The organism is Micromonospora marina (assembly GCF_900091565.1).
GTDB classification, from domain to species: Bacteria; Actinomycetota; Actinomycetes; order Mycobacteriales; family Micromonosporaceae; genus Micromonospora; species Micromonospora marina.
Genome location: NZ_FMCV01000006.1, coordinates 57672 through 230577, shown reverse-complemented (window position 1 = coordinate 230577; position 172906 = coordinate 57672). Strand labels below are relative to the sequence as shown.

Here is a 172906-nt window from a genome sequence, read left to right as displayed (position 1 = left end):
GACCAGGCGGCGGATACCGGCCACGTCGAGCTGGTCCTCGCGGCCGAACGAGTACAACACCCGGGTCTTGGACGCCTTCGCGGCCGGGTCCCACTCGTTGTGGGCCAACTGCAGGTAGCGGATCGTCTGCCCGTCACGGGTCTTGCGTGTCGACGCCTTCACGTACACGAGGCACGACCGTACACCGACTATGAAACCACGCATAGATCAGCAGCTCATGGAAGTTATCCACAGGCAGGCGTGTCACTAGGCGTTTTCGCCGTTCCCGCCAGGCTGCAACGCCCTGACCTGCACCTTCACACCGCGACGCCGACTATATCGACGCTGAGCTGCGGAACGCAGGGATGGCATGCCCGCCAGGACGGGCGGCGAGCCCGCGCGGCACGCCGGCACGGAGCGCTCTCGACCCGTCCGCGCCCGACTCGGCGCCCACCGCGTCGGGAGACCTCGTTCCGCTGTGCCTCCGTCGCGCGCTCGACAGCTGCGGCGGCCCGACCGTTCACCGCGATCCGCGAGCCCATGCGGGCGAGTCCTGGCGTGCTGGCCGCGCCGATGCCTCTGCGCCGGGCCGGTGACCAGCACAGTCCCACCGCAGCCAGCAGTAACGCGTCCCCGCGGAAAACCGTAATCTGACCTGCCACCGATCGTCTCCGATCAGGAGGCGGTCAGCGCCCACGGGCGCTGTTCGAGTCGATCGAACAAGGAGTAGAACCCATGTCGTCAGCCGTTCGGGCGGTACCCGATCCCGGATTGGTCGTCGCGGCCCGACAGGGCGACCGGCGCGCTCTCGACGAGGTCGTGGCGGCGTCGCTTCCGCTGGTCTACAACATCGTCGGGCGCGCGCTCCGCGGCCACGCCGACGTCGACGACGTGGTCCAGGAGACCCTGGTACGGGTGATCCGGCACCTGCCCACCCTCAACGACCCGACGGCATACCGGTCCTGGCTGGTGGCGATCAGCATCCGGCAGGTGCGCGACTGGGAGCAGCGCCGACGGGCCGCCCACAACCGGGACGCCGGTCTGGACGCGGTCGACAACGTGCCCGACCCCGCCTCCGACTTCGCCGGACTGACGATCCTCCGGCTCGGCCTCACCGACCAGCGACGTGAGGTCGCCGAAGCGACCCGCTGGCTCGATCCGGACGACCAGGAACTGCTCTCGCTGTGGTGGTTGGAGGAGACCGGCGAGCTGACGCGTACCGAGGTCGCCGAGGCGGCGAGTCTGTCACCAGGGCACGCCGCCGTACGCATCCATCGGATAAAGGAGCAGATCCAGGGCGCCCGAGGAGTCGTCCGCGCGCTGCACGCCCGGCCCGGGTGCCCGGACCTGCACACCCTGACGGCCGAGTGGGACGGCAGGCCCAGCCCGCTGTGGCGCAAACGGCTGGCCCGGCACGTCCGCGACTGCGCGTTCTGTGGGCGCCTAGGTGCCGCTTTCCTCCCGATCGACCGGCTGCTCGCGGGGATGTCGCTGCTGCCTCTTCCGCCTGGCCTCAGCGCCCACATCCCGCACCCGGCCGTGCCTCCGGCGGCCCCGCCGGCCGTCGGGCCACCGTCGACGGCCGTCGACCTGGCGGTGCACACGCGCCGGGGCCTGATGCTGTCCCTCGCCGCGACGGTGGTGGCGGCCGCCGTGATCACCGCGGTGGTGGTGCTCCGGCCGGCCGATCCGGGTGCCGCGCCCCAGGCCGCGCCCTCCTGGGCCGGTGCGCCACCGGCCGCGCCCACAGTCGTCGCCTCCCCGACCAGGGCGCCGTCGCCGAGCGTGCGGCCATCGCTTCCGAAGGCGCCGGTAGTGCCGGCGGTGAGTTCCGCCCGCAAGGGCGTCGGAGTGTGGAACTTCGCCGGCGTGAGCCAGGCGTTGGCCAACTCGAAGGCCGGTTGGTACTACACCTGGGGCACCCAGCACCCGGGTGTCAGCACTCCGCGGGGCGCGACCTTCGTGCCCATGATCCGTAGCGCGGAGAACGTAAACGCCGCGGACCTGGCCCGGGCCCGGGCGGCCGGGCCCTACCTGCTCGGCTTCAACGAGCCGGACCTGCCCGAGCAGGCGAACATGACCGTCGACCAGGCACTTGACCTGTGGCCGCAACTGATGGCGACCGGCAACAAACTGAGTAGCCCGGCGGTTGCCTGGGGTGGCGCGGACCCCGAGGGTTGGCTGGACAGGTTCATGGCCGGCGCCGAGGCCCGGGGCCACCGGGTCGACTTCATCGCCCTGCACTGGTACGGCGCCGACTTCACGACGGCCGCGGCGGTCAACCAGCTACGGCAGTACCTGCAAGCCGTCTACCAGCGCTACAAGAAACCGATCTGGCTGACCGAGTTCGCGCTGATCCGCTACGACGGCGGGCGTCAGATCTTCCCCGGTCAGGAGCAACAGGCGGCCTTCCTCACCGCGGCCACCACCATGCTCGGCCAGCTCCCCTACGTGCAGCGGTACGCCTGGTTCGGTCTGTCCGCCAGCGACAAGGACAAGTCGGGGTTGTTCAGCGACGGCACCAGCGCGACGGCGATCGGTCGAGCGTTCCAGGCCGCGCGCTGATGGTCGGTCCCGCGCGCAGGGCGTCTGCCTGGCGGATCACCGGCGTCGTCGTGACACTTGCCGCGACGACGCTGGCCGTCGCCCTGACCCGGCAGACGGACCGTGCCGACCAGCCCGCCGCGCCCGGGTCGGTCGCTGCCGCGCCCACTGCACCGGTGGTGCTCAACGGCACCGACGACGCCTTCATCCAACTGCTGCTGCCGATGGACGACGGGGCCCTCGCGCTGATCGACCACCTCGACACCCGTCCGTCGACCACCGATCCCGCGCTGCGCGCCGTCCTCGGCGAGATCCGGACGACGCACCGGGCCGAGGTGGTGGAGCTGCGGGGTCTGCTGGCCGCAGGCAACGTTCCGGAGCACAACATCCACGAGGGGCATCAGATGCCTGGCATGGTCACGGACGAGCGCCTCGCCGACCTGCGCGCCACCCCCGATGCCGAGGTGCCGTCCCGGGCCGTCGGTCTGCTGCGGGCGCACCTCGAGCAGTCCGTCGTGCTGAGTCGGGGGGAGCAGACCGCCGGGGGCAGCCCGGAGGTCAGGGCGCTCGCCGGACGAATCGAGGCGACACGAGCTGCCGAGCTGAGCGCTCTGGCGGGTCGGCCCGGCGCGACCGGCGATGCGGACAACTGACCTCTACGGCACCGTGCCGGGCCCGCGCCGGGTGTCACCCGCCACCCGTCGCGCCGCGACGGGTGCTCACGGAACGAGCGCCAGGCGATCGGCGCGACATGCCGGGACGCCGGTGCCGACGGGCGGAGACGCCGCGACCGGGCCGGCGGCGGGTTGGCGCGGTGGTCATCGCCGCGCCGCACGTCAGTCTCTCCCCTGGTGGGCGGATGCTCGCCCTCTTCTGCCACCTCACGTGCCTGGTGATGGGCTTCGGCGCGGTGTTGACGGTGGACTGGTTCAGCCTGCGCTGGCTGCTGCGCCGCGAACCACTCGACGCTGTGCTCAACGCGGCACGCGGAGCGCACCCGCTCATCTGGCTGCCTGGCCGGTCTCGTCGTCAGCGGCGCCGCGCTGGGACCGGACACCTCATCCGCGCTGGTACGGGTCAAGCTGCTCGCGGTGCTCGTGGTCGGCGTCAACGGGGTGCTCCTCGGCCGGCCCTCACCTCCCAGCTCGGCTGGTGGACCGCGACGCTGATCGGCTTCCTCAACGCGCACAGCTGATGCACCAGGCCGAGAGCTTGCCAGTCCTTCCCGGCCTCAACCTGACCGCGGCTCTGCCGCTCGCGGTGTGGCCGCAGCGCGATGACGCACCGCTGGGGAGGGGCGAGCATCGGTCGCGACTTCTCCGTCTTGGTGTCGTCGCTGTCCCGAACGGAGTGCCACCCTGCATCGAAGACGGTATCGGCGGTTGTTCGTGACGCGGTGATCGTCACTCGGAAACCGCACGAGGGGGCAGGTCGCTGCGCGGGACGGCCGGTGGCGGGGGAGAGCGGCCGTCCCCGACCTCCCCGTGCTACCAGGGCGAGCGCGGGTTACCGTGACGCGGCATGTCACGCTCGGGAAGGCAGCGGAGTCTGGCCGGCAGTGTGACGACCCATGTCCGGAAGGCGTCCTGTGCTGCTCCTGTGCTTCGCCGCTGTCCTCCTGGCCGCCGTCCTCGTGTCTGCGCTGGCCAAACGCACCATCCTGTCGACCGCTGCGCTGTTCCTGGCTGCCGGGTTCGTGCTCGGTGAGGACACCACCGGGGTGCTGCACCTACGGGCCGACTCCCCGATCGTCGCGCAACTGGCGGAGCTGGCGCTGTTCGCGGTGCTGTTCACCGATGGGATGCGGGTCGGCTGGGCCGACCTGCGCTCGGCGTGGCGGCTGCCCGGGCGCGCCCTGGGATGGGGACTGCCGCTCACCCTGCTCGTCACTGCGGCGCTCGCCCACTGGGTCGCCGGACTGGACTGGCCGGAGGCGCTGCTGGTCGGGGCGGTCCTCGCCCCGACCGACCCGGTCTTCGCCGCCGCGCTGGTCGGCAACGACAAGGTTCCCGCCCGGCTGCGGCATCTCCTCAACGTCGAGTCGGGTGTCAACGACGGCCTGGCGCTGCCGTTCGTCGTGGTCCTGCTCGCGATCGCGTCCGGCTCGGAGGATCTGCACCTCGGCGAGTTGGGCACCGAGCTGGCGGTCGGGCTGCTGATCGGTGTGCTGGTGCCGTTGGCCGCGATCGCGCTGGAGCGGACCCGCTGGTTCGCCGCCTCGGCGGCGTACGAGCCGCTCAACGGGGTGGCGATCGGGCTGCTGGTGCTGGCGCTGGGTAAGGCGACCCACGGCAACCTGTTCCTCGCCGCGTTCGCCGCCGGGATCACCGTGGCGACCTTCGGGCCGCGGCAGCGGGTGGCGTTCGAGCACTTCGGGGAGAACGTCGCCGAGCTGTTGAAACTGGCCGCGCTGCTGGTGTTCGGGGCGCTGATCTCGGTGGAGTTCCTCGGGGAGATCTCCTGGGCCGGCTGGGTCTTCGCCGTCCTGGCGATCGTGGTGGCCCGGCCGGTGGCACTGTGGGTCTCCTTCTTGCGCTCGGGTCTGGGCCTGCGGGAGCAGGCCGCCGCGATGTGGTTCGGACCGAAGGGCTTCGCCTCGGTGGTCTACGGGCTGCTGGTGCTCGAGTCCGGCATCGCCGCCGGCGACGAGGTGTTCCACCTGGTGGCGCTGACCATCGTCATCTCGATCCTGGCGCACTCCTCGACCGATGTCGTGGTCGCGCGGGCCTTCGACGAGGACCGCGAGACGCCCGCCTGGCACGGGGTGGTGCGCCGGATCCGGCGGCGGGTCGGGCGGTCTGCGGGGACGCCGCCGGAGACGGCCGAGCCCGGCTCCGGCGACCGTGCCGCCCGCCGCGACGGTCCCGGCGACGGTCAGGCCGGCCCGGAGTAGCGCAGCGACCGGTACGGCCGGCCGGCGCTCCCGTAGGACACGCCGACGCACCCCGCGCACCACCTCACCGGGCCCTACCGATGGAGGCGTTCCCGGGATCCCCCGCCGACGGTTGCCTAGGCTGGGACCAGCGCCGAGAACGGTGGGTAGGCGGCATGGAGCGGTTCCTGGAGGCTGTCTGGGACAGCAGCAGCGTGAGCGGTCGTTTCGTGACAAGCGCTGTGCTGGTCGTGCTGGCTGTTCTCATCGCCGTACTCGCCGGCCGGGTGGCCACGATGCGGGTGGAGGACACCAGTAATCGTTACTACCTGCGCAAGGCGGTGCACTACCTGACCGTCGTGGCGTTGCTGATCACGCTGGCGGTGTTGTGGCGGCCGTTCGCCGGGCGGATCGGCGTGGTCCTGGGCTTGGCCGCCGCCGGTCTCGCGTTGGCCATGCAGGAGGTCATCGGGGCGTTCGCGGGGTGGATCAGCATCCTCACCGGGCGGCAGTTCCGCGTCGGTGACCGGATCCAGATGTGCGGGGTACGCGGAGACGTCCTGGACATCACCCCGCTGCGGACCCGGATCCTGGAGAGCGGCTCCTCCTCCGACCCGGACTCGTGGATCCGCGGCCGTCAGTACACCGGACGGGTGGTGTCGCTGTCGAACCGCTTCGTGTTCACCGCGCCGGTGTTCAACAGCAGCACCGTACTGGATCACCTGTGGGAGGAGTTGACGCTGCCCATCCCCTACGAGGCGGACTGGCACCTGGCGGAGCGCATCCTGTGCGAGGAGGCACGGGACATCTCCTCGACCGCCGAGGCGCGACGCGCCATCGAGCAGATGCGCCACCGCTACCCGGTCGCCGAGGCGGAGGTCGACGTCCGCGTCTTCGTCCGCGCCACCCCGAACTGGGTCGAGTTGTCCGCCCGGTTCGTGGTGCCGGTACGCGCCGCCCGGCAGGTCAAGGACCAGGTCACCCGCCGGGTGCTCGACCGTCTCGCAGACAACGGCATACGCGTGGCGTCGGTGACGCAGGACATCACCGTCCACTCGTCGCTGCCGCCCAGAACGGCCACCGCCCCGGCCGACCGAGAATGATGCCGGCGGCGGGCGCACCGAGCGCCCTCAGTCGGCGGACTCCGGCGACCGCTTGGCATACCAGCGGCGACCGGGCGTGGCGGTGACGCCGTGCACCACCGTGCTCGCCGCCATCACCAGGCTCCCGGCCGCCCACAACCGGGGATCCCGGGCCCGCAAGGCGCTCGCCTCGCAGACGAGGATGGCCGGAAAGTGGTGGGGGACGGTGGGGTGAGGCGGGCCGGAGCAGCACCGCAACCGTACCGACGAGCAGGTGCGGTGTGCCCGAGCCGAGCCGGGGCGGTGATCGGAGAGCTGGTCGTACCGGAGAGAACCTGATCTTGGGGGTTGGGCGTCTGTATGGGCGTGAGGGAAGACGAAGGGGAGTTGCTGCGGCGGATCGCGCGTGGCGACGGCGCGGCGTTCGACGAGCTGTATCGTCGCACGTCCCCGTGGTTGCTCGTTCGTCTCCGCCGTCGCTGCGCCGACGACGACCTGATCGCTGACGTCCTCCAGGAGACTTACCTCGCGGTGTGGCGGGCCGCCGGCTCCTACGCGGGCGTGAGCGCCGGTAGCGCGGTCGGCTGGCTGTGGTCGATCGCCGCGCGGCGGCTCGTCGACGGATTCCGGCGGCGAGCGAGGGATTCCCAGGCGGTGCCGCTGCCGCTGGCCTCGGAGAATCCACCGGCGGCGGAGGATGTGGTGCTCGCCGGCGCGATCGGCGACGACATCGGTGACGCGCTGCGCCGGCTGGCACCGGAACTGCGCCAGGTGCTGCACGCCCTGGTGCTGGACGGACTCTCGGTCCGGGAGACCGCGATCATGCTCGGTCTTCCGGAGGGAACCGTGAAGACTCGCGCCCGTCGTGCGCGACTGGCACTCCGGGAGGCGTTGTCGTGAACGCACACATCTCCGCCAGGGCGTTGGGTCGCTACGCCGCTGGTGATCCGGCTGTCGCGCCGGACGTCCTGTGGGCGATGGAGACACATCTGGAGCGGTGTGCCGCCTGCCGGAGCCGGCTGACGCACGTCATCGACGGTGACGCGGTGGCGTTGTTGGCTTCCGTCCGGGTGCGGGTGGACGCGGCGATCTCCGCCGCCGCGCCGGCAACGGTCCGGCGTCGGTGGATGCCTGCGCCGTCCGGCCGGTGGGTGACGCCGGTGTTCGTTCCGTGGCTCGCGACGACGGTGCTGATGGTGCTGGTCGCGCTCGGGTTCGACCTGGCCGTCGCCGGCCGTGGTACGGCGCTGCCGTCGCTGGTGGTGCTCCTGGCGCCGGTCGCGCCGCTCCTCGGGGTCGCCACCGCCTGGACCCGGCGGCTCGACGCGGCCCACGAACTGGTCGTGGCGACCGCGCGGGCCGGCCTCGGGATGGTGCTGCGACGAACCCTCGTCGTGCTCGTCGTGGTGATTCCGGTGCTGACGGTGGCCGGTTGGTCGGTCGGCGCATCCCCGGCCCGCTGGTTGATGCCCTGCCTGGCCTTCACGGCGTGTGCGCTGGCGCTCGGCAAGGTGGTCGGCCTACCCAGAGCGGCGGGGGGCCTGGCGCTGCTGTGGGCCATGGTGGTCGTCGGCCCGAGCATCGTCACCGCCCGGCTACCGGTGCTGCTGACCGAGGCCGCCCTGCCCGGCTGGGCGGCGCTGACCGCGGTGGTGGCTGTCGTCCTCGCGTCTCGACGCAGTGGTTACGCGGAGCTTCGATGAGCAGGAGATACGGAATGAGGAAGGTGATCGGTGCCGCCCTCCTGGCACCGACGACGTACGCATGGGCGATCCGGGCGGCGGGGCTTCGGGTGCGAGCGGGCAGACACTTTGCCGTCGATGGTCTCGACCTGTCATTGGGCAGCGGTGTGCACGGGCTGCTCGGTCCCAACGGTGCCGGCAAGACGACACTGATGCGGGCGCTCGCGACCATGGCACGCCCGGCCGGCGGTGAGCTCGAACTACTCGGTCATGCCGTGCACGCACGACCCGACCTGCGGGCGCTGCGTCGGTCGATCGGCTACCTGCCGCAGGAATTCGGGTTCTACGGCCGGTTCACCGTGCGGGAGTTCGTCGAATACCTCGCCTGGCTGAAGGAGGTGCCGGGGCACGACATCCCGGATGCGGTCCAGCGTGCGCTGGAACGGGTGGGCCTGGCCGAGCGTGCCGGCTCTCGCATGAAGGCACTGTCCGGTGGGATGGTGCGGCGAGCCGGCATCGCGCAGGCGATCGTCAACGACCCGGAGATCCTGCTGCTGGACGAGCCGACGGTCGGTCTCGACCCCGAGCAGCGGATGGCTCTCCGCTCGCTGCTGCGCGAGCTGGGCGGGCAGAGCTGCGTCGTCGTCTCCACCCACCTGGTGGAGGACGTGGTTGCCGCCTGCACGAACGTGGTGCTGATGGATGCCGGCCGGCTGGTGTTCCAGGGTGTGCCGACGGATCTCGTGGAGCTGGGCCGTGCGGGGGTCGGTGACAGTTCGGCCGAGCGCGGGTACACGGAACTGTTGCGCCGGCACCGCGCCGCGGCAGGGGGCACCGCATGATCGGCCGGATCCTCCGTATCGAGATCCGTCGCTCGTCGGCGCTCTGGTTGGCCCTGGGCGCCGCACTGCTCGGTACGCCCCTGCTGTATCTCGCCGTGGACGGTTGGGGCGGACGGTGGATGTTGCTGGCGCTCTGGCAGCGGGAGTACCTGTTCATCCTCTGGCCGATGGCGCTCGGCCTGGGCGCGTGGCAGGCAGGGCGCGACCGTCGTAGCCGCACCGGGGAACTGGTCGCGGCGACCGCCCGTCCGCGGTGGCAGCGGGTGCTGCCGGCGGCCGTGGCCATGGCGCTCTGCGGGGCCGCCGGCTACTGCCTGATGTACGTCGGCGGTGCGGTCCAGGTCGCGGCGTACGCGAGCTACCTGCCGGGCCAGTCCATCGTGATAGCCGGTGTCGGTGTCCTCTGGATGGTGTCCGGCGTCTGGCTCGGCATGACCGTCGGGGCGCTCGCGCCGGCACGGCTGACTCCGCCGGTCACCGCCGTCGTCGGCGCCACAGTGGCGCTCGTCGCCATCACCGATCGGGGGTACGCCCACGTGCCGAAGGCCGTCCACCTGCTGACCCCGTCACCGTTCGGCTTCTGGGGCGACTTCGTGACGGTGCTGGGCAGAGTCAGCGTCGCACACACCGTGTGGCTGGTCGGCCTGGCGGTGAGTGCGCTCGCCGGCTTCCTGTGCTCCACCCGGACCACCCGGACGGCGGCGGTCCTGCCGGCCGTGGCCGCGGCAGTGGTGGCCCTGGCCATACTCCCCGCCGGCCGGCAGCGGCTGCCGGTGCCCGACACGGCGGCCGCCGCGCTTGTCTGCGACTCCGAGCCGGAGCCCGCCGTGTGTGTCACCAGGGTCCATGCCGGCGCACTGACCGATCTGCGGGAGCCGGCGCGGCAGGCGCTCGCGACGCTGTCGGCGAAGCTCCCGCAGGCACCGACCGCGGTGCACGAGACACCCGAATCCTGGTACGAGGTTCCGCCCGCCCCACAACCGCAGGACGTGCTGCTCGTGGAACTCGAGCTCGCTCCATGGGGTGGCGCCAAGGCAGGTCCGGACGAGCTGCGGTGGCGTCTCCTGGACGGGGCGGGCACCCGGCCGTGTGCGTACACCCTCGGGAACCCCGACGCGGCGCGGGCGAACCGCGTCGCGCGGCTGGCCGCGGCCGCCTGGCTGACCGACGGCGCACCACCGGCGGGCCCGGACCGCGACGCGGCACTCCAGACGTGGCAGGCGCTCGGCGCGCTCCCGGCGGCCGAACAGCGGGACCGGGTCGCCGCGCTGCGCAAGGCGGCGTTGGCCTGCACCGAGGTGAACCTGCTCGACATCCTGGCCGGTGACGACAGATGAGATGGCTCACGCTGTACCTGCGGTGCCGGGGGGTCGTTGCCGCCGCCGGGGCGGCAGCGGCCGGCGTACTCGTGTCGTGGTGGCTGGGACAGGCGACCGATGAGCCGCGGCTCAGGCTCGCGGTCGCGTCGTTGTCCGCGCTCGTCGCCACCGTCGCGTTCGGGCCCGGGCTCACCGGCGCCGATCCCGAGCTGGAGCGGACGGCTTCCCTCGCCTGGCGGCCCCGTCGTGCCGCGCACCTCCTGGCGGTGATGGCCACCGCGGCCCTCATCTCCGCGGCGCCGGTGCTGACCGGCGAACCGCTGGCGAAGACGGCGCTGATGATCCGGGACACCGCCGGGCTCGCTGGGCTCCTCGCCATCGGAGCCGCCTGGGGTGCGCAGTGGGCCTGGCTCCTCCCGGTCGGGTGGACGCTGGTGGTGGTGCTGTCCGGACCGGCGAGCGGGCACACGTACCAGGAGGTCCTGACCTGGATGCTGCAACCGGCGGGCACCACCTCAGCCGCCGTCTCCGCCGCCACCATCGCCGTCGCCGGCGTCGTCACCCACGCCTTTCTCGGTGGCCGTCGTTAGCCTCCGCCCCGCGCATCACCGGCCTGCAAGTTGCGCCGGCCGCCGCTGTGCCTGAGGTTGATCCGGTACGGAGCGTTCTGCGAGCCGAGACGCCGGGCGAAATGGGGTGAAGCGATGAGTGTGCTGTTGGTTTCGGCCGGTCTGCTGGTGGTGGGGGCGATCCTGCTGGACGCGGCGTTGACGACACTGTCCCTGGCGGGCGGGGCCGGTTGGCTCACCCGGCGCGTGTCGCAGGGCGTCTGGCGTCTGATTCGCAGGCTCGCCGGCCGTGGCCCTCGCCGGCACCGACTGCTGCGCTGGTCCGGCACCAGCGTGCTGGTGGTCACATTCGCGGCCTGGGTGACCGGGCTGTGGCTCGGCTGGCTCCTGGTCTTCAGTGCCACCCCGGATGCGGTGCTCGACCAGTTCGGCCGTCCCGCCGACGGTTGGTCCAGGTTCTACTACACCGGATTCTCGATCTTCACCCTCGGTGTCGGTGACTACACGCCGGGAAACGCGGCTGCTCAGCTCGCGACGAACGTCGCCGTGCTCACCGGTCTGTTCCTGGTCACCCTGGGCATCACGTACCTGATGCAGGTGGTGCCCGCCGTGGTCGACAAGCGTACGATCGCCGGTCACATCACCGCCCTGGGCGCCGATCCGGCCGACATCGTCCGCCGCGGCTGGGCGGACGGGCAGTTCGCCCCCATGTTCACTCAGCACCTCACCAGCCTGACCCCGGAACTCGTCCGGCTTGGTGAACGACATCTGGCGTTTCCGGTGCTGCACTACTTCCACGCCGGCACATGCGGCAGATCCGCCTCCGCCGCGGTGACCGTGCTCGACGGGGCACTGCTGTTGGTGCGCTGCGGTGTCGATCCCCACCACCGGCCGGACGTCGGCGCGGTGGAGCCGTTGTCCCGTGCCCTCGCGCAACTGGTACGCACCCTGGACGGCTCCTTCATCGTGGCCGCCGATCAACCGGTGAGCGCACCGCCCCTGCAGGACCTGACCCGGGCCGGGATCCCGGCGATCCCCGAGCAGGCGTACGCGGAGGCCGTCGAGGGCACCCGGACGCACCGCTGCCGGTTGCGAGGCTGGTGCGCCTCGGACGGCTGGGACGATGCCGACCTGCGGCTCACGCTCGACTGACGACCTCGACGAAGACGTTCGGCCACGCGAACAGTGACGGCATCAGCAGCAGGCGATTGTCAGCTCTCACGTGCCGGGTGCAAGCTCTCGCCGGCCGACGATGCCTGGTCTCGCGACCCGCTTAGGGGCCTGCGGATACTGGTCGGGTGACCATCGAGTTTCCTTCGCCAACCGTTCCGGCCGCCGGACGTACGGAAGTGTTCCTGCGCTACCTCGACTACTTCCGGGAAACGGTGGTGGCGAAGGTGTTCGCGTTGTCCGAGGACGACGTACGCCGCAGCGCGCTGCCGTCCGGGTGGACGCCGCTGGAACTGGTCAAGCACCTGCGGTACGTGGAGCTGCGCTGGATCGAGTGGGGGTTCCAGGGGCGCGACGTCGGCGACCCGTGGGGTGACCGGCGCGACGACCGGTGGTGCGTCGGGCCGGAGGAGACCCGGACCGACCTGCTGGCCGCGCTGCGCGCCCAGGGCCGGCACACGCGGGCGGTGGTGGAGGGCAGTGACCTCGACGCGGTCGGCGCGCCCGGTGGGCGTTGGGACGGCGCCGACCCGGCGTCGCTGGAGCGGGTGCTGTTCCACCTCGTGCAGGAGTACGCCCGCCACCTCGGGCACCTGGACATCGTGGCGGAACTGGCAGGCGGCCCGACCGGCGAGTAGCTCAGGCGGGTCGCCCGGGCACCGCGGGCTGTGCCGTCGGCCCGGCTTCGTGCAGGATCCGGGCCAGCTCGGCCGGTCGGCTGAGCATCGGCCAGTGCCACGTCGGCAGTTCCTCGTACCGCCACGAGTCACCGGCCATGTGCCGGCACAGCGGCACGGTGGCGGCCATCTCGCGTGTCTGCTCGGCGGTGAAGCTCGACAGGACGCCGAGGCGGGGCAGCTTCTCCCACGCCCCGGTGAGCCGCACCGGGGTGGTGGCGGTCGCCCACGGTTGGGCCACCGACCGCTCATCGAGCAGCGCGACGACCGACTCGTCCACATCCGGTGCTGTCGCCGCCAGGTCGGCCCACTGCGGGGGTGGCAGCCGCCAGCCGTCGCCGTGTTCGGCGACCACCGCCGCGTTTCGTGCCCGCTCCTGCGGCGGGCTGAAGTCGTCGTTCGCCGCCCCGTCGGGCAGTGGGCCGGTGTCGACGAAGACCAGCTGGGCGATGCGGTCGGTCATCCGGTCGGCAACGGCTGTCGTCACGACCGCGCCGGCGTAGCTGTGCCCGACGAGGACCACGTCGTGCAGGTCCTCGTAGCGCAGCAGGTTGACCACGTCGGTGACGTGGACGTCGAGGTCGGTGTCCGGGCGGGCCAGGTGGGCGCGCTCGCCCAGGCCGGTCAGGCTCAACGGGTACACCTCGTGGCCGTGCTCACGCAGGGCAGCGGTGACCGGGCGCCAGGCCCACGCGCCGAGCCAGAACCCGGGAACCAGTACGAATGTCGTCATGCATCACACGCTACGATCAATACCGGACAGATTCCGCCCGGATTAGGAGTCGGATTTTTGGTACGGCCCACCGCGCGCGTCCTGGCGCTGCTGGAGATCCTCCAGGCCGGTGGCGGCTTCACCGTCGCTGACCTGGCCGGTCGGCTGGACGTCGACGAACGCACGGTCCGCCGCTACGCCGCACACCTCGCCGACCTCGGCATCCCCGTCGAGGCCCGGCGCGGTCGCTACGGCGGGTACCGGCTCGCGCCCGGATACAAGCTGCCGCCACTCATGCTCACCGACGAGGAGGCGGTCGCCGTCATGCTCGGGCTCGTCGCCGCCACCCGGGCGGGGCTCGTCACCGCCGAAGGGGCAGCCGCCGAGAGCGCCACCGCGAAGATCCGCCGGGTGCTGCCGGCCGTCCTCGCCCGGCGCATCGATTCGCTGCTGGGCACCGTGGACTTCACCGCACCGGTCCGCAGGCCCGCCCCGCCCGGCACCGAGGTGTTGCTGGTGCTCGCCGAAGCGGCCCGGCATCAACAACCGGTGATCATCACCTACACCAGTTGGCGCGGCCGGTCCGGCGAGCGCCGGCTCGACCCGTACGGGCTGGTCTTCCACGCCGGCCGGTGGTACGTCACCGGTCACGACCACCACCGCCGGGCCGTACGGACGTTCCGGCTCGACCGCATCGGGACAGCCCGCCCCACCCCGGGCAGGTTCGACATCCCGGCCGGCTTCGACCCGACCACGCAGGTACTCGCCGGTCTGGCAGCCGTGCCGTACGCGCACGACATCTCCGTCGTCCTGCACACCAGCCTGGAGCAGGCGCAGCGGCGGCTCCCGCAGTCGGTCGGCACGCTCACCGAGGTGCCCGGCGGGGTGCGCCTCACCGCCCGGGCCGAACGGCTCGACGGCGCGGCACAGATGCTCGCCGGGCTCGGTTGGCGATTCACGATCGACCGGCCGGACGAACTCAAGGACGAGGTACGGGCCCTGGCCAACCGGCTGCTCGCCGACGCCTGATGGTCGGTAGTGGTGGTCAGGCGCGGCTGGGTCAGGCTGGCGGATCGTCTCGGAAGAGAGCGGATCCATCCCACCAGCGACCAGCAGCCCGTGCGGACACGGTCATGGACGAACCGCGTCCCGCGTACGTCGCCGGGGGAGAGGACGAAGGTGCCGGTGACCTGATCACGGCCGTAGGCGGTCTCGTCGATCGCGTACGCGCCGGGGTCCAGGAGTGGCGGGTTCACGTGGTGGCAGTCCAGGACCGACCAGTGCGGCGCCGCCGGCAGTTCGACCAACCGGACCGGGATGCTCAGCGTGTTTCCGCAGCTCGCACACCGAAAGCGCTCCACTGCCGCAGTGTGACATCGCAGCCGATACAGTACGGCGGTGAGCTTTGCGGGGCAGCTTCGCCGAGTCCAGGTCGGCCCTGAACCATCTCCTGCCCAACCGCGGGGGACGTGGCGATGACTGTTGACTGGAGCCGGCTCAGGCACGCGTGGGGCCGGGCGACCGACACCCCAGGGCACCTGGCCGCGCTGGAATCCGGTGACGCCGACGCCCGGGAGGCTGCGCTGTATCACCTCGACATCAAGGTGCTGCACCAGGGTTTCCCGGAGACGGCGACCGCGCCTGCGGTTCGGGCCGTTACCGCGCTGCTCGCCGAGGGACGAGCCCACCCGGACACCGTCGAGCCGCTTCTGGAGTTCCTCGGCGATGCGGCGGTGAGCGTGATCGACCTCGCCGACGACCGCTACTTCACCGAGATCCTGCCGGACCTCGCCGAAGCCGTGGCCGAGGCGTACCCGGTGGTGCTTCCGCTGCTCGCGGCGTCACCGCCGGGCCGGGCGCTGTTCCGCGCGGAGAATCTTGTGGCGATCGCGCGGATGCGGTCCCTCGCGGGCCGGCGGGAGGAACTGGCGGTGCTCGTCCTGCAGTGGTCGGAGCGAGGCATCGAACCGCAGGCGGAGTGGCTGCACTGCCTCGGCCGACTCGGCGTCGACCTCCGCGACCGGCTCACCGATCCGGACCCGGCGGTCCGCCTGCAAGCCGCGCTGGCTCACGAGGACGACCCGCGCGCCCGTGAGCTGATCCTGGCCGCGCTGGCCTTGCCGCCACCTCCGGGGGTGCACCAGTTCGCGCTCGTCGCCGCGGCGATCCGCGTCGCCGCTGACTTCGACGAGATCGCGGCGGCTGCCTGCCAGGTGGCCGGCCGGGACAGTTGGGCCGGCTTCGACGACGGCTGGGGCGCGCTGGTGCGGTTCGCGTTCCCCGAGCCGTACGCGACGCACCGGCCGCTCACCGAACCGCAACGCGCGCTGGTCCGGGCGCTGGTGACCAACGACCAACTCTGGGATCCGACGAACGGGAGCTGCCGCCTCGTCTTCCAGCAGGCCGGACTACCGAGCACCCGGACCGCGTGCGGCCGGCTCGCCGGGTGAGCGCATGTGGACCTTCCGCAGTCCCCAGGTGATCCTCTTCAGCGACGATCTCCTTCGGGCGGCCGCCTTCTACACCCGGCTGGGATTCCGGGAGACCTTCCGGGTACCGACCGACGGCGAACCGGTTCACATCGATCTCGTCCTCGACGGGTACAAGATCGGGATCGCCTCGGTGGCCTCCACCCGCGAGGACCACGGCCTGGACCCGGTCGCCGAAGGCCAGCGCGTCGCGGTCGTCCTCTGGACCGATGACACCACAGCGGCCTACGAGGGCCTGGTCGCAGGCGGAGCACCCGCTCTCGCGCCTCCACACGTGTGGCTCGGCCGGTTACTGATCGCGTGGACCGCCGACCCCGACGGCAACCCGATCCAGATCGTTCAATTCCGGTGAGGCTGCCGGCCGCTTGCCAGATCCGGCATCGCAGGTGGCTTACGCAGGGTCAGTGCTGAGCAGGCGTCCACCACGTGCGGTTGGCGGCCACCTGGGCCACCGGCTCGATGATCTCCCACGCCTCGGCGATCAGCCCGTCGTCGATCCGCCAGATGTCGACGACCGCGATCTCCGGCCCTGCGCCGGGAAGCCGGCGTCGCGAGTACATCACGACGTGATCGCCGTCGGCCAGCACCTGATGGATCTCGACCTGCATGTCGGCGAGCGGTACCAGCGCGTCGCGGACGGCGGCGAGCCACTCCACCTTCGTCGACGTGGTGGAACCCGGCCTGTGGTGGACGAAGTCGTCACTCAGGAACCGGGCGAGCGCATCGACGTCGCCCGTCTCGATCAGTCCCGCCAGCGCCCGTTGGACGATGCTCTTGTTCGCCGTGGTCATGGATGCAGTGTTCGCGTGGCCGCCCCGGCTGTCGATGAACTCGGATTTCATGGCGTCCGGCGCAACGATGAGTACGCTCCATCAGCGTGCACACGGTCGGGGAACTCCTGCGGCAGTGGCGGCAGCACCGGGGACTCAGCCAACTGGACCTCGCGATAGCTGCGGACGTCTCGGCTCGTCACGTCAGCCTGGTCGAGACCGGCAGGTCCAAGCCGAGCCCCGACATGATCCTTCGACTCGCGGATCAGCTCCAGGTGCCGCTGCGTGATCGCAACCGGCTGCTGCTCGCCGGGGGCTTCGCACCCCGGTACGCCGAGCGGTCGCTCGACCACAACGCGCTGTCAGCCGTCCACGACGCCGTCCGGAGGGTCCTCCGCGCCCACGAGCCCTACCCGGCGGTGGTCTTCGATCGCCGGTGGAACATCGTGATGACCAACCGCGCCGTCGACCCGTTCTTCGCACAGGTGGCTCCGGACCTGCTGCGGCCGCCGGTCAACCTGGTGCGGCTGGGACTGGACCCGCGCGGTCTCGCGCGCATGGTCGTCAATCTGGCCGACGTGCGCACGGTGTTCCGCGCCCGGATCTCCCGCCAGCTCGCCACTGCTCCCGACCCTGAACTCACCGCGCTCTACGAAGAGCTGCTGGCGCCCGAGCCGGACGATACGCCGGGTAACCGGATCGAGACGGACGTCGTGCTACCGATGATCCTTCGCGTCGGCGGACGGGAGCTGCGGCTGTTCTCGACCATCACCACGTTCGGCACCCCGATGGACATCACGGTCGACGAGATCGCGATCGAGTCCTACTACCCGGCCGACGCGGAGAGCGCCGCCTACTTCACGACGTAGCGTCCTGTCAGCCGCTGGCAAGTCGGCTCCGGCGGCCGACGGGTGTCACGCCCGGCTCAGGCCGAGCGCCTCGTCCACCCGGTCCAGCACCGTCACGTCGTCGTGGCCGACGCCGCGCAGCAGGTCGATCGCGGTCGCCCGGATCTGCCCGACGATCATGGTGACCGGCAGCGGCGGGTCGGTCCGCAGCAGGCCCGCGGCGAGCCGCACCGCCTCCAGGGCCGCGGCGTCGGCCCGCTGCGCGTGCCGGTCGGCGTCGGCGCCGGTGAGGTCGTGGGCCATGGCCTCACCAGCCGACCGTACGGCGGAGGTCAGCGCGCCGATCGCGGCGGCCAGCTCCGGCGGTGTGGCGGTGTGCCGGCGGGTCAGGGTAACGCCGGCCCGGGCCAGCACCCGGATGTTGCGGGCGGCGTAGTCGAGCTGCCGCAACGTGGCCTCCACCTCGGCGAGCTTGCCCAGGTGCCGGCGGCGCAGTCCGAGCCGCAGCGTCTCGCCGGTGGCGAGCACCGCGGCCTGCATCTCGGCGACGCAGTCGTCCACCTGCCGCGCCCGGTCCAGCGCGGCGCGGGCGGCGTCCTCGTCGCAGCCCCGCAGCGCCGCGTTGACCCGGTCGAGCAGGTCGGCCAGGTCGGTGTAGCTGCGCCGGGCCTGCGCCACCAGTGGCGCCAGCGGGTCGCGGGCGGCCATCAGCTGGCTGGCGGCGAGCGCCACCACGCCGCCGATGAGCGCGTCGACGAAGCGGAACGGCATCAGCGTCCCGTTCGGCGCGGAGACCACCACCAGGTACATCGCCGAGACGGTGGCCTGCACGACCAGCGCACGACGGGCCCCGATCGCCACGAGCGTGGTGGTGGTCAGCAGCAGCACCAGCAGGACCGTCCCGGTGCCCGGGCCCAGCGCGTACACCAGCAGCTCCGCGACGAGCACCGCGGCTGCCACGGCGAGCAGGATCTCGACTGTCTGCCGCAGCCGCCGGCCGCGGGACTCGCCGAGCACCACGAGCGCGGCGGTCGGTGCGAAGAACGGGTCCGGGTGACGGATCACCACCGCCGCCACGATCCACGCGACCACAGCGGCGGCGGTCAGCTCGACCACCGTCATCGCCTCGCCGCGCAACCGCGCGGCGGCGTCGCGTACCCAGGTCCGCACCGGTGGTACCCCTCTCGCCGGGCGGACCGGGACGGGCCGCCGATTGATCTTCCGCGAGGAGGGCCACTACCCCGGCCGTGACCTGCTCAATCGCCCGGGTGACGGACGCCGGCCGGGGCGACGATTCCGCCAGTTCGATCGGAAGGGCTGCCACGACCCTCTCCGACGGCGGCGGACGTGAGAACGCCGACTCCGACCACCCGTCACGGCGCGTGTCCGGCTCCTGGCGCATTGACATCGGAGCAGCGGCCACATAAGACTGTCGCGACAACTGAACCAACGCGCGTACGTGCGGGGGAAGACCGGTCGAAATCCGGCGCTGGCCCGCAACGGTAGGCCGTCCAGTGGACTCTGGGCGGCGAGCCCGAATACCCGTCGTACGCGTGCATCCGCTCCCCACCCGTCGTGGCCCACGGGTCGGAGTCCCTACCGACCCGGCGTTGCCGCGTCGGTAGGGCTTTCGACGACCGCCGGGCCGGAAAGGCGCTTCCGATGGTCGTCCGCCGAAGCCGGCACCGCCTGCTCGCGCTCCTCTGCGGCGTGCTCGCCGCCCTCACCCTCACCACACCAGCCGTCGCCGCACCCGAGCGCGCCGGAGTCACCCGCCCGGAGGCCGCCGCCGGCTGGCTCGCCCGGCAACTCGTCGACGGCGAACGCTTCGAGGTGGTCTTCGACGGTGTCGCCTACCCCGACCAGGGGCTGACCCTCGACGCCGTGTTCGCCTTCGCCGCGGCGGGCGCCGCCGACGACTACGGCGCCGACGCGCTGGCCTGGGTCACCCGGCCGGACGTCCGCGACGGCTACCTCGGTGACGGTGTCTCCGAGGCGTACGCGGGTGCGACAGCCAAGCTCGCGCTCGCCGTGCAGGTGCGCGGCGGCGACCCGGCCGACGTCGGCGGGGTGGACCTGATCGCCCGGCTGCGTTCGCTCCAGACGCCGGACGGCCGGTTCAGCGACCGGTCCGCTTACGGCGACTACAGCAACGCGTTCAGCCAGTCCTTCGCGATCCTCGCCTTGGACCGCACCGCGCTGGGTGCGCCTCCTGCGGCGGCTGCCTGGCTGGCCGGCACCCGGTGCCCGGACGGCGGCTACCCGCTGCTGCCCGCGCAGCCGGTCTGCTCGTCCGACGTGGACGCCACGGCGCTCGCGACGCAGGCGCTGCGCGCCGCGGGGCGTCCGGCCGACGCCGCCGCAGGGGTGCGCTGGCTGGTGTCCGTCCAGGGCGCCGACGGCGGCTTCACCAACGTCGCCGGCACGCCCAACGCCAACAGCACCGGCCTCGCCGCGCAGGCCCTGCGCGACGGCCACCGGCCGCTGGCCTGGGCGCGCGCCCGGGGTTTCCTCGCCGGTCTCCAGCTCGGCTGCGCCGCCGCACCGGCGGACCGGGGCGCGGTCGACTTCGACGGCGGCGGCTTCGACCCGGCCACCGCACCCCGGGCCACCGCGCAGGCCGTCCTCGGCCTCACCGGGACCGGGTACGCCCGCTTGTCGGCCACCGGCGCCGATTCCGGCGCACCGGCGCCTACCTGCCCGTGAACCCTCTCGCCGCTCACCCGATCACAGGAGGATCCGTGTTCCGTCCCCGTTCCACAGTCCGCAACTGGCTGGCCGGTCTGCTGGCCGCCGTCGTGGCGGGCGTCGCGCTGACCGCCGTCGAACCCACGCCCCGGGCGGCGCACGCCGCCGCCTGCGTCGGCACCTCGGGAGTCACAGTGGTCGTCGACTTCGCCGCGCTCGGCGGCGGTGTCCAGGTCGGCTGTGCCCCCGGTGACCCGGCCACGGGCCTGGCCGCGCTGCAGGCCGCCGGCTTCACCGTCACCGGTACCGCCCGCTGGGGTCTGGCCTTCGTCTGCCGGATCAACGGCAAGCCCACCGCCGCGACCGAGCCGTGCGTCAACACCCCGCCGGTCACCGCGTACTGGTCGTACTGGCACGCACCCAGCGGCGGCTCCTGGTCCTACAGCACCTCGGGAGCGACCAGCTACAACCCCGCGCCGGGCAGTGTCGAGGGTTGGTCCTTCGGGGCGGGCGCCCCGCCGGGTATCGCCGCACCCTGAGCCGCGGCAGCGGTGTGCAAGCGGCGCACCGGGTGCCGGTCTGCGCTCTGGCGTCGTCGCGCGCCCGAGCGGTACGGTGTCGGCACCCGGTGCACGCCGGGCACACAACTGCATACGTCCCGTGCGGGGGGAAGCCGGTGCGAAGCCGGCGCTGACCCGCAACCGTGAGCGAGAGTCCCCTTTTCGCGAGCCGGAATGCCCCGCCCGGGACGAGCGGCTTCCACTGTCGAGGTCTACAGGGTGAAGTCCGGGCCGCCGAGGTCCGGCCCACCCCGCCCACCGCAGCACGCGGAGCGGGGTGTCCGTTTCTCGGGGTGCTCCCGGAGCTTTCACCGACCGCTCTGCGAAAGGCACCCCTGATGCCCCTGTCCCGGCGTCTCACCACCGGTCTCGGTGCAGCCACGGTGGCGACCCTTGCCATGATCACCGGCGCTCCGCTGACCGTGGTCGCGGCACCCACCCCGGCCCACGTCACGGCCGCCCGCGACGCCGCGTCCTGGCTGGCCGGCGAGTTCACCGACGGCTCGCTGCCCGGCCCGTTCACCCCCGAGGACTGGGGGCTGACCGTCGACGGCCTGGTCGCACTGTCCGCCACCGGCGTCGACGCGCCCACCCGGAAGGCGGCGACCGCGCAGGTCGCCAAGCACGTGCGCTCCTACAACAGCTACGACGACTGGGGATTCGAGGGCTTCACCGACGGCGGTGCCACCGCCAAGCTGCTCTACGCCGCCTCCGCCGCCGGCGCCGACCCCACCGACTTCGGCGGCTACGACCTGCGGAAGGAGACGCTGTCGCTGATCGCCGGAGCGGACGCCGGTCACCAGCGGGGACGGATCACCAGCCGTACCACCGCCGACAGCGGCCCGGACGCCAGTAACACCTTCGACCAGTCGTTCGCCGTGCTGGGCCTGGCCCGCAGCGGTGACCTGCCGCAGGACACGGTGGACTTCCTCGTCCGGCAGCAGTGCGCGGCCGGTGGCTTCCGGCTCTACCCGGACACCGCCGACGGGCCGTCTCCCTCCTGCGACGAGCAGCCCGGCGCCACCCTCGACGTCGACTCGACCGCGATGGCCGTGCAGGCGCTGCTGGCCGCCGCCGAGGACGGCGCCATCGGCGCCGGTGACGCCGCGCGCAAGGGCGCCGGCTGGCTGGTGACCCAGCAGCATGCCGACGGCTCCTTCGGCGGCTCGGGACCGACCACCGGCGCGAACTCCAACAGCACCGGCCTGGCCGGGCAGGCCCTCGCCGCCGCCGGGCGCGACGACGACGCCGCCCGCGCCGCGAAGGCCCTCGCCGCGCTGCAGCTCACCGCGGACAACGGCGGGACAGCCTCCGCCGACGCCGGTGCGATCGCCTACAACACCGACGGACTCACGGCGGCGAAGGCGAAGGGGATCACCGAAACCGACCGGGACCAGTGGCGCCGGGCCACCGCGCAGGCCCTGCTCGGGCTGGCCCAGGTCCCGCTGGGCCGGATCGGCCTCGACCCACCGCCCACGTCCCCGGAGCCCACCCCCACCCCCTCCGGCACGGCCTCACCCACCGCATCCCCCACCACCACCGGATCGCCGACGCCGAGCGCCACCGTGACAAGCCCGTCGCAGCCGCCCTCGCCCCCCACCGCGGCACCGACCACCACCGCGGCACCGACCACCACTGCAGTGCCGACCACCGCCGCGGTGCCGACCGCCGCCGCTCCGCCGAGCACGACGCCGGCCGCGCCAGGACTGGGTGGGCTGCCGACCACCGGCGCGGCGATCACCAGCTACCTGCTGGTCGCCCTACTGCTGGTCGGTGGCGGAGTGACGCTGCTCGTGCTCGGCCGGCGGCGGGCGGGATGAGCCTCCGGGTCGCCCGGAGCGGGCTGGTCGCCGCCCTGGTCACCGCCGCCACGGTGATCGGGCCGGGTAGCCCGGCGGTGGCCGCCGGGTCGGCCGGCTACTGCCCGGACTCCTCCGGGGTCACCGTCGTGGTGGACTTCAACGAACTCGGCGGCGGGACTGTCGTGCGCTGCGCTCGGGGCACCCAGGCCACCGGCCTGGCGGCGCTGAAGGACGCGGGCTTCCAGATCACCGGCACCCTGCGCTGGGGCGAGGGGTTCATCTGCCGGATCGAGGGCAAGCCGTCGGCTGCGGCGGAGAAGTGCGTCGACACGCCGCCGGCCAGCGCCTACTGGTCGTACTGGTACGCCCCGAACGGCGGCAATTGGACGTACAGCGACAAGGGCGTGCTCAACCGCAAGCCACCGGCCGGCAGCTTCGAGGGCTGGTCGTTCTCCCTCAACCGTGACGCCAACGACGCGCCGCGCCCGGGGGTGGCGCCGAAACGACCCGCCCCACCACCACCTCCGCCCCCTCCGCCCCCGCCACCGCCACCGGCAGGCGGCGGACCGGCGGTGCCACCACCGGCGGGAGGACCCGTCGTACCGCCGCCGGCCGGCGGCGGCCGACCTGGTGAACCCGGCCGGCCGGCCGGCACGTCCGGCCCGTCGACTCCCGCCGGCGCGTCACCGTCGGCCGGCACGCCGGGCGGCCCGGCCTCGGCTGCGACACCGCGCGCTGCCACCAGCGCGACACCGGGCGCCGGCCCCAGCGCGACACCGGGCGCTGCCACCACCGGGGCACCGGAGGGCTCCTCCGACGAGCCCGTGGTGACCGACGTCGCCGCGTCCCGCGCGGACGACAATCTGCCGCTGGGCACGATCGCCGGGGTGCTGCTGCTGGTCGTGCTCGCCGCCGGCGCGCTGGTCGCCGCGCGACGGCGCCGTGCCGCCGACCCGGATGACTGACGCGGGCACGACCGCTGACGCCGGTCGCCGGCCGGCTCGCTGGTCCGCATGGTGGCTGCCCCGGGGGCTGCACCCGGGCGCGTGGTGGCTGTGGGCGCTCGGCCTGGCCACCGCGGCCAGCCACACCACGAACCCGCTGCCGCTCGCACTGCTTGTCGCCGTCGCCGCGCTGGTGGTGGTACGCCGGCGCGGCGACGCGCCGTGGGCGCTGGCGTTCCGCATGTACGTCTGGCTCGGCGTGGTGATCGTCGCGATGCGGGTGGTGTTCCGGATCGTGTTCGGCGGCGGTCAGGGCGAGCACGTGCTGGTCCGGTTGCCGGAGATCCCGCTGCCGGAGTGGGCGGCGGGTATCCGCCTGTTCGGGCCGGTCGCCGTCGAGCAGATCCTCGGCGGCTTCTACGACGGGCTGCGGCTGGCGACGATGCTGATCTGCCTCGGCGCGGCGAACGCCCTGGCCAATCCGAAGCGGCTGCTCAAGGCCGTACCCGGTGCCCTGTACGCGGTCGGCACCGCCGTCGTGGTCGCGCTGTCGGTCGCCCCGCAGCTGGTGGAGAGCGTGCTCCGGGTCCGCCGGGCCCGGCGGCTGCGGGGCGCGACCGGGCGGGGGGTACGGGCGTTGCGCGGGATCGCACTGCCGGTGCTGGCTGACGCGCTGGACCGGTCCCTGGCGCTCGCGGCGGCGATGGACTCCCGCGGTTACGGCCGCACCGGCGCGGTGCCCGCCGGGCAGCGGACCATCACCGGAGGGCTCGTCCTCGGCGGGCTGGTCGGCGTGTGCGCCGGCACCTACGGGCTGCTCGACAGCGCCGCGCCCGGCTATCTAGGGTTGCCGATGCTTCTGGCTGGACTGGCAGCCGCCGTGACCGGCATGCTGCTGGCCGGTCGCCGGGTCCGCCGCAGCCGTTACCGACCGGACCGCTGGCTCCCGGCCGAACTGCTCGTGGCGGGCTGCGGGGTGGCCGCCGCGGCACTGACCATGCTCGCCGGGACGGTGGACCCGCAGCTGCTCTACCCTCCGGTCAGCCCGCTCACCTGGCCCCAGCTGACCCCGCTGATGCTTCTCGCCGTCGGCGTCGCCGCGGCGCCGGCCTGGCTGGCACCACCACCGCCCGTGGTGCGGGTCCACCGCCCGCCGGTGGCGGACCCGCCCGTCCCCGTGCCGACGACAACCTCACCGGGGGACCGCTCATGATCACTTTCGACCGGGTCACGGTCCAGTACGCCGAGGGCGGCCCGCCGCCGCTGCGGGACGTGACGCTGCACATCGACGAGGGTGAACTCTGCCTGGTCGCGGGCCGTACCGGCGCCGGAAAGTCGACGCTGCTGCGGGCGATCAACGGCCTCGTCCCGCACTTCACCGGCGGCACCCTGCACGGTGCCGTCACCGTCGACGGCAGGGACACCCGAACGCACCCGCCGCGCGACCTCGCCGACGTCGTCGGCGTCGTCGGCCAGGACCCGCTGGCCGGCTTCGTCACCGACACCGTCGAGGAGGAACTGGCGTACGGGATGGAACAGCTCGCCCTGCCGCCGGCCGTGATGCGCAAGCGGGTGGAGGAGACCCTGGACCTGCTCGGCATCGCCGATCTGCGGGACCGGCCTCTGCGGACGCTGTCCGGCGGACAGCAGCAGCGCGTCGCCATCGGCGCGGTGCTCACCGCGCACCCCCGGGTGCTGGTGCTCGACGAACCCACCTCCGCGCTGGACCCCACCGCAGCGGAGGACGTGCTCGCCACAGTCACCCGGCTGGTGCACGACCTCGGCGTGACAGTGGTTCTGGCCGAGCACCGGCTGGAGCGCGTGCTCCAGTACGCCGACCGGCTGCTGTACCTGCCCGGCGACGGCCACGTGCACGACGGCACGCCCGCGACGGCGCTGACCCACATCGACATCGCACCGCCCCTGATCGAGCTGGGTCGCCTCGCCGGCTGGACACCGCTGCCGTTGTCGGTCCGCGACGCCCGCCGACGGGCCTCCGACCTGCGGCACCGGCTCGCCGGCGCGGAGCCGCCACCGGCTCCGGTGGCCCCGGACACCTGCCCCACGCTGACCGCCCGGAAGATCGTCGTACGGTATCCGGGAACCGTCGCGGTGGCCGGCGTCGACCTCGATCTGCGACCGGGCGAGATCGTCGCGTTGATGGGCCGCAACGGATCCGGCAAGTCCAGCCTGCTGTGGGCGGTACAGGGCAGCGGCCCCCGCCACGGCGGCACCGTCGCCGTGACCGGGCCCCGGGGCACCGCCGACCCCGAGGCCCTGCGGGCCGGGCAGGCCCGCCGGTACGTCGGCCTCGTCCCGCAGAACTCCGGCGACCTGCTCTACCTGGAAACCGTCGACGCGGAGTGCGCCCAGGCCGACCGGGAGACCGGCGCGGCGGACGGCGCCTGCCGGGCCCTGCTGGACCGGATCACCCCCGGCCTGCCCGGCGACCGGCACCCCCGGGACCTGTCCGAGGGACAGCGGCTCGCCCTCGCGCTCGCCGTACAGCTCACGGCCGCGCCGCCGGTGGTCCTGCTCGACGAGCCGACCCGCGGACTGGACTACCACGCGAAGCGGCAGTTCAGCGCCATCGTCCGGATGCTGGCCGGCGACGGCCGCGCCGTGGTGGTCGCCACCCACGACGTCGAACTCGTCGCGACCCTCGCCGACCGGGTGATCGTGATGGCCGAGGGGGAGACGGTCGCCGACGGCACCACCGCGGAGGTCATGCTCGCCTCCCCGGCGTTCGCGCCGCAGGTGGCCAAGGTCCTCGCCCCCGCACCGTGGTTGACAGTGGAACAGGTCGCCGCCGCGATCAGCGCGACCAGGGCGCCGGCGTGAGCGTGCTGCGGGTCGCCCCGCGCACCGCAGTGGTGCTGACCCTCGCCTCGGCCGCCGCGCTGGCCACCTTCACCTGGCCCTTCTTCGTCCCGGCGCACCCGGAGAGCACCGCCCGAACCGCCGAGGCGCCGCTGGTCTTCCTCGTCATGCTGCCGGTACTCGTGGCGCTCACCCTCGCCGAACTCACCTCCGGCGGTATCGACAGCAAAGCCCTCGCGATGCTCGGCGTGCTCGCTGCCGTCAACGCCGCCCTGCGCCCCCTGGGCGCGGGAACCGCGGGCATCGAAACGGTGTTCTTCCTGCTCGTCCTCGCCGGCCGGGTCTTCGGACCCGGCTTCGGGTTCCTGCTCGGCTCCACGTCGCTGTTCGCGTCCGCCCTGCTCACCGCGGGCGTCGGACCGTGGCTGCCGTTCCAGATGCTCTGCGCCTCCTGGATCGGCCTCGGCGCCGGCCTGCTACCGGCCCGGCTGCGCGGCCGGGCCGAGACCGCCGTCCTGGCCGGCTACGGCGCGCTCGCCGCCTACGGCTACGGCCTGCTGATGAACCTGTGGTTCTGGCCGTTCAGCGTCGGCGCGGACACCCAGTTGTCGTACGTCGCCGGTGCGCCCGTACTGGAGAACCTGCACCGCCTCGCCCTGTTCACCGCCGTCACCTCCACCTTCGGCTGGGACACCGGCCGGGCGATCACCACCGCCGTGGCGATCGTCCTCGCCGGTCCGGCCGTCCTCGCCGCCCTGCGCCGCGCCGCCCGGCGGGCCGCGTTCGGTGCGCCGGTCGCCTTCGCGGCGGCGTCCGACCGGCCGACAGAGCTGACGGCCGGCGTACGACGAGATGGTGCCGCCGGCGCCGGAGCGCACCGCGTGCAGTGACACGTATTCCACCTCGACCCGGCCGGCCCACCGCGGGTGCCGCCGGTCGAGGTCCGCGTGCAGTTCGGCGAGTACGTCGAGGAGCTTCTCGTCCGGCTCGTCGGTGAGCACCGCGAGCAGGTCGAGGTCACAGCGGGCCGGACCGCCACCGAGTAAGCCGACTGGCTGCACGCGTACGGGAAGTTCGGCGGGCCTCCCGGTCGTGCCTACGTGCTCGGCGGGTTGCGGTGCCGCTCCGCGATCCCCGACGCGGCCTGCCGCTGCGCGTCGTGCCGGTGCTGGTCGGCGGCGGCCCGGCGGACGACAGCCGAGTCCTCGTCCGGCGGGCGTCTCGTCCGGTCCCGCCGGGCGACGAAGGCGACGAGCGCGACAAACAGCACCGCGGCCACCGCGAGCGACACCACAATCGTCCTCATGCCGTCGATGCTACGGCGTACGCGCCAGCTTCGGCGTGGTGAGGCTCAGGGGCTGCTCCGTCCGCCGCCGGATGGCAAGCTCACGTGTCGTGATCGATGAGATTCCGGGTCTCGTGGAGGCCGGCCGATGAGGGCGGTCATCGTCGCGGCCGCTGTCGCGTTCGTCGTCTCCCTGTTCGGCACGCCGGTGGCGGTCCGCGTCTTCAGCGCGCTGAAGGCCGGTCAGCCGATCCGGTCCATCGGGCTGGCCAGCAACGAGCACAAGGTGGGCACGCCCACGATGGGCGGCGTCGTCTTCATCGTGGCGACGGTCCTCGCGTACGTCGCCGGGCACCTCGCCCTGACCACCCTGCCGGAGCGGCAGATCGCGCAGGAGGGGCCCACGATGACGGCCCTGGTGCTGCTCGGGCTGTTCGTCTTCTGCGGCGCGGTCGGCTTCTTCGACGACTTCCTCAAGGTGCGCAAGCGCAACTCCGACGGGCTGTCCGCCAAGGGCAAGCTGCTCGGCCAGGCCCTCGTCGGCGGCGGGTTCGGCGTGGCCGCGCTGTATGTGCCCAGCACCAACGGTCAGACCGTGGCCAGCGAGCACATCTCGCTCATCCGCGACATCAGCTGGCTGGACGTCGGCAAGGTCGGCGCGGTCCTGGTCTTCATCTTCGTGATCACGGCGATGTCGAACGGGGTGAACCTCACCGACGGCCTCGACGGCCTGGCCACCGGCGCGTCGATCCTGGTGCTCGGCGCGTACTCGCTGATCGGCTTCTGGCAGTACCGGCACTGGTGCGCCGACGACGGGTACGCCCGCGTGGACGAGTACTGCTACCAGGTCCGCGATCCGCTGGAGATCGCGATGATCGCGGCAGCGGCGGCCGGCGCCTGCGTGGGCTTCCTGTGGTGGAACACCTCACCGGCGCGGATCTTCATGGGTGACGTGGGCGCGCTCGGGCTGGGCGGCCTGATCGGCGGGCTCGCGGTGGTGACCCGTACGACGCTGCTCTCGATCCTGATCGGCGGGCTGTTCGTCATCATCACCACCACCTGGGTGATCCAGATCGTCTCGTACCGGACCACCGGCCGCCGGGTCTTCCGGATGGTGCCGTTGCACCACCACTTCGAACTGGCCGGCTGGAGCGAGTCGACAATCGTGGTCCGGTTCTGGATCGTGGCCGGCGTCTGCGTCGCGGCCGGCCTGGGCCTGTTCTACTCGGATTTCCTCGCGGCCGTCGGATGACGGCCATGTCGAAGGTGGTGCGGTCAGGCGCTCAGCTCATGGTGGCCTTCGGGGCGCCCCGGCCCGGGTCGATCCGGGTCGGACCGGACGCCGAGGGGCGGATGTCGAAGTCGAAGATCTCGGTGGGCAGGTAGACGGTCGCGCAGGAGTTGGGGATGTCCACCACGCCGGAGAGCCGGCCCTCGATCGGTGCGGCACCGAGCAGCAGGTACGCCTGCTCCGGCTGGTAGCCGAAGCGGGTCAGGTAGTCGATGGCGTGCAGGCAGGCGCGCTGGTAGGCCAGCTGCGAGTCGAGGTACCGCTGTTCGCCGTCGAGGGTGACGGAGAGCCCGGAGAAGGCCAGCCACCGGGAGTACTGCGGCGGGGTGTCGCCCGGGACGAAGATGGTGTTCTCGGCGACGCCGTACGTCTGCATGCCGTTCTTGATCAGGTCCACGTGGAGGTCGACGAAGCCGCCCATCTCGATGGCGCCGCAGAAGGTGATCTCCCCGTCGCCCTGGGAGAAGTGCAGGTCGCCGAGGGACAGGTTGGCTCCCGGCACGTACACCGGGTAGAAGACCCGGCTGCCGACTGTGAAGTTCTTGATGTCCTGGTTCCCGCCGTTCTCCCGGGGCGGAGCGGTCCGCGCCGCCTCCGCGGCCACCCGGTCGAAGTCGGGGCCGGTGAGGCCGCCGAGGATCGCGTCCTGCGGCTCCGGCGGCAGGGCCAGGGGCGGCACCCGGTCGGGCGCGGTGGCGATCAGCGCGCCCTCCCGCTGGTTCCAGGTGGCCAGCAGCGACGCGGACGGGGCGGTGCCCATCAGCCCCGGGTGGGCGATCCCGGTGAACGAGACCCCGGGGATGTGCCGGGAGGTGGCCTTGCGGCCGGTGAAGTCCCAGACCGCCTTGTACGCGTCGGGGAACTGCTCGGTGAGGAAACCGCCGCCGTTGCCGGTGGGGAAGATGCCCGTGTAACCCCAGCCCTGGCCGGCCAGCGGACCGGACTCCTGCGGGATGGGGCCCAGGTCGAGGATGTCGACCATGAGCAGGTCGCCCGGCTCGGCGCCCTCGATCGCGAACGGCCCGCTGAGGGCGTGGACCCGGGTCAGCGGGGCGTCCCGGATGTCCTCGGCGGAGTCGTCGTTGTGGATCGCGCCGTCGAACCACTCGCGGCAGTGGACGCGGAACGACTGTCCGGGCCGGACCGTCGCCACGGGCGGGATGTCGGGGTGCCAGCGGTTGTGCCCGACCTTCTCCTGGTCGGTGAACCTCTTGGCGGAGTCGAGGGAGAACAGCAGTTCAGGCACGGCGTGGAGCCCTTCTCGTGGTCACCATCGGGGCAGGCGGGCGTGGGCCGGGTTCGTCGAGCGGCGTACCGGGCGACGGCCGGGCACCCGCCCGACCACCTCCGGCTGTTCCGCGCTGCGTTCGGTCCGGTCCATGGCCTCGCGCAGCGCCGCCGGCATGCGGCCCAGCCGGGGCGCGGAGTACACCCGAGTCGCCGGGCCCGCGCATCGGGGGCAGGCCGTCGACGGGCCGGCGGCGCCGACCGGCAGCGTGACGTCGAAGCTGCCGTCCTGCCGGCAGCGGTACTCGAAAGTGGCCATCGCCGTTTCCCGTCCCGGCCTCTCGTGCGTGCTCACGCGCGTCCTCTCGATTGTGCGTGATAAGCGGCAAGAGCGGCATGAAACGGGCGAATAAGGCGAAGCTCGCATCTTCGTGGTGACCGCGGCCATCGGGCAGGCCCTGAGCGTCCGGTTCGGGTTGTGGTACCTGTACGCCGCGGTGGTGCACGGATCACCCGTGGCGCGTCGTTCCATGATCTCCTACCGAAAGGGCGGCGAACGATGATCACCATGTCCGACACCGCCGACGGCGACCGGAACCTGTGGCTGGGCGGCCAGAACGGCGTCCTGCAGTGCAACCGCGCCTCCGACGACGCGATGCTGCCCGAGCAGAGCCCCGCGGGGCGTGCCGCTGCCCACCAACCGCTGGGCGTGCCTGGAGTTCATGGTGGACGGCTCCGCCGGTCAGCTACGTACCTGGCTGGACGGCGTCGCCGTGACCGGGCTGACCGCCGACGGCGTACCGACGCACGACGTCGACGGCCAGTGGCACAACCGCGCCAGGCGACCGCAGCTCACCGAGTCGCTCAGCCGGTATCGCCGGCCATCGACTCACCGGTGGCCGTACGCTGCTCCGGAATCCGGGACACCCGGCCGGGGGTGTCGACGATGTGCTCGGTCTCCTGCACCAGATAATGCGGACGGCGCTTGGTCTCGTAGTAGATCCGGCCGATGTACTCACCGATCACCCCGAGGATCATCATCTGGATGCCGCCGAGTCCGATCACGCTGACGATGATGGTGGTGTAGCCGGGCACGTCGATGCCCTTCTCCACGGCGTCCGCGACCACCCAGGCCATGTAGCCCACCGCGATGAGCGTCAGGAACAGGCCGCCGTAGATGGCCAGGCGCAGCGGCCGGTTGTTGAACGACAGCAGGCCGTCGAACGCGTAGTTGAACAGCTTGCCGAACGTCCAGCGGCTCCGCCCGGCCTGCCGGGTCTCATTGCGGTGCGCCACCACCGCGGTGCGGAAACCGATCCACGAGAACAGGCCCTTGGAGAAGCGGTTGTATTCCGGCATCGCCAGGATCGCGTTCACCGCGAGCCGGGACAGCAGCCGGAAGTCACCGGCGCCGTCGAGCAGGCGTACGTCTATCCACCAGTTGACCAGGCGGTAGAAGGAGCGCGAGGCGACCATCCGGATGAACCGGTCGCCACGGCGGTCCCGGCGGGCGATCACCTGGTCGAACCCCTGGCGATAGAGCATCACCATCTCGGGCAGCAGGCGCGGCGGGTGCTGCAGGTCGGCGTCCATAAGGACGACCGCGTCGCCGGTGGCCCGGCGCAGGCCGGCGAGCATGGCCGCCTCCTTGCCGAAGTTGCGGCTCAGCGACGTGTAACAGACGGCCGGATCGGCAGCGGCGAGCCGACGCAGGGCCGCCAGCGTGCCGTCCTCGCTGCCGTCGTCGACGTACACCACCTCGACGTCCACGTCGGACAGCTCGGCGAGCGCGGTGCTGAGCATCTCGTGCAGCCGCTCCACCGAGGCTTCCTCGTTGAAGCAGGGCACCACCACCGACAACCGCACGGCGCTCACCCCGCCCGGCCCGGGCACACGCATCGTGCGCCCGCACTGTCAGAGGCGGTAGACAAGCGTGCCATCGACATCCTCCCGGGTGATGCCCAGCCCGTCGACCGGCCGGGTCTCGATGCCCTCCCACGGCGTCCCCGCCGCGCGGCTCGGCACCGCGACGACCGACCGCACGCCGATCCCGCGGAGGTAGGCCACGCTGCCCGCGTCGGGGAACGTCGCCACGGCGACCCGCGTCTGGGCCTGGGTGACCGGCTCGAAACCGCCGAGCCCGTTGGTGATCCGGGGGAATCCGTCGGTCGACCACAGCATGTAGTTCAGGTCGCCCACCCCACCGGCGGGCAGCACCAGCATCGGCTCCGGCGCGGTCCGCATCGCGGCCGGTGGCGTCGGCACTGCCGGATGCGGCGTGCGGTTGACGCCCTCCAACGTGACCAGGGCGAGCGACACCAGCAAGACCAGCGTCGCCACGGCCCGGGACGCGCGCGCGGCCGTGGGCCGGCGCCACGACTCCGCCAGCGCGGTCACCAGCCCGGCCGCCAGCACCGCCAGCAGCAGGCTGGTCCAGTGCATCATCCGGCCCGGGGTGCGCAACGCGTCCCAGCCGGGCAGGAGCGTGGACAACGTCAGGTAGCCCGGATCGCCGTCCCCGCCGAGCGTGGCGCCTAGGCCCAGCAGCACGGTCCCGGCCACGCCGAGGCCCAGCGCCACGCGGTGCCGCACCGGGTACGCCGAGACGAACAACCCCGCCGCGGCCAGCCCGATCAGCGTCATGCCGGGTAGCAGCGCCATCTCCGGCGGCCAGGTCAGCTGCTCGCGGGCGGCGGCGTGCCGTTCCCCCCACAGCCACGAGTCGCCCGGCGCGGTGACGAACCCGATCAGCGGCGGGGAGAACATCTTGGTCCAGTCCAGCGACCGGACCGCCTGCGGGTTGAGGTCGACCACGCGCAGGTAGACCAGCCCGAGCAGCAGCGTCACGGTGCCGAACACGGCGCCGCCGGCCAGGTCGGCGACGAGCAGCCGCCGGCCGAACGGGGGCCGCTCCCGTCCGCGCCACCAGGACCAGCCGTAGCAGCCGGCTGCCACCAGCACGGCGGCCAGCAGGAAGTAGACGAGCGGCAGCCCGATGCCGAAGCCGAGCGTGACCTGCCAGGCCGCGACGAGCCATCCGGCCACCGCCCAGCCGGGCTTGCGGCGTTCCGGCCGGTAGCCGTGGCGCAGCGACCAGCCGTGGCCGCGCGCCAGCATCGCCAGCGCCAGCGCGATCCCGCCGCTGGACAGGATGTTCAGGTGGCCGGAGTGCGCCAGCCGCCAGGGCGCGTACGCCCACGCCACCCCGGCGACCGCCCCGCCCCAGCGGTTCGCGCCGAGCTGCCGGGCCAGCGCGTACGCCCCGAGGAACGCCAGCGCGTGCAGCAGCACGTAGAGCACGTTGTAGCGGATCACCGCGGCCTCGAAGCCGGAGCCGATCATCCCGAACGGCGCGTACCCGAGCAGCGTGTCGCTGTAGGCGTAGGTGTAGCGCTCCGGATAGAACGTGTTCGAGTTCCAGAGGTTGGCCGGATCGTTGAGCAGGGTGTGCCCCGACCAGGCGACCTGCCACGCCTGCAACGTCGGGTCGCCGAGGTCGCCGGGGATCGTGGTCGCCGGGTGCCGCATCGTCGGCCAGGTCAGCACCACCGCCAGCAGCAGGCTGCCCAGGATCGCCAGCGTCCACTCCGGGTTCGGCCGCCGCCGGGGCCCGCCGTCCGAGGGACGCTCGTCGGAGGGGCGGTCGTCCGAGGGCCGGTCGGCGAGGGCCTGTGCGGGACCGGTGTCCTCAGCGGTCGGCGGGGCGACGGCGGGCCGGATCTTCATGGGATAGATGCTTCACGATGCTGCTGGTCCTGTCGATCCGCTGTCCGAAATGTGGTTGGAACTTTCCGGCCGGAGTACCGGAAAGCCGGCTACGCGAACCGGTCCGCGAGCGCCGACAGCTTACTGACGTACGCCGGCCAGTCGTAGCCGCCGGGGATGTTCGTGTTGTCCCGGCGCAGCCCGATCGCCGCGTCGTGCTGCTCGCGCATGATGTCCGCGTGCCCGGCGTGCCGGGCCAGGTCGACGCAGACGTGCACGATGACCTGGTGCAGCGTCACGTCCTGCCGGCCGGGCTGCCACCACGGCACCCGCCCCGGCGCGTCCAGCGGCAGCGCCTCGATCGTCTGGTCCGCGAACGCCCCCACCCGGCGGTACAGGTCGATCAGACCGTCCTTGCTCTCGTCCTCCCGGGCGTACCAGTCCGACTGCGGGTCCGCGTCGACCGCCTCGGACGGGACCAGTTCCTCCGGAGTGGGGAACTCGCGGCCGAACGTGGACCCGAAGTAGCCGGCCTCGGCGTTCAGGCAGTGCTTGAGCAGGCCCAGGAAGTTGTTGCCGCTCGCGGTGCGCGGAAGCCGGGCGTCGCGTTCGCTCAGCCCGTCGAGCTTCCAGATCAGGTCCTCCCGTAGCCCGCGCAGGTAGCGGTGCAGCGCGGCCTTCGGGTCCTCCGGTTCGGTCATGCCCGACACTCTGCCGTACGGGTCGGACATCGTGGGGGCGGTGGTCAGCCGGTCAGGGAGACCCGGGGATCGCTGCGCAGGTGCGCCGGCCGGCGGCGGCCCTAGACCATGTTCACCGGGACGCGGTCGTCCTCCCGGCGGTACCAGGTGGCGGCAGACACCGGCTGGCCGTAGCCCGTCCTCATACCGTCCGGGCGAGGACGTCGTGGGCGGCTCGGGCCACCGCGGCGTCGATCATCCGGCCGTCCGCCGTGACGGCGACACCGTGCCCGTGCTCGGTGACCGCGGCGAGACGTGCCACCACGTCCCGCGCGTCGGCCACCTCCTCGGCCGACGGGGTGAACACGTCGTTGATCACCGGTCCCTGTGCGGGATGGATCGCGGTGCGGGCCCGGAACCCCTGCCGCAGCAGAATCCGGGTGCTCCGGTCGAGGCGCTCGATGTCGCGCACCGCCGTCTCGACCGGACCCACCGGCGGCACCAGACCGGCCGCCGCCGAGTGGAGCACCACGGCCGTGCGCAGCGGCCACAGCTCCTCCTTGTCGGGTCCCGGCCGCAGGCCCAGCTCGGCGGCGAGGTCCGCCTCGCCGAGACCCAGCCGCAGGACCCGCGGCGCGGCGGCCACCCGGTCCAGGGTGAGCACGCCGCGCGGGGTCTCCAGCAGCGGCAGCACCAGCAGCGTGCCGGGCGGCAGTCCGCACGCCGACTCGGCCCGGGCCAGCGCCTCGGCTACCTCGTCGAGCAACTCCGGCTCGGCCTTGGGCACCACGACGCCGCGCAGCGCCGGGCACGCCACCGCCGCCACGTCGTCCGTGGCCGAGCCGGCGTTGATCCGCACCCACCACTCACCACCCGGCTTCGGCGGGTCGGCCAGGAAAGCGGCGACGTTGCGCCTGGCCTCGGACTTGGCCGCCGGTGGGACCGCGTCCTCCAGGTCGCAGATCACGGCGTCGGCGTCGGCCGAGGCGGCCCGGGCCAGCTTTCGCGGCTCGTTGCCCGGCGCGTACAGGTAGCTGCGCGGTGTACTGGTCACGCCGGCCGGGCCAGGTAGCGCCCGCGGGGGGTGCCGACCACGGCACCCGCCTCCAGGATCCGCTCGCCGCGCAGGAACGTGTCGGTGACCCGGGCGCTCAGCTCGAAGCCCTCGAACGGGGTGTACTCCTGCACCGATTCCGAGTCGGCAGCCCGCACAGTCCAGGTGTGGTCGTCATCGACCAGGCAGAAGTCGGCGTCGAAGCCCTCGGCGATGTCGCCCTTGGTGCGCAGCCCGAAGCGCCGGGCCGGGTTCCACGCGGTCATCTCGGCGATCCGGTGGTACGGCAGGCCCCGGCGGTTGCCCTCGGAGATCAGGCCGGGCAGCAGGTACTCGGCGCCGCCGAAGCCCGACTTCGCCACGAACACGTCGTCCCGGGGCGCACCGAACTTGACCTCGTCGCGGCAGCAGGCGTGGTCGCTCACCACCCAGTCGATCTTGCCGGCCAGGACGTACTCCCACAGTGCCTCGACGTCCTCGCGCGGCCGGATCGGCGGGTTCACCTTGGCGCCCAGGTTCGCGGTGTCGATGTCGGCGAGCAGGTGCCCGACCGTGACCTCGCGGCGGAAGTCGATGTGCGGGAACGCCTGCGACATCCGCAGGGCGGCGTCGACCGCCTTGCGGGACGTCAGGTGCAGCAGGTTGATCGTCGGCAGGCCGGTCTCGTGGGCCAGGTACGAGGCGATACTGACGGCCAGGCCCTCGGAGTGCGGCGGCCGGGAGGCGTGGTACGCGGCCAGCCCGGACAGCGTCCCCTCCTCCTCCACCATCCGGGTGTACGCGTTCATGATCTCGGCGGTCTCGCAGTGCAGCGACAGCGAGATCTCGTCGGCCAGCTCGGGGAACCGCTCCCGGGCCGCCTGGACGCCGCGCATGACGAACTCGAAGTGCGCGTAGTCGTACCGCTCGTCCTTCGGGATCATCAGGAAGCTGCTCTGGTCGGTCGACCGGCCGTGCAGGCCGTGGCTTCCGTAGAACATGAACACCTTGAACGAGGTCACCCCGTGCCGCTCGACCAGGTCGGGGATCTCACCGATGTGCTGCTTCGACATCGGCGCGAGGTGGAACGCGTAGTCCACGTGCGACCGGTCGGCGGTGGCGGCGAGCACCTCGGGGAAGAAGTCGGCGTACGCGCCACCCCGGTTCAGGTAGTACTGCCCGGTGCGCATGTAGGTGATGGCGGAGGTCACCCCGCCCTGGGCACAGGCCCGGCTCTCCGAGGCGGCGTCCTGGTCCAGCGGGTTGTAGATCCCCCAGTGCTGGTGCGCGTCGACCACGCCGGGGAAGGCGAGCTTGCCGCCACCGTCGACCACGGTCCGGGCCGACGCCGGGTCGATGCCGGCGGCGACCTGCACGACGCGGCCGTCGCGGACGGCGATGTCCACCTGCTGCGGCTTCGTCCACTCGTGCCGTACGACGCGGACGTTCGTCACAAGTGTGTCAAAGGACGTCATGGGTTCCTCCTTGAGGTGGGTGAGCCGGCCTCCAGGCGAGCCAGGGTCCGGGGGATCTCGTCGATGGCGTCGAGGTCGTCGAGGCGCAGTACCAGGTCCTCGACCCGGCGCGCGGCCTCGTCGGTGAGCCGGCCGGCGACGTTCTCCCGGAACTTCACCGCGAGTTCCTCGTCGCTGAGCGGACGCTGCGGGCCGCCGCGGTTGGCCAGCACCTCCTCGGTGCACTCCCGGCCGTCGTCGGTGTGGACCGTCACGATCGCCGGGAACTGGTTGGGGAAGATCGAGTCGCAGCGGCCGTCGGGGAGCACGTCCACGGTGGCCATCAGCGCGCGGCGGCGGGGATCGCGGGCCAGTTCGTCGGTGTAGTCGGTCAGCCCGACGCCGAGCCCGGATCCGCCGAGCAGGCCCGCGACGACCGCGTACGGGCCGGAGAACTGCGCCTGGTAGCCGGTCTCCGGAGCCCGCTTGACCTCGATCGGCTGGCCGATCGTGCGGATCACCGCGGCCGGCACCCGCAGCTCGATTCGGGTGATCCGGTCCAGCGGCACGCCGCGCTCGCGCAGCCGCAGCCCGGCGTCGATCGCGGCGTGGGTGAAGTGGTTGGCCGGGTACGGCTTGAAGAAGATCCCCGGCACCGACCAGTCCTCGCCCAGCCCGCCGGTGACCTGGTCCAGGTCGACCTCGTCCCGCAGAAAGGCGCGGAAGAAGCCGAACCTGCCCTCCAGGACGGTCGGCGGGCCGGTGAAACCGCGCTTGACGAGCTGTGCGGCGGTGACCGCCGAGTGCGCCGCCCACCCGCAGTGCAGTCGCTTCACGGTGCCGCCGGTGCGATTGGCCTCGATGATGCCGGCGGAGAAGGAGGCGGTGACGCCGAGGGCGTTGGCGACCCCTTCGGCGCCGAGGCCGAACAGCAGCGCCGCCGAGGCGGCACCGCCCATCGCCCCGCAGATCGACGTGGCGTGCTGTCCGTGCTCGAAGAAGACCGAGTTGCCCAGCTTGCGGTCGTACCCGGCCATGCCGAGACGGACGGCGACCTCCAGGCCGACCGCGACGGCCGCCGTCAACTGCCCGCCGCCGGCCCCCGCAGCCTGGGCGGCGGCCAGTGCGGCCGGCACGACGCCGGCGCTGGGGTGCAGCACCGAGGGCAGGTGTGTGTCGTCGTAGTCGAGGGAGTGGGCGAGCACCCCGTTGGCGAAGGCGGCCTGCGCGGCCGGCACCGCCTCGGGCAGGCCGACGGCGTGCGCCTCGGGCCGGCCGCCCTGGTCGGCCACGAACCCGGCCGCCGCGGTGCTCGTCGGCAGCCGGTACGCGGCGACGCAGAGGCCCAGCACGTCGAGCACCCGCTGACGGACGCTGTGCCGTACGTCGTCGGGCAGGCCGGTGTGCGTGGTCGCCGCGGCGAACGCGGCGAGCCGCTCGGCCAGCGTGAGCTCAGCCATGCCCGACCACCGCCAGCGGGCGCACCGGCGATCCGGTCGCGCCGAACAGCGGCAGCGGTGCCAGGATCAGGGTGAACTCGTGCACTCCGGCGGCGGCCAGTTCCTCCAGCGCCATCGCCTCGATGATGTAGATCCCGCGTTCCACCAGGAGCACCCGGTGCGCCGGCAGCACGCTGTGCGCCGCGCCCGGGCGCAGGCGCTCGAAGGCGATGGTGTCCGCCCCGACCGCGTGCACCGCGCGGTCGGCGAGCCACACCGCCCCGGCCTCGCCGACGCCCGGTACCCCGGACTCCAGGCCCATGTAGACGTTGCGGTCCTCGTGCTCGAAGAACCGGCCCCAGCCGCTGCGCACCAGGACCACGTCGTGCGCGCCGACGGGCGTGGCCTGTGCTGCCTCGGTGGCCGCAAGGTCGTCCGGCGTGATCTCGTAACCGGCCGGGCAGCCGTCCCCGGCGCGGATCGCGCGAGGTACGTCGAGCAGCACGCCACGGCGCACCATCGGGGCGATCGTGTGCGCACCCAGTTCCACGTACCGGCCGCCCCGGCCCGCCTCGACCGCGTCCGCGCCGCCGTGGAGCAGGCCGTGGTGCGAGACGTGCGCGAGCGCGTCGATGTGCGTGCCCACGTGCGTACCCATGGTGATCATGTCGTTCGCCGCGGAGCCGCCGTCGGAGCGGACCATGTCCCCGTGCCGGCGGGGCAGGGAGTGCCAGTAGGCGGGGTGGTTGGGGGACTGGGGCATGCCGACGGAGAGCCGGCGGCCGAGGTCGTAGACGGTCACTCCGCCACGGACGGCCGCGAGCAGCGGATCGGCGACGGTGGCTTGGCTTGGGGGTGTCACGGGTTGTTCCTCATCTTTCGGAATCGGTCGACCGACCGCGGGGGTGGTCAGGCGACGACCTTGCGCGCGCGCAGCTCGGCCAGGACCTCGGGCGTGCAGCCCAGCTCGTTGCCGAGCAGATCGTCGGTGTCGGCGCCCAGGGCGCGTCCGGTGAACCGGATCCGGCCCGGCGTGTCCGACATCCGCCACATCACGTTGTGCATGCGCATCGGGCCGAGGTCGTCGTCCTCCACCGTCGTGATCATCTCGGTGTTCCGGACGTGTTCGTCCTCCACCAGATCCCGCGCGTCGTAGACGGGGCCGACGGCCGCGCCGGCCGCGCTGAACTCGCGCAGCACCTCGTCACGGGTACGTTCGGCGATCCAGCCGCCCACGTACGCGTCGAGGAGGTCGGCGTGCGCGGCCCGCTCCCGGCCGGAGCGGAACCACGGCTCGTCGACGACCTCGGGGTGACCGACCAGGCGCAGGACCCGCTCGGCGATCGCCTGCGCGCTGGTGGACACGGCGACCCAGCGCCCGTCCCGGGTGCGGTAGGTGTTGCGCGGGGCGTTGTTGGTCGAGCGGTTGCCGTGCCGCTGCCCGACGACGCCGAGCTGGTCGTACGCGATCGGGCCGGGGCCGACGGCGGCCATGATGGGTTCCAGCAGACTCAGGTCGACGACCTGGCCCCGGCCGCCCCGGGCGTCGCGGGCGTAGAGGGCCATCACCGCGGCCGAGGACGCGGCGATGCCGCAGATGCTGTCGGCCAGGCCGAACGCGGGCAGCGTCGGCGGGCCGTCCGCCTCGCCGGTCAGGTGGGCGAACCCGCTCATCGCCTCGGCCAGCGTGCCGAAGCCGGGGCGGGCGGCGTAGGGGCCGGTCTGACCGAAGCCGGTGATCCGGACGATCACCAGCCCGGGGTTGACCTCGTGCAGGCGGTCCGGGCCGACGCCCCACCGCTCGAGCGTGCCGGGGCGGAAGTTCTCCACCACGACGTCGGCGGTGGCGGCGAGCCGGAGGAAGATGTCGGCGCCGTCGGGGTCGGAGAGGCTCAGCCCGACGGTCCGCTTGTTGCGCGAGATCTCCTTCCACCACAGCGGCACGCCGTCCTTGGCCTCGCCGTGGCCGCGCATGCTGTCCCCGGCGACGGGGTGCTCGATCTTGACGACGTCGGCGCCGTAGTCGCCGAGCAGTTGACAGCAGAGCGGCCCGGCCAGAATGGTCGAGACGTCCAGCACCCGGATGCCGCGCAGCGGGCCGTGCCCGTCCGTCCGGTTCTCCCGTTCGGTCACCGCTGGTACCTCCTTACTCGTACGGTCCCGGTCATCCCGTCCACATCCCGCCGTTGACGTCGACGGTGGCGCCGTTGACGTAGCTCGCGCGTTCCCCGAGCAGGAAGGCGATCGTCTCCGCGACCTCCGCCGGCTCGGCGGGCCGGCGCAGCGGCACCTGACTGACGAGGTCCGACAGCTCCCGGGTGGACAGGCGCTCGGTCATCACCGACCGCACCGGTCCGGGTGCCACCGCGTTGGCCCGTACGCCCCGGCCGCCGAACTCCTTGGCGATGTTGCGGGTCAGTGCCAGCACCCCGGCCTTCGCCGCCGCGTAGGCCGGCCCGGACAGCGCGTTCCCGCCGTGCCGGCCGTTCACCGAACTCATCAGCACGATGGCGCCGGCACCGGCCGCGAGCATGGCCGGCAGCACCGCCCGGACCACGACATAGGCGCTGGTCAGGCTGTCGTCCAGCACTTGCCGCCATTGTTCGGGCGAGACGTCGAGCAGTCCGCCGTGCCCGACCGATCCGGCCAGGTGCGCCACCCGGGTCGGGGCCTCGGGGAGCGCGTCCAGGAACTGGCGTACCTGGCGCGGGTCGGCGGCGTCCACGCCGTCGGTCCGGTCCAGTACGTGGACCGTCTCCCCGTCGCGGCGCAGGGCGTCGACCACGGCGGAGCCGATCGCCCCACGTCCGCCGACCACCAGCGAGGTCATGAGCGGCGGGTCCGGGTGTTGACGCCGGCCAGCTCGCCGGTGGGGGTGACGCGGCCGGACTCCACGGCGCTCAGCCACTGGTCGGTGGCCCAGAGCAGCGCGTTGGCGCCGCGCGGCAGCAGCAGGTAGCTGATCGCCTCGGCGACGTCCCGCTCCCGCACCCCGGCGGCGTACAGCCGGTCGAGGTGGTGCAGGAACGCCTCCTCCTGCTGGTGCACCGCGTGCACCACGACGGCGATCAGGTCGGTCTCGCGGTCGGACAGGTCCGGCGCGGCGGCGGCGAGCAGGGCGTGGTAGCGGGTGAAGCCGTCCATCGGCAGCGTGGCCGCCCAGGCCCGCGCGGCGAAGAAGATCGGCCGCCACGCGGCCGCCGCCCCGGCCACCGCTGTCGCCTGCGCCATCTCGTCGGTGGTCAGCCCCGCGGCGTACCCGCGCTCGACGTGCAGCGAGCCCACCGCCTCCTCGTCGGCGACGAGCAGACCGACCCAGACCAGCTCCCGCTCGCGGGCCGGCAGGTGCCGCTCGTCGAGGGTGAACCGGCGGTAGAGCCGGGTGTACGCGTCCAGGAAGCCGGGCTCCGTGCGGGCGTACACCTCGTGGTACGACAGCAGGTAGCCGCGCTCGGCCCGGATCGCGGCGAGCTGGCCGGGCTCACTCATCGCTGCGACGGCCCGAGGCTCGGCGTCAACGAGGCGTCGCGGTCGTAGAAGGCGGGGACGAGGCTGCCCAGGTCGTGTCCCGGCAGCGGGTCGCGGTAGTCGGTGCTGCCGAAGTCGTTCTTGCGGATCAGGGAGAGGTTGCCGGTGCGGCTGTAGAGCGGGCCGTGCCAGGTCTGCGGGCTGCGGAAGAAGTAGCCACCGGGCTTGACCACACCGCGGCGTCCCAGCATCAGATCCCCGGCGATCTTGAAGGACTCCTCGTAGACCGGGTGCTTCTCCTCGTTGACCGCCGTGTATCCGGGGAGCATGCCGACGAGGAAGACGATGCCGGCCTCGTCGCGGCGCAGCCAGCGGATCCGCACGTCGGCCGGTTGCGGCTCGTCGCCCCGCCAGCCCATCGACACCCACTCGTCGCGGGTCTCGTGCAGCACGGTGAGTGCTCCCGCCCCCGGTCCGGCGGCGAAGTCCGGCGTGCTGTGCGGGCCGAAGTACAGCACCGTCTCACCGACGCCGGGCACCCAGTCGAGCTCGGTCATCGCCTGGGCGTGCAGGTACGTGCCCGGGGCGTACGGCTCGTCGTTGACGGTGCCGCGGCCGGCGATGACGAAGATGTCGGCCTGGGCGCTCAGCACCCCCTGCTGCCGGTTGGTGAAGGCGAGCAGCTCGGTGCGGGCGCCGTCCTCCTCGTCGACGGAGAGTGTCTTGCGCAGGCCGCCGCCGTGGCCGGAGCCGAACTGACCGCCCGGGACCGGGGCCCAGGGCAGGTCTTGGGTCGAGACGAAGTCGACGTCAGGGCGATTCCACATGTCAGTCTGCACACCTTTGCCTCGGGGTTCCTGGGGCGCCCATCCGAGATAAGAGTTGTTCCTGTCAAACGAACGATGGTTTCCCAGGCGGAACAAGGTGGATACTGTCGTGCCACGGCCCGGCCTGTCAACGGTTCGGGCCGAGACTCGGAACGATCAGCGAACTGGAAGGCGGTGGCTGTCATGGGTGAGGAGCCGAACCGGATCGACGCGTCGACCGGCGGGAGCGGCGGTGATGGGGTCGCGGCACTGGTGCCGCCGGAGAACCCGACGGTGGCGACCGAGCTGCGCGCCCTGCTGCCCGCTGCGGTCGACGTCCGGATCGCGCCGCTGCCGCAGCTGCCGGGCACCCTGAAGGAGCGGCTGCTCGGCTACAACGACGCGCTCACCTCCACCACGGGCACGTTGCTCCCGGCCCGGCCCGGGGTCACCTACTTCGCCTGCACCGGTTCGTCCTACCTGGTGGGAACGGACGGCGACGCGCGGCTGCACGAGGCGATCGAGGCGGCGGGCGCCGGACGGGGGCTGACCGCGGCCCGGGCGATCCTGGAGACGCTCGCCGAACTCGGCCGCACGCGGGTGCTGGTCGTCTCGCCGTACCCGGACTGGCTCACCGACCTGGCGGTCGGGTACTGGACCTCCGCCGGGCTCACGGTGGCCGGCGTGGCGAAGGCGCCGGCGCCGAACGGCATCTACGCGATCACGCCCGCCGAGGTCACCACCCTGCTGCGTGGGCTGCGGCCCGACCCGGGCACGGTGGTGCTGCTCAGCGGCACCGGCATGCCGACGGTCGAGGCCGTCGCCGCGGTCGGCGACGAACTCGGCGTGCCGGTGCTCTCCTCGTCGGTGGCCGCGGCGTATCGCGCCCTGCGTCGCCTCGGTCGGTCGGAGGTTTCGTCGTCGTGCCTGGTCAACGATCTGGTCGGCCGCTGGCGGTGAGCCGGCCGGACGTTTTGTTCCGGCTGCTTTTCCACCCTTGACGGGGCTCGGGACGAGCCATTAGCGTCCCGGCATACATAGCGGACCGGCGTTCCACTCAGGCGAACGAGTCCGCTTCACCACTAAACCTACGCCCCGGCACCGGGCCGCCAGGAGGTGACGACGATGCACGGCTGGCGAGCCCGAATCGGCTTGATCGTCCCGCACGTCAACATGACTATGGAGCCGGAGATCTACTCCGTACTGCCCCGCGGCGCATCCGCACACGCGGCCCGGATGGTGATTCCCCGGCTCGACCCCGCCGGTCTGGTCACCATGGCCGACGACGCCCTGCGCGCCGCTGAGCAGTTGTCCGAGCTCGACGCCGACGTCGTGGTCTTCGGCTGCACATCCGGCAGCTTCGTCGGTGGTCACGAGTACGAGACCGACCTGGTAGGGCGGATCGCCGAGCGCGTCGGCTGCCCGACGTTGTCCACGTCGGGGGCCGGCGTGCAGGCGCTCCGCGCGCTGGGCGTCACCCGGGTCGCCGTCGCCACCCCCTACGACGACACCCTCAACCAGCGGCTGCGCGAATTCTTCACCGCGCACGGTCTCGACGTGGTCAACCTGGTCGGTCTCGGCCTGCGGGAGCGCGTCGCGCACTTCCCGCTCGCCCGCACACCGGTCTCGGCCATCGCGCAGCAGTCCGAGGAGGTCGTCTACCGCCTCGCTCGGGCCGCCGCCCACCCGGACGCCGAGGCGCTGTTCATCAGCTGCACGAACCTCTCCACCCTCGGCGTGGTCGCCGAGCTGGAGAACGACATTTCCATCCCCGTCGTCACGGCCAACCAGGCAAGTATCTGGGCCGCCTTCCGGGCGGCCGGTCTCGGCGACTCGCCGGCGGCATTCGGCACCCTCGGCCGGCACTGAGCGCGCCACCTCGTCTTTCTTACTCGTTCCCCCGGGAGTAACAATGTCTGCTTTGTCCCGTCGTAACCTGCTCCGACTCGGCGCCCTGGCCGGTGCCGGTGGCCTGCTGGCCGCGTGTTCCCGCCCGGACGGCGCCCCCGCCGCCTCCGGCGGCGGCAACGCCGGCGGCCCGTACACCACCATCCGGTCGACCGCGACCTCCTTCATCTGGGCGCCGTTCCTCGTCGCCGAGAAGAAGGGCTACTTCGCCGAGGAAGGGCTGCAGCAGAACGGCAAGGTCGCCGGGCAGGGAGTGGTGGCCAACATCGTTCTCGCCGGTGACGCCGATTTCGTCGTCGGCTCGCCGATGGACACCATGAAGTCCACGGCGGTGGGCCAGCCGCTGATCAGCTTCTGCGGCATGGTGACCACCCTGGCCACGAACATCGTGATCAGCGCCGAGGCGTTCGAGAAGGCCGGCCTGAGCGACTCCAGCACCCCCGAGCAGCGGGGCGCGGCCATGCGCGGCATGCAGCTCGCCTCCACCGGCGTCGCCAGCACCCCGGACCTGCTGATCCGGTACGCCGCCAGCAACCTGGGCAAGCTCGACCCGAACAAGGACCTGAAGATCGTGCCGATCCAGGGCGGCGGGTCGGCGATGCTCGCGGCGGTGAAGAACAAGCAGATCGACGGCATGGCGATCTCGTCGCCGATCTCCGACCAGGCGATCTCCGACCTCGGCATGAAGTACCTCTTCGACATGTCCAAGGACCCGGTCCAGCCGCTCGTCGGCTTCCCCTACATCGTGGCCTCCTGCAAGGAGGACTTCCTGGAGAAGAACCCCGAGGCCATCGCCTCGTACTGCCGGGCGATCCAGCGGTCGCTCAACTTCATCCAGGCGGAGAAGGACGAGTTTCACGACCTGCTCGCCGGCATCTTCACCGACATCAAGCCCGAGGTCTTCAAGACGGCGTTCGAGTCGAACTACCCGATCTACGGCAAGAGCATCGTCCTGACCCCGGAACAGTTCAAGCAGGCCAACGAGTTCGTGGTCACCGCCTTCGAGATCAACGGCAGCGTCAGCGAGGCGGCCGCGGCCGAGAAGATCGGCTTCGACGACACCTGGAACGCCACCATCGCCCAGCAGGCCTTCGACAAGGTCGGCACGTCCTACTGAGCTGCGCTGCCCATCGCCGGCGGGGCCGGCTCCTAGACGTTGGGAAGACGATCGTGACTTCGGTACCAGGGGTGAGCTCCACCCACATCAAGAACTTCGGAGACCTCAAGGCCGCTGCCCGCAGCGGGGCGCGGCAGGCCGTATGGGACTTCCTGGAGGGCGGCGCGGGCGCCGAGCGCAGCGTCGCCGCCAACCTCGACGAGTTCGACCGCTGGACGTTCCGGCCCCGGATCCTCACCGGCAGCAAGCCGCCGTCGCTGGAGACGACCTACCTGGGCTGGCCGCTGAGGATGCCGGTGGCCACCGCGCCGTTCGGCGCGGACGGACTGTTCCACCCGGACGGCCAGCTCGCCGTGGCCGGCGCGGCGCAGGACGTCGGTGCGCTGGCCCTGGCACCGCACGTCTCCACCCACCCGCTGGAGAGGATCCGCGAGGTGGCACCCGAGTCGGCGCTGATGTTCCAGCTCCACCCGGTCGGCAACCTGGCCAACTTCCGGCGGCTGGTCCGCCGGGCCGAGTCGGCCGGATACCGCGGCCTCGTGATCACCGCCGACTGCCCGACCGCCGGTTACCGCGACCGCAACCTCGCCAACCAGTTCGTCTACGAGGACGTCATGCGCGGCAACTACCGGGGCGAGACGGACCACGCCGAGGAGATGTTCGGCGAGTTCCGCGCCATGAGCCAGCCGGTGTGGACGTTCGACTACCTGGCCGAGGCGCTCGGCGAGACCTCGCTGCCGGTGGTGATCAAGGGTGTGATGACCGGCGAGGACGCGGTGCTCTCCGCCGACATCGGCGCGGCCGGGGTGATCGTCAGCAACCACGGCGGACGGCAGCTCGACTGCACCCCGGCCACGCTCCGGCAACTGCCCGAGGTGGTGGAGGCGGTCGGCGGCCGGATCAGCGTCGCCGTCGACGGCGGCATCCGGCGCGGCACCGACGTGCTGAAGGCGCTCGCCCTCGGCGCCGACCTGGTGGTGGTGGGCCGGCTCGCGGCGATGGGGCTGTGCGCCGGCGGCCGCGACGGCGTACGGCGGGCCCTCGAGATGGTCGCGGCGGAGATGGTCAAGTCGCTCGCCCTGCTCGGGCGATCGAGTCTGGCCGAGGTCGACCGCTCCATGCTCCAGCCGGCCTGACAGCGACACGGGAGAAGTCGGATGCCTTCTGAGAATTCGGGAACCGCCCGCAACGCCGTCGTCTCGGCGCAGGCCGTGTCCATGACCTACCACGGACGCCGTGGTCCCGTGAACGCCCTTTCCCGTGTGGACTTCAACCTGTGGGAGGGGGAGTTCGTCGCGCTGCTGGGCCCGTCCGGCTGCGGCAAGTCGACGCTGCTCAACATGGTCTCCGGGCTGATCATGCCGACCAGCGGGTCGCTGACCTACCGCGGGACGCCGATCGACGGCCCGAACACCAGCATCGGCTACATGACCCAGCGGGACTCGATCCTGCCCTGGCGTACGGTCTCCGAGAACATCGAGCTGCCGCTCCAGATCCGCCGAGTCCCGGCACGGGAGCGCCGCGAGAAGGTCGCCACCTACATCCAGATGGTGGGCCTCAGGGGATTCGAGAACACGTACCCGGCCGGCCTGTCCGGAGGCATGCGCAAGCGGGTGGGCCTGGCCCAGGCGCTGGTGTACGAGCCGGAGACGCTCCTGCTCGACGAGCCGTTCGGCGCACTCGACGCGATCCTGCGCCTGCGCATGCAGGCCGAGTTGCTCTCGCTGACGGAGAAGCTCGGCGCGGCGGTGCTGTTCGTGACCCACGACATGGACGAGGCGATCACGCTGGCCGACCGGGTCGTGGTGATGAGCGCCCGCCCGGCCCGCATCGTCGACGTGATCGAGGTCGACCTGCCCCGCCCGCGGGACCTGGAACAGCTTCAGTTCACCGCGGAGTACCAGGAGGTACGCCGCCGCGTCTGGCACAACCTCGGGCGGGAGATCCACGCAGGCGAGAAGGAGATGGCGAAGCCATGAGTGACACCGAGACGGTCAGCCGCAGCGCGGTCACCGCGCCGGACGCCGGGCCGGACACCGCCAGGCCGCCCCGCAAGCTCAATCCGAAGATCAAGATCGCGCTCGGGCAGATCGCCGTGGTGGTCGTCTGGCTCGGTTCGTGGCAGTGGATGTCCGGCCGGGTGGTCGACCCGTTCTTCACCAGCTCGCCCAGCGCGATCGGGCAGCAGTTGCTGGAGTGGTTCCGCACCGGTTCGATCTGGCCGCACCTGCTCATCACGTTGCAGGAGTTCGGCGCCGGCCTGGCGATCGGCAGTGTGGCCGGCGTGCTCGTCGGTTTCACCCTGGGGCGGTTGCCGACCACCGCGGCGGTGCTCAACCCGTTCGTCACGGTCGTCTACAGCATGCCGAAGCTCGCCCTGGCCCCGCTGTTCGTGCTCTGGTTCGGCATCGGGTTCGGCTCGAAGATCGTGCTGGTCGGACTGATCTCCTTCTTCCTGGTCTTCTACAACACGTTCACCGGCGCGCGTGACGTCGACCCGCTGTTCATCGACTCGCTGCGGATCATGGGGGCCAACCGGCTGACCATCTACCGCCGGGTCGTCATGCCGTCAGCCGCGGTGTGGGTGATGACCGGTCTGCGCATCGCCGTGCCGCAGGCCGTGATCGGCGCGGTCGTCGGTGAGCTGATCTCGTCCAACCAGGGCGTGGGCTACATCATCGCCAACGCCGCCGCCTTCTTCAACACCACCGGCGTGCTGGCCGGCGTCGCGCTCGTGGCATGCGTGTCGGTCGTCCTCTCCCAACTGATCATCACGTTGGAGCGCTGGGCGACCCGCTGGAAGCAGGGCTGAGATGAATCCGACCGCCGCGCTGGCGCGCTGGGCCGCCGACCTGCGGTACGACGACCTCTCCGCCGACTTGGTCGGGCGGGTACGCGGACTGCTGCTCGACCACCTCGGGGTGGCGGTGCTCGGCAGCACCCGCGACCACCACCGGCGCTGGGTCTCCACCGAACTGCGCATGGGCGGCGGTGAGCCCGGCCTGAGCACCGTCGTCGGGACCGCCCTGCGCGTGGCACCCGACCGGGCGGCGTTCCTCAACGGCGTCGCGGGCTCGTCCGGCCCCAACCTCGACGACGTCTGGCACGGCTCGCTCGGGCATCCGGGTGTCGGCACGTTCCCGGCGCTGCTGGCGCGCGGCGAGGAGGTACGTGCCTCCGGCCGGGCACTCGTCGAGGCAGCGGTGGTCGGATACGAGGTCACCATGCGGATCGGCACCGCTCTCGGCCGGTCGGCGTTCGACCGGGGCTGGCACCCGCGGGGCGGGTGCAACGCGGCGGCTGCCGCTGTGGCGAGCCTGAAGGTGGGCGGCGAGCAGCGGGCCGAGGTCTACCAGGCGGCGATCGGCCTGGCCGTCAACGCGGCGGCGGGCGTGGTCGGCGCGGCGTACTTCTCCGACGCCTGGTACGCCCTGTCCGGGCAGGCGTCCCGGGAGGGACTGCTCGCCGGTCTCGCCGCGCACGCCGGCCTGCGCGCCACCGACGAGCCGCTGGCGGCCGACCGGGGCTACCTGGCCGCCGCCTCCGATGAGGTCGACCTCGACAGCCTCACCGAAGGGCTGGGCGGCGAACCGATGCTGATGCTGGCGGGCCAGAAGCTGTACCCCTCCTCGGGCGCGACGCATGCCGCGTTGGAGGCGGCGATGACCGCCCGTGCCGAACTGGGTCGCGATGCCGCCGAGATCGTGGAGATCAACGGCTGGGGCTTCCGCGAGATGGTCGACGTGCTCGGCCGGGCCCATCCGTCGACGGCGCTGGCCGCGAGCATGAGCACCCCGTACGTGGTCGCCTGCGGAGTCCGCGACGGCGGGTTCGAGCTGTCCCATCTGGATCCGGGCCGGATCGCGGACCCGGAACTCGCGCGCCTCCAGTCGGTGACCCGGCTGGCCGTCGACGACCGGCTCGACCGGATGCCGCCCCGGCACCTCGGCGCCCGGATCCAGTTGGTGGCCCGGGACGGCCGGCAGGCGACCGCCGAGGTGCTCGCCGCGAGCGGGCACGCGGGCAACCCCCTCGAATTCGACCGGGTCGCGGGCAAGGTGCGGCGGCTGCTGGCCGGCAGGTGGCCGGAGGCCTCCGTGGAACGGCTGGTCGACGGCGCGGCCGCGCTGCCCGCGACAGACGTCGAGGCTTTGATGCGGGTGGTCCGGCTCGGCGGATAATGAGTCCGCGGCATTCTCCGGCACCATAGACGCCAACTGTTCTTTAAGGAGCCTTCGGCATGGCCCCAGTGGATACCGGTCCGGCCGGCGCGGAGATCATCGTTCAGTCCCGGCCCGTTCGGCGACCGGAGCCGGGCGGCACGGAGCAGCCGGACGGGGACGACGGCCGGGCCCGCTCCGGACTGGCCCGGACCTTCGCGATCATCAATCTGCTGGCATCCCGGGCGCCCGAGGCGCTGGGCGTGTCGGCGATCGCACGCGACCTCCGCATTCCCAAGGCGGTCGCGCACCGGATCCTCAAGGAACTGGTGACCGACGCGTTCCTCGCGTTCGACGAGGGGACCAAGCAGTACCAGCTCGGTCCGGGCGCGCTGACTGTCGGGCTGGCCGCGCTGCGGACCCTGGACGTGCCGAAGACCGCCCGTCCCTATCTCGAGCGGCTCGTGGAGCTCAGCGGGGAGACCGCCACGCTGTCCATCCGGCAGGGCTGGCAGCGGGTGTACGTCGACCAGGTGCTCTCCCCGCACGAGGTGCGGATGTCGGTGGCCCTGGGCCGGATGTACCCGCTGCACGCCGGGTCGTCCTCCAAGGCGATCCTCGCCGCGCTGCCGGACGAGATGATCGAGGAGTTCCTCACCCAGCACCGGCACGCCAGCCTCACCCCGCGGACGCTCACCTCGGCCGACGCGCTGCGGGACGACATCACCGGTGTCCGGGAGCGGGGATACGCGGTGAGCTTCGGCGAGCGGCAGGCCGGCTCGGCCAGCGTCGCGGCGGCCATCCGCAGTGCCTCCGGAGACGTGGTGGGCGCGGTGTCGCTGTGCGGTCCGCGGGAGCGGCTCGCCGAACAGACACTGCGGCACGGCGCGGCGGTGGTCGAGGCGGCCCGCGCCGTGTCCCGCGACATCGGCTACCGCGGGCCGTTCTGACCGACGAGGCCGGCTCCGGCCCGCACGGCGGGTCCGAGGAGACCGGCCGCCCCTGACCGCGCCAACGACGACCCCGGGTGTACCTCCCGGGGTTCTCGGCGTTTCCGGACCCGGCCGAGGTCGTCTCAGGCCATTCCAGTGAACTTTCGTGAACGCATGCTCCCGGGACATCCCGCACTTCGGGAGGCTGCAGTTTCGTGATGCGTTCGTGTTCGGTGAACGGCGTTCACCCCCTTGTTCACCTGTGCCTAATCCGGTAGAACACCAGGTAGGTCCGCAGCTAGGGCCATCTGCCTCGTGCTTCTAGGAGGACTTCTCATGGCTCGTTCACCCCGTCCGGGCGCCTCCTCGCCCGCGCTCTCCCGCCGCGGCGTCCTGCAGTTGGGCGGTAGCGTCGCGCTCCTGTTCGCGACCGGAGCCTGCGCCGCGGACAGCGGCAGCAAGTCCACCGACGGAAAGTCGGGTGGCGCCTCCGCCAAGACGCTGCGCATCGCCGTCTCCAGCTACCTGTCGAGCTGGGACCAGGACTTCGTCGGCTTCGACCTGACCGCGTTGATGCTCTACAAGAACGTCTTCCCGTACCTGATCGACTACGGGGTCACCAACGCCGACGGCAGCCAGATCCTCGACACCGGGAACATCACCCCGACGTTCGCCGAGTCGTTCGAGCCGGACGCCGAGCAGAAGGTGTGGACGCTCAAGCTGCGTCGCGGCGTGAAGTTCGCCAGCGGCAACGAGATGAAGGCCGCCGACGTGAAGTGGTCGAAGGACCGCGCGTTCGCCGCCCAGGCCAACGTGGCCGGGATCTACCGCACCATCGGCCTGACCAGCGCCGACCAGGTCAAGGTCGTCGACGACTACACGGTGGAGTTCCACCAGGCGTTCCCGAGCGCGCTGACCCGGCAGATCCAGGCGATCTCGCTCTACGTCTTCGACTCCGTCGAGGCCAAGAAGCACGCCAGCGGCAGCGACCCCTGGGCCAAGGAGTGGTTCGCGAAGAACCCGCCGACCGGCGGCTACTTCAACGTCGCCAAGGCCACCCAGGGCCAGGAGATCGAGCTGAGCGCGAACACCGGTTACCCGGGCCCGGACCCGGCCAGGACGCCGACCATCCGGATCTCCGTGGTGCCGGCCGCCTCCAACCAGCGGCTCCAGCTCCAGGCCGGTGACATCGACATCGCCCTGGGCATCAGCCAGCGTGACATCCAGGACCTGAAGAAGGCGCCGGGCATCAAGGTCATCTCGGCGGCCAGCAACCGCCAGGTCGCCATCCAGATGTCGGTGACGGCAGCGCCGTTCAACGACGTGAACGTGCGCAGGGCGCTCGCCTACGCGGTGCCCTACGAGCAGATCATCACCAACGTGTACGGCGGTGACGCCCGCGCGGCCAAGAGCCCGGTCCCGCTGGACATGCCCGGGTACGACGAAAGCGGCTACCCGTTCACCCACGACCTGGACAAGGCGAAGGCCGCCATGGCCGCCGCCGGCCGGGCGTCGCTCGACTCCGAGCTGGTCTTCGAGGCCGACAACGAGGAGCAGCAGAAGATCGCCGTCCAGGTGCAGGGCGAGGCGGCAAAGGCCGGCATCCGGCTCAAGCTGACCCCGCTGGACCCGGCGACCCTCGGCGAGCGGCGGACCAAGAAGAACATCCCGCTCCAGATCACCTCCGGGCAGCTCTGGGTGGACGACGTCGAATACATGCTGGCGACCAGCTTCGTCAAGGGCGCCAATCTCAACTACTCGAACTACAGCAACCCGGAGATCGAGCAGATCTACGAGAAGTCGCACACCACCGTCGAGGCCGGCGCCCGCAACGCGCTGTGGAAGCGGGTCCAGGAGATCCTCGCCGCCGACGTGCCGTGGGTGGTCATCTGCCAGCCCAACTTCAACCTGCCCGTCCGGGAATCTGTCGCCGGCTGGGTGCAGCCGATGGACGGTCTCGCCCGCCTGCGCTACCTGAGCGCTTCGGCCTAGGGATCAACCCACCCATGCGTATCCTCCGGTTCGTCGTCAGGCGACTACTCCAGCTGGTCCCCGTCCTGCTCGGAGTGGTCGTCCTGGCCTTCCTCCTGGTCCGGGTGCTGCCGGGCGACCCGGTCCGCAGCATCCTCGGGCAGAACGCCACCGAGGAGGACGCCGCCGCGGCCCGGGCCCGCTTCGGGCTGGACCAGTCCCTGTGGCACCAGTTCCTCGACTACCTCGGCGGGCTGCTGACCGGTGACTTCGGGACGTCGATCCAGAGCGGCGGCTCCGTGGGCTCGGAGATGGCGCTGCGGGTGGGGCCGACCCTGGAACTCGTGGTCATCTCGGTGACCTTCGCGCTGGTGGTGGCGACGGTGCTGGGCATCTGGTCGGCCAAGCGGGCCAACCGGGCCGGTGACCACAGCATCCGGATCTTCGCGCTGGTCGGCAACTCCGTACCGGAGTTCTGGCTCGGCCTGGTGCTGGTGCTCGTCGGCTACAGCATCCTCGGCTGGTTCCCGGCGCCGAACGGCCGCGTCGACCCGGACACCGGCCTGACCCCGCTCACCGGTGCCGACCTCGTCGATGCCGTCCTCACCGCAAACGGGCCGGCGACCGCCTCGGCCGCTGCCTACCTGGTGCTGCCGGTGCTGACCCTCGTGGTCGGCGTGGTCGCCCCGCTGCTGCGCAGCGTCCGGGCCTCCGCACTGGAGGTGCTGCACTCGGAGTCGTACGCCGCGGCGAAGGCACACGGGCTGCGGGACCGGACGCTGCACCACGGCTACCTGCTGCGGGCGACGCTGGTCCGGCTGCCGTCGCTGGCCGCGCTGGTCTTCGGTACGGCGATCGGCTCCACCGTGCTCGTCGAGTACGTGTTCTCGTGGCAGGGCTTCGGCCAGTGGGCCCTGCGCGGCCTGCTCTACCGGGACTACCCGGTGGTTCAGGCGTCGGTGCTGGTCATCGCGCTGTGCTACGTGCTGGTGTTCCTCATCGCCGACGTGGTCCACGCGATCCTCGACCCGAGAGTGAGGCTCTGATGGCCGAGCTGCGCACCGTCCCCGGCGGTCCCGCCGCCGCGCCGGTGGTCGTGCCCGGCGGTGACCGGGACGGCCGGTTCGCCAGCCGCATGATCATCGCCGGGGCGAGCATCCTGTCGGTGGTCGCGCTGGCGGCGGTGTTCGCGCCGCTGCTGAGCCAGTGGGGTGAGACCGAGATCGACGCGGCCAACACACTCGTCGCGCCGGGCGGCAGCCACCTGCTCGGCACGGACGGCAACGGCATGGACATCTGGAGCCGGGTGCTCTACGCCGCCCGGCTCGACCTGGGCATCGCCCTGGCCGCGGTCGCGCTCGCGGTGGTCGTCGGCACGCTGCTCGGTCTGGTCGCCGGCTACTTCGGCGGCTGGCTGGACGACGTGCTGATGCGGGTGGTCGACATCTTCCAGTCGTTCCCCACCTTCATCCTGGCGCTGGCCGTGGCCGCGCTGCTCGGCAACGGCACGATCAACCTGATCGTCACCATCGCGGCGGTGAACGCGCCGGCGTACGCCCGGCTGGTCCGCGCCGAGGTGCGGTCGCTGCGGGAACTGCCGTTCGTGGACGCCGCGATCACCTCCGGGGCGTCGCCGGCCGGCGTGCTCTGGCGGCACCTGCTGCCCAACAGCCTCACCCCGGTCCGGGTGATCGCGCCGCTGAACTGCGGCTGGGCCATGCTCACCCTGGCCGGGCTCTCCTTCCTCGGCCTGGGCGTGAGCATCCCCGAGGCGGAGTGGGGCGCCATGATCAGCCTGGGCGCCGCGGACGTGGTCGGCGGCCGGTGGTGGACCTCGGTCCCGCCCGGCCTGGCCCTGTTCGTCTGCGTCCTGGGTTTCAGCCTGCTCGGCGAAGGCCTGCAGGACCGCGCCAACGCGAAGCGGCGGTGACCGTGCTGTCGATCGAGAACCTCTCCGTGACGATCCGCCGGCCCGGCCGGCAGGTGGCAGCGCTCAGCGGCGTCAGCTTCGCCGTACGACCCGGCGAGGTCGTCGGCCTGGTCGGTGAGAGCGGCGGCGGCAAGAGCATGGTGGCCCGCGCCGTCGTCGGGCTGCTGCCCGGCGGCTCGCACGCCACCGGCCGGGTGCGCCTCGGCGACTCGGACGTGCTGCGTATGGACGACGCCGCGCTCGCCGCCCACCGCGGGCGGGGGGTGGCGATCTGCTTCCAGAACCCGCGCGGCGCGCTCAGCCCCACCCGCACCATCGGCAAGCAGCTCGTCGACCGGCTCGCCACCCACCAGGACATGTCCGGCGACCGGGCCCGGGAGGCGGCGCGCGAGCTGTTCGAGACGGTCGGCATCCGCAGCGCGCAGCGGCGGCTCGACGCGTACGCCCACGAGCTGTCCGGCGGCATGGCCCAGCGCGTGATGATCTCGCTGGCCACCGGCTGCGCCCCGGAACTGCTGATCGCCGACGAGCCGACCACCGGCCTGGACGTGACGCTGACCCGGGAGATCCTGCGCCAGTTCCGGCACGCCGCCGACACCGACGGCCGGGGCGTCCTGCTGATCTCGCACGACCTGGCGTCCATCGCGGAGGTCTGCGACCGGGTCGTCGTGCTCTACGCCGGCACCGTGGTGGAGAGCGGACCGGCCGCGCAGGTGCTGCGGGAGCCTGCGCACCCGTACACCCGGGCGCTGCTGCGCTCGGTGCCGGACGTCGGCGGCCGGCCGGTCGTGGCCACCCCCGGCGCCATGCCGCTGCTGACGCAGGAGCCGGACAACTGCCCGTTCGTCGCCCGGTGCGCGCACGCCGACCGCACCTGCTCGACCCGGCGCCCGCCCACCGCGCCGGTGCCCGGTGGCGGCGAATGGTCGCTCGCCTGCTTCCACCCGCAGACCCGGCCGCTGGACGCCGGTACGCCGCCGCCACCGGCCGCCGAGGAGAAGGGCGCGGAAACCGGTGCGAACCCGAAGCCGGCCGTGCTGGAGGTCGAGGACGCGCACGTCGTCTACCGGAGCCGGTTCGGATCCGGCGGGCACCACGCGCTGCGCGGCGTCACGCTGCGGCTCGCCCCGGGTGAGACGCTGGGTGTGGTGGGGGAGAGCGGCTGCGGCAAGAGCACGCTCGCGAAACTCGTGATGGGCCTGGTCGCGCCCACGTCCGGGACGGTAACCGTCGCCGGGCGGGCGCTGGTCGGGCAGCCGGGCCGCCCCCGCCCGCGGGGCCGGGCGCTGCGCCGGGCCCGGACCCGCGCCCAGCTCGTGTTCCAGGACCCGATCGGCTCGCTGAGCCCACGCCGCACCGTCGGTGACTCCATCGCCGAGCCGCTGCGCGCCGCGGGCCTGTCCCCGGCGCAACGGGAGGAGCGCGTCACCGCCGTGCTCGACCGGATGGAGCTGGACCGGTCGATCCTCAAGCGCTACCCGCACGAGCTGTCCGGCGGGCAGGCGCAACGCGTCGGCATCGCCCGCGCGCTGGTGGGCGAGCCGGACCTGATCGTCTTCGACGAGCCGACCTCTGCGCTGGACGTCACCGTCCAGGCACAGATCCTCGACGTGATCGCCGACGTGGCGGCCGACGCCGACCGCGCCTCGGTGTTCATCTCCCACGACCTGGCTACGGTGCGCGGGTTCGCCGACCGGGTCGTGGTGCTCTACCTCGGCCGGGTCGTCGAGGAGGGGCCGGTGGACGTCGTCTTCGACACGCCCCGGCACCCGTACACCCGGGCGTTGCTGGGCAGCGCCCCCCGCCTCGGCCCGACGACCGGGTCCGACGGCGAGGCCGTCGAGCTGGTCAAGGACCTGGAGGAAGCCGACGCCGCGACCGGGTGCCCGCTGGCCGCCCGGTGCCCGTTCGCCACCGGCCGGTGCCGCACGGAACAGCAGGAGCTTCAGTCGTACGGCGAGAGCCGGGCCGCCTGCTGGCGCGTTCCCGAGCTTCCCGCCCTCATCGGAAGGCAGGCTGTCACGCCATGACCCGTCGCCCCATCCGGCTCGCCGTCGACATCGGCGGGACCTTCGTGGACGCCATGGAGCTGGACACGCGCACCAACCGGGTCCGTTTCCGCAAGGCGGCGACGACCCCGGCCCGGCCCGCGGACGGTGTCCTCGCCGCGATCACCGCGCTCGGCACCGACCTGTCCGAGGTGGAGCTGTTCATCCACGGCACCACCCTCGGCCTCAACGCGGTGCTGGAACGCCGGGGCGGCCGTACCGGCATCATCACCAACGAGGGCTTCCGGGACATCTTCCTGATCGGTCGCGGCAACGTGCCGTCCGACCACATGTACGACTTCCAGTACCAGCGGCCGGAGAGCCTGGTGCAGCGACGCTTCACCGCCGGCGTGCGGGGCCGGCTCGACTACCGGGGCCGCGTGGTGGAGCCGCTGGACCCGGACAGCGTACGGGCGGCCGCCCGCGCGCTCGTGGTGGACCAGCAGGTCACCTCCATCGCCATCTGCTTCCTGCACTCGTTCCTCGACCCGAGCCACGAGCGAGCGGCCGCGCGCCTGATCCACGAGGAGTTCCCCGAGGTCAGCCTGTCGCTGTCGACCGACATCGTGCGCGAGTACCGGGAGTACGAGCGGACCAGCACCACGGTGCTGGAGGCGTACATCCGGCCGATCTTCGAGCGGTACGTGGACGAGCTGGAGGCGGGCCTCGCCGAGCGCGGCTTCGACGGGCGCTTCCTGATCATGCGGTCCGGTGGCGGCTCGATGACAAGCGCGGTCGCCAAGACCGCGCCCACGCACACAGTGCTGTCCGGCCCGGCCGGCGGCATCGTCGGCGCCGCCTACGTCGCCTCCGAGCTGGGCCGGGACAACGTGCTCACGTTCGACATCGGCGGCACCTCGCTGGACGCCTGCGTGATCGAGCGCGGCAACCCGGTCGCCGCGTACGAGGCCCAGCTGGAGCACTTCCCGCTGCTCATCCCGACATACGACATCCGTACCATCGGCGCCGGTGGCGGCTCGATCGCCTGGCTGGACCACGGCCTGCTCAAGGTCGGCCCGCAGAGCGCCGGCGCCGACCCCGGCCCGGTCTGCTACGGCCGGGGCGGCACGAAGCCCACGGTCACCGACGCGGCGGTGGTGCTCGGCTACATGGACCCGGACCGGTTCCTCGCCGGCACCATGGGGCTGCGCGACGCCGAGGCGCGCGCGGCCGTCCAGGAGCAGCTCGCCGAGCCGCTGGGCCTGACCGTGGAGAACGCGGCGGCGGGCGTGTTCGACGTGCTGCTGGCCCGCACCGTCGGCGCGGTCCGGCAGATCACCGTCGAGCGGGGGCACGACCCACGGCAGTTCGCGCTGCTCGCGTTCGGCGGGGCCGGCCCGCTGCTGGCGCCGCTGCTGGCCCGGGAGATGGGCATCGGCGAGGTGATCGTGCCGTTCGCGCCGTCCGGCTTCTCCGCCTGGGGCATGCTCTCGGCCGACATCGTGAACGATCTCAGCCGTACCGTGATGGCCACCCTCGACGACGCCGACCTGGCGGAGCTGGAGCAGCTGTTCGAGACGGTCGAGGCCGAGGCGGTCGCGTCGCTGGTGGCGCAGGGTGTGCCGGCCGGCGAGGCGGTGCTGGAGCGGCAGTTCGAGCTGCGCTACCTCGGCCAAGAGCACAGCCTGATGGTCACCGTCGGGCGTGAGCTGGACCGCGACGCCGTCCGCGCCGCGTTCGACGAGACGCACCGCACCCGGTACGGCCACACCATGGGCAACCCGCTGCAGATCCTCAACCTGCGGGTGCGCGGCATCGGCCGCACCGACCGGCCCGACCTGGAGACCCGGCCGCGCGGGGACGGCGACCCGTCGCAGGCGTTGCTGACCCACCGTGACGCCTACGACTTCGGGCGGCACGCGGTGGTGCCGTTCGCGGTCTACGACCGGGCCCGCCTGGAGCCGGGCGACACATTCGACGGACCGGCACTGATCGACGAGGGTACCTCCACCACAGTGGTGCCCAGCGGTCAGCGGGTCACCGTCGACGACCACGGGTACCTGCTCGTCACCCTGGAGGAAGCCGCATGAGCACGCTGGACGGAGCCCAGGTCGAGGTCGTCCGCAGCTATCTGTTGTCCGCCGCGGAGGAGATGCGGGCCACCCTCATCCGTACCTCCTTCAACCCGGTCATCTACGAGGTGCACGACTTCGGCCTGTCGATGTACGACGCCGACCTGCGGCTGGTCGCCGAGGCCACCGGCCTGACGTTCTTCCTCGGCGCGAACGACTTCTCGCTGCGCAAGGGCGTGGAGTACGTGGGCCGGGAGAACCTGCACCGCGGCGACGTGGTGCTGCTCAACTACCCGTACTGGAACGCCGCGCACGCGTACGACGCGACGCTGTTCGCGCCGGTGTTCCGGCCGGACGAGGCCGACCCCGACGCGGACGGAGACCTGGTCGGGTTCCTCTGCGTCCGCGCGCACTGGATGGACCTGGGCGCCAAGGACCCCGGCTACGTGCTGGACTCGACCGACATGCACCAGGAGGGACTGATCTTCCCGGGCACCAAGGTCGTCTCCCGGGGCGAGCCGGTACGCGAGATCCACGAGCTGATCCGCTTCAACTCGCGGATGCCGGACGCGGTGCTGGGTGATCTGCACGCGCAGATCGCCGCGCTGCGCACCGGCGAGCGCCGGATGCTGGAGATCATCGAGAAGTTCGGCCGGGACATCGTGGACGAGGCGGTCGACCACATCATCGCCGACGGCGAGGCCCGCGCCCGCGCGGCGCTGGCGACGCTGCCGCAGGGCAGCTGGACCGCCGAGGACTGGGTGGACGACGACGGCATCACCGACGACCCGGTGAAGATGCGTGTCACGGTGACCATCGCCGACGGGCGCTTCGTCGTCGACTTCGCCGGTTCGGCCCCGGCCACCCGCGGCCCGATCAACATGCCGTTCGGCGCGACCGAGGCGATCTGCAAGGTCGTGCTGAAGGCGCTCACCTCCCGCGACGAGCCGTCAAACGCAGGCACCGTGGCGCCGCTGGAGGTGTGGGCCGAGCCGGGTACGCTGTTCCACGCCGTCTACCCGCAGCCCACCTTCACGCTCTGGACCGGCATCGTCGCGGTGGAGCTGATCCTCAAGGCGCTGGCCCAGGGCATGCCGGACCGGCTGCCCGCGTCCTCCGGCGGCGACGTGCCCGGCTTCATGATGGTCGGCCTGCACCCGGACACCGGGAAGATGTTCGCGGTCAGCAACAACGACCTGGTGGGCTGGGGCGGCACCGCACGGCACGACGGGATGGACGCCGCCACCCACGTCTCCGGCAGCACCGGCCGGGGCACCCCGATCGAGGTCATGGAGGCCAAGACCGGGATGTTCTTCGAGCGCTGGGAGATCCGCGCCGACTCCGGCGGCGCGGGCCGCTTCCGCGGTGGCTGCGGCCTGCGACGGGACATCCGGTTCCGGACCCCGGGGGAGTTCCTGACCGTCATCAAGAAGACGAAGAGCGCGCCGTGGGCGCTCGACGGCGGCGAGCAGCCGGAGCCGAACCAGGTGGTGGTGTTCCCGGGCACCGACCGCGAGCACCGGGTGAGCACCAAGCGTACTGTCGTGGCGACGGGCGACCGGGTCACGCTGCTCACCGCCGGTGGCGGCGGGCACGGCGACCCGCGCCGCCGCGATCCGGAGGCGGTCCGGCGGGACGTGGCCGAGGGCTACGTCTCCCGGGAGGCCGCCCGGGACGTCTACGGAGTGGACGTCGATGGGTGAGCCGGCGGTCGACGGGGCGACGGTCGAGGTCGTCCGCAGCCACCTCGTCTCGGCCGCCGAGGAGATGCGGGCCGCGTTGGTGCGCACCGCGTTCAACCCGGTGATCTACGAGGTGTACGACTTCGGCATCTCCGTCTACGACCGGCGGTTGCGGCTGGTCGCCGAGTCCACGGGGTTGTCCCGCTTCCTCGGTGCCAACGACTACTCGCTGCGCAAGGGCGTGGAGTACGTCGGCCGGGAGAACCTGCACCGCGGCGACGTGGTGCTGCTCAACTACCCGTACTGGAACGCCGCGCACACGTACGACGCGACGATGTTCGCGCCGGTCGTGCTGCCCGACAGCGAGGAGCTGATCGGGTTCCTGTGCATCCGGGCGCACTGGATGGACCTGGGCGCCAAGGATCCCGGTTACGTGCTCGACTCCACGGACATGCACCAGGAGGGAATCATCTTCCCCGGCACGAAGGTGTACTCCCGCGGCGAGCCGGTGCCCGAGATCCACGAGTTGATCCGCTTCAACTCCCGGATGCCGGAACTCGTCCTCGGCGACCTCAACGCGCAGATCGCCGCGCTGCGTACCGGCGAGCGGCGGGTGACCGAGCTGTACCGCGACTACGGCCCGGCGGTGGTCGACGCGGTCGTCGACCGGGTGATCGACGTCGCCGCGCAACGCGCCCGGGATGCGGTGGCCGCGCTGCCGCAGGGCAGCTGGACCGCGGAGGACTGGCTCGACGACGACGGCGTCAGCGACGACCCGATCCGGATGCGGGTCACCGTCACCGTCGCCGACGGCGAGTTCACCGTGGACTTCGCTGGCTCGTCAGCGGCGGTGCCCGGGCCGGTGAACCTGCCGTTGGGCGCCACCATCGCCACCTGCCGGGTCGCGTTCAAGGGCGTCACCACGCCCGGCGAGCAGACGAACGCCGGGCACTTCGCGCCCCTGCGGGTACGCGCCGAGCCCGGCACGCTGTTCCATGCCCGGTACCCGGCTGCCACGTTCACCCAGTGGACCGGCACCGTCGCGCTGGAGCTGATCCTCAAGGCGCTGGCGCAGGGCATGCCGGACCGGCTGGCCGCCTCCTCCGGGGGCGACGTGCCCGGGTTCATGATGGTGGGCCGGCACCCGGACACCGGCGACCTGTTCGCGGTCAGCAACAACGACCCGGTCGGGTGGGGTGGCACGCCCCGGCACGACGGCATCGGACCGGCGAACCACCTGTGCCAGACCCAGGCGCGCAACACGCCGGTCGAGGTGCTGGAGTCGAGGACCGGGATGTTCTTCGAGCGCCTGGAGATCCGTACCGACTCCGGTGGTGCCGGCCGGTTCCGGGGCGGCTGCGGCCTGCGGCGGGACATCCGGTTCGTGACGCCGGGCGAGTTCCTGACGGTGATCAAGAAGACCAGGAGCGCGCCGTGGGCGCTGGCCGGCGGCGAGCAGCCCGAGCCGAACCAGGTGGTGGTGTTCCCGGGTACGGACCGGGAGCACCGGGTGAGCACACGGCGGACCGCGGTGGTGGTGGGGGATCGGGTGACCTTGCTGACCGCCGGCGGCGGCGGGCACGGCGACCCGGGGAGTCGGGATCCGGAGGCGGTACGACGGGACGTGGCCGAGGGCTACGTCTCCGCCCGGGCCGCCCGAGACATTTATGGAGTGATCGCGTGAGTGCCGCCTATTCGCCCGAGCAGCCGAGCCTGCTGCTCGGCAACTGCACAGTGCTCGATGCCCGAGTGGTGGACGGCATGGCGCCCGTGACCGGCGCCGGGGTGTGGATCCGGGGTGACCGGATCGCCGCCGTCGGGCTGTACGCCGAGGTGGCCGCGCAGGCACGCGACGCCGGCCCGCTGACCGAGCTGGACCTCGACGGCGCGTACCTGACGCCCGGGCTGGTCAACATGCACACCCATTTCTCCCTGTCGCTGCCCGGTTCCGGGGGCGACGGCGTCAAGGGGATGGGCTCGTACGACCTGGCCCACTACATGGCCGACGGGGCGCGGCGCACGCTGCACTCCGGGGTGACCACCGTGCGCTGCGTGGCGGAGAAGGACCACGCCGACTTCGCGTTGCGGCGGGCGATCAACGCCGGGCGGGTGCCGGGTCCGCGCATCTACACCGCCGGTCGGGCGCTGGTCTGCACCGGCGGGCACGGCCACGAGAGCAACGACACGCTGGAGTGCGACGGCCCGGTGGGCTTCCGCCAGGGCGTGCGCAGCCAGATCAAGGCCGGCGCGGACCTGATCAAGGTGATGATCTCGGGCGGCATCGCCGGTGAGCACGAGAGCATCCACACCCCCCAGTTGTTCGCCGACGAGATGAGCGCGGTGATCGAGACCGCGCACGCGTGGGGCCGCAAGGTGACCGCGCACGCCGGACCGGCCGAGGTGATCGGCGCGGCGGTGGAGCTGGGACTGGACTGCGTGGAGCACGGCTACCAGCTCACCCCGCAGGTCGCGGTGCGGATGGCCGAGCGCGGCACCGCGCTCGTGCCGACGCTGCTGGTGACCCGCTGCAAGGAGTTCTTCGACGAGCTCGGCGTGCCGGAGTGGATGCAGTGCCGGTCGCTCGGCGCCGGCCCCCGGCACCTGGAGAGCTTCGACATGGCGATCGCCGCCGGGGTGGAGGTGCTGCTCGGCAGCGACATGCCCCCGTTCTGGCGGTTCGAGGGCACCAGCGCCTCGGTCCGGGAGCTGGAGTACATGTCCGAGCGGATCGGCACCGCGCGGGCCATCCACGCCGGCACTCTCGGGCCGATCCGGTGGCTCGGCGCGGAGTCCGACCTCGGCACCGTCGAGGCCGGCAAGCTGGCCGACCTGATCGCTACCGACGCCGACCCGCTCGCCGACACCTCGGCCTTCCGGGCCGTGCGGTGGGTCATGAAGGGCGGGCGGGTCGCCCGCGACGACCGGAACCAGGAGGCGACGCGATGACGTTCGCGCAGGCGGGCGCGGCGGAGATAGCCGCCGGCATCGACGACATGTACGCCGCGTTCCTCGCCGGGGACCGGCAGCGGTTCGACACGCATCTGGACCCCGACGTGACCACCTGGGAGACGCACCTGCCCGGGCCGCTGCGGACACGCGCCGAGCTGGACGAGTACCGCGCCCGGCGCGACGCCGCGGGGCAGCGGCCCCGGCTGGCGGTGCTCGCCGCGCGGGACAAGCGCATCGACGTCTGGGACGACTTCGGCGTCGCCCGGTACGAGCTGGTGGCGCGGCTCGGCCCGGACGACGAGCCGGAGATCACCCGGGTCACCGACGTGGTGCGCCGGATCGACGGCCGCTGGGTGATCGTGCACCACCACGCCGAGTTGGTCCGGCAACCGGTGGGTGCGGCGTGATCCGGCGGTTGACCGCCGGGCGGACCGGTGAACCGGCGGACGTGCTGTCGGTCGCCGAGTTGCCCGACGACCCGCCGCCCGGCCCCGGTGAGGTGCGGCTCGCCGTCCGTACGGTGGGGCTGAACTTCCTGGACGTCATGCTCTGCCGGGGCGAGTACCCGGTGCAGCCGGATCCGCCGATGACGCCGGGCGTGGAGGCGGCCGGCCGGGTCGTCGCCGCCGGTGCCGGAGCCGGGCACCTGCTGGATCAGGAGGTGCTCGCCTGCCCGGTGCTGCCGCGCGGCGCGCTCGGCAGCACCGTGACGGTGGACGCCGCAGTTGTCGTGCCGCTACCGTCCGCAATGGACCCGGTGATCGTGGCGGCGCTGCCGGTCACCTACCAGACCGCCTGGTTCGCGTTGGAACGAGCCGGTCTCACGGCCGGGCAGACGGTGCTGGTGCACGCGGGCGCCGGCGGGGTCGGCATCGCCGCGATCCAGCTCGCGGTGGCCCGCGGCGTGCGGGTTCTCGCCACCGCCGGTGGCCCGGCCAAGACCGCGATCTGCCGCGACCAGGGCGCCGAGGTGGCGATCGACTACACGACGGACGACTTCGTCCCCGCCGTGCTGGCTGCCACCGGCGGGCGGGGCGTGGACGCCGTCGTGGACCCGGTCGGCGGCGACGTGTTCGCCCGCACCTGGGAGTGCCTGGCGTTCGAGGGCCGCCTGGTGGCGGTGGGAGCCGCGGGTGGCGCGCCGCCGCCTGTCGACCCGCTGCGGCTGATGGCGGCGAACGCGACGCTCGTCGGGCTGTCCTGGGGCTCGCAGTACCCGTGGCGCCGGGCGAGCGCCGTCGGGGCCGCGTACCGGGAGTTGTTCGACATGTGCGCCTCGGGCGCGGTCCGGCCGCCGATCAGCCGCGTCGTGTCGCTGGACGAGGCGCCCGCGGCGCTCACCGAACTGGCCGAACGCCGGACCACCGGCAAGATCATCGTGCGGATCGACGAGGGGGAGGGACCGTGAGCGACAGCGCCGACGGCGACATGGAGATCTACGACCTCAAGGTGACAGTCGACCGGATCGAGGGCCGGTCGGTGTGCGGCATGGCAGTGGGCGACCACTTCGAACTCACCGACAGCGCGCACCTGCGGCTGCCCGAGGGACAGCACTTCTGCGTGTACGCGCTCGCCTCGGTGCTGCCCTTCCTCGCCGCCAAGCAGCGCGATCTGGCGCCGGGGGACTGGCTGGCCCAGGACTCCCACTTCATCTGCCCCGACCCGGAGGAGCGGCTCGTCATGAGGGTGGAACGGACCTGCCGCCGCACGATGAACTCGGCGGACCTGACGTGACCGTCGAGATCGGACTCGGCCTGCAGAGCGACAAGCCGGCCGGCACGTACGCCCGGCTGGCCCGCGCCGCCGAGGAGCACGGCTTCGACGTGCTCACCGTCTTCGGCGACCTGATGTACCAGCCGCCGATCTTCCCGCTGCTGGAGATGGCACAGGCGACCGGACGGGTACGCCTCGGCGCGGCCTGCCTGAACCCCTACTCGATGGCGCCGTACGAGATCGCCGGTCAGCTCGCCGCCCTGGACCTGGCCTCACACGGGCGGGCCTACCTGGGACTGGCCCGCGGGACCTGGCTGGGCGCTGTCGGCCTGCCGCAGCCGCGCCCGCTGACCACGATCGAGGAGGCGGTGCAGGTCGTCTACCGCCTCTTGCGCGGCGACCGCGGCGGCTTCACCGGGAAGGTCTTCTCGCTTGCTCCCGGCACCGCCCTGCGCTACGACGTGCAGCGCCCCGACCCGCCGCTGCTGCTCGGCGCGTGGGGCCCGCAGGGCGCGGCGCTGGCCGGGCGGATCGCCGACGAGATCAAGGTGGGCGGCAGCGCCAACCCGGACATGGTCCCGGTGATCCGCGAGCGGCTGCGGGCCGGCGCGGAGAAGGCCGGGCGCGACGTCGCGGACGTCGGCATCGTGCTCGGCGCGGTCACAGTGGTCGACACCGACGGCGAGGCGGCCCGCGCCAAGGCCCGCACCGAGGTCGCCATGTACCTGGCCGTCGTGGCCGAGCTGGACCCGACCGTCGAGATGCCCGACGACCTGGTCAAGCGTGTCGGCGAGCTGGTCGACGCGGGCGAGGACGAGGCGGCGGGCCGGCTGATCCCGGACGACGTGCTGGACCGGTTCGCCTTCTCCGGCACCCCGGAGCAGGTCGCCGCGCAGGCCCAGGCGCTCATCGACGTGGGCGTCCGCCGGGTCGAGTTCGGCACGCCGCACGGCCTCACCGACGAGCGCGGCGTGGACCTGCTCGGCTCGGCCGTCCTACCGCTGCTGCGCAGGTGAGTGCGGTGCGGCTCACCGTCGTGACCGGCCCCGGACTGGTGGCCGACGCCGGGCTGCTGTCGTCCCTCGTCGCCACCACCTGCGCCGAACTGGACGTCACCGGCGAGGCGGTCGCCGCCGCCTCCGCCGACGAGATCCGCTCGTTGCTCGCCACGACGGACCAACCGGTGGTGGTGCTGCCCGGACCCACCGCCCCGGCCCGTGCCCTCATCGGCGCGCGGCCGTCCGGCGTGGTCTGGTACGACCTCACCGTCGAGTCGCCGGTGCCCGGCGCGGTCCACCTGGCCGGGCGGGGACTCTCGGGCCTGGCCTGGGCGATCCGGCACGCCGTGCACCGCCGCCGGGCACCCGCCACCCGGATCGCCTACGGCCCGGACCCGGACCAGTGGGGCGACCTGCGGCTGCCGTCCGCCTCGCCCACCGGGCCCGCGCCGGTCGCGGTGCTGCTGCACGGCGGGTTCTGGCGGTCCGTCTGGGGCGCCGACCTGATGGACGCGCTCGCCGCCGACCTGGCCCGGCGCGGGTACGCGTCCTGGAACCTGGAGTACCGGCGCCCGGACCGGCACGGCTGGGACGCGACCACACAGGACGTCGAGGCGGGCATCAACGCGCTGCGGGACCTCGCCGCCGATTGGTCGCTGGACCTGGACCGGATCGTCGTCTTCGGCCACTCGGCCGGCGGGCAGCTCGCGCTGCGCGCCGCGGCGGACCTGGCCCGCCGCGCGAGCGGGCCGCGAGTGGCGCTCGCGGTGTCGCTGGCCGGGGTGCTCGACCTCACCGAGGGCGAGCGGCGCTACCTCGGCGACGGCGCGGTCGCCGCGGCGCTGGGCGGCTCACCGGCGACGGCTCCGCGCCGGTACGCCGAAAGCGACCCGATGCGCCGCCTGCCGGCCGGGGTGCCCACACTGCTGGTGCAGGGGACGGAGGACAGCCTCGACCTCGTCGATGCCAACCGGCGCTACGCGGTGGCGGCGGCCGACGCGGGCGACGAGGTCCGCCATCTCGAACAGCCCGGGGACCACTTCGCCGTCATCGACCCGGCCTCGACCATCTGGCAGGACACGATGGCCGCCGTGGACGACCGCCTCGGTCGCTGACGCCGGGTGCGGAATCGCCCTCCGGGTTCACCTGTGTGAACACGGAGGGCTATTCGTGGTGCCCGGCGCGCGGGTCAGAACAGGCGGGGCGTGACCACCGAGACGACAGTCGTCACCGCGTCGGTGTCGTTGTAGAGCCGGTGCGGCACCGACGATCGCAGGTGCACGCTGTCGCCCGGGAACAGCCGGTGCTCGACGCCCTCGACCTCGTAGAGCAGCTCGCCGGAGATCACGTAGGCGAACTCCTCGCCCCGGTGGCCGTACGCGTTCTCCCGGCGCCCGCCCGGCGCGATGTGCACGAGCATCGGTTCGAGCACCAGGTCCGGCCCGCGGTCGGAGAGCATGCAGTAGGTCTGCTGCCCGGACACGTACTGCGTGGCCGCCGTCTCCGCCCTGGTCAGCGTGAAGTGATGGGGGAGCGAGGAGACAGTGCTGTCCGACGCGGCGGTGCCGGCGTCGAAGAAGTCGGCCACCGACCGGTCGAGCGCCTTGGCGACGCTGCCGAGCGCGGTCAGCCCGATGGAGGAGATGCCCCGCTCGACCTGGGACAGGAAGCCGATGGACAGCCCGGAGCGGGAGGCGAGGCCGCGCAGCGTCAGCCCGCGCTCCTTGCGGAAGCGCCGGATCCGCCCGCCGACGACGCCCGCGGGCGTGTGCTCGTCCGCGGCGCCACCGGAGCCGGCCTGCTCCGACGGCGGCTGACTGTTCATGGGCCGCACGAGGACCTCCTGTCGAGGTGGCGGGACGTCCGCCGGGATGTTCGATCGTATCGAACATCCCGGCAGGTTCGCGAGGGGAAGTCCACCGCGATTCCCGCCGTCGCCCGCGAGTGCTGCCGTATCTAGGTAGTTGCGCTATCTAGATAGCGGCGCTACCGTCATCGCCGGATGTCGTCCGGTCGAGACAGTGCGGAGCGGGATGAACCAGGAACGGCGGGCGCAGTGGCTGCGCGGGGTGCTCGACCTCTGCGTGCTCGCGCTGCTGAGCCGCGGCGAGTCCTACGGCTACGAGCTGTCCCAGGCGCTACGCGCCCACGGGCTGGGCGCGGTGCAGGGCGGGACCCTCTACCCGGTGCTGCTGCGGTTGCAACGCTCCGGCCTGCTCACCGCGCACTGGCGGGAGGGCGGGACCGGGCCCGCGAGGAAGTACTACCGGATCAGCCCGGCCGGCAGCGCGGCGTTGCGGGCGGCCGCGGTCGACTGGAGCGCCTTCGCGTCGAGCGTGGGCACGATACTGCGCGAGGAGCCGAAGCGGTGAACCACGAACCCTGGCTCGCCGCCCTGACCGGCGAGCTGCGCCGGCACGGGGTGGGGCCCGACCTGACCGGTCACGTCGTCGCCGAGGCGGCCACCCACCTGCTCGACAGCGGGGAGTCGCCGCTGCGGGTCTTCGGCGCGCCGGAGACGTACGCCCGGGCGGTGGTCGACAGCCTCGGCGGTCCCGACGTGCGGCCGCCGCGCCGCCAGCCCGGCCCGGTGCGGCTCGCCGCACGGGGCATCACCAAGCGCTACCGGGGGCGGACCGTCCTGGACCGGGTCGACCTCACCGTCCGGGCGGGTCAGATCGCGGCGGTGGTCGGTGCCAACGGCGCCGGCAAGAGCACGTTCCTGCGGATCTGCGCCGGCCTGCTGAGCCCGGACGCGGGCACCGTCGAGGTGCACGGCACGCTCGGCTACTGCCCCCAGGACGGCGGCACCGCCGAGTTCCTCAGCGCCGACGAACACTTCGTGCTGATCGGCGCCGGCCGGGGGCTGGGCCGCGCGGAGGCGCGCCGGACCGGGCGCGCGGAGGCGTCCGGGCTGGCGTGGACGCCGCCGCGACGCACCCAGGCCCGGCACCTCTCCGGCGGCACGCGGCAGAAGCTCAACCTGGTGCTGGCCCGGCTCGGCGAGCCGGACGTGCTGCTCCTCGACGAGCCCTACCAGGGGTTCGACAGGGGCACCTACCTCGACTTCTGGCACGAGGTGTGGCGCTGGCGCGACGCCGGCAAGGCCGTCGTGGTCGTCACCCACCTGCTCAACCAGCTCGACCGCGTCGACGTCGTGCTCGACCTTTCCGGGGAGCGTGCGGCATGAGCCGGACCCTCGTGGTGGCCGAGGCCGCCCTGCGCGAGCTGCTGCGCCGCCGTACCGTGCTGGTCATCCTGCTGCTGATGCCGCTGGCGTTCTACCTGAGCCGCCGCGGCGACCACCTCGGGCAGTCGATCCGCTTCGTCTGCCTCGGCCTGGCCTGGGCACTCAGCACCGCCGCGCTGTTCGCGGGCAGCGCGGCGCGCGGCATCGAGCCGCGCCTGCGGCTGTCCGGCTACGGCAGCCGGCACCTGGTGCTCGGCCGGCTGCTCGCGCTGTGGACCGTCGGCGTGCTGCTCTCCACCCCGTACTTCCTGCTCGTCCTGGCCGACCAGCGCGACGTCCGGTACGGCGCGATCGCTCTGATCATGGCGCTGACCGTGTTCGTGTCGGTGCCGTTCGGCCTGCTGCTGAGCGCCGTGCTGCCGCGCGAGCTGGAGGGCACGCTGGTGCTGCTGACGGTGGTCGGTCTCCAGATGGTGATGAACCCCGCGGGCAGCGCCACCCGGGCGTTGCCGTTCTGGTTCAGCCGCGAGCTCGCCACGTACGCCGTCGACCACACCGACGGCGGCTACCTCACCCGCGGCCTCATCCACGGGCTGGTCTTCGGTGTCGCGCTCACGGTGCTGGTCGTGGCGGCCGCCGCGGTGCGGCTGCGGCAGCGCCGGCACCTGCGTCTGGCCATCTGACCGGCGGGGGCGGCGGACCGGACCGGGGCGCCGGGCGTGGCAGGATCGGCGCGTGCAGATCGGGTTGCTCGGGCCGTTCCAGGTCATCACGGACGGTGGCGTACCGGCCGACGTGCCGGGCGCGCGGCTGCGCGGACTGCTGGCCGCCCTCGCCCTCGCGCCCGGCCGCGTGGTCCCCAAGGCGACGCTCGTCGACTGGATCTGGGGTGAACAGCCGCCCGCCGACGCCGCGAACGCGCTGCAACGGCTGGTGTCGCGGCTGCGCAAGGCGCTGCCGGCAGGCGCCGTCGACGGGCTGCCGGACGGCTACCGCCTCGCCGCCGAGCCCGACGCCGTCGACGCCGTACGGTTCGAACGTCTCGTCCGCCGGGCCCGCGACGGCGACGGGCCGCAGCGGGTACGGCTGCTGCGCGAGGCGCTGGGCCTGTGGCGCGGCGACGCGCTGCGCGACATCGGCCTGCCGGACAGTCCGGCGCTCGACGCGGCGGCCACCCGGCTGGAACGGCTGCGCCTGACCGCGACGGAGGACCGGTTCGACGCCGAGATCGGGCTCGGCCGGGAAGCGGACCTGATCCCGGAGCTGACCGACCTGGTGGCCGCCCATCCGGTGCGCGAGCGGCTGGCCATGACGCTGATGCGCGCGCTCGTCGCGGCCGGCCGGGACACCGAGGCGCTGCTGGTCTACCAGCGCACGGCCGACGCGCTCGCCGACGCGCTGGGCGCCGATCCGTCGCCGGAGCTGTCGGCGCTGCACGTCGCCCTGCTGCGCGGCGAGACGGTACGCCGGGAGGACACCCGCCGGACCAACCTGCGCGCCGAGCTGACCAGCTTCGTCGGCCGCGACACCGACCTCGCCGCGGTCGGCGCGCTGGTGGCCGAGCACCGGCTCACCACGCTCACCGGTCCGGGCGGCTCCGGGAAGACCAGACTGGCCACGGAGGCCGGACGCCGGCTGACCGGCGACCTGCCGGACGGCGTGTGGCTGGTGGAGTTCGCCGCCGTCAGCGCCGACGGCGACGTGGTGCAGGCGACGGCCTCCGGGCTCGGTCTGCGCGACGCGCTGCTCGGCGACGCGGGCAGCGCGGAACCGGCCGACCGGCTCGTCGCGGCGATCCGGGACCGGGAGATGCTGCTGATCCTGGACAACTGCGAGCACGTCGTCGAACCGGCGGCGGCGCTGGCGCACCGGCTGCTCGGCGAGTGCCGGCGGCTGCGGATCCTGGCCACGAGCCGGGAACCGCTCGGCATCACCGGGGAGGCGTTGTGGCCGGTCGCGCCGCTGGGCCTGCCGGACGGCGACGCCGCTGTCGCCGACGTCGAGTCGTCGCCCGCCGTACGCCTGCTGCGGGACCGGGCCGCCGCGGTCCGCCGGGACCTCGCGCCGGACGCCCGCACGGCGGCGACGATGGCGCGGATCTGCCGCGCGCTCGACGGCATGCCGCTGGCGATCGAGCTGGCCGCGGCGCGGCTGCGCACCATGTCCGCCGACCAGCTCGCCACCCGCCTCGACGACCGGTTCCGGCTGCTCACCGGCGGCAGCCGGACCGCCCTGCCCCGGCATCGGACGCTGCGCGCGATGGTCGACTGGAGCTGGGAACTGCTCACCGACGCCGAACGCGCGACCCTGCGCCGGCTGTCGGTGTTCTCCGGCGGGGCGAGCCTGGACGCGGCCGAGCGGGTCTGTGCCGGCGGTGCCGTCGAGCCGGGCGACGTGCTCGACCTGCTCACCGCGCTGACCGAGAAGTCGCTGCTGGTCGCCGCCGGCGACGTCGTGCCGCGTTACCGGATGCTCGGCACGATCAAGGAGTACGCCGCGCAGCGGCTCGCCGAGGCGGGGGAGGCGGACCGCGCGCGCCACGCGCACCTGGCGTACTTCACCGGGCTCGCCGAGGCGGCGGCTCCGCGGCTGCGCCGCGCCGATCAGCTCACCTGGCTCGCCCGGCTGGAAGCCGAGCACGACAACGTCACCGCTGCGATGCGCGGCGCGCTCGCCGCGGGTGAGGGGCGCGAGGCGATGCGGCTGGCGGCCGGCGCCGGCTGGTACTGGTGGCTCGGCGGCCACCGGGCCGAGGGGATGGAACTGATCACCGCGGCCGCCGAGGCGCCGGGTGAGGTACCCGACGACATCCGCGCCGTGGTGTACGGGCTCGTGGTGCTGTTCCTCAGTTCCGGGCCGGGCGACGCGCAGCACGCGGCGGAGTGGATCCACAAGGCGTACCGGTTGGGCGGGGACGGCCGGGGCCGTCACCCGGAGCTGGCGCTGGTCGTGCCGTTGGAGCGGATGCTCCGGGAACCGGACCGGCTGCTGCCCGCCTGGGAGTCGCTGCTCGACCACACGGACCCGTGGGTACGCGCGCTGGCCCGGCTGCACCTGGGCAAGCTGCGGGTCATCCTCGGCATCGAGGCGGCGCAGGCGGAAGCGTGTCTGCGGCAGGCGCTCGCCGAGTTCCGCGCGGTGGGCGAACGGTTCGGGATCTCGTTCGCGCTCAGCGAGCTGGCCGAGCTGATCGCCGTACGCGGTGACGTCGGCGCCGCCTGCGACTACTACGAGCAGGCCGTCACGGCGGTCACCGAGGTCGGCGCGGTCGAGGACGTGATCCGGATCCGGGCGCGGCTGGCCTGGCTGTACCGGCTGGCCGGCGACGAGGCGGCGAGTGCCGCCGCCGTGGCCGAGGCGCAGCGGCTCGCCGCAGGGGTCGCGTGGCCCGGTGCGCTGGCCGAGCTGGCGCTGACGAAGGCGTACCTGGCCCGCCACGACGGCGACGCGGGCGAGGCGTACGCGCAACTGCGGTCCGTGTCGGCGTTGCTCGGGGACGAGGCGGACCTGGCCGGCGTCCGGGCCGGGATCCAGGACCTGCTGGGTCACCTGGCCGAGGACGTCGAGCAGTCGCGTGCCCATCGGGCGGCGGCGTGCCGGGCGGCGCGCGAGGGCGGCTACGCGCCGCTGATCGCGCAGGTGCTCGTCGGCGTCGCGGACCTGGCGGTGCGGCTGGACCGGCCCGACCAGGCGGCGCGGCTGCTCGGCGCCGCCACCGCGGTACGCGGGCTGCCCGACCGCTCCCATCCGGACGTGCCCCGGATCGAGGCGGCGGCGCGCGACCGCCTCGGCGACGCGGGGTTCGCCGAGGCGGTCGCAGCGGGCCGGGAGACCGGCTGGGAGCGGCTGGTGGAGATCACGCTCGCTTCGTGAACGTGGACCGCGCCCACAGGTAGCCGACCACCGCGATGCCGGCGCACCAGGCGATCGCGGGAATGACGTCGCCGGCCGACGGCGCGCCGCCCAGCAGGCCGCGCAGGGTCTCGATGATCGGCGTGAACGGCTGGTACTCGGCGAACTGCCGCAGTCCCGGCCCCATCTTGTCAGCGGGCACGATCGCGCTGCTGAAGAACGGCAGCAGGACCAGCGGCACGGCGGCCATGCCCGCCGATTCCGGTGACTTGGCGAACAGGCCCAGCGCGACTGTGAACCAGCTGACGGCGACGCTGAGCAGCACCACGATGCCGGCCGTGCCGAGCCAGTGCAGGGGCTCGGCGGCCGGCCGGAAGCCGAGCAGGAACGCCACCCCGACCAGGGCCGCGACCGCGAGGACGTTCGTCAGTACGGTGGCGACGACGTGGCCGGTCAGCACCGCGCCCCGGGAGACGTGCATGACCTTGAACCGGTTGATGATGCCCTTCGTCATGTCGGAGCTCACCGACGTCGCGGTGCCGCCGAGGCCGTAGCAGACGGCCAGCAGCATCAGGCCCGGCGTCGCGTAGTCGACGTAGTCGACGCCGACGGAGAACGCGTCGCCGAACATGTACACGAACATCAGCATGACGATGATCGGCATCAGTACCGCGTTGAACACCGAGGTCGGGTTGCGGCGCAGGTGCGTCAGGTTGCGTCGCAGCATGACGACCGAGTGGTTCCTGCTCATTTGGCGGTCACCTCCGGGGCGCGGCCCGTCAGGGCCAGGAAGACGTCGTCGAGGTCGGGGGTCTGGACGGACAGGTCGTCGGCGCTGATCGCGTGGGCGTCGAGCCGGTCGAGCAGGGCGCGCAGCGCCTCGGTTCCGCCGCCCGAGGGCACGCGCAGCGCCATCGCCTCCTCGTCGCGTACGGCGTCGGGCAGCACCAGCGCCGCCGCGTCGAGTTCGGCGGCGGTGCCGAACCGCAACCGCACGTGCGTGCCGGGGATCCGGCGCTTGAGTTCCTCCGGCGTGCCCTGGGCGACCAGCCGGCCCTGGTCGAGCACCGCGATCCGGTCGGCGAGGCGGTCGGCCTCGTCGAGGTACTGGGTGGTGAGGAAGACGGTCACGCCGCCGGCCACCAGTTCCCTGATGATCGACCACATGGTGCGGCGGCTGCGCGGGTCCAGCCCGGTCGTCGGCTCGTCCAGGAAGATGATCCGCGGCTCGCCGACCAGCGTCATCGCCAGGTCCAGTTTGCGTCGCATACCCCCGGAGTAGGTCGCCACCAGCTTGTCGGCGGCCTCGACCAGGTCGAACCGCTCCAGCAGTTCGGCGACGACCCGCTTGCCGGTCACGCGGTTGCGCGGGCCGAGGTCGACCATCAGTTGCAGGTTCTCCCGCCCGGTGAGCAGTTCGTCCACCGCCGCGAACTGCCCGGTCACGCCGATCGCCGCGCGGACCGCCTCGGCCTCGGTGACGGCGTCGTGCCCGGCCACCTGCACCGACCCGGCGTCCGCACGGATCAGGGTGGTCAGGATGTTGACGGTGGTGGTCTTGCCGGCCCCGTTCGGGCCGAGCAGCGAGAAGATCGTCCCGGCGGGGACGTCCAGGTCGATGCCGTCGAGCACCACCCGGTCCTTGTACGCCTTGCGCAGTCCGGAGACCGCTATCGCTGAACTCGTCATGCGACCACCATGGGCGGCCGCACCGCCACGGTCCTGACACGGCGCTGACACGGCCGCTGACAGCTTGTCGGTGGGTGGGCGTACGGTCCCGCCGTGGATCGGGAGACGTTCTGGGCGATCGTGGAGCGGGCGCGTCGCGCCGCGGGACGCGAGACGGTCACCGCCGCCCGATCCGGCTTAACCGCTGGTCCGCCGCGGGCCGGGTGGGCGAGCATGGTCGGCATGGCCGGGTCGACGGGTGCGAGGCTGCCGCTCCAGGGCGGGCTGCCACCCGGCGAGGTGACGACCGGCACGGTGGTGGAGATCGCCTGCGACGAGTCGGGTTTCTCCGGCACCAACCTGCTCGACCCGGCCACCCCGGTGATCGTCCACGCCAGCGTCGACCTGAGCCGCGACGAGGCGGCCGAACTGATCCGTACGCTGCGGTCCGGGTTCCGGTTCTCGCCCGACGAGGTCAAGTCCCGGCAGTTCCTGCGCCGCCGCGAGGCCGCCGAGGCGGTGGAGTGGTTCCTGTCGGCGCTGCGCGGCCGGGCGCACGTGCACCTGGTCGACAAGGAGTTCTTCCTCGCCACCCGGGTCGTCGACCTGCTGCTGGCCGAGCCGTCGTACGCGGCGGGCACCCGCCTCGCCGGTGACCGGCGTCCGGCCGCGGCGGCGCTGCACCGGGCCGGGCGGGCGGCCGGGCCCGGCTGGGCGGTCTTCCTCGCCGCCGTGGTCGAGATGCTGCGCACCAAGCGGCGGGACCGGGCGGACGACCGGAGCGTGGCACGGTTCTTCGCCGCCCGGGACGAGTTGCGCCGCCACGTCGGCGACGCGCAGGCCGGCGCGGTACTCGACGCGCTCGACCCGGCCCGGGTGGCAGCCGTGCAGGCCCGGTTGTACGCGGGCGACCGGACGATCCCGCCGCCGCTGGAGCCGCTGCTGCCGGCGCTGGCCGAGACCGTCCTGCACTGGAGCGGCGACGGGCGACGGGTGCTGGTCATCCACGACGAGCAGAGTGCGCTCACCGAGGACCGGCTGCGCCGCCTCCAGGTGGCGCTGGCCCCGGGCGACCCGGCCGGCCCGTCACCGCTGGCCGGGCTGGTGATGACCGATTCGCGCGACGACCCGCGCGTCCAGGCCGCCGACCTGCTCGCCGGGGTGGCCCGCCGGATGCCCGGCGACGGACCGCTGCGCCCACTGCTGTCCTCGGCCCTCGCCCACGACCCGAACGCCGTGACAGCGGAACAGGAGCCGACGTGATCCTCGACGACGTGACGCCGACCGGCGGGGTGCACTGCGAGACCACCACGCTCGGCGTGCTGACGCGGCACGCCGGCCTGGACCTGTCCGAGTCGATGTTGTTCGGCCTCGGCGAGGGGCTCGGCTTCGTCTACTGGGACGCCAAGAGCATGGACATGCCGTTCCTCGGCGGGCGTACCAAGCCGTTGTGCGTCACCCGGGCCGCCGCCGGCCGCCTGGGCCTGGATCTGCGTGTCCGGGAGACGACGTCGGCGGCCAAGGCGTGGCGCGACGTCACCGAGGCGCTGGACGCCGGGCAGCCGGTCGGCCTGCAACTGGACTCGTACCACCTGGACTACTTCACCACGAAGGTCCACTTCGGCGGGCACACCGTCGCGATGTACGGCTATGACGACACATGCGCCCACCTGGTCGACACCGCCCAGCAGGGCGGCGCGGTGACCACCACACTGGAGAGCCTGGCGCGGGCGCGCGCCGCGCGTGGGCCGATGACCGCACGCCACCTGTCTTACACGCTCACCGCGCCCGGCGGCCCGCCGGACCTGGCCGCCGCCGTCCGCGCGGCGGTACGCGCCAACGCCGCGGCGTTCCTCGATCCGCCGATCGCCAACCTCGGCCACCGGGGGATCGCCACCGCCGCCACCCGGGTGACCCGCTGGCTGGACCGCGCCGCCGACCCGGCACGTGACCTTCCGCTCGCCGCGACGCTGATGGAACGCGGCGGCACCGGCGGCGCGCTGTTCCGTGCCATGTACCGCGATTTCCTCGCCGAGGCCGCCACCGTCACCGGCGACGCGCGGCTGCGGCGGGCGCAGTTGATGTACGCCGACATCGCGCCGATGTGGACCGCCGTCGCCGGCCACATCGACACCGCCGGGCGGACCGGCGACGCCACCCACCTGACCCGCGCGTCGGCGCTCCTGGCCGACCTGGCCGTCCGGGAGCGAGAGGCGATGGCCGTGCTGGCGGCAGTCGACGCCGGGTAGGCGTCAGCTCATGTCGAGCGTGTACGCGGCCTCCCGCACGTCGGCGTCGGGGTGACGGCGCAAGCCGACGAGCAGGTCCCGCCACGGCGTCTTCCAGCCGAACTCCGACCCGTGCGCGACGAGCGCCACCGCGAACAGCCCACCGGCCAGGTCGCCGCGCCCGGCGAGGTGGGCCACCGTGCCGGCGAGGGCCGCCGGCTCGGGCCGCCGCCGCATGGTGAGCAGGCGGTCGCCGACGCGTTGCGCGGTGCGCACCGCGACCACGGGCCGACCGGTGCAGAGCGCGGCGACCTCGTCCAGGTCGTCGAGGCGGCCGAGGTCGACGAGCAGTCCGGTGGCCGTACCCAGGAAGCCGTCCCGGCCGGCGAGCCACCGCGCGGCCTCGACCAGCCCGGCCCGGTCGGCGCCGGCCGGGCGGCTGTCGGACCACAGGGCCGCGCCCTCCGCGAGCGACTCGACGCGCCGCCGGGCCCGCCGGTCGGTCACCGGGCCGCCGGGGTCGCCGTCGGCGGCGTCCCGCTCCACCAGCCGGGTCAGCGCGGCCCGGAACGCCGCGTCGCCACCGGCCCGCAGCAGGTTCGCCACGCCGATCCCCGGCGTCGTCTCGTCCGGGTCGGTGAGCCGGTCCACGACCAGATCGGTGACGCCCGTCAGCCACTGCGACCACTCGCCGAGCGCGTCGAACGCCGCGCGGCGGACCTCCCGGTCGTCGGCGCGGCACGCCTGCACCATGAGCGCGGCGTAGGTGCGGCGGTGGCGCTGTGAGATCCCGGACGGGTACGCGCCGAGCACCGCCCGCCGCTCCTCCCGGCCGGCGTGCACCGCCGCGTGCAGGACCGTCCACCCCGCCTCGGTCCCCAGCCGCTGCCGGGCGGCGGAGACGATCGCCGCGCGCACGTCGCGGTGCGTGTCCGGATCGGCGTACGCCTCGGCGAGCACCGCCGTCACGTCCACGTGCGCGTGGCGGGCCAGGAGCCGGGCGGCCTCCTTGCGGCTGGTGATCTTCGCGGCGCCGGTCAGCACCGTGCTCAGCAGTTCGGCCAGGCGGGCCGGCGGGACGTACCGGGCGGCGCGCCCGGCCGCGTACAGCGCGACGCGTGCCCGGTCGCCGTCGGCGTACCGGAGCAACAGCGGGAACGCCTCGTCCGGCCGGTCGGTCCAGACCAGCGCGCCCAGCGCCGCCTCGGCCACCGGCACCTCGGACGCGTCGATGTGGCGCAGCACCAGTTCGCGTCCGGCCGGGCCGGCCCCGGCAGCGGCCCGGATCGCCGCCGCCCGCTGCCACACCTGGTGACCGGAGTCGGCGACGACGCGCGCCTGAAGCGCCACGAAGCGTTCCTGGTGGCGGGGGAGCCACCGCTGCGCGTGCGGCGCCGGGCCGGGCACCCACCGCTTCCCGTTCTCCACGAACCGGCCGCGCGGGGGCCGGTCCAGCACCCGGTCGAGCAGGTCGGTACGGGACTCGCAGACGGTCGTCCACACCTCGTGGATCGCGATCGCCGACGCGTCGATGTCGAGCACCTCGGCGACGCGCCGCGAGCGGGTACGTGGGTCGGCGAGCCAGAGCCGGGCCGCCGTCCGGGCCACAGCGGGCAGGGTGTCCGGACCGATCGCCCGGCGCAGCAGGTCCTGCAGCTCCGGCAGCCGCCGGGCCCGCCGGCCGAGCGCGTGGGTGAGCGCGAACAGCAGGCCGTACCGGCCGCGCGCCATGCCGGCCTCGATCCGGCCGCGCAGCCGGTCGAACACCACCGTCTCCTGGCCGTGCCGCAGCACCGTGTCGAAGCGGCGCAGCACCGGAACGTCCGCGTCGCTGCTCACCGCGTCGATCGTGCGCAGGGCCCACTCGACCAGCTCCGGCTCGTCCACGTGAAGGGTGAGGACGTCGACCGCGAGCCGGCTCAACGCGGTGGTGGTGGCCGCCGAGGTGTCCCGCGCGTCGACCGCGTCGGTGGTGAGCCCGGTCAGCGCGCCTGCGCTCGTGGCGGTGAGCAGCGGCGCCGCAGGCACCAGCGCGGTGAGCGCGGCGGCGCGTACCGGGTCCTGCTCGTTGCGCAGCCGGCCGAGCCGGACCACCACCTGGGCCACCGTGCGCGGGTCGCGGGAGCGTCGCGCGGCCGCCACCAGCAGCCGCCAGCCGTCCGCCCGTTCGTCCGCGTCACCCGAGCGCAGCGCCGCGCTCGCCGACGCGGACGCCTCCGGCCACGGCAGGTACGCGCTCCAGAACCGCACCTGCTCCGCCCGCTCGCGGACCGACGGCAGGGCCAGCACCCGGGCCGCCTCGCGCGCCCGTACCGCCGCCGGCAGCACCTCCATCACCGCGGCGCCGGGTAGCAGCGCCGTGGTGTCGGTGTCGGCCAGCGCCCCGTCGTACAGCTCGGCGCGGCGGCTCGGCGCGACGGCGCGCAGCAACGCGGCCAGCGCGTGGTCGTGCTCCCGCAGCCGGGCGGCCAGCGGGACCAGTTCGCCGGTGGGCAGCGCGGCGAGGCGGCGCAGCAGCGCCCGGGGCAGCGTGGTCCGGGCCAGCCAGGCCGCGCGGTCGGGCGACGTGAGCAGGCGGACGACTCGGCGCGCGTCGTGTGCGGCGAGCCGCCCGTACGCGACGAGCGGGCCGGGCAGCGACTCCTCGGGCGCGTACGCGTCGAGCAGGTCCAGCGCCCGCGCCGGATCGCCGTGCAGCACCGCACCGGCGACCTCCGCCCAGATCCGCCCGCGGGACTCCGGCGGGGCCGCGGCCATCCGCTCACCGGTGCGCGCCAGCACGATGTCGGAGTGCGACCGCATCAGCCGCTCGGGGTTCAGCGCGTGTTCCAGGTCGGGCAGCCACGCCCGTACCGTCTCGGGGCCGCAGGCCGGCAGCAACGCGGCGGCCTCGTGGTCACCGAACCGCTCGCGTACGCCGATGATCAGTGCGTCGGCGACGGCCGGCGCCGGGTTGCGGCGCAGTGCCCGGTAGACGCGCCGCCGCGCGTCCGCCGGCCGCTCGGTCAGGTCGGCGGGCGTCACGCCGGCCCGCACGGCGGCGGTCAGTGCGGTGGCGGCGATCGAGGGCTCCGGGTCGAACGTCGCGGCCAGGACGGCCGCGGTGTCCCGGGTGGCCAGCGCGGCGAGCAGCGCGAGACGCCGCTCGTAGGGGCCGTGCCGGCGCAGGTCGGCGCAGACCGGCGCCCGGTCGGGTGCGGTGCGTGCCCACGCCACGAGGCGCCGCGTCCGGTCGCGGTGGGACAGCGGGTCGAGGGCGGTCAGCAGATCGGTGGTGGCGGTGAGCACGGCGCTCATTGTGCCGGTGCGCGGCGGGCGCTGCCGCCCCCAGCAGTCATCTGCAAATCCTATGGAGATTGTAGATTTTCAGCCGACTCCCAGGTGATCGGGATTGACATTAATCGGACCGTCGGGGATATTCCTAGCGGCGCGTCGGGGCGCGGGGCGGAGCAGGCGAGGTTTGCGGACTTCACCTGCGTGACGTGCGGAAAGGTGTTCGTACTGCCCCTGCTCCGCGGGGTCCGGATGAGGTTGGGAAATGATTAATCGGGCCGTCGAATTCGCCAAGCACAATTCGCCGAATTCTCTGCGCGTCAAGGCCCGGCGGGCGCAGATGGAAGCGCGCAACGCCCGCATGCGGCTCACCGTCCCGGTGGTGGCCCACAGCGAGTTCGCCAACATCTTCCACTGCACCGTCCGTAAGACCGGCAGCCAGTGGATCAAAGCGCTGTTCAGCGACCCGGCCGTCTACCGCCACTGCGGGCTGCTGCCCTACGACCCGCGCTTCTACTCCGGCGGCGCGACCGCCCCGGTGCCGGCCGGCCGCATCGGCCTGGCGATCTTCCTTTCCCACAAGCGGTTCGAGGCGGTGCCCAAGGCCGGCAGCTACCGCGCGTTCTTCGTGATCCGCGATCCGCGCGACGTGGTCGTGTCCAGCTACTTCTCGCTGCGCAACTCGCACGCCCCGATGGGCGACATCCCGCAGGCGCGTAAGGCCCTCCAGGAACTGCCGAAGAAGGAGGGCATGCTCTACGTCATCGACCGCCTGCGCGACAAGAAGCAGTTCGGGCAGATGCGGTCCTGGGCGGCCGCGCCGAGCGACGAGACGTTCCGGCTGTTCCGCTACGAGGACCTGACCGGCGAGCGGCAGGCCGACGAGGTCGACCAGCTCATGCGCCACTGCGGCATCACGCTGCCGCCGGCCGAGCTGGAGGCCCTGCTGAACCGCTACAGCTTCACCAAGATGAAGAAGTCGAAGGAGACCCCCGGGCGGATCTCCCACTACCGCAAGGGCGCGTCCGGCGACTGGCGCAACCACTTCGACGACGACATCTACGCCGCGTACACGAAGGCGGCCGGTGACCTCGCCGAGATCCTCGGCTACCCTGACCGGGACGAGGCCCCCGCCCACTGACGGCCCCCGTATGCTCCTGCCGTGGAGCTGCGGTTCACGACGCGGGCGTCCGACTCGGCCTGGATCGACACCGTGTGGACGTGCACCAACGACCGGGTCGACGAGATGACCTCGGTGGCGACGCCGTGCTGGGGACTCGTGTTCTGGCAGCGCGACGGGCACTCGTACGCGGCCGTCTCCGGGCCGGAGACCGCCACCGGCACCGCGCCGGTGCCCGAGGGCGCGACATTCGTCGGCATCGAGTTCGCGGTGGGCACCTCGCTGCGGCTCGTACCCACGCCCGCGCTGGTGGACAGCGGCGCCGAGCTGCCCGACGTGAGCCGCCGGACGTTCCGCCTCGACGGCGGCCGGTGGGCGACGCCTGGCCCGGACGACGCCGAGGCCCTGGTGGACCGGCTGGTCCGGGCCGGTGTGGTGGTCCGCGACCCGCTCGTCACCGAGACGTTGCGCGGCGGCCGTCCATCGGCGTCACCGCGTACCCTCGAACGCCGGTTCCGGGCGGCGACCGGGCTGACCCGGGGCGCGGTGCGGCAGATCGACCGTGCGCGCCGCGCCGCCGTGCTGCTGGCCGCGGGCGGCCCGCCCGCCGACGCGGTCACCACCTTCGGGTACGTGGACGAACCGCACCTGGCCCGCGCGCTGCGCCGGTACGTCGGGCGGACGGCCGGTGAGCTGCGCGCGGGCGCCGGTGGTGCGATAGCGCTGGACCCGGCTCAGCGGGTCACGTCGTAGATCATCTTGACGACGCCGTTGGGATAGGCGGCGCAGTCGCGCAGCCGCAGCGTCTGCCGGTCCCGGTCCGCCTGGCTGAACAGGCCCTTGCCGGCGCCGAGCAGCACCGGGAAGACGAGCAGGTGGTACCTGTCGATCAGGTCCGCCTCGGCGAGACGACGGGCGAGTTCCGCGCTGCCGTGGACGAAGATGTCACCGCCCTCGCCCTGCTTGAGCGCGGCGACATCGGCGGTGCTCCGCAGGACGGTCAGCGGCCCCCAGCCGTCGATCAGCGCGTCCTCGGACAGGCTGGACGACACCACGTACTTCGGCAGGTCCCGGTAGGCGGCGTGGTCCTCGGAGTCGCGCCAGGTCGGCGCGAACGCCTCGTAGCTGCGCCGCCCGAACATCAGCGCCGTGGTCTGCGCCAGCTCCTCGCCCTTGAGCGAGAACGCCTCCGGCAGGAACTCGACGTCCTTGACGACCCAGCCGCCGCTGCGGTGCTCCTCGCCCGGGCCGCCGCCGGGGGAGTCCACCACGCCGTCGAGCGACATGAATCCGGTGTAGACAAGATCACGCATGCGGCCATGCTAGGAACGGCCGCGGCCTGCTGTCTTGTACGGAACCGACACGCCTCAGCAGCCGCACGACGCGCCCGCCGGAGCGGTGAGGTCGTCGGCGGGCCGCCGGACCAGCCCTGCCCGGGTCCGGACCGGGAAGCCCTCCCGCACCCAGTACTCGTACCCGCCGATCATCTCCTTGACCGGCCGGCCGAGCCGGGCGAACTCCAGCGCCGCGCGGGTGGCGCCGTTGCAGCCCGGGCCCCAGCAGTAGGTGACCACAGTGGCGTCCGCCGGGATCAGCTCGCTCGCCCGGCCGGCGATCTGGGCGGTGGGCAGGTGCACGGCGCCGGGGATGTGCCCCTGCCGCCACGCCGGAAGGGACCGCGAGTCGACCACGACCAGGCCCGGGACGCCCTTCTCCAGATCGGCGTGCACATCGCTGGCGTCGGCCTCGAAGGCGAGCCGGGCAGCGAAGTGGGCGAGGGCGTCGGCGGGGCGGGCGGCGGGGATGCGCAGGACGTTCGACATGGCACTCATCGTGTCGGCCGCCGTCCGGCCGCTCCAGTGGCGTGAGCGACACCGTTCGCTAAGATCTCGCCATGAACCGTGCCACCGTGTCGGTGCTCGCGTACGAGGGCATGTCGGTGTTCGAGACCGGGATCGTCACGGAGGTCTTCGGCCTGCCCCGCCCCGAGTTCGACGTGCAGTGGTACGAGCTGACCGTCTGCGCGGAGACCCCCGGCGCGGTGCGGCTGGTCGGCGGCGCGACGCTGCACACCGGCCACGGCCTCGACGCGTTCGCCGCCGCCGGCACGCTGATCGTGCCGGGCGTCGCCGACGTGCACGCCGACCCGTCACCGGCGCTCACCGGCGCGCTCCGCGCGGCCCACCGACGCGGCGCCCGGATCGTGTCGATCTGCTCGGGCGCGTTCGCGCTGGCCAGCGCGGGACTGCTCGACGGCCGTCGCGCCACCACCCACTGGCGGTACGCCGACCTGCTCGCCCGGCGCCACCCGGCGGTACGCGTCGACCCGGGCGTGCTCTACGTCGACGACGGGGACATCCTCACCAGCGCCGGCAGCGCGGCCGGTCTCGACCTCTGCGTCCACCTGGTCCGCCGCGACCACGGCCCGACGATCGCCAACGCGGTCGCCCGCCGGCTGGTCGTGCCGCCGCACCGCGCGGGCGGCCAGGCGCAGTTCGTCGAGGCGCCGGTGCCCGGCGACCCCGAGGACGACCGGCTCGCCGCCAGCATGTCCTGGGCGCTGGCGAACCTCGACGCCCCGATCACCGTCGACCGGCTGGCACGGCGGGCGCACATGTCGGCCCGCACCTACCTGCGGCACTTCGCGCGGGCCACCGGCACCACCCCGATCCGCTGGCTGATCGACCGGCGCGTCCAGGCCAGCCTGCCGCTGCTGGAGACCACCACCGCGCCGATCGGGGAGGTCGCCGCGACTGTGGGGTTCGAGACGGCGGTGACGTTCCGGCACCACTTCGCCGCCGCGATGCGGACCTCGCCGTCGGCGTACCGCCGGGCCTTCACCGGGGCGTCAGGCGGTGCTCACGCCCCAGGCAGAGGTACGACGTAGGAGTCCACGCGGGCGATCAGCCCGTCCCGGAACGTGAACAGGTCGTCGAAGGCGAAGCGGAACGGCCCATCGTCGATCCACGTGCGCAGCCGGGTGAGCCGGTCGACGCGCAGCCGGCACGGCCGCCTAGTGCCCTCCCGTCGCTGCTCGACCAGGCCGCAGCGGCGCAGCACGTCGACGTGGTGCGAGATGGCCTGCTGATTAACGGGGGAGCCTCCGCCCCGGAACGCGGCAGGGGGTGCGGGCGTTGGGAAGGCAGGCGCCGTTTCGCGGGACGTGGCATCGGGAACGTCCTCGGGACGGGCACCGGACGGAGGTCGACGTGAGCACACCGAGCCGCGGTAGGCGGATGCTTGGCGTACCCCTGCTCGTTACCGCGCTGCTGGCCGGCGCGTGTGGCGGCGGCGGTGAGAACGACGGGGGCGCCGCGGGCACCACCTCGCCGCCGGCCGCCGGCTCGACGGCCGCGACGCCGTCGGCGTCGGCCTCGTCCGGCGGGCGCGTGACGATTCCGACGTCGGCCTTCGCCGACCTGCCGCCGGAGTTGCGCAAGATCGAGGCGCAGCCGATGGAGGTCACCGACGCGCTGCCCGGGTTGTGCGACCAGGAGTTCCGCAGCGGCGGGCGGTCGGTCACCGCGAGCGCCGCGATGACGAGCGCCTACAAGCAGCCCAAGGACCCGCCGGAGAACGTCCCCTACGGCACGCTGCACCAGACCGTCTTCGCCTTCGAGGGCACCGGCGCCGCCGACTACCTGCGCCGGGTGAGCGGTGCGGTGGCGGACTGCCGGTCGTTCCAGGCCTCGGGCGGCACCGTCACCGTCCGGTCCGAGCCGATGGCCGGGACCGGTGACGAGGCCCTGCTGGTGACGGTGAGCCGACCGGCGGCCAACCTGGACGGCAGCCCGGCCGAGGGGCGGGCCACCAGCCAGATCCTCGTGATCCGGGTCGCGGACGCCGTCACGGTCGTGCACGACCAGGGCTGGGAGGGCAGCAGCAACGACCCCGGCCTGGCCGACGACGTCGCGCGGGCCGCGGTCCGCGGCCTCGAATCCTGGCAGCGCTAGGGCAGACGAAAGCGGAACCACCGGGCAAAATGGGCGGACCACAGCCGGCCCATGACGGGAGCCCGCCATGACCGCACGCCCGGACGTCGTCGTCCCGCGCCCGCGACGCCGCGGCGCCCGCCCTCCGAGCGCCTGACGACGCCGCCGCCTGACGGCACGAGGTCAGGACACGGCGGCGCGCACCAGCTCGGTGATCCTCTTCTCCACCTCCGGGCTCCACTTCACCAGCGCGAACGACGCCGGCCACATGTCGCCGTCGTCGAGGTTGGCCGCGTCCTGGAAGCCCAGCGTCGAGTAGCGGTACTTGAACTTCCCCGCGTCCTGGAAGAAGACGACGATCTTGCCGGCCGCGTTGGCGTACGCGGGCATGCCGTACCAGGTCTTCGCCGACAGGTCCGGCGCGGCGGTGGTGATCGTGGCGTGCACGCGCTCGGCCAGATTCCGGTCCTCCGGCGCCATCTGCGCGATCCGGTCGAGGACCGCCTGGAGGTCGTCGGCCTTCTTCGCGCCCTTCCTGCCCTCGGAGCGCAGCTCGGCCGCACGCTCCTTCATCGCGGCGCGTTCCTCGGCGCTGAAACCGTCGGACATCTCGATCCCCCCTCGTGGCTCGCGGTCCGCGTGGTGCCGACCGCCTGACGACAACGCTATGGCGCGGCGGTGACGGTGCGCTTCTTGATTCCTGATCACCTGCCGGGACCACGGCGATCCGGCGCGGCACCTACCATCGCCGCCATGGCGACCCGGCTCGTACAGATCAACATGAAGGCCCACGACGAGGTGGCGCTCGGCGGCTTCTGGGCGAAGGTGCTCGGCTGGGAGATCTCCAGCGAGGAACCCGGTGTGACGAACCTCGAACCCGAGGGCTTCACGTACCCGGACCCCCGCGCCGTCTGCATCGACCTCGTCGTCTCCTCCGAGCCGAAGACGGCGAAGAACCGCGTCCACATCGACCTCGCGACCACCTCGGCCGCGCACCACGCGGAGGTGGTCGCGCGCCTGACCGCGCTCGGCGCCACCCCCGCCGACGTGGGTCAGGGCGACGTGCAGTGGACGGTCCTCGCCGACCCGGAGGGCAACGAGTTCTGCGTACGGGATCCGAACCCGCGGCACGCGGACGCCGGACCGATCGCCGAGGTGGTGGTCGACTGCGCCGACCCGCGTGCCATGGCCGCGTTCTGGGGCCGGGCCACCGACTGGACCGTGCACGAGGTGACCGACCAGAAGGCGGTGCTGCGCTCCGCTCAGGGCGTCGGGCCGTACCTGCGATTCGCCCGCACGGCCGACGCGAAGACCGGATGGAACCGCGTCCACCTCGACGTCCGCCCGTACCCGTCGGACGACCTGGACGCCGAGACCGCCCGCCTGCGGGCCCTCGGCGCCGTCGACGCCGACCTGGGCGCAGCCGAGCCCCCGTGGCGGGTGCTGGTCGACCCGGAGGGCAACGAGTTCTGCGTCCTCACCCCGGGCTGACGCCGGCCGCCGCGCCCCCACGGATCTCGCCGGCTGCCTATGCTTCGGCGATGGGTGACGCGAGCCGCCGAGACCGAGGCCGGGGCGCTGCTGGCCGTTCTCGAACGGAACCGGCGGACCTTCGCCTGGAAGACCGACGGGCTCGACGACGGGCCTGCGCACGGTGACCGCCGCGAGCACCATGAACCCGGCGACCTGATCGCGAACATGGCCCTGGTCGAGGCGGACTGGCTGGCCGTGACGACGGCCGGTGAGGGTTACGGGCCGCCCTGGGAGAGCGTCGACGTCGACGCCGAGCCCAACTGAAAGCCGGTGACGTCGTAGCGGGCCGATGAGTTCGACCCGGTACGGCGGTCAACCCGTCGAACCTCACCTGAGAAGGAGCACCGCGATGGCCACTGTCATCTCCACACTGTTCATCTCGGCCGACGGTGTCGCCGAGATCGACCCCGACTGGCACTTCCCGTACTTCGACGACAACATGGGCCGCGCCGTCGGCGAGGACTACGACACCTCGGACGTGCTGCTGATCGGGCGCGAGACGTACGACAGCTTCGCCGGTGCCTGGCCGGACCGGGAGGCCGCCGGCGGTGAGGACGCGCCGTTCGCCAAGCAGCTCGGCGACACGCGCAAGGTCGTCGTCTCGCGCCAGCCGCTGGAGTTCTCCTGGCGCAACTCCGAGCTGATCCAGGGCGACCTGGTGGACGCCGTGCGCGCGCTCAAGGCCGACAGCGGCGTCAAGGGCATCCTCATCCCCGGCTCGATCTCGGTGGTGCAGCAGCTGCTCGCCGCGGGTCTGGTGGACGAGCTGCGGCTGCTGGTGCACCCGGTGGCCGCCCGCAAGGGCCGCCGGCTGTTCGACGAGGGCGACGCGCCCTACCACCTGCGGGTGGCCGCGACGGAGGCGTACCCGAGCGGCGTGCTCCGGGTGATCTACACCCCGGCGCCGGCGCCGGGTGCGGTCGGCTACGACGACGTCAAGGACCAGGTGCCGGCCGGCAGCTGACGATCACGGGGCGGCGGCGGACCGGTGTGTCGTGAAAGAATCCGCCGGTGCGTCGGGCTCCGCTGCTGCTGATCCTCGCGGCGGTGTCCGCCGTCGCCCACGTCGTCGGCGTCCTGGTGGCCGCCCCGCTCTGGCGCGGTGCCGAGGTGCTGAGCCTGGCGCTGCTGCTCGCGTACGCCGTCGCCGCCGGACTGCCGGCTCCGCGCTGGGCGGTGCCGGTGGGGTTCGTACCGCTGATCGTGGACGCGGTCCGCACCATGCCGGCCGAGCCGGGCGCCGGGGATTTCGGCTGGATGATGGACGCCAGCGGCGACAGCGCCTTCGACCGTACGGCCGGCTTCGACGCGGCGCTCGACGGGAGCTGGGCGACGCTGGCCGCGGTGGCGGTGCTGCTGGTCGCGTTCCGTGGCCGCGGACGGCGCCGGCACCTGATCGCCGCGGCGGTCGCCGCCGCCCCCGTCGTCGGGTACGCGGCAGTCCGGGTCACCGACATCGGCACCGCCGTCGCCGCGAGCACCCGGGTCGTGGAGGTCCGCACCGGGACCACGCTGACCCGGGTGGGCGGCCCGGGGTACGACCAGGCCGATGTCGTGCCCGCGCTCGTCCTCGCGGTGCTGCCGCCGCTGGCGCTCGCACTCGCCGCACTGGCACTCGCCGTGCTGCTCGCCGGGCGGGGCCGGCGGCTCGCCGCGACCGGCGCGGCACTGCTGGCGGTGCTCGCCCTGCCGCTGCTGGACGCCGGCATCGGGGCGGTGCCGCTGCCCTATTCGGTCGACAGCACCGCCCTGTTCGCCTGGTACGCAGTCACACCCACCCGGATGCTGCCGCAGCCCGTACCTGCCCTCACGGCGGTGGTGGAGCTGGCCGCGTACCTGCTGCTCGTCGCGGGCCTGACCGGCGCGGACCGCGCCGCACCGGCGGTGCCCGCGTCGGTGGCCGAATGACGCGTCCGCCTCGGCGGGAGTACCTCCTGCAACTGTTCCGCAACTGCGACATGTCCGCGACCTGCGGGGCAGGGTCGGTCCGCAGCCCGCCGATCGCCGCGTTGACGGCGGTGACGATGTGCGCGATCAGCTCCTCGGAGCCGAGCCGCATCAGCCGTGGCTAGCCCGTGTGCTGCCCCGTCTTGGACAACGGCTACGCCGGGCGGCGACGATCGGCGGGACGACGACGGTACGGGCGACGGGAGCGGATCATGACGAAGGCGGACGTGGTGGTGGTCGGCGGCGGCGTGGTCGGCCTGACGACGGCGCTCACGCTCCAGCGGCGGGGCGCACACGTCACAGTGCTGACCGCCCACGACCCGGCGGACACGGTGTCGACGGTGGCCGCCGCAGTCTGGTACCCGAGCCACACCGAGGCGGATCCCCGGGTGCTGCGCTGGGCCCGGGACACCCACGCCGAGCTGCGCCGCCAGGCCGCCGACGGCGTGCCGGGGGTGGTCGACCGGCCCACCCGGATGTGGTTGCGCCACCGCTACGCCGGGCCGCCCTGGTGGGCCGACGCCTGCGGCGACCTGACGGTCGAGCCGGCCCAGCCGCCGTACACCGCGCTGCTGCGGTTCACCGCCCCGTCGGTGGAGATGACCAGCTACCTCGCCTGGCTGCGGCAGCGCCTGGAGGCGGGCGGGGGCCGGATCGTGCGCCGTGCGCTGGCCGCGCTCGCCGAGGCGTACGAGGTCGCGCCGGTCGTGGTGAACGCGACCGGACTGGCCGCCGGCCGCCTCGCCGCCGACCCGGCCGTGTTCCCGGCGCGCGGGCACGTCCTGCTGGTGGCGAACCCGGGCCTGACCGTGTCGGTGCGCGACGAGGACGACCCGGCCGGCGTCACGTATGTGCACCCGCGCCGGCACGACGTCGTGCTCGGCGGCACCTACCAGGCGGGAGTCGGGCACACCCGCCCCGACCCGGAGGAGGCGGCGGCGATCCGGCGCCGGTGCGTGGCGCTGGTGCCGCAGCTCGCGGACGCGCCGCTGCTGGGGGAGCGGATCGGGCTGCGGCCCGCCCGGCACGGCGGCCCCCGGGTCGAGGTGGACCCGGCGGACCGGCGGCTCGTGCACGCGTACGGACACGGCGGGGCCGGGGTGACGCTGTCCTGGGGTTGCGCCGCCGAGGTGGCCGATCTGGCCCTGAGCGTCTGACCGTCCCGGCGCTGTCGGCCCACCGCCGGAGCGCGCGGGCGGTAACCTCGGGCCGGTGTCCGCCCGCCGTGCCGCACTGTCCGCTCTGGTCGCCCTGATCTTCGTCCACATCGGCTGCACGGTGGTCGCGCTCGCGGCCTACAGCCACCGGATCGGCCTGGTGACCCACGACGGCTCCGGTTTCCTGGTGGAGTTGCTCGACGCCGTGGTGCCCCTGCGTGACCTGCTGCCCGCCGTGCTCTGGCTGCTGCCGGTCACGCTGCTCGTCACGTTCGCGACCCTCGGCCGGTGGGCCGCCCGGCGGATCGTGCGCCCCGGCGACGAGCGGCTACCGGCGGCGGCGTGGACCGCCGGCATCGCCGCGGTGCTGCTCAACCCGCTCGCGGCCGTCCGCTACGCGTCCGCCACGGCCGGGGGCGGCGAACACATGCGTACGGTGCAGGTGGAGACCACCCTGCTGGTGCTCGCCGCGGCGGCGGCCACCACGATCGGCGCGCTCGCCGTCGCCGGGTTCGTCCGGCGCTCCGACACGGTGAGCCCGGCGTCCCGGCGGGTGCGCGTGGACGACTGGTCCGCGGACGCGGCGGGACGCGACTGACCTGCTCGCTCAGAGGTGTCTCGTCCACGCGACGAACCGGTGGAACAGTTCGTCGGGGCGAGGGCCCGGATCGAGGTTGAGTCTCAGCAGGTCGGCGGTGGCGTCGAACAGGCAGCCAGCCATGTAGATCGACAGCGCCACCCGGTCGCGGCGGTACTCCAGCAGTAACAGCAGGCGCGCGGGCTGACACGGCCACGGGCCGGCGCAGACCCGGCACAGCCACAGCGGCCGGATCGCCACGTGCGGCCGGATCGCTCTGGGTGGGCGGCCCTGGGTCGGCGAGGAAGTCGGCATACCCATACGGTGACCGAGGCGTTGACCTGAGTCAAGGAGCCAGGGCAACTGTCTAGCGTCCGACCTATGGAGCTGGTGGGCGCAGCCGAGATCCGCGTGATGCTGGGTGGCATCAGCAAGCAGCGCGTCTACGTGATCACCAGTCACCGCAACTTCCCGGAGCCAGTGGCTGACCTGGTGCAGGGCAAGGTCTGGCTGAAGTCGGACGTGCAGAAATGGATCAAGGAGCACCGGCCCGAGCTGGCGGCTGACTGATCAGGTTCGCATGCGCGGGCACTCCGCCTGTGCGCCGCGGTCACCGCTCCAGCACGGTGAGCCATTCGGCGGGGCGTGCCGTACACGACAGCCACGTCGATGCGTTCCGCCGACCGGGAACGGATCAGCTCGGACAACGCGGCGAGCAGCCGCTCGTCGCGTTCGCCGCCGAGCGCGCGCTCGGTGTGCTCGGTGAACTCGTGGTCGGCGTACCGCTCGTCGGTGGCCGACGGCAGGTCGTTCACCTCGACCTCGGGTGAGAGCAGGCGCTGGGTGCCGCCGAAGAACTGCATCACCGTCACGAACGGGATTACCAGCCACATCTGGAGGCGGTACCGCAGCGGCATCGCCCGCCAGCCCTGGGCGAACTCCTGCGCCGACACGTCCGGGTTGAGCGCCTCGACGCCGAGAGACGCGTACGGAATGGGGTCTGTCACCAGGCCGGAGCGCCGGTTGGCCGGCATGATCCGGTAGGTGAGTGTCAACGCCGAGCCGACCGCCGACCGGCCGCTGACGCCCTCGACGACGAGCAGGTCGCATTCGCGGAGCCGTTTCGTGACCGCCGCGTAGAACCCCGGGCTCGCCACGTGGAGCATCGGGAACACCAGGAACTCCAACCGGTTGCCGGGCCGGCGTAGGCGGAGCACGGCGGAGCGGGTGCCGACGATGCTGTGTTCGATGATCTGCATGCCTGCCCCCGTGGCATCGGCTGCTGTTGTCGGCAGGGTAGGGCTGCCCGGCAAACCGTCCCGCGGACCGGTCAGGAATCGAGAAGCCTCGGGCGGGCGCCCGGACCTGGCGTTTCCGGCACGGGCCTCCCCGCCGGGGAGGCCACCGGGGAAAGGTCGTCGACCCATGGACACGCGCATCCGCCAGCTGCACCGCTGGTTCTCCGTCGCCTTCACCGTGACCGTCGTGATCACCTTCGTCGCGCTGGCCCGGAAGGACCCGATCGTGTGGGTCTCCTACGTGCCGCTGCTTCCGCTCGCCCTGCTCCTGATCAGCGGCCTCTACCTGTTCGCGCTGCCGTACCTGCGGCGCCGCCGTACCGCCGCGTGGCCGCGCTGAGCTGGGGATTACCGGGGCCGGTCAGCGGGCATCACCGACGAATGGACCACAAGGTGATGGTGTTCGCCCCGGCCCCGCTGCTGACGGTGACCATCGAGCAGCAGGGCGAGGCGACCGAGTTGCATCTGCACCCGGGCGGGCAGGGGGTGTGGCAGACCCGGATGATCGCCGCGCTCGGCGTACCGGTGACCATGTGCGTGGGCCTCGGGGGCGAGGTGGGCGACGCGGTCCGCAAGCTGCTCGACGACGAGGACGTCACGGTCCGGGTGGTGCGTCGGGAATCCGGCACCGGCTGGTACGTGCACGACCGGCGCGACGGCGAGCGGACCGAGATCGCCGAGCACCCGGGCGCGCCGATGGTGCGGCACGACATCGACGAGCTGTACACGGTCGCGCTCACCGAAGGGCTGCGCGCCCCGGTCAGCGTGCTCAGCGGACCGGCCGACCCGTGCGTGGTGGACCCGGACATCTACCGCCGCCTCGCCGCCGACCTGAGCGCCAACGACGGGACGGTGGTGGCCGACCTGTCCGGGCCGTACCTGGAGGCGGTACTCGACGGCGGTGTGGCAGTGCTGAAGGTCAGCCACGAGGAGCTGCTCGACGACGGCCTGGCCAAGGACGACAGCGTGGCGGCGCTGCGCGACGCCGGCCGCCGATGCCAGGAACGCGGCGCGCGCACGGTGCTGATCAGCCGCGCCGGGGAGCCCGCGCTGGCGCTGCCGGAGGACGGCGAGCCGCTGCTCGTGCACGCCCCGCCGCTGGAGCTGGCCGACCATCGGGGCGCCGGTGACTCGATGACCGCCGGGGTGGCAGCGGTGCTGGCCCGAGGCGGTGACCTGCGGGAGGCGTTACACATCGGCGCTGCCGCCGGCGCGCTGAACGTGACCCGGCACGGGCTGGGCACCGGCCGGGCCGAGGCGGTGCGGGAACTGGCCGCCCGGGTCCGGCTGACCCCACTGGACGGTGGCGACGATGACAGCTGACCGGCCGCCCCGGATCCTGGTGACGAACGACGACGGCGTGCACGCTCCCGGCATCCGCGCGCTGGCCCGGGCCGCGTACGAGCGTGGAATGGACGTGGTGGTCGCGGCGCCGGAGGCCGAGGCGAGCGGGATGAGCGCGGCGCTGTCCGCGGTGACCGAGGACGGCCGGCTGGTGTTCCGCGGGACCGAGCTGGACGGGCTGCCCGGCGTGCCCGCGTACGCGGTGGCCGCCTCCCCGGCGTACATCGCGATCCTGGCCGGGCTCGGGGTGTTCGGGCCGGTACCGGACCTGCTGCTGTCCGGCATCAACCGGGGTGCCAACGCGGGCCACGCGGTCCTGCACTCCGGCACCGTCGGCGCGGCGCTGACCGCCGGCAACAACGGCATCCGCGCGCTCGCCGTGTCGCTCGACGTGCTCACCCCGGCGCAGGCGAGCGTCGGTAGCGGTGGCGCGGCGATCGCGGTGCTCGACAGCGTGGACGACGAGTCCCGCCACTGGTCGACGGCCGCCGAGCTGGCCGGGACGCTGCTGCCCTGGCTGGCCGGCGCGGACCCGGGAACGGTGCTCAACCTCAACGTGCCCAACCTGCCGGCCGATCAGGTGGCCGGGCTGCGCCAGGCGACCCTGGCGCCGTTCGGTCAGGTACAGGTGTCGGTCGCCGAGCGCGGTGAGGGCTTCGTGCGTACGGCGGTGGAGGAGAACGCGGTCCGCGCGGTCCCCGGCACCGACATCGCCTGGCTGGCCGACGGGTACGCGGCGGTGACCGCGGTCCGGGCGCTCGGGCACCTGCCCGAGGTGGAGTTGCCGGTCGACGGCTGAGGACGGGTCCGCCCCGCCACCGTCGCAGCGGTGGCGGGGCGGAGAGTGTCACTCGCCGGCGGCGCGCTTGCGGTCGGCCTCGGCGTCGGCGGCGCCGACCGGGGTGCCGTCGCTGTCCCGGTCGGCCCGGGACAGGTCCACGTCGGCGCCGGCCCGGGCGGCGTCCGCAGCCGCGTCGTCAGCGCCGACGACCTCGCCGCCGCCGGTTTCCTCGTCGTCGGGGACCAGCCGCCCGGCGGCGGCCAGCCCGATCGGTGCGTACCTGGGGTCGGTCATCTCGTCCTCCTCACCGGTGCTCCTGCTCTCGCGGTACCCCGGGACGGGGCGCGGCACACGCCGGCCGGCCGACAGCAGCAGCCCGGCGGCGGCCAGGATCACCCCGGCGCCGGCCGCGTATCCGCGTACCCGGGCACCCCGGTCGGGATGCCCAGATGAACGGTGATGCCGAGGATCCGGGACAACCCCCCACGGCAGCAGCGCCATCTGGTCGTTCCACACGGTCAGCGCGCGTTCCGCGCCGGCCCACGCGACCAGCCCGCCGAGCACCGCGAGTGGCATCCCGTCGGCGGCGAGTCCGCCGACGGTCCGCTCCAGGTACCTCTCCAGCGGCGGCGAGACCGCGAGCATGTCGGTGAGCAGGAAGACCCGCAGGCCCATCTCGTCGGCGTACCGGAAGACCGGGCCGAACGCCGCGACCATCGCTCGCGCCCGGTCGACGTGCGGGTCCCCGGCCGGGTAGACCGCGTTCCCGTCGCCCACCCCGGCGAACGTGACGTACTCCAGGAAGCCGGGCACCACGACGCCGTTGTAGCCCCGCGCGACCGCGTGGTCGACGAACTGCCGGAACTGCGTGTCGATGCGGGCCACCGCGGCGGTGTCCACCCACGGCGCCCGGGGCAGCAGCGCCGGGGTGACCACGTCGGCGTTCAGGCTGTAGTCGTCGCCGGCCGCGAACGCCGCCGGGTCCGCCTCACGGCCGACCGAGCCGGCGTCGGTCAACCGCAGCCCCAGCCTGGGCGTGACCGGCTGGCCCGCCTCCGCCGCCGGTAGCACCTCAGCGCCCGAACGGATCCGGTCGGCCAGCCGGTAGAGCCCGGCCGTGACGCCCGCGAGGTCGCCGGTGACGGTCAGCGCGGCCGGGCCGGCGTCGATCCGGTACGACTCGGCGGCGCCGCCGGGGCGCAGGTCCGCCCGCAACGTGGTCACCGTCGACAGGTCCGGTCCGTACCGCCGGTCCGCGGCCGGGCTGTTTCCGTCCGGGCCGGTTGGGGGCGGGGCGGGGCCGGGCCGGGCTGTGGTGGCGGGCGGCGTCCGAGGTGGCGTGACAGTGGGGCGGGGACGGCCCCGGGCGACGAGCGCATCGGCCACGGCCCTTGGACTTGTGGCGCCTGGAGTGTCCACCATGCCGCTCTGGCCTGGCGCCACAACTGCCTGATCGACGGAGGCGTGGTCCGGTCAGCGGTCCCGGTCGAGGAAGCCCAGTGTGACCGCGGCGAACAGCGGCGACCGGTCGATGTCGTAGTGGGTCAGGCCGGGCAGGACAGCCAGCGCGTGCCCACCCGCCGGCCGGCCCTCGCCCGCCCAGCCGCCGTCGCGCCGCCCGCCGTCGAGCAGCCCGAAAACCTCGACGAAGTGGCTCGGCGGGGCCATGTCCGCGTCCGCGGCCACGATGAGCGTCGGCACCCGCAGGGCACGGACCTGCTCGGTGAGGTCGAAGTCCTTCCGCATCGCCGCGCCGATCTTGTCGAGCAGCCGGGGGAAGTCCTCCGGACGCGGCGCGACCCGCTGGTACAGCTCGTACATCGGGGTGTCCTTCATGTACTCGGCCGCCGCGGCGCCGACCTGGCCCTGCTGCGCCAGCATCTCCGGGTACACCGCGTCGCGGCGGATGTGCGCGGACGCGGCGACCAGCCGGCCGACCTTGCCCGGGTGCCGGAAAGCGGTGTGCAGGGCGACGCCGCCGCCGAGGGAGTAACCGACCACGTCCGGCCGGTCCAGCCCGAGGTAGTCGATCAGCGCGGCGACGTCGTCGGCCATCAGCGCCATGTCGAGCGGCCGGTCCACGTCGGCGGTGCGGCCGTGCCCCTGCAGGTCCACCAGGATCACCTGGTGCTTCGCGGTGAGCGCGGGCAGGATCGGCGCGAACATCTCACCCGAGGTGAGACCGCCGTGCAGCAGGACCATCGGCCGGCCTTCGCCGTGCGTCTCGTAGTAGAGGTGGACGCCGTTGACGTCGGCGTACCGCCCCGGGGCGCGGGTCTCGTCGCGTTGTGCAGTGGTCATCGGTGCTCCTCGGACGTGGTGACCTGACCACTGTCGGACCGGGTGGGCGGGGCGGATTCATCGGTGCGGGCCCGGCGTACTCGCGTTCACGCAGCATGTGGGCTAGTTTCAGCCAGGTGAGCGAGGTGGCGAGCGTCCCCGTCGAGGCGCAACTCGAGGCGTACCGGTCGGAGCTGACCGGCTACTGCTACCGGATGCTGGGTTCGGCCTTCGAGGCCGAGGACGCGGTGCAGGACACGTTCGTCCGGGCCTGGCGCAACTTCGACAAGTTCGAGGGGCGGTCCGCGCTGCGCACCTGGCTCTACCGGATCGCGACGAACGTCTGCCTCACCATGTCCACCAGCGCCCAGCGGCGGATCCGGCCGATGGACCTCGGCCCGGCGGGCAGCGGCACCGCCACCCACCCCGGTGAGCCGCGACCGGAGCAGATCTGGCTCGGCCCGGCGCCCGACGACCGGGTGCTGCCCGAGGTCGCCGACCCGGCCGAGGTGGTCGCCGGCCGGGAGTCGGTCCGGCTGGCGTTCGTCGCGGCGTTGCAGCACCTGCCGCCGAAGCAGCGGGCTGTGCTGATCCTGCGCGAGGTGCTGGCCTGGTCGGCCCAGGAGGTCGCCGACCTGCTCGACACGTCGGTGGCGAGCGTCAACAGCGCGCTGCAACGGGCGCGCGCCACCCTCGCCTCGGCCGACACCGAGGCCGAGGTCCGCCGGCCGCTCGACAGCGAGCAGCAGGCACTGCTCGCCCGTTACGTGCGTGCCTTCGAGGCGTACGACCTGACGGCGCTCACCGCGCTGCTGCACGAGGACGCGACGCTGTCGATGCCGCCGCTGCCGCTGTGGCTGCGCGGCCCCGAGCACATCGCGGCGTGGATGTCCGGCACCGGTAGCGGCTGCCGCGGCTCCCGCCTGGTGCCGACCGCCGCCAACGGCATGCCCGCGTTCGGTCACTACCGGCGCGACCCGGACGGCTCAGGCCACGTGCCCTGGGCGCTGATCGTGGTCGGCGTCTCCGGCGGCCGGATCACCTCGCTCAACAACTTCCTCGACGTCGACCGCCTGTTCCCGCTGTTCGGGCTGCCGGACCGGCTCGAGGAGGGCTCCGGCCAGCCCGAGTAGGCCCGCGAGTTCGCGTAGGTCTTCGCCCGCGCCGCGTACCTCCAGCCGCCAGCCGAACCTCCGCGCGGTGAGGCGCATCCGCGCCAGCACCTCGACCGTGACCAGGTCGGGCGCGGTCACCGCGGACACGTCGCACACCACCACGCCCCGGTCGTGGCCGCGCAACGCCTCGGCCAGTTCGGCGCAGCGGGCCGCGATGTCCGCGCGGGTCGGCGTCCCGTCGGCCAGGCAGAGCATGTGGGTGATCACACGCATTGGACCGCCGTACGCCCCGGCTCTCATCGGTCCGCGCGCATCGGCGCATCGGCGCATCTCGCCTCGAACAACCGTGTTGCAACCAGTTACATCGACGTTAACTGCTATACCAATCATCGGTGCTCGGCTATATGATTCCGGTAGTTCACCCCGAAGCCTCACGAAACCGCAGCTCCCGCACCCCTCGGGTCGAACTCCGCAAGCCAGGTGCCTCCGCAACGTCGTGCCTGGCGACCGCCCGGCGTTGTGGTTCGGCCTGCCGGAAAGGTGGGAACGGATGACAGGGCTCCCGTCCTTGGTCATCGGCATCGCGTCCTCGTCGGCCGAGCGCCGGCAGCTCGCCCAACTGCTCGGCGGCACCGAGTCGTTCCTGATCGTCTCCAGTGCCCATCAGGCCCGCCGCTTCCTCGACCTGGTACGCCGGCCCGCGCTCGCCCCGGCGCCGCACCGGCCCTCCGCCGACGAGGTGCCGGCCGAGCCGTCCGCACGGGAACTGGCCGTCGACTCCGACCGGCGGGTGCTGCGCTGGCGGGAGCGGGAGATCGGGTTGACGCCGCTTGAGCACGACCTGCTCGTCTGCCTCACCGGTACGCCCGGCCAGGTGTGGACGTACGCCCGGCTGCACCGCGCCGTCTGGGGCAACGACCACCTCGGGCGGGGCTCGGACATGCATTCCGTGGTCCGTCGCCTCCGCCGCAAGCTGGGCCGTCTCGACGCCCCCGCCACCATCCACGCCGTAAGAGGCGTAGGCTTCCGCCTCACCCCGTAACCCCGCCCCGCCGCCCGCCCCGCCCCGCCCCGGCGATCTTGCAGTTCCGGCCCCCGGGACGCCCCTGTAGGAAAGGGCCCCGATGGGGGCCGTCTGATACCAAGATCTCGCCGGGAGCCGATCGACAAGAGTGGGACGGCCCGCCCGGTGCGTTCGCGCCGGGCGGGCCGCTCCTTGCCGCATGCTGCGTCAGCAGCGGGTGGGGGAGAGGGTGAAGTTCTCAACGGTGGGCGTGCTGCTGTTGATCCTCGTCTGGCGCGTCTGGGGCTTCCAGCCGTCCTTGGCGACGATCAACGTCAGTGGGTTGTTGCGCCGGTCCATCCAGTAGGCGTACCGGCCCTCGGCATCGGTGGTGAAGGTGTACGAGTTCGCCCAGGAGTCGACCTGCACCGTCACGCCCGCCAGTGGCGCGGTGACGCCCTGGCAGCTCCTGCCGGAGACCGTGCCGGACAGCTTGCCCCAGGTGGTCGGCGGCTGCGCGGTCATCGTCACCGCCACCGGCTCCACCGCGTACGGGGTGTTCTCCTTGATCACCACGGACGCGGAGTACGTACCGGGCTGGTCGACGTTCGCGGTCATGCCGACCGTGACTGTGACCTTCTCACCCGGCGCCAGCGTGACAGCCGACGTGTCGATTGTCAGCCAGCTCACGTCGGCCGAGCCCTCGGCGCACTCGCCGAAGCCGGGCAGGACCTCGCTGTCCTTGGTGGCCGTGAAGCCGCCCGACGAACCGCCGATCTTGTAGAACCCGCAGGCCGCGCCACCGCGGTAGCGGGGGGTGTTGGCGTTGGGCAGGTTGGCCCACGAGCCGGTCGCCGGGTCGAACGCGAAGCCGGCGTTGGTGATGGCGCCGCCCTGCGACCCGCCGACGACCAGGAGCTTGCCGTTCGCGACCGCGTACGACGCGGCCCAGCTGTCGGCCGGCGCGTCCGGGATGGCGGTCCAGGTGCCGGCGCCCGGGTCGAAGGCGTAACCGGCCTTCTGCGAGACCGTCCCGTCGTTGCCGCCGGTGCAGTAGACGGTGCCGTCGATCCCGCCGCAGGACAGGAACGCCACCGACCTCGGGTATGCCGGCAGCGTCTCCCAGGCGTCGGCGCCCGGGTCGTACCGGACCACCGAGTTGGCCATCGGCGTGCAGCTCGCGGTCGTGCAGCCGCCGATCGCGTACAGGTTGCCGCCCGCTACCGCCTGGCCGGCCGCCGCGCGCGGCGCCGGGTTGTCGGCCTTGCGGGTCCAGGTGTTCGCCGCCGGGTCGTACGAGAAGGTGGCGGCGTCCGGACCGGCGGCGCCCCAGCCACCGGTGGCGATGATCTTGCCGTCGATCACGCCGACGGTCATGGCGTTGCGCGCGCCGGGCAGGTCGGCGATGCCGGTCCACGCCTGGGTGATCGGGTCGTACCTGTAGTTCTTGGCGCTCGACGTGGTGCCGTCGCCACCGGCGATGGAGTAGACGGTGCCGTCGACGGTGACGACCCGGTTGTCCATCACGTTCGCCGGGTAGCCCGGGATGGTGGTCCAGGGGTCCGCCTGCGGTGCGGCGGCGGCGATCGCGTTCGACGACCTGCCCGACGAGCTGGCCGCGAACGACGTGGCGGCGGTCAGCCGCTGCACCGGTGCGCCGGTGGAGCCGAGCAGCGCCTGCTCGGACAGCTGGGAGCCGTCGGCCCGGTGCAGCACGAACCCGCCGTCGCGCTCACCGAACTCGGCGGTGACCGGGGCCCCGCCCGTGTTGGTCACCGTGAAGGTCTTGCTGACCTTGCCGCTCGGCATCCGGACCGTGCCGGTGATCGAGGTCGGCTTCACCGACAGCCGGCCGGCGGCGAGCTGGAAGTTGGCCGCGGTGGCCCAGTCCTCCTCGACCGTCACCTGCTTGGTCTGACCCACGTAGTTGCCGGCGCCGGCGGTGAACGGGTGCTTCCCGGTCAGCGACGAGAACATCCAGTAGAAGCCGTCGGGCAGCTCGGTGTCATCGGGCGTGGCGACGGTGGTTGCCTTCTCCGCCGGGCGGTCCTTGCTGGTCACCGTGGCGCCGTTGACGTAGCCCTTGTCGTTGGCGTCCCGGACGTGGCCGAGGACCAGGCCGCCCTGGACCGGCTGGCAGACGAGCCTGCTGCCGATGAGGACGTTGTCTACCTGCCACCACCATTCCCAGCTCGCCTCGTAGTAGTGGAACCGCACCCGCACCTGCGACTGGCCCGCCGCCTGCGGGATCGGCACCTCGGTCACCCGCGGGCCGCGGACGTCGGCCGCCTGCCGGAGCACGTTGCTCCACGTGGTGCCGCCGTCCAGGCTCAGGTCGACGTCCGCGCGGTCGCTGTTGAGCCAGTTGTAGTCCTGGTTGAACCGGATCACCGGCGCGGTCACGCCGGTCAGGTCGACCACCGGGCTGACCAGCGAGGTGTCCTGCCGCCCGCCGCTGCCGTAGTTGTCGCTGTCGATGATGGCGAAGTTGCCGCTGCCGCCGGTCAGGTTGCCGCGCTCACCGGCGTCGGTGAACTCCCAGTCCTGACCGGTACCGGCGTTGTCCTCGACGGTCCAGCCGTCCGGCACGCCGGTGCCGTCGAACGTCTCGTACTCGCCGTCGGAGCTGACGGTGTAGCCGGGGGCGGTCGTGCACGCCTCCGGGTTCGCCTCCACCGCGATGTCGGCGGTCACGTTGCCCGCGCCGACAGTGATCTCCTTGGTGGTGGTCAGGTAGCCCGCGTACCGCGGCTCGACGGTGAGCCGGTACGTGGTCCCGGACGGCAGCGACAGGCTGTAGCGGCCGGTCGACGGCGTGGTGTAGTCGGAGATCGGCGTTCCCTCGACGCTCACCTTCGCGTACAGCGGCCAGCCGTGCCCGGACCCGTCGGTGACCTGACCGCTGACCGTGACGCTCGGTACCGCGGTGAGCGCGACGTCCAGCGTGGTGGTCGTGTCCGCGGTGATCGTCGCCGACAGCGTGCGGGTCGCGTACCCGAACGCCGAGACGACCGCCTGGTAGTCACCGGCCGGCAGGAGCGAGGAGTACGTCCCGCCCGCGCCGGTGGTCAGCGTGCGGTCCGCCGCGCCGGTGAGGGTGACAGTCGCGCCGGCGATCCCGGCCCCGGTGGCGGCGTCGGTGACCTTGCCGGCGAGCGTGCCGTTGTCCCCGATCGGGGCGGCGGCGAGCAGCGCGAGCGCGTCCAGCCGGCCCTCGCCGTAGACGTTGTTGTCGTCGGTGGTGCCGCCGCACTGCGCGTCGGCCTTGTCGATCGCCGTGTCGTTGAGCAGCGCGCGGGTGGCCGTGACGTCGCCGACCAGGGTGGGCGCCGCCGACCAGAGCAGCGCGATCGCGCCGGCCAGGTGCGGTGCCGCCATCGAGGTGCCGCTGGCGCTGGCGTACGCGTTGTCCGGCACGCTGGAGCGCACGTTCACGCCCGGCGCCGAGATGTTCGGCTTGATCTCGCCGTTCTGCCCGGTGCCCCGGGACGAGAAGCTGGCGATGTTGTTGTTGACGTCGTACGCGCCGGCCGAGTAGTTGCTCGCCAGGCTGCCCGGTGAGCCGCTGGTCTGGCAGGACGGGCCGTTGTTGCCGTTGGACCAGACGCCGAAGATGCCGGACGCGGTCCACGCGTTCGTGACGTCCTCCATGAACGGCTCGTTGGACGGCGTCGTGGTGCCCCACGAGTTGTTGATGATGTTCGGCCGCTTGCTCGCGTCCGGGTTCTCCCCGTCGAGGTCGGTGGGCTCCAGCATCCACTGCCCGGAGGAGACCAGCGCGGCGTCGGACGGGCAGCACCCGTTCGCGGCGATCCACTTGACCTCGGGGGCGACACCGATCTGGTTGGCCCCGTCGGCGCCGGCCATGGTGCCCATGGTGTGCGTGCCGTGGCCGTCGGAGTCGCACGGCGCGGTGGCACAGTCGCCGGCCGCGTCGAACCAGTTGTAGTCGTGGTCGAAGGTGCCGTCACCGTTGTTGCCCCGGTAGGCGTCTACCAGCGCCGGGTGGTCGAACTGGACGCCGCTGTCGATGCTCGCCACCGTGATCCCGGCGCCCTTGACGCCGTACTGGGACCAGACGTCGTCGGCGTTGATGTTGGCGATGCCCCACTCCAGGGCGTTCGCCGACTTCTCGTCGGTGCCCGGGGTGGTCTCCGGCAGCTTGTACTCCACCGGTGCGTACAGGCCGTCCACCTCGGAGTGGGCGGCGAAGTCCTGTGCCAGGGCCAGTGAGCCGTCGGTGACCTTGATGGCGTTCGTCGCCCAGAAGGTCTGGTACTTCGTGCCCGAGCGGTCCAGCTCGGCGCGGATCTTCGACTGGCTGTCGGCGGCGGTCTTCTTCAGCGCCGCCGCGACGGCGGCGCCGCGCTCGTTCCAGTCCTTGATGGCGGCGGCCTTGCTCAGGTCCGCCCTGGCGCCGAAGTGGATCCAGAAGTCGCCCTCGCTCTTGCCCTGGAGCTGGCGGGTGAGTTCGGGGCGGATCTTGTCGCCGGCCGAAGCGCCCGTCTCGGCCTGCGCCGCCGTGCCGGTCGCGGCCAGTGCGGTGGCGGCGAGCACCAGGGCGGCACCCGCGCTCACCAGCCGCCGGGCCGGGCCCCATCTGTGTGGACGTCTCAGCATCGGTGCTGCCTCCTGTTTAGATGACCCGCGGATGATCGAGCCATGGCAGAAGGGCCAGGAGACGAACTCTCCCGACTGCTAGACCGGTGTGACAAGAACCCCCCAGGCCCCCTGGGCGCCGTGCGGGTCTGCGCCGGACGCCTGAGTGGACACTATGATCGACAGCAGGGAACGATCAATGACCGTACGTGAGCAACATGTCACCAACAGGTCCCCCGGATCGGGCGGCCTGTTGACAGTTTCTGTCACGGTGGGGCGCGGTGACGACTGACGGCACGAACGCGGCGGACTCCGGCACCGACCCGTCGGAGCGCCCCTTCTCGCTGGTCATCGGGGTGACGCCGTCCCCGGCCGAACGGCTGCGGCTGACCGAGCTGCTGGACGGCGTCGCGCCCCTCCTGATGGTTGCCGATCTGGACGAGCTGCGCGAGTTGATCACGGACGCGTCCGGCCCGGCCGGCGCGCCGGTTCCGCCCGTACCCCCGGCGAAGCCCGCGCCGGACGGCGCGCTGGTGATCGACGCGGCCCGGTCGACCGCCCGGTGGGGCAACCGGGAGACCGCCCTGACCCGCCTGGAGCGCGACCTGCTGACCTGCCTGACCGCCGAGCCGGTCCGGGTGTGGAGCTACGCCGAGCTGCACCACGCGGTCTGGCACGACGCACCGACGCACGGCCGGGCCGACGTGCAGTCACTGGTGAAGCGGTTGCGCCGTAAACTCGACGAGCTGGGCACCGGCGTCACCATCGCGGCGGTACGCGGCGTCGGCCTGCGGCTCACCGACCACCGCCACCCCAGGGTGCGCGGCGGCTGACCGCACGTCCACTGTGAAGGGATGGCATTGGCACCCTGGCGCTGGCTCCTGGCGGATCAGGTCGGACCGCACTTCCTCGACGACGACACGCAGCCCGTCCTGCTGGTGGAGGCCCGGTCGCTGTTCGCCGCCCGCCCGATGCACCGGCAGAAGGCACACCTGGTCCTGTCCGCGCTGCGGCACCGCGCCGCCGAACTCGGCGACCGGGCGCGGCTGGTGCGGGCCGGCACGTTCCGCGCCGCGCTCACCGGGCTGGGCGAGCCGGTCGAGGTGGTGCACCCGGCGTCCCGGGCAGCGCTGGCGTTCGCCCGCACCGTGGACGGGCTGACCGTGCTGCCGCCGCGCGGATTCGTCACCGACCGCGCCGAGTTCGCCGCCTGGGCCCACCGGCGGCGCGGCCGGCTGCGGATGGACGACTTCTACCGGTACGCCCGCGAGCGTCACGACGTGCTGCGGGACCTGCCCGCGCCCGCCCGCCGTCCCCGCGCCCGGACACCTGTCGACGTGCCGCCGCCCCCGCCGATCGTCGAGGACGACATCGACGCGCAGGTCCGGCGGGACCTGGACCGCTGGGCGGACGAGGGGACCCGGTTCACCGGCCGGGACGGGCCGCGCCGTCACCCGGCCACGCACGCCGAGGCGCAGGCCCGCCTCACGCACTTCCTGACCCACCGGCTGCCCGCGTACGCCGACACCCACGACCTGCTCCGCGACGGCGACCGGCAGCTCGCGTACAGCGCGCTGTCGTCGGCGTTCAACAGCGGCCTGCTCGACCCGGAACCGGCGATCCGGGCCGCCGAGCGTGCCGCCCGGGACGGCGCCGCGCCACCCGCGGCGGTGCACCGGTTCGTGCGTGGCCTGTTCGGCTGGCGCGAGTTCCTGTGGCAGCTCTACTGGTACTTCGCGCCGCAGTTCCGGGGCGCCGGCTGGCTCGCCGCCACCCAGCCGCTGCCGGAGTGGTTCGACCGGCTCGACGCCGACGCGGTGGAGGCCCGCTGCCTGGCCGACGTGCTCGCGGGCGTCCGGGACACCGGCTGGGCGCACCACACCGCGCGGTTGACCGTGCTCGGCAACTACGGCCTGCAACGCGGCTGGCGTCCCGCCGACCTGGCCGACTGGTTCCGGCGCAGCTTCGTCGACGGCGCGGACTGGGTCATGAACGCGACAGTCATCGGCATGAGCCAGTACGCCGACCTGGCCCGCGTCGACACCCGGCCGTGGGCGTTCGACGGAACGCACGTGGACCGGATCAGCGACCACTGCGCCGGCTGCCGGTACGAGCCCGGCGTGGCGCTCGGCGACACGGCGTGCCCGTACACCGGTGGTTTCGAGGCGTTCTGGCACCGCAACCGGGAGCGGCTCGCGGCCGACCCGAGGCTGTCGGCGGCGCTCGCCGGGCGCGACGACCCGAAGCGGCGCGACGCGGTGCTGGCGCAGGAGGACAAGCGCGGCAGCGAGGCGCCCTGACACCCGCCGGGACGGCGGTGTCCCGGACCGGCCGGCACGCACGGGCCGGACGGTGACAGCCGGTGATCCGATCGGCGGAGCCGCACCGCCGGTGTGGCCGAAATTGATGGCGACCGGTCGATTACCGGTGCGGCGCGTATCGCGAGAAGTCTTTGCCTCCTACGGTGGCGTCCGGCACGCGGACGGAGGGGACTCGGGAATCACCCGAGGGGGCCGTCCCGGCGGACAGGGAGAGTTGTCTCGATGCGAGTTTGGCTTCGCGCGGTGGCGGCCGTCGCCGCCGGCGCGACAGTGGTGGCGGGAGTGCCGGCGGTGGCCGCCACCGTCACCGTGCGGGAGGCCGGTGTGGCCGGCCTCACCGGCGCACAGGCGACGGGAAGCAGCGCCGCGCTCGGCGCCGCGCGTACCACCGCGACCCGTGCGCTGGTGACCCCCGGGGACACCCGGCTGATGCCGACCACGCCCCGCACCGACACGCCGCGGATCACCAACGGCGAGATCACCGACATCGAGGTGATCGGCAACCGGGTCTTCATCGCCGGCACGTTCACCTCGATCGCCAACGTCGGCGGATCCGCGATCGCGCAGCGGTCCCTGGCGTCGTACAACCTGGACACCGGCAAGGTGGACACCGGGTTCAAGCCGGTCATCGACGGCGCGGTCGCCGCGGTGGAGGCGTCGCCGGACGGCTCGTCGCTCTACATCGCCGGCTCGTTCAACACGATCAACGGCGTCACCAAGCGCAAGATCGCCCGGCTGAGCCCGGCCACCGGCGCGCCGGTCGCCGCGTTCACCGCCACCGCCAACGCGCGGGCCACCGCGCTCGCCGTGAGCGGCAACGCCGTCTACGTCGGCGGCCAGTTCGCCACCGTCAACGGGGTCGGCCGCAGTGGCCTGGCCGCGCTCAATCCCACCACCGGCGCCGTCGACACCGGATTCAACCTGCCGGTCACCGGCGGCATCGGCGTCGGCGGCATGCTCACCGTGCAGCAGCTCAAGCTCACCCACGACCGCAGCAAGCTGCTCGTCGTGCACACCGGCCGCCAGATCGGCGGCCAGGACCGCTACGGCGTGGCGCTCATCGGTACGGCGAGCAAGGCGCTGCTGCCGTGGCGTACCCGGCTGTGGGAGGACAACCTCTCCTTCGTCGGCGGCATCCAGCGCGTCTTCGCCGGTGACATCGCGCCGGACGACTCGTACTTCGTGGTCACCAGCGGCTCCGGCGGCGACCGCCCGCCGATCAACGACACCGCCATCGCGTACCCGCTGACCGGAAACGACCACGTCGAGCCGCTCTGGATCTCCCGGCACTTCGACAGCATCTACTCGGTCGCGATCACCGACACCGCCGTCTACGTCGGCGGGCACTTCAGCTGGCAGGAGTCGCCCACCTCGAACGTGCCGTGGCCCGGCCTGGACAACGTCGGCTACGGCACCGGCCAGGGGCTCAGCGGCTACGGCCTGGGCGACCAGGTGGTTCGCCGCGACCACCTCGGCGCGCTGGACCCGCTCACCGGCACCGCGCTGGAGTGGAACCCCGGCTCCAACTCGTACGAGGGCGAGAAGGCGATGCTCGCCACCTCGCGCGGCCTGCTCGTCGGCGGTGACGGCAACGTCAAGGGCGGCAAGACCACCGGCCGGGTCGCCTTCTTCGACCTCTCCAAGCAGCCCGCGCCCGCGGCGCTGGACACCACCGTCACCACGCCGATCGAAGGCGCTGTGAAACCGGCCGGCGAGTCGTTCACGATCAGCGGCCAGGCGCTCGCCCCGGCCGGCGTGGCCCGCGTCCAGCTGGAGATCCAGGACCGCAACAGCGGCAGGTACCTCCAGGCCGACCTGACCACCTGGGGCGCGTTCAAGGCGATCAACACGACGGTGGCCGCGCCGAACGCCACCTCCACCACGTGGAGCCTGCCGGTGACGCTGCCGGCCGGCGTCTACCAGTTGCAGGCGAAGACGTTCGACAGCAAGGGAGCCGGCGACACCACCAAGGCGGTCAAGAAGATCGAGGCGTTCCGCTTCGACGACCTGCCGCCGTCGACCCGGATCAGCGCGCCGTCGGCCGGCCTGCTCGCCACCCAGACGTTCGTGGCCTCCGGCACCGCCACCGACGACAAGGGCGTCAACTCGCTGATCTACTCGTTCCGCACGCCCGACAACCGGTACCTCCAGGACGACGGCACCGTCGCCGCCGTCTACAACACCTTCCGCGGCGAGCCGGACGTGATCGGCGCGACGTCCGCCACCTGGCAGTACGAGGTCACGCTGCCGGTCGAGGGACAGTGGAGGATGACCGCCACCGCCGTCGACACGACCGGGCAGAGCGACCTGCGCGGCGACACCCGCGACTGGACCGTCTCGGCCAACGGCGTACCGCCGACCGTGGCGATCACCTCGCCGGCGGCGATGACCCCGCCGGGCAACGCCGTGCCGTTCACCGTCGCGCCCGGCGGCGCGGTCACGTTCGCCGGGACGGCTAACGACGACGACGCCCTGAAGTCGGTCGAGATCTACCTGCGCAACAACACCACCCGCGAGGCGCTCGCCAGCGACGGCACGTGGGGCGCCGACTCGGTCGCCGGCTACCACCGGATCTCCCCGATCAACCTCGACGCCGCGACGTTCGACTGGTCGTTCACCACGGTGCCGCTCACCCCCGGCGTCTACGACTTCCGGGTACGGGCCACCGACAAGCTCGGCCTGACCACGTCCAGCACCAACATGGGCCGGCTCACCGTCACCGCCCAGGTACCGGGTGACGCCTTCCCGAACGGGCTGCTCAGCTTCACCGGCACCAACCAGGACATCGACCAGCTGCACCTGGACCTGGCCGGCACCGCCACCGACGACAAGGGAGTCCAGGCGGTCCGGATCGCGCTGCGCGACCTGGACACCGGCCGGTACGTGCAGCCCGACGGCACCATGGCCGCCGCGTTCGCCACGGTCGACGCGACGCTCGCCGCGCCCGGCGCGACCAGCACCGCGTTCACGCTCCCGATCGACCTGCCCACCCGGGGCACGTACAACGTCGAGGCGTGGGCCGTGGACACCGCGGGTCAGCAGGACAACTCGACCAGCGGCGCCACCGCCCGCTACCTGGTCTACCCCGGCGACACCGACCCGACGCTGGAGCCGAGCATCACGCCGGTCGAGGGTCAGGCGTACACCGGCGGCCGGATCGTGATCACCGGCCGGGCCGTCGACGACGGCGGGATGCAGAAGGTCGAGGTGCAGATCGGCAACAGCGCCGGGCAGGGCATGAACTCGGCCGGCACCTTCGGCCGCGCGGGCGCGCCGACCAGCTGGCCGTGGATCGGCACGTTCCTCACCAGCCCGGGCTCGCCGGGGTCGAACTTCGCGTACACGTCACCGGTGGTCCCGGCCGGTACGTACACGGTGACGATCCGCGGCATGGACAACCGGGGGCAGTACCAGCAGCCGCCCCGTACCGTCACGGTGACCGTCACCGACTGACCGAACGGCCGCGCGGGCCGGTCCGCGCCGGGGCTCCCGGCGCCGGGCCGGCCCGTGCCCGTCTCAGGGACGGACCGTGGACGTCCCCGCCGGCCGCCACGACGACACCGGCGAACTCGTGCCCCGGTACGTGCGGCGGGCGGATGTCCGGGTCGTGGCCCTACCAGCCGTGCCAGTCACTGCGGCACAGACCGGTCGCGCCGACGCGGACGACCACGCCGTCCGGCGCCGGCACACACCCCCGCCCGCCCCGCCCCTGCCCCGCCCTCGCCCGCTCTCCGCGATCTTGCACTGCGGCCCGGCAAGTGCCGGGAATATCCCGTCTGCCCGGGCCGAAAGTGCAATATCGCCGCTGTCCGGGTCGTCCGCTCGCCCCCGGATGGGTCGCGTCTGCGGGTGCGCCGGGGGACATGGCCGACGGCGGTCGCTGTCGGACACGTCGTTGACCAGGAAGTCGGAGGTCAGGTGACCGTCCGGCGCGTCGCCCGGCGACCAGTCCGACCGTCACACGCGGTCGAACCCGCACTGGGCTCAGAACAGCGTGGCCGGGCCGACCGGCTCCGGCTCGGGTAGTGGCGCGAGCCCGGGAACCCGCTCGCGGACCTGGTCGTGGAAGCGGCGGGCCAGCTCGGGCGCGTCCGCGTTGTCCGGCGTGTGCACGAACACGATCGGCGAGCGGCCCTCCCGCAGCCAGCCGGTGACCACGTCCAGCCACGGCTGCCAGCCCTCGACGGTGCGGCCGGGGTCGTCCCGGCCGAGGTAGCGCACGATCGGCCGGTCGGTCAGCGCCCGGGTACGCAGCGGCAGGCGCGGTTTGCGCGTCCACGCCTCCCGCTCCGCGTCGCTGGTCGGCGGCGTCCGGAAGAACGCGGTGGTGTCGAACGGGATCCACTCCGCGCCGGCCCGGTGCAGCGTCGCCTCCAGCTCGCGGACCGCACCGGCCTCGGTGAAGAAGGCGGGGTGGCGGACCTCGACGGCGTACCTGTGACCGGCGGGCAGCGTGCGCAGGAACCGGTCGAGGCCGGGCACGTCACCGGGGCCGAACGAGCCGGGCAACTGGATCCAGAGCGTGTCCGCCCGCGGACCGAGCGGCTCCATGGCGTGCAGGAACGCCCGCAGTTCCGGCTCGCCGCCGGCGAGCCGGCGTTCGTGGGTGACCACCTTCGGCAGTTTCGGCAGGAAACGGAAGCCGGGATCGGTCTGCTCGGCCCAGGACGCCACCGTCTCCCGGGCCGGGGTCGCGTAGAACGTCGTGTTGCCCTCCACGGCGTCGCACCACGCGGCGTACGCGCGTAGCCGCTCGTGGGCGGGCAGCGGATGCGGCAGGAATCGGCCGGACCAGGACTTGTGCGTCCACATGGCGCAGCCGACGTGCAGGCGCACCCCGGTCACCGGTAGGGCCGGAACGTCGACCCGCCGACCACGGCGCGGAAGCGCTGGCTCCGTCGCATCCGTCCTCCTCACGCGTCGCACCTCGGCGGTCCCGGGCGCCGCGCCCACGGTAGCCGGGCCGGTCACCGGCGGCGGATTGGGGCGGGACCGCCGGGGCAAGAGCAGGCCGGAGGTGGTGACGATGGCCGACGCGCCGGGCCTGCGGCGGTGCCAGGTGGTGCTGCGGGTGTACGCCGACCCGACCGTCCACCCGTACTGCGTCTTCGTCGGGTGAGGGCCGGTCGGGCCCGATCTACGGCCGCTCCACCCGTACCGGGTCGCCGCGGACCAGCTCGTCGTGGATCCGCCGGCGGGCGTCGACACCCGCGCGCCGGGCCGCCTCGTCGTCGGCGGCGATCCGCTGCCGCAGCAGCTCGACGGCGATACGGCGATTGAGGTGCAGGTACCGTTCGGTGTCGACCACGACGGTCCGGCCCGACGGGCGGTGCATGGCCCGGACGGCGGTGCTGGCCTTGTTGCGGTGCTGGCCGCCCGGCCCGCCGGTGCGGCACGGCACGAAATCGACGTCGGCCTCGTGGAACGGCGTGATCATCACGTCGGTCCGGCACGTCCGCGCGGTGACGTACCAGTTCTTCCGTCCGTGCCCCGTCCGGTACGGGCTGGGTGCCTGCCAGCAGAGCGTGCCGGTCCACCCGGCCGCGAACGGCTCCGCCCCCGCACCGGTGATCCGGACCAGCACCGACCGGTAGGTGCCGGCCCGGTCGCCGGGCACCGTCTCGACCCGTTCGGTACGCAGGCCCCGCCGGGCCGCCGCACTCTCCAGGCGGGCCAGCAGCCGGGCCAGCGCCCACGCGCACTCGGCCGGTCCGCGCCCGGCGGACAGCAGCAGCTCGGTCACCGGCGGTCCTTCCGGCGCTCGTCGCGGCGGCCCACGTCCGGCGTCTTGTAGGTGACCAGCGGAACCGTGGTGGCGATCGGCGTAGCGAGGTCGTGCGCCACCAGATCGCCGATCACCTGCTCGATGCGCTTGTACGCGGTGGGCGCCTCCTCGAACAGCAACTGCCGGTCGCCGCACACCACGACCGAGCCCACAGGCGTCCGGCGCAGCTCCTCGACCGTGTGCTTGGCCCGGCCGCGGCGCAGCGCGTCGGCGCGGGACATCTTGCGCCCGGCGCCGTGCGCCACCGAGTAGCCGGCATCCGGCCCGGCGTGCGCCGTCACCAGGTAGGAGGGTGTGCCACGGGTGCCGGCGATCAGCACGTCCCGGCCGTCGCCCGGTGCCGCGCCCTTGCGGTGCAGGTAGCGCCCGTCGCGGATCTCGACCAGGTTGTGGCACTGGTCGACGACCGGCTCGGTGGGTTCGGCACCGAGCGCGTACGCGACGCGTGCGGCCAGCAGCCGCCGGTTGAGCGAACCCCACCGCACGGCCGCGTCGTGCCGGGCCAGGTAGGCGTCCGGGTCGGGCGCGGGACCGGCGCCGTGCGTCCCGGTGTGCTCGCGCAGGATCCGCTCGCCCAGGCCGCGTGACCCGGAGTGCACCACGAGCACCAGGTCACCGACGTCCAGCCCGAGCCGTGCGGCGTGCTCCGGCGCGAGGACCGGCCCGACGCGGGCCAGCTCGACGAAGTGGTTGCCGCGCCCGACCGTGCCGAGCCCGTCGAGGTGACCGGCCGGGATCTCGCCGTCCAGCACCGACCAGGCCGGGTCGTCGGCGTCCGGGTCGAGCGCCCGGTCCAGGTCGGGGAACCGGGCGGCGAGCCGTTCCGGTACGACCCGGCGCAGCGCGATCGGGAACACCGCGATGCCGCACCCGATGTCGGAGCCGACCAGGAACGGGTAGAGCACGGTGGAGGACATCGCGGCGCCGATCGGCGCGCCCTTGCCGGGGTGCAGGTCCGGCATCGCGGCGACGTGCGCCATGCCGTCCAGGGCGGCGACCTGGTGGCACTGGTCGAGCGCGGCGGACTCGATCCAGCTGCCGGGGGAGGAGAAGACGGAGACGGTGGCGGGCACGACGGCCCGCCCGGAGGGGTACGCGGACACAGACGCTCGTTTCTGCGGAAGAGAGGCGGGAGACGGCAGGCGGCAAGGGGCCTGCGGGCGGGGATGCGATCCGTCAGAACGTCATGCCGGTCACCCTCTCCCACACCACCCGGCGCGGCAACCTACTTTCCCGGCCGGACCGCGCGAATGGCCGGCCGGTCGAAAGACCGGCCGGCCGTCCGGGCCGTGACGCCTACCGGCGGCGGCTCCGCAGGTAGACGACGAGAACGAGCAGCAGCGCCACCAGGACGAAGAATCCGGCGAGCACCGGCGCGGGCAGAGGTGAGCGGGCAGCGATCGTGGCGGCGAGCAGGTCCATGTCAGTCCTCACGTCGTGGGTCAGAAGGCGTAGGTTCCCTGGAAGCCCGTCGAGCAACCCGTTCCGCCGCTGCCGACGCCGCCGTTGTAGTCCGACTCGCCCTGCCAGTCGACCTCCGCTCCGGCGCTGAAACCGCCGAGGGAGCACTGGCCGTACACGCCGCCGCCGTCCTCCACCTGTCCACTGCCCTGCTGGTAGGAGGCCGAGGCGCCGGCGCCGGTGCCGATGGTTCCGGTGACGCCCTGGTTGCCCTCGTCGTCCCACTCGTAGGCCAGGCCGGCGCAGAGCACGTAGCAGATCTCGAAGCCGATGCTCTCGCTGTCCTGCCCGGTCGGGTCGATGTTGCCGATCGGGTTGTCGCCGGCGTATGCGTACCGGTTGCCGTTCGCCGGGTTGCCGATGAAGCTCAGGCTGTCCTGCTGGGTGAACCGGCCGTGGGCGGCGTTGTACCAGCGCTGGCCGAACTTCGTGTAGCGGGTGCTGGCGTCGTAGACGCCACCGGCGAAGCGCAGGATGTTCGTCTGCCCGAGGTAGTACTCGTCCGAGCCGGTGATAGCGCCGTAGGGGTCGTACCGGTACGTGGCGACAGTGGTGCCGTCCGACCCGATCACGGCGATCGGGGAGCCCTGTCCGTCGAGGACGTAGGCGTAGTCGCGGTTGTTGATGCGCAGCCCGAGCAGCGAACCGATCCCGTCGCGCTCGACGAAGACGGTTCCGGTGCCGTTGCGGTAGGACTGGAGCGCGGGCACGCCGTACTGATCCTCCTGGCCGTACACCATCGTGGTGCCGTTTCCGGTGGTCAGCTCGACCTGGTCGGCGCCGGCATAGGCGTAGCTGCCGGCTCCGGCGGTGGTCATCTGCTTCAGGCCGTTGTAACCCATCGTGGTGACGGCCGGAGCGCTGCTCTTGGTCTGGCTGCCCCGGCCGTCGTAGGTGTTGTTGGCCGAGGTGATCTGGTTCGCGGAGTTGAAGGTCAGCGACTGGGTGGTGCTGCCGTCGACCTTCACCGTGGTACGGCTGCCGTTCGTGTCGTAGGCGTACTCGTAGGTCTTGCCGCCGATGTTCGTGGCCTTGGTCAGCCGGTTGCCCTTGTCGTAGCTGAACTGGCTGACGGTGCCGGTCGCCTCGTCCTTCTGCCATTGGCGCAGGCCGGTGTCGTCGGTCTTGGCGGTCGAGCATCCCTGGCCGGAGACGTACCGGGCGTAGCAGTAGGTGATGTCCGAGACGGTGGCCGGACTGCTGGAGAAGCGTTTCGTGGTGATCCGCAGCGGACGGTCCGACTTGTCGTAGGTGGTGGTCGTCTTCATCGCCCAGGCGCTGTTCGTCTCGTCCGTGGCGAAGTAGGTGGTCGTCCGGTTGCCGTTCTTGTCGTACAGGAAGTTGTAGCGGGTGCCCCCGGCGGTGTCCATGCGCACGAGCAGGTTGCGCGCGTTGTAGTAGTACTGCGTGGTGCCCCGGCCGTCGGTGAGCTTGACCAGGTTGCCGACGGCGTCGGGCACGTAGGACAGCGTCTCGGTCGGTGTGGTCCGCTGCCGCAGCCGGTTGAGGGTGTCGTACAGGAAGGTGGTGACGCCGGTGGCATCGATGCGCTTGATCAGGTTGCCCGAGCCCCCGTGCTCGAACGACACCTCGCCCGCGGTGCCGCAACCGGAGTGCGACACCTTGGTGATCCGGTCGTCGAGGCTGTACTCGTACGTGGTGACGCACCCGTCGTTCACCGTCTTCAGCCGGCCGAAGTTGTCGTAGGTGAACGTCTTCGCGACGAGCCCATTGCCGGTGGGCGGGGTGAGCTTGGTGACCTGCTTGTGCGTGTCGTAGGTGTAGGTGGTGGCGTTGGTGCCGTTACCGGGGTCGGTCGACGACTTGACGGTGCCGTCCGAGTTGTAGTCCACCTTCGCCTCGGCGGCCAGAGCGTCCTTGGCCGACGTACGGTTCCCGGCGCCGTTGTAGGTGTACGTGGAGCCGTTGTTCTGGGTGTCGATCGACGAGCTGGGCTGAAAGTTCGCGGTGGGGTTCGTCGAGGAGGCCACCCCGGCGTACGCGGCGGACGCGCTCGCCCCGGTGGGCGAGACCGACTTGGTCAGCGACTCCCCGCTGTTGGCGCCGTACGTGTTGGCGACGGTGCCGCCCTCCGGCGAGACGGTGCCGGCCACGTCCCCGAAGGGGGTGTAGGAGGTCTCCCGTTCGTTGTTGGCGGTGTCGGTGACCTTCGTGACCTTCTTGTCGCTGTTGAGGTCATAGGTGAGGTGCGGCACCGACGCCACTGACTGGCCGAGATCCTGGCGCGCGTCCGCGACGAGCGTCTGGGAGGACGTCGGGTACGCGAACCGGGTGGTGGAACCGCTCATGGTCGGGACGTTCGTGACCTGGGTGACCGAGGTGACGCGGTGCTGGCCGTCGTAGGTGAAGGTGGTGAACGAGTTGTCCATCGCGGTGATCTTCACCAGGTCGCCGGCGCTGTTGTAGTCGAACAGCACCTTGCGCCAGGTGGCCGACTGGATGGTGGTGAGCCGGCTCGCCGAGTCGTACTGGTAGGACACTTCACGCCAGGCGCCGTCGTCGCCGGTCTGCCGATACTTGGTGATCTGGTTTCCGGTGTAGGTCGGCACCGCCGAACGGACCGTGCCGTTGCCCCGGTCCGAGGTGACCTTGCTCAGCTTGCCGCTGGCATAGGTGTAGGTGGTGGCGTTGTCGTTGCGGTCGAGCGTCTTGGTCAGCAGGCCGGCCGAGTCGAAGTAGAGCCGCTTCCCGCCGTGCTCGGTGAGCTTCCAGCCGGTGCCGTCCTTGGCGAGGACCCCCTTGAACTCCACCGGCGTCTTGTAGCCCGACCCGAGCACCGTGAACTTGCCGACCACGCCGTCGGCGGCGGCGTACGTGACCGAACCGTCGTCGGCCTTGACCAGCCGGACGTCCACTCCGGCGCGCGTACGCCAGCCGGGGCCGTGGGCGCCCTGGGGGAGGTCCGTGCCGACCAGGAGGCTGTTGAATGCCGCGCCGATGGTCACGTTGCCCGCGACGCCCGGCAGGGTCAGCTCGGTGCTGGTGAGGAGCAGGTTCCCCGAACCGACGTTGACCTTCGCTTGGAGCCGGTCGCTAATCGAGAACGGAACCTGGGTGGCGTTGCGGACCGGCCCGGTGCCCTTGGGCACTGTCGGTGCCGCTCCCTGGGCGAGGAACGTCCGGTTCGCCCGGCGTGGCGTGTCGAACAGCTGCACCGTGTCGCCGGAGCGTGGTGACACCACCGGGGTGAGGCTCGTGGTGCCGTCCGGCGCGGCGGCCTGTGCGGGGGCGGCGGGCGGTGCCAGCCAGGCCGACGCGACGGTGGCGAGAACAGCCGCCACCGTTATGGAACGACGTTTCTGCATCTAATCTCCTCGGCGTTCCCGGCTATTTCCGGGCAGGGTGAACTACCGTTGGCGCACGGCTGCGAAAACGGCATGGGTAGGCGACCGAAATTGCGCACGACCAAACGGGGCGTGCATTTTCGGCAATGCGGTGAGGGTGGCGTCGGACTGCGCTAGGGCAGTGATGACGGCCTCCTCGCCAGGTACTTCTACGTGGCGGGGGAGGGCGTGACGCGGTCGAGGCGGCCACGGTGCCGCGCGGCGGCGCGGACGGCTGTGGTCGCCGAAGCCAATGCCTTCGTCCGGCTGGCGATTATCCCCGTTCTTTTCGCGCCGGCGCTTGTTGGATGGCAATTAACCTATCGACGCATTCGCAGAGATGTCAACGACGATCACGAATGGTTGTCATCTAAGCGGCCTAACGGGCGCATCGGACGGCATTCTCACTGAGCGTGATGATGTCGTGCCGGGAATCGCTCTCGCGGTGTGGGCGGCGTCGACATCAGGTGACCCGATACATAGACTCCGGTCGTTCTGATGCCACGAGTCCCGGGAGGACCACCGTGTCGAGCGAAACCCGAACGCACGCCGCATTACCCCTGCTGGCCCGCCTCGCCGGGGTGAGCGTGGCCGCCGCGACGATCGTCGCCGCCGCAGGTGTCGCCGCGACCGCGGCGCCCGCCGCCGACCCCGCGCCGACCAAGGGGCCCTGCGCGTACACGCCCACGCCGGACGAGCCGGCCGCCCGTCCGGTGCCGCTGCCGCCGGACCCGCAGCGGACGCCGGACCGGGGCACGGTGCGGGTCACGCTGCGCACCAACCAGGGGCCGATCGGGCTGACGCTGGACCGCGAGCAGGCGCCCTGCACGGTGCAGAGCTTCCTGCACCTGGTCCGCGAGCGCTTCTACGACCGGACGCCCTGCCACCGGCTCACCGCGTACCCGACGCTCACGGTCCTCCAGTGCGGCGACCCGTCCGGCACCGGCTCGGGCGGTCCGGGCTACCGGTACCGCGACGAGCTGCCCACCGACCTGCCGCCCGCGCCGACCGACCCGACCGGCGTGCGCCGCCTGTACGCGCGTGGCACACTCGCCATGGCCAACGCCGGTCCGGACACCAACGGCAGCCAGTTCTTCCTGGTGCAGGCCGACTCGGCGCTGCGCCCCAACTACACAGTGTTCGGTCAGGTCGACGCGGCCGGGCTGGCCACGCTGGACCGGATCTCGGCGGCCGGCATCGCGCCCACCGCTGAGGACCCGGCTCCGGTCGACGGCGCCCCGGCGGTGCCGGTGGAGATCTGCCGCGCCAAGCGGGGCCGCTGACGCGACGGTCGATCCAGCTCGGCGGCACGTGGACCGACGGCACCGGCGCGACCGAGAACGCGGTGTTCGTCGACGGACGGCTGCACCAGGTCGGCGCTGACCTGACCTGGGAGTACGACCGCACCGACTGGCTGCGGCCGGGCGTACGCACAGCGTGGGGCGGCCCCGTCCGGGACCGCCCCACGTACGACTCGCAGATCAGGCGACCGAGGCCGGGAACCTCTCCCAGACCCGGTGCGCCGCCATCAGCCGCTGCACCTCGGTGAGCACCTCGGCCCCGGCGGCACCGGTCACCACGCCCGGCGTGCCCGTCACACCGGCCTGGTGCAGCACCTCGGCGCCCGCGCCCCAGGCGCCGATCACCTTGGCGTGCCGCCACGCCTCCTCGACCAGCAGCAGCACCCGCGGGTCGACGGTGGCCGAGCCCGGCGCGCCCGCCTTGGCGTCGCGGGCCGGCACCGCGTCCGGTGCCGGGGCCGGCGCGCCGGCCAGCAGCACCGCGTCGAACTCGACCGAGCGGCCGGTGGCGAACGTGCGCTGCACCGGCAGCCCGTCGACGGTGCCGCCGTGCGCGGCGATCAGCAGCGGCACCATGCCGGCGTCGAACACCGCCCGGCGCACCTCGTGCACGTCGCCCAGGTCGCCCTGGGCGTCGACCACGATGCCGACCATCCGGCCGTCGGCCGGCCACTCCCGGCCGACCTGGGACAGCGCCGGGCTGGGCTGCACCTCCGCGAGCGGCACGGTGGGCTGCGGCACGGGCAGGCCCAGGCCGGTCGCGACCTGCTCGCACAGCACCGGGTCGACGTTGGCCAGGCACTGGAGCTGCCGCTCCTTGATCACCTGGTGGTAGCACTTGCCCAGCTCGAACGTGTACGCCCGGATGATGTGCTCCTTCTCCACCGGCGACATGCTCTGCCAGAACAGGCGTACCTGGCTGTAGTGGTCGTCGAAGGAGGCCGGTGAGGCCCGGACCTTCGGCGCCTCGGCCACCGTCACCGGCGTGTCCACGAACGCGTGCTCCCGGTCACCGGCCGGGAACGGGTTGCCGCCGTCGAGCGAGTTCGGCCGGTACGGCGCCACGCCCGCGTGCACCGCGTGCTGGTGGAAGCCGTCACGCAGCATGTCGTTGACGTCGGCGTGCGGCCGGTTGATCGGGATCTGGGTGAAGTTCGGTCCGCCCAGACGGGTGAGCTGCGTGTCCACGTACGAGAACAGCCGGCCCTGCATCAGCGGGTCGTTCGTGACGTCGATGCCCGGCGGCAGGTGCCCGACGTGGAACGCCACCTGCTCGACCTCGGCGAAGTAGTTGGTCGGCGTCTTGTTCAGGGTGAGCTTGCCGATCGGCTGCACCGGCGCCAGCTCCTCCGGCACGATCTTCGTCGGGTCGAGCAGGTCGATCCCGGCGAACGTCTCCTCCGGAGTGTCCGGGAAGACCTGGATGCCCAGCTCCCACTCCGGGTACGCGCCGGCCTCGATCGCGTCGTACAGGTCGCGGCGGTGGTAGTCCGGGTCCATGCCGCCGATCATCTGGGCCTCTTCCCAGGTCAGGGAGTGCACGCCCAGCTTCGGCTTCCAGTGGAACTTGACCAGTACCGTCGCACCGGCCTCGTCGACCAGGCGGAACGTGTGCACGCCGAAGCCCTCCATGGTCCGGTAGGACCGCGGGATGCCCCGGTCGGACATGTTCCAGATGGTGTGGTGCTGCGCCTCGGTGTGCAGCGAGACGAAGTCCCAGAACGTGTCGTGCGCGCTCTGCGCCTGCGGGATCTCCCGGTCCGGGTGCGGCTTGCCGGCGTGGATGACGTCCGGGAACTTGATCGCGTCCTGGATGAAGAACACCGGGATGTTGTTGGCGACCAGGTCGAACGTGCCCTCGTCGGTGTAGAACTTGGTGGCGAAGCCGCGGGTGTCGCGGACCGTGTCGGCCGACCCGCGCGAGCCCAGCACGGTGGAGAAGCGGACGAAGACCGGCGTCTCGCGGCCCTTCTTCAGGAACCCGGCCCGGGTCACCTCCTCGGCGGTGCCGTACGCGACGAACGTGCCGTGCGCGCCCGCGCCCCGGGCGTGCACCACCCGCTCCGGGATCCGCTCGTGGTCGAAGTGGGTGATCTTCTCGCGCAGGTGGTGGTCCTGGAGCAGGACCGGGCCGCGCGGACCGGCCTTCAGCGAGTGGTCGGTGTCCCGCAGCCGCGCCCCGTTGGCGGTGGTGAGGTAGGCGCCCTGCTGCCCCTTGGCGATCTTGGGTACGCCGGTTTCGGCGCCGGTCGGGGTCCGGGTGTCCGGCGCGCCCTGCTCGTCCTTGGGCGGCAGCGGCCCGTGCGGCGTGGTCGGCTCCTCCAGCGACGGCGGTGCGCTGCCGGGAGCGCCCGGCACGTCCGGAGTCAGCGCGTCGCCGACCTTCTCGACGGCGGCTTCGACGACACCCTTGACGATCTGGCTGGGCTTGCTGGATTCCATCAGGACCTGTCCTCCTACAGCGAAAATGTCCAGGCACACCCGCCCTACCCTGGCTCGGGGCGGGCAAACCGGAACAATCGCGGTATCGCCGGTCACTGCCGGTGCGGCACGACCACGGCGGTGAGCAGCAGCCCGCGGGCGACCAGCCAGCGGCCGTCCAGAGAGCCCAGCGCCGGGCCGCCGTCGGTGCGGGTGCCGTCGACCAGGATCCGGGCGGTGAACCGGCCGGCCCGGTCGAACGTCAGCTCCGCCTCCTCGAACCCGAGCCAGCGCCCGGTCAGCGGATACCACGCCTTGTAGACCGACTCCTTGGCGCTGAACAGCAGCCGGTCCCAGCAAGTCGCCGGGTCGGCGGCCCGCAGCGCGGCCAGCCGGTCCGGCTCGCCCGCGGTGAGGACCACGCCCGCCACCCCGTCGGGAAGCGGCTCGTGCGGCTCCGCGTCGATGCCCAGCCCGGCCAGTGCCCCGGCCGGTGCCACCGCCGCGGCCCGGTAGCCGGTGCAGTGCGTGATGCTGCCCACCACGCCGTCCGGCCAGACCGGCTCCCGCCGGGGGCCGGGCCGGATCGGCGCCGGGGCGTACCCGAGGCGGGCCACTGCCTCCCGCGCGCAGCGGCGGGCCGTGACGAACTCCTGGCGGCGGGCGGGCACCGCGCGCGCCACCAGGTCCTCCTCGCCCGGGAACGGCGCCTCGTCCGGCACGTCGGTGAACGCCTCGACGGCCGCCGCCCCGGCCGGCAGCAGCGCCTCGATCATCCGAGGATCCGCTTCATCGGCGCCGGTAAGCCGCCACGGCGCCGCCACTCGCGCGGGTAACCCAGCGACACCTCCTCGAACCGCACCCCGTCGTAGTGCGTGGTGCGCGGGATGTGCAGGTGGCCGTAGACCGCGACGGCGGCGCGGTGACGCACGTGCCAGTCGGCGGTGCGGTCGGTGCCGCACCACTGCGCGAACTCCGGGAACCAGAGCACGTCGGTGGGCTGCCGCACCAGCGGCCAGTGGGTGACCAGCACCGTCGGCAGCGCCGGATCGGTGGCCTCCAGCCGCCGCCCGGTCACCGCCAGCCTCGCCGCGCACCACGACTCCCGGTCCGGGTACGGGTCGGGGTGCAGCAGCATCTCGTCGGTGCACACCACACCCGCGTCGTACGCCGCGCGCAGCGACTCCTCCTTGGTCGTGGTGCCGGGGGCACGGAACGAGTAGTCGTAGAGCAGGAACAGCGGCGCCACGGTGACCGGCCCGCCCGCGCCCCGCCACACCTGGTAGTCGTCCTCCGGGGTCAGCACGCCCAGCTCACGGCACATCGCCACCAGCGCGTCGTAGCGGGCCACCCCGCGCAGCGTCACCGGGTCGTTGGGGTGGGTCCACAGTTCGTGGTTGCCCGGCGCCCACACGACCCGCGCGAACCGGTCGCGCAGCAGCCGCAGCGTCCGCTCGACGTCGGCGAAGACCTCGCCGACGTCGCCGGCCACGATCAGCCAGTCGTCCGCCGTCTGCGGCCGCAGGCCGTCGACCACCGCGCGGTTCTCCGCGTACGACACGTGGAGATCACTCACCGCGTACAGCGCACCCGTCACCCGGCCGATCCTGCCAGCGGCGGTCGCCGATGACCAGGCTCGCCGGCCGGACTCTCGACCCTCGCGGTCACCTCGTCGAGCGCGCGCAGCACCTCCCGGGTCACCCCCGGCTCGGCGGCGGAGTGCCCGGCGTCCGGCACGATCCGCAGCGTCGCCTCCGGCCACCGGCGGGCCAGGTCGTACGCGGACACCGGCGGGCAGCACAGGTCGTAGCGGCCGTTGACGATCACGGCGGGCAGGTGCCGGATCCGGTCCACCCCGTCGAGCAACTGTCCATCGGTGAGGAAGCCGCCGTGCACCGCGTAGTGCGACAGGATCCGGGCCACCGGCAGCGCGTGGTCGTCGGCGGTGAAGTGGGCGAGCAGCTCCGGGTCGGGCCGCAGCGACGAGTTGACCGCCTCCCACCGCCCCCACGCCTGCGCGTACTCGCGGGCCCGCTCCTCGTCCGGGTCGTGCAGCCGCCTGTGGTACGCGCCCAGCACGTCGTCGCGCTCGTCCGGCGGGATCGGCGCCACGAACCGCGCCCACTCCTCGGGCTGGAGGTGGCGCAGCCCGCCCTGGTAGAACCAGTCCCGCTCGCTGCGCCGCAGCAGCAGCACGCCGCGCAGGACCAGGCCGGTCACCCGGTCCGGATGCGCCTGCGCGTACGCCAGCCCGAGCGTCGTGCCCCACGAGCCGCCGAACACCAGCCAGGAGCCGATGCCCAGCCGCCGCCGGATCGTCTCCAGGTCGGCCACCAGATGCCAGGTGGTGTTGGCGCGCACCTCGCCGTGCGGGGTGCTGCGGCCGGCGCCGCGCTGGTCGAACAGCACGGCCCGGTGGCGGGCGGGGTCGAAGAACCGGCGGGCCACCGGCACCAGGCCGCCGCCGGGACCGCCGTGCAGGAACACCACGGGTACGCCGTCCGGCCGGCCGACCTCCTCCACGTACAGGACGTGGCCGTGACCGACCGGAACGCGGTGGGTGGCGTACGGCTCGGCGGGCGGGTGCAGGCCGGTCATGCCCGGTCATTATGCCCGCCGCGGCGCCGTCCGGCCGACCGGTCAGCAGGCGACGTTGCCGCCGAGGTTGTCCAGCAGCGCGTCGGCGACCCAGCCGGACCTGCCGGTGGTGACGTCCCGCAGGTAGGTCCACGTGTAGGTGGTGTGGCCGTTCGCGGTCACCCGGTCGCCGCTGGCGAAGCAGTGGAAGTCGACTGTGTGGCTGAGCTGCCCGTAGCCGACCGAACCGCAGGTGGTGTGCGGACCGGTGCGGATGTTGACGTTCGTGGCGTTGAAGAGCTGGCCGAACTTGCTGTCCACGTTGGAGTGCGAGTGGCTGCACCCGGCGCTGGCCGGTCCGGCCGTACCGGCAACCACGGCGCCCGCCGAGGCGACGGTCAGGACCAGGGTGGCGCCGATCGAGGAAATCTTCCGCATACCCGTCAACCCCCGAATAAGGATCGCGATGCACCAGCAGATCAACCCAGATAATTGCATAGAAAAAGGTCGATGGGCAAGGTGCGCCGCCGGCCCCGGCCCGGACCGGCGGCGCCGACCGCCTATGCGGTGGCGGGTACGCCGTTGTCGGTACCCGTGGTCTCATCCTCGGGCACACCGCGCGGGGCCGGCGTGCGGACCGCGAACGCGTCGAAGCTCGGCCCGTCCAGGCGCTCGACGATCGGCTCCACGGCGGGCGGCTCCGACCGGTCCGGCTCGATCGCGTCCGGCGCGGTCCGCCCGTCGACGGCCCGGGGCGTCACCTCGGCCGGAACGGTGATCGGCGGGCGCGCCGCCACCTGCGGGTACTCGGCGGTCTCCCCGCCGCCCGCGGCGGCCGCCATGACCGCCGCCGCCGCGAGGTCGGCGACCCGCTTGGCCTCCCGCTGCACCCGGGCCCGGGTCTCCTTGGCGTGCTGCTCGGCCAGGTCCGCCGCGCGCCGTGCCTCGTCGAGCCGCTTGGTCTCCGCGCTCAACTCCCGGCGTACGCCGACCAGCCGCTCCTCCACCTCCGCGCCGGTCCGCTCGATGGTGGCGATCTCCCGGCGGGTGTCCTCCAACTGCCGGGACACCGACTCCAGCTCCGTCTTGAGCTGGGTCAGCGTCTCCTGCCGCTGCTGGATCTCCCGCTGCACACCGGCGAGCTGCTCCTGGTGCGCCGCCGTCTCCTCGTCGGCCCGCTCCCGGACCTCGGTCGCGTACTGCTGCGCCTCGGCCACCAGCGCGGCGATGTCCTTCTCCGCGGCGGCCGCCCGGTCGGCCAACTCCTGCTCGGCGGCGGCCCGCCGCTCGTCCAGCTCCTTGGCCATCGTGGCCTGCCACTGGGCCAGCTCCTGCTGGGCCTTGCTGCGGTTGGCCTGGACCTCCTGCTGGATCTGCGTCCGCGCCGCCTTCACCAGCGCCTCGGACGCCGAACGCGCCTGCTCGACCTGCTGGGCGCTCTGCTCGGTGACCCGCTTCGCCTCCTGCTGGGCCCGGTCGTGCACGGCCTGACCTTCGAGGCGCAGCTTCTCCGCCAGCTCCCGCACGGCGGCAAGCTCCGCCTGCGCGGCGGCCCGCCGCTCCTCGTCCACCCGCTCCTGCTCGGCCCGGCGGGCGGACAGCTCCTCGTCCAGCTCCCGCCGCTCCCGCGCGGCCTGCTCGTGCGCGGCGGCGAGCAGCTTCTCCGCCTGCCCCTGGACCTCCTCCGCGCGCCGGGAGGCCACGTCGGTGATCTGGCCGGCCTGCTTCTCGGCCAGGTCCAGGATCTGGTCGACCATCGGGCCGAGGTCGCGGAAGGACGCCCGGTCCACCGACGACGGACGGTCCCGCAGCTCCACCGCCTCGGCCTGCGCCCGTTGCACCTGCGCGTTCAGGTCGCGCACCTGCGCGTACGCCCGGTCCCGGGCGGCGGTCAGCGCGCTCACCTCGGCGTCGATCTGCTCGACGTACCGGTCCACCTGACGTTTGTCGTAGCCGCGCAACGCGGGATCGAACCGCGGTCGCGCGGACAGGTCGTCGTGGGGTGCGAACGGCTCGGCACCGTTTGACATGCGCCATCCTCCGTCGGTTCGCCAGCGCCAGGCCGGCGGATGACCGCCCCGCAGGGCACGATGAGGCGCTACGGTACCGCGTCCGCGAGCGGGGCTCGCTCCGCCCCGCCCCGCTGCCCGCCGACCGGCGGCGCGGTCAGACCGGGAAGTGCGGGTTCCCCGCCGTCAGGCGGATGGTGAAGCCGCCCGCGTCCCGGTGGTGCGTCACATGGTCGCAACTCTGGTGGCTGATCCACAGGCCCAGCCCGCCGTCGGAACCGTCGCCCGCCGGCAGCAGCCCGGCGTACGGATCCTTGGGTCCGGTGCCCCGATCGTGGACGGTCACCACGATCCGGTCCGGCGCGCGCCACAACCGCAGGCACACCGGCGGCTCACCGTGGCGCAGCGCGTTGCTCACCACCTCGCTGACGGCGATGACCAGCCCGTCGAGGCCGTCGGGTGGAAGCAGGCCACGGTCGGCGGCGTGTACCGCGGCGCGGGCGCTGGCCGGCGTCGGATCGACCAGCTCGACCAGGGGCGTGGTCCGCTGCACCGGGTCCGCGGGCGCCGGCCGGAACTCGGTCAGGTAGCTCGTCGGCTCGGTGTAGAGACCGGCCGCCTCGTGCCCGCCGTCCGGCCGTGCCACCAGCGGATGGGTACGCGCCACGTCGGCGAGCACGTGCGCGGGCGTGCCCCGGCGGTCGTAGGCGCAGATGCCCCAGAGCGGGAAGTCGTCGTAGGCGTGGTTGATCGCCGACTCGTAGCGCGCCCACCAGTCCCAGGTCGCGCCGAGCAGCACCGGAGGCAGCTCGCCGACCATCCGGATCTGCGCCGCCCCCGCCGCCACGTACGAGGCGAGCAACTCCCGGTAGGAGCGCAGCGCGACGCTGGGCCGGGTGTAGACGTCGGAGACCGGCAGGAACGTGACCTCGGCGCCGGTGGGCAGCGCCCGGCGTACCAGTTCGGCGTTGCGCTCGTCCAGGTTCACCGCCGTCGGCTCGCCGGCCGCGATCCCGTCCAGCAGGAACGGCAGCGTCACCGCCAGCAACTCCTCGTCGGAGCCGTAGACGAACGCCTCGTGGAAGTAGCCCACGTGGCCGGAGGCCGCGCCGCTCCTCATCGGACGACCTCCACCCGCACCTCGGCCAGACCGAGCAGGTCGACCAGCCGGGCCGGGGCGCGGCTCGGCGTGCGCAGCACCGCGACGGCGCCGTGCCGGCGGGCGTGGTCGCGCAGGTGCAGCAGGCTGCGGTGGTCGACGAACCGCAGCTCGGCGGCGTCGAACACGAGCCGGCCCGCCACCGGCCGCGGGTCGGCCCGCTCCAGCGCGGCGGCGAAGCCCCGGTGGTTGGACGGGTCCAGCTCCCCGGCCAGCGCCACCACCGCGTCACCGTCGCCGGCGTGCAGGCGGAACAGCACCTCGGCGTTGGTCTGCGGGTGCATGCAGGCCAGCTCGGCGATCGCCGCGTCGCCCAGTCGGCTGCGGTCGTAGGCGCAGACCGCCGACATCGGCCGGTGCCGCATCCAGTGGTCGATCCGGTGCTCGTAGCGGGCGAACGCGTCCCGCTGGGCGGTGGTCCGGACCAGATCGGTCGCCTCGGCCACCACCCGCAGGCCGGTGTGCCCGGCGGTCAGCGCCTCGGTGGTGGCCCGCACGTACGCCCGGACCTGCCGCTCCGGGTCGACGACCTCGTCGTGCCGGTACGCCTCGCCGACGGGAAGCAGCCGTAGCGCGTCCCGCCGGCGCGCGGCGTCGACCCCGGGGACGGAGGCCAGCCAGCCGGTGACGGTCCCGCGATCCTGCGGACAGATTACCCAGACCTGCTCACCGGCGGCCAGACCGGCGCTGACCTGCTCGACCGCCAGCGAGCGCAGCGCGGCCGGATCGTCGTAGGCGAGGCAGCCGTGGGTGTATCCCAGGTGCGACACGCTCCCGCTGGTCACCGGCTCCGCCTCATCGGCCCAGTCTATGCCGGGCCCACCTGGAGATCGCGCCAGGCCGTGGCCTCGAGCGGCGGGTCGCCCAGCTCGAACTCGGCCCAGTTGTTCCAGTACGCGATCGCGTCCACGTCGTTCTGCTGGCGCAGCCAGGTGACGTGCTCCCGGAGCGTCCGCGCCCGGCCCGCGCCGGTGGTGTCCGCGGCGATGCGGCTCAGCCCGTACTCGGGCACCAGGAGCCGGATGCCCGGGTACGCGGCGCGCACCTTGTCGAAGGCCACGCCGAACATCCGGGAGGCGGGCCAGTACGCGGCGGTGTCCCGGGAGTAGCAGTCCACGCCGTAGTGGGTCATGCCCGGGTATCCCCAGTCGGTCGGGTTGCCGCGCCCCTCGTCGAGCCAGTAGCGGGTCACGATCGGCCCGTGCCCGAGCACCCACCGCCGGTTGCGGTGCGCGGCCAGGATCTGCGTCACGCGGCTCGCCGTCGCCCGGTACGTGGCCGGGGTTACGTCGCCCATCGGCTCGTGGTACCAGGTCAGGTAGATCGGGCGGTTCACGCCGTCGAGCCAGCCGGCCAACTGTTCGACGTCGTCCTTCCAGCTGACGTGCATGACGGCCGAGGGCGCGTCGGCGAACTTGCCGGCGTTCAGCGCGGGCAGCTCCGGCAGCGCGTCCGCGTCCGGGCCGTCCGTGCCGAAGTCGCGCATGTAGCGGATGCCCGGATAGTCGGCCACCGCCCGCTGGGTCCGGGCACCCTTGTAGGCGCTCATCCCGACCAGCAGCGGCACGGTCAGCGTGGTGGTGCCCGTGCCGGTGCGGCCGGCGCCGTCACGCGCCGTCGCGGTCAGCGTCACCGTGCCCCGGCCGGCCAGCACGGTGACTGTGAAGCGGCCCGGATCGGTGCCGCTCGGTGTGACCGTCACGCCCGGCGAGGCGCCGGCGAGCTGGATCGTCAGGGGGACGCTCAGGTCCACCCGGACCGGGCTGTCCCAGGTGACGCCGGTGGGGTCGCTGACCCGGCCGGTGAGCGTCAGCAGCCGAGAGTCGGGGTGGAAGGCGTCGACCCGTACGGTGGTCGACTGCCCGGGCAGCAGGACGGTCTGGTCGGCGGTGACGGAACGGACGACGGGTGCGGCCATGAGGCTCTCCTTCGACATGCTTCGCTGCCGCTCCAGCCGCACGTCTTCGGGTGGCCAGATTGGCTCTGACCTGCGCTTTTACCAGCTTGCTTCGGTTCGGCCCCGATCGTCAGGGCAGCCGCAGATGGCGCGAAACCCGGTCGCCTGCCCGCTGTCGTGCCCGCATCGCGGTCCGCCACTGGGCCGGCGGGCGGGCCCGGCACCTGGAGTGGCAGGCCCACCTCCCCGAGGTGGCGTGGATCTTGGCGGGGAGGCGGTCAGGGCAGGGGGTGGGAGATGTCGCGGGCGTGGTCGGCCACCGCCGCGCCGACCACCGTCGCGGTCAGCGGCAGCACCTCCAGGCACCGGCGTACCGCCGCGCCCATCAGCGGGTTCGGCACCCGCATGGACAGTGTGCAGTGCGGCACCCACCGGCCCGGCCGGTAGTGCTCCACCACCTCGACACCGGCCCGCGCCAGCCGCTCGTGCACCGCGCCGTGGTGCGCCAGCAGCTCGGGCGTCGGCGCCGGCCCGAGCCAGAGCACCCGCCCGAGGAACTGACCGGCGTGCTGGAACTCCAGCCGCAGCGGCGCGGCCACCACGGTTCCGGCGAGCGCCTCGGCGACGCGGTGCGGGTCGAGGCGGGGCGCGACCGCCAGCGAGACGTGCGGGCGGTGCCGCTGCGCCAGCAGGGACCGCATGCTCGGCACCCCGTCGGACTCCAGCAGGTCCCACAGCACCCGGATCCGCCGGGTGGCGTCGGTGTCCAGATACAGCTCCAGCGCCGCGACCACAGCGATCACCCTAGAGCCGGTGCCCGCGCCGAGGTTTGCCGGGCACGCTGGGCGGTACTGCCCGAGGGACGGCAGGAACCGCGGGGGAGTGGGGGACGCGTGGACGCGACGGACGTGCTGACCGAGGCGTACGGGCGGTTGCCCGATCTGGTCGCCGGGGCGCTCGACGGGCTCGACGCGGCCCAGCTGCGGCGGGCGCCGGCCGACGGGGCGAACCCGGTGGGCTGGCAAATCTGGCACCTGACCCGGATCCAGGACGACCACGTCGCCGACATGATGGGGGAGCCGCAGCTCTGGACCACCGGCGACTGGGCGGCGCGGTGCGGCCTGCGGCCCGACCCCGCCGACACCGGCTTCGGGCACGGCCCGGAGCAGATCGCGGCGGTACGCCCGGAGGACGGCGGCGTGCTGCTCGACTACCACCGGGCGGTGGTGGACCGGAGCCTGGGATACCTGCGCGGGCTGAGCCCGGCCGACCTGGACCGGGTGGTCGACGAGAACTGGGATCCGCCGGTGACGCTCGGGGTGCGGCTGGTGAGCGTCCTCGACGACGACTTCCAGCACGTCGGTCAGGCCGCGTACGTGCGCGGGCTCATCCTGCGCTGAGCGCCGCGCCCGCCCGGCGCAGCGCGGCGTGCCCGAGCAGGTGACACGCCTGCGCCTCGGGCGAGGTGCCCGGGCGCTCGAAGTCCGGTGCCCCGCTGACGCCGGTCACCCGGCCGTAGGCGTCGACGCGCCGGGCGGCGGCTGCCAGCAGGTCCGCTCCCACCTCGAACCAGGACCGGGACAGCCATCCGTCGGCCACCCCGGTGAGGGCCGCGTACCCGAGCAGCTGGGCGGTGTTGGCCTCGCGGAACGCGTCCGGCTCGTCCAGCACGTCGGGAAAGAGCCCGTCCGCACCCCGGTACGCGAGGCAGGCGGTCAGCACCTCCTCGGCGTGCCCGGCCAGCTCGGCGCGGACGTCGCCCGGCCACTGCGGCGTCGGCGGCCAGCACGGCGGTCTCGTCCAGGCCCAGGTCGAGCAGCGCCTGGCCGAGGATCCCCTGCTCCCAGGACTCGCGCTGCATGGTCAGCAGCGCGAGCAGCACCCGGTCGGCGGTGGCGTCCCCGGTCGTCGGCATGCCCGCAGGGATACCCGCCGCGCCGCCGCGTCTCACCCGGACCGGGTGAGTTCGCCTCACCCGCCCGGCGGGGACGCTGCGGGACGGGCGGCGCCGGCAGGCGGGCGGCCGCGACCACCGACGAGGAGGGCCCGATGAGCGTCTCGGCCATGGAACACCTGACCCGGGGGACGGCCGGCCGGCACCCGGAGCTGCCCGAGACCACCTCCGGCACCATCCGCCTGGACCTGCGTGACGGCGGCAGCACCGAGCACTGGTACCTGACCGTCGACCGGCAGGACGTCCGGGTGGACCGCCTGACCGAGGAGGCGGACCTGGTGGTGGGCGCGGACCGGGAGGTGTTCGACCGGATCGCGGCGGGGCGGCTGCACCCGGCCGCCGCGCTGCTGCGCAACGACCTCACCGCGCGGGGCGAGCTGAAGCTGCTGATGACGCTGCGCCGGCTCTTCCCCGGCCCGCCGGATGCCCGGGATCCCCGCGCCGTGACCGGCGAGCGGGTGGCGGCCCGATGAAGCAGGAACTGGTCCATGTCCTAGCCGGCAACGCGTTCGCGGTGAGCGACGCGCAGGGCGACATGGAACACGACCCGTGCGCGCCGATCGGCCTGTTCTCCTTCGACACCCGGTTCCTGTCCCACTGGGTGCTCACGGTCGACGGCGAGCGGCTGCACGCGTTGTCCCGCGACGACCTGACCTACTTCGAGACCCGCTTCGTGCTGGTGCCGGGCGCGGCCAGCCACTACGTGGACGCCGACGTCTCGGTGATCCGGCACCGGTCGATCGACGAGGCGTACCACGAGAGCGTCACGGTGCTCAACCACTCGGCCGAACCCGCCGAGTACACGGTGCGGATGGAGATGGCGGCCGACTTCGCCGACACCTCGGAGATCCTGCGGCCCGGCCCGCGCCGCCCGACGGTGGTCCCCGACCCGCAGGAGCGGCGGTTGCGGATCCGGTACGAGCGCGGGCGGTTCGCCCGGGAGACATGCGTCTCCAGCACCGCTCCGGCCGAGGTGGACGCGCGCGGGATGACCTTCCGGATCCGCGTGGAGCCGCAGGGCGAGTGGCACGCCGACCTGCACGTCGCGATGATCATCCAGGGTGCGGGCGGGCGGGACCTGCGGGCCGACATCGAGTCCCACCGGCAGCACGTCAGCCAGGACATGCGGGACGGCCTCGACCGGTGGCTCGACCGGGCGCCGCACCTGATCGCCGAGCGGCCCGGGCTCAACGCCGTGTACCGGCAGGCCCTGACCGACCTGGCCGCCCTGCGCTACATGCCGCTGGCCTACACCGATCCGGTGCCGGTCGGCGGGATGCCCTGGGCGATGACGCTGTACGGGCGGGACGCGCTGATCACCTGTTTCCAGACGTTGCCCTTCACGCCCGAGTTGACCCCGGCCACGCTGCACATGCTGGCGATGTTGCAGGGCGGCCGGCTCGACGACCGGCACGAGGAGGAACCGGGCAAGATCGTCGCCGAGCTGCGGTACGGCGAGGCGGCCGCGTTCGACGAGCAGCCCACCGCGCTCTACTACGGCGCCGCCGACACCACGCCGCTGTTCGTGATCCTGCTCGACGAGTACGAGCGCTGGACCGGTGACACCGACCTGGTCCACGAGTTGCGGCACCCGGCCCGGATGGCGCTGGACTGGCTGACCCGCTACGGCGACCAGTGCGGCGACGGCTACCTGCGCTACCTGCCGCGCAACACCGGCAGCGGGGTCGCCAACCAGACCTGGCGCAACTCCCCGGAAGCGATCGTCGACCGGTACGGCGCGGAGCCGCCGTACCCGCGCGCCACGTGCGAGCTTCAGGGCTACGCGTACGACGCGCGGCTCCGCGGCGCCCGGCTGGCCCGGGAGTTCTGGGGCGACCGGGGCTACGCCGAGCGCCTGGAGGCCGACGCGGCGCGGCTGCGGGAGCGGTTCAACAGCGACTTCTGGCTGCCGCAGCAGGGCTACTACGCGCTGGCGCTCACCCCGGACGGCGAGCCGGTCGACGCGCTCACCTCACACCTCGGGCACCTGCTGTGGAGCGGCATCGTGGAGCCGGACCGGGCCGACGCGCTGGCCGGGCACCTGCGCGGGCCGGACCTGTTCTCCGGCTGGGGCGTGCGCACCTACGCGCAGGGACAGCGGCCGTACAACCCGGTCGGCGCGCACCTCGGCGCGGTCTGGCCGTCGGACAACGCGATCGTCGCGGCGGGCCTGCGGCGGTACGGCTTCGACGAGGAGGCGGCCGACATCGCCGCGAGCATGTTCGCGATGGCGGAGACGCTCGGCGGCTCGGTCCCGGAGGTGATCGCCGGCTACCCCCGCGCGGTGACCACGTACCCGGTCCAGTTGCCGGCGGCCGGACGACCGCAGTCGTGGGCCTCCGGTGGGCTGCTGATGCTGCTGTCGACCATGCTGGGGTTGCGCCCGTGCGGGGAGAACCTGCTGGTGAACCCGGCGATCCCGGCGGGTTTCGGGCGCATCGAGCTGCTCGACGTGCCGGGGCGGTGGGGGCGGGCCGACGCGTACGGCCGGGAACGCGGCGCGGGCCGGCGGACGCGCGCCGGCCAGCCGGCCCACCGGGCCGCCTGACCGGCCCGCCGCTCAGGCCGAGCCGCTGGTCTCCCGCTGTGCTGCCGTCGCGGCGCCCGGCCCGGCCGCCGTCGTCGGCCCCGCCGGCCCGGCCGCGGGTGGCGCCTGCTCCGCATCGACCCGCCCGGCCCGGGCGAGCAGCCGGTCCACGCCCACGAACAGCAGGCCCAGCAGCCAGAACACCGCGGCGAACCCGGCCGCGCTGACCGCCACCCCGTCGTAGCCCAGCTCGCCCGCGTCGATGAACGGGTACGGGTAGCTGTCCACGATCAGGCCACGCACCAGCGCGAACCCGAGGTATCCGACCGGGAACACCAGCCACCAGGCGGCGAACCGGGGGCGCAGCCGGCCGCGCCTGTCGAACAGCGCCCAGTCGGCGACCGCCAGCAGCGGCACCACCGTGTGCAGGAACTGGTTGCCCCACCACTCACCCGGTTGCCGGTCCGGCTGGGTCATCGCGAACGGGCTGGCCGGGTTGGCCAGGACCAGGTGGTAGACCGTGCCGGTGATGGTGATGTAGAGGGTCACCGCGCCCTTGAGGACGCTCGGCGGCTCCGGCCGGTCGCGCAGCGCGCACCAGGCGGCGTACCCGGCGAGGACACCGACCGCCACGTTGCTCTGGATGGTGAAGTACGGCAGCAGGCCGGTCACCGTGGCCGGGCCGAGCGCGGTGAGCACGATGCCGGCCAGCACGGCGAGCACCACTGCGAGGCGGAGGAGGATCGCCGGTAGGCGACGCCGGGGGGTCACGGGGGCAAGTTACCAGCCGGTCCTCAGGCGGCACCCCGCCCGGGCGGGGTGCCGGACTGCGGCTCGACGGGCCCGGGCGGGGTGCCGTCCCCGCCCGGCGGCCCGCCGTCCGGGTGAACCGGGCGCTCGATCCGGCCGCCGCGCCGCGTGCCGTCGGATCTCCCCGGCGGGTCGTCGTCGCCCAGCAGCCCGGCGCAGTAGTCCGGCACGCGGTCGTGACCCCCGGCCGCGGCGACGAGGTCACTGAAGGCGGGTGTGGAGAGGACGCGTCCCCGTTGCGGCTCGGCGACGGCCCGGTACGCGACGCACAGGCCGGGCGGTGAGGACGGGTGCGGCGTCCGGGGTGCGGGCGAGCCGGCCGGGCTCGGCCGGGCCGACGGCGCAGGGGACGCGGTGACGACCGGCGGCGCAGCGGGGTGCGGGGCGTGCGGAAGGTTGCCGGTCGCGGCGAGCGCGACGCCGCCGGTGAGGGAGGCGGCCAGTGCTGCCACGGCCACCCGGACGCCGAAGCGGACGCGGCGGCGACGGCGTGCCCGCTGTGCCTCCCGGAACGCCGCGACCGCTGCCGCCTCGCCGTCGAGTTCGCCCGTGCCGGCCACGGCCCGGACCGCTGCGAGTACGGCCACCAGCCCTCGGGGAGCGGACGACGTGTCGCCGGAGCGGCCGGCGAGCAGCCGTTCGACGGTTTCCTGGTCCAGACCGGGTGCGTCCATCTCGTCACCCTCAGCGCCGCCAACCGGCCGGGCGTCACACCCCGGCGCGCCGCCCTGCCGGTGACGCCGGTCACCCGGCGCCGGTCACGGCCCGGACGGCATCTCCGGTTGCCGATGTCCGGCGGTCGCGGTGAACTGAATTACATGTGTGTCATCAAGGTGGGCACGTCCTCCTGGGCCGACCAGATGCTGGTCCGCTCCGGCTGGTATCCGCGCGGGGTCAACACCCCCGCCGGGCGGCTCGGCTGGTACTCCGAGCGGTTCGGACTGGTGGAGGTGGACACGTCGTACTACGCCGTGCCGGCACCGGAGACCACGGCGGGCTGGGCGGCCGCCACCCCGGACGGCTTCACCTTCGACGTCAAGGCGTTCCGGCTGTTCACCGGCCACCACACGCCGGTCGACGCGCTGCCCCGCGACCTGCGCCCGGCCGGCGGCCCGAACCGGATCCGCTGGCGCGACCTGCCCGCCGGGGCGTACGACGAGTTGTGGGACCGGTTCCACGCGGCGCTGGCGCCGCTCGCGGCGGCCGACCGGCTCGGCGCCGTGCTGTTGCAGTTCCCGCCGTGGCTGGCCCGCGGCGAGGCGGCCCGGCGGCGGATCCTGGACGCCGCGCGGCGCTGCCGCCCCTGGCCGGTTACCGTCGAGCTGCGGCACTCGTCCTGGTTCGACGGGGACGCGATGGCGGACACCGTCACGTTCCTGCGTGAGCACGACCTCGGGTACGCCTGCGTGGACATACCGCAGGGGCACGTCTCCTCGGTGCCGCCGGTCCTGGTCGCCACCACCGGACTGGCCGTGATCCGGTTCCACGGGCACAGCACCGCCTGGGAGAGCGGCGACAAGCAGGAGCGGTTCCGGTACGCCTACGGCGAGCGGGAGTTGCGGCACTGGTCGGTGCTGCTGCGTGAGCTGGCCGACCAGTGCGCCGAGCTGCACGTGCTGATGAACAACTGCTGCGGCGACCAGGCCCAGCGCGACGCCGCCCGGCTGGCCGACCTGCTCGGCGTCGCGTCCGCCGCCGCGCGCGCCTGACGTTTCCCCAGCCGCCGGCCGGGTACCGCCGGGGTGCAGGGACGACTGCCGAGGGGGGATCTGTGGAGAAGCGGCGCGACGAGGACGAGCGGGATCCGCGAGCGACCCGGGAGGCCGAGGAGGCGCACGGCGGCAGCATGGCGCCGGGCCTGGTCGACGACACCGGGCACCCGGTGGCCGAGTCACCGGTGCCGGACAACGAGCCGTCGGCGCCGGGCCGGCCGGGCGAGGACGGCACCGGCTCCTGACCGCTCAGGGGCGCGTCTCCGGATGCATGCCCGTGGCCTCCTCCAGCGCGTTGTCGCCGAGGTCGCCGTCCGCGCTGTCGTCCGGGAACGTCCGTCCCGACGGGGCCGGGTCCGGCGGCGCGCCCGGTCCGGCCTCGGGTGTCCGGGTCGGTTCCACGGACCCGAACCCGTGCCGGCCCGCCTTCGGTCCGCCCGGCCGGGCGCCGGCCGCCCGGCGTTCGCCGAGCCGGCCCTCGGGTACGGCGGTCTCCTCGCTGCCCTCGCCCATCGGGTCGCTGTCACCGGCGCCCCACGGCGGGTCGGCGTCGAAGCCGTCGGTGGTGCCCCACGGCGCGGCCGACTCCGGCCCGCGTCCGTCGTCCGTACCCGGCCGGTCCCTGCTGGTCATGGTCACCTCGCCTGGTTGCTGATGTCCGCCCGCGGACGGACGGTCTGGTCCGGGGCACCGCGCGGCCGGTGACCCACCCCGATGTGGGTCGCCGGCCGCGCGGTGGTCAACGGGCCGCCCCGACCAGATGACGTCCGGCCGCCCCCACGGCGGCCACCTTGCCGATGTTCTTCGGCGCGGACATCAGCCCGCCCGCGCGGCCCAGCATGCCCCGGAACACCTGTCCCGGCTTCTGCTGTTCGCCCATGTACGCCGACACCACCACGAGCGCGCCGGTCAGCGCCGGGATCGCCCACTGGAGCATCTTCATCTGCCGCTGGCTGGCGGCGACGTTCGCCGGCGTCTGGTGGTTGGGCTCGGTGGTTCCCTCGACCGGCGGGCCGCCGGCCTTCTCCAGCCGCATGCCGACCAGCCGGCTGTAGCCGGTCACCGCCAGGGCACCGACCGTCAGCGCGGTCTTCACCGCGCTCACCTTCCCCACGCCCGCCTGGCGGGCCATTCGCGGGCTCTCGGTTACCAGTTCGCCGACCGCGCCGGCCAGGTGTGCGCCGATCGCGGCCGCGTTGACGGGCGTCCACCGCGCCCACCCGGCCGAGGCCACCGGCAGCCGCTCGGTCGTGTCGTTGATCCGCGCCGCCGCGCCGTTGACGCCGAGCGCCCCCATCAGGGAACCGCCGAACCAGGCCGCCAGGCCCAGGTCGTGCATCGAGCGCAGCGTGGTGTGCCGTTCTGACATCAGATCCCCCTCCGCCGTGTTCGGGCGGTGCGGCATACCCACGATCGGGCGACTCACGCCGGGGCGTGGCGGAGAAGGAGGAGGATCAGCGGCGGGGGAGCGTGCCGGCGAACGCGGCGATCCGGGCGGCCAGCGGCGCCGACGTGCGTACCCAGGTGAAGTGGTCGAGCGGCGCGCCCGCCTCGGCGACCGTGTAGCGGTGCCGCGTCACCGGCGCCGCGGTCATCTTCCCGCAGAGGTGGTCGAGCGTCTCGTGCGGCGTGTACTGGTCGTCGTCGACGCTCACCGCGAGCACCGGTGTGCTGATCCGCCGCACGGCGGCCTCCGCGTCCACCCCGTCCAGCACGGGGAAGCGGCCGGTGCGGGCCGTGTGCGCCCAGTCCCGGATCACGCCGGCGGCCTGCCGGCCGCCGAAACTCCAGCCCGGCCAGACGCCGAGCAGCCGGGCCGTCGCCGCTATCGCCTGGGTGTACGGCAGCACGCCCCACCCGCGCAGGCCCGGGTACCGCCGCCACCACGGCAGCCCCACCGCCACCAGGGCCAGCCCGTCCACCCGCCCGTCGTCGTGCAGCGCCTGGTGCAGCACCGCCACCTGGCCGCCGAGGGAGTGCCCGAGCAGCAGCCGGGTGCGGCCGTCCAGCCGGGGCTTGAGCGCGTCGAGCACGGCACCGATGTCGGCGGCCATCTCCTGGTAGCCGTAGCGGCAGGCACGCGACGGCGCAGGTGTGCTCTCGCCGGTGCCGCGCAGGTCGGCCACGATCACCGCCAGCCCGGCGTCGCGCAGCGCGGCGGCGAACGGCCGGTAGTAACGGGCGCGCACGCCCATGGCCGGCCAGATCAGCACCACCGGCGCGCCGGGCGGACCGGCCGGCTCCGGGTAGACCTGCACGCCGATGCGCGCGCCGTCGACGTCCACGAACTCCTGGGTGTAGTCCCCGCTCACCCGGATCAGGTTACGGCCCAACCTACCGGCGGGTAATAGGGGGGGATGGGCCCGCGCCGGGCCTGGGGCGTCACGCCACCGCCGGCGACCGCCGTGCCGTGCCGGCCAGCGCGCCGTAGACCGCGCTGAGCTGTTCGGCGCACCGCTTCCAGGAGTACCTGCTGCGGATGCGGTCGAGCGCGGCGGTCGCGTACGTGAACCGGCGCACGTTGTCGCCGAGCAGGCGGCGCAGGGCGGTGCCCAGCGCGCGGGGGTCACGCGGCGGCACCAGGTCGCCGGTGAGCCCGTCCACCACGCTGTCGGCGATCCCGCCCACGTTCGTGCCGATCACCGGCACGCCGCAGGCCATGCCCTCCAGCGGGGTGAGCCCGAACGGCTCGTACCAGGGGGCGGCGACGAGCACGTCCGCCGACCGGTACCAGGTGCCCATCTCCTCGCGCGGCACGCCGCCGAGTAGCCGTACCCGATCGGCCACGCCGCACGATTCGGCGAGGGCGGACAGCCGGCGGGCGAACGTGTCGGCGGGCAGCAGGTGGGCCGGCGGGCCGCCGACCACCACGCATTCGGCGTCGGGCACCGCGGGCAGCGCCCGGACCACGTCCAGGAAACCCTTGCGGTCGACCATCCGTCCGACGGTGAGGATGCGCGGGCGGGCCGGGTCGCGGGGCGCGGCCGGACCGTCCGGGCGGAACACTGCCTCGTTCACGCCGGGCGGCACCAGCGCCATCCGGGACCGGGGTACGCCCATCCGGACCAGTTCGGCGACCTCGTCCGAGCACTGGACGACGACCCGGTCCACGGCCCGGCCGAGCGCCCGCTCGTAGCCGAGGCGTCTCGGCGGACTGGTGTCCCGCACGCGCCGGTGGCGGCGCTCGACGGTGCCGAGCGCGTGGTACGTCAGCACCGTCGGCACGCCGGTCCGGCGGCTCGCGTGCACGGTGGCCAGTCCGCTCGTCCAGAAGTGCGCGTGCGCCACGTCCGGGGCCCAGCCGCCGTGCCGCCAGGTGTCGGCCAGCCAGCTGCCGAATTCCCCCAGGTACGGCAGCGGGTCGTCCTCGGGCAGCCGCCGGGCGGGGCCGGCCGGCACGTGGCACACCTGGTATCCGTCCGGCGTGTCGACCGCATGGGGCAGTGTGGGGGAGTCGCGCCGGGCGTAGACGCGTACGTCGTGGCCCGCGCCGGCCATCGCGGACGCGAGTTCCGCCACGTGCGTGCTCTGGCCGCCGGCCTTCTCCTCGCCGAAGACGGCGAGCGGGCTGGCGTGCTCCGAGATCATCGCGATCCGCATGTCTTCTCCCTCATGATCCGGTCCAGCCCCAATCCGCCGCGGCGCGGCACCGGCCGTCCGCCGGGCGTGCGGCGGCTGAACCGCTCCGCCTCGGCGGCGGCCACCACCCGGCCGCCGACCACCGGGGCGGCGGCCGGGTCGTGAACGATCGCGTTGGTGCCGAGGGCGCGCATGGGTGGACCCCTACCCTCGGGTTCCGCCCCTAACCGGCGCACCACCGACTTCTCCGCGGCCGGGGGTCAGCCCGGCAGCATCCCGGGACCGAACACCTCGTAGGCGATCCGCTCGGCCGGCACACCCCGGCGCAGTAGGCCGGCCCGGACCAGGTTCATGAACGCGACCGGACCGCACAGGTGCGCGGCCACTCCGGCGGGCAGCGGGATCCGGTCCGGGTCGATCAGGCCGGGGGACACCTCCGCCTTCAGGCCGGGCAGGTCGGCCCCGGCGGCGTCGAGATACCAGAGGTGAACGGCCAGATTCGGCAGCTGCTGCTGGAGCGCGGGGAGTTCCGCGCGCAGCGCGTGCGCCTCGGCGTCCCGGTCGGCGTGCGCCAGCGTCACCCGCCGTCCGGGGTCGCGGTCGGCCAGGTGGGCCAGCGCCGCCATCGCCGGCGTGAGTCCGATGCCGGCGCTGACCAGCAACAGCGGCCCGTCGCCGGCGGTGGCGTCGACCTCGCCGAACGCCGGGCTGAGCCGCAGCGTGTCGCCGACGGTCACCCGGTCGTGCAGGTGACCGGAGACCATGCCGTCGGGTGCGCCGCGCTCGCCGCGTACCCGCTTCACGGTGATCCGCCACTGGCCGGCGCCGGGGCGGCCGGAGAGGCTGTACTGGCGGATCTGCTGCCCTCGGCCACCGTCCAGGTCGACCGCGACCGAGACGTACCGGCCGGGGGTGAAGCCGGGCGCGGCGCCACCGTCGGCCGGCGCGAGGGTGAGCGAGACGACGTCGGCGCTCTCCCGGGCCCGGCCGGTCACCCGCCAGTCCCGCCACACCGGGCCGCCCTCGGGTACGCCGGCACCCGCGTAGAGCCGCGCCTCGCGGGCGATCAGCTCGCAGGCCAGCAGCCAGTAGACCTCGTCCCAGGCGGCGGCCACCTCCGGGGTGACCGCGTCGCCGAGCACCTCGCCGACCGCGGCGAGCAGGTGGCGACCGACGATCGGGTACTGGGTGGCGGTGATGCCGAGCGAGGCGTGCTTGTGGGCGATCCGGTCCAGGACCGGTCCCCACTCTTCTAGGGTCTAAGGTCCCGGTGCCGCAGTGGCATGGGTCACCGTGAATCCGCAGGTGTCCTGGACGGCGCCGAGTGGCTAGGGTCGGTGCGTGAGGCTCAACCGGTCGACCGACATGGCGCTGCGGATCGCCATGCTGACCGCCGCTTCCCCGGTCCGGGCCACAGTCGACGAACTCGCCACCCGGCTCGAACTGCCCCGCAGCCACGTCGCCAAGGTGGTGCAGCGGCTGCAACGCATCGGCGTCCTGGTGACCATCCGGGGCCGCTCCGGTGGCGTGGCCTTCGCCGAACACGCCGGCGACATCACCGTCGGCCTGGTGGTCCGCGCCTTCGAGGGCGACGGCGAGGTGGTCGACTGCGCGCAGCCGGTCTGCCCGCTGGTCGCCGAGTGCCGGCTGCGCGGCGAGCTGCGCCGCGCGCAGGCCGCCTTCCTCGCCGTGCTCGACGGGGTACGCCTCGGCGACCTGGTCGACGGATCCGCCGGCCCGCTCCTGCTCAGCCTCGGCGCGCCACCGGCCGGTCGCTGATGGCCGTCTCCCACCCCATCTTCTCCCGGCTCTTCGCCCGCGCCAGTGTCGCCATGGACCAGGCCGGCATGTCCGAGCACCGCGCCCGCCTCGTCGCCGGGCTGCGCGGCCGGGTGGTCGAGGTCGGCGCCGGCAACGGGCGCAACCTCGCGCACTACCCATCGGGGGTGACCCGGGTGGTCGCCGTCGAACCGGAACCACGCCTGCGCGCCCTGGCCCGCGCCGCCGCACCCGGCGCCCCGGTACCGGTGACCGTCGCCGCCGGTCTCGCCGAGGCGCTGCCGGTCGCCGACGGTGCCGCCGACGCGGTGGTGCTGTCGCTCGTGCTCTGCTCGGTGCCGGACCAGGCGGTCGCGCTGAGGGAGGCGCGCCGGGCGCTGCGGCCCGGCGGCGAACTGCGCTTCTACGAACACGTGGTGGCATCCACGCCCGGCCTGCGGCGGGCCCAGCGCCTGGCCGACGCCACGCTCTGGCCGCTGTTCTGCGCCGGATGCCACACCGCCCGGGACACGGTGGCCGCGATCGGGACCGCCGGTTTCGAGGTGACCACGCTCCACCGCTTCCGCTTCCCGCCGGCCGGGCTGCCGGGCCCGGCCTCGCCGCACGTCCTCGGCACCGCGATCCGGCACTGACGCCGGGCCGGTTCTGCCCGGCGTCAGTGCCGGGCTCAGCTCACACTCACCGTGCCGTCCGGGGCGCGGACGCAGGAGACGGTACGGGCGCCGGTCGCCGCCGCGCCGGCCAGGCACCGGCCGAGCACCTTGTGCCCGGCGGCGTTCGGGTGCCACGACTCCTGGCAGGTCTGGAAGTACGTGCCGCAGGCGTTGGCGATCCGCTGGATGTCGAGCTTGTCGTACCCGGAGAGGCTGGTGACGAACGTGCCGGTCGGGCCGTCCATCAGCCGGATCGGCGTGGCCAGGGCGTTACCCGGGCTGCCGGTCGACTCGCAGAGCCGGGCGCCGTCGAACGCGCGCTGCACGTTCAGGTAGACCAGGTCGTCCTGCGGGAACTCACCGGCGAGCGTGCCGCGGACCGAGCTGACGAGCGTGCCGAGCCCCTGCGAGAAGCGGTGTCCGGGCGCCAGACTGGCCCGGTGGATCGGGCAGCCGGCCGCGTACCGCTCGGCGCCCAGCGCGCGGAACTTGTCCCGGGTGTCGTCGCGGCTGTCCTCGGTCCAGTAGCGCTGGTCCAGCTCGTACGGCAGCGGGTTGGTGTAGTCCTGGAAGACCACCCGGTGCTGGCCGTCGGCGTCGATCTCGTCGAGCGTGGCCAGCAGCTGCCGCAACGCCGTGGTGGTCTCCGTGGTGGCGGCGGCGAACTGCGCGGCCGTGCCCAGGTCGGCGTCGGTGCACGGCTTCTGCTCCACCGGCCCGCCCAGGTATGCCCAGAACTCCCACCAGCCGGTCCACGCGTCGGCGATGAACCGGTTGGCGCACTTCTCCGCCACGCTGCCGAACGTGAACGAGCTGTTGTTCGAGCCGAGGCCGACGAGCACCAGGTCGATGTCGTGGGTCCGCGCCACCGACCGGAGCTGGTCGAGCTGGGCGGCCACCTGCCGCCCAGTGGCCCGGGTCGACGAGGCGTTCGCGATGTCGTACGGCTGACCGCCCGAGCAGGCCAGGTTGAACCGCGCGGAGATGCCGGGCAGGTCGGCCTGGAACAGCGAGGCGTTCGGCGAGCGGTGGCAGAAGTAGGCGTTGGCGTTGGCGGCGGACCAGCCGGGGAAGCCCTGGGCCACCCCGTTGACGTCCACCACCGACGTGTACGCCCCGGCGCCCTCACCACTGATGAAGCTGTCTCCCAGCGCCACCGCAGCGGTGGGCAGCGCGGCGGCGGCCGGCCGGGCGGGCGCCGCGGCGGCGGGTAACGCCACCGTGGCGAGCGCCAGCGCCGCCGCGAGCACGGAACGACGGAACACGGTCATGCCCGACCTCCCAGACATCGAAATGTGAAAGATTCTTCAGGGGGGCGATCAGATCACGCGCGTGTGACGGACGTCAATGGTCCGACATCAGCGGCCCCCGCCGGGGAAGACATCCGGCGCCCGGGGCGTTGTGCCGCCCGGACCCCCAACCCGTCCCACCGGCCGCCGTACACGGCCCCCGGCGCGGTCACGGCCGGCAGGCCGATCGCGCAACGCACCGCCCCGGTGCCGCCGACCTGTCGGGGCACCCGGCTAGGCTCGCTCCGGCGCGCCGCGCCCGGCGATCATCGTGGGGGGATCACACGGTGAACGGCACCACACCGCCGAGACCTGGGAGTACGACCAGTTGACCGCACAGCCTGAGACCCTCTACGGGGCCGACGACCTGACGCATCTGGAGGGCCTCGACGCCGTCCGCAAGCGCCCGGGCATGTACATCGGCTCGACCGACAGCCGTGGCGTGGGTCACCTCGTCAACGAGATCCTCGACAACTCGACCGACGAGGGTGTCGCCGGTCACGCCACGACCGTCGACGTGATCCTGCACGCCGACGGGTCGGTCCAGGTCGACGACGACGGCCGGGGCATCCCCACCGACGTGCACGCCAAGTCCGGCATCTCCGGCGTCGAGCTGGTGCTGACCCGCCTGCACGCCGGCGGCAAGTTCGGCGGCTCCGGCTACAAGACCTCCGGCGGCCTGCACGGCGTCGGCGCGTCAGCGGTCAACGCACTGTCCCGCCGCTTCGACGTCACCGTCCGGCGCGGCGGCAAGGTCAACGCCATGTCGTTCCGCCACGGCGTGCCGGGCGTCTTCGACGGCGACGGGCCGGACGCGCCGTTCACCCCCGGCCCCGGCCTCCAGATCGTCGGCGCGATGAAGCGCGGACAGCGCACCGGCACCTCGATCCGCTGGTGGCACGACCCGCGCTACTTCGAGACCGGCGCCGCGCTCGACACCGAGGCCGTCCGGCTCAAGCTGCGCAACACCGCGTTCCTCGTCCCCGGCGTGGCCTACCGGCTGCGCGACGAGACCGGCGAGGAAGCCGTCGAGGAGCGCTTCCACTTCCCCGACGGGCTCACCGACATGGTGGAGTTCCTCGCCCCGGCCGGCGACCGGCCGGTCTCCGGCACGCTGCTGGTCACCGGCGAGGGCACCTACCGGGAGAACGCTGCCGACGCCAACGGCGTGATGCAGTCCAACGTGCAGCGCCGCGCCGAGGTCGAGGTGGCGTTCCGCTGGGGCACCGGCTACGAACGCACCGTCGAGTGCTTCACCAACACCATCCGCAACGCGCACGGCGGCACCCACCGCAAGGGCTTCGAACGGGCGCTGGCCCGTACCCTCGCCGAGGCCGCCCGCAACGCCCGCGGCCTGCTCAAGCCCAAGGAGGACGCGCCCACGCTGGACGACGTCCTGGAGGGCATGACGGCGGTGGTGCACGTGCGCATCCCCGAGCCGCAGTTCACCTCGCAGACCAAGGACGAACTGTCCACCGCCGGCATCACCAAGGTGCTCCAAGGGCTCGTCGAGACGCACCTCAAGAGCTGGCTGGACGACCGCCGGACCAAGGCCGAGGCCCGTACGGTGCTGCAGAAGATCGTCGACGCGGCCCGGGTCCGGCTCACCCAGAAGCAGCAGAAGGACGCCGCCCGCCGCAAGACCGCGCTGGAGGGCGCGGCCATGCCGGCCAAGCTCGTCGACTGCCGGGCCGCGGGCATCGAGAGAAGTGAGCTGTTCATCGTGGAGGGGGACAGCGCCCTCGGGACGGGGCGCCTCGCGCGGTCCTCCGAATACCAGGCGCTGCTGCCGATCCGCGGCAAGATCCTCAACGTGCAGAAGGCCAACCTCCAGCAGGTGCTGGACAACGCCGAGTGCGCCGCGATCGTGCAGGTGCTCGGCGCCGGCTCGGGCCGCACGTTCGACCTGTCCGCCCTGCGCTACGGCCGGGTGCTCATCATGGCCGACGCGGACGTCGACGGCGCCCACATCCGTACCCTGCTGATCACGCTGTTCGCCCGCTACATGCGGCCGCTGATCGAGGCCGGGCGGCTCTACGCGGCGATGCCGCCCCTGCACAAGATCACCACGAAGGGGCGCAGCCCGCAGACCGTCTACACCTACACCCAGGCCGAGATGGAGGCGACTGTCCGCAAGCTGGAGAAGGCCGGCAAGCAGATCGTCACGCCGATCCCGCGCTTCAAGGGCCTCGGTGAGATGGACGCCGACGAGCTGTGGGAGACCACCATGAACCCGGCCACCCGGGCGGTCCGCCGGATCACGCTCGACGACGTCGAGGCCGCCGAACGGATCCTCGAACTGCTCATGGGGGAGAAGGTCGAGCCCCGCCGCAACTGGCTGATCGACTCCGCCGACCGGGTCGACCGCGACGCCATCGACGCCTGACCAACGGGTTCGTCTGGAAGGAAACGCACACCATGGCACGCCGCAAGGACGACCGCACGAAGGCGGACCTGGCCGCCTTCGACCAGGCCGGCGCCCGCGTCTTCGACAACCCGCTGGTCACCGAGGTCTCGGACTCCTACCTGGAGTACGCGTTCTCGGTCATCCACTCCCGCGCCCTGCCCGACGCGCGCGACGGGCTCAAGCCGGTGCACCGGCGCATCCTGTGGTCGATGTACGAACAGGGCCACCGCCCGGATCGCAGTCACGTCAAGAGCGCCCGCATCGTCGGCGACGCAATGGGCAAGTACCATCCCCACGGCGACACCGCCATCTACGACGCGATGGTGCGGCTGGCCCAGGACTTCTCGCTCAACGTCCCGCTCATCGACGGGCACGGCAACTTCGGCAGCCCGGATGACGGCCCGGCCGCGGCGCGCTACTGCGTCGTGGGTGACACCCGGATCCGCTTGGCCGACGGCAGCAGCCCACGGATCGGGGATGTGGTCGACCTGCCGCCGAACAGCGAGGCGGAGGCCGATTTCGAAGTCCTTGACAAGGACGGCAAAGCGGTCCGGGTCAACAAGGTCTTCAACTCGGGCGTCCACCCGACGCTCCGCATCACGACTGAGACCGGATTCTCCCTGCGTGGTAGTGAGAATCATCTGGTTCTCTGCCTCGAAGCTCCGGTGGGCGTCCCTGTCTTCCAGTGGCGTCGGCTCGACGAGGTGACGCCGGGCTCGGTGGTCTGTATCGCTCGGAACGCATGGAACCAGGTCGTCCCCACCGCCCGTGAGTACATGCTCGGCGTGCTCGGTGGTGCCTGGGTCTCTGAAGGCTTCGCGAGCGAGTCGCGGGCAGGATTCAGCAATACCGACGAGCACTTCTTCGGCGAGGTCCTGCATGCCTACGACCATGTCGTGGCTGGACGACGCTACGTCAGCGACCGGCACACGCGCCGAGACCGTCGCCGCATATACGAACTCGACGTCCAGGACGTCGCCGGCGGGATGGAGGCCTTCCGAGCGAGTCCACTCGCCGAGCTCATCGGTCACCAGGCGAGGGACAAGTTCGTGCCCGAGTTCGTCTGGGCAGGGGGTTGGGGCATCAAGCGGGCCTTCCTGATGGCCCTCTTCGAAGGTGACGGCGGAGTCCGCGTCGCCAACAACAGCTTCACCATCCAGTACACGAGCTATAGCGAGCGTCTGACTCGGGAGGTTCAAGAACTGCTCGCGGAGTTCGGTGTGATCGCCTGTCGACGCCACTACACCCGGCCCAGTGGCTCGGTGGAGCACCGCTTGGTGATATCCGGGACGCGAAACATCGGGGCGTTCGCAACTCGTGTCGGCTTTCTCCGTACCAAGCAGGCGGTGCTGGCCAAGATGCTGCGGCACGCGCCGCTGCGCCCGCATCGGCTCAGTCAGGACCATGTCCCCTTTGTGGCCGAGTACGTACGCAGCAGCATCGACTTCGATCGTCGGGGCAGCGGACGTAAGTGGCTCACCAGCCACAACTTCGATCGTGTCGAGCGGTGGGAGACCGAACGACTCCGCATCATCGATCGCATCAAGGACACCGAGATCCTTGCCACGATCCTGCCCGTCATGGATGCGGGCTATCGGTACGAGAAGGTCGCCGCGGTCTCTTCCGACGAGCCGGCGGAGGTCTATTCCGTTCGAGTCGAATCCGCCGACCATTCCTTCCTGGCCGGTGGTTTCGTCAACCACAACACCGAGGCCCGGATGTCCCGGGAGGCGATGCTGCTCGTCGGCGAGCTGGGTGAGGACACTGTCGACGTCGAGCCGAACTACGACGGCTCGCTGACCCAGCCCACGGTGCTGCCGGCGGCGTTCCCGAACCTGCTCGTCAACGGCGCGTCAGGCATCGCGGTCGGCATGGCCACAAACATGATCCCGCACAACCTCGGTGAGGTGGTCCAGGCCGCCCGCTGGCTGATCAACCACCCGGACGCCACGCTGGACAAGATCATGGAGTTCGTGCCCGGCCCCGACCTGCCCACCGGCGGGTTGCTGCTCGGCCTGGACGAGGTGCGCCGCGCGTACGAGACCGGGCGCGGCGTGGTGCGCATGCGCGGCCGGGTGGAGATCGGCCCGCTGGAGGGCAGCCGCGGCCGGCAGGCCATCACGGTCACCGAGTTGCCGTACGGCGTCGGCGCCGAGAAGGTCATCGCGGCCATCACCAACGAGGTGAACAAGACCAAGCGGCTCACCGGAATCGCCGACGTCAAGGACCTCACCGACCGGGAGAACGGCACCCGGCTGGTGGTGGAGTGCAAGGTCGGCGTGAACCCGCAGGCCCTGCTGGCCGACCTCTACCGGCTCACCCCGCTGGAGCAGTCCTTCGGCGTGAACAACCTGGTGCTCGTCGACGGCCAGCCCCGCACGCTGGGGCTCAAGGAACTGCTCGACGTGTTCCTGGCGCACCGCTACGAGGTGGTGACCCGGCGCAGCGCGTACCGCAAGCGCAAGCGGGAGGAGCGCCTGCACCTGGTCGACGGTCTGCTGATCGCCCTGCTCGACATCGACCGGGTGGTGAAGCTGATCCGCGCCAGCGAGGACGCGCAGGCCGCCAAGGACGGCCTGATGCAGAAGTTCAAGCTCTCGGAGATCCAGGCGAGCTACATTCTGGACACTCCGCTGCGCCGGCTGACCAGGTACGACCGGCTGGAACTGGAGGCCGAGCAGGAGAAGCTGCGCGGCGAGATCGCCGAGCTGTCGAAGATCCTGGACGACGACAGGGTGCTGCGGAAGGTGGTCTCCGACGAGTTGGCCGCGGTGGTCAAGCAGTTCGGCGCGCCGCGGCGCACCACGCTCGTCGACGGTGACCTCAAGGAGGTGCTGGCCGCCTCGGTGCCCGCCGGTCCGCTGGAGGTCGCCGACGACCCGTGCCAGGTCATCCTCTCCGCCACCGGGTTGGTGGCACGCACCGCGGCCGAGTCGGAGGAGGCCGCCGAGGCGCGGCGGCGCAGCGGCCGGGTCAAGCACGACGCGGTACGCGCGATCGTGCACTCCACCGCCCGCGGCCGGGTGCTGCTGGTGACCAGTGCCGGCCGCGCGTTCAAGATCGACGTGCTGCCGTTGCCGGTGCTGCCGGAGCAGTCCGGCACGGTGTCGCTGCGTGGCGGCATGTCGGCGGCGGAACTGGCGCCGCTGGAGCCGGGCGAGACGGTGGTCGGGCTCGCCCCACTGGGTCCGTCCGCGCAGGGGTCGCCCGGCCTGGCGCTCGGCACCCGGGCGGGCGTGGTGAAGGTGTGCGCCCCGGACTGGCCGGTCCGCTCCGACGAGTTCGAGGTGATCTCGCTGCGCGACGGCGACGAGGTGGTCGGCGCGACGTGGCTGACCGACGGCGCCGAGACGTTGGCGTTCGTCTCCTCGGAGGCGTCGCTGCTGCGCTTCGCCGCCTCCGTGGTACGCCCGCAGGGGCTCAAGGGCGGCGGCATGGCCGGCATCAACCTGCCAGGCGACGCCCGGGTGGTCTTCTTCGGCGCGATCCGCACCGACGACGCGAAGCACGGTGAGCCGATGGTGGTCACGTCGACCGGCGCCACGGTGAAGGTGACGCCGTTCAAGGCGTATCCGGCGAAGGGGAGGGCGACCGGCGGCGTACGCGCGCAGCGGTTCCTCAAGGGTGAGGTGGAGCTGTCGGTGGCGTGGATCGGCCCGCGGCCGGTGGGCGCGACGGCCACCGGCGACCCGGTGGAGCTGCCCCCGGCCGACCCGCGCCGTGACGGCTCCGGTTTCGCCGTGATGCTGGGCCCCACCGTGGTGGGCCACCACATCGACCGCGACTGACGAGGTGGGGGGCGGGGCGCCTGACTCCCGCCCCAACGCGCAGTCGCGCCAGCTCGTCTTTCGCCCTCGCCCGCGCACCCGGCCCGGCGGCCCAGCCTCCGGCCCCGACCTGCCGGCCTGCCCTCCTGACCCGACCCCACCCGTCTCGGCCCTGCCCGACCCGGTTGATCAAGGAGTTTGCGGCCTTTCCCGGCTCCCGCCAACCACAAACTCCTTGATCACCGCAGCGGGTGGCCCGGGCGGCTGGCGAGTTCCGGGCGGCTGGGTACTCGCCCCCACTCCGCGCGGTTGATCATGAGGTTGGCGGGCGTGAGTCGGGCGAGTTGCGCCGCTGACCTCATGATCGGCAGGGGCAGGGGCAGGGGCAGGGGCAGGGGCAGGGGCAGGGGCAGGGGCAGGGGCAGGGGGCGGGGGCGGGGTCAGAGTTCGGGGGCGGGGGACTGGCGGGACTCGGGGGTGGTGCCACGCAGGCGGGCGATCAAGCGCATCCCGTGGTAGATGACCAGGGCGGCGGCGGTACCCAGCGCGATGCCGTTGAACGACAGGTCACCGGCGGCAAGCGTGTAGTTGGCGGCGCCGATGATCACCGCCACCGCGGCGGTGAACAGGTTGATCGGGTCGTGGAAGTCGACCCGGCTCTCGATCCAGATGCGGGCGCCCAGGATGGCGATCAGGCCGTACAGGGCGGTGGTGGCGCCCCCGAGCACACCGGCCGGCACGGTCAGGATCAGCGCGCCGAACTTCGGGCAGAGCCCGAGCAGGATCGCGGTGCCGCCGGCCACCCAGTACGCGGCGGTGGAGTAGACGCGGGTCGCCGCCATCACGCCGATGTTCTCCGCGTACGTGGTGGTGCCGGAACCGCCGCCGGACCCGGCCAGCACCGTGGCGACGCCGTCGCCGAGCAGCGCCCGGCCCATGTCGCGGTCCAGGTTGCGGCCGGTCATCGCGGCGACCGCCTTGACGTGCCCGGCGTTCTCCGCGATCAGCACCAGGATCACCGGGATGACCAGTACGACGGCGCGCGCGTCGAAGCTCGGCGTGTGGAACTCGGGGAATCCGATCCAGTCCGCCTGGCGCAGCCCGCTGACGGCCTGCTGGTCGAGGTTGCCGGTGAACGCGGCGACCACCCAGCCGACCACCACGCCGACGAGGATCGACAGCCGCGCCGCGAAGCCGCGGAACAGCACAGTGGTGAGCAGGATCGCGGCGAGGGTGATCACGGCGATCAGCGGCTGGGCCTTCACGCCGGTGCCGGAGCCGTCGCCGTCCCAGGCGACCGGCGCGAGGTTGAGGCCGATCAGCATGACGATCGCGCCGGTGACCACTGGCGGCATCAGCGCGTCGATCCAGCGGGAACCGGCCACCTGCACCACCACGCCGACGATCGCCAGCGCGACGCCCGCGACGACGATGCCGCCGAGGGCCGCGCCGATGCCGCCGTCGGTCTTCGCCGCCAGCACCGGCGCGATGAACGCGAACGACGAGCCGAGGTACGAGGGCAGCCGGTTGCCGGTGATCAGCAGGAACAGCAGCGTGCCGAGCCCGGAGAACAGCAGTGTGGTGGCGGGCGGGAACCCGGTGATCAGCGGGACGGTGAAGGTGGCGCCGAACATGGCGACCACGTGCTGCACGCCCACGCCGATGGTGCGCGGCCAGGAGAGCCGTTCGTCGGGCGCGACCACGTCGCCGGGGCGTACCTGGCGGCCGTCGCCGTGCAGGGTCCACGGGGACCAGCGGGGGGTGGGGGACTGGGTCATCGGTCGCCCTTCGCGTCATCGGGTGACGGGGGCGTGATCGACCCTGGGAGTTGTTTCTAGCACGTACCCTGCCCGGATGTGGGCCCGCCCCGGGCTCAGGCGACGCCGGTGGGACGGAACTGGACACTGACCCGGGGGCCGACCGGCCGGGTGGTCTTCGGCACGGCGTGCTCCCAGGTGCGCTGGCAGGAGCCGCCCATCACCACGAGGTCGCCGTGGCCGAGCGGGAACCGCAGGCCGCCGCCTCCGTCACGAGGTCGCAGCAGCAGCGCGCGCGGGGAACCGAACGAGACGATCGCCACCATGGTGTCGGTGTGCGCGGAGCGGCCGTGGGTGTCGCCGTGCCAGGCCACGCTGTCGCGGCCGTCGCGGTAGAGGCACATGCCGGCGGTCACGAACGGTTCGCCCAGCTCGGGCGCGTAGTGGCGGGTGAGCGCTTCCCGGGCCGCGGTGAGCACCGGGTGCGGCAGCGGGCGGCCGGCGGCGTACCAGCAGAGCAGCCGGGGCACGTCGACCTCGGTGTCGTACATGGTCCGGCGTTCGGCCCGCCACGGCACGTCGTGGCGCAGCGTGTCGAGCACCTCGTCGGAGCCGCGTACCCAGCCGGGCAGGTGGTCGATCCAGGCGCCCCGGCTCAGCTCGTGCCGGCGCAGCGCCCCGGCGAGCGGGCCCAGGGCCGGGCCCTGCTCGGCCAGGTCGAGCATCGAGGGCTGGTACGCGTCGGGCACGCAGCCGATCGTACCGTGCCCTCGAACAGGCGTACGACGATCAGCGTCGCAGCATCCGGCGGACCGTGCCCGGGACGGCCTGCTTGATCCGCTCCCGGAGCTGCTGCGAGCGGACCGCGTCGACGGTGGCGGTGAGCTTGGCGTTCTCGTCGCGCAGCCGCTCGATGCGGGTCAGCAGCTCGGCCGGCGGGGTGGCGGCGGCGGGCCGGACGGCCGGCGGGAACACCGTCTCGGCCACCCGGCGGTCGAAACGCGCGGCGCTGTCGCCGTCGCCGAACGAGGTGCCGAGGTCGTGCTTGGCCAGGAACGCGGTGATGGTCTCGAAGCGGGCCTTGTGGCCGTCGTTGAGCGCGGTGTAGTCGGCCTCCGCGTAGAGGTCGGCGGCGTCGACGTCGGCCGGCACGTCCCGCATGATCCGGTGCGGGATGCCGAAGTAGCGGGCCAGTTCCAACGTGCGCGAGTCGTGGGCGAACAGATAGCCGGGCGTGCCGGCGACGAGCGCCGTGATGGTGCCGTGGATGCGGGTGCCGAACGCGAAGTCGTACCCGGACAGGTGCGACATCCAGGTCCACGGGTCGACGAACATGCGCACCTTGTCCTCGGCGAACAGCGGGTGCGAGGTGTGCAGCGGGATGTCGCTGCTCTGGCCCCGGTGCTCGGGCGCGTCGCCGTAGAGCAGGGTGCCGAGCGTCCGCAGGTCCTGCGGGATGTAGCAGAGGTTCGGGTAGCGCTCCTGGTGGTGGCGGACCACCGAGGCCATCGAGCGGACGTACGGGGAGATGGTGAGCGCGACCTTCGAGTCGGCGGTCAGCTCCGGCCGGGTCTTCTCCAGGCGGAACTCCTCGCCGTGCAGGAACATCGACGGACAGCCGATCTGCTCCACCGCGGAGAAGCCCAGCGCGTTGAGGTAGCTCTCGGTCACCTCGCCGCGTACGCCGATGCTGTGCGACCGGTCCAGCACGGCCTTGCAGAACGCGCGGACCGGCTCGTCGATCGGCCGCAGGTACTCGCGGTCGCCGTCGACGTTCGTCTGCACGCCGACGCCGAGCACCACCACCGGGATCTTCAGCCGCTCGATCAGCTTGGTCAGCGGCGTCAGGCGGTGCACGAAGCTGCGCCGGAACGCGTTGGCGAGCGGTACGACGAACACGTCGTGCCGCTCGTTGATCTCGTCGGCGAGGCGCGGCCCGGCCGGGCTGCGGGTCGCGGTGATCTCGGCCGTGGAGGTGGCGAGCAGCTTGTGCGCGGCGTGGCTGAAGACCAGGTTGCCGCTGTTGTCCCCGATCCAGTTGCCGGCGAACGTCTCCTCCGGTGTGAGGACGTCGAACGGGCCCTTGCGGGCGCGGAGCAGGATCCGCTGGTGCATCCGGTTCGCTCACCTTCCGTACGGCCCGGTGTGCGGGCGGGAGCCGGGTGGGCTCCGGCGCGTGCAGGAACAGGAATCCTATCCGCCGCCCCGGCGGAGCCGAGCGGACGTCGGCTCGCCGGGAACGTCCCTGTTCTCCCGGGGTAGGGTGCCCGGAATGACCAGCGCGCCGACCGTCACCCGTGCCCCACGACTGCCGTCGCTGACCGGATTGCGGTGGGTCGCCGCGCTGCTGGTCTTTGGCTTCCATGCCGGCACCATGGGGATCGTCGCCGAGCCGCACCTGAAGACCGTGGTGGACAAGGCGTTCAGCCTGGGCCTGTCCGGCGTCGAGTTCTTCTTCATCCTCAGCGGGTTCGTGCTGGTCTGGTCGTACCGGGACGGGGAGCGCGCGTGGACGTTCCTGCGCCGCCGGTTCGCCAAGATCTACCCGAACCACGTGGTGACGTTCGTCGCGGCGCTGGCGGTCGCGGCCTGGTTCGCCGACCCGGTGGTGCCGTGGGCCGCGATCGCCAACTTCTTCCTGGTCCAGGCGTGGATCCCGCTGGGCGGCTACTTCTACAGCGTCAACAACGTGAGCTGGTCGCTCTCCTGCGAGCTGGCCTTCTACCTGTGCCTGCCGCTCGTGGTGCCGTGGCTGCGCCGGGCCCGTACCGGCGTGCTGCGCACCGTGCTGGTCGCGGCGCCGCTGCTTATCCTGGCGCTGTGGCCCGGCCAGCACCTCGTGCCGGAGGAGCAGCGGTGGTGGTTCACCCAGATCTTCCCGGTGACCCGGTCGCTGGAGTTCTGGATGGGCGTGGCCGCCGCCGAGCTGATGCGCCGGCACCGCTGGCGCGGACCGAACCTCGCCGCCGCCACCGGGATCTTCGTCGCCACCTGGGTGGTCGCCGCGCTGTGGATCCCGGCCGAGTTCTGGGCGGCGCTGCTCGCGGTCGCGTACCTGCTGGTCATCGCCGCCGCGGCGGACGCCGACGTGCGTGGCCGGCGCACCCCCTGGCGGTCCCGGGCGATGGTCTGGCTCGGTGAGGTCTCGTTCGCCTTCTACCTGGTGCACGTGCTGGTCATGGTCACCGTGCTGCGGCTGACCGGGCACTGGGGGACCGGGCTGCCCGGCTGGCGCGGCCCGGTCGCGGTGCTCGGCTTCCTGGTGGTCACGCTCGCGCTGGCCGCCGCGCTGCACCGCTGGGTGGAGGTGCCGATGATGCGCCTGCTCGGCCCGTCCCGCCGGGCCCGCGCGGCGTCGCGCGCACCGGCCGTGCCGGCTCCGCGCGAGCCCGCCGAGGCAACCGCCGGCCCGGCCGCCGACGACGGCGCGAGGCCCGTCACCGGTCCGGCCGAGGGCATCGAGTACGCCGGGCGGCGTCGCCCGGACTGACCCGCGCACACGTCCGCCGGTCGATCCGCGACACGCCGTGCGGCGGTGTGCTCGTGAGGGATCGGCGGTAGTTTGTACCCGTGCTTCCGATCGCGCTTACCTGCCCCGTGTGGTGGGTGGCGCGCTGGACCGCCCGGATGCTCGCCAGTCTCGCCGTGGTCGTCGCCTGTTCGTCCGGCGCCGCCACGCTGCCGGCCGGTGTCGCCGCTGCCGCCCCGGCTCCGGCGGTCGCCGCGTCGGCGTACCCGGTCGTGGACGCCCCGACCGCCGGGCGGCCGGAAGTCGACCGCGTCGCCGAGCGGCACGCCGGTCCCGCCGGGGTTCCGGGGCCCGCGCCCCGGGCCGCCGCCCCGGCCGTCGCGGAGCCGGTCCCAGCCGGCCGGACCGCCGCGCCGGCCGGCCCACGGGCCCCGCCCGCCCGCTGATCCGCCCACGGGCCGCGCCCGTTCCCCGCACCCACCGAACTCATCTCCGCACCCGCCCCCGGCGCCCTTGCACCGGCCGCCCGGCGAGGTCGTGCGGGCCCTCCCGCCAGGTCCTTCCGATGAGGTGCCGACCATGTCGCAGACCGCTCTGTACCACTTCCTCACCTCCGTGCCCGAGGCCGCCGCCATCTGGTCCTTCCTGCTGCTGCTCGCCCTCGGCCTGCTCGCCGCGCTCGTCGCCCGCCCCGAACGCGACCCCGCACCGGATGCCGTCGCCGAACCGGCCGACGCCGACGCCGCCCGCCGCGACGACCTGGTCCGGTACGCCGAGGAGGTGGCGGTGGCAGCCGCCGGGGCCGCCCAGACGGCCGGTCGCCGCCGGGAGCGGTGGCTGGCCGAGCAGGACGAGGCGGACCGGGCCTGGACCGCGTACGACGAGGCGGACGCCGCCGCCCGCCGCCTGGCCGGCGCCGCCGCGCTGGCCGCCCCGCGCACGCCTCGCACCCCGGCGGAGTACGCGGCCCGGGAACGCTGGCTGCACCACGCCGCCATGACCGCGCACTGGCGGGGCGACCTGACCGCCCGCCAGCTCGCCGACGTGCTGGCGGGCCGCAACGGGTGGGATCCGCGCCGGCACCCGGCCGAGCAGGAGATCGTGCTGGCCCGGACCATCAGGGACGGGCGCCGGGCCGGATGGGAGAGCGCCGCCGCGCGGGAGCGGGCGGCCTGGCGGGACGCGGAACTGGCTGCCGAGGCCGCCCGGACGCTCGCCGCCGAGGCGTACGCGGCCGCGGCGGCGCTGCGGCCCGCCCCGGCGTACGAGAGCGCGACGACGAGCCCCGTGCCGGTGCCCGCGTCGGTCCGCAACGCCCGGTGGCGCCCGGCCCGGGTGGGCTGAGACGGCCGTCTCGACCGAATCGTTACCCGGAATGTGGTGAGCCCGGTCACCCGCGTTACCGAAACGGGCGCCGGGCGCAGAACGGGTCATCGAGTCGCGCAATTGCCGGCCCGGTGGTCGCGGTCTGTCCGCTTTCCGCCGCGCGGTGCCGTCGAAACTGCTTGTCCCATTGAGTGAAGTGAGTAACAGGGTGTTCCGAAATCCGTTACCGCAGATCACGTTTACGCAGGTGGGAGTGCTTGGCATCGGACATACCCACCGGTAGTGTCGGCGCGGTCCGATGCGGTAATCGATCGCCGACGGCGACGCCGCACCGACCCGCCTAATCGTGTTCCACGAACCGGGGACCCACGAGCAACATCGGGGTGAATCCGCGAGCCCACGGCCCGCGGTAGGGCGTACTTCCCGCCCGAATCCGTCAGCTAACCCGGTCGGCGGCCACGGAAGGAGTACCCCTCGTGCCCATCCCTCGATCGTCCCCCCGCCTCCACGGCGACGCGGTGCCCGCGCCGGCCTGACGCGCGACCGGCAAAACCGCCCCCTCGAGCGCCCGGCATCACGGGCGTTCCCGATCCCCCGGCCATCCGGCCCGTTCAGCACGTGTGAGTTCCTCCGCGTGCCGGGCCGGCCTGCGCCACACGCCCCGTGGAGGATTTCGTGAAGCACCACCTGAAGCGTCAACTGCGACGGATCGTCACCGAACGTCCGTACCGGATCATCGCCGGATCGGCCGCCGCGCTGGTGCTGGCCGCCGGCGCCGGCACCGTCGCCACCGCCGGTGACGACGCCCCGGTCCAGGAGAACACCGCGGCGGTCGCCGATCTCGGCGCCGCCCGCCTCGGCGAGCAGCCCGCCGCCCGCAGCGAGGCCCGCATCGCCGTACCGCAGGCGTCGCCCAGCGTCTCCGCCGCGCCCAGCGCCTCCGCCGTGCCCAGCGCGTCGCCGACAACCGCCCGGCCGGCCAAGGCCGCGGCCGACCCGGACACCACGCCCGAGGCCGAGCCGAAGCCGCCGTCGAGCAAGTCGCTCGACTACGACTACCAGGCGCAGATCAACTACTTCTACTGCGGCCCGGCCGCCGTGCGCAACGCGCTCAGCGCCGCCGGCATCGAGCGCACCCAGGACGCGCTCGCCGGCCCTCTCGGTACCACCGAGATGGGCACCAACTCGGCCGAGGACACCACCCGGGTGCTCAACCAGCAGGTCAATGGCGACCCGTACCGGACCCGGATGATTCCCGGCTCGGCCACTCCGGCCCAGATGGACCGCCTCCAGGCCGACGTGGTCGAGGCGATCAACGACGGCCGCGGGATCGTCGCGAACGTCGCCGGTACCGCCACCGACACCAACGGCGGCTGGCACTCGTTCCCGGGCGGCCACTACGTCGCGGTGGTCGGCTACAAGGACGACGGCCGGACCGTGCGGATCGCCGACTCGGCCGACCCGTCGCTGCCGTCGTACTGGGTCACCACTATCGACCTGGCGCACTGGATCGCCAGCCGCGGCTACTCCGCCTGACCGTCCTGACACGCCGGAGGCCGGCACCCCGTTCCGGGGTGCCGGCGCGGCCCTCGCACGCGCCCTTGCGCGCCGATCTTGGACTTGTGGCGCCCAGTGTGTCCGGCTCGCCCGCGATGGAAGGTGCCACAACTCCAAGATCGCAGAGGTTTCGGGGCGGCCCGGGCGCAAGGTGGGATCGGTGGAGATCTTGGTGGGAAAGGGCCCCTATGCGGGCCGTTTGGTACCAAGATCTCTCGGAGCCGGGAGCCCTTGACAACTCCACTGACAGGTCGATGGTGTGGGCGGGGCGGGCGGGTTCGGTCTCGCCTGACCGGTGCGGGCGGTGGCAGACTGCGCCAATGGGCGATACGACGGGGAAGCGGCACCTGATTCTCCTGCACGGCATGGGCGCCACCGGCGAGGTGTGGCTGCCCTGGGCACCGCTGCTGGAGCGCCGCTGGCCCGGCCGCTGGCTCGCCCCCGACCTCGCGGGTCACGGCTGGTCGCCGCCGCTGCCCGGCTACTCGTTCGAAGCCCTGGCCCAGCGCGTCGCCGACGGGCTCGGCCCGGTCCGGCTCGGCCCCGACGACCGGCTGGTGGTGCTCGGGCACTCGCTCGGCGGGGTGGTGGCACTGGCGCTCGCGGCCCGGCAGCGGGGACATCCGGTCGACGCGGTCATGGGGCTCGGCATCAAGGCGGTCTGGTCCCCGGCCGAACTGGCGAAGTCGCAGGAGCTGGCCGCCCGGCCGGTCACCTGGTTCGCCACCCGGGACGAGGCGGCTCGCCGCTACCTGCGGGTGTCCGGGCTCGCCGGGCTGTTCGCCCCGGACCACCCGGTGGTGGAGGCGGGGCTGCGGCGGGAGGACGGCCGCTGGCGGCTCGCCATGGACCCGGCCGCGTTCGCGGTCGGCGAGCCCCGGTTGCCGGTGCTGCTGTCCGCCACCGACGTGCCCGTGCTGCTGGCCCGGGGCGAGCTGGACCCGATGGTGACCGACGCGCAGCTCAAGGAACTGGGCGCACCGGTGGCCACGCTGCCCGGGCTGGGCCACAACGCGCACGTCGAGGACCCGGAGGCGGTACTCGCCCTGCTCGACCCGTACCTCTGAGCGGGCCTACACCTCGGCGCGCGGCGCCGGGACCGCCCAGTCGGGCTCCAGCTCGCGGCGGGCGGCGGCGAGGAACGCCTCGGCGTACCCGTCGGCGGGGAAGTCGCCCAGGTAACGCGTCCGGGCCGCCCAGCGTTGCGCCGCCTTCGGGTCGGCGTCGAGCAGGCCGGTGAGCACGTCGTCCACGTTGGACATGTCCCGCCGCAGCACGTAGCCGGACGCCGCGAGCGGGAACCGCTCGACGAAGTGCTCGCCGTCGGCACCGGTGTCGGTGACCGCGTACGGCTTGCCGGAGTAGAGCCAGTCGGAGATGACCCCTGATACGTCGGAGACCAGCGCGTCGGCGCGGTTGACGCACTCGGTGAGCGTCAGCGCGCGGCTCGCGGCGGCACCGAACAGGTGCGGCCGGCCGGTCTTCGCCCGGTCGGCGGCGAGCAGTTCGGTGAGCCGGGCGAGCTGGCGGGCCGAGGCCGGGTTCTTGTCGGTGTACGGGTGGGCGCGCAGGATCACCGCGGCGCCCCGGTCGATCAGCCGGCGGATCAGCGTCTCGGCCACCGGCAGCGAGCAGTAGTTGGCGTCGGCGTGGTGCCCGGTCCAGGTCGGGGTGTAGAGGACCGTCGGGTGCGCCGGCGGGGTGACCGGCTCCCGGCGTACCTCGATGGCCTCGACCTGGGGGCGGCCGACCACGACGAACTTGTCGGCGGGGATCTCCACGCCGGCGCGGGCGTACCTGTCGATCGCCGCCTGCCCGGCCACGAAGATCTTGTCGAAGATGGCCGAGACCGGGTTGGCGCTTGGCGCCTTGTCGCTGTCGCCGTGGTGCAACTGCACGTGGGTGAGCTGGTTGAACCGGATCACGTGGGCGTTCTTCGCGCCGTGGTTGACGTAGAACGCCACCCGCAGGCTCGGCACCAGCGCCTCGTCCAGCGCCTTCAGCGTGGGGCAGAGGACCACCGGGGCGCTGGTGGCGGCGGCCACCGTCGCCAGGAACTCCGGCTCGCGCAGCACCACCACGAACGGGCGGCCGATCCGCTCCAGGTACGGCAGCCACATGGTGACCTGGTACTCCGAGCCGGGCGGGGCGGAGAAGTGCAGCAGGAACTCGGGCTGGTGGCGGCGCAGCGCCCGGCCGACCGGTCCACCTCCGGCGGGCGGCCGGAACCGGCGCCGGGCGAGGTCCAGCGCGACCGCACCGCATCCGGCGCCGACGAGCAGCGCGGCGGCGAGCGCCGTCCAGGCGGGAAGTGCCAGGGCGGCGGCGAGCGCCACCACGGCGAGCAGCACCAGCAGCGCGTCGCCGAGCCGGGCGGCGACCACGGGTGTCCACGTACGGACCGGGAGGTTCGCCGCCCGGATCTCCAGCGCGCCGGCCTGCCGCAGCGGGCCGACCAGCAGCACCAGGCCGAGCAGGACCAGCGCGGTGGCGGCCAGCGCCGGGTCGAAGCCGTCGTCGAGGCGACGCGCGTAGCCGACCAGGATGCCGGCGGCGACGAGCACCGTCTCGGCGAGCCCGTCGGCCGACGGCCGGACCCGGCGCTCCCAGGCGGTGGCGGCGAGCGCCGCCACCGCCAGGGCCAGGCCCCAGCCGGTGGCCCCGGTGAGCGCCACGACGAGGAAGGCCAGCACCGCCAGCCCGGTGGTCAGCACCCGGGCGAGCAGCTTGCGGACCAGGTCACCACGCATCTGGTACGTCCCGTCGGATTCAGGCGTCGGCGGACAGCTCGGACCGGTCCGGGCCCGGCTGGGCCGGTACGGCGGCCACCTGCTCGCCGGGGGCCCGGCGCACGTCGACCACCTGGCCGGTCAGTTCGGAGATCAGCACGTCCAGGGACGCCTGCGCGACCGCCTCGGAGGAGAGCAGCGTGTGCTCCGGCTCCTCGCCGAACGCCCGCGTCCGCATCGGGGTGGCGGTGCGTTCCGGGTTGACGCAGTTGACCCGGACGCCGAACTCGGCCCACTCGTCGGCGAGCGCCTGCGTCAGGTTGACCAGCGCGGCCTTGGTGGCCGAGTACAGCGCGTAGCGGGCCCGGCCCCGGGTGTAGGAGCTGGACGTGTAGAGCAGCAGCTGACCCTTTGTCTGCTGGAGGTACGGCAACGACTGGCGCGCGATGGTGACCGGGCCGACGAAGTTGACGTGCAGGAGACGGTCCATCGTCTCGGAGTCCATCTCGGCCAGCGCACCCTTCTCCAGGATGCCGGCGGTGACCACGACGTGGTCGATCCGGCCGGTCGCCTCGAACGCGGTCTTCAGCGCGGCGGCCACGTCCTCGGCGCGCTCGACGTGCGTGCCGGTGGTGGAGCGGCTGAACGGGAAGACCTGGGCGCCGTAGCCGCGGGCCAGCTCGGTCAGGTCGTGGCCGATGCCGTAGCTGCCGCCGAAGACCACGATGGTCCGGCCGGTCAGCTCCTCGGCGTAGCTGCGGTGGTCGGTCAGGCGGGGCGCCTGGGCGGCGGCGAGCTGGAACAGCTTGTCGGCCAGGTGCACGTCGACCGGGTGGGTGACCTTGATGTTCTCGTCCGAGCCGTCGATCACCTTGATCGGCGTGCCGGGCAGGTAGCGCAGCACCACGCCGCAGTCGTCGGTGGCGGCGAAGTCGGGGTCGCCCTCGGCCCGGCGGTACGCCTCGCGGATGGTGCCGGAGCGGAACGCCTGCGGGGTCTGGCCGCGGCGCAGCCGGGAGCGGACCGGGATGTCGGTGATGCAGTCGTCCGCGTCCACCTGGATGATCGTGTCGGCGGACGGGATGGCCACGTCGACAGCCGAGTACGTCCAGAGCGCGTTCACGCACTCGCGCACGATCCGGGCGCTGACCAGCGGGCGGACCGCGTCGTGGAAGAGGATGTTGACGTCGCCCTCGCCGACCGCGTCGAGCGCGATCCGGGTGGTGTCGTTGCGGGTCTCGCCGCCCTCGATCACCTTGGTGACCTTGCGGAAGCCGGCGTCGGCGACGATGCGCTGCGCGTCCGGCACGTGCCCGGTGGCCATCAGCACGACGATCTCGTCGATCTCGGGTGCGGCCTCGAAGACGGCCAGGGTGTGCTCGATGATCGGCTTACCGGCGATCTTGAGAAGCTGCTTCGGGATGCCCAGCCCGAGGCGCGTGCCGGTCCCCCCGGCGAGGATCACGGCCACCGTACGCGCGGGGCGCCAGGGTGCCGGGCTCGCCGGCGCGGCGTCCGGTGCGGTGGTGTGGTCCTGCGTCATTGCCGTACCTCACTCTGGGTGAAAGGGGATGGGTCCGGAAACCTTAACGCGTACGCGGGAGCGCACCGCTCCGGGCGGAACCCGGTGCGGTGCGCTCCGGGGCGCTACTTCTGGTTCTCGTACGCGTCGCAGACCTCCTTGGTGGGGCCGTCCATCTTCAGGACGCCGCTCTCCAGCCAGATGGTCCGTTCGCAGGTGTCCCGGATCGAGCCGATCGAGTGGCTGACCAGGAAGACGGTGCCGGCGCTGTCGCGCAGCTCGCGGACCCGCTGCTCGCTGCGGACCCGGAACTTGCGGTCGCCGGTGGCCAGCGCCTCGTCGATGAGCAGCACGTCGTGCTTCTTCGCCGAGGAGATCGCGAAGCGCAGCCGCGCGCCCATGCCGGAGGAGTAGGTGCGCATCGGCAGCGAGGCGAAGTCGCCGCGCTCGTTGATTCCGGAGAACTCGATGATCTCCGGGGCGATCCGCTTGACCTCGTCCGGGTGCATGCCCATGGCGAGGCAGCCGAGCACCACGTTGCGCTCGCCGGACAGGTCGTTGAGCAGCGCGGCGTTGACGCCGAGCAGCGACGGCTGGCCCTGGGTGTAGACGGCGCCGCGGGCCGGCGGGAGCAGCCCGGCGATGGCGCGCAGCAGCGTGGACTTGCCGGAGCCGTTGCTGCCGATCAGGCCGATCGCCTCACCCTCGTACGCGGTGAAGCTGACGCCCTTGACCGCGTGCACCTCGCGGATGTTCGGCGCCTTGGTGCGGGAGACGATCCGCTTGAGCGCGGAGACCGCGGTGGTGCCGCCGCTCGCGCCCTTGTGGATCCGGTAGATCACGTGCACGTCGTCCACCACCACGGTGGGGACGCGGCCCGAGTCGACAACCGGGCCGGCGTTCAGCGGCAGGGTCTGCTCAGCCACGGCCGTACTCCTTCTCTCCGCGCCAGAAGTAGACGAATCCGCCGACGCCCATCACGATCGCCCAGAGCAGGCCCATCGCCCACAGCTTCAGCGGGGAGCTGATCAGGTTCGCCTGGTGCGATTCGAGCAGCGCGTAGCGGGCCAGCTCGATGAAGACCAGCGGCGGGTTCCACTCCAGGATGTTGGCCGCCCAGCTCGGCAGGTGCTCGCGGATGAGCGCCACCGGGTAGAGCACGCCGGAGGCGTACAGCCAGGTGCGCATCACGAACGGCATGACCTGCTTGAGGTCGGCGGCCTTGGAGCCGAGGCGGGCCATGACCATGCTCAGCCCGACGTTGAAGATCGTCTGGAGCAGCAGCATCGGGACGATCAGGACCCAGCGCAGGGTGATCGGCTCGCCGGTGATCAGCACGATGGCGGCCAGCACGACCATCGACATGAGTAGCTGCTGGAGCTGGACCAGCGTGACGGTGATCGGCAGCGCGGCCCGGGGGAACTGGAGCGCCCGGATCAGGCCCAGGTTGCCGGTGATCGCGCTCACGCCGTTCGTCGCCGCCGTCTGCGTGAAGATGAAGACGAAGACGCCGGTGCACAGGTACGCGATGAAGTTCGGCACGCTCCGGCTCTGGGCCAGGATCAGGCCGAAGATCAGGAAGTAGACGGCCGCGTTGGTGAGCGGCGTCAGCACCTGCCAGAGCTGGCCGAGCTGGGTGTTGCTCAGCGAGGAGGCGACCTTCGCCCGCGAGTACGCGGTCATGAAGTGCCGGTACGCCCACAACCGGCGGGCGTACTCACCCAGAGCCGGTCGTTCGCCGGCCACCCGTAGCCCGTACCGCTGGGCCAGCTGGGCCCTGGTCAGTCCGGATTCGGGGTCGGCCACCGCGGTGTTGGCCATGTTCAGGCGCTCCGATCTTTCGTGCTGATGGGGAGCAGTGCGGTGAGATCCAGCGTGGCCGGGCGGGGAGGAGCCGCCTCGCTGCTGCATGGAAGGTAGTCCACCGAACGTCGGGACGCAACCGTACCGTCGTTGCGCTACATTGTTCCACGTGACGACCGAGAAGAGGCGTGCCCCGGCCGGTGCGGCGGTGCTGCGCGGGGAGATCACCAGTGCCATCCGCGCCGCCGTGATGCAGGAACTGGCCGAGGTGGGCTACGGTCGCCTCTCCATCGAGGCGGTGGCCCGCCGGGCCGGTGTGAGCAAGACCGCCATCTACCGCCGCTGGCGTTCGAAGCTCGACCTGGTGCTGGACATGGTCTCGGCGGTGGCGGGGCGCAACATCCCGCTGCTGGACACCGGCAGCCTCCTCGGCGACCTGGAGATCCTGTTGCACGTGATGGCGCGCGCGTTGCGTCACCGGCTGGCCGCGCAGATCATCCCGGACCTGCTGGCCGAGGCGGCCCGCAACCCGCAGATCGCGGAGAAGCTGCAGGCCGCCCTGGACGACTACCAGCAGGCCGTGGGCCGGATCCTGATCGGCCGGGCGGTCGAACGCGGTGAGCTGTCCCCGGACACCGACCGGCGCGCCGCCGTCGATCTCATCGTCGGCCCGGTCTACTGGCGGATGGCGATCTCCCGGGCCCCGCTGGAGCCCGCCGAGGTGCCCCGGATGGCGGCCGCTATCGTCGCCGCGCTGCGGGTAGCATGCGTGGGGCCTGAGCGCGACGAGGTGGAAGTGTGAGCCCCGGGCCACTCCCGGAGGTCCGTCGCCGATCATGAACAGAAGGTCACAACCCGTCGGACAATCAGTGCGAACGGCTGGTTTTCCCGACAGAGCGGTACCATCCCCCGAAATGTCTCCCATGAACCACGTGTCGACAGGAGGAAGCCCCATGGCCGGGCCGCATCCAGAGTTCATTCCCCCCGCACGGCCGATCATCGGCGAGGCCGAGATCGAGGCGGCCGTCCGGGTGCTGCGGAGCGGCCGGGTCGTGCAGGGCCCCGAGGTCGCGGCGTTCGAGGAGGAGTTCGGTGACCTGGTCGCCGGCCGGCACTGCGTCGCCGTCAACTCCGGCACCTCCGCGCTGCAGCTGACGCTGATGGCGCTCGGCTTCGGCCCGGGCGACGAGGTCATCGTTCCGTCGTTCTCCTTCGCCGCCAGCGGCAACGCGGTCCGGCTGGTCGGCGCCGAGCCGGTCTTCGTGGACATCGAGCCGGGCAGCTTCTGCGTCGACCCGGAGGCCGTCGCCGCCGCCGTCACGCCGAAGACCGTCGCGATCATGCCGGTGCACCTCTACGGCCACCCGGCCGCGATGGACCGGATCATGGAGATCGCGCAGCAGCACGGCCTCGCCGTGGTCGAGGACGCCGCGCAGGCGCACGGCGCCGAGCGCAACGGCACCCCGGTCGGCGCCTTCGGCACCGCCGGCTGCTTCAGCTTCTACCCGACGAAGAACATGCACTCCCTCGAGGGCGGCATGATCACCACCGCCGACGCGGACCTCGCCCGCACCCTGCGGCTGCTGCGCAACCAGGGCATGGAGCAGCGGTACGCCAACGAGATCGTCGGCGCCAACATGCGGATGACCGACGTGGCCGCCGCGATCGGCCGGGTGCAGCTCACCCAGCTCGCCGAGTGGACCGAGCAGCGCCGCGCCAACGCCAAGTTCCTCGACTCGGCGATCACCGGCATGGTCACCCCGCCGGTCGCCGACGGCGCCAAGCACGTCTATCACCAGTACACCGTGCGGGTTCGGGGCGACCGCGACGCCGCCCAGGCGCGCCTCACCGAGCTGGGCATCGGCAACGCGGTCTACTACCCGACCCCGATCCACCGGCTCAAGCCGTACCTCACCGCCGACGGCAAGCCGGGCCCGTGGGACCTGCCGGAGACCGAGCGGGCCGCCGCCGAGGTGGTCTCGCTGCCGGTGCACCCGTCGCTGAGCCAGGCCGAGCTGGAGCGGATCGCCGAGGGCGCGAACCTGGCCGCCGGTGCCCGGTGAGCGCGAGGAGTGAGCCGGGTCCGCGAGCCCCGCAGTCGCGAACGAAGGAGAGCGCAGTGAGTGGACGGAAGCTGCGGGCCGGTCTGATCGGCCTCGGCGCGATGGGCCGCAACCACGCCCGCGTGCTGTCCAACCTGGACGGCGTCGAGCTGGTCGGCGTGGTCGACCCGGCCGGCGACGTGACCGGCACGCTGCGCGCGCCCGTCGTACCCGAGCTGAGCGACCTGCTCGCCCTCGGCGTCGACTACGCCGTGGTGGCCTGCCCGACGGCGCTGCACGAGCCGATCGGCATGGAGCTGGCCGCCAACGGCGTCTGCGCGCTCATCGAGAAGCCGCTGGCCCAGTCCGTCGACGCGGCCACCCGGCTGGTCGAGGCGTTCGAGAACGCCGGCCTGGTCGCCGGCGTCGGGCACATCGAGCGCTACAACCCGGCGCTGCAGAGCCTGCGTACCCGCCTGGAGGCGGGCGAGCTGGGCGAGGTGTTCCAGGTCGTGACCCGGCGCCAGGGCCCGTTCCCGCACCGGATCGCCGACGTCGGCGTGGTGATGGACCTGGCCACCCACGACATCGACCTGACCGCCTGGGTGACCGGCCAGCAGTACAGCTCGGTCGCCGCCCGCACGGTCTCGCGCAGCGGCCGGCTGCACGAGGACATGGTCGCCGTGGTCGGCCAGCTCGCCGACGGCACGATGGTCAACCACCTGGTGAACTGGCTCAGCCCGCTCAAGGAGCGGTCGACAGTCGTCACCGGTGACAAGGGCTGCTTCGTGGCCGACACGCTCACCGCCGACCTGACGTTCTACGCCAACGCCGCCATCGACACCGAGTGGGAGGCGCTGCGCGCGTTCCGCGGCGTGGCCGAGGGTGACATGGTCCGCTACGCCATCCCGAAGCGGGAGCCGCTGCTGGTGGAGCACGAGCGCTTCCGGGACGCGGTGGAGGGCAAGCAGAGCGACATCGTCACGCTGCGGCAGGGTCTGCGTACCGTGCAGGTCGCCGCCGCTCTGCTGGAGTCGTCCGCCGACGGCAAGGTCGTGTCCGTCGCGGCCAGCGGCAGCGACGCGGAGCCGGCACTGCGATGAGCCCGGCGCCGGTGCGGCGGACGGTCTCCGCGGTGCGACGGCGGATTCCCCGGCGGTGGCGCATCGCGCTCCGCCGGGCTGCCGCCGGCGCGCGGCCCTGGCAGACCCCTTCGGTACGCGAACTGTGCGAACTTCCCGCCGGCACGCCGCTGCTGGTGCACGCCGGCGGGATCACCGGCGACCGGGCGCTGGACGGCGTGCTGCGGGCACTCGACCGGCTGCCCGAGTTCCACCTGGCGCTGGTCTGCGACGAGGCGGAGCGGGCGTCGGCCCAGGACCTGGTCCGCCGCGCCGGCAAGGCGCGCCGCCGGGTCCACGTGGTGCCGCGTCCGCGTACGGTGACGGCCGCGTTCGTCGCCCCGGCGGACGTGGCGGTGTTCGGGTTCGACCCCGACGCCGGTCTCGACCTGCTGGACACCTTCCTCGTCGCCGGGCTGCGGGTGGTCGCCGCCGACAGTCGGGTGGCGCGCGAGCACCTCGCCCGGCACGGCGGCGGCGACCTCTTCGCGCCCGGCTCGCTGCCCTCCTTCGCCCAGGCGGTGGAGCGGGCCCGCCAGCGCGGCGGCGACGAGGTGTCGCCGGAGCAGGAGCCGCCGGTCGCGCCGATCGAGGTCGGCACACCGGGCCGGTGGCGCGCGCTCGGTGCCGGGCCGGTCCGGCTGGGACTGGGCACGGCGAACTACGCCGGGCAGCTCTCCGCCCTCGCGGTGGCGATCAGCGCGGCGCGGGCGGACGTCGGCATCGAGCTGGTCGTGGCCAAGCCGCCGGCCACCTACCGCTACCCGGCCGACCGCTACCTGCACTTCCCCGGCGAGCACCGGCTCGACGTGCAGATGCAACAGGCCGCGCGGGTGCTCGGCTGGTACACGCACCTGATCGTGGACGCGTTCCGCCCGGTCCTCGGCCGCGCCAACGGCGACGACATCGCCGCGGACCTGCCCGCGCTGCGCCGGGCCCGGGTCAAGGTCGCGCTGCTGGCACACGGCAGCGAGATCCGCCATCCCGGTGCCCACCTGGAGCGGCACGCGGAGTCCGCGTTCCGGGACGCGCCGGAGGAGCTGCGCGAGCGGCTCACCGCGGTGGCCGAGCGGAACCGGCGCACCGCCGAGGAGAGCGGTCTACCGTTCTTCGTGACCACGCCCGACCTGCTGGACGACGTGCCGTCCGCCACCTGGGCGCCGCTGATCGTCGACGTGGACGCCTGGGCCTGCGACCGCCCGGTGCTGGAACGCACCCGGCCGGTGGTGTTGCACGCCCCGTCCAACCGCTGGACCAAGGGCACCGACCGGCTCCTGCCCCGGTTGCAGGAGCTGCACGATCGACGGATCATCGAACTACGCTTGGTGGAAGGTCTGCCGCACAGCGAGATGCGCCGACTGGTGCAGGACTGCGACATCGTGGTCGACCAGTTGGTGATGGGCAGCTACGGCACCTTCTCCTGCGAGGGGATGGCCGCCGGCAAGGTCGTGGTGGCGTACGTGAGTGAAGGGCCGCACCGGGCCGCCGGAGTCCAGCCGCCGATCGCCAACGCCACACCCGGCACGCTCGTCAAGACGATCGAGTCGCTGCTCGACGACAGGCCCTCCGCGGTCGCCCTGGCCGCGGAGGGCATGCGTTACGTCCGTGACCACCACGACGGCCGGCGGACCGCCGACGCATTCGACTCCTTCCTCCGGTGACCCGCCGACCGCCCGTGCACCACCCCCTCAACGAGGAGAAGCACCCGATGCAAGCTGTCCCGAGTAGCGACGCCCGACCGACCCGGGGACGGGTGGTGATGCTTGTCGACAACGGGGTCCAGGGCGACTCCCGGGTGCAGAAGGCCGCCCGCTCCGCCGCCGAGGCCGGCTGGGAGGTGATCCTGGTCGGCATCCTCAAAGGCGCGGCGACCGAGGACAGCTGGCGCATCGGCGACGCCGAGGTCCGCCTGATCCGGATGCCCCGGCGGCTTACGCATCCGGTCGCGTACCGCCGCGCGCTGCTGCGCCGCCCGCTGGCGTACAAGCCGGGGCCGGACGCCAAGCGGCGGCTGAACGCGCTGCGGGCCCGCCGGGACGACCTGACGTTCCGCCTCTTTGAGATCAAAGTCGACCGGGCGGCGGGCGGGCCCCGCTTCGCCGAGCTGGCCGGCAAGGCCCGGCTGGCCGCGCCGTACTTCCTCAACAAGGCGATGTTCCAGTGGGTCAAGTTCCGCTCGGCGCAGCTGCGGCGGCTCCAGAAGAGCCAGCAGGACCCCAACTCCCGGCTCGACCGCGCCGCGCTGCGGTTCTGGCAGCGCGTGCACGGCGACCGGGCCTGGCGCCGGCTGGACCCGGAACTGTGGGACTTCGAGCTGGCCTTCGCCCCGGTGGTGGACCAGCTGCGGCCGGACCTGATCCACGCGCACGACTTCCGGATGCTCGGCGTCGGCGCGCGGGCCGTCATGCGGGCCCGCGCCGGCGGGCGGGACGTCAAGCTGCTCTGGGACGCGCACGAGTTCGTCCCCGGCATCATCGGCCGGCCCGCCAACCTGCGCTGGCTGCCGGCCCAGATCGCCTACGTGCGCGAGCACGCGCCGTACGCCGACGCGGTCATCACCGTCTCGTCCACCCTGGCCGACCTGCTGCGGGAGAGCCACGACCTGCCCGAGCAGCCGGCCGTGGTGCTGAACGCGCCGCCGCGCACCCTCACGCCGGAGCAGCGGGCCACGCCGGTCCCGGACATCCGGGCGATGTGCGGGATCGACGCCGCCACACCGCTGCTCGTCTACTGCGGCGGCATCAACCCGTCGCGCGGCGTGGACATCATGGTCCGGGGGCTCACCCGGATGCCGGAGGCGCACGTCGCGCTGGTCTCGGTGCATCCCAACGGCAAGGCACCGATCATGTACGAGCTTGAGGAACTGGCCGCCGAGCTGGGCGTGGCGGACCGGGTGCACCTGTTGCCGTACGTGCCGCACTGGCAGGTGTCCGCGTTCGTCTCCCCGGCCGACCTCGGCGTCATCCCGATCCACCACAAGCCGAACCACGAGATCGCGCTGATCACGAAGTTCTTCGAGTACGCCCACGGCGGCCTGCCGATGGTGGTCAGCGACGTTCGGACGATGGCCGAGGCGACCCGGGCCACCGGGCACGGCGAGGTCTTCCGCGCCGAGGACCTGGACGACTACGTCCGGGCGGTGCGTACCGTGCTGGCCGACCCGCAGCGTTACCGGGCCGCGTACGACCAGCCGGGCGTGCTGGAGCGGTGGACCTGGGAGGCGCAGGCCCGGGTGATGGACGAGGTCTACACTGGACTGCTGCCGCACCACCCCGGGCCCGTCGCGCCGGCGGACACCGCCGTCACGCCGGTGCCGAACCAGCGGGCCGCAGTACCGGTGCGCTGACCGGCGCATACGCAGCGGGGCCCGGCCGAACGGCCGGGCCCCGCTGCGTCACAGTGCTCAGCCGCCCAGCAGCAACCGGTCGTAGTCGGTCTGGGTGACGGCCCAGTCCCAGGTCTTCAGCACGTGCTCCGAGGCGGCCCGGCCGGCCTCCGTCCACGCCTGCTCGGTCGCGGTGACGGCCAGGATCCGTTCCGCCGCCTCCGCCGGGGTGTCCACCATCCAGTCGGCGGGGAACAGGGTACGGGCGCCGTGCGGCTTGCCGGCGAAGAACGGCCAGTCCCGCACCACCGGCACGGCGCCGCTCGCCGCGCCCTCCACCAGACCGCAGTGGAAGCTCTCCCGCACCGAGGTGCTGAGGATGACACCTACCTCCTGGAGCGCGCCCGGCACGTCGTCGGTCTGCCCGTAGCGCCGGACCGCGCCCAGCGGCTCCAGCTCGGCCAGGTCCTTGGCGAGCCGGCGGCCGTAGTCCGTCGCCGGCTTGCTGGTCCGGTTGTTGAAGTTGCTGCCGATGAGCGTCAGGTTGTACCGCTCGTCGTGCTCGCGCAGCTTCCGCAGGACGTCGATCGCCCACCGCGGGTCCTTCGCCACCGAGCTGAACCCGACCAGCCCCAGCGTGAACCGGGCGTCGGCCGGCTTGGCCCGGGGATACCGGCGCAGGTCCATCGCGTTGTCGACCACCCACAGCCGGGGCGCGCGTTCGCCGGTGAGCTGGGGCAGCACCGCGGCGGACAGGTCCTTCAGGTGCTCGGAGACGAAGACCACGTCGTCGACCCGGGAGAAGTCCACCAGGTGCGGCCAGAAGTTGAACGCCTCGAAGCTGTGCAGCCGGACGATGATCCGGGCCGTCCCGGGGTCGTGCAGCGTGAACAGTGCGGCAGTGGCCTGGCACCAGTCGACGAAGACGGTGTCCGCCCAGTCCAGGTGCGGTCGCAGCCACTCCTCGATCTTGGCGCCGTAGGTCGACTCGACACCGAGCAGGTGCTCCATCACGGTGCTGCCGCTGAGCGCCAGCGGGCGGGTCACCGGGTCCTCGTACAGGTCCAGGAAACGGACCTCGACGTTCGGCATCGCCCGGTAGCGCTCCAGGATCTCCTGGAGGAAATTGTCGTTGATCAGTGTGGTGACCAGCAGCCGCAGCGGCCGGTCGGTGGGCGTCGGGGCGGCCGGGGTGAGCCGGCCCCGCGGCTCCGACAGCTTCCGGGCCGCCGCGCTGGCCCGGAACGGCGCCAGGAAGGCACCCGGGTCGTCGCTCATCGGCGAGGAGAGCCGGTCGAAGTGCAGCACCCGGTTGGACGCCAGGCTCCACGCCCGGGACACCGCCGCGGCGGCCTTCTTCGGGTCCTTCGCCAGCCGGGCGTCGGCAAGCGCGAGCTGGGCGCGGATCGCGTCGTGCAGCCCGGACGGGACGTGCCCGAGGGCCAGCTCGCCCTGCGCGGCCTTGGTGAGCACGTCCGCGCGGGCGGTGGCGCTGTTGATCCGGCTGACCGCGGCCGCGGCGGTCCGGGCGGCGACCGCCGGGCGGCCCGCCTTGACCGCGCTGTCGTGCAGCCGTACCGCGAGCTTGCTGCGCAGCCGGTCCGGTACGCGGGGCGCGGCCACCGCGCGGGACCAGAACCAGGCGCCCGCCGGGTTGCTCATGATCCGCTGGCCGGTCGCCTTCTGGACGGTGGTGCGCACCGTCTCCACCGCCGCCCGCCTGGCGCCCCGGGTGCCGATACCGGCCGCCGCCGCGACCTGCCGCTCCAGCCGCTTGCCGACCGGCTCGGTACGCGGCACGTCGAGCGCCCGCTGCGCCGGCACGAGCCCGTAGTGCGCACCGGCCCGGGTGTTGCGCTGGGCCATCTCCCACACCGTGTACACCGACCGGGGGTCGAGGGCCACCAGCAGGTCGGCGGACCGGAAACGCTGCCGCAGCCAGGCGTGGCGCTGCGCGTGCAGCCAGATCTTGCGGTTGGCCTGGGCCCGGCCGAGCGCCCGCCGCAGCCGGGCGTCGCGCTTCTCGGGCGGCACGACGAACGACCGCACCTCGGCCAGCGCCGGGTCGACGGGGAGTTCCGCGCTGTCGAAGAAGCACGCCACTGTGACGCGGGCGCCGCGGCTGCGGAAACGTTCCAGCGCCTCGATCAGCACGGCCGGCTGCTTCGGCGCGGCGGCGGCCACGATGAGCACTGTGGTCACGGTCGGGCATCTCCCGTCGAGGAGGTCGTGGCCGGGGTGGCCGCGCCGGCGCCGGTCGGCCGGACGAGTTCGGTGAGGCGGCGGACCGCCGGGGCGAGCACTGCGGGCCGGGCGAAGCGGCGGGCCAGTTCCCGGGCGGCGGCCCGGTCGGCGTCGGTCGCCTTCAGGGCCAGCCGGCCGGCCTCCACGAAGGAGCCGGCGAGGCGGTGCGGGTCGAGCCCGACCGCGCCGGTCCACAGCGGATGGCCGGCCAGGACGTTGCTGGCGTCGTGGTCGACGTCGTGGGCGGAGAGCACGGGCAGGCCGCTGGCCATGAACTCGTACACCTTCCCGGAGGTGACGAAGCGGCCACCGACGAGCATCAGCACCAACGCGTCCCAGGAGCCGTACGTGACCGCCAGTTCGGCCTTGGGTACCGGGCCGCCGAAGCTGACCCCGTCGACGGCCGCCTCCTTGAGCAGGTCCATGTGCCGATTGGCCTCGCGCGCCGCGCCCGCACCGATGTGGCCGCGCACCTCGAACCGGGAGCGGGCGAGCAACGGGTCGTCGCGCCGGGCGATGCGCCAGGCTTCCAGCACCGACTCGAGGAACGCCGGACTGAAGTTGACCGAGCCCAGGTAGCCGAAGGTCAGCCCGGCCACCGGATCGGGCGAGCGGCCGGAGATGTCCGGGAGGCTGTCCTCGTCGTATCCGTTGCGCACCACGTGAACCCGCTCCGCCAGATGTGGGTACCGTTCCTGGTAGAAGCCGGCGATCGGGTCGTTGACGCACCACACCGCGAGCGCCTCCTCCAGCACCTTCGACTCCCACCGGCCGGAGACCGAGTCGCGGGTGAAGGCCTCGCCGCCGCCGATCACGTCGAGCGACCAGCCGTCGCGGAAGTCGACCGCGTACGGGACCTTGTGTTCCTCCCACAGCTTCCAGGTGGCGGCCAGGTTCACGTACGGCGCGCAGGAGGCGAGCAGCAGGTCGGCCGGGTGCTCGCGGTGCAGTCGCAGCACCGCCTTCTCCAGCTCGTACCGCCAGCCGCCGAACACCGGCTCCGGGAACGCCTGCTGCTCGCGTTTGCGTAGCCGCTTGATCCAGCCGGCCGGGTCCAGCGAGCGCTCCTCCGAGAACGCCCGGATGTCGGTCTCCAGATCCTCCCGGATCAGCGGCAGCTCGACCACCCGCACCCGCGGGTCGACCTTCTCCGACAGCGTGTGGTCCAGGCCGTACTCCCGCTCCCACGCCTGCTGGAAGATCGTGATGACGGTGACGTCCCAGCCCTGGGCGACGAACTGGTTCGCCGTCTCGCGCAGCCGGTACGCGCTGCTCTTCGCCGCGGGCGGGAAGCCGATCGCGAGGTAGATGGCGTGCGGTCGCTTCCCACTGTGCGAGCGGGGCAGCGGCACGGTGCGGTTGGTCATCGCGGATAACCGATCGTGAGGAGGGATCGCGTCGTCATGCCAGGTGCCGTCGCAGCGTCTCGGTGACCCGCCGGGCCGCGCGGCCGTCACCGTACGGGGTGCCGCGCGGTGCCTCCGGCGCGGGCCGCGTCGCCGTTGCCGCCCAGCCGGCGCCCAGCTCGCGCGGATCCGGCACCAACACGTTCCAGCCGTCGGCGAGCGTCTCCACCCACTCCGTCTCGGTACGCAGCGTGGTGCACGGCCGGTCCAGCAGGTACGCCTCCTTCTGCAGGCCGCCCGAGTCGGTGACCACGCCGGTGGAGCCGGCCACTGCGGCCACCATCGCGGCGTACGGCAACGGCCGGCCGGAGTGCAGCGCGCCCCGGGTCAGCTTCAGACCGTGCTCGTCGGCGCGGGCGACCAGCCGCGGGTGGGCCAGCAGCGCGACCGGCACCGGCAGGTCGGCCAGCGCGTCGAGCAGCGTGGCGAGCCGCTTCGGGTCGTCGGTGTTCTCCGCGCGGTGCAGAGTGGCGAGCAGGTACGGCGAGTCCGGGTCGATGCCGTCGGGCAACGCCGGGCGGGGCTGCCCGCCCCGGGCCACGTCGTCGCGTACCCGCAGGCAGACGTCCACCATGACGTCACCGACCAGCTCGGTACGGGCGGCCAGGCCCTCCGAGGCCAGGTGCCGGACGGCTTCCTCGGTGGGGGCGAGCAACAGGTCGGCGGCGTGGTCGGTGAGTACCCGGTTGTGCTCCTCCGGCATCCGCCGGTTGAACGACCGCAGCCCGGCCTCCAGGTGCGCCACCCGCAGGTGCTGCTTCACCGCCGAGAGCGTGCCG

The 172906-nt window shown here is 73.0% G+C and carries 155 protein-coding genes, 6 pseudogenes and 3 riboswitches (1 of these 164 running past the window's edge); of the genes and pseudogenes, 95 read left to right on the top strand and 66 right to left on the bottom strand.

Features of this window, described 5'->3' with window-relative positions:
• Window positions 1-714: 714 nt before the first annotated feature.
• The 5 genes from GA0070215_RS10945 (at window position 715) to GA0070215_RS10925 (ending at window position 6498) form a co-directional block, all read left to right on the top strand.
• Entirely contained in the window at window positions 715-2544 is a 1830-nt protein-coding gene (locus tag GA0070215_RS10945) for a sigma-70 family RNA polymerase sigma factor (RefSeq protein WP_091044800.1), read from the top strand.
• Window positions 2545-2594: 50 nt separating this feature from the next.
• Window positions 2595-3176, top strand: coding sequence for a DUF305 domain-containing protein (locus GA0070215_RS10940; protein WP_244166953.1), 582 nt, complete (start codon window positions 2595-2597; stop codon window positions 3174-3176).
• Window positions 3177-3337: 161 nt separating this feature from the next.
• Complete coding sequence (locus tag GA0070215_RS27970; RefSeq protein ID WP_141708177.1) at window positions 3338-3718, top strand: hypothetical protein; 381 nt, start codon at window positions 3338-3340, stop codon at window positions 3716-3718.
• A gap of 375 nt (window positions 3719-4093) precedes the next feature.
• Window positions 4094-5416: a cation:proton antiporter gene (locus tag GA0070215_RS10930; RefSeq protein ID WP_244166952.1), complete on the top strand. Its 1323-nt coding sequence runs from the start codon at window positions 4094-4096 to the stop codon at window positions 5414-5416.
• A 209-nt stretch (window positions 5417-5625) separates the two neighbouring features.
• Window positions 5626-6498 carry a mechanosensitive ion channel domain-containing protein gene (locus GA0070215_RS10925; RefSeq protein ID WP_167361507.1) on the top strand — a complete coding sequence of 291 codons (873 nt, stop codon included), beginning with the start codon at window positions 5626-5628 and terminating at the stop codon, window positions 6496-6498.
• Window positions 6499-6525: 27 nt separating this feature from the next.
• Here the strand turns inward: GA0070215_RS10925 and GA0070215_RS29540 are convergent, their stop codons facing one another.
• Window positions 6526-6657 (bottom strand): hypothetical protein, encoded by a 132-nt coding sequence (locus GA0070215_RS29540; RefSeq protein ID WP_279616552.1) that lies wholly within the window; start codon window positions 6655-6657, stop codon window positions 6526-6528.
• 180 nt (window positions 6658-6837) lie between these two features.
• Here GA0070215_RS29540 and GA0070215_RS10920 point away from each other — a divergent pair, with 180 nt between their 5' ends.
• From GA0070215_RS10920 to GA0070215_RS10890, 7 genes are all read left to right on the top strand, one after another.
• Window positions 6838-7377: an RNA polymerase sigma factor gene (locus GA0070215_RS10920; protein ID WP_091044783.1), complete on the top strand. Its 540-nt coding sequence runs from the start codon at window positions 6838-6840 to the stop codon at window positions 7375-7377.
• Window positions 7374-8180 (top strand): zf-HC2 domain-containing protein, encoded by an 807-nt coding sequence (locus tag GA0070215_RS10915; RefSeq protein ID WP_141708176.1) that lies wholly within the window; start codon window positions 7374-7376, stop codon window positions 8178-8180. Before GA0070215_RS10920 ends, GA0070215_RS10915 begins: the two co-directional genes overlap by 4 nt.
• A 14-nt stretch (window positions 8181-8194) precedes the next feature.
• Window positions 8195-9001 carry an ABC transporter ATP-binding protein gene (locus GA0070215_RS10910; protein ID WP_091044776.1) on the top strand — a complete coding sequence of 269 codons (807 nt, stop codon included), beginning with the start codon at window positions 8195-8197 and terminating at the stop codon, window positions 8999-9001.
• Entirely contained in the window at window positions 8998-10338 is a 1341-nt protein-coding gene (locus GA0070215_RS10905) for a hypothetical protein (protein WP_091044773.1), read from the top strand. The genes GA0070215_RS10910 and GA0070215_RS10905 overlap by 4 nt, the downstream gene beginning before the upstream one ends.
• Window positions 10335-10910, top strand: a complete 576-nt coding sequence (locus tag GA0070215_RS10900; RefSeq protein WP_018786370.1) for a hypothetical protein — start codon at window positions 10335-10337, stop codon at window positions 10908-10910. Before GA0070215_RS10905 ends, GA0070215_RS10900 begins: the two co-directional genes overlap by 4 nt.
• A 114-nt stretch (window positions 10911-11024) precedes the next feature.
• The gene (locus GA0070215_RS10895) at window positions 11025-12041 is read left to right on the top strand and encodes a potassium channel family protein (protein ID WP_141708175.1); all 1017 of its coding nucleotides are present in this window, start codon (window positions 11025-11027) and stop codon (window positions 12039-12041) included.
• A gap of 146 nt (window positions 12042-12187) precedes the next feature.
• Window positions 12188-12697, top strand: a complete 510-nt coding sequence (locus tag GA0070215_RS10890) for a DinB family protein (protein WP_091044765.1) — start codon at window positions 12188-12190, stop codon at window positions 12695-12697.
• 1 nt (window position 12698) lies between these two features.
• Here GA0070215_RS10890 and GA0070215_RS10885 read toward each other — a convergent pair whose 3' ends face one another.
• The gene (locus GA0070215_RS10885; protein ID WP_018786376.1) at window positions 12699-13469 is read right to left on the bottom strand and encodes an alpha/beta fold hydrolase; all 771 of its coding nucleotides are present in this window, start codon (window positions 13467-13469) and stop codon (window positions 12699-12701) included.
• A gap of 57 nt (window positions 13470-13526) precedes the next feature.
• On the opposite strand from GA0070215_RS10885, the gene GA0070215_RS10880 reads away from it, so the two are divergent.
• The 3 genes from GA0070215_RS10880 (at window position 13527) to GA0070215_RS10865 (ending at window position 16289) form a co-directional block, all read left to right on the top strand.
• Window positions 13527-14477, top strand: coding sequence for a helix-turn-helix transcriptional regulator (locus GA0070215_RS10880; RefSeq protein ID WP_091044762.1), 951 nt, complete (start codon window positions 13527-13529; stop codon window positions 14475-14477).
• A gap of 446 nt (window positions 14478-14923) precedes the next feature.
• Window positions 14924-15898, top strand: a complete 975-nt coding sequence (locus tag GA0070215_RS10870) for a hypothetical protein (protein WP_091044759.1) — start codon at window positions 14924-14926, stop codon at window positions 15896-15898.
• A 28-nt stretch (window positions 15899-15926) separates the two neighbouring features.
• Window positions 15927-16289 carry a VOC family protein gene (locus tag GA0070215_RS10865; RefSeq protein ID WP_208600324.1) on the top strand — a complete coding sequence of 121 codons (363 nt, stop codon included), beginning with the start codon at window positions 15927-15929 and terminating at the stop codon, window positions 16287-16289.
• Between the two features lie 49 nt (window positions 16290-16338).
• Here GA0070215_RS10865 and GA0070215_RS10860 read toward each other — a convergent pair whose 3' ends face one another.
• Complete coding sequence (locus tag GA0070215_RS10860; RefSeq protein ID WP_091044845.1) at window positions 16339-16728, bottom strand: nuclear transport factor 2 family protein; 390 nt, start codon at window positions 16726-16728, stop codon at window positions 16339-16341.
• Between the two features lie 86 nt (window positions 16729-16814).
• On the opposite strand from GA0070215_RS10860, the gene GA0070215_RS10855 reads away from it, so the two are divergent.
• Entirely contained in the window at window positions 16815-17576 is a 762-nt protein-coding gene (locus GA0070215_RS10855; protein WP_091044751.1) for a helix-turn-helix domain-containing protein, read from the top strand.
• Between the two features lie 45 nt (window positions 17577-17621).
• On the opposite strand, the gene GA0070215_RS10850 is transcribed toward GA0070215_RS10855, so the two are convergent.
• Window positions 17622-18725 (bottom strand): FUSC family protein, encoded by a 1104-nt coding sequence (locus GA0070215_RS10850; RefSeq protein WP_091044748.1) that lies wholly within the window; start codon window positions 18723-18725, stop codon window positions 17622-17624.
• Window positions 18726-18996: 271 nt separating this feature from the next.
• A riboswitch (cobalamin riboswitch) is annotated at window positions 18997-19119 on the top strand.
• A gap of 98 nt (window positions 19120-19217) precedes the next feature.
• Here GA0070215_RS10850 and GA0070215_RS10845 point away from each other — a divergent pair.
• From GA0070215_RS10845 to GA0070215_RS10815, 7 genes are all read left to right on the top strand, one after another.
• Window positions 19218-20261, top strand: coding sequence for a prenyltransferase/squalene oxidase repeat-containing protein (locus tag GA0070215_RS10845; protein ID WP_018786381.1), 1044 nt, complete (start codon window positions 19218-19220; stop codon window positions 20259-20261).
• A 35-nt stretch (window positions 20262-20296) separates the two neighbouring features.
• Complete coding sequence (locus tag GA0070215_RS10840) at window positions 20297-20782, top strand: hypothetical protein (protein ID WP_018786382.1); 486 nt, start codon at window positions 20297-20299, stop codon at window positions 20780-20782.
• Between the two features lie 127 nt (window positions 20783-20909).
• A riboswitch (cobalamin riboswitch) is annotated at window positions 20910-20983 on the top strand.
• 158 nt (window positions 20984-21141) lie between these two features.
• The gene (locus GA0070215_RS10835; protein ID WP_091044745.1) at window positions 21142-22623 is read left to right on the top strand and encodes a prenyltransferase/squalene oxidase repeat-containing protein; all 1482 of its coding nucleotides are present in this window, start codon (window positions 21142-21144) and stop codon (window positions 22621-22623) included.
• Window positions 22620-23570 carry a hypothetical protein gene (locus GA0070215_RS10830; RefSeq protein ID WP_091044742.1) on the top strand — a complete coding sequence of 317 codons (951 nt, stop codon included), beginning with the start codon at window positions 22620-22622 and terminating at the stop codon, window positions 23568-23570. The genes GA0070215_RS10835 and GA0070215_RS10830 overlap by 4 nt, the downstream gene beginning before the upstream one ends.
• Complete coding sequence (locus tag GA0070215_RS10825) at window positions 23563-24762, top strand: CbiQ family ECF transporter T component (protein WP_244166951.1); 1200 nt, start codon at window positions 23563-23565, stop codon at window positions 24760-24762. Before GA0070215_RS10830 ends, GA0070215_RS10825 begins: the two co-directional genes overlap by 8 nt.
• Window positions 24759-26390: an ABC transporter ATP-binding protein gene (locus GA0070215_RS10820; protein WP_091044738.1), complete on the top strand. Its 1632-nt coding sequence runs from the start codon at window positions 24759-24761 to the stop codon at window positions 26388-26390. The genes GA0070215_RS10825 and GA0070215_RS10820 overlap by 4 nt, the downstream gene beginning before the upstream one ends.
• On the top strand, window positions 26387-27259 hold the full coding sequence (locus GA0070215_RS10815; protein ID WP_091044735.1) for an ECF transporter S component: 873 nt from the start codon (window positions 26387-26389) through the stop codon (window positions 27257-27259). The genes GA0070215_RS10820 and GA0070215_RS10815 overlap by 4 nt, the downstream gene beginning before the upstream one ends.
• A gap of 206 nt (window positions 27260-27465) precedes the next feature.
• On the opposite strand, the gene GA0070215_RS10810 is transcribed toward GA0070215_RS10815, so the two are convergent.
• A complete protein-coding gene (locus GA0070215_RS10810) occupies window positions 27466-27675 on the bottom strand; it encodes a hypothetical protein (RefSeq protein WP_036345821.1) in 210 nt (69 codons plus the stop codon).
• A gap of 127 nt (window positions 27676-27802) precedes the next feature.
• Between GA0070215_RS10810 and mraY the strand changes: the two genes are divergently transcribed.
• On the top strand, window positions 27803-28906 hold the full coding sequence (gene mraY / locus GA0070215_RS10805) for a phospho-N-acetylmuramoyl-pentapeptide-transferase (protein ID WP_018786390.1): 1104 nt from the start codon (window positions 27803-27805) through the stop codon (window positions 28904-28906).
• Window positions 28907-28937: 31 nt separating this feature from the next.
• Here mraY and fmdA read toward each other — a convergent pair whose 3' ends face one another.
• A complete protein-coding gene (gene fmdA, locus GA0070215_RS10800) occupies window positions 28938-30191 on the bottom strand; it encodes a formamidase (RefSeq protein ID WP_091044731.1) in 1254 nt (417 codons plus the stop codon).
• A gap of 21 nt (window positions 30192-30212) precedes the next feature.
• On the bottom strand, window positions 30213-30491 hold the full coding sequence (locus GA0070215_RS10795; protein ID WP_091044729.1) for an FmdB family zinc ribbon protein: 279 nt from the start codon (window positions 30489-30491) through the stop codon (window positions 30213-30215).
• 159 nt (window positions 30492-30650) lie between these two features.
• On the opposite strand from GA0070215_RS10795, the pseudogene GA0070215_RS29825 reads away from it, so the two are divergent.
• Window positions 30651-31020: pseudogene (locus GA0070215_RS29825) on the top strand (hypothetical protein); the annotation flags it as partial.
• 16 nt (window positions 31021-31036) lie between these two features.
• On the opposite strand, the gene GA0070215_RS10785 reads toward GA0070215_RS29825, so the two are convergent.
• From GA0070215_RS10785 to GA0070215_RS10735, 11 genes are all read right to left on the bottom strand, one after another.
• Window positions 31037-32071, bottom strand: a complete 1035-nt coding sequence (locus GA0070215_RS10785) for a glycosyltransferase family 2 protein (protein WP_091044726.1) — start codon at window positions 32069-32071, stop codon at window positions 31037-31039.
• A 15-nt stretch (window positions 32072-32086) separates the two neighbouring features.
• The gene (locus GA0070215_RS10780; RefSeq protein ID WP_091044724.1) at window positions 32087-33898 is read right to left on the bottom strand and encodes a hypothetical protein; all 1812 of its coding nucleotides are present in this window, start codon (window positions 33896-33898) and stop codon (window positions 32087-32089) included.
• Between the two features lie 89 nt (window positions 33899-33987).
• A complete protein-coding gene (locus GA0070215_RS10775; protein ID WP_026268128.1) occupies window positions 33988-34578 on the bottom strand; it encodes a DinB family protein in 591 nt (196 codons plus the stop codon).
• Window positions 34579-34759: 181 nt separating this feature from the next.
• Window positions 34760-35611 (bottom strand): HpcH/HpaI aldolase/citrate lyase family protein, encoded by an 852-nt coding sequence (locus GA0070215_RS10770; protein WP_018786398.1) that lies wholly within the window; start codon window positions 35609-35611, stop codon window positions 34760-34762.
• Window positions 35608-37065, bottom strand: coding sequence for a dihydroorotase (locus GA0070215_RS10765; RefSeq protein WP_091044721.1), 1458 nt, complete (start codon window positions 37063-37065; stop codon window positions 35608-35610). Before GA0070215_RS10765 ends, GA0070215_RS10770 begins: the two co-directional genes overlap by 4 nt.
• Complete coding sequence (locus GA0070215_RS10760; protein WP_018786400.1) at window positions 37062-38504, bottom strand: MmgE/PrpD family protein; 1443 nt, start codon at window positions 38502-38504, stop codon at window positions 37062-37064. Before GA0070215_RS10760 ends, GA0070215_RS10765 begins: the two co-directional genes overlap by 4 nt.
• The gene (locus GA0070215_RS10755; protein ID WP_091044718.1) at window positions 38497-39345 is read right to left on the bottom strand and encodes a cyclase family protein; all 849 of its coding nucleotides are present in this window, start codon (window positions 39343-39345) and stop codon (window positions 38497-38499) included. The genes GA0070215_RS10760 and GA0070215_RS10755 overlap by 8 nt, the downstream gene beginning before the upstream one ends.
• Before the next feature lie 47 nt (window positions 39346-39392).
• Entirely contained in the window at window positions 39393-40616 is a 1224-nt protein-coding gene (locus GA0070215_RS10750; RefSeq protein ID WP_091044715.1) for a CaiB/BaiF CoA transferase family protein, read from the bottom strand.
• A 31-nt stretch (window positions 40617-40647) separates the two neighbouring features.
• Window positions 40648-41313: an SDR family oxidoreductase gene (locus GA0070215_RS10745; RefSeq protein ID WP_018786403.1), complete on the bottom strand. Its 666-nt coding sequence runs from the start codon at window positions 41311-41313 to the stop codon at window positions 40648-40650.
• Window positions 41310-41972: a carboxymuconolactone decarboxylase family protein gene (locus GA0070215_RS10740; RefSeq protein ID WP_091044712.1), complete on the bottom strand. Its 663-nt coding sequence runs from the start codon at window positions 41970-41972 to the stop codon at window positions 41310-41312. The genes GA0070215_RS10745 and GA0070215_RS10740 overlap by 4 nt, the downstream gene beginning before the upstream one ends.
• Window positions 41969-42778: a hypothetical protein gene (locus tag GA0070215_RS10735; RefSeq protein WP_018786405.1), complete on the bottom strand. Its 810-nt coding sequence runs from the start codon at window positions 42776-42778 to the stop codon at window positions 41969-41971. The genes GA0070215_RS10740 and GA0070215_RS10735 overlap by 4 nt, the downstream gene beginning before the upstream one ends.
• A 183-nt stretch (window positions 42779-42961) precedes the next feature.
• Between GA0070215_RS10735 and GA0070215_RS10730 the strand changes: the two genes are divergently transcribed.
• The 21 genes from GA0070215_RS10730 (at window position 42962) to GA0070215_RS10630 (ending at window position 67292) form a co-directional block, all read left to right on the top strand.
• Complete coding sequence (locus GA0070215_RS10730; protein WP_091044709.1) at window positions 42962-43717, top strand: maleate cis-trans isomerase family protein; 756 nt, start codon at window positions 42962-42964, stop codon at window positions 43715-43717.
• A gap of 165 nt (window positions 43718-43882) precedes the next feature.
• Complete coding sequence (locus GA0070215_RS10725; protein ID WP_091044705.1) at window positions 43883-44626, top strand: maleate cis-trans isomerase family protein; 744 nt, start codon at window positions 43883-43885, stop codon at window positions 44624-44626.
• A gap of 52 nt (window positions 44627-44678) precedes the next feature.
• Window positions 44679-45782: an ABC transporter substrate-binding protein gene (locus GA0070215_RS10720; RefSeq protein ID WP_141708173.1), complete on the top strand. Its 1104-nt coding sequence runs from the start codon at window positions 44679-44681 to the stop codon at window positions 45780-45782.
• A gap of 71 nt (window positions 45783-45853) precedes the next feature.
• Window positions 45854-46918, top strand: coding sequence for an alpha-hydroxy acid oxidase (locus GA0070215_RS10715; protein WP_091044698.1), 1065 nt, complete (start codon window positions 45854-45856; stop codon window positions 46916-46918).
• Between the two features lie 108 nt (window positions 46919-47026).
• On the top strand, window positions 47027-47761 hold the full coding sequence (locus GA0070215_RS10710; protein ID WP_244166950.1) for an ABC transporter ATP-binding protein: 735 nt from the start codon (window positions 47027-47029) through the stop codon (window positions 47759-47761).
• Entirely contained in the window at window positions 47758-48594 is an 837-nt protein-coding gene (locus GA0070215_RS10705; protein WP_018786411.1) for an ABC transporter permease, read from the top strand. The genes GA0070215_RS10710 and GA0070215_RS10705 overlap by 4 nt, the downstream gene beginning before the upstream one ends.
• A 1-nt stretch (window position 48595) precedes the next feature.
• Complete coding sequence (locus tag GA0070215_RS10700; protein WP_091044691.1) at window positions 48596-49963, top strand: MmgE/PrpD family protein; 1368 nt, start codon at window positions 48596-48598, stop codon at window positions 49961-49963.
• Between the two features lie 59 nt (window positions 49964-50022).
• Window positions 50023-50892, top strand: a complete 870-nt coding sequence (locus tag GA0070215_RS10695) for an IclR family transcriptional regulator (RefSeq protein WP_081635954.1) — start codon at window positions 50023-50025, stop codon at window positions 50890-50892.
• Between the two features lie 318 nt (window positions 50893-51210).
• Entirely contained in the window at window positions 51211-52866 is a 1656-nt protein-coding gene (locus GA0070215_RS10690) for an ABC transporter substrate-binding protein (protein ID WP_091044688.1), read from the top strand.
• 14 nt (window positions 52867-52880) lie between these two features.
• The gene (locus tag GA0070215_RS10685) at window positions 52881-53891 is read left to right on the top strand and encodes an ABC transporter permease (protein WP_091044684.1); all 1011 of its coding nucleotides are present in this window, start codon (window positions 52881-52883) and stop codon (window positions 53889-53891) included.
• Window positions 53891-54775: an ABC transporter permease gene (locus GA0070215_RS10680; RefSeq protein WP_018786416.1), complete on the top strand. Its 885-nt coding sequence runs from the start codon at window positions 53891-53893 to the stop codon at window positions 54773-54775. Before GA0070215_RS10685 ends, GA0070215_RS10680 begins: the two co-directional genes overlap by 1 nt.
• Window positions 54772-56805: a dipeptide ABC transporter ATP-binding protein gene (locus GA0070215_RS10675; RefSeq protein ID WP_244166949.1), complete on the top strand. Its 2034-nt coding sequence runs from the start codon at window positions 54772-54774 to the stop codon at window positions 56803-56805. Before GA0070215_RS10680 ends, GA0070215_RS10675 begins: the two co-directional genes overlap by 4 nt.
• Entirely contained in the window at window positions 56802-58853 is a 2052-nt protein-coding gene (locus tag GA0070215_RS10670) for a hydantoinase/oxoprolinase family protein (protein ID WP_091044681.1), read from the top strand. The genes GA0070215_RS10675 and GA0070215_RS10670 overlap by 4 nt, the downstream gene beginning before the upstream one ends.
• Window positions 58850-60538 carry a hydantoinase B/oxoprolinase family protein gene (locus GA0070215_RS10665; RefSeq protein ID WP_091044677.1) on the top strand — a complete coding sequence of 563 codons (1689 nt, stop codon included), beginning with the start codon at window positions 58850-58852 and terminating at the stop codon, window positions 60536-60538. Before GA0070215_RS10670 ends, GA0070215_RS10665 begins: the two co-directional genes overlap by 4 nt.
• A complete protein-coding gene (locus GA0070215_RS10660; RefSeq protein WP_091044674.1) occupies window positions 60531-62201 on the top strand; it encodes a hydantoinase B/oxoprolinase family protein in 1671 nt (556 codons plus the stop codon). The genes GA0070215_RS10665 and GA0070215_RS10660 overlap by 8 nt, the downstream gene beginning before the upstream one ends.
• Window positions 62198-63463 (top strand): amidohydrolase family protein, encoded by a 1266-nt coding sequence (locus GA0070215_RS10655; RefSeq protein ID WP_091044670.1) that lies wholly within the window; start codon window positions 62198-62200, stop codon window positions 63461-63463. Before GA0070215_RS10660 ends, GA0070215_RS10655 begins: the two co-directional genes overlap by 4 nt.
• A complete protein-coding gene (locus GA0070215_RS10650; RefSeq protein ID WP_018786422.1) occupies window positions 63460-63873 on the top strand; it encodes a nuclear transport factor 2 family protein in 414 nt (137 codons plus the stop codon). The genes GA0070215_RS10655 and GA0070215_RS10650 overlap by 4 nt, the downstream gene beginning before the upstream one ends.
• Window positions 63870-64874, top strand: a complete 1005-nt coding sequence (locus GA0070215_RS10645) for a zinc-binding dehydrogenase (protein WP_091044667.1) — start codon at window positions 63870-63872, stop codon at window positions 64872-64874. The genes GA0070215_RS10650 and GA0070215_RS10645 overlap by 4 nt, the downstream gene beginning before the upstream one ends.
• Entirely contained in the window at window positions 64871-65200 is a 330-nt protein-coding gene (locus GA0070215_RS10640; protein WP_018786424.1) for a TIGR04076 family protein, read from the top strand. The genes GA0070215_RS10645 and GA0070215_RS10640 overlap by 4 nt, the downstream gene beginning before the upstream one ends.
• Window positions 65197-66195 carry an LLM class flavin-dependent oxidoreductase gene (locus tag GA0070215_RS10635; protein WP_018786425.1) on the top strand — a complete coding sequence of 333 codons (999 nt, stop codon included), beginning with the start codon at window positions 65197-65199 and terminating at the stop codon, window positions 66193-66195. Before GA0070215_RS10640 ends, GA0070215_RS10635 begins: the two co-directional genes overlap by 4 nt.
• A 5-nt stretch (window positions 66196-66200) precedes the next feature.
• Window positions 66201-67292: an alpha/beta hydrolase gene (locus tag GA0070215_RS10630; RefSeq protein ID WP_244166948.1), complete on the top strand. Its 1092-nt coding sequence runs from the start codon at window positions 66201-66203 to the stop codon at window positions 67290-67292.
• 74 nt (window positions 67293-67366) lie between these two features.
• Here the strand turns inward: GA0070215_RS10630 and GA0070215_RS10625 are convergent, their stop codons facing one another.
• Window positions 67367-68002 (bottom strand): helix-turn-helix domain-containing protein, encoded by a 636-nt coding sequence (locus GA0070215_RS10625; protein WP_244166947.1) that lies wholly within the window; start codon window positions 68000-68002, stop codon window positions 67367-67369.
• A gap of 208 nt (window positions 68003-68210) precedes the next feature.
• Here GA0070215_RS10625 and GA0070215_RS10620 point away from each other — a divergent pair, with 208 nt between their 5' ends.
• The 4 genes from GA0070215_RS10620 to GA0070215_RS10605 are packed head-to-tail and all read left to right on the top strand — an operon-like array spanning window position 68211 to window position 73240.
• Complete coding sequence (locus GA0070215_RS10620; RefSeq protein ID WP_018786444.1) at window positions 68211-68549, top strand: PadR family transcriptional regulator; 339 nt, start codon at window positions 68211-68213, stop codon at window positions 68547-68549.
• Window positions 68546-69367 (top strand): ATP-binding cassette domain-containing protein, encoded by an 822-nt coding sequence (locus GA0070215_RS10615; RefSeq protein WP_091044657.1) that lies wholly within the window; start codon window positions 68546-68548, stop codon window positions 69365-69367. Before GA0070215_RS10620 ends, GA0070215_RS10615 begins: the two co-directional genes overlap by 4 nt.
• The gene (locus GA0070215_RS10610) at window positions 69364-70050 is read left to right on the top strand and encodes an ABC transporter permease (protein WP_091044653.1); all 687 of its coding nucleotides are present in this window, start codon (window positions 69364-69366) and stop codon (window positions 70048-70050) included. Before GA0070215_RS10615 ends, GA0070215_RS10610 begins: the two co-directional genes overlap by 4 nt.
• A gap of 52 nt (window positions 70051-70102) precedes the next feature.
• Complete coding sequence (locus GA0070215_RS10605) at window positions 70103-73240, top strand: ATP-binding protein (RefSeq protein WP_091044650.1); 3138 nt, start codon at window positions 70103-70105, stop codon at window positions 73238-73240.
• Here GA0070215_RS10605 and GA0070215_RS10600 read toward each other — a convergent pair.
• A complete protein-coding gene (locus GA0070215_RS10600; RefSeq protein ID WP_091044647.1) occupies window positions 73224-73970 on the bottom strand; it encodes an ABC transporter permease in 747 nt (248 codons plus the stop codon). The genes GA0070215_RS10605 and GA0070215_RS10600 overlap by 17 nt on opposite strands.
• Window positions 73967-74908 (bottom strand): ATP-binding cassette domain-containing protein, encoded by a 942-nt coding sequence (locus GA0070215_RS10595; protein WP_091044643.1) that lies wholly within the window; start codon window positions 74906-74908, stop codon window positions 73967-73969. Before GA0070215_RS10595 ends, GA0070215_RS10600 begins: the two co-directional genes overlap by 4 nt.
• A gap of 93 nt (window positions 74909-75001) precedes the next feature.
• On the opposite strand from GA0070215_RS10595, the gene GA0070215_RS10590 reads away from it, so the two are divergent.
• Window positions 75002-76150 carry a DUF3800 domain-containing protein gene (locus GA0070215_RS10590; RefSeq protein ID WP_141708172.1) on the top strand — a complete coding sequence of 383 codons (1149 nt, stop codon included), beginning with the start codon at window positions 75002-75004 and terminating at the stop codon, window positions 76148-76150.
• Window positions 76147-77136 (top strand): BtrH N-terminal domain-containing protein, encoded by a 990-nt coding sequence (locus GA0070215_RS10585; protein ID WP_091044640.1) that lies wholly within the window; start codon window positions 76147-76149, stop codon window positions 77134-77136. The genes GA0070215_RS10590 and GA0070215_RS10585 overlap by 4 nt, the downstream gene beginning before the upstream one ends.
• 3 nt (window positions 77137-77139) lie before the next feature.
• On the opposite strand, the gene GA0070215_RS10580 is transcribed toward GA0070215_RS10585, so the two are convergent.
• A complete protein-coding gene (locus tag GA0070215_RS10580; RefSeq protein ID WP_091044636.1) occupies window positions 77140-80412 on the bottom strand; it encodes a hypothetical protein in 3273 nt (1090 codons plus the stop codon).
• Between the two features lie 241 nt (window positions 80413-80653).
• Here GA0070215_RS10580 and GA0070215_RS10575 point away from each other — a divergent pair, with 241 nt between their 5' ends.
• Window positions 80654-81529 (top strand): sulfotransferase domain-containing protein, encoded by an 876-nt coding sequence (locus GA0070215_RS10575; protein WP_091044633.1) that lies wholly within the window; start codon window positions 80654-80656, stop codon window positions 81527-81529.
• A 21-nt stretch (window positions 81530-81550) separates the two neighbouring features.
• Window positions 81551-82261, top strand: coding sequence for a helix-turn-helix domain-containing protein (locus GA0070215_RS10570; protein ID WP_091044630.1), 711 nt, complete (start codon window positions 81551-81553; stop codon window positions 82259-82261).
• Here GA0070215_RS10570 and GA0070215_RS10565 read toward each other — a convergent pair.
• Together GA0070215_RS10565 and GA0070215_RS10560 are read right to left on the bottom strand one after the other, a co-directional pair.
• A complete protein-coding gene (locus tag GA0070215_RS10565) occupies window positions 82243-82821 on the bottom strand; it encodes a dihydrofolate reductase family protein (RefSeq protein ID WP_026268137.1) in 579 nt (192 codons plus the stop codon). The two genes, GA0070215_RS10570 and GA0070215_RS10565, sit on opposite strands and share 19 nt — an antisense overlap.
• 54 nt (window positions 82822-82875) lie before the next feature.
• Window positions 82876-83340 (bottom strand): rhodanese-like domain-containing protein, encoded by a 465-nt coding sequence (locus GA0070215_RS10560; protein ID WP_026268138.1) that lies wholly within the window; start codon window positions 83338-83340, stop codon window positions 82876-82878.
• A gap of 62 nt (window positions 83341-83402) precedes the next feature.
• Between GA0070215_RS10560 and GA0070215_RS10555 the strand changes: the two genes are divergently transcribed.
• Window positions 83403-84395, top strand: coding sequence for a helix-turn-helix domain-containing protein (locus tag GA0070215_RS10555; RefSeq protein ID WP_091044627.1), 993 nt, complete (start codon window positions 83403-83405; stop codon window positions 84393-84395).
• Here the strand turns inward: GA0070215_RS10555 and GA0070215_RS28665 are convergent.
• On the bottom strand, window positions 84368-84568 hold the full coding sequence (locus GA0070215_RS28665) for a helix-turn-helix domain-containing protein (protein WP_244166946.1): 201 nt from the start codon (window positions 84566-84568) through the stop codon (window positions 84368-84370). The two genes, GA0070215_RS10555 and GA0070215_RS28665, sit on opposite strands and share 28 nt — an antisense overlap.
• A 149-nt stretch (window positions 84569-84717) precedes the next feature.
• Between GA0070215_RS28665 and GA0070215_RS10545 the strand changes: the two genes are divergently transcribed.
• A complete protein-coding gene (locus tag GA0070215_RS10545) occupies window positions 84718-85461 on the top strand; it encodes a hypothetical protein (protein ID WP_244166945.1) in 744 nt (247 codons plus the stop codon).
• 162 nt (window positions 85462-85623) lie between these two features.
• Here GA0070215_RS10545 and GA0070215_RS10540 read toward each other — a convergent pair whose 3' ends face one another.
• A complete protein-coding gene (locus GA0070215_RS10540) occupies window positions 85624-86049 on the bottom strand; it encodes an iron chaperone (RefSeq protein ID WP_091044620.1) in 426 nt (141 codons plus the stop codon).
• Between the two features lie 144 nt (window positions 86050-86193).
• Here GA0070215_RS10540 and GA0070215_RS10535 point away from each other — a divergent pair, with 144 nt between their 5' ends.
• The 7 genes from GA0070215_RS10535 (at window position 86194) to GA0070215_RS10505 (ending at window position 90675) form a co-directional block, all read left to right on the top strand.
• Window positions 86194-86931, top strand: a complete 738-nt coding sequence (locus tag GA0070215_RS10535; protein ID WP_091044617.1) for a VOC family protein — start codon at window positions 86194-86196, stop codon at window positions 86929-86931.
• Between the two features lie 54 nt (window positions 86932-86985).
• On the top strand, window positions 86986-87237 hold the full coding sequence (locus GA0070215_RS10530; RefSeq protein ID WP_091044614.1) for a DUF664 domain-containing protein: 252 nt from the start codon (window positions 86986-86988) through the stop codon (window positions 87235-87237).
• 85 nt (window positions 87238-87322) lie between these two features.
• On the top strand, window positions 87323-87937 hold the full coding sequence (locus GA0070215_RS10525; protein WP_091044611.1) for a dihydrofolate reductase family protein: 615 nt from the start codon (window positions 87323-87325) through the stop codon (window positions 87935-87937).
• Between the two features lie 47 nt (window positions 87938-87984).
• Window positions 87985-88881, top strand: coding sequence for a hypothetical protein (locus tag GA0070215_RS10520; RefSeq protein ID WP_091044608.1), 897 nt, complete (start codon window positions 87985-87987; stop codon window positions 88879-88881).
• The gene (locus GA0070215_RS28660; RefSeq protein WP_208600322.1) at window positions 88878-89045 is read left to right on the top strand and encodes a hypothetical protein; all 168 of its coding nucleotides are present in this window, start codon (window positions 88878-88880) and stop codon (window positions 89043-89045) included. Before GA0070215_RS10520 ends, GA0070215_RS28660 begins: the two co-directional genes overlap by 4 nt.
• Window positions 89046-89132: 87 nt before the next feature.
• On the top strand, window positions 89133-90077 hold the full coding sequence (locus GA0070215_RS10510; protein ID WP_091044600.1) for an FAD-dependent oxidoreductase: 945 nt from the start codon (window positions 89133-89135) through the stop codon (window positions 90075-90077).
• Between the two features lie 55 nt (window positions 90078-90132).
• Entirely contained in the window at window positions 90133-90675 is a 543-nt protein-coding gene (locus GA0070215_RS10505; protein WP_091044596.1) for a hypothetical protein, read from the top strand.
• A gap of 9 nt (window positions 90676-90684) precedes the next feature.
• Here the strand turns inward: GA0070215_RS10505 and GA0070215_RS10500 are convergent, their stop codons facing one another.
• On the bottom strand, window positions 90685-90969 hold the full coding sequence (locus GA0070215_RS10500) for a hypothetical protein (RefSeq protein ID WP_208600321.1): 285 nt from the start codon (window positions 90967-90969) through the stop codon (window positions 90685-90687).
• 66 nt (window positions 90970-91035) lie between these two features.
• Between GA0070215_RS10500 and GA0070215_RS29820 the strand changes: the two genes are divergently transcribed.
• The 4 genes from GA0070215_RS29820 to surE all read left to right on the top strand — a co-directional run bounded on the left by GA0070215_RS29820 (window position 91036) and on the right by surE (window position 94095).
• The gene (locus GA0070215_RS29820; RefSeq protein ID WP_018786469.1) at window positions 91036-91224 is read left to right on the top strand and encodes a hypothetical protein; all 189 of its coding nucleotides are present in this window, start codon (window positions 91036-91038) and stop codon (window positions 91222-91224) included.
• Window positions 91225-92079: 855 nt separating this feature from the next.
• On the top strand, window positions 92080-92292 hold the full coding sequence (locus GA0070215_RS10485) for a hypothetical protein (protein WP_091044590.1): 213 nt from the start codon (window positions 92080-92082) through the stop codon (window positions 92290-92292).
• Between the two features lie 56 nt (window positions 92293-92348).
• Window positions 92349-93275 (top strand): 1-phosphofructokinase family hexose kinase, encoded by a 927-nt coding sequence (locus GA0070215_RS10480; protein ID WP_091044831.1) that lies wholly within the window; start codon window positions 92349-92351, stop codon window positions 93273-93275.
• Window positions 93265-94095 carry a 5'/3'-nucleotidase SurE gene (gene surE, locus GA0070215_RS10475; protein ID WP_091044828.1) on the top strand — a complete coding sequence of 277 codons (831 nt, stop codon included), beginning with the start codon at window positions 93265-93267 and terminating at the stop codon, window positions 94093-94095. Before GA0070215_RS10480 ends, surE begins: the two co-directional genes overlap by 11 nt.
• 48 nt (window positions 94096-94143) lie before the next feature.
• Here surE and GA0070215_RS28980 read toward each other — a convergent pair whose 3' ends face one another.
• Together GA0070215_RS28980 and GA0070215_RS10460 are read right to left on the bottom strand one after the other, a co-directional pair.
• Window positions 94144-95463 (bottom strand): hypothetical protein, encoded by a 1320-nt coding sequence (locus GA0070215_RS28980; RefSeq protein ID WP_244166943.1) that lies wholly within the window; start codon window positions 95461-95463, stop codon window positions 94144-94146.
• A gap of 87 nt (window positions 95464-95550) precedes the next feature.
• On the bottom strand, window positions 95551-96378 hold the full coding sequence (locus tag GA0070215_RS10460; RefSeq protein WP_091044587.1) for an alpha/beta fold hydrolase: 828 nt from the start codon (window positions 96376-96378) through the stop codon (window positions 95551-95553).
• A 95-nt stretch (window positions 96379-96473) separates the two neighbouring features.
• Here GA0070215_RS10460 and GA0070215_RS10455 point away from each other — a divergent pair, with 95 nt between their 5' ends.
• A complete protein-coding gene (locus tag GA0070215_RS10455; protein ID WP_091044584.1) occupies window positions 96474-97490 on the top strand; it encodes a sigma-70 family RNA polymerase sigma factor in 1017 nt (338 codons plus the stop codon).
• Between the two features lie 48 nt (window positions 97491-97538).
• Here the strand turns inward: GA0070215_RS10455 and GA0070215_RS28975 are convergent.
• A pseudogene (locus GA0070215_RS28975) lies at window positions 97539-97727 on the bottom strand (hypothetical protein); the annotation flags it as partial.
• A gap of 295 nt (window positions 97728-98022) precedes the next feature.
• On the opposite strand from GA0070215_RS28975, the gene GA0070215_RS10445 reads away from it, so the two are divergent.
• Window positions 98023-98514: a winged helix family transcriptional regulator gene (locus GA0070215_RS10445; protein WP_091044581.1), complete on the top strand. Its 492-nt coding sequence runs from the start codon at window positions 98023-98025 to the stop codon at window positions 98512-98514.
• A gap of 189 nt (window positions 98515-98703) precedes the next feature.
• Here GA0070215_RS10445 and GA0070215_RS10440 read toward each other — a convergent pair whose 3' ends face one another.
• Complete coding sequence (locus GA0070215_RS10440) at window positions 98704-103095, bottom strand: S8 family serine peptidase (protein WP_091044577.1); 4392 nt, start codon at window positions 103093-103095, stop codon at window positions 98704-98706.
• A gap of 260 nt (window positions 103096-103355) precedes the next feature.
• Between GA0070215_RS10440 and GA0070215_RS10435 the strand changes: the two genes are divergently transcribed.
• From GA0070215_RS10435 to GA0070215_RS10425, 3 genes are all read left to right on the top strand, one after another.
• Window positions 103356-103907: a winged helix-turn-helix domain-containing protein gene (locus tag GA0070215_RS10435; protein ID WP_091044574.1), complete on the top strand. Its 552-nt coding sequence runs from the start codon at window positions 103356-103358 to the stop codon at window positions 103905-103907.
• Window positions 103908-103928: 21 nt separating this feature from the next.
• Window positions 103929-105374: a cryptochrome/photolyase family protein gene (locus GA0070215_RS10430; RefSeq protein ID WP_244166942.1), complete on the top strand. Its 1446-nt coding sequence runs from the start codon at window positions 103929-103931 to the stop codon at window positions 105372-105374.
• A gap of 243 nt (window positions 105375-105617) precedes the next feature.
• Window positions 105618-108848 carry an Ig-like domain-containing protein gene (locus GA0070215_RS10425; protein ID WP_091044568.1) on the top strand — a complete coding sequence of 1077 codons (3231 nt, stop codon included), beginning with the start codon at window positions 105618-105620 and terminating at the stop codon, window positions 108846-108848.
• A gap of 531 nt (window positions 108849-109379) precedes the next feature.
• On the opposite strand, the gene GA0070215_RS10415 is transcribed toward GA0070215_RS10425, so the two are convergent.
• From GA0070215_RS10415 to GA0070215_RS10400, 5 genes are all read right to left on the bottom strand, one after another.
• On the bottom strand, window positions 109380-110207 hold the full coding sequence (locus GA0070215_RS10415; protein WP_091044825.1) for a DUF72 domain-containing protein: 828 nt from the start codon (window positions 110205-110207) through the stop codon (window positions 109380-109382).
• A gap of 325 nt (window positions 110208-110532) precedes the next feature.
• Complete coding sequence (gene prfH / locus GA0070215_RS10410; RefSeq protein ID WP_091044565.1) at window positions 110533-111138, bottom strand: peptide chain release factor H; 606 nt, start codon at window positions 111136-111138, stop codon at window positions 110533-110535.
• Window positions 111135-112283 carry an RNA ligase RtcB family protein gene (locus GA0070215_RS10405; RefSeq protein ID WP_091044561.1) on the bottom strand — a complete coding sequence of 383 codons (1149 nt, stop codon included), beginning with the start codon at window positions 112281-112283 and terminating at the stop codon, window positions 111135-111137. The genes prfH and GA0070215_RS10405 overlap by 4 nt, the downstream gene beginning before the upstream one ends.
• A 193-nt stretch (window positions 112284-112476) precedes the next feature.
• Window positions 112477-112614: a hypothetical protein gene (locus tag GA0070215_RS28415; RefSeq protein ID WP_167361505.1), complete on the bottom strand. Its 138-nt coding sequence runs from the start codon at window positions 112612-112614 to the stop codon at window positions 112477-112479.
• Between the two features lie 8 nt (window positions 112615-112622).
• Window positions 112623-115967 carry an RHS repeat-associated core domain-containing protein gene (locus GA0070215_RS10400; protein WP_091044558.1) on the bottom strand — a complete coding sequence of 1115 codons (3345 nt, stop codon included), beginning with the start codon at window positions 115965-115967 and terminating at the stop codon, window positions 112623-112625.
• Between the two features lie 542 nt (window positions 115968-116509).
• Between GA0070215_RS10400 and GA0070215_RS10395 the strand changes: the two genes are divergently transcribed.
• Window positions 116510-117268, top strand: coding sequence for a peptidylprolyl isomerase (locus tag GA0070215_RS10395; protein WP_091044554.1), 759 nt, complete (start codon window positions 116510-116512; stop codon window positions 117266-117268).
• Entirely contained in the window at window positions 117244-117534 is a 291-nt protein-coding gene (locus GA0070215_RS10390) for a DUF2804 family protein (protein WP_341844975.1), read from the top strand. Before GA0070215_RS10395 ends, GA0070215_RS10390 begins: the two co-directional genes overlap by 25 nt.
• Here the strand turns inward: GA0070215_RS10390 and GA0070215_RS10385 are convergent.
• From GA0070215_RS10385 to GA0070215_RS10340, 10 genes are all read right to left on the bottom strand, one after another.
• Entirely contained in the window at window positions 117467-119728 is a 2262-nt protein-coding gene (locus tag GA0070215_RS10385; protein ID WP_091044547.1) for a catalase, read from the bottom strand. The two genes, GA0070215_RS10390 and GA0070215_RS10385, sit on opposite strands and share 68 nt — an antisense overlap.
• A 92-nt stretch (window positions 119729-119820) precedes the next feature.
• Window positions 119821-120483: a 4'-phosphopantetheinyl transferase family protein gene (locus GA0070215_RS10380; RefSeq protein ID WP_018786489.1), complete on the bottom strand. Its 663-nt coding sequence runs from the start codon at window positions 120481-120483 to the stop codon at window positions 119821-119823.
• Entirely contained in the window at window positions 120480-121304 is an 825-nt protein-coding gene (locus GA0070215_RS10375; RefSeq protein ID WP_091044544.1) for a metallophosphoesterase family protein, read from the bottom strand. Before GA0070215_RS10375 ends, GA0070215_RS10380 begins: the two co-directional genes overlap by 4 nt.
• The gene (gene pip, locus GA0070215_RS10370) at window positions 121301-122305 is read right to left on the bottom strand and encodes a prolyl aminopeptidase (RefSeq protein WP_091044541.1); all 1005 of its coding nucleotides are present in this window, start codon (window positions 122303-122305) and stop codon (window positions 121301-121303) included. Before pip ends, GA0070215_RS10375 begins: the two co-directional genes overlap by 4 nt.
• A 42-nt stretch (window positions 122306-122347) precedes the next feature.
• Complete coding sequence (locus GA0070215_RS10365; RefSeq protein ID WP_091044537.1) at window positions 122348-122722, bottom strand: SH3 domain-containing protein; 375 nt, start codon at window positions 122720-122722, stop codon at window positions 122348-122350.
• A gap of 122 nt (window positions 122723-122844) precedes the next feature.
• Window positions 122845-124314: a hypothetical protein gene (locus GA0070215_RS10360; RefSeq protein ID WP_018786493.1), complete on the bottom strand. Its 1470-nt coding sequence runs from the start codon at window positions 124312-124314 to the stop codon at window positions 122845-122847.
• Window positions 124315-124450: 136 nt separating this feature from the next.
• Window positions 124451-125413, bottom strand: coding sequence for an anti-sigma factor RsbA family regulatory protein (locus GA0070215_RS10355; protein WP_091044534.1), 963 nt, complete (start codon window positions 125411-125413; stop codon window positions 124451-124453).
• Window positions 125410-126237, bottom strand: coding sequence for an MEDS domain-containing protein (locus GA0070215_RS10350; RefSeq protein ID WP_091044530.1), 828 nt, complete (start codon window positions 126235-126237; stop codon window positions 125410-125412). Before GA0070215_RS10350 ends, GA0070215_RS10355 begins: the two co-directional genes overlap by 4 nt.
• Before the next feature lie 23 nt (window positions 126238-126260).
• The gene (locus GA0070215_RS10345) at window positions 126261-127370 is read right to left on the bottom strand and encodes a hypothetical protein (protein WP_026268149.1); all 1110 of its coding nucleotides are present in this window, start codon (window positions 127368-127370) and stop codon (window positions 126261-126263) included.
• A gap of 257 nt (window positions 127371-127627) precedes the next feature.
• Complete coding sequence (locus GA0070215_RS10340) at window positions 127628-128143, bottom strand: 2'-5' RNA ligase family protein (protein ID WP_091044527.1); 516 nt, start codon at window positions 128141-128143, stop codon at window positions 127628-127630.
• Between the two features lie 99 nt (window positions 128144-128242).
• Here GA0070215_RS10340 and GA0070215_RS10335 point away from each other — a divergent pair, with 99 nt between their 5' ends.
• Window positions 128243-128749 (top strand): mycothiol transferase, encoded by a 507-nt coding sequence (locus GA0070215_RS10335; RefSeq protein ID WP_018786498.1) that lies wholly within the window; start codon window positions 128243-128245, stop codon window positions 128747-128749.
• Here GA0070215_RS10335 and GA0070215_RS28970 read toward each other — a convergent pair.
• Window positions 128736-129071 (bottom strand): glycoside hydrolase family 88 protein, encoded by a 336-nt coding sequence (locus GA0070215_RS28970; protein WP_244166941.1) that lies wholly within the window; start codon window positions 129069-129071, stop codon window positions 128736-128738. The two genes, GA0070215_RS10335 and GA0070215_RS28970, sit on opposite strands and share 14 nt — an antisense overlap.
• 327 nt (window positions 129072-129398) lie before the next feature.
• Here GA0070215_RS28970 and GA0070215_RS10325 point away from each other — a divergent pair, with 327 nt between their 5' ends.
• Window positions 129399-129776, top strand: coding sequence for an SCP2 sterol-binding domain-containing protein (locus GA0070215_RS10325; protein ID WP_091044522.1), 378 nt, complete (start codon window positions 129399-129401; stop codon window positions 129774-129776).
• Window positions 129773-131851 carry an amylo-alpha-1,6-glucosidase gene (locus GA0070215_RS10320; protein ID WP_091044518.1) on the top strand — a complete coding sequence of 693 codons (2079 nt, stop codon included), beginning with the start codon at window positions 129773-129775 and terminating at the stop codon, window positions 131849-131851. Before GA0070215_RS10325 ends, GA0070215_RS10320 begins: the two co-directional genes overlap by 4 nt.
• A gap of 12 nt (window positions 131852-131863) precedes the next feature.
• Here GA0070215_RS10320 and GA0070215_RS10315 read toward each other — a convergent pair whose 3' ends face one another.
• Both GA0070215_RS10315 and GA0070215_RS10310 read right to left on the bottom strand, forming a co-directional pair.
• Window positions 131864-132601 (bottom strand): Pr6Pr family membrane protein, encoded by a 738-nt coding sequence (locus tag GA0070215_RS10315; RefSeq protein ID WP_091044515.1) that lies wholly within the window; start codon window positions 132599-132601, stop codon window positions 131864-131866.
• Window positions 132602-132624: 23 nt separating this feature from the next.
• Window positions 132625-133314 carry a hypothetical protein gene (locus tag GA0070215_RS10310; protein WP_091044512.1) on the bottom strand — a complete coding sequence of 230 codons (690 nt, stop codon included), beginning with the start codon at window positions 133312-133314 and terminating at the stop codon, window positions 132625-132627.
• 144 nt (window positions 133315-133458) lie between these two features.
• Between GA0070215_RS10310 and GA0070215_RS10305 the strand changes: the two genes are divergently transcribed.
• Together GA0070215_RS10305 and GA0070215_RS10300 are read left to right on the top strand one after the other, a co-directional pair.
• Complete coding sequence (locus tag GA0070215_RS10305) at window positions 133459-134349, top strand: DUF72 domain-containing protein (protein WP_091044509.1); 891 nt, start codon at window positions 133459-133461, stop codon at window positions 134347-134349.
• 62 nt (window positions 134350-134411) lie between these two features.
• A complete protein-coding gene (locus tag GA0070215_RS10300; RefSeq protein WP_018786504.1) occupies window positions 134412-134597 on the top strand; it encodes a hypothetical protein in 186 nt (61 codons plus the stop codon).
• 4 nt (window positions 134598-134601) lie between these two features.
• Here the strand turns inward: GA0070215_RS10300 and GA0070215_RS10295 are convergent, their stop codons facing one another.
• From GA0070215_RS10295 to GA0070215_RS10270, 6 genes and pseudogenes are all read right to left on the bottom strand, one after another.
• Window positions 134602-134985, bottom strand: a complete 384-nt coding sequence (locus tag GA0070215_RS10295) for a hypothetical protein (protein ID WP_091044822.1) — start codon at window positions 134983-134985, stop codon at window positions 134602-134604.
• A 106-nt stretch (window positions 134986-135091) separates the two neighbouring features.
• On the bottom strand, window positions 135092-135721 hold the full coding sequence (locus GA0070215_RS10290) for a hypothetical protein (RefSeq protein WP_026268152.1): 630 nt from the start codon (window positions 135719-135721) through the stop codon (window positions 135092-135094).
• 85 nt (window positions 135722-135806) lie between these two features.
• Window positions 135807-136664, bottom strand: coding sequence for an alpha/beta hydrolase family protein (locus GA0070215_RS10285; protein ID WP_018786506.1), 858 nt, complete (start codon window positions 136662-136664; stop codon window positions 135807-135809).
• Window positions 136665-136734: 70 nt separating this feature from the next.
• Window positions 136735-137952: a glycosyltransferase gene (locus GA0070215_RS10280; RefSeq protein ID WP_091044506.1), complete on the bottom strand. Its 1218-nt coding sequence runs from the start codon at window positions 137950-137952 to the stop codon at window positions 136735-136737.
• Window positions 137937-138125 (bottom strand): hypothetical protein, encoded by a 189-nt coding sequence (locus tag GA0070215_RS10275; RefSeq protein ID WP_091044503.1) that lies wholly within the window; start codon window positions 138123-138125, stop codon window positions 137937-137939. The genes GA0070215_RS10280 and GA0070215_RS10275 overlap by 16 nt, the downstream gene beginning before the upstream one ends.
• A 66-nt stretch (window positions 138126-138191) precedes the next feature.
• Window positions 138192-139178: pseudogene (locus GA0070215_RS10270) on the bottom strand (globin domain-containing protein); the annotation flags it as partial.
• A 94-nt stretch (window positions 139179-139272) separates the two neighbouring features.
• Here GA0070215_RS10270 and GA0070215_RS10265 point away from each other — a divergent pair.
• Both GA0070215_RS10265 and GA0070215_RS10260 read left to right on the top strand, forming a co-directional pair.
• Window positions 139273-139710: an RrF2 family transcriptional regulator gene (locus GA0070215_RS10265; RefSeq protein WP_018786510.1), complete on the top strand. Its 438-nt coding sequence runs from the start codon at window positions 139273-139275 to the stop codon at window positions 139708-139710.
• On the top strand, window positions 139710-140342 hold the full coding sequence (locus GA0070215_RS10260; protein WP_018786511.1) for a class I SAM-dependent methyltransferase: 633 nt from the start codon (window positions 139710-139712) through the stop codon (window positions 140340-140342). The genes GA0070215_RS10265 and GA0070215_RS10260 overlap by 1 nt, the downstream gene beginning before the upstream one ends.
• Window positions 140343-140377: 35 nt before the next feature.
• Here the strand turns inward: GA0070215_RS10260 and GA0070215_RS10255 are convergent, their stop codons facing one another.
• The gene (locus tag GA0070215_RS10255) at window positions 140378-141634 is read right to left on the bottom strand and encodes an SGNH/GDSL hydrolase family protein (RefSeq protein WP_091044499.1); all 1257 of its coding nucleotides are present in this window, start codon (window positions 141632-141634) and stop codon (window positions 140378-140380) included.
• Window positions 141635-141980: 346 nt separating this feature from the next.
• Here GA0070215_RS10255 and GA0070215_RS10250 point away from each other — a divergent pair, with 346 nt between their 5' ends.
• From GA0070215_RS10250 to GA0070215_RS29670, 4 genes and pseudogenes are all read left to right on the top strand, one after another.
• A complete protein-coding gene (locus tag GA0070215_RS10250; RefSeq protein ID WP_091044819.1) occupies window positions 141981-144038 on the top strand; it encodes a DNA topoisomerase IV subunit B in 2058 nt (685 codons plus the stop codon).
• A 32-nt stretch (window positions 144039-144070) separates the two neighbouring features.
• Window positions 144071-144697, top strand: a pseudogene (locus tag GA0070215_RS29680) (DNA gyrase subunit A); the annotation flags it as partial.
• A 138-nt stretch (window positions 144698-144835) separates the two neighbouring features.
• Window positions 144836-145372: pseudogene (locus GA0070215_RS29815) on the top strand (LAGLIDADG family homing endonuclease); the annotation flags it as partial.
• A gap of 393 nt (window positions 145373-145765) precedes the next feature.
• A pseudogene (locus GA0070215_RS29670) lies at window positions 145766-147847 on the top strand (DNA gyrase subunit A); the annotation flags it as partial.
• A gap of 419 nt (window positions 147848-148266) precedes the next feature.
• On the opposite strand, the gene GA0070215_RS10235 reads toward GA0070215_RS29670, so the two are convergent.
• The 3 genes from GA0070215_RS10235 to GA0070215_RS10225 form a co-directional block, all read right to left on the bottom strand.
• Entirely contained in the window at window positions 148267-149604 is a 1338-nt protein-coding gene (locus tag GA0070215_RS10235) for a uracil-xanthine permease family protein (protein ID WP_018784858.1), read from the bottom strand.
• 95 nt (window positions 149605-149699) lie between these two features.
• Complete coding sequence (locus tag GA0070215_RS10230) at window positions 149700-150332, bottom strand: alpha-ketoglutarate-dependent dioxygenase AlkB (protein WP_091044493.1); 633 nt, start codon at window positions 150330-150332, stop codon at window positions 149700-149702.
• A 40-nt stretch (window positions 150333-150372) separates the two neighbouring features.
• Window positions 150373-151698 carry a polysaccharide pyruvyl transferase family protein gene (locus GA0070215_RS10225; RefSeq protein WP_018784860.1) on the bottom strand — a complete coding sequence of 442 codons (1326 nt, stop codon included), beginning with the start codon at window positions 151696-151698 and terminating at the stop codon, window positions 150373-150375.
• Between the two features lie 157 nt (window positions 151699-151855).
• Here GA0070215_RS10225 and GA0070215_RS10220 point away from each other — a divergent pair, with 157 nt between their 5' ends.
• The 5 genes from GA0070215_RS10220 to GA0070215_RS10200 all read left to right on the top strand — a co-directional run bounded on the left by GA0070215_RS10220 (window position 151856) and on the right by GA0070215_RS10200 (window position 157002).
• The gene (locus GA0070215_RS10220) at window positions 151856-153073 is read left to right on the top strand and encodes an acyltransferase family protein (protein WP_018784861.1); all 1218 of its coding nucleotides are present in this window, start codon (window positions 151856-151858) and stop codon (window positions 153071-153073) included.
• A gap of 116 nt (window positions 153074-153189) precedes the next feature.
• A complete protein-coding gene (locus GA0070215_RS10215) occupies window positions 153190-153498 on the top strand; it encodes a hypothetical protein (RefSeq protein WP_244166940.1) in 309 nt (102 codons plus the stop codon).
• 133 nt (window positions 153499-153631) lie between these two features.
• On the top strand, window positions 153632-154396 hold the full coding sequence (locus tag GA0070215_RS10210) for a hypothetical protein (RefSeq protein ID WP_091044487.1): 765 nt from the start codon (window positions 153632-153634) through the stop codon (window positions 154394-154396).
• A gap of 309 nt (window positions 154397-154705) precedes the next feature.
• Window positions 154706-154848: riboswitch (cyclic di-AMP (ydaO/yuaA leader) on the top strand.
• 193 nt (window positions 154849-155041) lie between these two features.
• Window positions 155042-155914: a C39 family peptidase gene (locus GA0070215_RS10205; RefSeq protein WP_208600319.1), complete on the top strand. Its 873-nt coding sequence runs from the start codon at window positions 155042-155044 to the stop codon at window positions 155912-155914.
• Window positions 155915-156255: 341 nt separating this feature from the next.
• A complete protein-coding gene (locus tag GA0070215_RS10200) occupies window positions 156256-157002 on the top strand; it encodes an alpha/beta fold hydrolase (protein WP_091044479.1) in 747 nt (248 codons plus the stop codon).
• 6 nt (window positions 157003-157008) lie between these two features.
• On the opposite strand, the gene GA0070215_RS10195 is transcribed toward GA0070215_RS10200, so the two are convergent.
• From GA0070215_RS10195 to GA0070215_RS10180, 4 genes are all read right to left on the bottom strand, one after another.
• Complete coding sequence (locus GA0070215_RS10195; RefSeq protein ID WP_018784866.1) at window positions 157009-158685, bottom strand: CDP-glycerol glycerophosphotransferase family protein; 1677 nt, start codon at window positions 158683-158685, stop codon at window positions 157009-157011.
• Between the two features lie 19 nt (window positions 158686-158704).
• Window positions 158705-160207: a bifunctional cytidylyltransferase/SDR family oxidoreductase gene (locus GA0070215_RS10190; RefSeq protein WP_091044476.1), complete on the bottom strand. Its 1503-nt coding sequence runs from the start codon at window positions 160205-160207 to the stop codon at window positions 158705-158707.
• A 104-nt stretch (window positions 160208-160311) separates the two neighbouring features.
• The gene (locus GA0070215_RS10185; RefSeq protein WP_018784868.1) at window positions 160312-161112 is read right to left on the bottom strand and encodes an ABC transporter ATP-binding protein; all 801 of its coding nucleotides are present in this window, start codon (window positions 161110-161112) and stop codon (window positions 160312-160314) included.
• Window positions 161105-162007: an ABC transporter permease gene (locus GA0070215_RS10180; RefSeq protein WP_018784869.1), complete on the bottom strand. Its 903-nt coding sequence runs from the start codon at window positions 162005-162007 to the stop codon at window positions 161105-161107. The genes GA0070215_RS10185 and GA0070215_RS10180 overlap by 8 nt, the downstream gene beginning before the upstream one ends.
• A gap of 151 nt (window positions 162008-162158) precedes the next feature.
• Here GA0070215_RS10180 and GA0070215_RS10175 point away from each other — a divergent pair, with 151 nt between their 5' ends.
• The 5 genes from GA0070215_RS10175 to GA0070215_RS10155 all read left to right on the top strand — a co-directional run bounded on the left by GA0070215_RS10175 (window position 162159) and on the right by GA0070215_RS10155 (window position 168498).
• Window positions 162159-162791 (top strand): TetR/AcrR family transcriptional regulator, encoded by a 633-nt coding sequence (locus GA0070215_RS10175; protein WP_091044474.1) that lies wholly within the window; start codon window positions 162159-162161, stop codon window positions 162789-162791.
• Between the two features lie 151 nt (window positions 162792-162942).
• Window positions 162943-164052 (top strand): DegT/DnrJ/EryC1/StrS family aminotransferase, encoded by a 1110-nt coding sequence (locus GA0070215_RS10170; protein WP_018784871.1) that lies wholly within the window; start codon window positions 162943-162945, stop codon window positions 164050-164052.
• Between the two features lie 56 nt (window positions 164053-164108).
• On the top strand, window positions 164109-165134 hold the full coding sequence (locus GA0070215_RS10165; protein WP_013285263.1) for a Gfo/Idh/MocA family protein: 1026 nt from the start codon (window positions 164109-164111) through the stop codon (window positions 165132-165134).
• A gap of 32 nt (window positions 165135-165166) precedes the next feature.
• Window positions 165167-166813, top strand: a complete 1647-nt coding sequence (locus GA0070215_RS10160; RefSeq protein WP_244166939.1) for a glycosyltransferase family protein — start codon at window positions 165167-165169, stop codon at window positions 166811-166813.
• A gap of 47 nt (window positions 166814-166860) precedes the next feature.
• Complete coding sequence (locus tag GA0070215_RS10155) at window positions 166861-168498, top strand: glycosyltransferase (RefSeq protein WP_244166938.1); 1638 nt, start codon at window positions 166861-166863, stop codon at window positions 168496-168498.
• A gap of 57 nt (window positions 168499-168555) precedes the next feature.
• On the opposite strand, the gene GA0070215_RS10150 is transcribed toward GA0070215_RS10155, so the two are convergent.
• The 3 genes in view from GA0070215_RS10150 to wecB are tightly spaced (at most 34 nt apart) and all read right to left on the bottom strand, a layout consistent with a single transcriptional unit that may run on beyond the window.
• Window positions 168556-170679, bottom strand: a complete 2124-nt coding sequence (locus GA0070215_RS10150; RefSeq protein WP_091044465.1) for a glycosyltransferase family protein — start codon at window positions 170677-170679, stop codon at window positions 168556-168558.
• Window positions 170676-172088 (bottom strand): glycosyltransferase family protein, encoded by a 1413-nt coding sequence (locus GA0070215_RS10145; protein ID WP_091044461.1) that lies wholly within the window; start codon window positions 172086-172088, stop codon window positions 170676-170678. Before GA0070215_RS10145 ends, GA0070215_RS10150 begins: the two co-directional genes overlap by 4 nt.
• A 34-nt stretch (window positions 172089-172122) precedes the next feature.
• A protein-coding gene (gene wecB, locus GA0070215_RS10140) for a non-hydrolyzing UDP-N-acetylglucosamine 2-epimerase (protein WP_091044457.1) crosses the window boundary here: on the bottom strand, window positions 172123-172906 show its 3' portion. It continues 302 nt past the right edge of the window; the window shows 784 of its 1086 coding nt (coding positions 303-1086); its start codon lies beyond the right edge, outside the window; it ends in the stop codon at window positions 172123-172125.

Excerpts from the sequence above, each read along its gene's own strand:
- GA0070215_RS10945 (WP_091044800.1), top strand. The coding sequence starts at position 715 with ATGTCGTCAGCCGTTCGGGCGGTACCCGATCCCGGATTGGTCGTCGCG.
- GA0070215_RS10930 (WP_244166952.1), top strand. The coding sequence starts at position 4,094 with ATGTCCGGAAGGCGTCCTGTGCTGCTCCTGTGCTTCGCCGCTGTCCTC.
- GA0070215_RS10920 (WP_091044783.1), top strand. The coding sequence starts at position 6,838 with ATGGGCGTGAGGGAAGACGAAGGGGAGTTGCTGCGGCGGATCGCGCGT.
- GA0070215_RS10910 (WP_091044776.1), top strand. The coding sequence starts at position 8,195 with ATGAGGAAGGTGATCGGTGCCGCCCTCCTGGCACCGACGACGTACGCA.
- GA0070215_RS10905 (WP_091044773.1), top strand. The coding sequence starts at position 8,998 with ATGATCGGCCGGATCCTCCGTATCGAGATCCGTCGCTCGTCGGCGCTC.
- GA0070215_RS10900 (WP_018786370.1), top strand. The coding sequence starts at position 10,335 with ATGAGATGGCTCACGCTGTACCTGCGGTGCCGGGGGGTCGTTGCCGCC.
- GA0070215_RS10895 (WP_141708175.1), top strand. The coding sequence starts at position 11,025 with ATGAGTGTGCTGTTGGTTTCGGCCGGTCTGCTGGTGGTGGGGGCGATC.
- GA0070215_RS10885 (WP_018786376.1), bottom strand. The coding sequence starts at position 13,469 with ATGACGACATTCGTACTGGTTCCCGGGTTCTGGCTCGGCGCGTGGGCC.
- GA0070215_RS10870 (WP_091044759.1), top strand. The coding sequence starts at position 14,924 with ATGACTGTTGACTGGAGCCGGCTCAGGCACGCGTGGGGCCGGGCGACC.
- GA0070215_RS10860 (WP_091044845.1), bottom strand. The coding sequence starts at position 16,728 with ATGACCACGGCGAACAAGAGCATCGTCCAACGGGCGCTGGCGGGACTG.
- GA0070215_RS10845 (WP_018786381.1), top strand. The coding sequence starts at position 19,218 with ATGGTCGTCCGCCGAAGCCGGCACCGCCTGCTCGCGCTCCTCTGCGGC.
- GA0070215_RS10835 (WP_091044745.1), top strand. The coding sequence starts at position 21,142 with ATGCCCCTGTCCCGGCGTCTCACCACCGGTCTCGGTGCAGCCACGGTG.
- GA0070215_RS10830 (WP_091044742.1), top strand. The coding sequence starts at position 22,620 with ATGAGCCTCCGGGTCGCCCGGAGCGGGCTGGTCGCCGCCCTGGTCACC.
- GA0070215_RS10825 (WP_244166951.1), top strand. The coding sequence starts at position 23,563 with ATGACTGACGCGGGCACGACCGCTGACGCCGGTCGCCGGCCGGCTCGC.
- GA0070215_RS10820 (WP_091044738.1), top strand. The coding sequence starts at position 24,759 with ATGATCACTTTCGACCGGGTCACGGTCCAGTACGCCGAGGGCGGCCCG.
- GA0070215_RS10810 (WP_036345821.1), bottom strand. The coding sequence starts at position 27,675 with ATGAGGACGATTGTGGTGTCGCTCGCGGTGGCCGCGGTGCTGTTTGTC.
- mraY (WP_018786390.1), top strand. The coding sequence starts at position 27,803 with ATGAGGGCGGTCATCGTCGCGGCCGCTGTCGCGTTCGTCGTCTCCCTG.
- GA0070215_RS10795 (WP_091044729.1), bottom strand. The coding sequence starts at position 30,491 with ATGGCCACTTTCGAGTACCGCTGCCGGCAGGACGGCAGCTTCGACGTC.
- GA0070215_RS10785 (WP_091044726.1), bottom strand. The coding sequence starts at position 32,071 with ATGCGTGTGCCCGGGCCGGGCGGGGTGAGCGCCGTGCGGTTGTCGGTG.
- GA0070215_RS10780 (WP_091044724.1), bottom strand. The coding sequence starts at position 33,898 with ATGAAGATCCGGCCCGCCGTCGCCCCGCCGACCGCTGAGGACACCGGT.
- GA0070215_RS10775 (WP_026268128.1), bottom strand. The coding sequence starts at position 34,578 with ATGACCGAACCGGAGGACCCGAAGGCCGCGCTGCACCGCTACCTGCGC.
- GA0070215_RS10765 (WP_091044721.1), bottom strand. The coding sequence starts at position 37,065 with ATGACGTCCTTTGACACACTTGTGACGAACGTCCGCGTCGTACGGCAC.
- GA0070215_RS10760 (WP_018786400.1), bottom strand. The coding sequence starts at position 38,504 with ATGGCTGAGCTCACGCTGGCCGAGCGGCTCGCCGCGTTCGCCGCGGCG.
- GA0070215_RS10745 (WP_018786403.1), bottom strand. The coding sequence starts at position 41,313 with ATGACCTCGCTGGTGGTCGGCGGACGTGGGGCGATCGGCTCCGCCGTG.
- GA0070215_RS10740 (WP_091044712.1), bottom strand. The coding sequence starts at position 41,972 with ATGAGTGAGCCCGGCCAGCTCGCCGCGATCCGGGCCGAGCGCGGCTAC.
- GA0070215_RS10735 (WP_018786405.1), bottom strand. The coding sequence starts at position 42,778 with ATGTGGAATCGCCCTGACGTCGACTTCGTCTCGACCCAAGACCTGCCC.
- GA0070215_RS10730 (WP_091044709.1), top strand. The coding sequence starts at position 42,962 with ATGGGTGAGGAGCCGAACCGGATCGACGCGTCGACCGGCGGGAGCGGC.
- GA0070215_RS10725 (WP_091044705.1), top strand. The coding sequence starts at position 43,883 with ATGCACGGCTGGCGAGCCCGAATCGGCTTGATCGTCCCGCACGTCAAC.
- GA0070215_RS10705 (WP_018786411.1), top strand. The coding sequence starts at position 47,758 with ATGAGTGACACCGAGACGGTCAGCCGCAGCGCGGTCACCGCGCCGGAC.
- GA0070215_RS10700 (WP_091044691.1), top strand. The coding sequence starts at position 48,596 with ATGAATCCGACCGCCGCGCTGGCGCGCTGGGCCGCCGACCTGCGGTAC.
- GA0070215_RS10695 (WP_081635954.1), top strand. The coding sequence starts at position 50,023 with ATGGCCCCAGTGGATACCGGTCCGGCCGGCGCGGAGATCATCGTTCAG.
- GA0070215_RS10690 (WP_091044688.1), top strand. The coding sequence starts at position 51,211 with ATGGCTCGTTCACCCCGTCCGGGCGCCTCCTCGCCCGCGCTCTCCCGC.
- GA0070215_RS10685 (WP_091044684.1), top strand. The coding sequence starts at position 52,881 with ATGCGTATCCTCCGGTTCGTCGTCAGGCGACTACTCCAGCTGGTCCCC.
- GA0070215_RS10680 (WP_018786416.1), top strand. The coding sequence starts at position 53,891 with ATGGCCGAGCTGCGCACCGTCCCCGGCGGTCCCGCCGCCGCGCCGGTG.
- GA0070215_RS10670 (WP_091044681.1), top strand. The coding sequence starts at position 56,802 with ATGACCCGTCGCCCCATCCGGCTCGCCGTCGACATCGGCGGGACCTTC.
- GA0070215_RS10665 (WP_091044677.1), top strand. The coding sequence starts at position 58,850 with ATGAGCACGCTGGACGGAGCCCAGGTCGAGGTCGTCCGCAGCTATCTG.
- GA0070215_RS10660 (WP_091044674.1), top strand. The coding sequence starts at position 60,531 with ATGGGTGAGCCGGCGGTCGACGGGGCGACGGTCGAGGTCGTCCGCAGC.
- GA0070215_RS10650 (WP_018786422.1), top strand. The coding sequence starts at position 63,460 with ATGACGTTCGCGCAGGCGGGCGCGGCGGAGATAGCCGCCGGCATCGAC.
- GA0070215_RS10625 (WP_244166947.1), bottom strand. The coding sequence starts at position 68,002 with ATGAACAGTCAGCCGCCGTCGGAGCAGGCCGGCTCCGGTGGCGCCGCG.
- GA0070215_RS10620 (WP_018786444.1), top strand. The coding sequence starts at position 68,211 with ATGAACCAGGAACGGCGGGCGCAGTGGCTGCGCGGGGTGCTCGACCTC.
- GA0070215_RS10610 (WP_091044653.1), top strand. The coding sequence starts at position 69,364 with ATGAGCCGGACCCTCGTGGTGGCCGAGGCCGCCCTGCGCGAGCTGCTG.
- GA0070215_RS10600 (WP_091044647.1), bottom strand. The coding sequence starts at position 73,970 with ATGAGCAGGAACCACTCGGTCGTCATGCTGCGACGCAACCTGACGCAC.
- GA0070215_RS10595 (WP_091044643.1), bottom strand. The coding sequence starts at position 74,908 with ATGACGAGTTCAGCGATAGCGGTCTCCGGACTGCGCAAGGCGTACAAG.
- GA0070215_RS10580 (WP_091044636.1), bottom strand. The coding sequence starts at position 80,412 with ATGAGCGCCGTGCTCACCGCCACCACCGATCTGCTGACCGCCCTCGAC.
- GA0070215_RS10575 (WP_091044633.1), top strand. The coding sequence starts at position 80,654 with ATGATTAATCGGGCCGTCGAATTCGCCAAGCACAATTCGCCGAATTCT.
- GA0070215_RS10565 (WP_026268137.1), bottom strand. The coding sequence starts at position 82,821 with ATGCGTGATCTTGTCTACACCGGATTCATGTCGCTCGACGGCGTGGTG.
- GA0070215_RS10560 (WP_026268138.1), bottom strand. The coding sequence starts at position 83,340 with ATGAGTGCCATGTCGAACGTCCTGCGCATCCCCGCCGCCCGCCCCGCC.
- GA0070215_RS10555 (WP_091044627.1), top strand. The coding sequence starts at position 83,403 with ATGAACCGTGCCACCGTGTCGGTGCTCGCGTACGAGGGCATGTCGGTG.
- GA0070215_RS10540 (WP_091044620.1), bottom strand. The coding sequence starts at position 86,049 with ATGTCCGACGGTTTCAGCGCCGAGGAACGCGCCGCGATGAAGGAGCGT.
- GA0070215_RS10535 (WP_091044617.1), top strand. The coding sequence starts at position 86,194 with ATGGCGACCCGGCTCGTACAGATCAACATGAAGGCCCACGACGAGGTG.
- GA0070215_RS10525 (WP_091044611.1), top strand. The coding sequence starts at position 87,323 with ATGGCCACTGTCATCTCCACACTGTTCATCTCGGCCGACGGTGTCGCC.
- GA0070215_RS28660 (WP_208600322.1), top strand. The coding sequence starts at position 88,878 with ATGACGCGTCCGCCTCGGCGGGAGTACCTCCTGCAACTGTTCCGCAAC.
- GA0070215_RS10510 (WP_091044600.1), top strand. The coding sequence starts at position 89,133 with ATGACGAAGGCGGACGTGGTGGTGGTCGGCGGCGGCGTGGTCGGCCTG.
- GA0070215_RS10500 (WP_208600321.1), bottom strand. The coding sequence starts at position 90,969 with ATGCCGACTTCCTCGCCGACCCAGGGCCGCCCACCCAGAGCGATCCGG.
- GA0070215_RS29820 (WP_018786469.1), top strand. The coding sequence starts at position 91,036 with ATGGAGCTGGTGGGCGCAGCCGAGATCCGCGTGATGCTGGGTGGCATC.
- GA0070215_RS10485 (WP_091044590.1), top strand. The coding sequence starts at position 92,080 with ATGGACACGCGCATCCGCCAGCTGCACCGCTGGTTCTCCGTCGCCTTC.
- GA0070215_RS10480 (WP_091044831.1), top strand. The coding sequence starts at position 92,349 with ATGGTGTTCGCCCCGGCCCCGCTGCTGACGGTGACCATCGAGCAGCAG.
- surE (WP_091044828.1), top strand. The coding sequence starts at position 93,265 with ATGACAGCTGACCGGCCGCCCCGGATCCTGGTGACGAACGACGACGGC.
- GA0070215_RS10460 (WP_091044587.1), bottom strand. The coding sequence starts at position 96,378 with ATGACCACTGCACAACGCGACGAGACCCGCGCCCCGGGGCGGTACGCC.
- GA0070215_RS10455 (WP_091044584.1), top strand. The coding sequence starts at position 96,474 with ATGTGGGCTAGTTTCAGCCAGGTGAGCGAGGTGGCGAGCGTCCCCGTC.
- GA0070215_RS10445 (WP_091044581.1), top strand. The coding sequence starts at position 98,023 with ATGACAGGGCTCCCGTCCTTGGTCATCGGCATCGCGTCCTCGTCGGCC.
- GA0070215_RS10440 (WP_091044577.1), bottom strand. The coding sequence starts at position 103,095 with ATGCTGAGACGTCCACACAGATGGGGCCCGGCCCGGCGGCTGGTGAGC.
- GA0070215_RS10430 (WP_244166942.1), top strand. The coding sequence starts at position 103,929 with ATGGCATTGGCACCCTGGCGCTGGCTCCTGGCGGATCAGGTCGGACCG.
- GA0070215_RS10425 (WP_091044568.1), top strand. The coding sequence starts at position 105,618 with ATGCGAGTTTGGCTTCGCGCGGTGGCGGCCGTCGCCGCCGGCGCGACA.
- GA0070215_RS10415 (WP_091044825.1), bottom strand. The coding sequence starts at position 110,207 with ATGTGGACGCACAAGTCCTGGTCCGGCCGATTCCTGCCGCATCCGCTG.
- GA0070215_RS10400 (WP_091044558.1), bottom strand. The coding sequence starts at position 115,967 with ATGCAGAAACGTCGTTCCATAACGGTGGCGGCTGTTCTCGCCACCGTC.
- GA0070215_RS10385 (WP_091044547.1), bottom strand. The coding sequence starts at position 119,728 with ATGGAATCCAGCAAGCCCAGCCAGATCGTCAAGGGTGTCGTCGAAGCC.
- GA0070215_RS10380 (WP_018786489.1), bottom strand. The coding sequence starts at position 120,483 with ATGATCGAGGCGCTGCTGCCGGCCGGGGCGGCGGCCGTCGAGGCGTTC.
- pip (WP_091044541.1), bottom strand. The coding sequence starts at position 122,305 with ATGACCGGCCTGCACCCGCCCGCCGAGCCGTACGCCACCCACCGCGTT.
- GA0070215_RS10365 (WP_091044537.1), bottom strand. The coding sequence starts at position 122,722 with ATGCGGAAGATTTCCTCGATCGGCGCCACCCTGGTCCTGACCGTCGCC.
- GA0070215_RS10360 (WP_018786493.1), bottom strand. The coding sequence starts at position 124,314 with ATGTCAAACGGTGCCGAGCCGTTCGCACCCCACGACGACCTGTCCGCG.
- GA0070215_RS10355 (WP_091044534.1), bottom strand. The coding sequence starts at position 125,413 with ATGAGGAGCGGCGCGGCCTCCGGCCACGTGGGCTACTTCCACGAGGCG.
- GA0070215_RS10345 (WP_026268149.1), bottom strand. The coding sequence starts at position 127,370 with ATGGCCGCACCCGTCGTCCGTTCCGTCACCGCCGACCAGACCGTCCTG.
- GA0070215_RS10325 (WP_091044522.1), top strand. The coding sequence starts at position 129,399 with ATGAGCGTCTCGGCCATGGAACACCTGACCCGGGGGACGGCCGGCCGG.
- GA0070215_RS10320 (WP_091044518.1), top strand. The coding sequence starts at position 129,773 with ATGAAGCAGGAACTGGTCCATGTCCTAGCCGGCAACGCGTTCGCGGTG.
- GA0070215_RS10310 (WP_091044512.1), bottom strand. The coding sequence starts at position 133,314 with ATGGACGCACCCGGTCTGGACCAGGAAACCGTCGAACGGCTGCTCGCC.
- GA0070215_RS10305 (WP_091044509.1), top strand. The coding sequence starts at position 133,459 with ATGTGTGTCATCAAGGTGGGCACGTCCTCCTGGGCCGACCAGATGCTG.
- GA0070215_RS10295 (WP_091044822.1), bottom strand. The coding sequence starts at position 134,985 with ATGACCAGCAGGGACCGGCCGGGTACGGACGACGGACGCGGGCCGGAG.
- GA0070215_RS10290 (WP_026268152.1), bottom strand. The coding sequence starts at position 135,721 with ATGTCAGAACGGCACACCACGCTGCGCTCGATGCACGACCTGGGCCTG.
- GA0070215_RS10280 (WP_091044506.1), bottom strand. The coding sequence starts at position 137,952 with ATGCGGATCGCGATGATCTCGGAGCACGCCAGCCCGCTCGCCGTCTTC.
- GA0070215_RS10275 (WP_091044503.1), bottom strand. The coding sequence starts at position 138,125 with ATGCGCGCCCTCGGCACCAACGCGATCGTTCACGACCCGGCCGCCGCC.
- GA0070215_RS10260 (WP_018786511.1), top strand. The coding sequence starts at position 139,710 with ATGGCCGTCTCCCACCCCATCTTCTCCCGGCTCTTCGCCCGCGCCAGT.
- GA0070215_RS10255 (WP_091044499.1), bottom strand. The coding sequence starts at position 141,634 with ATGACCGTGTTCCGTCGTTCCGTGCTCGCGGCGGCGCTGGCGCTCGCC.
- GA0070215_RS10235 (WP_018784858.1), bottom strand. The coding sequence starts at position 149,604 with ATGACCCAGTCCCCCACCCCCCGCTGGTCCCCGTGGACCCTGCACGGC.
- GA0070215_RS10225 (WP_018784860.1), bottom strand. The coding sequence starts at position 151,698 with ATGCACCAGCGGATCCTGCTCCGCGCCCGCAAGGGCCCGTTCGACGTC.
- GA0070215_RS10220 (WP_018784861.1), top strand. The coding sequence starts at position 151,856 with ATGACCAGCGCGCCGACCGTCACCCGTGCCCCACGACTGCCGTCGCTG.
- GA0070215_RS10210 (WP_091044487.1), top strand. The coding sequence starts at position 153,632 with ATGTCGCAGACCGCTCTGTACCACTTCCTCACCTCCGTGCCCGAGGCC.
- GA0070215_RS10200 (WP_091044479.1), top strand. The coding sequence starts at position 156,256 with ATGGGCGATACGACGGGGAAGCGGCACCTGATTCTCCTGCACGGCATG.
- GA0070215_RS10195 (WP_018784866.1), bottom strand. The coding sequence starts at position 158,685 with ATGCGTGGTGACCTGGTCCGCAAGCTGCTCGCCCGGGTGCTGACCACC.
- GA0070215_RS10190 (WP_091044476.1), bottom strand. The coding sequence starts at position 160,207 with ATGACGCAGGACCACACCACCGCACCGGACGCCGCGCCGGCGAGCCCG.
- GA0070215_RS10180 (WP_018784869.1), bottom strand. The coding sequence starts at position 162,007 with ATGGCCAACACCGCGGTGGCCGACCCCGAATCCGGACTGACCAGGGCC.
- GA0070215_RS10170 (WP_018784871.1), top strand. The coding sequence starts at position 162,943 with ATGGCCGGGCCGCATCCAGAGTTCATTCCCCCCGCACGGCCGATCATC.
- GA0070215_RS10155 (WP_244166938.1), top strand. The coding sequence starts at position 166,861 with ATGCAAGCTGTCCCGAGTAGCGACGCCCGACCGACCCGGGGACGGGTG.
- GA0070215_RS10145 (WP_091044461.1), bottom strand. The coding sequence starts at position 172,088 with ATGACCAACCGCACCGTGCCGCTGCCCCGCTCGCACAGTGGGAAGCGA.